The sequence below is a fragment of the Halopseudomonas oceani genome (assembly GCF_002903165.1).
Lineage (GTDB): Bacteria > Pseudomonadota > Gammaproteobacteria > Pseudomonadales > Pseudomonadaceae > Halopseudomonas > Halopseudomonas oceani.
This window is the reverse complement of the sequence record NZ_PPSK01000003.1, coordinates 1-228,181: the sequence shown is the minus strand read 5'-3', so window position 1 is coordinate 228,181 and position 228,181 is coordinate 1. Positions and strand designations below refer to the sequence as shown.

The 228,181-nt window shown below is 60.1% G+C and carries 202 protein-coding genes, 2 tRNA genes, 1 pseudogene and 2 riboswitches (1 of these 207 cut by a window edge); of the genes and pseudogenes, 110 read left to right on the top strand and 95 right to left on the bottom strand.

From position 1 onward, the window contains the following. From C1949_RS05110 to C1949_RS19260, 7 genes are all read right to left on the bottom strand, one after another. A protein-coding gene (locus C1949_RS05110; RefSeq protein WP_104737388.1) for a glycosyltransferase family 4 protein crosses the window boundary here: on the bottom strand, window positions 1–772 show its 5' portion. The gene continues 344 nt to the left of window position 1, outside the view; 772 of the gene's 1,116 nt are visible here — the first part of the coding sequence; the start codon lies at window positions 770–772; its stop codon lies off the left edge, out of view. A gap of 42 nt (window positions 773–814) precedes the next feature. Beyond that, entirely contained in the window at window positions 815–1,903 is a 1,089-nt protein-coding gene (locus C1949_RS05105) for a glycosyltransferase family 4 protein (RefSeq protein ID WP_104737387.1), read from the bottom strand. Window positions 1,904–2,020: 117 nt separating this feature from the next. Further along, the gene (locus C1949_RS05100) at window positions 2,021–3,961 is read right to left on the bottom strand and encodes an acyltransferase family protein (protein ID WP_170063004.1); all 1,941 of its coding nucleotides are present in this window, start codon (window positions 3,959–3,961) and stop codon (window positions 2,021–2,023) included. Window positions 3,962–4,055: 94 nt separating this feature from the next. Further along, the gene (locus tag C1949_RS05095) at window positions 4,056–5,381 is read right to left on the bottom strand and encodes a nucleotide sugar dehydrogenase (protein ID WP_280527926.1); all 1,326 of its coding nucleotides are present in this window, start codon (window positions 5,379–5,381) and stop codon (window positions 4,056–4,058) included. 93 nt (window positions 5,382–5,474) lie between these two features. Further along, window positions 5,475–6,260, bottom strand: coding sequence for a class II glutamine amidotransferase (locus tag C1949_RS05090; RefSeq protein ID WP_104737384.1), 786 nt, complete (start codon window positions 6,258–6,260; stop codon window positions 5,475–5,477). A gap of 408 nt (window positions 6,261–6,668) precedes the next feature. After that, a complete protein-coding gene (locus tag C1949_RS05085; RefSeq protein ID WP_104737383.1) occupies window positions 6,669–7,784 on the bottom strand; it encodes a DUF2855 family protein in 1,116 nt (371 codons plus the stop codon). A 75-nt stretch (window positions 7,785–7,859) separates the two neighbouring features. Next, window positions 7,860–8,057, bottom strand: a complete 198-nt coding sequence (locus C1949_RS19260) for a hypothetical protein (protein ID WP_146040291.1) — start codon at window positions 8,055–8,057, stop codon at window positions 7,860–7,862. Between the two features lie 160 nt (window positions 8,058–8,217). On the opposite strand from C1949_RS19260, the gene C1949_RS05080 reads away from it, so the two are divergent. The 3 genes from C1949_RS05080 (at window position 8,218) to C1949_RS05070 (ending at window position 12,364) form a co-directional block, all read left to right on the top strand. Further along, window positions 8,218–9,831: a wax ester/triacylglycerol synthase family O-acyltransferase gene (locus tag C1949_RS05080; RefSeq protein ID WP_170063003.1), complete on the top strand. Its 1,614-nt coding sequence runs from the start codon at window positions 8,218–8,220 to the stop codon at window positions 9,829–9,831. Between the two features lie 52 nt (window positions 9,832–9,883). After that, on the top strand, window positions 9,884–11,341 hold the full coding sequence (locus tag C1949_RS05075; RefSeq protein ID WP_104737381.1) for a DUF3336 domain-containing protein: 1,458 nt from the start codon (window positions 9,884–9,886) through the stop codon (window positions 11,339–11,341). 192 nt (window positions 11,342–11,533) lie between these two features. Next, window positions 11,534–12,364 (top strand): uroporphyrinogen-III synthase, encoded by an 831-nt coding sequence (locus tag C1949_RS05070; RefSeq protein WP_104737380.1) that lies wholly within the window; start codon window positions 11,534–11,536, stop codon window positions 12,362–12,364. Here the strand turns inward: C1949_RS05070 and C1949_RS05065 are convergent. Further along, window positions 12,321–13,865, bottom strand: coding sequence for an amidase (locus C1949_RS05065; RefSeq protein WP_104737379.1), 1,545 nt, complete (start codon window positions 13,863–13,865; stop codon window positions 12,321–12,323). The two genes, C1949_RS05070 and C1949_RS05065, sit on opposite strands and share 44 nt — an antisense overlap. 153 nt (window positions 13,866–14,018) lie before the next feature. Between C1949_RS05065 and C1949_RS05060 the strand changes: the two genes are divergently transcribed. The 5 genes from C1949_RS05060 to C1949_RS05040 all read left to right on the top strand — a co-directional run bounded on the left by C1949_RS05060 (window position 14,019) and on the right by C1949_RS05040 (window position 19,394). Beyond that, window positions 14,019–16,445 (top strand): Lon protease family protein, encoded by a 2,427-nt coding sequence (locus C1949_RS05060; protein WP_104737378.1) that lies wholly within the window; start codon window positions 14,019–14,021, stop codon window positions 16,443–16,445. A 383-nt stretch (window positions 16,446–16,828) separates the two neighbouring features. Further along, complete coding sequence (locus C1949_RS05055; RefSeq protein ID WP_104737490.1) at window positions 16,829–17,332, top strand: TIGR00645 family protein; 504 nt, start codon at window positions 16,829–16,831, stop codon at window positions 17,330–17,332. Window positions 17,333–17,404: 72 nt separating this feature from the next. Next, window positions 17,405–17,719 (top strand): DUF6482 family protein, encoded by a 315-nt coding sequence (locus C1949_RS05050; protein WP_104737377.1) that lies wholly within the window; start codon window positions 17,405–17,407, stop codon window positions 17,717–17,719. Next, window positions 17,716–19,260, top strand: a complete 1,545-nt coding sequence (locus C1949_RS05045) for a cryptochrome/photolyase family protein (protein WP_104737376.1) — start codon at window positions 17,716–17,718, stop codon at window positions 19,258–19,260. The genes C1949_RS05050 and C1949_RS05045 overlap by 4 nt, the downstream gene beginning before the upstream one ends. After that, window positions 19,257–19,394, top strand: a complete 138-nt coding sequence (locus C1949_RS05040) for a DUF2256 domain-containing protein (protein ID WP_104737375.1) — start codon at window positions 19,257–19,259, stop codon at window positions 19,392–19,394. The genes C1949_RS05045 and C1949_RS05040 overlap by 4 nt, the downstream gene beginning before the upstream one ends. A gap of 3 nt (window positions 19,395–19,397) precedes the next feature. Here C1949_RS05040 and C1949_RS05035 read toward each other — a convergent pair whose 3' ends face one another. The 4 genes from C1949_RS05035 to C1949_RS05020 all read right to left on the bottom strand — a co-directional run bounded on the left by C1949_RS05035 (window position 19,398) and on the right by C1949_RS05020 (window position 23,301). Then, the gene (locus C1949_RS05035; protein WP_104737374.1) at window positions 19,398–20,522 is read right to left on the bottom strand and encodes a methyltransferase; all 1,125 of its coding nucleotides are present in this window, start codon (window positions 20,520–20,522) and stop codon (window positions 19,398–19,400) included. A gap of 86 nt (window positions 20,523–20,608) precedes the next feature. Beyond that, entirely contained in the window at window positions 20,609–21,019 is a 411-nt protein-coding gene (gene mscL, locus C1949_RS05030; protein ID WP_104737373.1) for a large-conductance mechanosensitive channel protein MscL, read from the bottom strand. Window positions 21,020–21,086: 67 nt separating this feature from the next. Next, complete coding sequence (pap, locus tag C1949_RS05025) at window positions 21,087–22,538, bottom strand: polyphosphate:AMP phosphotransferase (RefSeq protein ID WP_170063002.1); 1,452 nt, start codon at window positions 22,536–22,538, stop codon at window positions 21,087–21,089. Further along, window positions 22,531–23,301 carry an EAL domain-containing protein gene (locus C1949_RS05020; protein ID WP_211287074.1) on the bottom strand — a complete coding sequence of 257 codons (771 nt, stop codon included), beginning with the start codon at window positions 23,299–23,301 and terminating at the stop codon, window positions 22,531–22,533. The genes pap and C1949_RS05020 overlap by 8 nt, the downstream gene beginning before the upstream one ends. A gap of 102 nt (window positions 23,302–23,403) precedes the next feature. On the opposite strand from C1949_RS05020, the gene radA reads away from it, so the two are divergent. Next, window positions 23,404–24,774: a DNA repair protein RadA gene (radA, locus tag C1949_RS05015; RefSeq protein WP_104737371.1), complete on the top strand. Its 1,371-nt coding sequence runs from the start codon at window positions 23,404–23,406 to the stop codon at window positions 24,772–24,774. A gap of 113 nt (window positions 24,775–24,887) precedes the next feature. Here radA and C1949_RS05010 read toward each other — a convergent pair whose 3' ends face one another. The 3 genes from C1949_RS05010 to ettA all read right to left on the bottom strand — a co-directional run bounded on the left by C1949_RS05010 (window position 24,888) and on the right by ettA (window position 28,465). Next, entirely contained in the window at window positions 24,888–25,244 is a 357-nt protein-coding gene (locus C1949_RS05010; protein ID WP_104737370.1) for a PilZ domain-containing protein, read from the bottom strand. A 57-nt stretch (window positions 25,245–25,301) separates the two neighbouring features. After that, window positions 25,302–26,639 carry an NADP-specific glutamate dehydrogenase gene (gene gdhA, locus C1949_RS05005; RefSeq protein ID WP_104737369.1) on the bottom strand — a complete coding sequence of 446 codons (1,338 nt, stop codon included), beginning with the start codon at window positions 26,637–26,639 and terminating at the stop codon, window positions 25,302–25,304. A gap of 161 nt (window positions 26,640–26,800) precedes the next feature. After that, window positions 26,801–28,465, bottom strand: a complete 1,665-nt coding sequence (gene ettA / locus C1949_RS05000) for an energy-dependent translational throttle protein EttA (RefSeq protein ID WP_104737368.1) — start codon at window positions 28,463–28,465, stop codon at window positions 26,801–26,803. A 177-nt stretch (window positions 28,466–28,642) separates the two neighbouring features. Between ettA and C1949_RS04995 the strand changes: the two genes are divergently transcribed. The 5 genes from C1949_RS04995 to C1949_RS04975 all read left to right on the top strand — a co-directional run bounded on the left by C1949_RS04995 (window position 28,643) and on the right by C1949_RS04975 (window position 37,274). After that, on the top strand, window positions 28,643–32,518 hold the full coding sequence (locus tag C1949_RS04995; RefSeq protein WP_104737367.1) for a bifunctional diguanylate cyclase/phosphodiesterase: 3,876 nt from the start codon (window positions 28,643–28,645) through the stop codon (window positions 32,516–32,518). 105 nt (window positions 32,519–32,623) lie between these two features. Further along, entirely contained in the window at window positions 32,624–33,877 is a 1,254-nt protein-coding gene (gene glyA, locus C1949_RS04990) for a serine hydroxymethyltransferase (protein ID WP_104737366.1), read from the top strand. 158 nt (window positions 33,878–34,035) lie between these two features. Beyond that, the gene (locus C1949_RS04985; RefSeq protein WP_104737365.1) at window positions 34,036–34,770 is read left to right on the top strand and encodes a substrate-binding periplasmic protein; all 735 of its coding nucleotides are present in this window, start codon (window positions 34,036–34,038) and stop codon (window positions 34,768–34,770) included. 127 nt (window positions 34,771–34,897) lie between these two features. After that, window positions 34,898–36,235, top strand: a complete 1,338-nt coding sequence (locus C1949_RS04980) for a YjgN family protein (RefSeq protein ID WP_104737364.1) — start codon at window positions 34,898–34,900, stop codon at window positions 36,233–36,235. Beyond that, complete coding sequence (locus C1949_RS04975; RefSeq protein WP_170063001.1) at window positions 36,213–37,274, top strand: M48 family metallopeptidase; 1,062 nt, start codon at window positions 36,213–36,215, stop codon at window positions 37,272–37,274. The genes C1949_RS04980 and C1949_RS04975 overlap by 23 nt, the downstream gene beginning before the upstream one ends. On the opposite strand, the gene mqo is transcribed toward C1949_RS04975, so the two are convergent. Continuing rightward, window positions 37,271–38,752, bottom strand: coding sequence for a malate dehydrogenase (quinone) (mqo, locus tag C1949_RS04970; protein WP_104737362.1), 1,482 nt, complete (start codon window positions 38,750–38,752; stop codon window positions 37,271–37,273). The genes C1949_RS04975 and mqo overlap by 4 nt on opposite strands. Window positions 38,753–39,226: 474 nt before the next feature. On the opposite strand from mqo, the gene thiO reads away from it, so the two are divergent. Then, window positions 39,227–40,321, top strand: a complete 1,095-nt coding sequence (gene thiO, locus C1949_RS04965) for a glycine oxidase ThiO (protein ID WP_104737361.1) — start codon at window positions 39,227–39,229, stop codon at window positions 40,319–40,321. A gap of 15 nt (window positions 40,322–40,336) precedes the next feature. Here the strand turns inward: thiO and C1949_RS04960 are convergent, their stop codons facing one another. Genes C1949_RS04960 through C1949_RS04950 form a run of 3 tightly spaced genes read right to left on the bottom strand, consistent with a single transcriptional unit; the run spans window position 40,337 to window position 43,527 of the window. Next, window positions 40,337–41,680 (bottom strand): sigma-54-dependent transcriptional regulator, encoded by a 1,344-nt coding sequence (locus C1949_RS04960; protein WP_104737360.1) that lies wholly within the window; start codon window positions 41,678–41,680, stop codon window positions 40,337–40,339. Between the two features lie 37 nt (window positions 41,681–41,717). Next, complete coding sequence (locus C1949_RS04955) at window positions 41,718–43,310, bottom strand: ATP-binding protein (RefSeq protein WP_104737359.1); 1,593 nt, start codon at window positions 43,308–43,310, stop codon at window positions 41,718–41,720. Further along, window positions 43,291–43,527 (bottom strand): PP0621 family protein, encoded by a 237-nt coding sequence (locus tag C1949_RS04950; RefSeq protein WP_104737358.1) that lies wholly within the window; start codon window positions 43,525–43,527, stop codon window positions 43,291–43,293. The genes C1949_RS04955 and C1949_RS04950 overlap by 20 nt, the downstream gene beginning before the upstream one ends. Before the next feature lie 127 nt (window positions 43,528–43,654). Between C1949_RS04950 and C1949_RS04945 the strand changes: the two genes are divergently transcribed. Beyond that, entirely contained in the window at window positions 43,655–45,286 is a 1,632-nt protein-coding gene (locus tag C1949_RS04945; RefSeq protein ID WP_104737357.1) for an NAD+ synthase, read from the top strand. A 176-nt stretch (window positions 45,287–45,462) separates the two neighbouring features. Here C1949_RS04945 and C1949_RS04940 read toward each other — a convergent pair whose 3' ends face one another. Beyond that, window positions 45,463–46,455 carry an outer membrane protein assembly factor BamD gene (locus C1949_RS04940; protein WP_104737356.1) on the bottom strand — a complete coding sequence of 331 codons (993 nt, stop codon included), beginning with the start codon at window positions 46,453–46,455 and terminating at the stop codon, window positions 45,463–45,465. A gap of 178 nt (window positions 46,456–46,633) precedes the next feature. Here C1949_RS04940 and rluD point away from each other — a divergent pair, with 178 nt between their 5' ends. From rluD to clpB, 3 genes are all read left to right on the top strand, one after another. After that, a complete protein-coding gene (gene rluD, locus C1949_RS04935) occupies window positions 46,634–47,593 on the top strand; it encodes a 23S rRNA pseudouridine(1911/1915/1917) synthase RluD (protein WP_104737355.1) in 960 nt (319 codons plus the stop codon). Further along, a complete protein-coding gene (gene pgeF / locus C1949_RS04930; RefSeq protein WP_104737354.1) occupies window positions 47,590–48,321 on the top strand; it encodes a peptidoglycan editing factor PgeF in 732 nt (243 codons plus the stop codon). The genes rluD and pgeF overlap by 4 nt, the downstream gene beginning before the upstream one ends. Window positions 48,322–48,450: 129 nt before the next feature. After that, window positions 48,451–51,018 carry an ATP-dependent chaperone ClpB gene (gene clpB, locus C1949_RS04925; RefSeq protein ID WP_104737353.1) on the top strand — a complete coding sequence of 856 codons (2,568 nt, stop codon included), beginning with the start codon at window positions 48,451–48,453 and terminating at the stop codon, window positions 51,016–51,018. 415 nt (window positions 51,019–51,433) lie between these two features. Here clpB and aceF read toward each other — a convergent pair whose 3' ends face one another. Continuing rightward, window positions 51,434–53,077: a dihydrolipoyllysine-residue acetyltransferase gene (gene aceF, locus C1949_RS04920; RefSeq protein ID WP_104737352.1), complete on the bottom strand. Its 1,644-nt coding sequence runs from the start codon at window positions 53,075–53,077 to the stop codon at window positions 51,434–51,436. An 11-nt stretch (window positions 53,078–53,088) separates the two neighbouring features. Then, window positions 53,089–55,746 carry a pyruvate dehydrogenase (acetyl-transferring), homodimeric type gene (gene aceE, locus C1949_RS04915; protein ID WP_104737351.1) on the bottom strand — a complete coding sequence of 886 codons (2,658 nt, stop codon included), beginning with the start codon at window positions 55,744–55,746 and terminating at the stop codon, window positions 53,089–53,091. A gap of 281 nt (window positions 55,747–56,027) precedes the next feature. Here aceE and glnE point away from each other — a divergent pair, with 281 nt between their 5' ends. The 23 genes and pseudogenes from glnE to C1949_RS04800 all read left to right on the top strand — a co-directional run. Continuing rightward, window positions 56,028–58,982 carry a bifunctional [glutamate--ammonia ligase]-adenylyl-L-tyrosine phosphorylase/[glutamate--ammonia-ligase] adenylyltransferase gene (glnE, locus tag C1949_RS04910; protein WP_104737350.1) on the top strand — a complete coding sequence of 985 codons (2,955 nt, stop codon included), beginning with the start codon at window positions 56,028–56,030 and terminating at the stop codon, window positions 58,980–58,982. Window positions 58,983–59,055: 73 nt separating this feature from the next. Then, the gene (locus C1949_RS04905) at window positions 59,056–59,979 is read left to right on the top strand and encodes a branched-chain amino acid transaminase (RefSeq protein WP_104737488.1); all 924 of its coding nucleotides are present in this window, start codon (window positions 59,056–59,058) and stop codon (window positions 59,977–59,979) included. A gap of 82 nt (window positions 59,980–60,061) precedes the next feature. Continuing rightward, entirely contained in the window at window positions 60,062–61,108 is a 1,047-nt protein-coding gene (gene waaF, locus C1949_RS04900) for a lipopolysaccharide heptosyltransferase II (RefSeq protein WP_104737349.1), read from the top strand. A 5-nt stretch (window positions 61,109–61,113) separates the two neighbouring features. Next, on the top strand, window positions 61,114–62,175 hold the full coding sequence (gene waaC, locus C1949_RS04895) for a lipopolysaccharide heptosyltransferase I (RefSeq protein WP_104737348.1): 1,062 nt from the start codon (window positions 61,114–61,116) through the stop codon (window positions 62,173–62,175). Beyond that, a complete protein-coding gene (locus C1949_RS04890) occupies window positions 62,175–63,296 on the top strand; it encodes a glycosyltransferase family 4 protein (RefSeq protein WP_104737347.1) in 1,122 nt (373 codons plus the stop codon). The genes waaC and C1949_RS04890 overlap by 1 nt, the downstream gene beginning before the upstream one ends. Beyond that, a complete protein-coding gene (gene rfaP, locus C1949_RS04885; RefSeq protein WP_170063000.1) occupies window positions 63,293–64,114 on the top strand; it encodes a lipopolysaccharide core heptose(I) kinase RfaP in 822 nt (273 codons plus the stop codon). Before C1949_RS04890 ends, rfaP begins: the two co-directional genes overlap by 4 nt. After that, window positions 64,111–64,857, top strand: a complete 747-nt coding sequence (locus C1949_RS04880) for a lipopolysaccharide kinase InaA family protein (protein WP_104737346.1) — start codon at window positions 64,111–64,113, stop codon at window positions 64,855–64,857. The genes rfaP and C1949_RS04880 overlap by 4 nt, the downstream gene beginning before the upstream one ends. Further along, entirely contained in the window at window positions 64,854–65,630 is a 777-nt protein-coding gene (locus tag C1949_RS04875) for a lipopolysaccharide kinase InaA family protein (protein ID WP_104737345.1), read from the top strand. The genes C1949_RS04880 and C1949_RS04875 overlap by 4 nt, the downstream gene beginning before the upstream one ends. Next, on the top strand, window positions 65,627–67,048 hold the full coding sequence (locus tag C1949_RS04870) for a lipopolysaccharide kinase InaA family protein (RefSeq protein WP_104737344.1): 1,422 nt from the start codon (window positions 65,627–65,629) through the stop codon (window positions 67,046–67,048). Before C1949_RS04875 ends, C1949_RS04870 begins: the two co-directional genes overlap by 4 nt. 31 nt (window positions 67,049–67,079) lie before the next feature. Next, complete coding sequence (locus C1949_RS04865; RefSeq protein WP_104737343.1) at window positions 67,080–68,828, top strand: carbamoyltransferase family protein; 1,749 nt, start codon at window positions 67,080–67,082, stop codon at window positions 68,826–68,828. Continuing rightward, window positions 68,828–69,928 (top strand): hypothetical protein, encoded by a 1,101-nt coding sequence (locus C1949_RS04860; protein WP_104737342.1) that lies wholly within the window; start codon window positions 68,828–68,830, stop codon window positions 69,926–69,928. Before C1949_RS04865 ends, C1949_RS04860 begins: the two co-directional genes overlap by 1 nt. 11 nt (window positions 69,929–69,939) lie before the next feature. Beyond that, complete coding sequence (gene pseB / locus C1949_RS04855) at window positions 69,940–70,938, top strand: UDP-N-acetylglucosamine 4,6-dehydratase (inverting) (protein ID WP_104737341.1); 999 nt, start codon at window positions 69,940–69,942, stop codon at window positions 70,936–70,938. Beyond that, complete coding sequence (gene pseC, locus C1949_RS04850) at window positions 70,938–72,086, top strand: UDP-4-amino-4,6-dideoxy-N-acetyl-beta-L-altrosamine transaminase (RefSeq protein ID WP_104737486.1); 1,149 nt, start codon at window positions 70,938–70,940, stop codon at window positions 72,084–72,086. Before pseB ends, pseC begins: the two co-directional genes overlap by 1 nt. Further along, window positions 72,083–72,778: a pseudaminic acid cytidylyltransferase gene (gene pseF / locus C1949_RS04845; protein WP_104737340.1), complete on the top strand. Its 696-nt coding sequence runs from the start codon at window positions 72,083–72,085 to the stop codon at window positions 72,776–72,778. Before pseC ends, pseF begins: the two co-directional genes overlap by 4 nt. 130 nt (window positions 72,779–72,908) lie before the next feature. Next, window positions 72,909–73,820, top strand: a complete 912-nt coding sequence (locus C1949_RS04840) for a glycosyltransferase (RefSeq protein WP_229744300.1) — start codon at window positions 72,909–72,911, stop codon at window positions 73,818–73,820. Next, window positions 73,817–74,458: an LbetaH domain-containing protein gene (locus C1949_RS04835; protein WP_104737338.1), complete on the top strand. Its 642-nt coding sequence runs from the start codon at window positions 73,817–73,819 to the stop codon at window positions 74,456–74,458. The genes C1949_RS04840 and C1949_RS04835 overlap by 4 nt, the downstream gene beginning before the upstream one ends. 1 nt (window position 74,459) lies before the next feature. Then, window positions 74,460–75,053 (top strand): hypothetical protein, encoded by a 594-nt coding sequence (locus C1949_RS04830; protein WP_104737337.1) that lies wholly within the window; start codon window positions 74,460–74,462, stop codon window positions 75,051–75,053. A gap of 1 nt (window position 75,054) precedes the next feature. Beyond that, on the top strand, window positions 75,055–75,984 hold the full coding sequence (locus C1949_RS04825; RefSeq protein WP_104737336.1) for a ketoacyl-ACP synthase III: 930 nt from the start codon (window positions 75,055–75,057) through the stop codon (window positions 75,982–75,984). A gap of 32 nt (window positions 75,985–76,016) precedes the next feature. After that, a complete protein-coding gene (locus C1949_RS04820) occupies window positions 76,017–76,253 on the top strand; it encodes an acyl carrier protein (RefSeq protein WP_104737335.1) in 237 nt (78 codons plus the stop codon). Continuing rightward, window positions 76,253–77,296, top strand: a complete 1,044-nt coding sequence (gene pseI / locus C1949_RS04815) for a pseudaminic acid synthase (protein ID WP_104737334.1) — start codon at window positions 76,253–76,255, stop codon at window positions 77,294–77,296. The genes C1949_RS04820 and pseI overlap by 1 nt, the downstream gene beginning before the upstream one ends. A gap of 341 nt (window positions 77,297–77,637) precedes the next feature. After that, window positions 77,638–78,291 carry an LbetaH domain-containing protein gene (locus tag C1949_RS04805; RefSeq protein ID WP_104737333.1) on the top strand — a complete coding sequence of 218 codons (654 nt, stop codon included), beginning with the start codon at window positions 77,638–77,640 and terminating at the stop codon, window positions 78,289–78,291. 129 nt (window positions 78,292–78,420) lie between these two features. Next, a complete protein-coding gene (locus C1949_RS19820; RefSeq protein ID WP_373289758.1) occupies window positions 78,421–78,645 on the top strand; it encodes a helix-turn-helix domain-containing protein in 225 nt (74 codons plus the stop codon). After that, a pseudogene (locus C1949_RS04800) lies at window positions 78,569–79,066 on the top strand (IS30 family transposase); the annotation flags it as partial. The gene C1949_RS19820 and the pseudogene C1949_RS04800, both read left to right, overlap by 77 nt. 70 nt (window positions 79,067–79,136) lie before the next feature. Here the strand turns inward: C1949_RS04800 and C1949_RS04795 are convergent. Both C1949_RS04795 and C1949_RS04790 read right to left on the bottom strand, forming a co-directional pair. Continuing rightward, window positions 79,137–79,676 (bottom strand): serine acetyltransferase, encoded by a 540-nt coding sequence (locus C1949_RS04795; RefSeq protein WP_104737332.1) that lies wholly within the window; start codon window positions 79,674–79,676, stop codon window positions 79,137–79,139. A gap of 15 nt (window positions 79,677–79,691) precedes the next feature. Next, a complete protein-coding gene (locus tag C1949_RS04790; protein ID WP_146040290.1) occupies window positions 79,692–80,288 on the bottom strand; it encodes a lipopolysaccharide kinase InaA family protein in 597 nt (198 codons plus the stop codon). A 109-nt stretch (window positions 80,289–80,397) separates the two neighbouring features. On the opposite strand from C1949_RS04790, the gene msbA reads away from it, so the two are divergent. Both msbA and hldE read left to right on the top strand, forming a co-directional pair. Further along, a complete protein-coding gene (gene msbA / locus C1949_RS04785; RefSeq protein WP_104737330.1) occupies window positions 80,398–82,185 on the top strand; it encodes a lipid A export permease/ATP-binding protein MsbA in 1,788 nt (595 codons plus the stop codon). A gap of 48 nt (window positions 82,186–82,233) precedes the next feature. Continuing rightward, window positions 82,234–83,664 carry a bifunctional D-glycero-beta-D-manno-heptose-7-phosphate kinase/D-glycero-beta-D-manno-heptose 1-phosphate adenylyltransferase HldE gene (hldE, locus tag C1949_RS04780; RefSeq protein ID WP_104737329.1) on the top strand — a complete coding sequence of 477 codons (1,431 nt, stop codon included), beginning with the start codon at window positions 82,234–82,236 and terminating at the stop codon, window positions 83,662–83,664. A 26-nt stretch (window positions 83,665–83,690) separates the two neighbouring features. Here hldE and C1949_RS04775 read toward each other — a convergent pair whose 3' ends face one another. From C1949_RS04775 to C1949_RS04765, 3 genes are read right to left on the bottom strand one after another with little or no spacing between them, the layout of a single operon-like run. After that, a complete protein-coding gene (locus C1949_RS04775) occupies window positions 83,691–84,566 on the bottom strand; it encodes a metal ABC transporter ATPase (RefSeq protein ID WP_104737328.1) in 876 nt (291 codons plus the stop codon). Between the two features lie 3 nt (window positions 84,567–84,569). After that, window positions 84,570–85,373 (bottom strand): aldo/keto reductase, encoded by an 804-nt coding sequence (locus C1949_RS04770; RefSeq protein ID WP_104737327.1) that lies wholly within the window; start codon window positions 85,371–85,373, stop codon window positions 84,570–84,572. Then, window positions 85,370–86,548: an FAD-dependent oxidoreductase gene (locus C1949_RS04765; RefSeq protein ID WP_104737326.1), complete on the bottom strand. Its 1,179-nt coding sequence runs from the start codon at window positions 86,546–86,548 to the stop codon at window positions 85,370–85,372. Before C1949_RS04765 ends, C1949_RS04770 begins: the two co-directional genes overlap by 4 nt. 262 nt (window positions 86,549–86,810) lie before the next feature. On the opposite strand from C1949_RS04765, the gene waaA reads away from it, so the two are divergent. After that, window positions 86,811–88,073: a lipid IV(A) 3-deoxy-D-manno-octulosonic acid transferase gene (waaA, locus tag C1949_RS04760; protein ID WP_104737325.1), complete on the top strand. Its 1,263-nt coding sequence runs from the start codon at window positions 86,811–86,813 to the stop codon at window positions 88,071–88,073. A 60-nt stretch (window positions 88,074–88,133) separates the two neighbouring features. Here the strand turns inward: waaA and C1949_RS04755 are convergent, their stop codons facing one another. Further along, on the bottom strand, window positions 88,134–89,570 hold the full coding sequence (locus C1949_RS04755) for a TolC family outer membrane protein (protein WP_104737324.1): 1,437 nt from the start codon (window positions 89,568–89,570) through the stop codon (window positions 88,134–88,136). A gap of 221 nt (window positions 89,571–89,791) precedes the next feature. After that, a riboswitch (TPP riboswitch) is annotated at window positions 89,792–89,891 on the top strand. A gap of 73 nt (window positions 89,892–89,964) precedes the next feature. Here C1949_RS04755 and thiC point away from each other — a divergent pair. From thiC to parC, 8 genes are all read left to right on the top strand, one after another. Continuing rightward, entirely contained in the window at window positions 89,965–91,848 is a 1,884-nt protein-coding gene (gene thiC / locus C1949_RS04750) for a phosphomethylpyrimidine synthase ThiC (RefSeq protein WP_104737323.1), read from the top strand. Window positions 91,849–92,064: 216 nt separating this feature from the next. Next, window positions 92,065–92,679 carry an NUDIX domain-containing protein gene (locus C1949_RS04745; RefSeq protein WP_229744289.1) on the top strand — a complete coding sequence of 205 codons (615 nt, stop codon included), beginning with the start codon at window positions 92,065–92,067 and terminating at the stop codon, window positions 92,677–92,679. Continuing rightward, a complete protein-coding gene (locus tag C1949_RS04740) occupies window positions 92,679–93,140 on the top strand; it encodes a DUF1249 domain-containing protein (protein WP_104737321.1) in 462 nt (153 codons plus the stop codon). The genes C1949_RS04745 and C1949_RS04740 overlap by 1 nt, the downstream gene beginning before the upstream one ends. A 73-nt stretch (window positions 93,141–93,213) precedes the next feature. Then, complete coding sequence (cpdA, locus tag C1949_RS04735) at window positions 93,214–94,014, top strand: 3',5'-cyclic-AMP phosphodiesterase (protein WP_373289757.1); 801 nt, start codon at window positions 93,214–93,216, stop codon at window positions 94,012–94,014. Between the two features lie 143 nt (window positions 94,015–94,157). Further along, window positions 94,158–96,053 (top strand): DNA topoisomerase IV subunit B, encoded by a 1,896-nt coding sequence (gene parE, locus C1949_RS04730; protein WP_104737319.1) that lies wholly within the window; start codon window positions 94,158–94,160, stop codon window positions 96,051–96,053. Further along, window positions 96,053–97,072, top strand: a complete 1,020-nt coding sequence (locus tag C1949_RS04725; protein WP_104737318.1) for an SdiA-regulated/phytase-like domain-containing protein — start codon at window positions 96,053–96,055, stop codon at window positions 97,070–97,072. The genes parE and C1949_RS04725 overlap by 1 nt, the downstream gene beginning before the upstream one ends. A 41-nt stretch (window positions 97,073–97,113) precedes the next feature. Beyond that, entirely contained in the window at window positions 97,114–97,593 is a 480-nt protein-coding gene (locus tag C1949_RS04720) for a retropepsin-like aspartic protease family protein (protein WP_104737484.1), read from the top strand. Between the two features lie 51 nt (window positions 97,594–97,644). Further along, entirely contained in the window at window positions 97,645–99,930 is a 2,286-nt protein-coding gene (parC, locus tag C1949_RS04715; protein ID WP_104737317.1) for a DNA topoisomerase IV subunit A, read from the top strand. 22 nt (window positions 99,931–99,952) lie between these two features. Here the strand turns inward: parC and C1949_RS04710 are convergent, their stop codons facing one another. Beyond that, window positions 99,953–101,470: a hypothetical protein gene (locus C1949_RS04710; RefSeq protein ID WP_104737316.1), complete on the bottom strand. Its 1,518-nt coding sequence runs from the start codon at window positions 101,468–101,470 to the stop codon at window positions 99,953–99,955. Window positions 101,471–101,631: 161 nt separating this feature from the next. Between C1949_RS04710 and serB the strand changes: the two genes are divergently transcribed. Continuing rightward, entirely contained in the window at window positions 101,632–102,843 is a 1,212-nt protein-coding gene (gene serB, locus C1949_RS04705; protein ID WP_104737315.1) for a phosphoserine phosphatase SerB, read from the top strand. Window positions 102,844–102,884: 41 nt separating this feature from the next. Here the strand turns inward: serB and C1949_RS04700 are convergent, their stop codons facing one another. The 3 genes from C1949_RS04700 to epmB all read right to left on the bottom strand — a co-directional run bounded on the left by C1949_RS04700 (window position 102,885) and on the right by epmB (window position 108,032). Continuing rightward, window positions 102,885–104,954 carry an EAL domain-containing protein gene (locus C1949_RS04700; RefSeq protein ID WP_104737314.1) on the bottom strand — a complete coding sequence of 690 codons (2,070 nt, stop codon included), beginning with the start codon at window positions 104,952–104,954 and terminating at the stop codon, window positions 102,885–102,887. Between the two features lie 60 nt (window positions 104,955–105,014). Beyond that, the gene (locus C1949_RS04695; protein WP_104737313.1) at window positions 105,015–106,820 is read right to left on the bottom strand and encodes a molecular chaperone; all 1,806 of its coding nucleotides are present in this window, start codon (window positions 106,818–106,820) and stop codon (window positions 105,015–105,017) included. Window positions 106,821–106,982: 162 nt separating this feature from the next. Next, window positions 106,983–108,032 carry an EF-P beta-lysylation protein EpmB gene (epmB, locus tag C1949_RS04690; protein WP_104737312.1) on the bottom strand — a complete coding sequence of 350 codons (1,050 nt, stop codon included), beginning with the start codon at window positions 108,030–108,032 and terminating at the stop codon, window positions 106,983–106,985. Between the two features lie 105 nt (window positions 108,033–108,137). Between epmB and efp the strand changes: the two genes are divergently transcribed. Next, window positions 108,138–108,704: an elongation factor P gene (gene efp / locus C1949_RS04685; protein ID WP_083725482.1), complete on the top strand. Its 567-nt coding sequence runs from the start codon at window positions 108,138–108,140 to the stop codon at window positions 108,702–108,704. A 69-nt stretch (window positions 108,705–108,773) separates the two neighbouring features. Continuing rightward, window positions 108,774–109,736: an elongation factor P--(R)-beta-lysine ligase gene (gene epmA, locus C1949_RS04680; protein WP_104737311.1), complete on the top strand. Its 963-nt coding sequence runs from the start codon at window positions 108,774–108,776 to the stop codon at window positions 109,734–109,736. Window positions 109,737–109,739: 3 nt separating this feature from the next. Here the strand turns inward: epmA and asd are convergent, their stop codons facing one another. From asd to C1949_RS04665, 3 genes are all read right to left on the bottom strand, one after another. Then, window positions 109,740–110,588, bottom strand: coding sequence for an archaetidylserine decarboxylase (gene asd, locus C1949_RS04675; protein ID WP_104737310.1), 849 nt, complete (start codon window positions 110,586–110,588; stop codon window positions 109,740–109,742). Between the two features lie 9 nt (window positions 110,589–110,597). Then, window positions 110,598–111,407, bottom strand: a complete 810-nt coding sequence (locus C1949_RS04670; RefSeq protein ID WP_104737309.1) for a rhodanese-like domain-containing protein — start codon at window positions 111,405–111,407, stop codon at window positions 110,598–110,600. A gap of 211 nt (window positions 111,408–111,618) precedes the next feature. After that, window positions 111,619–113,208 carry a hypothetical protein gene (locus C1949_RS04665; protein WP_104737308.1) on the bottom strand — a complete coding sequence of 530 codons (1,590 nt, stop codon included), beginning with the start codon at window positions 113,206–113,208 and terminating at the stop codon, window positions 111,619–111,621. A gap of 108 nt (window positions 113,209–113,316) precedes the next feature. Between C1949_RS04665 and motA the strand changes: the two genes are divergently transcribed. Continuing rightward, complete coding sequence (gene motA / locus C1949_RS04660; protein WP_104737307.1) at window positions 113,317–114,171, top strand: flagellar motor stator protein MotA; 855 nt, start codon at window positions 113,317–113,319, stop codon at window positions 114,169–114,171. Window positions 114,172–114,174: 3 nt separating this feature from the next. Then, the gene (gene motB / locus C1949_RS04655) at window positions 114,175–115,203 is read left to right on the top strand and encodes a flagellar motor protein MotB (RefSeq protein WP_104737306.1); all 1,029 of its coding nucleotides are present in this window, start codon (window positions 114,175–114,177) and stop codon (window positions 115,201–115,203) included. A gap of 7 nt (window positions 115,204–115,210) precedes the next feature. Here motB and rsgA read toward each other — a convergent pair whose 3' ends face one another. Then, complete coding sequence (rsgA, locus tag C1949_RS04650) at window positions 115,211–116,233, bottom strand: small ribosomal subunit biogenesis GTPase RsgA (RefSeq protein ID WP_104737305.1); 1,023 nt, start codon at window positions 116,231–116,233, stop codon at window positions 115,211–115,213. A 91-nt stretch (window positions 116,234–116,324) separates the two neighbouring features. Here rsgA and orn point away from each other — a divergent pair, with 91 nt between their 5' ends. Then, on the top strand, window positions 116,325–116,867 hold the full coding sequence (gene orn, locus C1949_RS04645; RefSeq protein WP_104737304.1) for an oligoribonuclease: 543 nt from the start codon (window positions 116,325–116,327) through the stop codon (window positions 116,865–116,867). Between the two features lie 4 nt (window positions 116,868–116,871). Here orn and queG read toward each other — a convergent pair whose 3' ends face one another. Next, window positions 116,872–117,933, bottom strand: a complete 1,062-nt coding sequence (gene queG, locus C1949_RS04640) for a tRNA epoxyqueuosine(34) reductase QueG (RefSeq protein WP_104737303.1) — start codon at window positions 117,931–117,933, stop codon at window positions 116,872–116,874. Window positions 117,934–118,002: 69 nt separating this feature from the next. Here queG and C1949_RS04635 point away from each other — a divergent pair, with 69 nt between their 5' ends. The 12 genes from C1949_RS04635 (at window position 118,003) to C1949_RS04580 (ending at window position 131,124) form a co-directional block, all read left to right on the top strand. Then, window positions 118,003–119,505: an NAD(P)H-hydrate dehydratase gene (locus C1949_RS04635; protein WP_104737302.1), complete on the top strand. Its 1,503-nt coding sequence runs from the start codon at window positions 118,003–118,005 to the stop codon at window positions 119,503–119,505. Beyond that, a complete protein-coding gene (gene tsaE, locus C1949_RS04630) occupies window positions 119,502–119,975 on the top strand; it encodes a tRNA (adenosine(37)-N6)-threonylcarbamoyltransferase complex ATPase subunit type 1 TsaE (protein WP_104737301.1) in 474 nt (157 codons plus the stop codon). The genes C1949_RS04635 and tsaE overlap by 4 nt, the downstream gene beginning before the upstream one ends. A 1-nt stretch (window position 119,976) precedes the next feature. Next, the gene (locus C1949_RS04625) at window positions 119,977–121,398 is read left to right on the top strand and encodes an N-acetylmuramoyl-L-alanine amidase (protein WP_373289754.1); all 1,422 of its coding nucleotides are present in this window, start codon (window positions 119,977–119,979) and stop codon (window positions 121,396–121,398) included. 1 nt (window position 121,399) lies between these two features. Continuing rightward, window positions 121,400–123,265, top strand: coding sequence for a DNA mismatch repair endonuclease MutL (gene mutL / locus C1949_RS04620; RefSeq protein ID WP_104737299.1), 1,866 nt, complete (start codon window positions 121,400–121,402; stop codon window positions 123,263–123,265). A gap of 2 nt (window positions 123,266–123,267) precedes the next feature. Beyond that, window positions 123,268–124,260 (top strand): tRNA (adenosine(37)-N6)-dimethylallyltransferase MiaA, encoded by a 993-nt coding sequence (miaA, locus tag C1949_RS04615; RefSeq protein ID WP_104737298.1) that lies wholly within the window; start codon window positions 123,268–123,270, stop codon window positions 124,258–124,260. 133 nt (window positions 124,261–124,393) lie between these two features. After that, the gene (hfq, locus tag C1949_RS04610) at window positions 124,394–124,648 is read left to right on the top strand and encodes an RNA chaperone Hfq (protein ID WP_104737297.1); all 255 of its coding nucleotides are present in this window, start codon (window positions 124,394–124,396) and stop codon (window positions 124,646–124,648) included. Between the two features lie 17 nt (window positions 124,649–124,665). Then, window positions 124,666–125,967, top strand: coding sequence for a ribosome rescue GTPase HflX (hflX, locus tag C1949_RS04605; protein WP_104737296.1), 1,302 nt, complete (start codon window positions 124,666–124,668; stop codon window positions 125,965–125,967). Window positions 125,968–126,072: 105 nt separating this feature from the next. Then, window positions 126,073–127,278, top strand: a complete 1,206-nt coding sequence (hflK, locus tag C1949_RS04600; RefSeq protein ID WP_104737295.1) for an FtsH protease activity modulator HflK — start codon at window positions 126,073–126,075, stop codon at window positions 127,276–127,278. Next, on the top strand, window positions 127,278–128,153 hold the full coding sequence (gene hflC / locus C1949_RS04595; RefSeq protein WP_104737294.1) for a protease modulator HflC: 876 nt from the start codon (window positions 127,278–127,280) through the stop codon (window positions 128,151–128,153). The genes hflK and hflC overlap by 1 nt, the downstream gene beginning before the upstream one ends. A 193-nt stretch (window positions 128,154–128,346) precedes the next feature. Then, the gene (locus tag C1949_RS04590) at window positions 128,347–128,541 is read left to right on the top strand and encodes a DUF2065 domain-containing protein (RefSeq protein ID WP_104737293.1); all 195 of its coding nucleotides are present in this window, start codon (window positions 128,347–128,349) and stop codon (window positions 128,539–128,541) included. A 54-nt stretch (window positions 128,542–128,595) separates the two neighbouring features. Further along, the gene (locus C1949_RS04585) at window positions 128,596–129,786 is read left to right on the top strand and encodes an ATP phosphoribosyltransferase regulatory subunit (RefSeq protein WP_104737292.1); all 1,191 of its coding nucleotides are present in this window, start codon (window positions 128,596–128,598) and stop codon (window positions 129,784–129,786) included. A gap of 48 nt (window positions 129,787–129,834) precedes the next feature. Further along, on the top strand, window positions 129,835–131,124 hold the full coding sequence (locus tag C1949_RS04580; RefSeq protein WP_104737291.1) for an adenylosuccinate synthase: 1,290 nt from the start codon (window positions 129,835–129,837) through the stop codon (window positions 131,122–131,124). Between the two features lie 136 nt (window positions 131,125–131,260). Here the strand turns inward: C1949_RS04580 and C1949_RS04575 are convergent. Both C1949_RS04575 and C1949_RS04570 read right to left on the bottom strand, forming a co-directional pair. After that, window positions 131,261–131,347 (bottom strand) — tRNA-Leu (locus C1949_RS04575). A 52-nt stretch (window positions 131,348–131,399) separates the two neighbouring features. Next, window positions 131,400–131,486: transfer RNA gene (locus tag C1949_RS04570), tRNA-Leu, on the bottom strand. Window positions 131,487–131,652: 166 nt separating this feature from the next. On the opposite strand from C1949_RS04570, the gene rnr reads away from it, so the two are divergent. The 8 genes from rnr (at window position 131,653) to C1949_RS04530 (ending at window position 141,021) form a co-directional block, all read left to right on the top strand. After that, window positions 131,653–134,259 (top strand): ribonuclease R, encoded by a 2,607-nt coding sequence (gene rnr, locus C1949_RS04565; RefSeq protein WP_104737290.1) that lies wholly within the window; start codon window positions 131,653–131,655, stop codon window positions 134,257–134,259. A 14-nt stretch (window positions 134,260–134,273) separates the two neighbouring features. Beyond that, window positions 134,274–135,023 carry a 23S rRNA (guanosine(2251)-2'-O)-methyltransferase RlmB gene (gene rlmB, locus C1949_RS04560; protein ID WP_104737289.1) on the top strand — a complete coding sequence of 250 codons (750 nt, stop codon included), beginning with the start codon at window positions 134,274–134,276 and terminating at the stop codon, window positions 135,021–135,023. Between the two features lie 133 nt (window positions 135,024–135,156). Further along, on the top strand, window positions 135,157–135,582 hold the full coding sequence (gene rpsF, locus C1949_RS04555; protein ID WP_104737288.1) for a 30S ribosomal protein S6: 426 nt from the start codon (window positions 135,157–135,159) through the stop codon (window positions 135,580–135,582). Between the two features lie 40 nt (window positions 135,583–135,622). After that, on the top strand, window positions 135,623–135,853 hold the full coding sequence (gene rpsR / locus C1949_RS04550; RefSeq protein ID WP_083723771.1) for a 30S ribosomal protein S18: 231 nt from the start codon (window positions 135,623–135,625) through the stop codon (window positions 135,851–135,853). 39 nt (window positions 135,854–135,892) lie between these two features. Beyond that, on the top strand, window positions 135,893–136,792 hold the full coding sequence (locus C1949_RS04545; protein ID WP_104737287.1) for a YybS family protein: 900 nt from the start codon (window positions 135,893–135,895) through the stop codon (window positions 136,790–136,792). An 18-nt stretch (window positions 136,793–136,810) separates the two neighbouring features. Then, a complete protein-coding gene (rplI, locus tag C1949_RS04540) occupies window positions 136,811–137,257 on the top strand; it encodes a 50S ribosomal protein L9 (protein WP_104737286.1) in 447 nt (148 codons plus the stop codon). Between the two features lie 135 nt (window positions 137,258–137,392). Then, a complete protein-coding gene (dnaB, locus tag C1949_RS04535) occupies window positions 137,393–138,796 on the top strand; it encodes a replicative DNA helicase (RefSeq protein ID WP_104737483.1) in 1,404 nt (467 codons plus the stop codon). 2 nt (window positions 138,797–138,798) lie between these two features. Then, window positions 138,799–141,021: a YgiQ family radical SAM protein gene (locus C1949_RS04530; protein ID WP_104737285.1), complete on the top strand. Its 2,223-nt coding sequence runs from the start codon at window positions 138,799–138,801 to the stop codon at window positions 141,019–141,021. Between the two features lie 187 nt (window positions 141,022–141,208). Here the strand turns inward: C1949_RS04530 and C1949_RS04525 are convergent, their stop codons facing one another. The 12 genes from C1949_RS04525 to C1949_RS04470 all read right to left on the bottom strand — a co-directional run bounded on the left by C1949_RS04525 (window position 141,209) and on the right by C1949_RS04470 (window position 157,298). Then, complete coding sequence (locus C1949_RS04525; protein ID WP_104737284.1) at window positions 141,209–143,950, bottom strand: response regulator; 2,742 nt, start codon at window positions 143,948–143,950, stop codon at window positions 141,209–141,211. Window positions 143,951–144,069: 119 nt separating this feature from the next. Then, entirely contained in the window at window positions 144,070–145,350 is a 1,281-nt protein-coding gene (gene purD, locus C1949_RS04520; protein WP_104737283.1) for a phosphoribosylamine--glycine ligase, read from the bottom strand. Between the two features lie 91 nt (window positions 145,351–145,441). Continuing rightward, window positions 145,442–147,049, bottom strand: a complete 1,608-nt coding sequence (gene purH / locus C1949_RS04515; protein ID WP_104737282.1) for a bifunctional phosphoribosylaminoimidazolecarboxamide formyltransferase/IMP cyclohydrolase — start codon at window positions 147,047–147,049, stop codon at window positions 145,442–145,444. 81 nt (window positions 147,050–147,130) lie between these two features. Then, window positions 147,131–147,454, bottom strand: a complete 324-nt coding sequence (gene fis, locus C1949_RS04510; RefSeq protein ID WP_104737281.1) for a DNA-binding transcriptional regulator Fis — start codon at window positions 147,452–147,454, stop codon at window positions 147,131–147,133. Next, window positions 147,451–148,386 carry a tRNA dihydrouridine synthase DusB gene (dusB, locus tag C1949_RS04505; protein ID WP_104737482.1) on the bottom strand — a complete coding sequence of 312 codons (936 nt, stop codon included), beginning with the start codon at window positions 148,384–148,386 and terminating at the stop codon, window positions 147,451–147,453. The genes fis and dusB overlap by 4 nt, the downstream gene beginning before the upstream one ends. Window positions 148,387–148,658: 272 nt before the next feature. Further along, window positions 148,659–149,906, bottom strand: a complete 1,248-nt coding sequence (locus C1949_RS04500; RefSeq protein ID WP_104737280.1) for a DUF3426 domain-containing protein — start codon at window positions 149,904–149,906, stop codon at window positions 148,659–148,661. A gap of 71 nt (window positions 149,907–149,977) precedes the next feature. After that, complete coding sequence (gene prmA, locus C1949_RS04495) at window positions 149,978–150,856, bottom strand: 50S ribosomal protein L11 methyltransferase (protein WP_104737279.1); 879 nt, start codon at window positions 150,854–150,856, stop codon at window positions 149,978–149,980. A 126-nt stretch (window positions 150,857–150,982) separates the two neighbouring features. Continuing rightward, window positions 150,983–152,323: an acetyl-CoA carboxylase biotin carboxylase subunit gene (gene accC, locus C1949_RS04490; RefSeq protein ID WP_104737278.1), complete on the bottom strand. Its 1,341-nt coding sequence runs from the start codon at window positions 152,321–152,323 to the stop codon at window positions 150,983–150,985. 19 nt (window positions 152,324–152,342) lie between these two features. Then, entirely contained in the window at window positions 152,343–152,798 is a 456-nt protein-coding gene (gene accB, locus C1949_RS04485) for an acetyl-CoA carboxylase biotin carboxyl carrier protein (RefSeq protein ID WP_104737277.1), read from the bottom strand. A 32-nt stretch (window positions 152,799–152,830) separates the two neighbouring features. Beyond that, a complete protein-coding gene (gene aroQ, locus C1949_RS04480) occupies window positions 152,831–153,274 on the bottom strand; it encodes a type II 3-dehydroquinate dehydratase (RefSeq protein WP_104737276.1) in 444 nt (147 codons plus the stop codon). Between the two features lie 138 nt (window positions 153,275–153,412). Then, a complete protein-coding gene (dsbD, locus tag C1949_RS04475; RefSeq protein ID WP_104737481.1) occupies window positions 153,413–155,221 on the bottom strand; it encodes a protein-disulfide reductase DsbD in 1,809 nt (602 codons plus the stop codon). A 109-nt stretch (window positions 155,222–155,330) separates the two neighbouring features. Further along, window positions 155,331–157,298 carry a methyl-accepting chemotaxis protein gene (locus C1949_RS04470; protein WP_104737275.1) on the bottom strand — a complete coding sequence of 656 codons (1,968 nt, stop codon included), beginning with the start codon at window positions 157,296–157,298 and terminating at the stop codon, window positions 155,331–155,333. A 175-nt stretch (window positions 157,299–157,473) separates the two neighbouring features. Here C1949_RS04470 and C1949_RS04465 point away from each other — a divergent pair, with 175 nt between their 5' ends. From C1949_RS04465 to C1949_RS04445, 5 genes are read left to right on the top strand one after another with little or no spacing between them, the layout of a single operon-like run. Beyond that, window positions 157,474–158,433 (top strand): DUF2333 family protein, encoded by a 960-nt coding sequence (locus tag C1949_RS04465; protein ID WP_104737274.1) that lies wholly within the window; start codon window positions 157,474–157,476, stop codon window positions 158,431–158,433. Between the two features lie 3 nt (window positions 158,434–158,436). Continuing rightward, window positions 158,437–158,964 carry an NUDIX hydrolase gene (locus tag C1949_RS04460; protein WP_104737273.1) on the top strand — a complete coding sequence of 176 codons (528 nt, stop codon included), beginning with the start codon at window positions 158,437–158,439 and terminating at the stop codon, window positions 158,962–158,964. A 14-nt stretch (window positions 158,965–158,978) separates the two neighbouring features. Continuing rightward, window positions 158,979–159,344: a translation initiation factor Sui1 gene (locus tag C1949_RS04455; RefSeq protein WP_104737272.1), complete on the top strand. Its 366-nt coding sequence runs from the start codon at window positions 158,979–158,981 to the stop codon at window positions 159,342–159,344. Between the two features lie 2 nt (window positions 159,345–159,346). Continuing rightward, complete coding sequence (locus C1949_RS04450; RefSeq protein WP_229744288.1) at window positions 159,347–160,699, top strand: MATE family efflux transporter; 1,353 nt, start codon at window positions 159,347–159,349, stop codon at window positions 160,697–160,699. 47 nt (window positions 160,700–160,746) lie between these two features. Beyond that, a complete protein-coding gene (locus C1949_RS04445) occupies window positions 160,747–161,781 on the top strand; it encodes a sensor domain-containing diguanylate cyclase (RefSeq protein ID WP_104737271.1) in 1,035 nt (344 codons plus the stop codon). On the opposite strand, the gene C1949_RS04440 is transcribed toward C1949_RS04445, so the two are convergent. The 6 genes from C1949_RS04440 to C1949_RS04415 all read right to left on the bottom strand — a co-directional run bounded on the left by C1949_RS04440 (window position 161,778) and on the right by C1949_RS04415 (window position 167,878). Then, window positions 161,778–162,560: a methyltransferase domain-containing protein gene (locus tag C1949_RS04440; RefSeq protein WP_104737270.1), complete on the bottom strand. Its 783-nt coding sequence runs from the start codon at window positions 162,558–162,560 to the stop codon at window positions 161,778–161,780. The two genes, C1949_RS04445 and C1949_RS04440, sit on opposite strands and share 4 nt — an antisense overlap. Window positions 162,561–162,628: 68 nt before the next feature. Beyond that, the gene (gene ppa / locus C1949_RS04435; protein ID WP_104737269.1) at window positions 162,629–163,156 is read right to left on the bottom strand and encodes an inorganic diphosphatase; all 528 of its coding nucleotides are present in this window, start codon (window positions 163,154–163,156) and stop codon (window positions 162,629–162,631) included. A 129-nt stretch (window positions 163,157–163,285) separates the two neighbouring features. Beyond that, the gene (locus tag C1949_RS04430) at window positions 163,286–165,718 is read right to left on the bottom strand and encodes a TonB-dependent siderophore receptor (protein ID WP_104737268.1); all 2,433 of its coding nucleotides are present in this window, start codon (window positions 165,716–165,718) and stop codon (window positions 163,286–163,288) included. A gap of 84 nt (window positions 165,719–165,802) precedes the next feature. Then, a complete protein-coding gene (locus tag C1949_RS04425) occupies window positions 165,803–166,750 on the bottom strand; it encodes a FecR domain-containing protein (RefSeq protein ID WP_104737267.1) in 948 nt (315 codons plus the stop codon). After that, entirely contained in the window at window positions 166,747–167,256 is a 510-nt protein-coding gene (locus tag C1949_RS04420; protein ID WP_104737266.1) for a sigma-70 family RNA polymerase sigma factor, read from the bottom strand. The genes C1949_RS04425 and C1949_RS04420 overlap by 4 nt, the downstream gene beginning before the upstream one ends. A gap of 175 nt (window positions 167,257–167,431) precedes the next feature. Next, the gene (locus tag C1949_RS04415; protein WP_104737265.1) at window positions 167,432–167,878 is read right to left on the bottom strand and encodes a GNAT family N-acetyltransferase; all 447 of its coding nucleotides are present in this window, start codon (window positions 167,876–167,878) and stop codon (window positions 167,432–167,434) included. Window positions 167,879–168,417: 539 nt separating this feature from the next. Between C1949_RS04415 and mpl the strand changes: the two genes are divergently transcribed. Together mpl and C1949_RS04405 are read left to right on the top strand one after the other, a co-directional pair. Beyond that, on the top strand, window positions 168,418–169,779 hold the full coding sequence (gene mpl, locus C1949_RS04410; RefSeq protein ID WP_104737264.1) for a UDP-N-acetylmuramate:L-alanyl-gamma-D-glutamyl-meso-diaminopimelate ligase: 1,362 nt from the start codon (window positions 168,418–168,420) through the stop codon (window positions 169,777–169,779). Continuing rightward, on the top strand, window positions 169,772–170,374 hold the full coding sequence (locus tag C1949_RS04405; protein ID WP_104737263.1) for a flavin prenyltransferase UbiX: 603 nt from the start codon (window positions 169,772–169,774) through the stop codon (window positions 170,372–170,374). The genes mpl and C1949_RS04405 overlap by 8 nt, the downstream gene beginning before the upstream one ends. Window positions 170,375–170,429: 55 nt before the next feature. Here the strand turns inward: C1949_RS04405 and C1949_RS04400 are convergent, their stop codons facing one another. Further along, window positions 170,430–170,885 carry a MaoC family dehydratase gene (locus C1949_RS04400; protein WP_104737262.1) on the bottom strand — a complete coding sequence of 152 codons (456 nt, stop codon included), beginning with the start codon at window positions 170,883–170,885 and terminating at the stop codon, window positions 170,430–170,432. On the opposite strand from C1949_RS04400, the gene C1949_RS19395 reads away from it, so the two are divergent. Next, window positions 170,875–171,078, top strand: coding sequence for a hypothetical protein (locus C1949_RS19395; RefSeq protein WP_170062998.1), 204 nt, complete (start codon window positions 170,875–170,877; stop codon window positions 171,076–171,078). The two genes, C1949_RS04400 and C1949_RS19395, sit on opposite strands and share 11 nt — an antisense overlap. Window positions 171,079–171,091: 13 nt before the next feature. Next, the gene (locus C1949_RS04395) at window positions 171,092–171,676 is read left to right on the top strand and encodes an LON peptidase substrate-binding domain-containing protein (RefSeq protein ID WP_268236175.1); all 585 of its coding nucleotides are present in this window, start codon (window positions 171,092–171,094) and stop codon (window positions 171,674–171,676) included. A 2-nt stretch (window positions 171,677–171,678) separates the two neighbouring features. Here C1949_RS04395 and C1949_RS04390 read toward each other — a convergent pair whose 3' ends face one another. Together C1949_RS04390 and C1949_RS04385 are read right to left on the bottom strand one after the other, a co-directional pair. Then, window positions 171,679–172,887, bottom strand: coding sequence for a DedA family protein (locus C1949_RS04390; RefSeq protein WP_104737260.1), 1,209 nt, complete (start codon window positions 172,885–172,887; stop codon window positions 171,679–171,681). Then, the gene (locus tag C1949_RS04385; RefSeq protein ID WP_104737259.1) at window positions 172,872–173,615 is read right to left on the bottom strand and encodes a DNA-3-methyladenine glycosylase; all 744 of its coding nucleotides are present in this window, start codon (window positions 173,613–173,615) and stop codon (window positions 172,872–172,874) included. Before C1949_RS04385 ends, C1949_RS04390 begins: the two co-directional genes overlap by 16 nt. A 123-nt stretch (window positions 173,616–173,738) precedes the next feature. On the opposite strand from C1949_RS04385, the gene C1949_RS04380 reads away from it, so the two are divergent. From C1949_RS04380 to lipB, 11 genes are read left to right on the top strand one after another with little or no spacing between them, the layout of a single operon-like run. After that, a complete protein-coding gene (locus C1949_RS04380; protein WP_229744287.1) occupies window positions 173,739–175,004 on the top strand; it encodes a glutamate-5-semialdehyde dehydrogenase in 1,266 nt (421 codons plus the stop codon). 10 nt (window positions 175,005–175,014) lie between these two features. Next, window positions 175,015–175,653: a nicotinate-nucleotide adenylyltransferase gene (nadD, locus tag C1949_RS04375; protein ID WP_104737258.1), complete on the top strand. Its 639-nt coding sequence runs from the start codon at window positions 175,015–175,017 to the stop codon at window positions 175,651–175,653. A gap of 8 nt (window positions 175,654–175,661) precedes the next feature. Further along, window positions 175,662–176,018, top strand: coding sequence for a ribosome silencing factor (gene rsfS / locus C1949_RS04370; protein ID WP_104737257.1), 357 nt, complete (start codon window positions 175,662–175,664; stop codon window positions 176,016–176,018). 6 nt (window positions 176,019–176,024) lie between these two features. After that, window positions 176,025–176,492, top strand: a complete 468-nt coding sequence (rlmH, locus tag C1949_RS04365) for a 23S rRNA (pseudouridine(1915)-N(3))-methyltransferase RlmH (protein WP_104737256.1) — start codon at window positions 176,025–176,027, stop codon at window positions 176,490–176,492. A 3-nt stretch (window positions 176,493–176,495) separates the two neighbouring features. Beyond that, window positions 176,496–178,379 carry a penicillin-binding protein 2 gene (gene mrdA, locus C1949_RS04360; RefSeq protein WP_104737255.1) on the top strand — a complete coding sequence of 628 codons (1,884 nt, stop codon included), beginning with the start codon at window positions 176,496–176,498 and terminating at the stop codon, window positions 178,377–178,379. Beyond that, window positions 178,376–179,509: a rod shape-determining protein RodA gene (rodA, locus tag C1949_RS04355; RefSeq protein ID WP_104737254.1), complete on the top strand. Its 1,134-nt coding sequence runs from the start codon at window positions 178,376–178,378 to the stop codon at window positions 179,507–179,509. Before mrdA ends, rodA begins: the two co-directional genes overlap by 4 nt. A gap of 50 nt (window positions 179,510–179,559) precedes the next feature. Next, complete coding sequence (mltB, locus tag C1949_RS04350) at window positions 179,560–180,543, top strand: lytic murein transglycosylase B (RefSeq protein WP_104737478.1); 984 nt, start codon at window positions 179,560–179,562, stop codon at window positions 180,541–180,543. Further along, complete coding sequence (locus tag C1949_RS04345; protein WP_229744286.1) at window positions 180,540–181,451, top strand: septal ring lytic transglycosylase RlpA family protein; 912 nt, start codon at window positions 180,540–180,542, stop codon at window positions 181,449–181,451. Before mltB ends, C1949_RS04345 begins: the two co-directional genes overlap by 4 nt. Before the next feature lie 44 nt (window positions 181,452–181,495). Continuing rightward, entirely contained in the window at window positions 181,496–182,695 is a 1,200-nt protein-coding gene (locus tag C1949_RS04340; RefSeq protein WP_104737252.1) for a D-alanyl-D-alanine carboxypeptidase family protein, read from the top strand. A gap of 12 nt (window positions 182,696–182,707) precedes the next feature. Beyond that, on the top strand, window positions 182,708–182,986 hold the full coding sequence (locus tag C1949_RS04335; RefSeq protein WP_104737251.1) for an HP0495 family protein: 279 nt from the start codon (window positions 182,708–182,710) through the stop codon (window positions 182,984–182,986). Further along, complete coding sequence (lipB, locus tag C1949_RS04330) at window positions 182,986–183,618, top strand: lipoyl(octanoyl) transferase LipB (protein ID WP_104737250.1); 633 nt, start codon at window positions 182,986–182,988, stop codon at window positions 183,616–183,618. Before C1949_RS04335 ends, lipB begins: the two co-directional genes overlap by 1 nt. 51 nt (window positions 183,619–183,669) lie before the next feature. Here the strand turns inward: lipB and lipA are convergent, their stop codons facing one another. Both lipA and C1949_RS04320 read right to left on the bottom strand, forming a co-directional pair. Next, window positions 183,670–184,719 carry a lipoyl synthase gene (gene lipA / locus C1949_RS04325; RefSeq protein ID WP_104737249.1) on the bottom strand — a complete coding sequence of 350 codons (1,050 nt, stop codon included), beginning with the start codon at window positions 184,717–184,719 and terminating at the stop codon, window positions 183,670–183,672. 127 nt (window positions 184,720–184,846) lie between these two features. Further along, on the bottom strand, window positions 184,847–186,139 hold the full coding sequence (locus C1949_RS04320; protein ID WP_104737248.1) for a lytic murein transglycosylase: 1,293 nt from the start codon (window positions 186,137–186,139) through the stop codon (window positions 184,847–184,849). 328 nt (window positions 186,140–186,467) lie between these two features. Here C1949_RS04320 and C1949_RS04310 point away from each other — a divergent pair, with 328 nt between their 5' ends. Further along, window positions 186,468–187,961 carry a SulP family inorganic anion transporter gene (locus C1949_RS04310; RefSeq protein ID WP_104737246.1) on the top strand — a complete coding sequence of 498 codons (1,494 nt, stop codon included), beginning with the start codon at window positions 186,468–186,470 and terminating at the stop codon, window positions 187,959–187,961. A gap of 16 nt (window positions 187,962–187,977) precedes the next feature. Beyond that, complete coding sequence (locus C1949_RS04305) at window positions 187,978–188,835, top strand: universal stress protein (RefSeq protein ID WP_104737245.1); 858 nt, start codon at window positions 187,978–187,980, stop codon at window positions 188,833–188,835. Here C1949_RS04305 and holA read toward each other — a convergent pair whose 3' ends face one another. The 3 genes from holA to leuS are packed head-to-tail and all read right to left on the bottom strand — an operon-like array spanning window position 188,836 to window position 193,044. Then, on the bottom strand, window positions 188,836–189,864 hold the full coding sequence (gene holA, locus C1949_RS04300) for a DNA polymerase III subunit delta (RefSeq protein ID WP_104737244.1): 1,029 nt from the start codon (window positions 189,862–189,864) through the stop codon (window positions 188,836–188,838). 7 nt (window positions 189,865–189,871) lie between these two features. Then, the gene (locus C1949_RS04295; protein ID WP_104737243.1) at window positions 189,872–190,417 is read right to left on the bottom strand and encodes an LPS-assembly lipoprotein LptE; all 546 of its coding nucleotides are present in this window, start codon (window positions 190,415–190,417) and stop codon (window positions 189,872–189,874) included. A 20-nt stretch (window positions 190,418–190,437) separates the two neighbouring features. Further along, on the bottom strand, window positions 190,438–193,044 hold the full coding sequence (gene leuS, locus C1949_RS04290) for a leucine--tRNA ligase (protein ID WP_104737242.1): 2,607 nt from the start codon (window positions 193,042–193,044) through the stop codon (window positions 190,438–190,440). Window positions 193,045–193,256: 212 nt separating this feature from the next. Between leuS and C1949_RS19255 the strand changes: the two genes are divergently transcribed. Beyond that, window positions 193,257–193,496 (top strand): hypothetical protein, encoded by a 240-nt coding sequence (locus C1949_RS19255; protein WP_146040289.1) that lies wholly within the window; start codon window positions 193,257–193,259, stop codon window positions 193,494–193,496. Here C1949_RS19255 and lnt read toward each other — a convergent pair. From lnt to miaB, 5 genes are all read right to left on the bottom strand, one after another. Then, complete coding sequence (gene lnt / locus C1949_RS04285; protein ID WP_104737241.1) at window positions 193,452–194,972, bottom strand: apolipoprotein N-acyltransferase; 1,521 nt, start codon at window positions 194,970–194,972, stop codon at window positions 193,452–193,454. The genes C1949_RS19255 and lnt overlap by 45 nt on opposite strands. Before the next feature lie 24 nt (window positions 194,973–194,996). Continuing rightward, on the bottom strand, window positions 194,997–195,836 hold the full coding sequence (locus tag C1949_RS04280; protein WP_104737240.1) for a CorC family transporter: 840 nt from the start codon (window positions 195,834–195,836) through the stop codon (window positions 194,997–194,999). Between the two features lie 6 nt (window positions 195,837–195,842). Beyond that, entirely contained in the window at window positions 195,843–196,301 is a 459-nt protein-coding gene (gene ybeY / locus C1949_RS04275) for an rRNA maturation RNase YbeY (RefSeq protein ID WP_104737239.1), read from the bottom strand. Next, window positions 196,291–197,304, bottom strand: a complete 1,014-nt coding sequence (locus tag C1949_RS04270) for a PhoH family protein (protein ID WP_104737238.1) — start codon at window positions 197,302–197,304, stop codon at window positions 196,291–196,293. Before C1949_RS04270 ends, ybeY begins: the two co-directional genes overlap by 11 nt. Before the next feature lie 145 nt (window positions 197,305–197,449). Then, on the bottom strand, window positions 197,450–198,775 hold the full coding sequence (gene miaB, locus C1949_RS04265) for a tRNA (N6-isopentenyl adenosine(37)-C2)-methylthiotransferase MiaB (protein WP_104737237.1): 1,326 nt from the start codon (window positions 198,773–198,775) through the stop codon (window positions 197,450–197,452). A gap of 143 nt (window positions 198,776–198,918) precedes the next feature. Between miaB and C1949_RS04260 the strand changes: the two genes are divergently transcribed. After that, entirely contained in the window at window positions 198,919–199,248 is a 330-nt protein-coding gene (locus C1949_RS04260; RefSeq protein WP_104737477.1) for a DUF1820 family protein, read from the top strand. A gap of 18 nt (window positions 199,249–199,266) precedes the next feature. Here C1949_RS04260 and C1949_RS04255 read toward each other — a convergent pair whose 3' ends face one another. The 6 genes from C1949_RS04255 to C1949_RS04230 all read right to left on the bottom strand — a co-directional run bounded on the left by C1949_RS04255 (window position 199,267) and on the right by C1949_RS04230 (window position 204,625). Beyond that, the gene (locus C1949_RS04255) at window positions 199,267–199,884 is read right to left on the bottom strand and encodes a tetratricopeptide repeat protein (protein ID WP_104737236.1); all 618 of its coding nucleotides are present in this window, start codon (window positions 199,882–199,884) and stop codon (window positions 199,267–199,269) included. A gap of 7 nt (window positions 199,885–199,891) precedes the next feature. Then, window positions 199,892–200,542 (bottom strand): hypothetical protein, encoded by a 651-nt coding sequence (locus C1949_RS04250; RefSeq protein WP_104737235.1) that lies wholly within the window; start codon window positions 200,540–200,542, stop codon window positions 199,892–199,894. After that, window positions 200,539–201,819, bottom strand: coding sequence for a glutamate-1-semialdehyde 2,1-aminomutase (gene hemL / locus C1949_RS04245; protein WP_104737234.1), 1,281 nt, complete (start codon window positions 201,817–201,819; stop codon window positions 200,539–200,541). Before hemL ends, C1949_RS04250 begins: the two co-directional genes overlap by 4 nt. Window positions 201,820–201,830: 11 nt before the next feature. After that, a complete protein-coding gene (gene thiE / locus C1949_RS04240) occupies window positions 201,831–202,460 on the bottom strand; it encodes a thiamine phosphate synthase (RefSeq protein WP_104737233.1) in 630 nt (209 codons plus the stop codon). After that, a complete protein-coding gene (locus C1949_RS04235) occupies window positions 202,457–203,257 on the bottom strand; it encodes a hydroxymethylpyrimidine/phosphomethylpyrimidine kinase (protein WP_104737232.1) in 801 nt (266 codons plus the stop codon). Before C1949_RS04235 ends, thiE begins: the two co-directional genes overlap by 4 nt. 105 nt (window positions 203,258–203,362) lie before the next feature. Then, window positions 203,363–204,625 carry a DUF1835 domain-containing protein gene (locus C1949_RS04230; protein ID WP_104737231.1) on the bottom strand — a complete coding sequence of 421 codons (1,263 nt, stop codon included), beginning with the start codon at window positions 204,623–204,625 and terminating at the stop codon, window positions 203,363–203,365. Between the two features lie 258 nt (window positions 204,626–204,883). On the opposite strand from C1949_RS04230, the gene C1949_RS04225 reads away from it, so the two are divergent. Next, a complete protein-coding gene (locus C1949_RS04225) occupies window positions 204,884–205,306 on the top strand; it encodes an Mpo1 family 2-hydroxy fatty acid dioxygenase (protein WP_104737230.1) in 423 nt (140 codons plus the stop codon). Window positions 205,307–205,341: 35 nt separating this feature from the next. Here the strand turns inward: C1949_RS04225 and C1949_RS04220 are convergent, their stop codons facing one another. The 9 genes from C1949_RS04220 to C1949_RS04180 all read right to left on the bottom strand — a co-directional run bounded on the left by C1949_RS04220 (window position 205,342) and on the right by C1949_RS04180 (window position 213,138). Further along, a complete protein-coding gene (locus C1949_RS04220) occupies window positions 205,342–206,808 on the bottom strand; it encodes a class I adenylate-forming enzyme family protein (protein ID WP_104737229.1) in 1,467 nt (488 codons plus the stop codon). Between the two features lie 53 nt (window positions 206,809–206,861). Then, complete coding sequence (locus C1949_RS04215; RefSeq protein ID WP_104737228.1) at window positions 206,862–207,482, bottom strand: pseudouridine synthase; 621 nt, start codon at window positions 207,480–207,482, stop codon at window positions 206,862–206,864. Between the two features lie 78 nt (window positions 207,483–207,560). Further along, entirely contained in the window at window positions 207,561–208,001 is a 441-nt protein-coding gene (locus C1949_RS04210; protein WP_104737227.1) for a PaaI family thioesterase, read from the bottom strand. A 10-nt stretch (window positions 208,002–208,011) separates the two neighbouring features. Continuing rightward, complete coding sequence (locus C1949_RS04205; RefSeq protein ID WP_104737226.1) at window positions 208,012–209,664, bottom strand: acyl-CoA dehydrogenase family protein; 1,653 nt, start codon at window positions 209,662–209,664, stop codon at window positions 208,012–208,014. After that, on the bottom strand, window positions 209,661–210,299 hold the full coding sequence (locus tag C1949_RS04200; RefSeq protein ID WP_104737225.1) for a TetR/AcrR family transcriptional regulator: 639 nt from the start codon (window positions 210,297–210,299) through the stop codon (window positions 209,661–209,663). Before C1949_RS04200 ends, C1949_RS04205 begins: the two co-directional genes overlap by 4 nt. Before the next feature lie 94 nt (window positions 210,300–210,393). Then, window positions 210,394–210,564, bottom strand: a complete 171-nt coding sequence (locus tag C1949_RS04195) for a DUF2788 domain-containing protein (RefSeq protein WP_088273917.1) — start codon at window positions 210,562–210,564, stop codon at window positions 210,394–210,396. A gap of 102 nt (window positions 210,565–210,666) precedes the next feature. Beyond that, a complete protein-coding gene (locus C1949_RS04190; protein WP_104737224.1) occupies window positions 210,667–211,155 on the bottom strand; it encodes an Lrp/AsnC family transcriptional regulator in 489 nt (162 codons plus the stop codon). A gap of 589 nt (window positions 211,156–211,744) precedes the next feature. Beyond that, window positions 211,745–212,626, bottom strand: coding sequence for a cation diffusion facilitator family transporter (locus tag C1949_RS04185; RefSeq protein ID WP_104737223.1), 882 nt, complete (start codon window positions 212,624–212,626; stop codon window positions 211,745–211,747). Continuing rightward, window positions 212,626–213,138: a polyribonucleotide nucleotidyltransferase gene (locus tag C1949_RS04180; protein ID WP_229744285.1), complete on the bottom strand. Its 513-nt coding sequence runs from the start codon at window positions 213,136–213,138 to the stop codon at window positions 212,626–212,628. Before C1949_RS04180 ends, C1949_RS04185 begins: the two co-directional genes overlap by 1 nt. A 19-nt stretch (window positions 213,139–213,157) precedes the next feature. Between C1949_RS04180 and hrpB the strand changes: the two genes are divergently transcribed. From hrpB to C1949_RS04165, 3 genes are all read left to right on the top strand, one after another. Then, window positions 213,158–215,695 (top strand): ATP-dependent helicase HrpB, encoded by a 2,538-nt coding sequence (gene hrpB / locus C1949_RS04175; RefSeq protein WP_104737222.1) that lies wholly within the window; start codon window positions 213,158–213,160, stop codon window positions 215,693–215,695. Between the two features lie 70 nt (window positions 215,696–215,765). Beyond that, the gene (locus C1949_RS04170) at window positions 215,766–216,785 is read left to right on the top strand and encodes a methyltransferase (RefSeq protein WP_104737221.1); all 1,020 of its coding nucleotides are present in this window, start codon (window positions 215,766–215,768) and stop codon (window positions 216,783–216,785) included. 26 nt (window positions 216,786–216,811) lie between these two features. After that, window positions 216,812–216,996: riboswitch (yybP-ykoY riboswitch) on the top strand. 25 nt (window positions 216,997–217,021) lie between these two features. Next, a complete protein-coding gene (locus C1949_RS04165) occupies window positions 217,022–217,609 on the top strand; it encodes a TMEM165/GDT1 family protein (protein WP_104737220.1) in 588 nt (195 codons plus the stop codon). A gap of 1 nt (window position 217,610) precedes the next feature. Here the strand turns inward: C1949_RS04165 and C1949_RS04160 are convergent, their stop codons facing one another. Continuing rightward, entirely contained in the window at window positions 217,611–218,552 is a 942-nt protein-coding gene (locus C1949_RS04160) for a GGDEF domain-containing protein (RefSeq protein WP_104737219.1), read from the bottom strand. An 86-nt stretch (window positions 218,553–218,638) separates the two neighbouring features. Then, on the bottom strand, window positions 218,639–219,949 hold the full coding sequence (locus tag C1949_RS04155) for a beta/alpha barrel domain-containing protein (RefSeq protein ID WP_104737218.1): 1,311 nt from the start codon (window positions 219,947–219,949) through the stop codon (window positions 218,639–218,641). A gap of 180 nt (window positions 219,950–220,129) precedes the next feature. Between C1949_RS04155 and C1949_RS04150 the strand changes: the two genes are divergently transcribed. Further along, window positions 220,130–221,371, top strand: coding sequence for an ABC transporter substrate-binding protein (locus tag C1949_RS04150; RefSeq protein ID WP_373289766.1), 1,242 nt, complete (start codon window positions 220,130–220,132; stop codon window positions 221,369–221,371). Here C1949_RS04150 and C1949_RS04145 read toward each other — a convergent pair. From C1949_RS04145 to C1949_RS04120, 6 genes are all read right to left on the bottom strand, one after another. Beyond that, a complete protein-coding gene (locus C1949_RS04145) occupies window positions 221,368–222,351 on the bottom strand; it encodes an ArsA family ATPase (RefSeq protein ID WP_229744297.1) in 984 nt (327 codons plus the stop codon). The two genes, C1949_RS04150 and C1949_RS04145, sit on opposite strands and share 4 nt — an antisense overlap. A gap of 50 nt (window positions 222,352–222,401) precedes the next feature. Further along, the gene (locus tag C1949_RS04140; RefSeq protein ID WP_088273516.1) at window positions 222,402–222,683 is read right to left on the bottom strand and encodes a cory-CC-star protein; all 282 of its coding nucleotides are present in this window, start codon (window positions 222,681–222,683) and stop codon (window positions 222,402–222,404) included. Further along, window positions 222,673–224,358, bottom strand: a complete 1,686-nt coding sequence (locus C1949_RS04135) for a carbon starvation CstA family protein (RefSeq protein WP_104737215.1) — start codon at window positions 224,356–224,358, stop codon at window positions 222,673–222,675. Before C1949_RS04135 ends, C1949_RS04140 begins: the two co-directional genes overlap by 11 nt. Window positions 224,359–224,433: 75 nt before the next feature. Further along, window positions 224,434–224,790, bottom strand: coding sequence for an antibiotic biosynthesis monooxygenase family protein (locus C1949_RS04130; RefSeq protein WP_104737214.1), 357 nt, complete (start codon window positions 224,788–224,790; stop codon window positions 224,434–224,436). An 18-nt stretch (window positions 224,791–224,808) separates the two neighbouring features. Then, entirely contained in the window at window positions 224,809–225,402 is a 594-nt protein-coding gene (locus C1949_RS04125; RefSeq protein WP_104737213.1) for a LysE family translocator, read from the bottom strand. Beyond that, window positions 225,402–225,638: a DUF1272 domain-containing protein gene (locus C1949_RS04120; protein WP_104737475.1), complete on the bottom strand. Its 237-nt coding sequence runs from the start codon at window positions 225,636–225,638 to the stop codon at window positions 225,402–225,404. The genes C1949_RS04125 and C1949_RS04120 overlap by 1 nt, the downstream gene beginning before the upstream one ends. Window positions 225,639–225,752: 114 nt before the next feature. Here C1949_RS04120 and C1949_RS04115 point away from each other — a divergent pair, with 114 nt between their 5' ends. Further along, window positions 225,753–226,400: a DsbA family oxidoreductase gene (locus tag C1949_RS04115; protein ID WP_104737212.1), complete on the top strand. Its 648-nt coding sequence runs from the start codon at window positions 225,753–225,755 to the stop codon at window positions 226,398–226,400. On the opposite strand, the gene C1949_RS04110 is transcribed toward C1949_RS04115, so the two are convergent. Next, entirely contained in the window at window positions 226,401–226,781 is a 381-nt protein-coding gene (locus C1949_RS04110; RefSeq protein WP_104737211.1) for a hypothetical protein, read from the bottom strand. Between the two features lie 192 nt (window positions 226,782–226,973). Beyond that, window positions 226,974–227,471 (bottom strand): hypothetical protein, encoded by a 498-nt coding sequence (locus C1949_RS04105; protein WP_104737210.1) that lies wholly within the window; start codon window positions 227,469–227,471, stop codon window positions 226,974–226,976. Between the two features lie 199 nt (window positions 227,472–227,670). On the opposite strand from C1949_RS04105, the gene C1949_RS04100 reads away from it, so the two are divergent. Then, window positions 227,671–228,181, top strand: a 511-nt coding sequence (locus C1949_RS04100; RefSeq protein ID WP_146040288.1) for a chromate transporter, incomplete at its 3' end; no start/stop codon positions are given.

Genomic DNA, 228,181 nt, shown 5'->3' with positions numbered 1-228,181 from the left:
GCTGCCAGTCCAGAATGCCCATGTTGATAATGCGTGGATGAGCATAGAGTGCAGGTGTCTTGTCTTGAGGGCCTGCGATGGCTAAGTAGAGGTCAGTGTCTCTATCTGCCATGAGTGTAAAGGCCTCAAACAGGTCGTTGATGTTCCTGCTTGCGTTTATCGCTCCAGCTGTCCCTATTATCCGGGCCCCTAATGGCAAATTGAGTTGCTCTCGGCATTGCTTGGCGGCAAGTGGCTTGAATACTTTTGTGTTTACTCCGTTGCCGATTACTTGGACTGGCGTCGCCGGGGCAATCATCTCGCGCACATAATTTGCCAAGGTATTGCTTACCGTTGTTATCACTGCAGCGCTTCTGCATGCCTGGTGAAATTGGTGGCGAACGAACGGCAGAGCGGTCAGGGTAAAGTGGTCGTAGTTGTCGTACAGGTCCAGCACAACTGGGGCATTAAGCAGTTGGCCTAATTTTATTGCGGCGATACAGTGCAGAGCATCCGATGACGCCCAGATTACGTCTGGCTTGTCTTTACGCAGATGGCCTAGCTGGCGATACCACTTCCAAGGCGCAGCAGGAGTGAGGTTGACTGATAGCCATCGTACTCCTGAGCCGGATGTGTGTTCTGACTCGGGACGGTACCGGTAGCTGGTGATGAGGCCGCTAACTTTATGACCAGCACGCGCCAACGCCTCTGGTATTTCATACAGGCGTCCATAGCGATCATCCAAGAGGTCGCGTGCCGTGTATTGTCGCTTGCAAAATATCAGTATATGCATGTGTCATTTACTCTCGTGCGCCTCAATTGAGAGCCTAGCTTGCTATCTGTTGGGAGCAATCTGAGCAGCCAGTCGCTCACCAAAAGCGGGCCAGGCAAAAGGCTCCACGAACTCCAGGGCTTTCGCACGCCAGGTAAGCCTTTCAGTGCTTAAGGCTGCTGCTAAGGCGTGGCTAAAAGCCTGGTAGTTATCAGCCTGTGCGAGATGACCTGATTGTCCTTCGGCAACCGCATCCACCACCCCTCCAGTCGCAAATGCCACCGTTGGCAACCCATGCGCAGCCGCTTCAATAGCTACCATACCAAAGCCCTCAGGATCATCCGGAATGTGGCGGACAGGGAATACATGCACGTCAGCTGCTTCATAGGCCGTGGCCAGTTCAGCCGGATTGGTAATAACGCCAAGGAAGATGACATTTGCACCAACACCAGCCCTTGCTGCGGCCGCCTGTATGCTTTCCACGGTCTGAATGCCCGCACCGAGGGAGTTTCTGGGCGCTTCCCCGATCACGACCAGCATTGCATCGGGTTCTGCGTTCACAGCTGTGGGTAGGCCCTGTGCAACAAATTCGCGCAGCCCTTTTCTGGTGGTAAGGCGGCCAACAGAGAGCAGGATTTTTTTTCCCATCAGGCGGTGTTTTTCCCTGAATGCGGCGATGCGCTCGGCGGGCTGCGGCGCTGCAGGGATGCTGACGCCTGGGAACACGATACTGAGTTGCTCCTCGTTCACGCCTGCCGCCAACGCCAGCTGCTTTGTGGGGGTGCTATTTACGATGACGTGATCCAGCCGCTTGAACGTGGGGCGCCATAGTCTGCGATAGAAAGCATGGTCCACGGTGATGTCGAAGCCGTGCAGGTAAGCGACAGACCTGGCTCCGGCGAGCTTGCCAAGGATCCATGCTATAGGCGCGGTTAGCCCACTGCCGGCAAGAATGGTGTCGGGCCGCCAGCGAAGGGTAGCCCACAGGCCTTTGATAAACGCGACTATTAGAAACAGCGGCAGAGGCTTAAGTGGCGCTTCAGTAATCTGGACGTTGTCGGGCTTTTGGGCGGCCGAGCCGCGTGGCCCAACGACTCGCACCTCCGCGTATTTGGACAACTCATCCGCCATGTGCCAGTTCAGCCGCTCCATTCCGCCCACCAGAGGTGGCAGGTTGCGGGTGATGATGAGTATTCGGCGTCGCGGAGTATCCAAGTGTGGTGTCGCTCTGTAGTCGTGTAGGCTAGGGCTGATGCTGTGCAGTGAGCGCTATGGCATGCCCAGTGCGTCTCTCATGTTGTCTGCCAAGCTCAATGCAAAACTGGCCGTGAGGTGCTGATTGTCTCTGAAGACGATTAGGTCGCCGCTAATTGCATTGCATCGCTGGCCCGGGCAAACCGCGTCGTTTAGGTCAACCAAGGCTGTATTGAGTAATGAGTCGACTGCTCGCTGCAAGCCCTTTATGGCATTCGATCGCCGTTTGTCGTCGGCAGGACTGCTGCATGTATCTTTGCTAGACGCCTGGACCCGAGCTACGCCGCCATGCTCCATCAAGCAGGTTACGCCATTGAAGCCAAGCGCGTAGGTTGGTGCAATTATTGCGATCCGTTTTGCTGACGTGATCTGTTCTTCAAATATTCGTGTGGTTCCCTCTGTCCATTGTTCCTCGGTCAGGTCATAGGTGCCTGCAGACCCAATCAACAACAGGTCAGGTTCGAGCTTGTTCAGGTAGGCGGCAGCGGTCTTTTTCCACTCGCTGCACTCTGTGTAAATACGCCCAATGCGTTGGTAAAAGATGGGCTGATCCACTATTGGGCACGAGGATTTCGTGATCACTTCCAGCCGCCATTCGCCGCTATCCAGGTCAAGTGCCTGCTTGATTGCAGGAAACCACTGTAGCCCGATACTGTCCCCCCACATGACAGCAACCTTGGAGGCTTCTTTTGAGCCAAAGTGGCAAGTTTTTACCTGTGCGGATGCGTACCAATCATCGCAGCCATAGCGATAAATTTCCGGAGCGTCAGAACGAGCCAAGGCAAGAGCGGACGGGGCTTCGCTGGCGAGTTGGTCTGAGGCGCTGTTGTGCCACTTTATTAGTTGCACATTGATCAACACGATAACGACAAGGCTGGCAACAATTTGCCACTTGGGGCTGATTCTTGCGTTTTGATATTGCCGAATGGGGTTTTCAACTAGTCGGTAAGATAGATGGGCAAGAAGGAACGCGGTTAATACGAGAGCTGCCTGGGTATAGAGTGTCTTCTCTGTCAGCAGGTGCTGGCCGATAACGAGTACAGGCCAGTGCCACAGGTAGAGTGAATACGATATGTCGCCAATGTACTTTAGTGGGCCGCGCGCGAGCGGCGTTGCTGCCATGCACTGGGAGCCCGGTGATACCGCAAGCAGGCAGAGCGATGTTGCCAGGGTGGGTATAAGGCTGATCCAGTCTGGATAACGTGTGTTTTCACCGATTAACAGCGCGCTGACGAAAATGGCTGCAATCCCTATGACAAGCTGTATCGTAGTGGCGACGGACGAGGGCGATACTAACCGTCTTGCCAGCAGCCAAGTGATTGCGCCGAAACCAAATTGCCAGATGCGTGCAGGCATTAGATAGAAAGCTTGGACCGGGTTGCTGTAGGCAAGCCACATGCATAGGACCAGGCTTAGCAGGGTTATGGCCAGCAGCAGAGGTAGGCGGTATTTGCTCGCAAGGCTGCAGACCAGCATGACCATCAGGGGCCAAAGCAGATAGAACTGTTCTTCCACTCCGAGCGACCAGGTGTGGAGAAAGGCATTCGCCAGAGAAGTACTCTCGAAATAGTTCTGTTCGGCAAAGATGAAGTAAAAATTACTGACCCAGGCTGCGGCGCTTGCTGCGGCCGATGCTTGGGCGGGGTGTTCGGTGACGGGCGTTAAGGCAAATATAGCCGCTGCCGAGACGATCAGCATGAGCATCAGTGCGGGCATCAGCCGTTTTAGCCGGCGGGCATAAAAGCGTGATAACGACAGTCCTCCTTCCTTCTCAATTTCAGTGATCAGCAGGCCCGTGATCAGATATCCGGAGATGACAAAAAAGACGTCCACTCCGATAAACCCGCCGTACAGGAAGGGGACGCCGGTGTGCGCAGCTAAAACCAGCAGGATGGCGACAGCTCTGAGGCCCTGGATGCTTGGGTTATACGGCAGTTGCTTTATTTGCTGACTCAAGGTGCGTCCTTGCAGGTGGGGTGGTTGCTATTCAGTTTGGCGTGAAAGACCCGTTCAATAATTTCATGTTGCCGTTGGTGTCTACCGTTCGCGCTCAGGCATTAACCACATTCTCCCCGTGCAGGCGGCCGCGAGTGTCGACGATCACGGCGGCATGCTGTTGCAGGGCGTTGTAGTCGAAGGCGTCGTGGTCGGTGGCGAGGACGAGACAGTCGTAGTCGGCCATGGTTTCGGCGGTCAGGGTGACTGATTTCAGGTCGAAATGGTAATCCCGTTTCTGCGGGAAGCTGGGTACGTGTGGATCTGCATAGGCGACGATGGCGCCTTTGTCCTGCAGCAGTGACATGATTTCCACTGCGGGTGATTCCCGGGTGTCGTCGATGTTCTTTTTGTAGGCGAGGCCCAGCACGAGGATGCGGCTGCCGTTGATGGCTTTGCTTTTGCTGTTGAGGGCGTCAGCGACTTTCTGCACGACCCAGTGCGGCATGTAGTGGTTTATCTCGCCTGCCAGCTCGATAAACCGAGTGTTGACGCCGTATTCCTTGGCCTTCCAGGTCAGGTAGAACGGGTCAATCGGGATGCAGTGGCCGCCAAGGCCAGGGCCAGGGGTATAGGGCACGAAGCCGAACGGTTTGGTGGCGGCGGCCTTGATGACTTCGTGGATGTCGATGCCCATGCGGTCGGCGACAATTTTCATTTCATTGACCAGACCGATGTTGACCGCGCGGTGGATATTTTCCAGCAGCTTGGTCATTTCGGCGGCGCGGGTGGTGCTGACGGGCACGAGGCGCTCGATGGCTTTTGCATAGAGGGCAGTGCCGAGTTCAAGGCATTGTGGCGTCATGCCGCCGATAACCTTGGGAATCTGCGCGGTGGTGAAGTGCGCGTTGCCCGGGTCTTCACGTTCGGGGGAGTAGACTAGCGCGCAGTCGAGGCCGGGGGTGAAGCCGCCTTCTGCGAGCCGGGGCGCGAGAAGTTCGTCGGTGGTGCCCGGCCAGGTGGTGCTCTCCAGGCTCATCAGTTGCCCCGCCTTGAAGTAGGGCAGTATGGCGTCGACGGTATTGGCGACGTAGCTGAGGTCGGGCTGATGGTGGCTGTCCAGCGGGGTCGGGACGCAGATGATCTGGGCGTCGACCTCGCGGGTGAGGGCAAAGTCGGTAGTGGCGACAAATCCAGCGGCCCTGGCGCGCTCGATTTCGCTGGCCGTTATGCGCTCGATGTAACTTTGGCCGCTATTGAGACTGGTGACCTTGGCAGGGTCGATATCAAAGCCGATGACCCGAATGCCAACCTCGGCAAAGCGCAGGGCCAGTGGTAGGCCGACGTAGCCCAGCCCGTAGATGCCAACGACGCACTGGCCTGACTGAATGCGGCTGAGTAGGCCGTCCATTGCGTTACTGGTTTGGGGTGAGGTGGGCATTCTGTGAGCGGTCCCTGTTCTCGGATATTAGGTGGCGATGATTGCAAATGCCCGAAGTGCGGGCAAGGCTGATGTGCGGCGCTGTGCTGTCGATCACTGGACGGTTAGCAGCAAGCCCCGCAGCACTATCTCCCCCTTTTGCCACAACATCCATTCACCCGGCTGATATGCCTCCCATTGCTCATTGCTGGTCAGGGGCTCGGTGGCGATGACGGTGACGATATCGTTGGCGGTGGTGTGCTGCTTGAAGTCGACTTCAAGTTCGAGGTCGCTGAGCTGTGCCGGGCCGAAGGGTGCGCGGCGGGTTATCCAATGGAGTTTGCTGGTGCAGAGGGTAAACAGCCATTCGCCGTTGCTGAGCATCAGGTTGCACACCCCGAGCGGCAGGAGCGGGGCGCAGCATTCGCTTAGGGTTTGAGTCAGTTCATCCAGTCTGGGCGGGGCGCTGTAGCGGCTTGCCAGGGTGTTGAGCAGGTGGCAGAAGATACGCTCGCTGTCGGTATCGCCTACGGCGCTATAGGGGCCGGCGGCGGGATGAAAACCGGCAAGCTGGCCGTTGTGCGCGAAGGCCCAGTAGTGGCTCCATAGTTCGCGGGTGAATGGGTGGGTATTGGCGAGGCTGACGCCACCGACGTTGGCCTGCCGGATGTGGCAGATGACGTTTTCGGACTTGATCGGGTATTGCTCAATCAGTCGGGCAATGGCAGAGCTGTGACAGGGGGAGGCGTCGTGGAAGCAGCGCAGGCCCTTGCCTTCGTAGAAGGCAACGCCCCAGCCGTCCTTGTGCGGCCCGATTTCACCACCGCGGCGCATCAGGCCAGCGAAGCTGAAGCAGATGTCGGTGGGTACATTGGCGCTCATGCCGAGCAGCTCACACATATGCTGGCTCCTGATGGTGTTGGTAGGTGGTGATGATAGCGCGGGGCGGATGTGAAACGAAAACGACCGGCGCGCGGCTGGTGATGCTTGCCGAATCCTGCCGTTCCTGTGAGCCTACGCTGGGCGTTGCCTGGCAGGCAACGAAGTCTGCTGCCGTTAAGTCCAACCCGCTGGGGCAAAAATCAGGCGGGCGTCGTTATTTGAGGGGCACAGCTGGGTGACGGGGTTTCGCTTGATGGCTTTCGAACGATTCCAGCATGGCGGCCGCCGAGAGGCTGTTTGCCGCCGCGAGTTTAACCCTGGTTTTGCAGCGAGATGAGCATCAATGTCGGGACGGTGCCTACATTCTTGGTGTGGTAAGGCTGGCAAGGGGATGGGGCTGCCTTCCAAGCGGCCCCAGACAGGACGCTATTTGCCTTGTGTTTTCATGATCATCCCTGTTTCCGGCCTGATTAGCCCGTTAAGGGTATCCAGGTAGGCCTGCTTCATTGCCTCGCCGCCTTCGACGGTTCTTATCTCCATCCAGCTCCCGACTGACGCAGCCAAGGGTGACCAAAGCGTGGCAAAGCGGCCCATCAACTGGGCAGTGCCGATGTCCTTGCTGCGCTGCGCCCAGTAGCCGGGGGCGAAAAACACCTCCGGTCTGGTACCGGGAAGGTTTTTCTCGCTCTGCCGCTGATCCCAATGCGCAGCGCCTACCAATGCACTGTATTTCAGTTTCTCTTGCAGCCGCTGATGGACCGCTGCGAGCACTGCGCCGTTGCCAGCAAAGTCGATCAGCACGCTTGGAGTGTCGGCGTTCAGCTCATCCAGTTGGTCATAGGTGATGGTTTGGTCATAGTAGCCAAGGCCGGTGACGAAGCCAGCGTTGGCTGCCGAGGTCAGCGCAACGATCTGCAGCGGTTTGCCGCCTCGGCTTGAGCGCTGGTGGTTGAGCATGAAGGCCAGGCCAAGGGCGGTCTTGCTGGAGGCGCTGGTAAGAATGATCTGCCGGGCGCCGAAATAGTCGTTTTCGTTAAGAAAGTCATCCAGCAGAAAAGACGTTAGCAACAACGGCCGCAGCAGCATCTGCAGCGCTTCCAGTTCCGGGCGATACGCCGGATCGCTGGCGGTGAACTGGTACTGGTTGTAGGCCAGAGCAAGGTGGCTGCGATGGCTGGCGATGTCGGTGAAGCTGCTGGCGGTAATGTCGCCCGGTTGTACACGCAGTTGCTCGGCCATCGGCAGGTAGCCGTACACCCGGGCGCCTTCCTTGATAGCGGGGTGACGGCTGGCGCTGACATCGGCAAAGCCCCACACCGGCACCTGGCCCCAGGAGGCCTCGGCCGGGAAGAAGTCCCAGTAGCCGAATCGGTCGCCCAGCGTTGCGTAGGTAATGTTGTTTGCTGTGAACGCGAAGTAGTCAATGTCCAGCAGCACCTCGCCGTCCTGCAGGTCCTGCTCTTGCAGTCTGGGCACCTCCTGCAGCGTGCACTCGTGGATGTTGCCTTTGTTAACTAGCAGGCGGGTGCAAGTGGTGGTCATGGTCTGGTCCCCAGGCTGTGATGTCAGAGGCTAGCTTGCCGTGATTGCACCGCGCGGTCAGCGTTCAATCATCGTTCAAATGCCGCCTGATAAGAGGGCACGATTGGAGTGGTTGCCGATGTCCTGCACTGCAATGAACACTTTTGTGTTTTGCCTCATTCCTTGTTTTTTCTTGCTTCCCTTTTGAATGGATGCGTCTGGCGCGCGGGTCTCAAGATTATTGCGATATGACGGCAGGGAAGTGGCTGTATTTTCCTGTGACTTATTGGTCATAAAATTGCATTATCCTGTTTTGAATCAATTAAAATCGCTTTCTTTTTGCATATAAAATCGGGGCGATTTTACTTTTTGATTCGTCTGTTGGTGCTCCGGATCAAGGCCTGACTTGTGAAGTACGTGGCGCATACACCCAATCGGTATGAGGACCTCTACCATGAAACAGCTGACCCCGATGGACTCCCACTTCTTCTATTTCGAGGCGCCGAACCAGCCGATGATGATCGGTAGCCTCTGGCTGTGTGATCAGAGCACGGCGCCGGGTGGATTGGTGCGGCACAAGGATATTCTTCAGTACGTTTCGGATCGCTTGAATACAACGTCTTACTTTCGTCGCCGACTGGAAACCGCTCCTTTCCAGCTTGACGACCCTTACTGGCTGGATGACGAGAACTTCGATCTGGAGTATCACGTGCGTCATGTTGGTCTGCCGCAGCCTGGCGACTGGCGGCAACTCTGCATCTTCACCGCACGGACCATGTCGCGCAGTGTCGATATGGAACGCGCGCCGTGGGAGATCTACATTATTGAAGGCGTGAACAACGTACCGGGCATTCCTCCGAACAGCTTTGCGGTGCTGATTCGATTCCACCACGCCTACGTTGATGGCAAGGCCAGTCTTGAGCTGACCACCGCGATGATGGAAGAGACAGCCGACCACGAATATGGGCGGCGTGATCGGGTTGAAGTGGCCGAGCGTGCGCCGACTCGGCTGGAAATGTGGTCGCGCACCACACCGCGGATGATGGGGCAGGCCTGGCGCAGCATGCGCGCCGGGCTGACCGCCGGGCGCAAAGGGGTGGAGCTGGTCAGACGTCTGCGTGCCGAGGCCAAGCCGGAGCAGCGCCGGGTACCGCGCACCATCTTCAATGTGCAGATCTCACCACATCGTTCGTACGGTGCGCTGACCTGGAACATTCCTGAACTCAAGCGTATGCGTCAGCTGTGTCCTGGGGCCACGCTGAACGACGTGGTTATTGCCATCATTGCTGGAGGCATGCGCCGCTATCTATCGCACCACAACCAACTGCCTGCCAACGAATCGCTGGTATCGATGTGCCCGGTGTCGGTCCGGCCTAACGAGGCGGTGAAGGATTGTGGCAACCTGATTTCGGCGATGTTTATCGGCATCGGAACCGATATTGACGATGCCCACGAGCGTCTCTCGGCGGTGCGTCGCCGAACCGCGCGGGGCGTGCCGCTGGCTCGCGACGTTCTGTGTGATCTCAACAACGCGGTCGGAGATATGGTGCCGCCTTACGTTCGTGCGCTGGGCGCGTGGATTCAGAACAAGTCCAAGCTGGTTAGTGCGGTGCCGCTGGTGAACACCCTGATTACCAATGTGCCCGGGATTCCCGGTCTATTGCCCCGCTATTTTGCCGGGGCCCGCATCGTCAATGTGTTCCCGCTGGCGCCGGTCAGCGACGGGATGGCTATCAGCCACTGCCTGACCGGTATCTACGATGATCTCAATGTCGGCGTGCTGGCGGACCGCAACATTGTCTCCGACATGGACTTCTACATCAGCTGCATTCAGGCCTCCACCGAAGAATACCGCGCGTTGTTGGCCGACCTGGAAAAAACTGCAGCCGCTGCGGCTCCCGGGCGCATCGAGGCACCGCGGCCGGCGACCAACGATGAGGCAACGACAGAAAAAGCGGCCGAAAAGGCTGCGCCAGTGGCAGCCGGTGCGCGGAAGAAGGCCGCAGCCAAGACAGCTGAACCCGCCGCTGCTGAAGGGAAGCAAGCCAAGTCCGCTGGCGCTGCCTGACGCTGCAACGTAACTATTGGTAAGGCGCCTGTGGGCGCCATGGGAGTTGAATATGGTAGCCAATCTCTTTCAGCGTGGCAGAAGCAAGGCGCTGCTGCAGTCGATGGAAAAGGCAGAAAGCTACGAGCAGTGGAGCGAGCTGGCTGCAGCCTGGGATCACGAGGAAGGGCTGGACGAGTGGAAGCAGGATGACGCCTGCGAAAGCTACGACTACCGTTCAATTCGTCAGCGCCTGGACGTGTTGCGGGATTTGCGCTTTCGCAAGGATTATCATCAGTTGCTGTTCGTGCTCAACGAGGGTGTTCATGGCAACCTGGGCGGCATGGGCAAGCCGTCGCTATATAACAAGGCGCGGCTGGGAACGAAAAACCTCATCACCCGGTACATCGATGAATTGTGTGGTGCACTGAACGACCTGAACGAGGTGGACGACAACGTCATTTCGCTGGCCGAGAAGCAGGATTTCTTTCTGCGTGCCAGCCATTGCAATGGTCGGACCGCCTTGATGCTGAGTGGTGGCGCGGTGCTCGGCTTCTTCCACGCCGGGGTTTTGAAGGCGCTGTTCGAGCAGGGTTTGCTGCCGGAGATCATCTCGGGCAGCAGCGCGGGTTCGATTCTTGCTGCAACGGCGTGCACCCATGTTGATGAGGAGTTGCGCGAGCGTCTTGCCATCGACAATCTGCATCACGAGATCGAGGAAACCAGCGCCATTCGCCCGTCGCTCAGCCTGTTCGGCGGTGGTCGCGCGATGGATGCTGACAACCTGCGTGATTACCTCAGCAAGATCATCCCGGATCTGACCTTCCAGGAGGCCTTTGAGCTGACCGGCCGCAAGCTCAATATTACGGTCACCGGGCTCTCTACCCAGCAGGCGCCGCGGCTGCTCAATGCTATTACTTCACCCAACGTGCTTATTCGTACCGCCGTCATGGCGTCGTGTGCGATCTACGGTGTCTACCCGCCGGTGACGCTGATGTGTCGCAACGCGGCAGGGGAGACGGTGCCTTATCTGCCTGGCATGAAGTGGATCGACGGCTCATTCGCCGATGACTTGCCGGCCAAACGCCTGGCGCGGCTGTATGGCGTCAACCATTTCATTTCCAGCATGACCAATCCGGCGGCCTTGGCCATTACCCCGGACCCTGATGCGCCGCGCAGTCGTTTGCGCAATCTGGCGCACTTCCAGGCGCGTTTCCTCAAGCTGGGCGCAGCCGAGGCCATGCGCTTCAGTCGCGACAATATCCGTATCAAATCTCCGGTAATCAGTTTGATGCAGCATCTGACCTATGGGGTATTGGCGCAGGAATACACCGCGGACATCAACATCTTCCTGCGTAACCGCTGGGATCATCCGCTGCGCTTGCTGGCGCCGCCGAGCCGCGAGGCTATGCACCGCCTGATTCATGAGGGCGAACGCTCGACCTGGGAGAAGATCGAGATGGTGCGCAACTGCACGGCAGTCAGCCGTACGCTGGACCATATCCTGCACACCCGTGAATGGGAGAAGTAGCGGCTGCAGGTTTCAGAAACGAAGTCTGATCCGGTCGGGTGTGTGAAGGAGGGGGCAGACGAGCAGCTCATTGCCCCTTCCGTGTTGCGCGTCGGGCAGTGGGCCCCTGCCTGCGCCATGGCCTCGGTGCCTTTTCATTCGCGCTGGCAATGCGCACAATGCTCACATTGCCCAGCCACGAATTGAAACACCATGACACCTGACGAAATGCCGCTGACTGGCCGCCGTATTGCCCTGCCGGAGAGCCGCGAGCTCGACTTGTTTGCCGATATGCTGACCAAGCGCGGGGCTGAGGTAGTGCGCTGCCCGCTGGTCTCAATCCACGATGCGCCGGATCCGCAGCCGGTGCTGGCGTGGATGCGCGAGCTGATTGCCAATCCCTTTGATCAATTGATCTTGCTGACCGGCGAAGGGTTGCGTCGCATGCTGGCGCTGGCTGCGCGTCAGGGCGGTAGCCTGCATGATGAATTTGTTGCGGCGTTGGGGGCGACCCCCAAGCTGACCCGCGGGCCAAAGCCGGGGGCAGCGCTGCGCAAGGCAGGCTTGCGCCCGGATCGGGTTGCGGTTGCGCCGACCACTGAAGGCGTGATCGAAACGCTGAAAGGCCAGAACTTGAATGGTCTGCGCATTGGCGTTCAACTTTACGGAACTGATCCGAATCGGCGACTGGTCGACTTTTTGACCGATGCGGGCGCCAGCGTCAGCACGGTTGCGCCTTATATCTATGCGGATGATGTCGAGGATGCGCAGGTTGATCAGCTGATTGACACCCTGCTGGCGATCGACGTCGATGCGATTGCCTTTACCAGTGCTACCCAGGTACGGCGCCTGCTGCAGATTGCCCGGCGGCGGGAACAGGGCGAACCCGCACTTTTGGCCGCGCTGGCGCAGATCAAGGTGGCGGCGGTCGGCCCGGTGGTCGCTGATGAGCTGCGTGCTCGCGGTATCCAGGTCGACCTGATGCCGGAAAGCAGCTTCTTTATGAAGCCACTGGTGCGTGAGCTGGTGAAGGTGCTGGGCTGACCGCGCCGGCCATGGCGGGCCAATGGTCTTTCCACGGCTGTGCCGCTTCCAGCTGGGTAGCCAACTGCAGTAACAGTGCTTCACCGCCGCTGGGGGCACAGAATTGAACGCCGAGGGGCAGGCCGTCGGTGGTCCAGTGCAGCGGCACACTCATGGCGGGTGTGCCGGTCAGGTTGGCCAACTGGGTGAAGGGCACGTAGGTCAGGTTATCTAGCGCCATGCCTTCAATCATCGTGTCCAGCCAGCCGCGTCTGGCCATGAATGACAGCAGTCCGCTGTCGAGCATCAGGCGCAGAATTTGCTGTTGTCTGCTTGGTAGTTCGGCCTGTTCGTGACGGATTGGCGGGTGCGCCAGCGTCGGGGTCAGATACAGGTCGTAGCGTTGGTAGAAGGTGCCCAGCGCTTGGCCGAACTGGTTCCAGTCGCGATGACGACTGACGTATTCGCCGCTGCTCTGGGCTCGACCGAGCGCCGCAAGGATTCGGGTCAGCAGCTCAAACTCACCCTCGCTTGCACCCATATCCCGAGCTTGCTGCAGGGTGGCGGCTACCTGACCGAAATACAGACTGAGGTAGCTGCGAGCGAGTGCATGGCCATCGTACTCGGGCTGAGCTTCCTCTACGTCGTGGCCCAGTGAGTGCAGCAGTGCGATAGTACGTTGCACTGCTTCGATGGCCTCGGGGTGAACGGGCCGGTCTACCGGAGAGCGGGTGCTAAAACCGATGCGCAGCCTGCCCGGCTCACGTTTGGCCAAGGTGCGGAAGTCCTGCTCCGGGGCCGCAATGATAAATGGATCACCCGGGTTGCCGCCGGCCATCAGGTCCAACGAAAGTGCGGCGTCACGCACGCTGCGTGAGAGCACCAGATCGCTTGAGGCTCCTTCCCATATCTCGGCAGAGGCAGGCCCTGGAGAAACGCGCCCGCGACTTGGGCGCAGACCGAACAGGCCGCAGCAGGCAGCGGGGATGCGGATCGAACCGCCGCCGTCGTTGGCACCGGCCAGCGGTACCAGACCTGCTGCCACTGCGGCTGCCGAGCCGCCGCTGGAGCCGCCCGGGGTGTGTTCGGGGTTCCACGGGTTGCGAGTCAGGCCGAACGCCTTGGGGTCGGTGACCCCTTTGAGGGCGAGTTCCGGGGTGTTGGTCTTGCCGATAATCACGGCACCGGCATCAAGCAGGCGGCGGACAATGTGGGAGTGCTGGGTAGCCGGTAGCCGATTGAACGCCTGATTACCGTTGCTGGTAGGTAGTCCGGCGTAGTCCTGTACCGCGTCCTTGATAAGAATGGGGACGCCGGCCAGCGGGCCACTCAGCGGCTGTTTGATGCGTTCGCGGGCGATGTCGTACATCGGCCGACAGATGGCGTTGATCGACGGGTTGAGTTGCTCGCAGCGACTGATAGCGATATCCAACAGCTCTGTTGCGCTGGTGTCGCCCTGACTGACCATGTTAGCCAGGCCGGTGGCGTCGTTGTTGAGGTACTGCTGCTGATCGATCGGCATCGCACGTCCCTGTTCTTGTTGTTTTGAGCTTTTGCTCTATTTAAGCCCGAAGCCGGCGACTGGCGTCAAGTCGGGGCACCTCGACACTTGTCAGCAGATGTTGGCGGGGCAACAATGCAGCCTTGTCTGAATCCGCGAGCCCAAGGAAGCTGGATGACCAACGAATCCGCAGCGCTACGTCTTACCCCGGACCAACTCACCGCCCCCATCGATCTCGACAGTCTTGGCTTTACCACCACCGATGACCTTGAACCTTTCCGCGGCATTCTTGGCCAGGAGCGCGCCGTAGAGGCGCTGCAATTCGGCGTGGCAATGCATCGCCCAGGGTATAACGTGTTTGTCATGGGCGATCCCGGAACCGGCCGCTTCTCCTACGTGCAGCGCTATCTGCGTACCGAGGCCAAGCGCCAGATCACGCCGCAGGACTATGTCTACGTCAACAATTTCGATGATCCGCGAGAGCCCTGGGTGATCAGCCTGACGCCGGGCTCGGCGGGTGAGCTGATCGAAACCATCGACCGCTTTATCGACAACCTGCTGGCGACCTTTCCGGCGGTCTTTGAGCATCCCGCCTATCAGCAGAAAAAAAGCGCCATTGATCGCGCCTTCAACCAGCGTTATGACCGCGCGCTGGATTCGGTTGAGCGCCGAGCCCATGATAAGAGCATTGCCCTGTACCGTGATTCACAGAACATCGCCTTTACGCCAATGAAAGAGGGTAAGGCGCTGGACGAGGCCGATTTCGCCCAGTTGCCGGAGGAAGAGCGCGAACGCTTCCACAGCGATATCTCGGAGCTGGAAGAGGTGCTCAATCAGGAACTGGCGAGTTTGCCGCAGTGGAAGCGCGAGTCCAGCAACCAGTTGCGCGAGCTTAATGAGGAAACCATCACCGAGGCGCTGCAGCCGTTGTTGGAACCGCTGCTGGAGCAGTACAGCGGGAATCAGGCGATCTGCGACTATCTGCAGGCGATGCGTCAGAATCTGTTGAAAACCGTGATTGATCAGTTGGTTGAGGAGCGTCAGCTGGAGGCGCGACCGGACGCTTTCAAGAAGCAGCTATTGATAGAGCAGTACAGTCCGAGCCTGGTCGTTGGTCACCATACAAATGGCGGCGCGCCGGTGGTGCACGAACCGCACCCGTCTTATGACAATCTGTTCGGCCGGATCGAGTATACGCCGGAGCAGGGCGCCTTGATCACCAGCTACCGGCATATCCGCTCAGGCGCTTTGCACCGTGCCAACGGCGGCTTTCTGCTGCTGGAAGCAGAAAAACTGCTGGGTGAGCCCTTCGTCTGGGATGCACTCAAGCGTGCGCTGCACTCGCGTCAGCTGAAGATGGAATCACCCTGGGCCGATATGGGCCGGCTGGCAACGGTCAGCCTGACGCCGCAGGTCATTCCGCTGGATGTGAAGGTGGTGATCATCGGCTCACGCCAAGTCTATTATGCGCTGCAGGATCTGGATCCGGACTTTCAGGAGATGTTCCGCGTACTGGTCGACTTTGATGAAGACCTCGCGCGCACGCCAGAAAGCATTGAGGGAATGGCGCAGTTGTTGAAGACCCGGACCTCGGAAGAAGGGCTGGCGCCGCTCACGGCAGCTGCTGTCGCCCGCGTGCTGACCTACAGTACTCGATTGGCCGAGCACCAGAAGCGCTTGTCGGCGCGCATCAGCGACATCTTCCAGTTGGTCGCTGAAGCGGATTTTACCCGCCAGCTGGCCGGCGACCCGGTTACAGATACGGCGCATATTGAACGCGCGCTGCGCGCCAAGGAAACTCGCACAGGGCGAGTCAGTGCGCGTATTCACGAAGATATGCTGTCGGGCGTGATTCTGATCGACACCGATGGCGCAGCGGTGGGCAAGTGTAACGGTCTGACCGTGCTGGAAGTCGGTGACTCGGTATTCGGTCTGCCGGCGCGAATCAGCGCCACCGTGTACCCTGGCGGCAGTGGCATTGTCGATATCGAACGTGAGGTAAACCTCGGCCAACCGATCCACTCCAAGGGCGTGATGATTCTGACGGGTTTCCTGGGCAGCCGATATGCTCAGAAGCATCCGCTGGAGATCTCGGCCAGTATCGCGCTGGAGCAGTCCTACGGCTATGTCGATGGTGACAGTGCCTCGCTCGGCGAGGTCTGTACGCTTATTTCCGCATTGTCACGCACACCACTCAAGCAGTGCTTTGCGATTACCGGTTCGATCAACCAGTTTGGTGAAGTACAGGCGGTCGGCGGGCTCAATGAGAAGATCGAAGGATTCTTCCGCCTGTGCCAGGCCCGTGGTCTGACCGGAGAGCAGGGGGTTATCATTCCGCGCTCCAATGTGCCGAACCTGATGCTTGGTGAAGAAGTGTTGCAGGCCGTGCGGGCAGGTCAGTTCTCGGTCTACGGCGTATCGCGAGTTGATGAGGCGCTGGCGCTGCTCGCCGGAGAGCCGGCGGGCGATATGAATGACGAGGGCGACTTCGCCGAAGGCAGCATCAACGCGCGGGTGGTAGCACGGTTGGCCGAGATTGCCGAGCGTGACCGCGAAGAGGAGGAGGCCGACACCGAGTCGGCTGACGACGCCCAAGGCTGAGCCGTGCGCCATTCCCGTTGGCGCCTTGAAACATAAGCGCCAACGGCATCTGTCTACAGGGTTATCCACAGGCTTTGCTGCGACACACTGTCGCAAATAGGCGGTGGATAACACAATAAGGTCTTGACGGCAGCCGCTGTATCTGACCTTTCAGCAATCTTGCCTGCTTCTGGAAGGTGCATGGTTGCTGGTCTGCAGGCGAAGTGATGGCACATCGTAAGCAATCTTGGCAACTGAGCAAAATTTGTGCGGAGCGCATGAGCGCCCGTGCTGACAGGGTCGCAGTGAGTTATCAGTTCACTGCTCACAGAGTTATCCACAGTTACTGTGAACAACCGCTGTGCCCCAAAACTGAGCCTATGTAAATTGAGGTAATGCGCTTCATGGAACGCCTTCTGGAAAACATGATGTATTCGGCGCGCTGGATTCTGGCGCCCATTTATTTCGGTCTGTCTCTGGCGCTGCTGGCGCTGGCGGTGAAGTTCTTTCAGGAGCTGATTCATCTGGCGCCGCACTTGCTTGAGACCAAGGAAGCTGACTTGATTCTGGTCGTGCTGTCGCTGGTCGACATGGCGCTGGTAGGCGGGCTGCTGGTGATGGTGATGATTTCGGGCTACGAGAACTTCGTGTCTCAGCTCGATATCGACGAGGGCAAGGAAAAGCTCAGCTGGCTGGGCAAGATGGACTCGGGCTCGCTGAAGATGAAGGTGGCCGCTTCTATTGTGGCGATCTCATCTATTCACCTGCTCAAGGTGTTTATGAATGCGGTCAATATCGATAACGACAAGCTCATGTGGTACGTGCTGATCCACCTGACCTTCGTTGTCTCGGCCTTCGCCATGGGACTGCTGGACAAGCTCGCCAAGGACAAGCGCCACGCTGATTGACAGCGTTGTACATTTTGGCTGGGTTTTGCGTTGTGATGTATAGTCTCTGTATAAGTTTTTGGAGGCGTACGCATGACTCTGGAACAATTGCAGTTGGCCGCAGAGCAGGGACGTCTGCAGCGCCTGGCGCTACTTTCGCACGAAGGCAGTCTCTATCTGGTTGAGACCCAGGTGGATGGTCAGCGTGCGTTGCTGCACGGCGATGGTCTACCAGCACCCCGGCACTTTCGCTCTCTTGAGGACGTGCGCCGGGCTCTGGCCGATTTGCCCTGGCCGACGATTGAGCTGGTTCATCTGAATGTGGCTGATGAGGCTGGTGCCACCGGCCCGGTAGCCGGGTCGGCGGATGCGGCCGCCATGCGCCTTACTGTGTCATTGCACCCATGAGTGTGCGCAACCTGATTCTGCTGCTGGGGGATCAGCTCGACCCCGCGATCAGCAGTCTCGCTGGTGCTGATCCGGCCAGCGACCACATTCTCCTGATCGAAGCGGATGAAGAGGGACGTTACGTGCCCCACCATCCGCAGAAGATTGTCTTCATTCTTTCTGCTATGCGGCATTTCGCCGAGAACCTGAGTTCAAGGGGGTTCTCTGTTGACTACATTCGCCTGGACGACCCGGCCAATACGGGTTCGCTGGACGGCGAATTGGCGCGCGCACGCGCTCGGTTGGCCCCTGAGCGCATTTTGCTGACCGAGCCGGGTGAATGGCGGTTGCTTGAGCGCTTTCGTCAGCGTCAGGACGACTGGCCCGAGCTGGAGCTATGTCCGGATACGCGCTTTTTCTGCAGCAGTGAACGCTTTGCCCGCTGGGCAGAGGGGCGCAAGCAGTTGCGCATGGAGTATTTCTATCGAGAAATGCGCCGGGAAAGCGGGCTGCTGATGACGGCTGAGGGACAGCCTGAAGGGGGGAGCTGGAACTACGATGAGGACAATCGCAAACCGCTGCCAACGGGGCATGCGGTACCGGACCAACCGCATTTCCCTGCGGACGCGATTACCCAGGCGGTGTGTGCATTGGTGGCAACGCGCTTTACCGACCACTACGGCGCTCTCGACGGTTTTGACTACCCGGTAACCCATGCCGAAGCAGAGCAACTCTGGCAGTGCTTTCGCCGTCAGGCGCTGGCACAGTTTGGTGATTTTCAGGACGCCATGGCGGTCGACCAGCGCTGGCTGTTTCATGCGCGCATTGCCGCGGCGCTGAATATCGGCCTGCTGGACCCGCGCCGGGTCTGCCTGGATGTGCAGGCAGACTGGCAGGCCGGGTTGATTCCATTGAATGCCGCCGAAGGGTTTATTCGCCAGATACTCGGCTGGCGTGAGTATGTGCGCGGCATCTACTGGCTGATGATGCCGGACTATGCCGAGCGCAACACGTTCGGCAATCAACGTGCGTTACCCGAGTTCTACTGGACTGGTCAGACCCGCATGCGCTGCATGCAGCAGGCCATCGGCCAGACCCTTGAGCATGCCTATGCACACCACATCCAGCGGCTGATGGTGACGGGCAACTTCGCCTTGTTGGCGGGCATTGAACCAAAGCAGATCTGCGACTGGTATCTGGCGGTGTATATGGATGCCTTTGACTGGGTCGAGCTGCCCAATACGTTGGGCATGGTGATGCATGCCGATGGCGGCTTTCTGGGCTCCAAGCCCTATTGCGCCAGTGGTCAGTACATCAAGCGAATGTCCAACTATTGCAGTGGGTGTAGCTACAAGGTGGGCGAGCAGACGGGCGCTAGGGCGTGCCCGTTCAATGCACTGTACTGGCATTTCATCATGCGTCATCGCGATCAGCTCAGCGGCAACCCGCGCATGGGGCTGGTGTACCGCAATCTGCAGCGGATGCCGGAGGCGAAGCAGCAGGCGCTTTGGGACTGGGGTGAGCATCTGTTGGTTCGGTTGGACGCTGGCGAGGCGTTATGAGGTGCAAGGGCGATTTGCCGCAGAAGGTCTGCGCGGTCTGTGGTCGCCCCTTCAGCTGGCGGCGCAAATGGGCCGCATGCTGGGATGAGGTGCGTTCCTGTTCGGAACGCTGCCGACGAACGCGCCGCAACTGATGCTCAGCTGGCGGCTAGCACCACGAATTTGGGCGCCGCGGCCACTTGCTCAACCGTGCCAAAGTAGCGCTTCAGCGTCTGGTGATAGCCCAAATGGCGATTGCCGACGATCAGCAGTTGGCCGCCCGGTGCGAGCGCGTGGCGGCTCTGGCGAAACAGCCGTCGGGCGATCTGGTCGCCGACCACCTGTTGCTGGTGGAACGGCGGGTTGCAGAGGATCAGGTCTGCGCAGCCGGCTTCGGCCTCGCTTAGCCCGTCGCTGACGATAAACCAAGCGCTGCGACCGGGGAAGGCGGCACGGAAGTTGTCCTGTGCCGAGGCCATCGCCGCCCATGACTCGTCGACGAAGGTCAGTTGCACATCCGGATTGCGCTGGGCAGCCATCAAGCCGAGCGCGCCATTGCCACAGCCCAGGTCGATCACGCGAGCGTTGCCTCGGTCGGCCGGAATGCAGGGCAGTAGCACGCGGGTGCCGATATCCAGTTTCTCGCGGGAGAATACGCCGGGGCGGTTGCTCAACTGCAGCGAAGTCCCTTCCAGTGGGTAGCTGCTGGTCAGGTCGGCAATTCGTGGTTGCAGCGCTGGATCATGCCGGCACTGCAACAGGCGCGCCTTTTTCCAGCCAAGCGAGGCCTGATATGGGCCGATGTGTGCTGCCAGCAGGTCACCAGCGCTGGGTGGCAGATGTTTGATCATGCTGCCGGCCAGCAGCAAGGCATTGTCCGCGAGTTGCGGACGCAGACGCTGCAGTTGGTCTTGCAGCAGGCTGAGACTCTTCGGAATGCGCAGCAGCACCTGTTGGTACTGGCCGTCTGGGGTTTGCGTGCTGTTAAAGAAGCGCACGTTGGCTGGGTCGAGGCCGTTTACAGCGAGGTTGTCCTGCAGGGCACGCCAGCTCATCCATGAATCACCCCAGCTGTGCACCTCAATATTTGCCGATGCCAGCGCGGTGGCGAGGGTGCCGAAGCTGTCGTTGATGATCAACACCGGCTGGTTGCTCGCGGGTTCTTCCTGAAGGCGTTGCAGCAGGTACAGGTCGGCCGCGTCGAAGGCCTGCAGGGAGGCATCGCGGGAAGCGGGGTAGCGCTGTAATTGCAGCGTGCCGTAGGACGTATCGCAGGAAAGCATGGTGGGCCAGAGCGGTTGAAAGTGCCGCGCAGTATAGCATCGCGCGGTGCTGTGACAGCGAGGCACCGCGCGATTGAGAGTAGGGTTCAGCCTTGCTTCTGCTCCTTGAGCAGGTCACGGATCTCGCCGAGCAGGACTTCTTCTTTCGAGGGCGCAGGTGGAGCCGCAGGCGCAGCTTCTTCTTTCTTCTTCATGCTGTTCATGACTTTTACGGCAATGAAAACCGCGGCGGCGATGATCATGAAGTCGACCACGCTCTGAATGAACAGGCCGTAACTAATGGCCACTTCAGTCGCCTCACCTTCGGCTTCCTTCAGCACAATAGACAGGTCGGTAAAGTTCACGCCCCCAATCAACACACCCAACGGTGGCATGACCACATTATTGACGAAGGAGGAAACGACCTTGCCGAAAGCGGCGCCAATAATGATACCCACGGCCATGTCGACAACATTGCCGCGCATGGCAAAAGCCTTGAATTCATCCAGTAGTTTCATTGCGTATTTCCTGAGTGGCGCCGACATGGCGTGAGCTGATCATAGCGCCGCGCTCATGCCAGACCAACTATTTCAATTCTTCATCCAGTGCTTCACAGAGAATACGCAGGGCCTGGATTCGGGCATGCCGTTTGTCTTCTGCGGGAATAAGGTGCCAGGGGGCCGAACGGGTAGAGGTGTGCTCGACCATGTCGTTCATTGCCTGAACGTAGGCGGGCCAGCGCTTGCGGTTGCGCCAATCCTCGTCCGTCAGTTTGTAGCGCTTGACCGGGGATTGCTCGCGGTCCTTGAAACGCTTGAGCTGCTCCTCTTCGGTGATAGCCAGCCAGAACTTGATCAACAGGGTGCCGCTGTCAGTCAGTTGCTGTTCGAAGTCGTTGATTTCGGCGTAGGCGCGCTGCCATTCGGCGTCGGCAGCGAAGCCTTCGACACGTTCTACCAGCACCCGGCCGTAGTAACTGCGATCAAACACAACGACGTTGCCCGGCGCGGGAATGCGGCGCCAGAAGCGCCACAGATAGGGCATGCGCCGTTCTTCATCGCTGGGTGCTCTGGTGCCGTGTACGCGCAGGATACGCGGGTCAAGGCACTGGGTGATGCGACGGATGGTGCCACCCTTGCCAGCGGCATCGCTACCTTCAAAGACCAGCATCAGGCTGCGTCGGGCAAAGCGCGGGTGCTGTATCAAATCGCGCAGGCGGTTTTGCCAGTGTTCCAACTGCTGCTGGTAATCGTCCTTGGACAGTTGCAGGCTGTAATCCAGCTGGGCGAGGTAGTCGCGCTGGGCCGGTTGCCAGCCGTAAATCGGTCGCGGTTTGGGGGCATTTTTGAGGCGTTCGCGCATGGCTTCCAGCACGATCTGGCCAATGCGCTGATCGCGTTCATGCGGGTCCGCTGCCGGAACCCGTATCCAGGGCGACTCGTTGCTGGAGGTTAGCTCGGTCATCAGGCGGGCGCTCTCGCGGACCTTCTCGTAGTCTGCCGCACTGAAGTCGCCCCACTCGCGCATCGCTACCGTTTGCCTGAGCAGGCTTGGGTCAATGCGCTGGCGTGCGCCGCGTTCGTCATCGGTCAGATGCAGCCAGACTTTCACCAAGATGATGCCCTCGTCGTTGAGCATCCGTTCGAAATGCAGGATTTCCTGCATCTGTGCGGTAAAACGGTTGATGCTGATCTGCCCGCGGCTCAGTTTCATCAGTGGCTGGTGATACCAGGAACCCAGATAAAATCCCAGCTCGCCGGTGGGTGGCAGGGTGCGCCAGTAACGCCACATGCGCGGCATGCGCTTGTCGACCCCTTTTGGCAGGCCAAAGGCCCGGGTGTTGAGATAGCGGTTATCGAGCCATTCATAGAAGCTGTGAATGACCTCGGCCTTGCCGGCGAAGTCATTCCCGCTGATCAGGACCAACACCGAGCCGCGTTCAAGGGTGCGGAGTTCAAACTGGGTTTCGAGCAGCTCTTCGCGCAGCGCTTCACGTTCGGCTTTGCGTTTCTTGTTTGTATCCTTGCTGTTACTCATCGGCGATGGCGGTCCAGTTGATATCGGGTACATGCTCAAAGGCGGGGCGGGCCAACAGGTAGCCCTGGATCAGATAGATGCCGATAGAGCGCAGGAAGGCTAGCTCCTCGGAGGTTTCTACTCCTTCGGCGATGACCTCGATGTTCAGGGTTTGGCAGACGCCCAGAATGCCACGCACGATGGCCTGGCGCACCGGGTCGCGATCAATGTTACGCAGTAGCGCCATATCCAGCTTGATGATGTCTGGCTGAAATTCCGCCAACAGGTTCAGCCCGGAGTAGCCTGCACCAAAGTCATCAATTGCTGTCTTGAACCCCCGGCGGGTGTATTCGCCGAGAATGCTCTTGAGGTGAGCGTGGTCGGTAACCTGTTCCCCTTCTGTCACCTCGAACAGCAGCCGCTCCGGCGGAAAGTTGTGGCGCTTGGCTGCTTCCAGGGTGGCCCTGATACAGGTTGCCGGCTCGTAGACGGCGTTGGGCAGGAAATTGATGCTGACATAGCCGGGTATGTCCAGGCGCGCTGCCAGCTCAACCGCCTTGACCCGACAGGCCTGATCAAATTGATACCGGTTCTCGTCTGTCACCTGTGCCAGAATGGCGGCCGCGCCACTGCCGTCAGTACCTCGCACCAGCGCCTCGCAGGCGAAGATCTCGCGACTGCGCACGTCGATGATGGGCTGAAACGCCATGCTGAACTCAAAATCGAGCGGGGGGCGGTCGGTGCAGGCCCGGCAGGGCGGCGGTGTTTGTGGCTCGGTGGTCATTTTTTGGATCCTTGCGCCTCTGGACCGCCAGTATAGAAGATAATGTTCTCCTGATATCAAGCGGCATGCACGGTGCCGCTCCCTGAGGTTGATTGAACGCATATGGCTAAACAGAAGCGCGTATACGGCTGCACCGAGTGTGGCGCCACCTTTTCCAAATGGGCCGGGCAGTGCCCGGAGTGCCAGGCCTGGAACAGCATGGTTGAGACCGTGTTGGACACCACGCCTACCGGTGGCAGCCCGTCGCGTACGAGCAACTGGACCGGCCAGCAAGCCGCGGTAAAGACGCTGGCTGAGGTCACCACTGAGGAGATGCCCCGCCAACCCAGTGGTTCTTCCGAACTGGATCGGGTATTGGGCGGCGGCCTGGTCGCCGGCTCTGTCGTGCTGATCGGCGGTGATCCCGGGATTGGCAAGTCGACTATTCTGCTGCAGACCCTGTGCCGCTTGGCGCAGGGCATGCCCGCGCTTTATGTGACCGGTGAGGAGTCGCAGCAGCAGGTAGCGATGCGCGCGCGCCGGCTCGGCTTGCCGGAAGATCAGCTCAAGGTGATGACCGAGACCTGTATCGAGAGCATTGTTGCGACGGCGCGGCAGGAACAGCCCCGGGTGATGGTGGTCGACTCGATCCAGACCATTTTTACCGAACAACTGCAGTCGGCTCCCGGCGGCGTTGCCCAGGTGCGCGAAAGTGCAGCCTTGCTGGTGCGTTACGCCAAGCAGAGCGGAACGGCAATCTTTCTGGTCGGTCACGTGACCAAGGAAGGGTCGCTGGCTGGGCCGCGGGTGCTTGAGCACATGGTTGATACGGTGCTGTATTTCGAGGGTGAGGCCGACGGCCGTTACCGTATGCTGCGGGCGGTCAAGAACCGTTTTGGCGCGGTCAACGAGCTAGGGGTGTTCGCCATGACCGACAAGGGCCTGAAGGAAGTGGCCAACCCGTCCGCGATTTTCCTCTCCCGTTACGACGCGCCGATCCCCGGCAGTGTGGTGATGGCCACCTGGGAGGGCTCGCGGCCGATGCTGGTGGAAGTACAGGCGCTGGTCGACACCAGTCATCTGGGTAACCCGCGGCGGGTGACGCTGGGTCTGGATCAGAACCGGTTGGCGATGCTGCTGGCCGTACTGCACCGCCACGGCGGCGTTGCTACCTATGACCAGGATGTCTTTGTCAACGTGGTCGGTGGCGTCAAGGTGCTGGAGACGGCAGCCGATCTGGCGCTGCTGGCCGCAGTCATGTCGAGCCTGCGCAACCGGCCGCTGCCGATGGATCTGATGGTATTTGGTGAGTTGGGGCTGTCGGGTGAAATTCGCCCGGTGCCAAGCGGACAGGAACGCTTGAAAGAAGCCGCCAAACACGGCTTTACCCGCGCCATCGTGCCTAAGGCCAATGCGCCCAAGGAAGCACCTAAAGGAATGCAGGTGATTGCGGTAACCCGGCTGGATCAGGCGCTGGCGGCGATATTTGAGTAGCAGCGGCGTAGCCGCTGCTACAGCTGCAAGCGAAAAGCGAAACCTCCGGGGCTAGTCGCTGGGGGGGGAGTTGGGAGGCACTCTCAGCTTGAAGCTGCGGCGCGTGGCGCCGCCTAAAGCAAAGCCGCCAGCTCCCGCTCCAGCATCGTCTCGTCACCCAGATTTAGGGCAACCAGCCGACGCAGGTGGCTGATTGAGTCCAGATCAATGTGTTCGCACTGAAAGCCGAGCAGGTTTTCCTCGGCGTGAGCGAGGGTGACTTCCATGCGAATCTGACTGCCTTCGGACAGTTCGATAATCGCAATAAAAGGCGTCTGCGCGCGCGCCGGGTCCCAGCTTTCGGGCTGCATGACCAGCAGGCCACGCAGGGATATGTCGATCAATTGTGCTGCGACGCACCAGCCGTCCTGTTGCAGCATGGTCTGGGCATCGAACGGAATGCGGCTGAAGCGCCGTCTGTCATCGTGCATCCGATGGCTCCCGGGTGTCGTGGTCATCGATGCCCTCACTATAGCGCTTTTTGTTGCTTACACCACGCCTTGGGCTAGCATTGCGTCGGCTACTTTGACGAAGCCGGCGATGTTGGCGCCCTTGACGTAGTTGATGTGGCCGTCTTCTTCCTTGCCGTAGTATTCGCAGGCTGAGTGGATCGATTGCATGATGCAGTGCAGTTTTTCGTCCACTTCGCCGGCGCTCCAGTGTAGGCGCATGGCGTTCTGGCTCATTTCCAGACCGCTCACGGCAACACCACCCGCGTTGGCGGCTTTGCCCGGCGCAAACAGAATCCGATGCTCCTGAAGTAGGTCGACCGCCTCCAGAGTGCACGGCATGTTGGCGCCCTCGGCGATGGCAATGCAGCCGTTCTCGATCAGGTGGCGAGCGTCCTCGGCGTCCAACTCGTTCTGGGTTGCGCAGGGCAGGGCAATGTCGCAGGACAAATGCCAAGGGCGCTGACCGACGATGAATTCGCAGCCATCACCATGCAGCGATTCCAGGCGTCCACGCTGCTCGTTTTTCAGCGTCATCAGTGCGTCCCACTGGGCCTGCGTCATGCCGTCTGGATAGTACAGGGTGCCACCGGAGTCTGAGACAGAGATAACCCGTCCGCCCAGCTCCAGGACTTTCTGTGCGGCGTACTGAGCGACGTTCCCCGAGCCGGAAATGGCCACCCGCTTGCCGTCAATCTGTTGGTCACGCTGCTTGAGCATCTGTTCGGCAAAGTACACGCAGCCATACCCGGTGGCTTCGGGGCGGATCAGGCTGCCGCCATAACTGATGCCCTTGCCGGTCAGGACCGAGGTGAACTCATTGCGCAAGCGCTTGTACTGGCCATACATGAAACCGATCTCGCGGGCACCGACGCCGATGTCGCCGGCAGGGATATCCAGGTCGGCACCGATATGCCGTGACAGCTCGGTCATGAACGACTGGCAGAAACGCATGATCTCGCCGTTGCTCTTGCCTTTGGGGTCGAAGTCGGCGCCGCCCTTGCCGCCGCCCATTGGCAGTGAAGTCAGAGCGTTCTTGAATACCTGCTCGAAGGCCAGGAATTTGAGTACGCCAAGGTTGACCGAGGGATGAAAGCGCAGGCCGCCCTTGTAAGGGCCAATTGCACTGTTCATCTGGATTCGGTAGCCACGATTGACGCGTACCTGGCCGTGATCGTCGACCCAAGGTACGCGGAACATGATGACGCGCTCAGGCTCAATCAGTCGCTCGATGATGCCGTTGTTCAGGTATTTGGGGTTGGCCTCAAGGAAGGGCCATAGACTGCCAAGTACCTCTTCGGCGGCTTGATGGAATTCCGGCTGGTCCGGATCGCGGCGCTTGAGGTGGGCGAGGCAACTGTCGAGGGTATCGGTCATCGGTGCGGGCTATCCTTGAAATCGAGCGAAAGGCGTCGAATCTAGCAAAGCGCGCTTTGCACATAAATGATGCATTGCGTCATTTTGGTGCAATATGTAACAAGGCGTAAAAAATAGGCGTAAAAAAGCGGCCCGAGGGCCGCCTTTTCAACTGCCTGGTATCAGGCAAGCTTCTTGTAGCGTACGCGGTGCGGCTGCGCTGCAGCGTCACCCAGACGTTTCTTACGATCAGCTTCGTACTCGGTGTAGTTGCCTTCGAAGAAGGTCACCTGCGAATCGTCTTCATACGCCAGGATATGGGTAGCGATGCGGTCGAGGAACCAGCGATCGTGGGAGATAACGATGGCGGAGCCGGGGAAGTCCAGCAGCGCCTCTTCCAGTGCGCGCAGGGTCTCCACGTCAAGGTCGTTGGACGGTTCGTCGAGCAGCAGCACGTTGGCGCCCTGTTTGAGCGTCAGGGCCAGATGCAGGCGGCCACGCTCACCACCGGAGAGATCCTTGACGAACTTCTGCTGGTCGGAGCCCTTGAAGTTGAAACGGCCGACGTAACCGCGCGAAGGCATTTCGTAGTTGCCGACCTTGATCAGGTCGAAGCCATCGGAAACCTGCTCCCAGACGGTTTTGTTGCCGTCCAGATCATCGCGGCTCTGGTCGACACTCGCGATCTGAACGGTGTCGCCGATATCGATGCTGCCGCTGTCCGGTTGTTCCTTGCCGGTGATCATGCGGAACAGGGTTGATTTACCTGCGCCGTTACCACCGATCACGCCGATAATAGCGCCCTTGGGCACGGCAAATGACAGGTTGTCGATCAGTACACGGTCACCAAATCCTTTGCTTACACCGTTGAACTCGATGACCTTGTCGCCCAGGCGCGGGCCCGCCGGGATGTAGATCTCGTTGGTCTCGCTGCGCTTCTGGAATTCCTGCGATTGCAGTTCCTCAAAGCGCTGCAGGCGAGCCTTGGACTTGGCCTGCCGGCCTTTGGCGCCCTGGCGAACCCACTCGAGCTCGGCCTTCATGGCCTTGGCGTGGGAGGCCTCCTGCTTGGCTTCGGTTGCCAGGCGAGCCGCCTTGGATTCCAGCCACTGGGAGTAGTTGCCTTCGAACGGAATGCCCTGACCGCGGTCCAGTTCGAGGATCCAGCCAGCGACGTTGTCGAGGAAGTAGCGGTCGTGGGTAATCGCTACCACGGTCCCGGGGAAATCGTGCAGGAACTGCTCCAGCCAGGCGACGGAGTCGGCGTCCAGGTGGTTGGTCGGTTCGTCCAGCAGCAGCATGTCGGGAGCGGACAGCAGCAGGCGGCAGAGTGCAACACGGCGCTTCTCGCCGCCGGACAGGTGTTCAATCTTGGCGTCCCACGCTGGCAGACGCAGGGCATCGGCGGCCACTTCCAACTGACGCTCGAGATTGTGGCCGTCGGCGGCCTGCAGGATGGCTTCGAGCTTGCCTTGCTCGGCGGCCAGCGCATCGAAGTCGGCGTCGGGCTCGGCGTAGGCGGCGTAGACTTCGTCCAAGCGGGCTTGGGCGTCCTTGATTTCGCTGACTGCTTCTTCAACGATGTCACGTACGGTTTTGCTGTTATCAAGTTCCGGTTCTTGCGGCAGATAACCTACTTTGATACCCGGCATCGGCCGGGCTTCACCTTCGATCTCGGTGTCTACGCCGGCCATGATGCGCAGCAGGGTGGATTTACCGGCCCCGTTGAGACCCAGTACACCAATTTTGGCGCCGGGGAAGAAAGACAGCGAGATATCCTTGAGAATCTGGCGCTTCGGGGGGACGACTTTCCCGACCCGATGCATGCTATAAACATATTGAGCCATGGTGGCAGAACCTGTTGAATGGGAGTGTGCGAAAAGGGCTTCGCCAGAGGGGCGAAATGTGGTGGCAAGGCTAGCCCAACTGACCTGCGAGGGCAAACCGTTTGCGTAGTGCCCGACGCCTGCTGCCACTGCGCCAGATGGTATTTTTGCTGACCGCAAACCGACAAGTGATACGCCTTGAAGAAGAATAAAAACGAATCTACGCCCGAGCAGCAAGCGCCCGCCGCCGCACCGGTCACCCTGCAACCTGCGGTCAATCGCCTGGGTATTGCGATGTTTGCGGTAGCCAGCGGTTTGCTTATGGCGCTGCTTGGCTGGCAGACCTATCTCGACTTTCACATGCTTAAACGGCAGCACCAGACGCTGGTGGAAGAGGCGGTCTGGCTTACTGCTGACCAGATGGAACTCAATCTGGCAACCACTTCTCTTGCCTTGACGGCGCTGCTCGACAGCCTGGAAGACCAGCCCGCAAACACGGTTGCGATGGCGGCGCAGGCGCTGTTGCCCGGCGTCTACGATGTTCATCGTGTGGACCCGGGGCAGCCGCCGACAAGCAGTCGGGAGCCCTGGGCGCAAAGTGTGCGCCGCCTGCAGATCAGTGGGGAAGCTTTTGCCCTGGTATCGGATACCGAGCGTAACCTGTTGTTCTGGACATTGAGCAGTCAGCAAGACGGTCGTTATTGGGTTCTCCGCCTGGATGAACGCGTGTTGTCGGCACTGGTATCGGCCCGCCGTGGGCGCGGCTATCTCTGGTTGCTGGAAGACACCGGGCAAGGGCGGGTACTGGCACGCCAGCAGCAGGATCGACTGGCATTTCTGGGTGGTGCCGCGATGACCGCCGGGGAGCGTGAACGCGTCGTCGTGAGTGCGCCTGTCTCTGGCACGCTTTGGCAGGTGCGAGGGCTAGTTGAGCCGCATTACTACGGCCGTCAGTTGGCACCGCTGTTGCTGCGTAAGGTGCTGCTCTTTTGCGGCTGCCTGCTGATCCTGCTGGCGGCGCTCTGGTTCATGGGGCGGCAGGCTCGGGTCAATCGGTTGATGCAGGTGGATCAGGATCGCTCGATTCGCAGTCTGCTGGATACCGAGCGGCGTTACCGGGATATTTTCCAGGGCGTGGACATGGCGCTTTGCCTGGTTGATTTGGTCGATATCAAGCAGGCTCTGATGCGTGAGGGGATCTTTAACGCAGAACAGCTGGACCGCTGGTTACTGGACAACCCGCAGCGGCACGCTGAGCTGCTGAAGACAATCCGTATCCTGGAAGCCAATCAGGTTGCGCTGGAGTTGCTGGGACTGCCAGATGTGGCGTCGCTTGAACGGGTGCTGCAGGGCGACAGGCATCTGCGCCCCGGTGGTGGGCGTTACCGGCTGTTGAGGGCGCTGGTCAATGGGGAAGAGCGCTTTGAGCTGGAAACGCCACTGCGCCGCGCCGACGGCAGCACCATCTACGTCTGGGTCGTCATGCGCTTACCGGACAGCACGGACGCGCTGCATGCGGTGCCCATGAGCGTCACCGATCTCAGTCAGCGTCGGGCGACGGAGCTGACCCTGCGCCAGAGCCGCGAGTTCTGGGCGGAGGTGGTCCGCTCGGTGCCTGACCTGATTTATATCCGCGACGGCAAGTGGATGGGCGCAGGTGACTTTCTGTTCAGCAATCGAACGCTGGCTGAGCTGCTCGGCTATAGCGCGGAAGAAGAGTCGAGCATGGGCGCCGATTACCGGACCCGGCTGTTGCACCCGGATGATCTCGAATACATGCAAACCAACCGTCGGTTGCAACTGACTCTGGGCGACGATCAGGTTTTGGAGTGGCGAATTCGCTGGCATCACCGAACCGATGGTTGGCGCTGGTTCAGTGTGCGCTCCAAGGTGTTCAAGCGCTCGCCCGATGGCCGGGTGTCTCAGGTGATCGGCTTTGTCCGCGATATTCATGAACAGACGCTGGCGAATGAACTGATCCAGCGCTCCGAGGCGCGTTACCGGCAGTTGACAGAAAGCATCAGTGACATCGTCTGGTCTACGGACAGTGATTTCAGAACCGACTACATAAGCCCCTCGGTTCAGCGCCTGCTTGGCTACAGCCCGGAATTCATGCTCAGCAAGGCGTATGTTGAAACGCTGGCGGACGAGCGTTTTCTTGAGTTCATGGAGCGCATTCGCGAGGAGTTGCGCGATCAGGTTCATGTGCCCGAGCGTGCGGCAGCCCTGCGTGAGCATGGCTATCAGCGGCAGGTGACCTTTGACGGTATCAAGGCAGATGGGCGCAAGTGTCCGCTGGAGGTGCGTATCACCCTGATGTGGTCAGCGCAGGGGCGCTTCCTCGGGTTGCTTGGGCTGGCCCGTGACATCAGCGAGCAGCGGCGGACGGAAAACCGGCTGCGCATGGCGGCCACGGTGTTCGAAAACACCACAGGCGGTATTCTGGTCACCGATCCGGCTGGATACATAGTGCAGGTCAACGAGAACTTCTCGCGGATTACCGGCTATCTGCCGGAGCAGGTGATCGATCAGACCCCCTCCATGTTGGTGTCGCAGGGGCATGAGTCGCAATTTTCCAGCTCTGTTCTGACAACATTGCAGGCACAGGGACACTGGGAAGGGGAGGTATGGCAGCGCCGCGCTTCAGGTGAGGTATTTCCCAGTTGGGCGGGGATTACCGCAGTGCATGACAACGATGGTGATCTGGTCAGCTATGTTTGCTTTTTTGTCGACATCAGCGAGCGCAAGGCCTCGGAGGAGCGGATTCAAAGCCTGGCCTATTACGATGTGCTGACCGGTCTGGCCAATCGAACGTTGTTTCAGGACCGGTTGCAGGCTTCCCTGCAGCTGGCTGCCCGCAAGGGAGAGTGGGTTGCGGTGCTCTTCCTTGATCTGGACCGCTTCAAGCCGATCAACGATAGCCTGGGTCACGCGGCTGGTGATCAGGTGCTCAAGGAGGTGGCGCAGCGTCTGCGCGCCTGCGTGCGCGAGAGCGACACGGTTGCGCGCATGGGCGGGGATGAGTTCACCATGCTGTTGACCGGGTTGGCCAATCGGGAGGTTGCGCTCTCAACTGCCATGCATGTGGCTGAAAAGGTACTGAATGCGCTGGCGGGTGCCTTCGTGCTGCAGGGCCGCGATTTCTTTGTTACCGCAAGCCTTGGTGTTGCGCTTTATCCTCAGGACGGCGCTGAAAGCAGCATTTTGCTGAAAAATGCCGATACTGCGATGTATCACGCCAAGGGGGCAGGCAAGGCCACTTTCCAGTTTTACCAGCGTGACATGAATGCCAAGGCGCTTGAGCGGCTGGCACTGGAGAACGATTTGCGCCGCGCGGTACAGGATCAGGCTTTTGAACTGGTTTATCAGCCGCAGTTCAGTTGCCGTGACGGCCAGTTGACCGGGGCCGAGGCGTTGTTGCGTTGGCGCGATCCGGAGCGCGGTACGGTGTCGCCTGCAGAGTTTATTCCCATTGCTGAGGAGTTGGGGCTGATCCGCGGGCTGGGTGAGTGGGTACTGGATGAGGCTTGTCGACAGGTTTCCAGCTGGCGGGCCAAGGGGCTGCAGTTACCGCGTCTTGCGGTCAACCTGTCGGCTATGCAATTTGAAGACGGTACCCTGGCGGTGCAGATTGCTGCTGTACTGGAGCGGCACGGCCTGGCGCCAGAGGCGCTGGAGCTTGAGCTGACCGAGAGCATCCTGCTGCGCAACATTGATGAGACCATGCGCACGCTGGAAGAGCTGAAGCAGCGCGGCATGCAGATCGCCATCGACGATTTTGGTACGGGGTACTCTGCGTTGAATTACCTGCGCGATTTCCCGATTGATACGCTGAAGATTGACCGCGGCTTCATTCAGACCATGCTGCCCGGTAGTCGCGATGCGCTGCTGGCTCAGGCGATCGTGGCGATGGGGCGCAGTTTGCAGTTGCGGGTAATCGCCGAGGGTATCGAAACCGAAGAGCAGTACCAGTTGGTCAGCAGTTTTGGTTGTGACGAGGTGCAGGGTTACCACCTCGGGCGGCCGGTCGCTGCGGAGGAGTTCGAGCGGCGCTGGCTGTGGCGAACTGAATGAATGCTTTTTGTCGCTTCCTGAACGCTTTTCAAGTGCCAGTCTGTGACGCTTGCGTTAAAATGCGTCCTCTTTTTTCATCAGAACGACCTAGCAGGGGGCCGTTACATGTTTAGCCGTTCCAACGATATTGCCACATTCGATGCCGATCTGTGGGCTGCCATGGAGCAGGAAGCCGTGCGTCAGGAAGAGCACATCGAACTGATTGCCTCGGAGAACTACACCAGCCCGGCAGTCATGCAGGCGCAGGGCTCCGTACTGACCAACAAGTACGCTGAAGGCTATCCGGGCAAGCGCTACTACGGTGGTTGCGAGTACGTTGACGTTGTGGAACAGCTGGCCATTGATCGTGCCAAGGAACTGTTCGGTGCCGACTATGTCAACGTTCAGCCGCACGCAGGCTCGCAAGCCAACTCCGCCGTGTATCTGGCGCTGTTGCAGGCCGGCGACACCATTCTGGGCATGAGCCTGGCGCACGGCGGTCACCTGACCCACGGCGCGTCGGTTTCGTCCTCCGGCAAGCTGTACAACGCGGTTCAGTACGGCATCAACGATCAGGGCCTGATCGACTATGACGAGGTTGAGCGTCTGGCGGTTGAGCACAAGCCGAAGATGATCGTGGCCGGTTTTAGTGCCTATTCTCAGGTGCTGGATTTTGCCCGCTTCCGCGCTATCGCCGACAAGGTCGGCGCCTATCTGTTTGTTGATATGGCCCACGTTGCCGGTCTGGTTGCTGCGGGTGTTTACCCGAATCCTGTGCCGTTCGCTGATGTGGTTACCACCACCACTCACAAGACCCTGCGCGGCCCGCGTGGCGGCTTGATCCTGGCTCGTGCCAACGAAGAGATCGAGAAAAAGCTGAACTCGGCGGTTTTCCCTGGAGCCCAGGGCGGCCCGCTGGAGCACGTCATCGCGGCCAAGGCGATCTGTTTCAAGGAAGCATTGCAGCCTGAGTTCAAGGCTTATCAGCAGCAGGTTGTGAAGAACGCCCAGGCAATGGCCAAGGTGTTCATCGAGCGTGGCTTCGATGTGGTATCCGGTGGTACCCAGAACCATCTGTTCCTGCTGTCACTGATCAAGCAGGACATTACCGGCAAGGACGCTGACGCTGCTCTGGGGCGCGCGTTTATCACCGTGAACAAAAACAGTGTGCCGAATGACCCGCGTTCTCCATTTGTGACCTCTGGTCTGCGCATTGGTACGCCGGCGGTCACTACCCGTGGTTTTGTTGAAGCGGACTGCGAAGCGCTGGCTGGCTGGATCTGCGACATTCTCGACAACATGGGTGATGAATCCGTGATTGATCGGGTACGTGAGCAGGTCAAGGCCATCTGCGCGCGGCTGCCGGTATACGGCGCCTGATAGCAGTAAGTACTAAAAAAAGCCCACGACTGCTGTCGTGGGTTTTTTTTTGCCCGTAGTACGTGGCATTCTGGTAACAAGAGTAGCCGCAGTTGGTGTCCGGCATGGCTGCGCGGGCAGCAGAGGGTGATGTGCATAGAATAAGAATAACGACCAGAGTGTTTCTGCGATCGCTGTGGCTGCTGGTGCTGCTGGCGTCATCCCACATCAGTGCGCAGCAGCTGCCACCGCTGAAAGTCGTGCTGCTTGCTTACCCGGGTTACGCGGAGTACGACGCCCAGGGACAGGTTGTTGGTCGGACGGTGGATCTGCTGGATCGGCTGTTCGAGCGCGCCGAGTTGGATTATGAGATTGAGCTGTTACCTATTGCCCGTGTCCGGCGTGGACTGGTCTCGGGGGACGTCGACCTCTGGCTTGGGCTCAATAACCAGGTCGGGCTGGAGGCATACGCCATTCAGAGTCTTTCCAGCTTCGGATCTGTGCCCATTCACCTTTATTACCGTCCTGGCGAACCCGCGCCTACCTGGCCTGACAGTCTTCAGGGCAAGGCGTTGATCCTGATTACCAACTACAACTACAGCTTGCCGGTGTCGCGTGTGCTGCAGGACCCGCGGCTGGCCATTGAACTGCGTTCGAGCAGTTCTCACGTTGGCGCAATACGGATGTTGATGCGCAACCGCGGGGACTATCTGCTCGACTATCGGGGGCAGACGGCATCGGCCATGGCTGAGCTGAACCTGGATCAACTGCCTTACATCGTCGTTGATGATCCGCCGATGCGCTTGTTTGCGTCACGCAGCAGGCCGGATGCGGCGGTGCTTATCAATAGGCTCGACGGCGCTTTCGACTCGCTGGTTGCTGAAGGGGTCAACATGACTATCTCGCGGCAGTAGGTCGCAGGGCGGAAAGCGAGCACTTGCGCTGGCTGCTGGCAGTTGCTTGAATAGCGCCGACACTTGGTGGCTGAAGCTGAGTCTGGGCAAGCCGCCAGGGAATCATGTAGACAGGGACGGCAGTGATATGCGTGAGTTGTTCAAGGTAGTTTTCAGGGGGCAGCAGACCGGCGAGTTTGAGGGGGCGCAGCTCAAGCAGAACCTGTTGCAGCTGGGCTTTGGTACCAAACAGGTGGAGACGCTGCTGGCGGGGCGGTCGGTAACCATCAAGTCAGGATTGACCGCAGCGCTGGCCGAGCGGTACCGCCAGCGTTTGCATGATGCTGGCCTGGTGACGGAAGTCCTCCCGGATGGCTCCGCAGTTAAAGCGACCACGCCACAACCTTCGCCTGCATCGCCGGGTCAGCAGGCGGAGGACAACGGAGGCGAGCCGGCAATCGGCGGCATCGACACAACCCATCCCGCACCTCCGTCTCCGGCTCCCGAGCGTCGCCTGTCGCAGTTGCAGTTTACCGGTACCGGTAGCGAGTACTTTGGCATCTGGATCGTCAACATCCTGCTGTTGGTGGTAACCTTTGGTTTCTATGCGCCTTGGGCCAAGGTACGCAATCTGCAGTATTTTTATGGGCACACCGTGCTCGAAGCAGGCAGCTTTCAGTACCTTGCCGATCCCTGGGTGATATTTCGTGGTCGCTTGGTGGCGCTGGTGGCGGTGATCATCTGGTCGGTGGCGTCCAGTTTCTTTCCGCTGGTCGCCAGCGTGTTGGTGCTGCTCTTCCTGCCGCTGATACCCTGGATCATCACGCGTTCGCTGAAGTTTCACGCGATTAACAGCGCCTATCGCAATATCCGTTTTGACTTTGCGGGCTCATACTGGCAGGCCTTTCAGGTGGTCTATCTGTGGCCGCTGGTGGGGATTCTGAGTCTCGGTCTGTTGCTGCCGCTTGCCGCCCAGCGCTGGTATAGCTTTCTGGTCAACAATACCCGCTTCGGCACCAGTGCGTTCCAGCTGTCGTTGACGGTGGGACAGGTCTACCTGTTCTTCCTGCGCATGATCCTGGTGTTTGTCGGCTTTGCCTTGCTCGGCGGTCTGGCCTCGATGCTCCACTCGGCGCTCGGCATGATTGGGGTGGTCCTAGCGTATCTGGCCCTGTTTGGTTACATGATGGCTGGCGTTACCAACCTGGTGACCAATGCGACTCGGCTCGATCAACATGGGTTTGTCTCTACCCTGGGCAAGCGCCGCATGGTCTGGATCTTTGTGACCAACTCCATACTGATTGCCCTGACCATGGGCTTCTATACGGCCTGGGCCAAGGTGCGCATGGCACGTTATCGAGCCAGCTGTACGCAGATGGAGATCGCTGGCGACCTGGACGGTTTTGTTGCAGGTGACGCCCAACGCGCCGGTGCTGTCGGCATGGAGTTGGGGGATGCCTTTGATGTCGGTTTCTCCTTCGGCTGACCCTGTGGTGTGCGGGCGTTTCTTCGACGGTGAGTCGAGTGGCGCCCTGGCTGCTTCTGCCCGCGTGCAGGAGGGTGAGCTGAGGCTTGAGCTTGCTGACGGTCGTGTCGAGTGCTTTGCCGGCAAGGACGTGCGTCTGGGGCTGCAGGTGGGGAGTGCCCACAGCTACCTGCATCTGGGCGAACGGGCTGCGCTGGAATCGGCCGACGTAGCCGGGCTGCAGGCCATTGCCGCCAGCCTCAAGGCAGCCGACGGCGGCACGGTCTGGTTGCGTCGGCTGGAGCTGAATATTCCGCTGGTGCTGGTATCGCTGGTCGTCGTCCTGGCAATGCTGCTGGGCGGTGTGGTCTGGGGTGTGCCGTGGCTGTCAGAGCGGGTGGCGTACCTGGTCCCGGTGACGCTGGAGGAGCGTGCTGGCGATGAGGGCATGAGTACCCTGGATCAGTTCTGGACTGCGCCCAGTGCCCTCAGCGAAGAGCGTCAGCAGGCGTTGCTGGGGATGATGCAGCCCTATTTAGTAGCGCTGGAGGAGCGTTATCCGGAGCACCGCTTGAAAGTGCACTTTCGTGCCAGCGAGTCGCTGGGCGCCAACGCCTTTGCGCTGCCCGGCGGCAATCTGGTGTTTACCGACAAGATGATTGCGTTGGCTCAACATGACGAGGAGCTGATCGCCGTGCTGGCCCATGAAGTGGGGCACGCGGTGCATCGCCACAGTATGCGTAACCTTGTGCAGGGGTCGTTGCTGGTGTTCGTTATGGTGTCGTTGACGGGGGATGTGTCGGCGGCGTCGGACCTGGTCACAGGCGTACCGGCTTTGCTGGCGACCTTGAGTTATCAGCGGGGGATGGAGCAGGAAGCGGACGACTTTGCGCTGGCATTTATGCAGGAGCAGAAAATTTCACCGCAACGCTTTGCCGATATCATGCTCAGGCTGGACCCGCCCTCCGAGGAAGAGGACGAGCTGGATGAGCTGAGTGGTTTTCTCTCAACTCATCCACCCACACCAGAGCGAATCGAGCGCTTTCAAACCGGTTACTAGACCAGTTTGAGGGTGCTCAGTGTGCGCTGACGTACCTGCTTGAGCAGTTCGGCATCCTTGACCAGAGACTGTCCATAGGATGGAACCAGGGTCTTCATGCGTGCTTGCCACTCGGGGCTGGCGATGCGGTCTTTAAAGCAGCGCTCAAGCACGTCGATCATGGCCTGTACCGCCGTTGAGGCGCCTGGCGAGGCGCCGAGCAGTGCTGCCAGTGTGCCGTCTTTGGCGGCGACGATCTCGGTACCGAACTCCAGCTTGCCGTGACCCTTGGCGTCCTTCTTGATGATCTGTACGCGCATGCCTGCATTCTGCAGTTTCCAGTTCTTCTCCTGGGCATCCGGGAAGAAGTTGCGCAATGACGCAACGCGATCCTTGTGGGACTGGAACGACTCCGCGATCAGGTACTTGGTCAGGTCCATGTTGTCCCGGCCGACCGCCATCATCGGTGCGACGTTGTACGGTTTGACCGAGGAGAACAGGTCAAATATCGAGCCTTTTTTCAGGAACTTGGTGGTGAAGCCGGCGAACGGGCCAAACAGCAGTGCAGGTTGGCCATTGATGATGCGGGTATCCAGATGAGGAACCGACATGGGTGGGGCGCCGACCGGAGCCTTGCCGTAGACCTTAGAGCCGTGGCGCTTGACCACCTCCTGATCCTGGCAGACCAGCCATTGGCCGCTGACCGGGAAGCCGCCGTAGCCTTGGCTTTCGTCGATGTTTGATTTCTGCAGTAGCGGCAACGAACCACCACCGGCGCCGAGGAAAACAAACTTGGCGCAGAGTTCTGCCTCCTTGCCAGTTTTCTCATCTTCCACTATGACACGCCAGTGGCCTCGTTTGCTCTTGCGCAGGCTTTTGACCGAGTGACTCAGGCGCAGATCAAACCCATCCTGCTGTTCCAGATGAGCAATCATGCGACGGGTGAGTGAGCCAAAGTCCACGTCCGAACCGTGATCAATGCGGGTGGCGGCAATCGGCTGACTGGTGTCGCGACTGGACATGATTAGCGGCATCCATTCGCGTAGCTGATCCGGCGACTCGCTGTACTGCATCTCGGCGAACAGGTGGTGCTGGCTCAGCAGTTCATGCCGCTTGCGCAGGAACGCAACGTCTTTCTCTCCCCAGACAAAGCTCTGGTGGGGGGTGGCGTTGATGAAGTCAGAGGGGTTCTGGATGATGCCCTGTTCTACCAGGTAGCTCCAGAACTGCAGGGTTACTTCGAAAGATGCATTGATGGCCAGGGCGCGTTCGATCGCGACATTGCCATTCTGGTCTTCGGGAGTGTAGTTCAGCTCACAGTAGCCGGCGTGTCCGGTACCAGCGTTATTCCAGCCGTCGGTGCTTTCGTGAGCCACGTGGTCCAGACGCTCGACCAGGGTAATGGTCATGGCGGGATCCAACTGTTTGAGCAACATTCCCAGCGTAGCGCTCATGACACCACCACCGACCAGCAATACATCTACGTTCGTTGCTGTCATTTACATGTCGCCTCTTTGGTAAAAATCAAGGAGCCTCTTGAGCTCTCCAGTGATCATACTGGCCAATGTCGGGGCGGCTAGCAAACGGGCTTGATCCCGACGGTCGCTTTTGGCTGTGTCGAGAGCGCGGCAAGCAGTGTGTGCTGTCTGCTCCGAACGCCCCGGTACGTGGGTATCAGTGGTTGGCTGATGAAAAGCGGCGGCGCTTCGTGTGGAATTGCCTGCCGGGGCTCAATGGTCTGACGGTGATCGGCCATTGGAGTAGTTCAGAGAGGGGGTATCATACCGGTTTCTGCAGGGCGGGGACAGAAGCATAATTCGGCTTATGCTGCCTTTGTAGCGGCTTTTTTGGCCGACTTTGGTCTAAATCAGGCCAATTGTGCGGTAGTCTTTTGCGCGCCGTGACGACGGCGGTTGCTGTATGCCGTTTTAATCAGAAACGACCTGATATCAGGTCGGCGAGGGGACGAGTGGATGCATGATGTAGTGCTGGTTGGGGGCGGGGTAATGGGGTGTCTGAGTGCGCTTGAGCTGCTGCATGCGGGCTGCCGGGTAACGCTGCTGGAGCGTGGCGAGCTGGGGCGCGAGGCATCCTGGGCTGGCGGCGGTATTGTTTCTCCTCTCTATCCCTGGCGCTATTGCGAAGCGGTCAGCGCGCTTGCTGACTGGTCTCAGGGTTATTACCCACCCTTGGCTGACACCTTGCTGGCGCAGACCGGACTGGATCCGGAGGTACATGACTGCGGACTGCTGTGGCTGGATCACGACGAGCAGGACCAGGCACTGGGGTGGGCTGCAGCCCATGACAAGCCGCTGCAGCGGGTTGATACCGATTTTATCTACCGGCAGGTGCCGCAGTTGGCCAGCGGTTACAGCGGTGCGCTTTGGCAAGCCGGTCTTGCCAATGTTCGTAACCCGCGACTGATGCAGTCCTTGCGTGCGCGTTTGAGCCAGTTTGAACACTTTGTACTGCATGAGCACTGTGCGGTCGACTCGCTGTTGCAAGAGGGCGATGCGGTGGTTGGTGTGCAGTGTCCTGCCGGACGCATCGAAGCTGATGCGGTTGTGCTTTGTGCTGGTGCCTGGAGTGGTGACTGGTTGGGGCAGGCTGGGCTCTCCCTGCCGGTCGAGCCGGTCAAGGGGCAGATGCTGCTGTACAAGATGGCGCCGGGCTGGCTGCCGTCGATGGTCATGGCGCAGGGGCGTTACGCCATTCCCCGACGTGATGGTCATATCCTGATCGGTAGCACGCTGGAGTACGAAGGCTACGACAAGCGCACTACTGAGCAGGCGCTGGCATCGCTGCAGGCAAGCGCAGAGGCTCTGCTGCCGGACCTGGCGCGGCAGTCACCGGTTGCTCAATGGGCAGGTTTGCGCCCTGGGTCGCCGGACGGTGTGCCCTATATCGGCCCGGTGTCCTCTCTGCCAGGCTTGTGGCTGAACGCCGGGCATTTCCGCAACGGTCTTGTGCTGGCGCCGGCGTCCTGCCGGCTGTTGGTCGATCTGATGCTGGACAGAACGCCGGAGATCGACCCTGCGCCCTATCTGCCGGACGCGCGCCTGCGTTAGCAGGCGCTCCAGGGCTCAGTCGTCGAGGCCGAGCTTTTTCAAGCGGTAGCGCAGTGAGCGGAAGGTGAGGCCCAGGCGCTTGGCTGCTGCGGTCTTGTTCCAGCGGGTTTCTTCCAGTGCCTGGGTAATCGCCTGGCGTTCGATGTTGTCCAGGTAGTCCTCCAGATGGTCGATCTGGCTAAAGTCGGGCGCATCGTCCTGGGAAGCACTCGGGCACGCGCTTAGCCACAGGTCGTGAGCATCAATCTGCTGGCCTTCGCAAAGGGTGAAGGCGCGTTCAAGTGCGTTTTCCAGTTCGCGCACGTTGCCTGGGAAACGGTAGTTGAGCAAGCGCTCCATCCCGGCCTCGGTGACCTCTGGTACGGGCTGGTTGGCGCGTTCGGCCAGTCTGCCAAGGATGCTTTGGACCAGTAGCGGCAGGTCCTCGCGACGGGCCCTGAGTGGCGGTACCTGCAGTTCGATGACGTTGATCCGGTAGAACAGATCCTGGCGGAAGCGGCCCTGAGCTACTTCGTTGGCGAGATCCTTGTGGGTGGCGCACAGCAGGCGCACGTCGACCGCTTCTTCGCGCTGGCTGCCGACGGCGCGGATGGCTTTCTCCTGAATGGCACGCAGCAACTTGACCTGCATGGCCATTGGCAGGTCGGCTACCTCGTCAAGAAACAGCGTACCGTGGTTCGCGGCCTGGAACAGACCGGGCTTGTCTGCCACTGCGCCAGAGAAGCTGCCCTTGCGGTGACCGAAGAACTCACTTTCCATTAGCTCGGAGGGAATGGCACCACAGTTGACCGGCACAAACGCCTGTTCAGCGCGTGGGCTGAGTGCATGGATACGACGGGCGACCAGTTCCTTGCCGCTGCCGGATTCGCCGCTGATATACAAAGGCGCCTGGCTGCGGGCGAGTTTGCTGATCTGGTTGCGCAGCCGCTCGATCGGTGGCGATATCCCCAATATAGGGTCCCGGTCCCGTGGATCGGCGTCAGCTTGCGCGGTGTTGAGGCGCAGTGCGGTTGAAACCAGCTCTCGCAAGCGGGTCAGGTCCACCGGCTTGGTCAAAAAGTCGAACGCGCCAGCTTTGAGCGCGTTGATTGCCGTATCCAGGCTGCCATAGGCGGTGATCATCGCCACCGGCGTGCTGGTGAAGTGCTGCTGAATATGGCGCACGATGCTCATGCCGTCGCCGTCTGGCAGTCGCATGTCCGTCAGGCACAAGTCAAAGTGCTGGGACTGCAGCAGTGTCATGGCCTCGCGCAGCGTGCTGGCGCTGCGCGTCTGTAATGACATGCGGCCAAGCGTCAGCTCCAGCAGTTCGAGAATATCCGGCTCGTCGTCGATGATCAGCACGGTGGGTTGCGTCATGGCTTGCTGCTTGACTCCTGTCCTTCAGTTCCGGGCATCATACCAGTCGTTTCGGGTGTGCAAAGGTAATGCGCATGCAGCAGCCGTGAGGCTGCACGCGTTCGCATTCCAGTCTGGCCTGGTTGCTCTCGCAGAGTTCGCGGGAAATATACAGGCCCAATCCGGTGCCGGTCGCTTCGGTGGTGTAGAAGGGTTCGAAAATGTGACCCAGGTGTTCTTCTGCCACTCCCGGGCCGTAATCGATCACTTCAAGTACCGGCAACTGGGTGTCTGCGCGGACGTAGAGCTTCAGTTCGATGGTGCGTGGGCTGCCGGCTTCACCGCTGTAACGCAGGGCGTTATTGCACAGGTTGTTGAGCACCTGGGTCATCTGGTTCGGATCCATCCGGGTCAGGATGCCCTCTTTCTCGATTTCACAGTCGATGGTATCGGTGGCCGGGTGGGATGCTCGGAAGTCGGTCATAAAACTCGATACCCACAGGGCCAGGTCCACCAGCTGGGGTTCGCTTGGGCGGCGTCTGGACAGTTCCAGCACGGTTTCAATCACCCGGTTCATGCGCTGCGAGTGTTGCTGGATGATCTCGGTCAGGCGCAGATCCTGGCGGGTCAGCTGGTCGGACTCGGCTAGCAGCTGGGCCGCATGACTGATGGCGCCGAGCGGGTTACGTATTTCATGGGCAATACTCGCGGTCAGTCGTCCCAGCGACGCCAGTTTCAGCTGTTGCGCCTGCTGGGCGACCTGGGTGTTGTCGTCGAGGAAGACCAGGATGTTGTCCTGTGCCTTGCTGCCCAGCGGTTTGAAGTTGGCCATCAGTTCGGTGCTACCACTGAAACTGTGGAACGAGGTGGCGCGCAGCGAGGGGTTGCGCTGCCATTGGCGCAGGCGCTGGTCCAGCTCGGGAGCGACGCGGTCCAGCAGCTCATCCGGTGGGACGTCGCGGTTGAGCATTTGCGCACACGCCTCGTTGCTGGTCAGGATCCGGTTGTCTGCGCTGACCACCATGATGCCGGTACGCATGCGCTGAATGATCAACTGGTTCAGTTGCTCCAGCCGGGCCAGGCTGGCGGCCTGCTGCTTGGCCAGAATCTCTGACAGGTAGAGGCGGCGACTGACACGCTGAACGAACAGGGCAACAGCAAAATAGATAGCCCCCAGTACCCCGGCTTGCAGGTAGTTTTGCCCGATGTACGGATGGGTCAGGCTGAGGAAAAACGTCAGGTAGATCAATACCAGGCTGGACAATGCCGGCAACACCAGGCCAATGCGCCCGTGCAGCAGGACGTTGCCGATGGCAACCGGGATGATCAGCAGGTTGCCAAAGCCGCTGCCGATACCGCCGGCGGCGTAGAAGATGATGCCAAGCAGGGAAATGTCGAGAATGGCCAGCACAAACAAGTGGATGTCGCGCCGTCCCTTGTGCAGCGACAGCGCAATCAGCACATTGATGAAGAGATAGATCCAGCTGGCCTTGGCATAGACATCGGGGTTGCTCAGCGAAAGCACACCCTCGCGCAGGTCGGAGCTGGTGAGCAGGGTCAGGCCGAACCCGAGAATCACTCGATACAGATTGTACAGCCGCAGGATCCGCGGACGTTGTGAGTCGATTCGCTCAGCTGTTGCCGTGTTCATCTCGGTGTTCCGCGCAGCAGTACCATTGATCGCCGGCGCGCAGGGCGCGTGACTGGGGCAGGTGAACCTGACATTGCGCACAGCGAACCATGACCGGAGCATCGGTTTGTGGCTGCTGTGAGGAGTGTTGCGGTGTCCGTTGCTGTTGCAGAGCGCGCCAGAAACGCAGGGCTGCCCATACCAGGGCAGCCAGAATTATCAGTTTGATCAGTCCCATGGTATCGCTGTGTTCCGTGCAGGGTGTTCCAGTGTAGCCCAAGGCCGTAGTGCACCAAAGCATGTTGCGATTGCGAGGCACAGGCGCTTGCCGGACAATAGGCGCATCTTGAGTCAGGAGAAGCGACATGACGGCAACCTTGCGCATCGTGATGGCCCAGCTGAACATGCGAGTGGGCGACATCCCGGGCAATCTGGAGCGGATCATCGAGGCATCCAGGCACGCCCGCGACGAGCTGGGTGCCCGGGTTATCGTATTTCCGGAACTGTCGCTGTGCGGCTATCCGCCAGAGGACCTGCTGCTGCGCTCCAGCATGCAGGCGCGCATCAGCCGGGCACTGGACAGGCTCTGCGCCGAGGTGCACGGCATCTACGTCGTGGTGGGGTATCCGTGGCAGGACGGTGCGCTCTGCTACAACATGGCGGCTGTTATCGCCGACGGCCGCATTCTGGCTTCCTACGCCAAACAGCAGTTGCCCAATTACCGGGTATTTGACGAGAAACGTTATTTCACCGAAGGGCAGGATGCCTGCTGCTTGGAAATCGATGGTCTGTCTGTGGCGATCACCGTCTGTGAAGATATCTGGCATCCGCAGCCGATGGCGCAGGCGCGTGACGCAGGGGCCCGGCTGATGCTGAACCTGAACGCTTCGCCATTTCACATGGACAAGCAGCGTGAGCGCGAAGCCATGCTGGCCGAGCGCGCCGCCGAGGGGGCTATGCCGATTATCTATGTCAACCAGGTCGGTGGGCAGGATGAGCTGGTGTTTGATGGCGGTTCGGTTGCGGTTGATACGGACGGCCAGATTGCCTGTCGGGTGGCGCCCTTCTGCGAGGGGTTGTACCCGGTTGATGTGCAGTTTGACGATGCGCAGGTTCGCCTGCGTCAGGGCGCGCTGGCGGCAATGCCTGAGGTCGAAGCCAGTGTCTATCAGGCGCTGGTTACCGGGGTGCGTGACTACGTCAACAAGAACCGCTTCAAGGGTGTGGTTCTTGGCCTGTCTGGCGGTATCGATTCGGCTCTGACGCTGGCGGTTGCTGTCGACGCGCTCGGTGCCGAGCGGGTGGAGGCGGTAATGATGCCGTATCACTACACCTCCGGCATGAGTCTGGAAGATGCCGAGGCACAGGCGCGCACCATGCATGTGACCTACCGGGTGCTGCCGATCGCGCCGATGGTCGAAGCGTTTATGCAGACGCTGGAGCCGGTGTTTGAAGGGTTGCCGCGCGACACCACCGAAGAGAACCTACAGGCACGCTGTCGCGGCACGCTGCTGATGGCGCTGTCGAACAAGACTGGCTCGTTGGTACTGACTACTGGCAACAAAAGTGAGATGGCGGTGGGTTATGCCACGCTGTATGGCGATATGGCGGGTGGTTTTGATGTGCTCAAGGATGTACCCAAGACCCTGGTGTTCCGTCTGGCCGAATACCGCAACACGCTGGGCGCGGTCATACCGCAGCGGGTAATCGACCGTCCGCCGTCCGCCGAACTAGCGCCTGATCAGAAAGACGAAGACTCGCTGCCGCCGTATCCGGTGCTGGACGAGATTCTGCGTCTGTATATTGAACACGACCTGTCGGCCAGCGCCATCATTGCCGCCGGCTTTGACGAGGACCAGGTCAAGCGCGTGGTGCGCTTGGTGGACCTGAACGAATACAAACGCCGTCAGGCCGCGGTAGGGGCACGAGTAACCCAGCGTGGCTTCGGTCGTGATCGTCGTTACCCGATTACTTCAGGGTGGGCGATGGAGGACTAGCCGGTCGGCCGGCCTTGGGCCGGCAGCGGCAAGCTACAAGCTACAAGCTACAAGCCAAAAACCAAGAGCTACACCGCGCGGGTTTTACTTGCAGCTTGAGGCTTGCGGCTTGCAGCTGCCCCACAAAAAAGCCCGCCATGGCGAATGCCGTGGCGGGCTTTTTTGTGGGGCGAAGCTCAGTCGAGCAGGCCGAAGGTGATGCGGCTCCAGAAACTGCGGTGTGGCTCGCCAGTGGTGTTGGCGCGAATCTCGCGTGGCAGCGCAGCCACAGCGTCTTGATACTGACGCTCCATCTCGCGCTCCATCTGGGTCTGTGCCATCCGCGGCGGCGGAGCGGTAACAGCGTCGATGACGCCGACGGATGCAGCTTCCAGCCAGTCCATGTCGGCTACAGCGGGCTCGACGTGATGCTTGAACTTACCGTCGACCAGTGCTGGGTGTTCGGGGTAGTTGAGCTTCAGGGTTTCCAGCGCGCTGTCGGCCAGGTCGTGCATGGCAAGGCGGCTGTAACCCGCGACCATGAGGGCCAAGCCGTCTCCCACCGAGGGGGTCTGCTGGTAGTTTTCTACCACATAGCGGCCGCGGTTGGCGGCGGCCAGATAGGCGCCGCGCTTGAGATAGTAGTGGCCAACGTGCACGTCGTAGGCAGCCAGCAAATTACGCAGATAGATCATGCGTGCGCGGGCATCAGGGGCGTACTGGCTGTTCGGGTAGCGGTTGATCAACTGGGCGAAGTCGTTGAACGAGTCACGTGCCGCACCCGGATCGCGACGGGTCATGTCGAGCGGCAGGAAACGCTCAAGAATGCCCTGGTCACGGGTAAAGGATGCGAGGCCGCGAATGTAGTAGGCGTAGTCAACGTTCGGGTGGGTCGGGTGCAGACGGATGAAACTGTCGGCGGACGCCGTGGCAGCCTCCGGCTCGTAATTCTGATAGTAGGCGTAGATCAGTTCCAGCTGAGCCTGCTCGGCGTAGCGGCCGAACGGATAGCGAGCCTCAAGGGCGCGCAGGGTTTCGACTGCGGAACCGAAGTTTTCTGCGTCCAGATCGGTCTGGGCCTTGCGATACAGCTCCGACTCGCTGAGCGACTCGTCAATCACCGGTGCGTTAGAAGAGCACGCGGCCAGCAGTGCCAGTACTCCGACCAGCAGCAGATGTTTCATCGACATATCATGACATCCGAATGGTTGGCGTGCGCTGTTTCCAGTGCGGCCGTCCTGTTATAGTTTGGGCCTTTGCAGCCTTGTCCGGACTTCCCGGACCAGCCGTATTTAACCACAGCGTCCGGTCGATTCCAAAAGGGATTGCGGCCGGTTCCGGCGCACGACGCCTTCCAGTGAGTTCCCCATGTCAGATCGTATTCGTTTGTCCGCACAGGTCAGCCCGGAGTCGGGTGGTCAACGCCTAGACCAGGTGGCCGCCCAATTGTTCCCAGACTACTCCCGCTCTCGCCTGCAGGGCTGGATCAAGGATGGCAGCCTGCTGGTCGATGGTGAGCGCAAGCGCACCCGCGACATACTGCTGGGCGGCGAACAGCTGGAACTGGATGCCGAGCGTGAAGTGCAGGGCGAGTGGCAGGCCGAAGCCATCGATCTGGATATCATCTATGAAGACGACGCGCTGCTGGTAATCAACAAGCCCGCCGGTCTGGTCGTGCATCCAGCTGCCGGCCATCAAGACGGCACCCTGCTAAATGCCTTGCTGCATCATGCCCCTGAGCTGTCCAAGGTGCCGCGTGCCGGCATCGTCCACCGGCTCGATAAGGACACAACCGGTTTGATGGTGGTTGCCAAGACCATTGAGGCACAGACCGATCTGGTCGCCCAGCTGCAGGCGCGTACGGTCAGTCGTGAATACGAATGCGTGGTGGTCGGTGTGATGACCTCCGGCGGCAAGGTTGACCAGCCGATTGCTCGACACGGCACCCAGCGGCAGAAAATGGCGGTGGTCGCCGGCGGCAAGACGGCCATCAGTCATTACCGGGTGATCAATCGTTTCCGCGCGCACACCCACGTCAAGGTCAAGCTGGAGACGGGTCGCACGCACCAGATCCGGGTGCACATGAGCTACATCCACTTTCCGCTGGTCGGTGATCCGGTCTACGGCGGCCGTCTGCGTATTCCGCCGGGGGCCAGCCCGGAATTGATCAAGGAGCTGCGCGAGTTTCCGCGTCAGGCGCTGCATGCGCGCCGGCTTGAGCTGGAGCATCCGGCCGACGGCCGGCATATGAGCTGGCAAGTGCCCCTGCCGGAAGACATGCAGCATTTGCTGGCGCTACTGCGTGAGGACGGTGAGATCGGCGAATGAGCACCCTCTGGTTGACCGCCGGCTGGCCCGCGCCAGTCAATGTCCGCACCTGCATCACCACGCGTCTGGGTGGTTGCAGCCAGGGCGTATGGAAGGGATTCAACCTTGGCGATCATGTGGGGGACGACCCGGTCCATGTTGCGGCCAATCGCGCCGAGCTGGAACGCGTTCTGTGCTGCCGCCCGGCCTGGTTGACTCAGGTGCATGGCACCGAGGTGTGCAAGGCCAACCCTACCCAAGTGCTGGAGGCCGACGCCAGTTGGACGGATCAGCCGGGCATCGCCTGCACTATCATGACCGCCGACTGTCTACCCGCGTTGTTCTGTACCCGTGACGGGCAGCGCGTTGCGGCCGCGCACGCGGGTTGGCGCGGCCTGCTCGACGGAGTGCTGGAACAGACGGTCGCGACACTTGGCGGCTCGCCTGCTGACGTGCTGGTCTGGCTTGGTCCGGCCATCGGTCCGGCGGCGTTCGAAGTGGGCGCCGAGGTGCGCGATGCGTTCATCAAGGTTGATCCGCAGGCTGCTGCTGCGTTTGTGCCGTCCGAACGCGATGGCCACTGGTTGGCGGATATCTATCAACTGGCGCGCCAGCGCCTTGCAGCGTCAGATGTTACGTCGGTTTATGGTGGTGGCGAATGCACCTTTTCCGATGCCGAACGCTTCTATTCCTACCGTCGTGATGGGCAGACGGGGCGGCTTGCGTCCCTGATTTGGCTTACTGAGTGACAAAAAATTGACCCCAATCATCATGGGGTCACTTGAAAGCGCAATAATCGACCTCATAACTGTGTCATCGCAGATGAATACGCCCGCTTCGAACTGTTCGGCCGGGCTCAGACTAGAGGACTTTTATTCATGCGCATTGACCGTATGACCAGCAAGCTTCAGGTCGCCCTGTCCGACGCACAATCCATGGCCGTCGGCCGCGACCATTCCCAGATCGACCCGCTGCACCTGGTGCTGGCACTGATCGAGCAGCAGCACGGCTCAATCAAGCCGCTGCTGATGCAGGTCGGCTTCGATATCGCCGCCCTGCGCGCAGCCCTTAGCGAGGCCATCGATAAACTGGCGACCGTCAGCAATCCGACCGGTGACGTCAGCCTGTCCACCGAGCTGGCGCGGCTGCTCAACCAGGCTGACCGGCTGGCGCAGAAGCAGGGCGACCAATTCATCTCCAGCGAACTCGTGCTGTTGGCGGCGATGGACGACAACACCACTGCAGGCAAAATTCTGCTGGGGCAGGGCGTGTCCAAGAAGGCGCTGGAAAACGCCATCAACAACCTGCGCGGCGGCGAGTCGGTCAACGACCCGAATGCCGAAGAGTCACGTCAGGCGCTGGACAAGTACACCGTCGACCTGACCAAGCGGGCCGAAGAGGGCAAGCTGGACCCGGTGATCGGCCGTGACGACGAGATTCGCCGTACCGTGCAGGTGCTGCAGCGTCGTACCAAGAACAACCCGGTGCTCATCGGCGAGCCCGGCGTGGGCAAGACCGCCATTGTTGAGGGACTGGCCCAACGCATCGTCAACGGTGAAGTGCCGGATGGTCTGAAAGACAAGCGCCTGCTGTCACTCGATATGGGGGCGCTGATCGCCGGTGCCAAGTTCCGTGGCGAGTTTGAAGAGCGCCTGAAGGCGGTGCTGAACGAGCTCTCCAAGCAAGAAGGCCGCGTCATTCTGTTTATCGACGAGCTGCATACCATGGTTGGCGCTGGCAAGGCCGAAGGCTCCATGGATGCGGGCAACATGCTCAAGCCGGCGCTAGCGCGCGGCGAGCTGCACTGCGTCGGCGCAACCACACTGGACGAGTACCGTCAGTACATCGAAAAGGATGCCGCGCTGGAGCGCCGCTTCCAGAAGGTGCTGGTTGATGAGCCGTCGGAAGAGGACACCATCGCGATTCTGCGGGGCCTGAAGGAGCGCTACGAGCTGCACCACAAGATCACCATCACCGATGGCGCGATCATTGCCGCAGCCAAGCTGTCGCATCGCTACATCACCGACCGTCAGCTGCCGGACAAGGCCATCGACCTGATTGACGAAGCGGCCAGCCGTATTCGCATGGAGATCGACTCCAAGCCGGAAGCACTGGACCGTCTGGAGCGTCGCCTGATTCAGCTCAAGGTGGAACGCGAGGCGCTGAAGAAGGAAGACGACGACGCGGCGCTCAAGCGGCTGGAGAAGTTGAAGGACGATATCGCCAAGCTCGAGCGCGAGTACGCTGATCTGGAAGAAATCTGGAAGGCCGAGAAGGCTGATGTGCAGGGTTCTGCGCAGATTCAGGAGAAGATCGAGCAGGCCAAGGCTGAGCTGGATCAGGCCCGTCGCAAGGGCGATCTGAACCGCATGGCCGAGCTGCAGTACGGCGTGATCCCGGATCTGGAGCGCAGCCAGCAGATGGCCGAGCAGCACACCAAGCCGGAAAACCAGTTGCTGCGCAACAAGGTAACCGACGAGGAGATTGCCGAGGTCGTCTCCAAGTGGACCGGGATTCCGGTGGCCAAGATGCTCGAAGGCGAGCGCGACAAGCTGCTGCGTATGGAAGACGCCCTGCATAAGCGGGTTATCGGCCAGAACGAAGCGGTGGTGGCGGTTTCCAACGCGGTGCGCCGTTCGCGGGCCGGTCTGGCCGACCCGAACCGTCCCAGTGGCTCGTTCATGTTCCTTGGCCCGACCGGTGTCGGTAAAACCGAGCTGTGCAAGGCGCTGGCCGAGTTTCTGTTCGATACCGAAGACGCCATGGTGCGGATCGACATGTCCGAGTTCATGGAGAAGCATTCGGTGGCTCGTCTGATCGGTGCGCCTCCGGGCTATGTCGGCTATGAAGAAGGCGGTTATCTGACCGAAGCGGTACGTCGCAAGCCGTACTCGGTGATCCTGATGGATGAGGTCGAAAAGGCGCATCCGGATGTGTTCAACGTGCTGCTGCAGGTGCTGGAAGACGGCCGTCTGACCGACAGCCAGGGCCGCACCGTCGACTTCCGCAACACCGTGGTGGTGATGACCTCCAACCTGGGTTCCGCGCAGATTCAGGAACTGGTGGGTGATCGCGAGGCGCAGCATGCGGCGGTGATGGACGCCCTGACCCAGCACTTCCGGCCGGAGTTTATCAACCGGGTTGACGAGGTGGTCGTGTTCGAGCCGCTCGGCAAGGATCAGATCGCCGGTATCGCTGATATCCAGCTCAGCCGTTTGCGTCAGCGTCTGGCCGAACGCGAACTGGATCTGCAGCTCAGCGATGAGGCTCTGGAGAAGCTGATCTCGGTTGGCTACGACCCGGTGTATGGCGCGCGGCCGCTCAAGCGCGCGATCCAGCGCTGGATCGAAAACCCGCTGGCCCAGCGTATCCTGGCTGGCGACTTTGCCCCGGGCGTGACTATTCACGCCAAGGTCGAAGGCGACGAGTTTGTGTTTACGGCCTGATTGATATTGCGGCGATGAGAACCCCGCACGGGAAACCGTGCGGGGTTTTTTGTTGGCTTGCTGGTGTCGGTAGGTTTGGGGCAGCACTGCCACGGCATGCCGTGGCCCTGCAAATGGTGGCAGCTTGCACGGTCGATGGGTCCCCGTTGACGCGGGCGAGTAGCGCAGATTTATCGGGATAAAGAGTCGTAGGTTGTCTGAGGAGCATTGCGACGAGTTTTCGGGCGGCCGGCGAGGTCTCCCCGATAAATCGAGCAACGCAGCGAACCCGAAGGGCCGAGTAGTCGGGGTGGCCTAGGGGGGCAGGGGGAAATGGCCATGCATTTCCCCCTGTTCGCCGTCAGGGCGAAAAGCGACGTCGCAGAGACAAAAAAGCCCCGGGAAATCCCGAGGCCTTTTTAGTGCTATCGAACGCTTACAGCAACATCGTCCTAATATCCCCCAGCAATTCACCCAGACGCCTGGTGAACTGCGCGGCCGCTGCGCCGTTGATGGCGCGGTGGTCGTAGGACAGGGACAGTGGCAGCATCAGCTGCGGCTGGAAGCTGGCGCCATCCCAGACCGGCTGCATGGTGGCCTTGGAGACCCCAAGAATCGCCACTTCCGGGCTGTTGACGATCGGCGTGAAGTAGGTGCCGCCGATGTGACCCAGGCTGGAGATGGTAAAGCAGGCGCCCTGCATGGCGTCGGCTCCGAGCTTCTTGTTGCGCGCCTTGTCGGCCAGTTCTGCCGCTTCGGCTGCCAGCTGCAGCAGGCTCTTTTTGTCGACATCACGGATAACCGGCACCAGCAGGCCGTCCGGGGTGTCGACGGCGAAGCCGATGTGTACGTACTTCTTCTGAATCAGCTGCTTGCCATTGGCCGCCAGCGAGACATTGAAGTTCGGCTGCTCACGCAGCAGGTGGGCACAGGCCTTGAGCAGGAACGGCAGCACGGTCAGCTTGACGCCGGCCTTCTCGGCTGTCGCTTTCTGTTCCTTGCGGAAGGCTTCCAGCGCGCTGATATTGGCCAGGTCGAACTGGGTGACATGCGGCACGTTGAGCCAGCTGCGGTGCAGGTTGCTGGCGCCGACCTGCTGCAGGCGGGTCATGTCGACGGTTTCGATCTCGCCAAACCGGGAGAAGTCGACTTCCGGTACCGCAGGGATACCGCTGCCGCCAGCTGCGCCGGCTGGTGCTGCCTTGCGCTGTTGCATGACCGCCTGCACGTGCTTCTGCACATCTTCCTTGAGGATGCGCTCGCGCGGGCCAGTCGGCTTGACCTCGGTCAGGTCGATACCGAACTCGCGGGCCAGCATGCGCACGGCCGGGCCGGCGTGGACCTTGGCGCCTTCGCGGCTGGGGCCGCCGACCGGAGGTGGACTGGCCGGCTCTTCGCTGGCCTTGTCGCTGCTGGCAGCGGCGGGGGCCTGCTTGGCGTCACTCTGCTTGCTTTGCTGTTCAGCGGACTGCGACTCTGCCTTGGTCTCGCTGTCGCCGCCACTGACCTGCATCTGCATGATCACATCGCCGGTCTTGACGTCCTGTTCCAGCTTGACGTCGATCGACTCGATCACGCCAGAGAAGGGCGCGGGCAGCTCCATGCTCGCCTTGTCCGACTCCAGCACCAGCAGCGACTGGTCGGCTTCGACCTGATCGCCCTTGCTGACCAGAATCTCGATGACGCGGGCGCTGTCGGTGCCCAGATCCGGCACCTTGACGGCTTCGCTGCGGCTGCTGGCGCTGGCGGCAGGCTTGCTGTCTTCGGTTTTCGGCTCTTGCTTCTGCGCAGCCTCGGGCTCGGTTTTGGCGGGCTTTTCGTCGCTGTTGGCCTGCTTGGGTTGTTCGTCGCCCTCGACCTCCAGTTCGATCAGCGGGTCGCCTTCTTTCAGGCTGTCGCCCAGCTTGAACTTGATGGCTTTGACCTTGCCAGCCTTGGGCGAGGGGATTTCCATGCTTGCCTTGTCGGACTCGACAACGGCCAGCGATTGTTCGGCTTCTACCTGATCACCTTCCTTGATCAGAATTTCAATGACCTCGCCTTCACCACCGAGGTCGGGCACCTTGATGAGTTCACTCATGGTGTCGCTCCTCAGCAGTCCAGCGGGTTGGTTTTGTCAGCGTCCAGGCCAAAGGCCTTGAGCGCATCAGTCAGCACCTTGGGCTTGAGCTTGCCCTGTTCGACTAGCGCGCTGAGAGCGGTGTAGGCCACCCAGTAGCGATCTACTTCAAAGAAATAGCGCAGCTTGCGGCGGCTGTCGCTGCGGCCGAAGCCGTCGGTGCCGAGCACCTTGTAGGGTGCAGGAACCCACTGGCGAATCTGGTCGGCGTACAGCTTCATGTAGTCGGTAGCAGCGATGACCGGGCCTTGACGCTTGTCCAGACACTGCTCAACGAAGCTGGTCTTGGCCTTGCGGGTCGGGTGCAGACGGTTGTCGCGTTCGACCGCCAGACCGTCGCGGCGCAGCTCGTTGAAGCTGGTGACGCTCCAGATGTCGGCGCTGACGTCGAAGTCTTCCTTGAGAATAGCGGCGGCTTCGCGTACTTCGCGCAAAATGGTGCCGGAGCCCATCAGTTGCACGTGCAGGTCACCCGGCTTGCCGGTGGAGTCGAGCAGGTACATGCCACGCATGATGCCGTCTTCGACCCCTTTGCCCTTGGGCATGGCCGGTTGGGCGTAGGCTTCGTTCATGACGGTGAGGTAGTAGTAGACGTTCTCCTGCTCGTCCATCATGCGGCGCGCGCCTTCGCGGATGATCACCGCCAGCTCATAGCCGTAAGTCGGGTCATAGCTGCGGCAGTTGGGGATGGTTGACGCCAGCAAGTGGCTGTGACCGTCCTCGTGCTGCAGGCCCTCACCGTTTAGGGTGGTGCGGCCGGCGGTGCCGCCGATCAAGAAGCCCTTAGCGCGGCTGTCGCCGGCGGCCCAGGCCAGATCGCCGATACGCTGGAAGCCGAACATCGAATAGAAGATGTAGAACGGCAGCATTGGCTGGTTATGGGTGCTGTAAGCGGTACCGGCTGCAATCCAGCTGGACATGGCGCCAGCCTCGTTGATGCCTTCCTCGAGGATCTGGCCTTTCTTGTCCTCGCGGTAGAACATCACCTGATCCTTGTCGACCGGCTCATACAGCTGGCCGACTGAGGAGTAGATGCCGAGCTGGCGGAACATGCCTTCCATGCCGAAGGTGCGGGCTTCGTCCGGCACGATCGGCACGATGCGCGGGCCGAGTTCCTTGTCCTTGACCAGTTGTGACAGGATGCGCACGAAGGCCATGGTGGTCGAAATTTCGCGGTCGCCGGTGCCGTCCAGGATTGCTTTCAGGGTGTCTAGCGGCGGAACAGGAATGCGCTTGCTCTCGACGCGGCGCTGGGGCATGTAGCCGCCCAGGGCTTCGCGGCGGGCGTGCAGGTACTTGTATTCGGCGCTGCCTTCCTCGGGGCGGAAGAACGGCAGTTTCTCCAGTTCATCGTCGTTGACCGGGATGTCGAAGCGGTCGCGGAATTTCTTCAGACTCTCGATATCGACTTTCTTGGTGTTGTGCGCAGTGTTCTGGCCCTGGCCGGCGCCAGTGCCGTAGCCCTTGATGGTCTTGGCCAGAATGACCGATGGCTGGCCTTCATGGTTGACTGCGTCATGGTAGGCTGCATAGACCTTGTACGGGTCGTGGCCGCCACGGTTGAGCTTCCAGATTTCCTCGTCGGAGAGGTCCTTGACCATCTCCTGGAGTTCGGGGCGGGTGCCGAAGAAGTGCTCGCGCACGAACGCCCCGTCCTTGGCCTTGTAGTTCTGGTAGTCGCCGTCGACGGCTTCTTCCATGCGCTGCTGCAGCAGGCCGTTGTCGTCCTTGGCGAACAGCGGGTCCCACATGCGGCCCCAGATGACCTTGATGACGTTCCAGTCGGCCCCGCGGAAACTGCCTTCGAGTTCCTGGATGATCTTGCCGTTGCCGCGCACCGGGCCGTCCAGACGCTGCAGGTTACAGTTGATCACGAAGATCAGGTTGTCGAGCTTTTCGCGGCCGGCCAGGGAGATGGCGCCCAAGGTTTCCGGCTCATCGGTCTCACCGTCACCAACAAAGCACCAGACCTTCTGTTTGCCGGGTTCGATGTAGCCGCGGTGCTCCAGATACTTCATGAAGCGGGCCTGGTAGATGGCCTGAATCGGACCCAGACCCATGGATACGGTCGGGAACTGCCAGAAGTCAGGCATCAGCCACGGGTGCGGGTAGGAGGACAGGCCTTTGCCGTCGACCTCCTGGCGGAAATTTTCCATCTGCTCTTCGCTGATGCGGCCTTCCATGAAGGCGCGGGCGTAGATGCCGGGGGAGGCGTGACCCTGGAAGAACACCAGGTCGCCGCCGTGCTCCTCGGTTGGCGCCTTGAAGAAGTAGTTGAAGCCGATGTCGTACAGTGTCGCGCTGGAGGCGAAGGTGGAAATGTGGCCACCCAGGTCCGGGTCCTTCTGGTTGGTACGCATGACCATGGCCAGCGCATTCCAGCGTACCAGCGAGCGAATGCGGCGTTCCATGAACAGGTCGCCGGGCATGCGTGCTTCGTGGGTCACCGGAATGGTGTTGCGATACGGCGTGGTAATGGCGTAGGGCAGTGGTGTGCCAGTTCGACTGGCTAGCTCGCTGAGACGCGTCATCAGATAGTGCGCGCGGTCTTCACCCTCGTTGTCGAGGACGGACTCCAGCGCATCGAGCCATTCCTGGGTTTCGAGCGGATCAATATCGTCGTGCTTCATTATGGTCTCCAGACCTTGTGGGCCTTGCAAGTGCCGGAAGCGGTCGTCAGCCTGCCGATCAACGCGGTTGCGACCAAAGCTTGCCAAACACCTGTGGGTGTTGTGACAGGGTGGGGTGGAATTGGTTCTGTAGTTTTACTACATAAAATCGGCTTTATCCAGTCGCTTAATCGTCTAATTTGTAGTCGAACTACATTTAGACTATATGGTCATTCGCCACCGCTTCCCCGTCGGCAGCCGTCATGGCAAGCTGCTGTTTCGGTTCATGAACAGGATAGACCATGCCCTCCACACTGCCCTCGCTGCCATCCTCTCTTCAGGCACTCCGTGATCACCATTTGGCGCAGTGGCTTGCTGCTCTGGAGCTGGCCGGCCTTGCCGAGCGCAGGGCGGAGCTCGGTGAGGTTTTTGAAGCAGAGCTGGCGCAGGTGCTGGCGGCCAGTGACTTCGTGGCAGAACAGCTGCGCCGTGATCCTGCGCTGGCCTGGCGGCTGATCGAAGAGGGGCGTTTGACCCGGTCTTTGGCAGCGGGTGAGCTGCGGACACTGTTGCAGCAGGCGCTGGTCGATACCGGCAGCGAGGAGCAACTGGCACAGCGTCTGCGTCGTTTCCGCCAGTGGCAGCAGGTGCGCATTATCTGGCGTGACCTGACCCGCCGGGCCGCATTGCAGGAAACCACCCGGGACCTCTCGGATATGGCCGATGCCTGCATAGACGAGGCGTATCGGTGGTTGTCTCGGCTGTGCTGTACCAGCTTCGGTGAGCCGGTTAACGCCGAGGGTGTGCCACAGCACATGGTGGTGCTGGGGATGGGCAAGCTGGGCGCGGTCGAGCTTAACCTGTCGTCCGATATCGATCTGATCTTTGCCTATCCCGAGGCAGGGGAGACCCGCGGCGGACGTCGCAGCCTGTCGAATCAGGAGTTCTTTATTCGCCTTGGTCAGAAATTGATCAAGGCGCTGGATGCGCCGACGGTCGATGGCTTCGTGTTTCGCGTCGACATGCGCCTGCGCCCCTACGGAGACAGCGGTGCGCTGGTGTTCAGCTTTGATGCGCTGGAACAGTATTACCAGAGCCAGGGGCGTGACTGGGAACGCTACGCCATGATCAAGGCGCGGGTGGTGGCCGGTGACCAGGAGGCTGGTGCCGAGCTGCTGGCGATGCTGCGGCCGTTTGTCTATCGCCGTTATCTCGACTTTGCTGCCATTGATGCTCTGCGTTCCCTTAAGCAGATGATTCAGCGTGAGGTGCAGCGCAAGGGGCTGCAGGACAACGTCAAGCTTGGCTCCGGTGGTATTCGCGAGGTGGAGTTTATTGGTCAGGCGTTCCAGCTGATCCATGGTGGCCGCGATCGCAGCCTGCAACAGCGGCCGATTCTCGGTGTGCTGCAGACCTTGGCTGATAACAACTATCTGCCTGCCGAGGCGGTGCAGGAGCTGACGGATGCCTACTGCTTTCTGCGTGACACCGAACACGCCCTGCAGGCCATTGATGATCGGCAGACGCAGATGCTGCCGACCGACCCTCAGGGCCAGGCGCGCATCGCCTGGATGCTGGGTTTTGCCGACTGGGAAGCTTTTCGGCAGCGGCTGGATGCCGAACGCGGGCGAGTCGCTCGGCACTTTGCTGGAGTAATTGCGGATCCCGATGAGGATGAGGAAGAGCCGCTATCGGCGCAGAGCGACTGGGTGCCGGTGTGGGATGGCACGCTGGACGAGCCGCAGGTGCTGGAGCAACTGATCGCCGCCGGGTACGCCGATGCACCTGGCGCCTGGAAGCGGTTGCAGGATCTGCAGGGCTCGGCGCGGGTCCGCGCTATGCAGCGCGCTGGTCGCGAACGGCTGGACATTTTCATGCCGCGACTGCTGTCGATGGCCTGCGAACAGGACAATCCCGACCTGGCGTTGCAACGGGTGCTGCCCTTGGTCGAGGCGGTTGCACGTCGCTCCGCCTACCTGGTCTTGCTGACCGAAAATCCGGGTGCTCTGCGCGAACTGTTGGTGCTGTGCGCCGCCAGCCCCTGGATCGCCGAACAGATTGCCCGCTACCCGGTAGTGCTGGATGAGCTGCTGAACGCCGGACGACTGTACCGGCCGCCGGTCGCAGAGGAACTGGCCGACGAGCTGCGTCAGCAGTTGCTGCGTATCCCCGAGGACGACCTTGAGCAGCAGATGGAAACCCTGCGTTACTTCAAGCGTGCGCATGTGTTGCGCATTGCTGCCTCGGAAATCGCGGGCACCTTGCCGCTGATGAAGGTAAGTGATTACCTGACTTGGATGGCGGAGGCGATTCTGCAGCAGGTGCTGGTGTTGGCCTGGCGCGAGATGGTTGCCCGTCACGGCCGCCCGGCGCGAGCCGATGGTTCGCGCTGCGATCTGGATTTCATCATCGTTGGCTACGGCAAGGTCGGCGGCATCGAGCTTGGACACGGCTCCGATCTGGATCTGGTGTTTATCCACGACGGTGATCCGCAGGCCGATACCGACGGCGAGCGGCCTATCGAGGGCAGCAAGTTCTTTACCCGGCTGGGGCAGCGGGTGATTCACATGCTCAACACCCAGACCGTTTCCGGTGCATTGTACGAAGTGGACATGCGGCTGCGGCCGTCCGGCGATTCGGGGCTGCTGGTCAGCTCTCTGGCGTCGTTTTCGCGTTATCAGTTGGAAGAAGCCTGGACCTGGGAGCATCAGGCGCTGGTGCGGGCGCGCGCTTTGGTCGGCTGTGAACGACTCACCGAGCGCTTCCAGGCGTTGCGAGCACAGGTGTTGGGGCGTCAGCGCGACGAGCGACAACTGCTGCGCGAGGTCAGCGATATGCGCCAGAAGATGCGCGACAACCTCGGTACCAAGGCAACAAGGGCCGGTACAACCGAGGACGCCTTCACCGCGGCGCAATTGTTTGATCTCAAGCAGGACGCAGGTGGTATCGTTGACATCGAATTTATGGTGCAATATGCGGTTCTTGCCTGGTCGTGCCGGTACCCCGAATTACTGCGCTACACCGACAACATCAGGATTCTTGATGAGCTGCAAAACGCCGGTCTGATCGCCGGTGAGGATGTCACCAGCCTGCAGGAGGCTTACAAAGCCTACCGGGCTGCAGCTCATCGCCTGGCTCTACAGAATCAGCCGGGCAAAGTAAGCGGCGACCAGTTTCATGATTTCCGACACGGGGTCATCAAGCTCTGGCAGCAGGTGCTGCCTCCCCAGGAGCCGATCCCCGATACGCGGGTGTGATCGGCTAGGGCGCGCTCAGGCAGAAACCAAGAACGCAAGACTGATTGAATAGATACGTATGGAGCTGGCTGCTATGTCGATGGCCGATCGTGATGGTCTAATCTGGTTTGATGGTGAAATGATTCCCTGGCGTGAAGCCAATGTTCACGTGCTCACGCACTCGCTGCACTACGGCATGGGTGTTTTCGAAGGCGTCCGCGCCTACAAGACGCCGGATGGCACCGCCATCTTCCGTCTGGATGCGCACACTGATCGCTTGTTCGATTCTGCCCACATCATGGGTATGAAGATTCCCTTTACCAAGGAACAGCTGAACGAGGCGCAGCGCGCCGTGGTTCGCGAGAACAACCTGGAAACCGCTTATATTCGCCCGCTGGTATTTTACGGATCCGAAGGCATGGGCATCCGCGCTGACAACCTGAAGGTACATGTTGTCATCGCTGCGTGGCACTGGGGCGCCTATATGGGCGAAGAAGCGCTGGAACGCGGCATCAAGATCCGCACCAGTTCCTTTACCCGTCACCACGTCAACATCACCATGACGCGTGCCAAGGCCAGCGGTGCCTACATGAACTCCATGCTGGCGCTGCAGGAAGCGGTCTCCGCTGGTGCTGACGAAGCACTGTTGCTGGATCCGGAAGGCTATGTTGCCGAGGGTTCGGGTGAGAACGTGTTCATCGTTAAGAACGGCACTATCTACACCCCGGAAGTGACTGCCTGTCTGAACGGTATCACCCGTGCAACCGTGCTGGCGCTGGCGTCGAAGTTCAATATCCCGGTTGTCGAGAAGCGCATCACCCGTGACGAGGTCTACATCGCTGATGAAGCCTTCTTCACCGGCACCGCCGCTGAAGTCACGCCGATTCGCGAGCTGGACGGTCGTCAGATCGGTGCTGGTCGTCGCGGTCCGATCACTGAAAAACTGCAAAAGGCGTACTTCGATCTGGTCACTGGCCAGACCGCAGAGCACGCCGAATGGCGGACGCTGGTCGGTTGATAGCCGCAAGCGGCAAGCCTCACGCGGCAAGCAGTCATGCGCCGTTCGGGGTTTGTCGCTTGAAGCTTGACGCGTGAAGCTTATGAATATCCTGATTATCGGTCCCAGCTGGGTCGGCGACATGGTGATGGCGCAAACGCTGTTCACCTGCCTGAAGCAGCGACACGGTGACGACTGCATGATCGACGTGCTGGCTCCTGACTGGAGCCGGCCAATCCTCGAACGCATGCCGGAAGTGCGCAGCGCGCTGAGCTTTCCGCTCGGCCACGGCGCTCTGGAACTGGCTACCCGGCGGCGTATCGGCCGCAGCCTGGCGGGTCAGTACGACCAAGCCATTCTGCTGCCCAATTCTCTCAAGTCAGCGCTGGTTCCCTTCTTTGCTGATATCCCGTTGCGCACCGGTTGGCGTGGCGAGATGCGTTACGGTCTGCTCAATGACGTGCGCAAGCTGGACAAGGAAGCCTACCCGCTGATGATCGAGCGCTTTATGGCGTTGGCCTATGAGTCGGGCGCCGAGCTGCCGAAACCCTACCCACGCCCGTCGCTGCAGATTGATCCGGCATCGCGCGATGCGGCATTGGCGCATTTTGGCCTAGAACGTGATCGTCCGGTGCTGGCGCTGTGCCCGGGTGCCGAATTTGGCGAGGCCAAGCGCTGGCCGTCGGAGCACTATGCTGCCGTGGCCGAAGCGCGCATTCGGCAGGGCTGGCAGGTCTGGTTGTTTGGTTCGAAAAACGACCACGCCGTCGCGGAACAGATCCGTGGCCGGCTGATTCCGGGGCTGCGTGAAGAGTCGACCAACCTGTGTGGCGATACCAGTCTGGCCCAGGCGATTGACCTACTGTCGTGCGCTGACGCGGTGGTCAGTAATGACTCGGGGCTGATGCATGTGGCCGCGGCGCTGAATCGGCCGTTGGTGGCTGTCTACGGCTCGACCTCTCCCGGCTTTACTCCGCCGCTGGCTGACCAGGTAGAAATGGTGCGGCTGGGGCTGGATTGCAGCCCCTGCTTTGATCGGACTTGCCGGTTTGGTCATTACAACTGCCTGCGTGATCTGGCTCCTGCCCAGGTGGACGCAGCGCTGGATCGGCTGGTAGGCGATCTGCTGCCCGACCCGCAGGACAGTTGACCCTGATGCGGGTACTGCTGATCAAGACGTCCTCGCTCGGGGACGTCATTCATACTCTCCCGGCATTGACCGATGCTGCGCGCGCTATCCCAGGCATCCGTTTTGACTGGGTGGTGGAAGAGGGCTTTGCCGAAATTCCGTCCTGGCATCCGGCCGTGGAGAGTGTAATTCCGGTGGCCATTCGTCGTTGGCGCAAGAAGCCGTTTCAGGCAGTGCGCAGCGGTGAGTGGGGCAACTTCAAGCGCCGCCTGCGCGAGACCGACTATGACTTGGTGATCGATGCTCAGGGTCTGCTCAAGAGCGCCTGGCTGACCCGCTTTGCCAGCGCCGAGGTAGTGGGGCTGGACCGGGACTCGGCCCGTGAGCCGCTGGCCGCACGCTTCTATCAACGTCGGCTGCCGGTACCCTGGGGACAGCATGCGGTGGAGCGGACACGTCAGCTGTTTGCCCAGGCGCTTGGCTACACGCTGGAGGAAGGGCTGGGGGATTACGGCCTGGACCGCGCGGCATTGGGCGCCGAATCGGCTAGCACGCCTTACGTGGTGCTGTTGCACGGCACGACCTGGGTGACCAAGCACTGGCCCGAGCTGTATTGGCGGCAACTGACCGAGCGGCTGGTTGCCAGCGGGGTTGATGTGCGCCTGCCGTGGGGTAGTCTGGACGAACAGGCCCGTGCGCTGCGCATCGCCGAAGGGCTGGAAGGCGCGCTGGTATTGCCCCGTTTGCCCCTGCGTGATGTCGCCCGTCAGTTGGCCGGGGCTAGTGCCTGCGTGGCGGTGGATACCGGGCTTGGGCATCTGGCCGCGGCGCTGGATATACCGACCCTGTCGCTGTTCGGACCAACCAATCCGGGCTTTACCGGCGCCTACGGTCGTGCGCAGCAGCATCTGGCCAGCGACTTCGCCTGTGCCCCCTGTTTGCGCAAGCAATGTACCTATAAGCCGACCCCTGAGGATGCTCGCCGGTTCGACCTGACCCGCGAGCAACCACTGTGCTTTACTCGACTTGACCCCGACAGGGTCATGCAGCACCTGCGACCGCTGCTGTCCAACAAGAGAACCGTCTGATGCAGCTGGCTTTTGTGCTTTACAAGTATTTTCCCTTTGGCGGCTTGCAGCGTGACTTCATGCGCATCGCCAGGGTTTGTCAGGAGCGCGGACACAGCATTCGTGTCTATACCCTGATCTGGGAAGGCGATATTCCCGAGGGGTTTGAAGTGTTGGTGGCCCCCGTCAAAGCCCTGAGTAATCATCGCCGTAACGAGAAATTCACCGCCTGGGTCGAGGCCGACCTGGCCAAGCGCCCGGTCGATCGGGTGGTTGGCTTCAACAAGATGCCGGGGCTGGACGTTTACTATGCCGCCGATCCCTGCTTCGAAGACAAGGCGCAGACCCTGCGTAACCCGCTGTATCGCATCTCCAGCCGTTACCGCCACTTTGCCGAGTACGAGCGGGCGGTATTCTCGCCTGCTGGCAAGACGCAGATTCTGATGATCTCCGAGGTACAGCAGCCGCTGTTCACCAAACACTATAAAACCCCGCTGGATCGCTTCCATCTACTGCCGCCGGGCATCGCGCCAGATCGTCGGGCACCGGCCAACGCGGCTGATATTCGCGCCGAGTTCCGCGCTGAATTCGGTCTTGCGGACGATGACCTTCTGCTGGTGCAGATCGGCTCCGGGTTTATTACCAAGGGGGTCGACCGCTCCATTCGCGCGCTGGCGGCGCTGCCCGTCGAATTGCGTAAGCGCACCCGGCTGATGGTCATCGGCCAGGATGATCCGAGTACCTTCCAGCGCATTGCGCGCTCGCTGGCGGTGGAGGATCAGGTGGTCTTTATGAAGGGTCGCAGTGATATCCCCCGTTTCCTGCTGGGGGCGGACCTGCTGATTCATCCCGCCTATAACGAGAACACCGGCACTGTGCTGCTTGAAGCGCTGGTGGCCGGTTTGCCGGTGCTGGTGACCGACGTCTGCGGTTATGCCCACTACATCAGCGAGGCGGACTGTGGCCTGGTTGTGCCGTCACCGTTCAGGCAGGGCGAGCTGGATCTGATGTTGGCCGACATGCTGCGTAATCCGGTTCAGCGTCGGGAATGGCATGACAACGCGTTGCGCTATGCCGATCAGGCCGACCTATACAGCCTGCCGGAGCGGGCTGCCGATGTGATCCTGGGAGCTGGCGCGTGAGCAATACCCTGATTCTGCGCGAGCCGTTCCTTAGCCTGTGGGCCAATACAGATGCCTTCGATGCGGTCGAAGCGCTGCAGGGCGAGGTGTTTCGTGAGCTGGAAGCGCGCCGTACCCTGCGTACCGAAGTCGACGGCAAGGGCTATTTCGTCAAGATTCATCGTGGCGTCGGTTGGGGCGAGATTTTCAAGAACTGGTCCACCCTCAAATGCCCGGTGCTGGGCGCAGGTCAGGAGTGGCAGGCGATTCAAGCACTGACAGCTGCCGGCATTAATACCATGACGGCGGTGGCCTTTGGTGAGCGTGGCAGTAACCCTGCCGCGCAGCACTCGTTCATCATTACCGAAGAACTGGCGCCGACCATCAGCCTGGAAGATTATAGCCGTGACTGGCTGGATAAACCGCCGGCTCCGGGCATCAAGTGGGCGCTGATCCGTCGGGTGGCCGAGATGACCGCCGCCATGCACCGGGCTGGCGTCAATCATCGTGACTGCTATATCTGTCACTTCCTGCTGCATACCGACAAGCCGATGAGCGCACATGACTTCAAATTGTCGATCATTGATCTGCATCGTGCTCAAATTCGACCGACTGTGCCTCGGCGCTGGCGCGACAAGGACCTAGCCGGGCTGTACTTCTCGGCACTCGAGATCGGTCTTACCCAACGTGACAAGCTGCGCTTTCTGCGCGCCTATTTTGCGACTCCGCTGCGTGACACCTTGCGGCTAGAGGCGCCGCTGCTGGCCCTGCTTGAGCGCAAGGCGCAGAAGCTGCAGGCCCGTTTTGAGCGCAAGTACGCGCCGGGGGATGATGAATGAAGCGTTGGACCCTGAACCCCGAGTACGCCACCGGGGAGAGTGGTCGGCTGTTTGCCGATCTGGATACGGTGTTTGCGCTGGAGGGTGAAAAGATCACCCAGGACCCGCTCAGTACCGTGCATCGGATCTGGGTTGCTGACCGCTATTACTACGTTAAGCGCTACACCGGCGCGGGCAAGAACCTGCGCCGTTACCTTGGTCGACCGCGAATTCAGGCAGAGTGGGAAAATTTGCTGAACTTTCATGCCTGGGGCATCCCGTCGGCAACAGTCGTCGGGTTCGGGCAGGAGCGGCTTAATGGTGCATTCGTGCGCGGCGCGCTGATCACCGAGGAGTTGCCCGATACCTGTGATCTGGCGCGTATTGCTGCGCAGCGTGACGCACGCTTGCAGGATCGGGCATGGGTGGCGCATGTCTCACGCCAGGTCGCGTGGGCGACTCGGATGATGCACGATCAGGGCTTCACCCATAATGATCTGAAGTGGCGAAACCTGCTCGTCGACAATCAAGCGCTTGGAAATGTGTACTTTATCGACTGTCCTGGCGGCAGCTTCTGGTGGGGCCCCATGCTGAGCTACCGGATCATCAAGGATCTGGCCTGCCTCGACAAAATTGCCAAACACCACCTCAGCCGCAGCCAGCGGATGGCGTTCTTCAAGCTGTACCTTGGCAAGCAGCAGCTTGACAGCGCGGACCGCAAGCAGGCGCGCGCGATACTGAATTTCTTCAAGGGTCGAGAATGACACGTAACCCCTTTATTGCAGTCAACGCACGGGATGTGTTGTCCCGCCACGGGCTTGATAGCTTCGAAGCGCTCTGGGCGCTGAAGGTCGATGCTGTTGATGCACCAAATACTGGGCGTGGAGGGTGGAGTAGCGTTTACCGTCTGGAGCTGGAAGACGCTAATGGTCAGCAGCAGTGTTTCTTTCTGAAGCGGCAAGACAATCACCGCACCCGCACGCTGCATAGCCCCTTCGGCGAGCCTACCTTTGCTCGTGAATTTCGTGCGATTCAGGTCTATGCAAGACAAGGCATTCCGGCGCTGGAAGCGGCATTTTTTGGTCAGCGTAACGAGCGCGGTCACGCCCAGGCGGTGCTGCTGACGCGGGCCCTGGATGACTATGCGCCACTGGACGAGTGGTTTGAGCGCTGGAATCAGTTGTCTGCCAGTGAAATCCGTACGTTGATTCAGTCGGCTGCTGCGCTGGTGCGTGCGCTGCACAATGCCGACCGTATTCACAACTGCCTGTATCCGAAGCACGTATTTATCAAGCTGCATGGCGACGGTGCCGGGGCGCGTTTTATCGATCTGGAGAAAACCCGGCGGGCTATTTTTGGCCGGCGTGATCTGATCCGTGATTTGGAAACCCTGCATCGACGAAGCAAGGAGCCTACGCGCAGCCAGCGTTTGCGCTTCGTGTTGGCGTATATGGGCAAGAGTCGGGTTGATACCGAGGCTCGTACCTTTATCAGCGAATTGCTGCGCCGTACTGCGGGCAAGGGCAAAGGGCGATGAGTCTCAGCGCCGAGCTACGTAGTGCCGGGCGCGAGCCACCACTGCCGTTGATCCTGCCACTGGAGCAGGGTGAGACCCGGGTGGTGCGCTGGCTGCGAGTGTTGCCGGGCAAGCGGCTGGTGGGGCAGGTCGAAGCCGGTGGCCAGCAGCAGTTGCTTAAGCTGTTTATCGCTTCGGGCGCTGACCGTCACTGTGAGCGTGAGGCGTCAGGTATTCGTGCCCTGCAAACGCAGGGCATTGCCACGCCAGAGCTGCTGGGCGAGGGCGAGATAGAGGGAGGCGGCCGTTATTTGCTGAGTGCCTACCTCGGCGACGCCGAGACCCTGCAGCAGCGCTGGGAGGCTCTGCCCAGTCGGCAGCCCGGCGAGGCCGAGGCGCTCACTCTGCTTGGCCAAGCCCTCAGCCTGATTGGCACCATGCACCAACGTGGTCTGGTACAGACCGATTTGCACCTGGGCAACTTCCTGCTTCACGAAGCTCAGCTTTACGTCATTGATGGCGATGCGGTTGAGGCCTTGAGTCCTGGCGCTCCGGTTACTCCTGCACAAGCTGAAGACAACCTGGCGATCTTCTTTGCCCAGCTTGATCCCGAGTGGGATGAACTCTGCGAGCTGCTGCTGATCGGCTACCTGCAGCACAATCCGTTGGCGCTCAACCCTGATCGGCTGGCCGCGCAGATCAAGCGCGTTCGTCAGCGCAGGCTGGATGACTTTCTCGGCAAGGCTCTGCGTGATTGCACCCAGTTCTCTGTCAGACGCAGCTGGACGCGGTTTACTGCTGTCGTGCGCAGCGAGTTCCAGCGGTTGGCATCGCTGCTTGCTGCGCCTGACGAGGCTTTGGTCGCAGAGCCGCTGCTCAAAGACGGCGGTAGCAGCACAGTCGGTTGTGCCATAGTTGATGGCGATAGGGTGGTCATCAAACGCTACAACATTAAAGGCTTTGGCCACTGGCTAAAGCGCTTTTGGCGCCCGAGCAGAGCCTGGCACTCCTGGCTCGCCGCGCATCGGCTGCAGTTTCTCGGCATCCCCACTCCGGCACCGCTGGCCATGATTGAGCAGCGTTTCGGTCCGTTGCGGCGGCGGGCTTGGCTGGTCACTGAATACTGTTCCGGGGTCGACCTGCTGCGCCATCTCGGCGAAGATGGTCAAAGACTGCCGGACGATGCTACCGCCGCAGCGTTGCTCAGGCTGTTTACCCAACTTGTTCGGGCCAGAATAAGCCACGGTGACTTCAAGGCAACGAATCTGCTGTGGCTGGATGGGCGGGTTATTCTTATCGATCTGGACGCGATGCAGGCGCACACAGGTAATGCTGGCTGGCAGCGTGCCTGGCAGAAGGATCGACAACGGTTCATCCGTAACTGGCCAGCGGGAAGTCCGCTTGCTGGCTGGTTGGAAGAGCGCTTGCCGCGCTTGTAAATTTACTTTGATTTCAGAAAAGAGGACTACCGTGGGACTTACAGTACTTGGCCTTTCTGGCGCCTTGAGTCACGACCCATCTGCCGCCTTGTATGTTGACGGTAAACTGATTGCTGCCGTCGAAGAAGAGCGTTTTGTGCGTGACAAGCACGCCAAGAACCGTATGCCCTACGAGTCGGCCAAGTTCTGCCTGGAGCAGGCGGGTATCACACCGGCTGATGTCGATGTTGTCTGTATTCCGTTCGCACCGATCAGCCTGTTTGGTAGCAACGCCCGTTGGCACTACGCCAAGCGTTACTGGTACGCCCCTGATCGTTCTCTGGATGCGTTGCTGACTGGCAACCGCCGCTTCAAACGCTATCGCAAGAAGATTCTCTGGTGCCTGGAGCAGCTCGGCTTTGATGCCAAGAAGGTCCGTTTGGAACCAGTGGAACATCACCTGGCGCATGCATCCAGTGCCTATCACTGCTCGGGCTTTAACGAGAAGACCGCGATTCTCGGCATCGACGGCAAGGGCGAATACGCCACAACATTCTTCGGCTGGGGCGAAAACGGCAAGATCCACAAGATCAAGGAATTCTACGATCCGGATTCGCTGGGCGGTTTGTACGGCGCAATCACCGAATACCTCGGCTTTGAGATGCTCGACGGCGAGTTCAAGGTCATGGGTATGGCTCCCTATGGTGACGCCGCCAAGTACGATTTCTCCCGGCTGGCCAAGTTTGAAAATGGCGAGCTGATCATCAACACCGACTATGCCAACGTTATCGGCTTCCGTCGCTACAAGGAAAAGGGCAAGGGCTACTACTTCTCGCCCAAGCTGATCGAATGGCTGGGGCCGAAGCGTGAAGGCGACATCGCCGATGACCCCTACATTCATTACGCAGCGGCGATGCAGGCGCTGTTTGAAAAGCTGGCGCTGGAGATGATCGATTACTATCTCGGCGATATCCTGAAAGAAACCGGTCGGCTTGCCTTTGCTGGCGGTTGTGCGCTGAACGTGAAGCTCAACCAGCGCATCATCGCGCGTCCGGACGTTAAGGAGCTGTTTGTGCAGCCGGCTTCCGGTGACGCTGGCACCGCTGTGGGGGCCGCTGCCTTTATATCGGTCAAGAACGGCGTGCCGGTCGAAAAGATGGAGCACGTTTACCTCGGCCCGTCCTACAGCAATGAAGACATCATTGCGGCCTGTGCTCGACACCCGAACAAGCCCCAATGGCAAAAGATCGACGACGTGCCGCAAGAAATCGCCAAGGTGCTGGTTGAAGGCAATCCGGTTGCCTGGTTCCAGGGGCGCATGGAGTTTGGCCCCCGTGCACTGGGTGGTCGCTCAATCATCGGTTGTCCGAGTGTTGACGGTGTAGCTGACCGCATCAATGAACAGATCAAGTTCCGCGAGCGCTGGCGCCCGTTCTGTCCGTCTATGCTCGATACCGTAGCCCCGCAGATGCTGAGCGTTGATCACCCGTCGCCCTTCATGACGTTCACCTTCGATGTTAAGGAAGGCTGGGCCGAGCGTGTGCCCGAGGTCGTGCACGAGGACGGTACCGCGCGTGCCCAGGTGCTCAAGCGCGACTACAACCCGCGTTACTACGATCTGATGAAAGAGCTGGAGGTTATGACCGGCAACGGTGTGGTGCTCAATACTTCACTGAACCGCCGTGGTGAGCCGATGGTCTGTTCGCCCACCGACGCGCTGAACATGTTTTATGGGTCTGATCTGCAGTTCTTGATCATGGAAGATATTTTGGTTGTGAAAAATAAGGCTGATGCTCGCTGATGACAAATCAGGATGTCGTCTATTTCTCCAAAATGTTCCAGGCTGTTCCTGCGTTGGCGCAGGTTGAAAGGGTGCTTCCTGGAACATTTGTAAGTAATCGCCGCTCCACTCTCCGTGCGGCAAAGCGCATTTATCCCGATTTGGAGACAGCACGATATTCGAAATATCTCGGGCGGTTTTCCCGAGGGAATCGGATGCTGCAAGACGCGGGTGTGATCGTTACCGGTTCGCCCTATAAAGGGTTTCTCGCTCCGTATGCTGCGAAGAAATGTACTGTATTTCATGGGACATATACGCTACTGAGTCGAGAGGCACTGGAGCGCAATAGCCACTTTGATTTGCTTTGCATCATAGGGCCACGTATGCGTAGCATGATTGAGCGCTATGCTGGAGATATAGACTTGAACACGGTAGAAACTGGCTTTCTACCGTTTTGTGAGTTTCCGGACCGAACGGAGTTGTTTCGCTTAGAGATGCTGGGGCGCTTGGGCCTGAATAAGCAGTATAAAACGCTACTTTACACCCCAAGTAGGAGGGGGTACGGGTCCTGGGATAGCGTTGCGGAGCAGATTTTGATGACGGCACCGCGGGAGATGAATCTGATATTGCGGCCACACCCCAGCCAAGGGCTGACGCCGCGGCGAGCAGACAAACAATCCATACAGCGATTGTCATCCATTGCGAGAAAGCGCGGAAACGCGCTTATTGATTTGTCTGATTGGCCACTGTCATCGTATCTCGCGATTGCGGATGTGCTCGTGTCTGACGCGAACTCCCCTGCAGAAGAATCAATGTTTTATGATATTCCTTTGATCTTTACAGAGACAGAAGCCTTGGGCCGTAAGGCCGTTGTTGAAAATGGCAGAAAGGCGAAGCTAGATCAAGATCACATAGATATGCGCCTGTCACTTTTTGAGTCTGGAGTTTGTGCGGATGCAGCATCAGCACTTGATTTCACCAGTCTCGTAAGCGATGCACTGACGTCGTGTGATGTGTTTGCGAAAAAAAGGGATAACTATGCCAAGTGGGTTTTTGGTCATAGGGATCGACTTGCTAATGTCCGAGTTGTCGAGGCGATAAAGTCGTCATTTTTTAATTAGGTGCTATTGATATGTTTAACAACAAAACTATTCTGGTTACTGGTGGTACCGGTTCTTTCGGAAATACTTTTGTGCCGATGACGCTCGCAAAATATAATCCTAAGAAAATTATTATATTTTCAAGGGATGAGATGAAGCAGTGGGATATGGCCAAGAAGTTTGAAGATGATCCCCGTATCCGTTTTTTTATTGGTGATGTTCGTGATAAAGAGCGCCTCTATAGAGCGCTGGATGGTGTTGACTACGTGGTTCATGCGGCAGCCACCAAAATTGTACCTACCGCAGAGTACAATCCGTTTGAATGTGTAAAGACCAATATCAATGGTGCCATGAATCTTATTGATGCATGTATCGATAAGGGCGTAAAAGGCGTCGTCGCGCTATCCACCGATAAGGCGAGTAGCCCGATTAATTTGTATGGGGCGACAAAATTAGCGTCGGATAAGCTTTTTGTTTCAGGTAATTCGTATTCGGGGGAGCATGGCACCCGGTTCTCAGTCGTTCGGTACGGCAATGTCATGGGGTCGCGAGGGTCTGTTATTCCGTTCTTTATGTCCATCAAGGACAAAGGGGTTCTTCCGATTACGGACGAGCGTATGACGCGCTTCATGATCTCTCTGGAGGAGGGGGTGGAGCTTGTCTGGCACGCATTCCAAGATATGGAAGGCGGCGAGATATACGTCAAAAAGATTCCCTCAATGAAAGTTGTAGACCTGGCGAGAGTCGTCGCACCTGACGCGAAACAAGAGGTGGTCGGTATTCGTCCTGGCGAAAAGCTACACGAGCAAATGATCAGCGCTGAGGACTCTTACTATACGTATGAGTACGACGAGCACTTCAAAATTCTTCCGAGTATCCACCAGTGGGCGGCGTGTCCCCAGCGCATAAAGGACGGCAAGCTCGTTCCAGAAGGCTTTGTGTATTCAAGCGATAATAATTCGGAATGGATGTCCGACGCAGATTTGAAAAGCTGGATCGCTTTGAATGAAAGCAAAATCGGAAAGATATGATGATCCCATATGGACGGCAGGATATTCGACCCGCTGACATTGATGCTGTTGTCGAGGTTTTGAATTCTGATTATCTAACTCAAGGGCCGGCTGTTCCGCGTTTTGAACAGGCTATGGCAGAACGTGTTGGCGTGAGCCATGCGGTGGCTGTTAATAGTGCTACCTCGGCTCTGCATATTGCCTGTCTCGCATTGGGGTTGGGCAATGGCGATCTTATGTGGACTAGCCCGATAACGTTTGTTGCTTCCGCCAACTGTGGTCTTTATTGCGGCGCTGAAATCGACTTTGTTGATATTGACCCGGTCAGTTATAACTTGGACCCCGTTGCTCTCGAAGAAAAGCTGAGGGCTGCCAAAGTGGCAGGGAGGCTCCCAAAGGTAGTTGTTGTCGTCCACCTTTGTGGTCAGTCGGCAGACATGAAATCCATCAAAGCATTATCCGACGCATACGGGTTTCATCTCATCGAAGATGCATCTCACGCGGTCGGAGGAAAGTACGATGGCGGCTATGTCGGTAACTGCAGGTACAGCGATGTAACCGTTTTTAGCTTCCACCCGGTGAAGATTATTACTACTGGTGAAGGGGGGATGGCGTTGAGTAATGACAACGCCGTCGCCGAGCGGATGAGGCTTTTTGCCAGTCATGGCGTGACACGTAACACCGAGCAAATGACCAAGGAACCTGATGGGCCTTGGTATTATCAGCAAGTTGCGCTCGGCTTCAATTACCGTATGACAGACCTACAGGCGGCGCTCGGCTGTTCACAGTTAAGTCGGCTAGACGAGTATATTGTACGCCGACAATACCTTGCCGACAGGTACGATCACCTCTTGGGCGACACTCCTGTGGTGACGCCTGTGCGGTCTGTAGATGCTTCCTCGAGTTTTCACCTGTACGTCATTCGAGTCGCCCCTTCTCATCGCCAAGCGTTGTTTGAGCATCTTCGAGGGAAAGACATCGGAGTCAATGTCCACTATATTCCAGTCCACACTCAGCCCTACTATGAGGCTTTGGGATTCAAAAGTGGCGATTTCCCGGAAGCTGAGCGTTATTACCAAGAGGCTATTTCACTGCCTTTGTACCCTGGGCTTTCGGAGTCCGATCAGGACTACGTGGTTGCGACTCTGAAGGAGTTCTTTTCGTCATGAGGTTGGCGGTAATACCCGCTAGAGGCGGTAGCAAGCGCATTCCGCGGAAGAACTGCCGTCTGTTTTTTGGTAAGCCGATGATCGCTTGGAGTATTGAGGCGGCGCTGCAGTCTGGCTTGTTCGATCATGTTGTTGTGTCGACTGATGACGAGGAGATCGCGAGCATAGCGCGAGATTTTGGTGCTGATGTTCCGTTTTTTAGGTCGCCCGACTTATCAGGTGACCTTGTTGCTACCAGACCGGTTGTCAACGACGCCATACATCGTATTGGAGCGCTGTACGGTCCCCCCTCACAGGTCTGCTGTCTTTACGCAACGGCTCCATTTGTCACGCCTGAGGACTTGGTTGCGGCACATGCAATGATGGCGCAGGGTGGGGTCGAGTTCGTTTTTTCGGTCGCCAAGTATTCGTACCACATTCAGCGTGCTTTGAGGGTCAACTCGAAAGGGTTTGTTGAGATGTGCGAGCCTGAATACGCGGCCAGCCGTTCACAAGATCTGGAGGATAGATTCCACGACGCTGGCCAGTTCTATTGGGGGCGCGCAGATGCGTTTCTTTCCAACAAGAGTGCGTTGCGAGCCGCATCTTTGCCATATGTGATGCCTCGCGAGCGGGTGCAGGATATCGACACTCCCGAAGACTGGAGGTTTGCAGAACTGTTGTTTCGACTGCTCCATGAGCAGCATGATTAGTCCGCGGGTTGTGTTTCGGTGTGATGCCAGCTCCCAAATAGGGATGGGGCACATGATGAGGTGTAGGGGCTTAGCCGAGGCTTTGGTTGATCTCGGTGTCCGTGTGCTGATGTGTGGGCCCTCATTGGAAATGAAGAGCTCGTTAGATGACGTTCTGTTTGAGGAGTGGCTGCCTCGCCGGTGGCATTCAGAGCAGGAAGAAGCACGATTCCTGTCGCAGTTGCCTGCAGTAAAATCTGGCGCTTGGGTAGTGGTGGATGACTACAGGGCTGGTGCCGATTTTCAGCGACATCTGTACGCTCGTGGCGTCAAGCAATGCCATTTTGTTCCGCCAAGTGTCGAAGGTGTTCTTGCAGAGGTGGCAATTTGTACCAACCCTGCCGTTCTCGCCCTTGATTACTCGCGTTTGCTCACTGTGCCCGGCGGGGTGTTTTTGGCAGGCGCTGACTATGCGGTTCTGAGGCAGTCGTTCCAAAAGGTGGGGCCCGCGCGTCAGCGAAGGGAGCTGAATTGCTTACTGATGACGTTTGGCGGCGGCGATGATCGAGGTGCGGTTAAGCTTGCTGCTTCTGCTTTGGATGTGCCGTTCATGTCATCGCTCAATGTGATCATTGTTTCCGGGCAAGGTAACCCGCGAAACTCAAGTAATGCTGGGTTGCTTCGACGGCTACAGTACTTGAATGCTGAGTACGTCGTTCAGCCGGAAAATTTCGTCGACTTGTTAGGTAAGGCTGACTTGGCAGTAATGGCCGCAGGCACGACCTGTTATGAGGCGGCTAGGATGGGATTGCCGATGTTATTGTGCAGCATCGCGGATAATCAGGTCAGTCAAGGTGCGGCTTTCGAACGGCTGGGATGCGCCAAGTACTTGGGAGAGTTTGAACAGCTTGCTCCACAGGCGTTACAGGAAACTGTTATGCATCTCATGTCGGATCCGAGTCAGCTCGCAAGTATGAGTCTCTCTGCCAGTCGAGTGGTAGATGGTAACGGTGCTAAGCGCATAGCTGCTGTAATTTCGCAGCAGATGAGGTCAAGTTTATGAAGCGAGTAGTGATTCTTGGTGGGAATGGCGATGGCCTGGTTGCGGCAGAGGTGATACGAGACCTTGCCTTGGCAGGAGAGGCTGTTGAACTGTACGGTTTTTTGAATGACCACCAAGACGTTGGCAGTTTCATCGAGGGGTGGCCGGTCTTAGGTAGGACTTCTGACTGGCAATCGCTGGATGATGATGTGCTTTTTCATTTTTCATTGCTCAGTGTTGGGAAAATGAAAGAACGGTCCGAACTGATATCGAGTTTTGCCATCCCGCGAGAGCGAGTGATTAGCTTGATACATCCAACCGCGAAGGTCTCCTCTAGCTGTGAGGTGTCGGCCGGCGTGTTGATTACTGCGTATGCTGTGCTTCAGCCTGGTACGAAAGTGGGGTTCGGCTGCAGTATTCGATCCGGCGCCAATCTTGGGCACGATGTCGATGTTGGTGAGTTCTGCTATGTTGGCCCAAACGCCACACTATGTGGTTACGCCAAGCTTGGGAGCGGCTCTTACATCGCACCCAACGCGGTGGTGAGAGATAGAACCGAGGTGGGGGATTTTGCCGTTTTGGCAGCAGGCTCTGTGGCCTACAAACCGCTGCCTGAAGGCTCAACATGGATCGGAAACCCTGCCAGAAGGGCTGTCTAGAATGAGTTTTATAGAGAGTTTGGTACTAAAATTCAAAGGTGAAAGAGCCTATTTACACGGCACTGATATTTATCAGGCACTGTCCTCTGTTGCTGAGAAACAGGGCTGCGGACATGTAAAGAGAGTGGTGTTCAGGCGCGCTGCGATCAGGCAATTGGATGTTGTCGATCAGGCCCCAGTTGATCCTGCAGTTGTTGTGGCTCAGGCCGATATCGGTGGCTTCGAGAGCTGTTCTGCGTCTCGTAAGCTTTGGTTGATTGAGCGCGACGATGAAGTGTCTGAGCGCTACGGGTATCCTGAAGACCAGGTAGTTGCTGGTAGCGTCGTCAGCGAGCAAAAGAAAAGTATAACGAAGCACAGAAATAAAGAGTTTCTGCTTATCGAGGAAGTGGTTGCAATGCATAAAAAGCTTTGCAATGCGCTTTTTGGTTCCGGTAACTGGTTATTCTCTCAGCTTGACGTAGCTGAGCGGCTCGACGATGGGGCAGAAGAAATCCTGCTTGTGAATAAGAGCTGTCTTTCTGGTCGCTTGGTTGTTAGTGAGGTTTTTCTTGACCAAGAAAAGGTCGCTACCATACGTTTTGTCAGGAGTTGACATGATTGGAGTCAAGGCGGTTGCGTCCTACATTCCTGAGGCCTGCATCGACAACTTCGAACAGGCTTCACGGTTCGGTGAGCCAGAAAGTTTTGTTTCAAACAAGATAGGGGCTGAAAAGCTTCCGATTAAGTCTGATACGGAAGAAACGTCTGACTTGTGTGTTGGTGCGGTGCGTGCTTTGCAGAAGAAAGTACCGGGGTTTGATCTGAGCGCTATTGATGCTCTTGTTGTTGTCACGCAGAACGGTGATGGTGAGGGGCTCCCTCACACATCTGCCATCGTGCACGCTAAGCTCGGCCTCGGCCCGAGTGTCGCCGCCTTTGATATATCTCTTGGTTGCTCTGGCTATGTGTATGGGCTTCATGTATTGAAGGCGTTCATGGAGGGTATCGGGCTCGAAAACGGCTTGCTTTTGACTGCCGATCCTTACTCGAAAATTGTCGATAAGGATGATCGTAATACCGCGATGTTGTTTGGTGATGCTGCAACAGCAACGTGGATGGCACATGAGCCAGAGTGGCTATTGGGTAAGGCTGATTTCGGTACCGATGGCGCTGGAGCAGAGTTTTTGCGAACGGAAAAGGGCCGGCTGCATATGAATGGCCGGCAAATATTTAATTTTGCTTCCATGAATGTTCCACGCCAGTTAAAGAAGGTTCTGGCGGAGTCGGGTTACACCAGCGCTGACGTTGATGCTTATCTACTCCATCAGGGTAGCGCAGCGATTATCGAGTCGATTTCGCGGCGCTTTGGTGAGGATGCATCAAAGTTTGTCTTGGATATGGGCTCCACGGGGAATACCGTGTCATCCTCTGTCCCGCTGCTTCTTGAAAAAAACTGGGATAGGCCATGGCATCGCTTGGTGCTTTGTGGCTTTGGGGTTGGGTTGTCTTGGGCTACTACTCTACTAGAGCGGGCTGACGGATAACTGCTGGTGGTCGTGAAATTTTTGGAGTTTTTATGATTGATATCTCTACTATCGACGCAGCAATGAAGGCCGCTGCGATTGAAGGGTCGGCTTTTGATTTGAATCCGGAGGTGAGCCTTGCAGAGCAAGGCCTGGATAGCCTCGACTCGTTCAATTTGTTGTTGGAACTGCAGGACCTCACTGGTGTTTCTGTTTCCGATGACGAGGTCGAAAAGCTTTCGACGCTTTCTCGTATTATTGAGTTCTTCAACGCCGCGTCAGGTTCATAATGGAAATAGGTGACTCTATGTTTTCCGCTGCGCGCCCACCCTTTATCATTGCGGAGATGTCGGGCAATCACAACCAGTCGCTTGAGCGCGCATTTGAGATTGTCGATGCTGCTGCGGAGGCTGGTGCACATGCGATCAAGCTGCAGACATTTACAGCGGAGACCATGACGCTGGACGTTAAGGAGGGTGAGTTTAATATCTCTGATCCTAACTCCTTATGGGCTGGGCAAAATTTGTATGCTCTGTATCAGAAGGCGTGTACGCCTTGGGAATGGCACAAGCCGATCATGGATCGCGCAGCTGAGCGGGGAATGGTGTGCTTCAGCTCTCCTTTTGATGAAAGCGCGGTCGATTTTCTCGAGTCGCTTGATGTGCCGTGTTACAAGATAGCGTCGTTTGAGTGCATTGACTTGCCCTTGATCAAACGCGTGGCAGCCACAGGGAAGCCGGTAATCATCTCGACAGGCATGGCCAGTCTTTCCGAGATTAATGACGCGGTTGAGGCCGCTCGCTCTGCTGGTTGCCAAGAGCTGGTTTTACTCAAGTGTACCAGTACTTATCCTGCCTCTCCCTCGAATACCAACCTCAGAACAATCGCGCATATGCGCGACTTGTTTGGCTGTAATATCGGGCTTTCAGATCACACGATGGGTGTGGGCGCAGCTATCGCAGCCGTTGCCATGGGAGCGACTGTCATAGAGAAGCACTTTACTTTGAGTCGTGCTGACGGAGGTGTTGACTCTGCCTTTTCACTTGAGCCGGCGGAGTTGAAGACGCTTGTAGAAGAAACGGCTCGCGCATGGGAAGCCTTGGGGAGCATTAAATACGGACCGACAGATGCAGAGAAAGTTGCTGTTACACGGCGGCGTTCACTGTACATCGGTGAGGATATGAAGGCTGGGGACGTGTTTACCGCAGATAACTTGCGGCGAATTCGACCGGGGCATGGTCTGCCGCCGAAGTACTACGAAACGCTGCTGGGTCGGCGAATATCGAAAGACGCCGCGAAAGGGACTCCTGTTGAGTGGTCTCTTCTGCTGTAATTTATCTGAAAGGCGCTTGGCCGGGGGAATAAACACCTAGGCCAGGTGCAGGCTTATCACTTGGGCCGAATGCTGTTCTCTTTGTGGGTGATGTAAACGCTGTTATCTGGAATATCTTTGTTTACGAAGCTCATGGCGCGAATATTGACGTTATTGCCTATTCGTAGGCCGTCTCCGATGATGCCGCTGTTAGCACCGATGGAAACGCTATCGTCGATGCTGATCCCTTTACTCCCGGGCTTTGAGCTGCTAATGGTTGTACATTGGCGTATTGAGCAGTTCTTCACCCTATTTCAGAATAGTGTCGGGCTCAACGCGCGGCTGGTATTAGGTGGTTGTATATGGATATAGAGATATCAAAGTTTGAGCTGTTTGAAATGATCAAGCGGCAGCTTTTTAATTTGTTTGTTTTTAGCGAGGATGAGGCCCCTGTGTTGGAGCAGTCTGTTGAGGCTGCCTTGGAAAAGTGCGCGACTTGCTTTGAGGGTAGTAGTAATAAGTACTACCGTAAGGACGGTGTTGTGTACTTCAACCCATTTCACTCTGGGCAGTACTCTATATTTCTCTACTACCTTTCCAGACAGGTCTTTCTGGTTTCTAAGGGCTGCAATACGCTGTCAGATCGAATCTATTACCTGAACAAGTGCTTGAACGGACTTGACCTTTACTATGAGGTCGAAATGCCCAGCGTATTCTTTCTGGATCATCCTGTGGGCAGCGTTATGGGACGAGCCGTGTATGGTGAGCGATTTTCATTTTCGCAGAACTGCACGGTAGGGAATAACAAGGGTATTTTCCCGGTATTTGGCGAAAATGTTGCTATGAAGTCCGGAGCCAAGGTATTGGGTAAGTGCGTGGTAGGAGATAACGTTATATTTTCAGCAAACTCTTACGTCAAGGACACGGATATTCCTGGGGGGACGATCGTTTTTGGTAGCTCGCCAGGCTTGGTGATCAAGCGGGCAAGCGAAGACTACTTTGTACGCAAGGGGTAAGTTTGGATAAACGGTTACTTTTTTGTCAAATCAGTGACCTAGGCTGATGTGCATTACACTTCAAGATTACTAGGGGCTATTCAGGGTGGCCTCAATGACCAAGTGCAACACCTAATGTAAGGTGTTGCCATGTCAAATCACTATACACATTTACGCATCGAGGACCGCGCCACCTTGATGCTTATGCGCCGATCCGACCATAGCCTTCGAGCAATCGTCAGCGCGCTCGGCAGGTCGCTCAGCACCCTTACCGAGAGCTTAGACATAATCGTCAGGACGACAGATCCCAGGCCATTGGGAAAGCGACTTGATCATGGGGGCTGGCAGCTGTTCAGCGGTAGCAACAATGGTTGAGCGTACTAGCCGTTTTGTGATCCTGGCGAAGCTTGATGCACCTAAAGCTGATGCCGCGCTGGAGGCGATGACCCGGGAGCTTACACGGATGGCACCAACACTGTTGAAAGCTATGATGCACGACCAAGGTAGCGAAATGGCACGCCATGCAGAGCTTTCCGCCCGCACCGGGATGAACATTTACTTCGCAGGCCCGCACAGCCGTTGGCAGCGTGGAAGCAGTGAGAATACCAACGGCCTGCTGCGGTAGTATCTTCCCGAAGGTAATGACTTGTCGCTGGTGAGCCAGGAACGTCTGGACGAGATAGCAGGGCTGCTCAATACTCGACCCAGGCAAACGCTGGCCTGGAAACTCCCTGTAGAGGTGCTGGTTGAATACCTCCAGCTGCAGGCCACTACCCAACTGGGTTCAATTCACTGATGTTGCACTTGGAACTCGAGGCGGCCCCTTTGGCTCGGGCAACATAACACTCAAGCCAGGTGCAGGCTTATCACTTGGGCCGAATGCTGTTCTCTTTGTGGGTGATGTAAACGCTGTTATCTGGAATATCTTTGTTTACGAAGCTCATGGCGCCAATATTGACGTTATTGCCTATTCGTAGGTCGTCTCCGATGATGCAGCTGTTAGCGCCGATGGAAACGCTGTCGCCAATGCTGATCCCTTTACTCCCGGGCCTTGAGCTGCCAATGGTTGTGCATTGGCGTATTGAGCAGTTCTTCCCCATTCTTAAGCCGGAGAACACGACAATAGCCGTCGGGTGTCCGAGCCAGAGTCCCTTGTCGATTTCGGCGCCGAGAGTGATTTCGACGCCGAACTTTCTCACGAGGGACTTGTTGATTCGCTTTCCCCAGGATTTCACTGTCCGGTTTTTCTTGTTGTATAGGTATTGGGAAAGGCGCAGCCAAAAGAGACAGTTGTGCGGATTGCTGCGGTTCACCCGGCGAAGGATCTTTAGCCAGGAAAACTTCTTGTCTTCGCCAAGCAATTCAGCATGCCAAAATTCTTTAAGTTCAGCGAAATTGTTAAGCATGAGCTTCTATCTCGTTCAGTGGTGTTCGCGTAGCAAGTCTCGAGCTGCGGGGATGGCCAAGGAAAAGTCACTGTCATACCGTAGCAGGTGGCGATAATTGCGTTTGCGCATGTTGCGGTTGAGCGACTTGCCCAAGCAACGCAGGTCTGAGATGTCGATCAGACCGAGCTGGCCATCAGGTGTGAGCACGATATTGCCGAGGTGCAAGGAGCGAAAATAGACACCCTTGTCGTGCAGTGAGGTTATAAAGGAAGCCAGTTGCGCGAATAGGTGTTGCTGATCCAGCGAGGGGTCAGTCTTGAGCAGGCTACGCAGAGTTTCGCCAGCAAGAGGTTGGTAGTGAACCACGCTTCGGTAAGGGTTCAGCAGCTTGTAGGTGGAAATTACCTGCGGGCAGGGAACGTCAAGCTTGCGCAGCGCAGCAGCGTTAGCTGCAAAGCGTTCGGCAGGCGGGAAGAACAGCGTCTTCGAGAACCAGCTCTTGCGGCGAAAAAGCTTGAGCATGGTGCCGTCGGTCAGTAACAGCACCTTTTCTCCGTAGCGATCCTTTTCAAGAACGCGTGCATCCAGGCGCCACGACTCAAACTGCTCTTCACTTAGTAGCTGCATCATGCTTTTCCAGCTGAAAAACCCGAATTCTATCGTACTTTCAGCTCGCAAGCTTTGCTTCTCGGAGCTTGTGGTAGACTGCAGCGCACTCGTTTTACCTACTGAAGGTCACATGACTGACGCTGCCAAAGAAAGCTTTGCCCGCTCGAGCGTGCGCATATACGCGCGCCTGCTTGGCTACGTAAAACCCTATTGGAAGGCCTTTGCCTTGAGCATCATTGGCTTCGCGGTCTTTGCCTCCGCTCAGCCGGCGATGGCCTGGATGCTGAAGTATTTTGTCGATGGACTGCAGAGCGGTGAGAACGCGATGTTCCTCGGTGTACCGCTGATTTGGGGGTTTCCTGCGTTCATTGTTGGGATTGCCTTCTATCAGGGGGTCGGCTCCTATCTGGGTAATTACTTCATCGCCAAGGTCTCGCTGGGTGTGGTACACGACCTGCGCATCGCGTTGTTCAACAATCTGCTGACGCTGCCCAATCGTTACTTTGATCAGCACAACTCGGGCCATCTTGTTTCCCGCATTACCTTCAATGTCACCATGGTGACAGGCGCGGCTACTGACGCAATCAAGGTGGTGTTTCGGGAAGGGATGACGGTGATCTTTCTGTTCGCCTATCTGTTGTGGATGAACTGGATGTTGACGCTGGTTCTGATCGCAATTCTTCCGGTTATCGGCTTGATGGTCACCAGCGCAAGCAAGAAATTTCGCAAGCAAAGCAAGAAGATCCAGACCGCGATGGGGGATGTGACCCACGTGACGTCCGAAACGATCTCCGGCTTCCGGGTGGTGCGCAGCTTCGGTGGCGAGCGTTATGAGTCTGACCGATTTCTCAAGGCCAGCACTGAAAACCGACAGCGCGGCCTGAAGATGGTGCGCACGGGGGCGGTGTTCACGCCGTCACTGCAACTGGTGACTTACAGTGCGATGGCCACCGTGATGTTCCTCGTGCTGTTTCTGCGTGGCGATGCAACTGCGGGTGACCTGGTTGCGTACATTACGGCGGCTGGCCTGTTGCCAAAGCCGATCCGTCAGCTGTCCGAAGTCAGCGCCAACATTCAGAAGGGGATTGCGGCCGCCGAGAGCGTGTTCGAGCAACTGGACGAAGCCCCTGAAGTGGATACTGGCCACCAGGATATCGGGCGGGCACAGGGGCGTATTGAAGTGCGCAATCTGTCATTCAGTTATCCGGATACTGATAAACCGGTGCTCAGGGATATCAGCTTCAGTGTCGAGCCCGGTCAGATGGTCGCGCTGGTTGGCCGGTCAGGCAGTGGCAAGTCGACGCTGGCTAACCTGATCCCGCGTTTCTACCATCACTCGGAGGGGGACATCCTGCTTGATGGTACGCCCATTCAGGATATTACCCTGCGCAGCCTGCGTCGCCAGATTGCTCTGGTGAGCCAGAATGTCACCCTGTTCAATGACACCGTCGCCAACAATATTGCCTATGGCGATCTGGCAGACGCTCCGCGTGAGGCCGTGGTTTCCGCAGCGCAAGCAGCGTATGCCAAGGAGTTTATCGAAGTAATGCCTCAGGGATTTGACACCCTGGTGGGCGAGAACGGCGTGCTGCTGTCCGGTGGCCAGCGCCAGCGCCTGGCGATTGCCCGTGCCCTGCTCAAGGATGCGCCGGTGCTGATTCTCGATGAGGCGACCTCGGCGCTAGACACCGAGTCCGAGCGTCATATTCAGGGCGCACTGGATCATGTGATGGAGGGGCGGACTACGCTGGTGATCGCGCACCGTCTTTCGACCATCGAAAAGGCGGATGTCATCATGGTCATGGATCAGGGTCAGATCGTTGAACGCGGGACCCACAGCGAGCTGCTGGCGCTCAACGGTTATTACGCTCGGCTGCACAGTATGCAGTTCGAGGAAGAGAGTGACGAACAACACTAATTTCTGCGTGCGCTTCGGCGCGCGTTGCTGAAACAGGTAGGCGAAACAATGAAACTGAGCATGCCCCGATTTGATTCTGCGCCGGTTCTGGTGGTGGGGGACGTCATGCTGGATCGCTACTGGCATGGGCCGACCAATCGCATTTCGCCGGAGGCGCCGGTACCGGTAGTCAAGGTCGACCAGATTGAAGACCGCCCTGGTGGGGCGGGTAACGTGGCGCTGAATATCGCCGCGTTGGGCGCGCCGGCCTGGCTGGTTGGTGTCACCGGCAAGGATGAAGCTGCCCACAGTTTGCAGCAACGTCTCAATGCCGCAGGTGTTTACTGCGATTTCCAGCAGCACGAGACGCTGCCAACCATTACCAAACTACGGGTCATGAGCCGTCATCAGCAGCTCATTCGTCTGGATTTTGAAGAGCGTTTCGAGACTGACGCCGACGCCTTGCTGGCATCGGTCAGCGGCCTGCTGGATCGGGTTCGCGTGATGATTTTGTCAGACTACGGCAAGGGCGCGCTGGTTAACCATCAGGCGCTGATCGCTGCGGCACGTGAGCGTGGTGTCCCGGTGCTGGCTGACCCCAAAGGTAGCGATTTTTCGATCTACCGGGGCGCAAGCCTGATCACTCCGAACCTATCCGAGTTTGAGGCGGTCGTCGGTCATTGCGCCAGCGAACAGGAACTGGTTGAAAAAGGTCTGGCTCTGATAGATGAGCTGGAGCTGGAAGCGCTGCTGGTCACCCGTAGCGAGCAAGGTATGACCCTGCTGCGTAAGGGTGAAGGTGCACTGCATCTGCCGGCGCGCGCGCGGGAAGTGTTTGACGTGACCGGGGCTGGCGATACGGTGATTTCTACTCTGGCCGCAGGCCTTGCGGCGGGCGAGGACCTGCCGCTGGCGGTCGCGCTGGCGAACCTGGCTGCAGGTATCGTGGTCGGCAAGCTGGGGACAGCAGCGATCAGTGCTCCAGAGCTGCGCCGTGCGGTGCAGCAGGAGCAGGGCAGTGGTCGCGGTGTGCTGGGTGTCGAACAACTGTTGCAGGCGCTTGAAGATGCCCGCGCCCACGGCGAAAAGGTCGTCTTTACCAATGGTTGCTTCGACATCATCCACGCGGGACACGTCGGCTATCTGGAAGAAGCACGCTCACTGGGAGACCGGTTGATTGTGGCGATCAACGATGATGCTTCGGTTACTCGTCTGAAGGGGCCAGGGCGCCCGATTAACAGCGTTGAGCGGCGGATGACAGTACTGGCCGGTCTCGGTGCCGTTGACTGGGTGATCAGCTTCAGCGAAGACACACCCGAGCGTCTGCTGGAACAGGTCAAACCGGATGTGCTGGTCAAGGGCGGTGACTACAGCGTTGATCAGGTGGTCGGCGGGCAGATCGTGCAGGCCTACGGTGGTGAAGTGAAGGTGCTCAACTTTGTCGAGAGCTGCTCGACCACTGCCATTGTTGAGAAAATCCGCGAGCGCGGGGAAGGTTAAGCCTCCCGCGCCTGGATTGGGCGCTGTCAGTCTCGTGCCAGGCCTTGTTGCAGCGGGCAATTAGCTGCGGCCACCAGCCAGCCCTGCTGAGGCGCAAAGGCCTCACTGAGTAGCAGTCCGGCAGCCGGTTGTGCAACCAGCTCTCCGCGCTGCAGGTGATACAGCTCGCCCGTCGGCTCGGCATCCCGGTATTCAGCAAGGAACAGTTCAGGGCGCTGATGATCCATGCGGGCGATTAACTCGCCGCTGTCCTGATCGAGAAATTCGTCGGCGTGCAGCAGCGACGGGCTTTCAATGTCCTCCGGCAGGGTCAGTTCCATCCGGTAGACCAGTTGCAGCGAGCTGGTAGGCAAATGCACATACGCACGTGGCCGCTCCAGCAGGTTCAGTTCTCGACACAGCAATGGCCGCGCGTTGCCGGACCGGGTGGTCAGTGTAAAGTGGCGTTCCTCGTCCCGTATCAGGCTATCGGCGTAGGGCTCGGGCAGCCAGGTGTCCTGATAACGACCTTGCAGCCAGCCAGCGCTGCCCTCTATCAGCAGCTCTTCGGCAATTTCGGTCATTACGGTCAGCAGGGGGACGCGCAGTTCGTGTGAGGGTACGTAGCCGGACAGTAGCTTGAGCACTTGGTCGCCGTGGTCCGGGCGATCCTGGCGCACCAGCAAGCGGAAGTCGCGTTGTTGCCAGTGCAGACGGATGTCGACGGAAACGCCGAGGTTGGCCAGGGTAGTCTGAAATTGATGCGGGTCCTCCAGCTGCAGTGGTTTTCGCAACTGTTGCATCTGGTCAAAGCTCAGCGGGCTGCCGACCGGCTCGTAGCGCAGGACCTCGGGGCTGGCGGTAACCGCAATGGCCTGGGTCTTGAATGCAACGGGATTCTTCCGAGCGACAATCTGAGTCATGCCTTACTCCATGCTGGACAGTACCGACAGTGCTGCGCTGACATTCTGCGCAAGGTGTTTGGGTGTAATGGTGCCGATAATGGCGCTGGTGACCCCGGGGTGGCCGAGCACCAGTTCCAGGCTCTTGCGCACCGGGTCCTCGCCATCGAGGCAGAGGTGCCCGCTGGCCAGCGCCTTTTTGATCAGGATGCCCTTGTTGTGTTGCAGGGCGAAGTCGAGCACTGCGCGTTCGCTCTGCTCGCGCAAATTGTAGGTCACCATGGCGCAGTCACCTTGCTGGAGGGCGCGGAGGCCGCCTTCAACGGTCTTGCCGGAGAAGCCGTAAGCGAGAATCAGGCCTTCGCGCTTGAGCTGGTCCAGTGTCGGGTAGACGTCCTGTTCCAGTACCTCGAGATCGTTACCGTCGGAATGCACCAGCACCAGTTCCAGCCGATCGGTGTCCAGCCGCCGCAATGAGCGCTCGACGGACTGGCGGGTGTGCCTCGCCGAGAAGTCGAAGCGAGACTCACCGTTCTCAAACTCTTCACCCACCTTGCTGCAGATGACCCAGTTGTCGCGCTGGCCTTTCAGCAGCGGGCCGAGGCGTTCTTCGCTGGTCCCATAGGCCGGGGCGGTATCGAGCAGGTTGATTCCCAGATCGCGAGCCTGCGCGAGGAGGTTCAGGACGGCAGCATCGTCGGGCAGCTCGAAACCACTGGGGTATTTGACCCCCTGATTGCGACCGATCTTGACTGTGCCGAGCCCCAGCGGCGAAAGGCGCAGTCCGGTATCGCCCAGTGAGCGGTAGTAGGGTTGCAGATTGTTCATCGGAAACAGACATCCCAAAGCGGTTCGGCTACTCGCGGACGGGGCAGGTCTGCGGTGGTTGCCTGACTCAATGCCGGTGCAACCTGCTGGCGTTGCAGCTCCTGAATCATCAGATCGCTCAGGTTGGGTGCCAGTGCCAGCTTGGTAGGCCAACTGATCAGCGCGTTGCGTACCGGCTGAACGTAGGCGTTATCAGGCCGTACCAAGCCGCTCTGGGCAGGTTCGGCGCGGTTGACCGGTAAGGTGGTCCACTGACATTCGCTCAGGTCGATCCACGGCAGCAACTCCCCGAGTTCGCGGCGGGCCTGTTCAATCAGTTGATCCGGTGCCTGATTGACTCCCTGCTCGGCCAGCTCGCCGCCCAGATACCAGCACCACTGGCCATCTTCGCAGGGATGGGTGGTGACCGTCAGGCGGGGTTTCGGGCTGGCACCCAGGCAGTGTGCATAGAGCGGAGGCAGGTCTGTGCCCTTGACCAGGACCATCTGCAGTGGGCGGCGCTGCATGGCTGGTTCTTTGACGCCCCAGTCCTGCAACAGCGCTTCGGTACCCTCACCGGCTGTCAGCACGTAACGGCGGGCCTGAATGCGGGTATTGGCCAGTTGCACGCCGGCGATGTCGCCATTGTCGTCACGCAGGATGTGCGGGTTGTTGTCGCTGAGCAGGCTGTCGCCAGCCAGCTCGGCCAGGCGCCGGATGACGTCAGGCACATCCAGCACCAGCTCGCCAAGTTGATAGACTTTGCCCTTGAAGCCGGGATCGTTGAAAACGGTGGGTAACGCCTTGCCCTTGAGCTGATCAACCCGGCCGCGCAGCGCCTTGCTGGCGAAAAAACCGGCCAAATTACTGATCAGGCTGCCCGGCGACCACAGATAGTGATGCTGTGAGAGAACGCGCACGCCGCTGAGGTCGAGCTCGCCGGTGCCGGCGAGACAGTCGCGCCAGCGGGAAGGCATATCGGCAATCGCTTCGGTTGCTGCATTGAGCTTGCCGCCCAGCGCGTACTTGATGCCACCATGAATGATGCCCTGGGATTTGACACTTTGGCCGCCGCCTAGGGCGCCGCGCTCTACCAGTAAGGTCGAGTAACCAGCCTTGCGCAGGCGGGCGTTGAGCCATAGCCCGGCGATGCCGCCGCCAATGATGCAGATATCGGTGTCCAGGGTTGTACTCATGTTCTCCCACAGCTCAGGTCAAAAAGGGCCTCTAGTATAGTCATTGCCGGCGCTGCGGGTCACATCTGTTACCCTATGGAAGTGCTGATGAACCCTACACGGACTCTGCGAGTGCTCAAGCGTGGAGATGCACGGCGCGCTGTTTGCCAATAGTGGTTCTATTGGCAAACAGCGCAACGCAGTCAGATGTATGCTTGAGCGCTAGCCCAGCGCTGCCTCAGTGCAGTCCCTACCGGACGCCTTGCTGCTACAGGATGCTTTCATGGCCCGTCGTCTCTATACCCTGTTTTTCTTCTTCTGCCTGCCGCTGATTCTGTTGCGTCTGTTGTACCGGGCGATCAAGGCCCCAGCGTACGCACGGCGCTGGGCCGAGCGCTTTGCGCTGGGTGGTGATGTTCGCCGCGGTGGCATCTGGGTGCACGCGGTGTCAGTCGGCGAGAGTATTGCCGCCGCGCCGATGGTACGAGAGCTGCTAGAGCGCTACCCGCAATTGCCGATTACCATCACCTGTATGACGCCCACTGGCTCAGAGCAGATTCGCAAGCTGTTTGGCGGGCAGGTGGGACATGCCTACCTGCCATACGATCTGCCTTGGTTGCAACGCCGGCTGCTGCGCCGTTTACAGCCAAAGGTGGGCATCATTATGGAGACGGAGCTATGGCCAAATCTGGTAGCCGAAGCCAAACGGGCCCATGTGCCTTTGGTGCTGGCCAATGCTCGGCTGTCTGCGCGCTCGGCGCGCGGTTATCAGCGTGTTGGCGCGCTGGTGCGGCCGATGTTTTCTGCGCTGGACTGGGTGGCGGTGCAGAGTCAGGCAGAGGCCCTGCGCTTTGTTGAGCTGGGTGTCGCTCGTGAGCACATGCAGGTCACCGGAAGCATTAAGTTCGATTTCCGTCCGGACCCCGCACAGGTGCAGCAGGCTCGGGAGTTGCGCGCGCGCTGGGGCAGTGAGCGTCCTGTCTGGATCGCGGCCAGCACCCATGCGGGCGAGGATGAACAGGTACTGCGAGCGCATCGCCGGGTGCTGGAAGCCCTGCCTGATGCGTTGCTGATTCTGGTGCCGCGCCACCCCGAGCGTTTCGATTCGGTCGCCCGTCAGGTCAGTGAGGCTGGTTTCGGTATGGTGCGGCGTAGCCGTGGGGCGTTACCCGCAGCGGATCAGCAGGTGTTGGTCGGCGACACCATGGGCGAGCTGGTGTTTCTCTACGCCTGTGCTGATTTGGCTTTTGTTGGTGGTTCGCTGGTGCCGAACGGCGGGCACAATTATCTGGAGCCGGCCGCGTTGGGGCTGCCGGTACTGTCTGGGCCGCATCGTTTCAACTTTACCGAAATCAGCGAATTGCTGGAGGGGGCTGGTGCGTTGCAGGTGGTCGATGACGAAACCGCGTTGGCGGTTGCGGTGCAGGATTGGCTGCAGCAGGATACTGCTCGCCAACGTGCCGGTCAGGCTGGACAGGCTGTGGTGGCTGATAATCAGGGCGCTTTGGAGCGGCTGCTTGAGGGGATTGCGCGGCTGTTGAGCTGATCTGGCAACACAAACAAGAACAGCGCCCTTGGGCGCTGTTCTTGTTTGTGCACGATGGACCTAGAACGTGCTGCTGTCGCCGCTCGCCGGTGCGGCCGGCTGCTGTGGGCGGCCGCCCATCGACATCTGCAGGGCTTCCTCTTCGGTAGCCTCGGGGATGAAGTCACGATCCGGGTCGTAGTTCGGATTCAACCACTGGGACAGGTCCTGCAGGTCTTGCGGGCTCAGGGTGCCTGCGGCTTGTTTCAGGCTCAGGTTGTTGATGATGTAGTTGTAGCGCAGGTTGTTGTAGTCGCGCACGGTGCGGAACAGGTTGCGCTGGGCTTCCAGTACGTCAACCACATTGCGGGTTCCTACTTCATAGCCGGTCTGGGTCGCATCAAGCGCTGCCTTGGCTGAGACAATAGCCTGGCGGCGTGCGGCCACCTCGTCGACGCTGGAGGTAACCGTGCGATACAGATTGCGGGTACTTTCAACCACGCGGCGGCGCTGTGACTCGCTGCTCTGCTCAGCTTGGGTCAGGCGGTAGGTCGACTCACGAACCCGTGAGGTCGTCAGGCCGCCAGTGAACAGTGGCATGCTGAGTTCAACGCCAAAGCTGGTCAGCTCGCTATCGGTGCTGTTCTGACCCGCTGCTGCGATGGAAGCACCGCCGTTGTCGTTGCTGTAGCGCACGAACGCGTCGACCACTGGGGCGTAGCCGGCTTTGCTGCTGCGCAGAGTATCTTCTGCGCTATCGATGGCGTAACGACTGGCCTGCAGGGTCAGGTTCTGCTCGGCAGCCGTTTCGACCCACTGCTGCATGCTGGCCGGTGTCGGTGGCAGGATCGGCAGCTCGTGGCTGATGCCGAACAGGCTGTCATAATCCTGATTGGTCAGGCGGGTCAGCGCCTGATAGCTGACGTCCAGATTGGTTTGCGCGGTCAATCTCGCGGCGCGCGCACTGTCGTAGCCTGCCTGTGCTTCCAGCACGTCGGTACGGGCTGACAAGCCGACTTCAAAGCGCTCCTGCGCTTGCTCAAGCTGACGGGAGAAGGCTTTCTCTTCCGCTTTGGCGGTTGCCAGATTGTCGGAGGCCCGTAGTACGTTGAAGTAGGCCTGCGACACCTCAAGGATAAGGTTCTGCTGGGTAGCAGAGAACTCCAGTTGGGCCTGCTGGCTGACGGCCTTGGCTGCCTGGTAAGTGAACCAGCGGTCAGCGCGGAACAACGGCTGGGTCAGGCTGGCCTGATAGTAGTGGGTGGAGTACTCGTCGCCACCAACCTTGTCTATCTCCAGATCCTGGCGAGAGGCGCCAGCGGCTACTCCAATGTTTGGCAGCAGTTGGGAGCGCGCCTGTGGCAACGCTTCTTGTCGGGCCATTGCGTCTGCTTCGGCAGCGGCCAGATCAGCGCTGTTCAGCACAGCTTGCTGGTAGATGGTCATCAGATCGGTATTGGCGGCAGCCTGGGCGGACACACCGGCCAGCAGCAGTGCAACGGTAAGCGGGCGCAACATGCACAAATCCTTCGCATGAGAGGGGGTCAGGCAAGGCTAAAAGGCTCGGGGGCCGGGGTCAAGCTGCTTTGGGTGACACAATTGGGAACAATCTGTTGTAGCGACTTTTGCTGACGTTTTCGCGGATTTTGTCAGCCATCACGGGGAGCTTTGTTCTGAGTGTTGGAAAGGGATACCTGTCGTGGGCTTGAGACGGCAGCAGCATATCTCTAGACTGTGCGGACATCTTGACGGGGTGCCACCTGCTTGCAGGGGGCTGAGATGATACCCGTTGAACCTGAACCGGCTAGCACCGGCGTAGGAATCGAGATAGACGGCCAGCGTGAGTCCGCAAGGACTGGCGCAGCCGTGGCTTTTCGGTTCCCTGCGCGTCCCAACGCAGTGGAGCACAACAATGAACAGCAAGTTGCCTGATACCGCCATCGCCACCTCCGGTGCCGATAGCGCTGCCACCCAACCCTTCCCCAATTCTCGCAAAATCTATGTGACCGGGTCGCGCCCGGATATCCGTGTGCCCATGCGCGAGATCAGCCTGGCCGATACACCGACCGATTTCGGCGGTGAGAGCAATACACCCGTGCTGGTGTATGACACCTCTGGCCCCTATACCGATCCGCAGGCGAGCATTGACCTGCGTGCCGGTCTCGCCGACGTGCGTGGTGTTTGGATCGACGAGCGCGGTGATACCGAGGTATTGCCAGGCCTTACTTCCGATTTTGGTGCCTCACGCCTGGCCGACAGTTCTCTTGATCACATGCGTTTTGCTCACGTGCGTACCCCGCGCCGCGCCAAGGCCGGCTGCAACGTGACGCAGATGCACTACGCGCGCCGTGGCATCATCACGCCGGAGATGGAGTACGTCGCGATTCGCGAGAACATGAAGCTGCAGGAAGCGCGCGAGGCGGGGCTACTCCAGGAGCAACATGCCGGCCACAGTTTCGGCGCAGGCATTCCCCAGCAGATCACCCCCGAGTTCGTGCGCGAAGAGATCGCTCGCGGGCGGGCGATCATTCCGGCCAACATCAATCACCCGGAGCTGGAGCCGATGATTATCGGCCGCAACTTCCTGGTGAAGATCAACGGCAACATCGGTAACTCGGCGCTAGGCTCCTCCATTGAAGAGGAAGTCGAGAAGATGACCTGGGGTATTCGCTGGGGCTCCGACACGGTTATGGACCTGTCGACCGGCAAGAATATTCATGAAACCCGCGAATGGATCATCCGTAACTCGCCGGTACCGATCGGCACCGTGCCGATCTATCAGGCGCTGGAGAAGGTGGGCGGTGTCGCCGAGGATCTGACCTGGGAGATTTTCCGCGACACCCTGATCGAGCAGGCAGAGCAGGGCGTGGACTACTTCACTATCCACGCGGGTGTGTTGCTGCGCTACGTGCCGATGACTGCCAAGCGGGTTACCGGCATCGTCTCGCGTGGCGGCTCGATCATGGCCAAGTGGTGTCTGGCGCACCATCAGGAGAATTTCCTCTACACCCATTTCGAGGACATCTGCGAAATCATGAAGGCCTACGACGTCAGCTTCTCGCTTGGCGATGGCCTGCGTCCCGGCTCCATTGCCGATGCCAATGACGAAGCCCAGTTCGGTGAGCTGGAAACCCTCGGAGAACTGACCAAAGTCGCCTGGAAACACGATGTGCAGGTGATGATCGAGGGCCCGGGTCACGTGCCGATGCAGCTGATCAAGGAGAACATGGACAAGCAGCTGGAATGCTGCGACGAAGCACCGTTCTATACCCTTGGCCCGCTGACCACTGACATCGCGCCCGGTTATGACCACATCACCAGTGGCATCGGTGCTGCCATGATCGGCTGGTTCGGCTGCGCCATGCTCTGCTACGTCACGCCCAAGGAGCATCTCGGGCTGCCGAACCGGGATGACGTCAAGACCGGCATTATTACCTACAAGATCGCCGCCCACGCGGCCGATCTGGCCAAGGGGCACCCGGGCGCGCAGATTCGCGATAACGCCCTGAGCAAGGCGCGCTTCGAGTTTCGCTGGGAAGATCAGTTCAATCTGGGGCTCGACCCGGATACCGCACGGGCCTACCACGACGAAACGCTGCCGAAGGACTCAGCCAAGGTGGCGCACTTCTGTTCGATGTGCGGTCCGAAGTTCTGCTCGATGAAAATTACCCAGGAAGTTCGTGAGTACGCCGCCGAGCAGCGCATTGCCGCGGTAGATCTGGCGGTTGAAGAGGGTATGAAGGCCAAGTCGGAGGAGTTCCGCACTACCGGCTCCCAGCTGTACCACAAGCTTTAAGGAAGCACTGATCCGTTTCGCGCGCGTCTTTCGGCTTCGGGTCTGGCACGTCCGGACCCTTGCCGTCTGCCGGTCAGATATGCGAGCTTAAGCGACTGACTCTTATTCGCTCTGTCCTGTGCCTGCGCAGCAGAGCGGATTTATGCTTTGCTTGCAGTCTGCAGGGGCAGCCATGCGCCTTGCCCTCTGCAGCTGACTGATCTGGGGAGTGTGCTTTTGTCCTTTACGCGCGATGACGTGGACATCATCAGCCGGGAAACCGGCTTCAAGGGGTTCTATCGCCTCGACGTCCTCAATTTGCGTCACCGGCTGTTCAACGGTGGCTGGGGACCCGTGCTACGGCGCGAGCTGTTCGTGCGCCACGATGCCGTGTGCGTTCTGCCTTACGACCCCTGGCTGGATCAGGTTGTGCTAATCGAGCAGGTGCGTGTCGGCGCGCTGGAGAAAAGTGACAATCCCTGGATGCTGGAGCTGGTTGCCGGACTGATCGATACCGATGAAACCCCGGAAGAGGTTGCCCATCGCGAGGCTGACGAGGAAGCTGGCCTGACCCTGCGCTCGCTGCACCCCATTATCCGTTATTACCCGTCACCCGGCGGCAGCGACGAGTTTGTGCATCTGTACTGTGCGCTGGTCGACAGCCGCGGCGTTGGCGGTATTCACGGCCTTGCCGAGGAAGGCGAGGATATCCGCGTCAGCCTGTGGCCGCGCGTCGAGGCCGTTGCGGCGCTCGAAACTGGTCGAATCGACAATGCTGCCAGCATCATCGCGTTGCAGTGGCTGCAGTTGCATGCGGAACGCTTGCGTGCCGAAGCGGGCCCGCAGCCATGATGACTTTGCGCAAGCCTCGATATCACGTTGATCTGGTCGGTCTGCAGGCGCTGTGTGAGAGCAATTATTGGAAATTGCTCAAGCTGATGCCGTCAATGAATGAAGAAAATGAGCGCCGCATTGTTGTCGATGCTGGTGACGGCGCTGTGCAGGCGTTGGTTATCCGCGTGCTGGAGCGTTGCCCCTATACTTCAACGCTGCAGCTGGCGCATGAGCGTCAGCAGGACTGGGTAACGCCGCCCAGCATGGAGGTGCGTCTGTATCACGATGCTGGGCTCGCCGAGGTGGTTGCAGCGTACAATAGACGGCGCTTTCGTGGTGTATACCCCTATCCGAATGAGCAGATGCTGCAGCCGGATGAGAAATTTCAGCTGAACCAGTTCCTCGGCGAATGGTTGGGCTATTGCCAGCGCTATGGACAAAGCGCGCAGCCGTTGTCATTTGCCGGTCAGGGTCTGTGACCGAATCGCTGGATTCCTGCTGCAGCAACGGCCAAGATTACACCAGAACAAGGGAGCAATGAGTGGGGGCACAATGTCGTTAGGGTCGGATTTCGTCTGCGTGGTGCAGTTGACGGACAGTCATCTGTTTGCCGAGGTGGGCGGTGATCTGCTCGGACTCGATACGCAGGCCAGTCTGGACGCCGTAATCGATATGGTGCTCGAGCAGACGCCGGAAATGGACCTGGTGCTGGCCACCGGCGACATTACCCAAGACGGCAGTGAGGCGGCCTACCGTCGCTTTATCACCGCCAGCCAGCGTCTGCCAGCACCCTGCTGCTGGATTCCCGGTAATCATGATGACGCTGAGCTGATGAGCCATATCGGCGATCCGCTGGGTCTGAATCGGCCCTGGGTCGATTTGGGGAATTGGCGGATTGTCATGCTCGACACCAGTATCCTTGGTGCCGTGCCCGGCCGTCTGGAGCCCTCCCAGCTGGCCATCGTTGATGACGCATTGAGTTCGGTAGGCGAGCGCCATGTCATGGTCTGCCTGCACCATCAACCGGTCGACATTGGCAGCGACTGGATGGCGCCGATCGGACTGCTTAATCCTCAGGATCTGCTTGAGCGTATTCAGAATCGATCAGAAGTGAAGGTCGTGCTCTGGGGGCATATTCATCAGCACTTCGACCAGCAGCTGGGTCACCTGCGACTGTTGGCCACGCCTTCTACCTGCGTCCAGTTTGCTGCCGGCAGCAGCGATTTTGCTGCCGATACGCTGGCACCCGGCTACCGCTGGATGCGTCTGTATGACGACGGTCGCATCGAAACGGCCGTTTCCCGTCTTCCCGAAGGGGTGTTTTTGCCCGAGCCGGGAGCGGTGGGCTATTGAGTTGCTGCCGCACTGACGGTGGCAGGCAGTCCGCCCGCCGGATACTATGTGACCCCATGCAAGCTCACTCCGATGGCCGGCGTCAGTCAGTCAGGCAGGCGGGTGGGCGTTGAAGCAATTCAAGAAGGATACCTGCTCACACCATGTCTGATTCGACCTATAACGCGGATGCGCTTGAAGTACTCAGCGGCCTCGATCCGGTGCGCCGTCGCCCCGGCATGTACACCGATACAGCGCGTCCCAACCATCTGGCGCAGGAAGTCATTGATAACAGTGTCGACGAAGCGCTTGCCGGACATGCCCGCACCATCAGTGTGGTATTGCATCAGGACAACGCCCTGGAGGTCAGTGATGACGGCCGCGGGATGCCGGTGGACATTCACCCGGAAGAGGGAGTCTCTGGCGTTGAGCTGATCTTTACCAGGCTGCACGCTGGCGGCAAGTTCTCGAACAAAAATTACCAGTTCTCCGGCGGTCTGCACGGGGTTGGTATTTCGGTGGTCAACGCGCTCTCGTTGCGAGTCGAGGTGAAGGTCAAGCGCGACGGGCAGGAATATGCCATGGCCTTCGAGCACGGTGACAAGGTTCGTGAGCTGGAGGTGATCGGCACCGTTGGCAAGCGCAATACCGGCACAAGTGTGATTTTCTGGCCGGATGGCAAATACTTCGATTCACCCAAATTCAGCGTCAGTCGTCTGAAGCACCTGCTCAAGGCCAAGGCCGTGCTGTGCCCGGGTTTGCGGGTTGATTTTGATGATCGCCAGTCCGGCGAGAAGATCAGCTGGCATTACGAGGATGGTCTGCGCGACTACCTGGTCGATGCCTGTGCCGAGTGGCCAAAGTTGCCGGAAGAGCCCTTTGCTGGCAGCTTCAGCGCCAAACAGGAAGCAGTTGACTGGGCTGTTTTCTGGCTGCCGGAGGGTGGCGAGCTGGTGCAGGAAAGCTACGTCAACCTGATCCCGACCGCACAGGGCGGTACTCATGTTAATGGCTTGCGCGCCGGGCTGCTGGAAGCTATCCGTGAGTTCTGCGAGTTCCGAAACCTGCTGCCGCGTGGCCTTAAGCTGGCTCCGGAGGACATCTGGGAACGCGTTAGCTACGTTTTGTCGCTGAAGATGGCCGAGGCGCAGTTTTCCGGTCAGACCAAAGAGCGGCTGTCGTCCCGTGAGTCGGCTGCTTTTGTGTCCGGTGTGGTCAAGGATGCCTTCAGTCTGTGGCTCAACCAGCACGCCGAGATCGGCCAACTGATTGCCGAAATGGCGATCAGTCACGCTGGTCGCCGTCTCAAGGCGGGCAAGAAGATCGAGCGCAAGCGCATCACCCAGGGGCCTGCACTGCCCGGCAAGCTGGCCGATTGTGTCGGCCAGGACAGTAAGCGCTCCGAGCTGTTTCTGGTGGAGGGTGACTCGGCTGGTGGCAGCGCCAAGCAGGCCCGCGACAAGGAGTTTCAGGCCATCATGCCGCTACGCGGTAAGATCCTGAATACTTGGGAAGTTGAATCCAATCAGGTCCTGGGCTCGCAGGAAGTACATGATATTGCCGTTGCCATCGGAGTGGATCCGGGCGCAGCCAGCCTCGACCAGCTGCGTTACGGCAAGATATGCATTTTGGCTGATGCGGACTCGGATGGGCTACATATCGCGACGCTACTGTGTGCGCTGTTCGTTCGTCATTTCCGCCCGCTGGTCGAGGCTGGCCATGTCTTTGTTGCCATGCCGCCGCTCTACCGAATCGACATCGGCAAGGACGTCTACTACGCGCTGGATGATGCCGAGAAGCAAGGTATCCTCGACCGCATTGAGGCTGAAGGCAAGCGCGGCAAGATTCAGGTTACCCGCTTCAAGGGTCTGGGCGAGATGAACCCGCTGCAGCTACGTGAGACCACCATGGCGCCGGAGACTCGCCGGCTGGTGCAGCTCACCGTTGATCAGACGCAGGACACCGAGCAGTTGATGGATATGCTGCTGGCGAAGAAGCGTTCTTCCGATCGCAAGGTCTGGCTGGAAAGCAAGGGCAACCTTGCCGAGGTGCTGCTTTGATGAGTGGCTCCCGTCTGCTGGCGGCAGCGCTGATGGTTTTCAGCACTGCAGCGCTGGCATTTGAACGTGCTCCTGAGCTGCAGCTGGAGCGTGCTTTGCCGGTGGATGGCATGCCGCGCGGCAATCTCTCCGCTCTGCAGCACTGTGATGGGCGCCTGCTGGCGGTGTCCGACCGGGAAGATACCAGTCTGTTTGTGTTGCAGCGTACTGAAGACAGTTATCAGGCGGAGATTGAGCCGTTCTTGCTGCCAGCAGAAACACCGTCGAGCTTGCCAATGCAATTGCTGGCGGGGGCCTGGTTACGCGGGCTAAGCGGGCCGGCACTGGATTTTGAAGGCCTGGCCTGCGATGGTGATGGCAATCGCTATCTGGTCAGCGAAAGTCAACTTGGCGTGTTGCGGTTGCCACTCTCGGCCGACGAGCCAGTGGCGGGTGAATGGCTCAAGCTGGATTCGGCGCTGTACACCGAAGGCGAGTCGCGTGGCCTGTGGCAGCAAATCAACGCGTTGGCTGAAGGCATTGCGATCGACGCGGAAGCGGGCACGCTCTGGCTTGCAGCGGAGCGTCAGGCACGCGGGCTGCTCAAGCTGCAACGTCAGGGGGGGGAGTGGAAATGCCCGCTTGCCGGCTGTGTGCTGCTGGCTGAGCGGCGGTTCCTGCCGACCGAGCCGTTCGGGCCCGGTATTCTCAACCGTGAAGTGATGCCGGTGGATTTCTCTGACGTCGTGTACTGGCAAGGGCGGCTGTGGACGCTGGAGCGCAATGCTCATCAGGTTTGTCGCCGTAGCCCACTTTCCGGGCAGCGCGAGCGTTGCTGGTCTTTTGCGCAAAGCGTGCTGGTCGAACCCTATTTTTACCCGGATGCTCCGTTCGGCCTGGCTGAAGCGCTGATGATTGGCGATGACGGCATCGTTATCGGACTGGACAACAATGACCGCGCCCGCCCGGATGGGGATACGCGTCCCTGGGTGTTTCACTTTGCCTTGCCGGATGACTGGCGCGAGGGATATCAGCCGTGAACGAGCCTCTGCCTCCTTCACAGCGCAAGCTGGGCACCGGGATGATGATCCTGGCCTGGGTGGCAGGGCTGCTGCTGGCCGCCTATTGGTTCAGTGGGGTAGAGGAGCGTCAGCGCAATCCCAACCAGCAGCCGACCTCCAGCCAGCTGGGCGGCGCGGTTGAAGTACGGCTGGAACCGAACAGACAGGGCCATTACCTGTTGCGCGGCCAGATCAATCGCAAGGCGGTGACGCTGCTGGTGGACACCGGTGCCAGCTTTGTTGCGGTTCCTGCTGCGTTGGCCGATGAGCTGGGGCTGTCGCGCGGTCGACAGTTTATGGTTGATACCGCCAACGGCACAGCCGAGGGCTATGCCACGCGCCTGCAGACTCTGCAACTGGGCGACATTCTGTTGCACGACGTTGATGCGGGCATTGTGCCCGGTATGGCGGGTGACGAGGTGTTGCTGGGCATGAGTGCGCTCAGGCAACTGGATTTTCGTTCGCAGGGCGGTGATCTGCTGCTGCGACAGTACCAATGAGTTATCCGGCGGGCTGCGCATGGCGCGCAGCCGCCCGAGTGGAGAAGAAGCATGAGTGATGGACTGGACCTGAGCCTCGATGGCGTCGAGCGACGTTCGCTGGCGTCCTTTACCGAGGAGGCCTATCTCAACTATTCCATGTACGTCATCATGGATCGGGCGTTGCCGCATATCGGCGATGGCCTGAAGCCGGTACAGCGTCGTATCGTTTATGCAATGAGTGAGCTGGGCCTTTCGGCCAGCTCCAAGCACAAGAAGTCGGCCCGTACCGTCGGTGACGTGCTGGGTAAGTATCACCCCCACGGCGACTCGGCCTGCTACGAGGCCATGGTGCTGATGGCCCAGCCATTCTCCTATCGCTATCCGCTGGTGGACGGGCAGGGTAACTGGGGCGCGCCGGACGATCCCAAGTCGTTCGCGGCCATGCGTTACACCGAGGCTCGCCTGGCGCGTTACAGCGAGGTGCTGCTATCCGAGTTGGGACAAGGCACGGTCGATTGGCAGCCGAACTTCGACGGTACCATGGAAGAACCCATGGTTTTGCCGGCGCGCCTGCCCAATCTGTTGCTTAACGGAACGACTGGTATTGCGGTCGGTATGGCGACCGATATCCCGCCGCATAACCTGAAAGAAGTGGCGGCGGCCTGTATTCGTCTGCTGGACGATCCGGGTGCCGGACTGGACGAGATTCTGGAGCATATTCAGGGGCCGGATTTCCCCACTGAAGCCGAGATCATCACCCCGCGGGAAGACCTGTTGAAGATGTACGCCAGCGGCCGCGGCTCGGTACGTTGTCGTGCGGTGTGGAGCAAAGAAGACGGTGAGATCGTGATTACTGCGCTGCCGCATCAGGTGTCTGGCGCCAAGGTGCTGGAGCAGATTGCCGCGCAGATGCAGAACAAGAAGCTGCCGATGGTGGCCGATCTGCGCGACGAATCCGATCACGAAAACCCGACGCGTATCGTCATTGTTCCACGCTCCAACCGGATCGATCTGGACGATCTGATGCAGCATCTGTTTGCGACCACCGATCTGGAGCACAGCTACCGGGTCAACATGAACGTCATCGGTACTGACGGCAAGCCTGCGGTGAAGGATCTCTGGGGCATGCTGAGTGAGTGGCTGGGGTTCCGTGTTGCCACGGTGCGTCGCCGCTTGCAGTACCGCCTGGATAAGGTCTTGGCCCGTCTGCACCTGTTGGACGGTTTGCTGGTCGCCTTCCTCAATCTGGATGAAGTCATCCATATCATCCGTACCGAAGAGCATCCCAAGGCGGAGTTGATCGCGCGGTTCGACCTCAGCGATCTGCAGGCTGACTACATTCTCGATACCCGTTTGCGGCAGCTGGCGCGACTGGAAGAAATGAAGATCCGGGCCGAGCAGGATGCATTGCGCGATGAGCGTGATGAGCTGCAGGGGATCCTCGGAGATGAGCGCAAACTGCGTACTCTGGTACGTGACGAGTTGGCTGCTGATGCTGAGACCTATGGTGATGAGCGCCGTTCGCCGCTGGTCGAGCGCAAGGAAGCGCGCGCCCTGTCGGAAACCGAGCTGGTGCCATCCGAGCCGGTTACGGTCGTGATCTCAGAAAAGGGCTGGGTGCGCTGCGCCAAGGGGCACGATATCGATGGTACGGGGCTCAGCTACAAGGCGGGGGACGGGTATCTTGCGCAGGCGAGCGGGCGTTCCAATCAACAGGCTGTCTTTATCGACAGTACCGGCCGCAGCTATTCATTGTCTGCTCACACCCTGCCGTCCGCCCGTGGCCAGGGCGAGCCGCTTACCGGTCGCTTCAGTCCGCCGGCGGGGGCCGGGTTTGACGCGGTACTGATGCCAGATGAGCAGGGCCTGTATCTGTTGGCGTCGGATGCCGGTTACGGCTTTCTGGTCAAGGGTGAGGACATGCTCGCCAAGAACAAGAACGGCAAGGCGCTGCTGAATATTCCGGACGGCGGACGGATCCTTTCGCCACAGCCGGTCCGCTATCCGCAGAGCAGTCATCTGGCGGCGGTTTCCAACGAGGGTCGTCTGCTGGTATTCCCACTCAAGGATCTGCCTCAGCTTGCCAAGGGCAAGGGCAACAAGATCATTTCCCTGCCTTCTGGTCGGGTGAAGATGCGCGAGGAGTTTGTCGCTGGTCTAGCCGTTCTGCCGCCGGGTGCGCAGTTGGTGTTGACTGCCGGCAAGCGCACCTTGACGCTGAAGTCAGCCGACCTTGAGCATTACAGTGGCGAGCGCGGTCGACGTGGCAACAAGCTGCCACGCGGCTTCCAGAAAGTTGACTCGGTGGCAGTGGAGCTGACGTCAGCGGCAGCTGCCGAGCCGGCTGCCGATTAGGGGAGGGGGAGCGGCGCCAGTCTCAGGACTGGCGTTGGTTGTACAGTGAGCTGAGCTGCCGCTCCAGCAGGGACTGATAGGGTTCCAGCAGGCGCTCGATGCAGAAGGTGCCGGGCTGGCTTGCCAGGCGGCGTGTCGAAGCGCAGTGGGAAAGTGCTTCGCTGGCTGCCAGCTCGGCGTCCACCAGCAGCAGGTTGCGGCTGTGCTGCAGGTGCTCTATAACGCGCTGACAGGCTTCATGCTGCCCCAGCGTCTCATCGTCCAGGCCATCCAGTCCGCTGGCGTGGCCGAGCGCCAGCTGCATGTGCAGCGCGATACCCGTGTCGGCAATCTCAATCTGCAGATCGTGGCCTAGCACACGCAGCAACTCCCCGCAGCACAGCCCATGCTTTAGCTCCGAACCGTCACCGGTACTGTCCCTGAACAGCGCGATGCTGGTGCCGTCGTGCAGCGTGTGTTGCTCGCCGCCGTACAGCTGGCAAGCATGCTGAACTTGCTGACGATAGCGCTCGAGCAGTTGCATCAGGCGCTCACGCGGCAATCGGCGCAGCGCGTCGTGGTTGCCGAGGCGCACCGCCAGCATGGCCTGCTTCTGGACGTGTTCCTCCGCGGGGTCACTATCCTGCGGCTCAGTTGCTGCCGTCTCGTCCAGCGATTTGGTTGTTTCGCTGGCCGAGTCGGCCGCTACGTCTGCTGCTTCTTGCTGGGCCGGCTCATCCTGGGGGTGCTCGTCAGCGCCGATTTGCTGTTCTGGCTGGAGCACCGGGATGGCGTCAGTCTCGAAACTGGGCACCTCCGGCATCAGCGTCGTTACCTCCTCCGGTTCAGGCTCCGGCTCGGGTTCCGGTGGCGTCAGGCCGCGGTTGCTGAGCAGAGCCCGTGACAGTGCGCCGAGTTCATCGCTGCGGGTGCAAGCTGGCGCCGGATAGCTGGGTGTGGCGTCCCAAAGGGCGAGTGCTTCCAGTTGACGTGACAGCTCACGCCCGCGGTGCCATGCAAGCAGGCCCGCGCCGCAACCGACCAGTAACAGCCCCCAAATCATGCGTTCCAGCAGCAGATTGGCGGGCAGGATGAATGGCGTGGCGGCCAACGTCAGCTGCACTTGACCAGTAAGCTGGTCCTGCAGGTGAACTGCTGCAATGTAGTTGCCCTGGCCCGGTGCCCGCTGCTGCCGCGGTGGTTCACTGCCGGCCTCGGCGATCAGCCGGTTACCCGGTGAGTAAAGGCTGACGTGAGCGATCATCGGGTTCTGGTTCCACTGGGCCAGCAGAATGTTCAGGCTCAGCCGGTCTTCGGCTGCCAGTGGTTCCGCAGCGCTTGCTGCTATCTGGCGTGCCAGTGCGCTACCGACGCGGTCGGCCTGCTGCGCAACATCCTGCTGCAGCTGCACCTTGCCCAGCCAGAGGACCAGAACCAGCATGAGTAGCAGCGGGGCAATCACCATCAGCGGCATCGCCCCGGCCAGAGTCAGCGAGCGACGGCGCAGGTTGGCATAGCAGCGCAGGAATAGATTGTCGTGGTTCGGCGTTTGGCGGCTCAAAGCGTGACTCGATGGTTGCGGAGGTTTGAATCTCGGGGGAATCGGGGAATAGCAATGTGGCGAGTATAGCTATTCCCCAAATGCGGCAAAAGGCTGATATGTGAGGCGTTGGGCAAATGCAGGTAGAATAGGTTCCTCACTTTTAACTGGGAGCGAGCGTCTTGAAGGAAATCGTTCTGATCAACATCACCGGTCCTGATCGCCCGGGTCTTACTGCGGCTATCACCGGACTGCTCGCCAGGGCGCGGGTCAATATTCTCGATATTGGTCAGGCGGTCATTCATGACACGCTGTCCTTCGGTATTCTGGTCGAAATGCCGGCTGATCAGGGTAGCTCCGATGTGCTCAAGGAAGTTCTGTTCCGGGGCTATGAGCTGGACCAGCAGGTGCGCTTCACGCCTGTCAGTGCGGACGAGTACAGTCGCTGGGTCACAGGGCAGGGCAAGCCGCGCCATATCGTAACCTTGCTCGCCCGCCGGGTGACTGCCGAGCACATCGCCCGGGTCAGTGAGATTACCGCGCGTTACGGTCTTAATATTGATCATATTGATCGTCTGTCGGGGCGGATTCCTGAGGGGTTGCCGGAGGATCAGGGCAAGGGTTGCATCGAATTCTCCGTACGCGGTGAGCCGGAAGATCCGGCCGCCCTGCGCGCGGAGTTTCTGGCTATTGCTCAGGAGCTGAGTGTCGACATTGCTTTCCAGCAGGACAGTATCTTCCGCCGTAACCGTCGCCTGGTTGTATTCGATATGGACTCGACGTTGATTGACGCCGAGGTTATCGACGAGTTGGCCAAGGCCGCCGGTGTTGGTGATGCGGTGGCGGAAATCACCGAACGGGCAATGCGGGGCGAGCTGGATTTTCGCGCCAGCTTCCGTGAGCGGATGGCGTTGCTCAAGGGGTTGCCGGTGTCGACTCTGGACAGCATCGCTGAGTCGCTGCGGTTGACGGAGGGGGCAGAGACGCTGATCGCGCAATTGCGCCGACTGGGCTACAAGACCGCGATTCTCTCTGGCGGTTTTACCTACTTTGCCGAACGCCTGCAGCAGCGCCTGGGCATTGACTATGTGTATGCCAACTCACTTCCGGTCGAAGATGGTTTGGTGACTGGGGAGGTGCTGGAGCCGATTGTTGATGGCCAGCGCAAGGCTGAGCTGCTGCGTCAACTGGCTAGCCAGGAAGGGATCAGTCTGGAGCAGACCATCGCCGTCGGCGATGGTGCCAATGACCTGCCAATGCTCTCTATCGCGGGGCTCGGTGTGGCCTTTCGGGCGAAGCCGCTGGTCAAACAGTCTGCCAAACAGGCTATTTCAACACTGGGGCTGGACGGCATTTTGTATCTGCTGGGATTTCGCGATCGGGAAGGTATGTAGTGCACTGTGGGCGTTGCATGCGCTGCAACGCCCACACGCTGTCAGTCGGCTGAGAAATCGTAGTTCATGCTGTCGCTGGGTGCCTGCAGGTAGTGCCCCTGAATGTAGTTGGCGCCAGCCTGCCAGAGTGTTGGCATCATGGCCGCGCTATCAACGTACGGCACAATGGTGAGCTTGCCCTGGCTGTGCAGCGAACTGATGATTTCCTTCAGGGTTGCTACCGCTTTCTCGTCAGACAGGTCGCGGGTGAATGAGCCGTCTATCTTGATGTAGTCGGCGTGCACATGTTTGAGAGCAGCGTAGGGGTTCAGCGCACCGCCAAAGTGGCTGATTGAGACCTTGCAGTGCATTTGGTGCAGGGCCTCGGTGTGCATCTTGGCCTGCTTGAGGTAGGTGTTCACATCCGCGTCGTGGAACTGGAAGATGATGGCGTCAGCCGGCAGCCTGGCCTCTTTCAGTTTGGCGGCAATCCATTCGACCATGTCTGCTTCCTGCAAGCTCGCCGCGCTCAGGTTGAGCAGCAGATGGGTGTCTGCGCCGCGACCGCGGTGATTGCTCAGTAGCTTGACGGCCTGAGTGATCACCCAGCGATCAATCTCCAAGGCCAGGCCAGCTTCCTGCGCCGCCGGCAAAAAGTCTGCGGCTGGCACTTCCTCGCCCTCATGGTTCAGCAAGCGGAGGAAGGTCTCGTAATTCTCTGCCTCGTCACCACGCAAGCTGATGATAGGCTGGAACAACAGGCGGAAGCCGTTGGTTTCCAGCGTGTGCTGGATCAGTGCGATCAGGTTGCCGCGGTTGGCTTGCAGTGCCAGCTCTTCCAGCGGGTTGAATACCTTGATGCCATTACCACCGTTGTTGCTCAGTTGATCGGCAAGGCGGTGGGCCCGGTCGATGGCTTCGACCGGGTCAGCTTCGGTTTCGCTGATCGAGGCTACGCCCATGCTGACCGTAATGCGCACGGTGCGGCCGTTGGTTTCGAACAGGTGCGCTTCAATCTTGGCGCGCAGGGCCTCCAGTTGCTCGGTAGCGGTGGCAGGCTCCTGACCTTCGATCAGGATGCTGCAGGCATCGTCGGCGAAGCGTGCCATGAGGGTGTCTTCGCTAAAGTGTCCACGCAGCATTTGCGCTAGGTCGGTCAGCAACAGGTCAGCCGCGCCGATGCCGATATCGGCTTGCAAGCTGCTGAAACCGTCGATGCTGAGGTAGACCAGCGTGCTTGGTTGGCCCTGGCGCACAGCCTGGTCACGAACGGTTTCCAGCTGCTCCTGAAAGTACGCTCGATTGAACATGCCGGTAACCAGATCGCGGCTGGCCATGACCTTGAGCTTTTCTTCGAACTCGCTGCTCGCTGTTTCGGCGCGGATAACAACCTGGGTGCAGGGTTCGCCGTCGTAACTCGCCGGCGAAAAGCTCAGCACAATAGGGAAGCGTTTACCACTGCTGTCCAAGGCCTTGCAGCGCATTTCGTTCTGACCGGCCGGACTGCTGTAGTTGCGCAGGAAGTCTTTGAACCGCCCCTGATCTTCCGCATCAATCAGGCCGACCATCGGCTCTGCGGCGAGGTCATCCGGATCATCGTAGCCAAACATCTCGCCATAGGCGCGGTTGGTGTAGATGTGCATTCCGTCGAGTACGTAGGCGATCGCGTCCACGGAGCTATCTAGCAGCAGCTGGCAGCGTTTTTCGGCTTCTCGCAGGGTCTGTTCGATGATGCGGCGCTGACGGCGTGCTTCGAGGTTTGCCAGCTCGCGGTCTACCACCAGGGTCATCAGGACGTCGGCATCTTGGGGCAGGGCGTCGGCCATGCCGGCACGTAAGGCGTCGACACGCATGTCCAGGTCCACTTCTGGTTTGAGCAGAATGAACGGAATGTCGCGGGCCTGCCGCTTGATCAGAGTGATGGCGTCGTCGGCACTCAGATAGCTTGTCTCGGCTTGCGCGAGACAGATGTCCCAGGTTTGTTGCAGGCATTCCTGCAAGTCTTCAATCGAGGTGACACGATGGGCGCGAGTGGCATGGCCTGCATTACGAAGCAGGCTGACCAGACGCTCTGCGTTATTCTGAGAGTCGTCGAGAATCAGCAGCTTGATGGCTTGTTTTTCGTTGGCCATGGTCTTCCGGGGGATGTGGGGCCGGACTCGCCAGCCCCTTGCAAATCAGGAAGCTTGAATCTACAGAGACTTCCAGAGTGAGTCAAAGTCATCTTCTGGGCCAGTGACCAAAGATGCGCTGCTTGTCTCAGATTGGCTGCTCTCTGCCACTGCCTGATCAATCAGATGGTATTCGAACTGGCTGAAGCTGCCGGTTGCTGTCACCCTGCCGCTAAGGTTGGCCTTTTCGGTCTTGCCGCTGTGCAGGATGTTGATTTTGCTGTGAACCTGGAACGGCAGGCGCGGGGTAATAATGGTTGGCGGGCGGTCGATAGCGGTCACCGCGGGGAGTAGCAGGGCGCGCAGATACTGGCTCGGCTCGCCGGTCTTGCGGATCAGCTTGGCCGCGCAGGGGGTACAGTGTGGCGCAATCAGCTCAATACCCATCTGGGTGCCACCGCCGCGAACCTGACGAATCCAGCGCACGACCGCCAGACTCCAGTCCTGTTCGTTGGCTTCCTGAATGCCGAGCAGCTCGCCAGCCTGCAACTGCTTTGGAACTTCCTTCGGCCAGGTCAGGCAGAAGCCGCCCGGGCTGTGGTTGACGATGGGCAGGGTGTGGATCGGATATTGTTCATCGCCTTCGTCCTGGTCTCCCAGGCTGTTGCCATAATCAATCTGCTCCACGCCAGCCGAGTGCCACTCGACTGAGCCGCCGCTGCCACCACCGCCACTGCCACCGTCGAAGGCGCTGCTCCAGCCACCCTCGCGGGCGCGTTGGGCTGCGTCCGAGAAGGGGTTCAGTTCGGCTTCACTGGCGTCGATCATTCGCGCAAAGTTTTTACCGGAGATCCGGTAGTGAGTAGCGCTCATGCCGATACTGACGCGTAGATGACCCTGGCTCGGAATCCGGTTGAAGGTACGCTCGGCTAAGTCCCCCCAGGACTGGCTGACATGCTGAAGCAGCTCAATGCCTAGCGCGTTGGGGATGTGCAGGTCGCCGTGATAGTCACTGCCAGCGGTCATGAATTCCTTGATGCCATTGACCAGCTTGCGGGTATCTAGTCCCAGGCTGTTGTCGAGGCTTTCGCCACGAATCAGGGATTTGTAGCGCGGCGGACAGTCCATATCAGGGTTGATGATAAACAACGCCTTGGTGTCTTCCGGCGATACCAGGCGAGCGTGGCGACTCCAGTCTTCGAGGGTGGCAAACAGGCGGCCCATTGCGCTCTGGCGCATTTGGTTCGGACGGCCTGCACCCATCAGCAAGGCAACCAGATAGCATTGTTCAATGCTCAGGGGCTGGCGATCAGCGCTTTCGCTGTCGGGGACAGGTGTCTGGTGAAGGCCGCGTTTGCGTGCCAGTTGATAAAGCTGGTGTAGCTCCAGCCAAACACCGTCGGCAACCGGGCAGTAGAGTTGAAAGGCGCGTAGCAGCGGCCCGCAAAGTCCGCGGATTGAGCGTTGGAGGGCCAGTGTCATCAGGTTGGCGTGGTCACGTGACTTGATGCTGCGTTCCTGGGCAACGATTATCTTGTAGCCGTTGGCGAGGTGGTTTTGCAGTGACTGCGACAGGTTGGCAACCTTGCGTGGCTTGTCTTCAAGCACGATTGACTGGCCAAGGTAGTAGCGTGACAGCGCTGTGCAGACGTAGTGCACTTCCGGCCGGATGCGTTCCAGCATCGCCAGGCGCTTGTCGGCAGGTACGTTGTACTGGTTGAGCTCTATCAATCCTTGATACAGCTGTCGCGCGGTCTCGCCAATGTTGGCTTTTGGCAGATTAGCCAGCCACTGGGCTATGCCTTTCTCGGACCCCTCGGCGAAGCTCAGGTTGCTGAGGGTCTGCTGAGGTATCCGCAAATGCATTTTCTGCGTTGTGCTATCCATAACTGTTGTATCCAGTACAAACGTCTACGGCCTGATTTCGGCTTGCATCTCGTGCCGCTCGTCCGTGGCTCAGTGGGGGAAACTGCCTTCTGAGAAGACACTCTAGCAGCTTAGACATCAACTGGCTAAGCATGCTGTTCCGTGCGTGATATGGCCTTGGGATCACGCCTGATTCGGTTTTGAGGATGCGTCGTGCATCAGCTCAACACTGACGGGTACTTTTCCGGGCTCGCCGGCAACTTCTCGCACCAGTCTGGGTACCAGATAGCCAGGCATGCAAGTCAGCAGCGCACCGACAAGTTCCCGTGCTTCGTCGTCCGGAACCATAAAGTGGCTGGCACCACGTACGCGGTCAAGCAAGTGGAGATAATAGGGCAATATGCCTGCATCGCCTAGTGCCTCTCCGAGCGCCTGCTGTGCCTCCACGCTGTCATTGACGCCGCGCAACAGGACCGCCTGGTTGAGCAGTATGACCCCCGCCTGGCGCAGTCGGGCGGCGGCGTCCCCGGTCAGGGCATCCAGTTCGGCGGCATGGTTGCAGTGCCAGACCATGGTGACCGGCAGGCGTGTGCCGCACAGGGCATCAATCAGCTCGGGTGTGATGCGCTGGGGGATGACGATGGGGAGCCGGGTATGCACACGCAGTCGCCGGACATGGGGGATTGCCGCAATGGCGCGGGTAAGCCACGCCAGGCGACGGTCATTGGCCGCGAGCGGATCGCCACCACTGTAGATGACCTCGCTGATGCTGGTGTCGCTACGAATATAGTCGAGGGCGTCATCCCACTCGCTGGTGCTGAGATTGTTGTCGTCGTAAGGGAAATGACGGCGAAAGCAGTAGCGGCAGTTGACGGCGCAGCCACTGCTGACGACCAGCAGCAGGCGACCATGGTACTTGTGAATGATCCCGGGCCGTGCGTTGGTATGCTGTTCACCCAGTGGATCCAGTACATACCCTGGCTGTTCTGTCAGCTCTTCGCCAATGGGCAGGACCTGGCGCAGCAACGGATCATGGATATCGCCCGAGCGCATGCGGTTGAGGTAGGGCTCAGGTACTCGCAGCGGGAAGCTGTCGGCCGCCGCCAAGGCTGCGGGCAGCAGTGAACTTTCCAGTTGCAGGCGATGGAGCAGTTCGGCCGGGCTGGTGACGCTGTTGGCGAGGATATTTTGCCAGTTGGCAGACTCAACACGAACTGCAGAACCATGTATCATTGGCGTTTTTCCGCGCATGGGTGTCAGGGTGTCCGACTGACTGCCTCGCACACTGATGGTGTGGCGCGAGTCGGATCATCCATTCAATTGAAAGTGGGAACTTGTATGGCCAACTATTCTACCAACGAATTCAAACCGGGTCTTAAGGTGATGCTGGACGGTGATCCGTGCTCGATCCTCGAGAACGAATACGTCAAGCCGGGCAAAGGCCAGGCGTTTAACCGCGTCAAGGTCCGCAACCTGAAAACCGGTCGCGTCAACGAGCGTACCTTCAAGTCGGGCGACAGCCTGGAAGGCGCAGACGTGATGGATCGCGAAATGGAATACCTGTACACCGACGGTGAGTTCTGGCACTTCATGGCGACTGACGGCTCCTTTGAGCAGTACGGCGCTGACGAGAAAGCCGTTGGTGACTGCATGAACTGGATGAAAGAGCAGGTGGTTTACACCGTGACCCTGTTCAATGGTGCACCGATTGCCGTGACTCCGCCGAACTTTGTCGAACTGGAAGTCGTTGAAACCGACCCGGGCGTGCGTGGTGATACCTCCGGTGGTGGCAACAAGCCGGCCAAGCTGGTAACCGGCGCTGTGGTCAAGGTGCCGCTGTTCATCAACACCGGCGACGTGCTGAAGGTCGATACCCGTTCCAGCGAGTATGTTGGTCGCGCCTGATAGCGTCGGCAGTTGACGAAACCGGGGCTAAGCCCCGGTTTTTTGTGTCTGTAATTCGAGGTGTCCAGCATGACTAGAGAGTGGCGGCCCAGTGCGTCTATTGAGGCGTTGCGTCAACGCGCGGATATCATCAATCGCATTCGTCGCTTCTTTGCCGAGCGGCAGGTGCTGGAGGTGGATACCCCCAGCCTGTCGCATGCTGCGGTTAGTGATCCGTTTCTGCACCCCTTTTCCGCTGATTACATCCCGGAGGGTGGCGGGCAGGCAGCGACGCTGTATCTGCATACCTCTCCGGAATATCCGATGAAGCGCTTGCTGGCGGCGGGTAGTGGGGCTATCTGGCAGTTGTGCAAGGTGTTTCGCAATGGCGAGATGGGGCGTCGGCATAATCCGGAGTTCAGCATGCTGGAGTGGTATCGCCCCGGGTTCGATCACCACCAGTTAATGGATGAGGTGGACGCGCTGGTTCGCGAGGTGCTTGCCTGCGCGCCTGCGCGGCGGGTCAGTTACGCTGCCGTGTTTGCCGAGCATACCGGCCTGGATATTCACCGGTGCGGTGATGCCGACCTGCAAAAGCTGGCCGCCGCCCGATGCGGCTTTCAGGGTGAGCTGTCGCGCGATGGTTATCTGAATCTGCTGTTTTCCGATTGCGTCGAGCCACAGTTGCAGGCGCCGACCATGGTTTATGCGTTTCCGGCGTCGCAGGCGGCGCTGGCGCAAGTTGTTGAGGGCGATGATGTGGTGCCCAGCGCCGCGCGCTTCGAGATGTTCGTGCGGGGGATGGAGCTGGCCAACGGTTACTTTGAGCTGACCGATGCCAATGAGCAGTTGCGGCGTTTTCAGCTGGATCAGCAGCAGCGGGAGGCGTTGGGGCTGTCAGTCTTGCCGATCGACATGCCTTTGGTTGATGCGCTGGAGGCGGGTATGCCGTCATGTGCTGGCGTGGCACTGGGGGTTGACCGGTTGGTGATGCTGGCGCTGGGCGCCAGCACGATCGCCGAGGTTATTGCGTTCGATACGCAGCGTGCCTGAAAATCAGGCGACGTTGCCCATCAGTTGTCCCATCTGGACGCTGTCGCCGGCCTTGACTGATTCACTCCAGCGCATTGCATCAGGGCCAAACAGGACGATAGCGGTTGAGCCCAGTTTGAAGCGGCCCATCTCGTCACCTTTTTCCAGGCTCGGTGCAGCCTGGCCGTAGGCGGTGCTGCGCAGCTCGCGGCTGGGCGGGGCAACCAGGCCGGCCCATACGGTTTCAACCGACGCAACGATCATCGCGCCGACCAGAACGACGGCCATTGGACCGGCTTCGGTATCGAACAGGCACACCACCCGTTCATTCCGGGCGAACAGCTCTGGCACGTTCTTAGCAGTGGTCTGGTTGACCGAGAAAAGTTTGCCCGGAACGTAGATCATTTCCTTCAGGGTACCGCCCAATGGCATGTGTACGCGGTGGTAGTCCCGAGGCGACAGGTAAACAGTCGCGAACTCGCCGCCCTGGAAGGGGGCTGCTAGTTCGGCGTTGCCGCCGAGCAGTTCCTGTACGCTGAAGCTGTGTCCCTTGGCCTGGAATATACGGCCGTGTTCAATCTTGCCGAGCTGGCTGATGGCGCCATCGGCGGGGCAGAGGATGCTGCCTGAGGTCTGGTCCAGTGGGCGCGCATCGGGTTTAAGGGCGCGGGTAAAAAAGTCGTTGAAGCTGCTGTAAGCCGTTGGGTTCTCTTCCAGCGCCTGGCTCATATCAACCTGATAGCGCTTGACGAACCAGGTAATGAAGGGGTTCTTGACCCAGCTCCAGGTGCAATTGGCCAGGCAGCCAGCCAGGCGTGACAGCAGGTGGTGCGGCAGAAGGTACTGAAACAGGATGAAAAGGCGATCAGGCATGGGACTTCCTTAGAGTTCTACTTCGGTGTCAGGGTGGTTGCCCCACTCGGACCATGAGCCAGCATAGGCCTTGACGCGAGGGTAGCCCAGCAGCTTGGCTGCCAGATAGGTAAAGCCGGAGCGGTGGTGCGTCTGGCAGTGGGTGACAACTTCCTTGTCCGGGGTGATGCCCCGTTGTTGCAGCTGCTCGGCCATGTCTGCACGTATGCGCAGGCCGCGCTCTGGGTCCATCCCGGCTGTCCATTCAAAGTTGACCGCGCCGGGTATATGTCCGCCCTTGCTGGCAACGACTTTCTCGCCGCGGTATTCCTGTGGCGAGCGTGCATCCCAGATAGCGCGATCGGGGTTATGCAGGTCTGCCATCAGCGCTGCCAGAGTGACAGTGTGATGGTCATTTGGTGTGATCGTCGGTGTCGTAGGTGTGGCTTGCTGCGGCGCACTCTCTAGCGGCAACCCGTCTGCAATCCATGCTTTAAGGCCGCCATTGAGGTAGCTGTAGTGCGTATGGCCGATGCAGTCGAGCATCCAGATGAAGCGTCCGGCCCAGCCACCCCCTTCATCGTCATACACAACGTAGTGGAGATCGTCCCGGTGCCCCAGTTCGGCAAAAATGGCCTGTAATTCGGGCAGGCCCGGCAGTGGCCCTGGGCGGGGGGCTGGCGAAGCTGTGCGTGCCGGAGCCAGGTGCACTGCCCCCGGGATGTGCCCGGTTTGATATTGCTCTGTGCTGCTGAGATCGACGAGGCGAATATGCTCGGCGTCCAGCGGCAGCGACAGGTCGGCCGGCTCAATGAGTAGTGGTAACGTGGAGGGCGCCATAGGCAAGGTCTCCCGGGTTGGAACGCTCAGGCGATCCGTCGAAAAGGTGAATGCTTGGGACTGTTGACGCTCATCTTGACTGCGCCAGCCCTATTTTGGCGTAGGGCAGGGCGCGAGTCACGAGGTTTGGTTGTTGCTGGCCTGTGGCGCGTGACACTGTGCTCTTTCTGGTACCGGCTGCCTTTGGCAGTGACCTCATATCGGTCCCCGGTTACTGGTGGCGTTGCTTGAAGTGCAGCAGCGCCTTGTGCAGGCATTGAGTGGTCTTTACTACTGCCTGCAGGTGTTTGGGGGCGAGCAATTGGTCGTTGCCGGTACTGACGAAGACCAGACCGATCAGTTGCTGGTTGTGCACCAGTGGTGTCAGGTGAAATGCGTTTCCTGCGCTTAGCTGTAACACCTTGTCGGGCAGCGTGGCGGCGTGTGTTGCGCGTTGCCGTTGGTCAATATCATGGCTGTTGGCGCTGAGCAGCCACGTTGGCCAGCTGCCTTCGCGGCTGCTGCCAATGGCGGCGCCGGCGACCGGCTGCTCGTTGTTGAAGCCACTTGCAACCGCGATCACCAACTGGTGGGTGCCGGCGCTGGACAGTGCGATCCAGCTGGCAGGCAAGCCGAGCCCGTTAATCAGAGCATTTTGAGCGCACTCCAATAGCTGCGTCAGGTTGTTGAACGATTCCGGTTGCTTGCTCAGTTTTAAACATAGCGATCGCCACAATTCCGGGTTGGCGGCGGAGCGGTTGTTGCTGGTACCACTGGAGTTGGTGGCTGTTGCGCTGACCGGTTCTGACACCTTGTTGGTCGCGCCGGTGAGCGTCACCGGGTGCAGCAGGCGAGTGGCTGGGAGCAAGAGGTCACTGCCGTTGCGTGCGAACTGCTCGTGGGCACTGTTGACGGCATTCTCATGAGTCAACCGCTGGGCGTCAGCGACGTCGCAGTTCAGGTAAAGGGCGGTCAGCTTCTGCCAGCGCAGGGTGTGTCGTTTGTACCAGCTGTCGTGGCTGCTCAATGCGATGCCGTTGGAGATCAGCGCGCTGTTGGCGGGCTGGGTCAGCCAGCGATACAGTTCGCGGTCACTGTCCAGCTGGGCCTGCTGGTCCTGCGGATGTGCGCTGTCGCGTGCAACGTGCAGTGCCTTGACCATCGTTCGCCGATTATCGTTCAGTGAGCGGTAGCCCTGCAGTATCCATGGCGGTAGCCACCAGTCTTGAGCCACCAACTGGACGAGCTTGAAGCCGCTTGCGGTGGTTTCGGCAACCTGGCGACGGGTGACGCCGTCAGGCAGAACGCCGTTGTTCAGGCCTTCCCAGTGCTGGAACAAGTGCGGCTTGAGGTAGGCAAGAGTCCATAAAGGAGAGAGAAACAGCAGGGTCGCTAGTGACATCTCGTGCCAGAGTCTGGCGATGCGGTGGGCGAATAGCCCTTGCGCCTGACTGACCGCATGCTCACTGATGCTCAGCAACTGGCGGTAGGCCCAGGGCAATTGTTGCGGGTCGACTACCGGAAGGTCCTTCAGCAGTTGTGCAATGCGTTGAGTGCCGAGCAGCGAGCAGGCCTGCTCCAGTGTCAGCACATCAACATCACGCTTGCGCGCCGCTGCGCCGGCGGCGCGACAGATGTGGAGCGCGGCGACCGGCGAGCGCATGATCTCTTGGGTCAGCTCAGTGATGCTGAGCAGATCACTCTCCAGATGCTCGACCAGAGAGTGTTGGTCGGCGGGGCTGATAGGCAGCACGCAGTCGCTCAGCTTCTGCCGCAATTCGCCGATAACCTCTCTGTTACCGTTGTTGGGGTGTGTGCTCATGCGCCTCACAGCTTTATACTAGTCTTCTGCACGACTATAACCTGAAAGGCAGTACTTTGCTGCCCTGCGCGGCGACGCGCGCCGGCTCGTTCTGGATACCTCGAATCTATGTTGAAAATTGGTGGTTTTGTTGTTGTTATCGGCAGTGTGTTGGGAGGCTTCCTGTTGTCGGGTGGCCACATCGCAGCGCTCTGGCATCCTTTCGAGATCCTGATCATTGGCGGTGCTGCCTTTGGCGCCTTTTTGGTGGCCAACAGCAGCGCCATAGTAAAAAAGTGCCTGCGTGCCGGGCCAGCCATCATTTTTGGTCATCGCTTTTCCAAACCGTTCTACCTTGATGTACTGGGTTTGCTCTACGAGGTGCTCAACAAAAGCCGGCGCGAGGGGATGATGGCCATCGAGCAGGATATCGAGGAGCCGAGCGAAAGCCCGATCTTCAGTAAATATCCCGCAATCCTCAACGATAAGATGATGACGGAGTTCATCTGTGACTATCTGCGCATCATGTCGACCGGCAACATGGCCCCGCATGAGCTGGAAGCGCTGTTTGATGTCGAGATTTCCGCACTGACCGAGGAACTGCTGGAGCCCTCGCACGCGGTCACCCGCGTTGCGGACGCGTTGCCCGGCTTCGGTATCGTCGCTGCCGTTCTGGGGATCGTGATAACCATGGGGATCCTCGGTGATGCTGAGCAGTCGGAAATTGGTGAGAAGGTAGCCACGGCGCTGGTGGGTACGTTCCTGGGTATTCTCGCCGCCTACGGTTTTGTTGGTCCGTTTTCCAGTGCGATGGGACACACCGCGCACGAGGAGGCCAATACCTATGAAGCGATCAAGATGACGCTCGTTGCCAGTGCGCAGGGGCTGCCGCCAGCGTTGGCGGTGGAGTTTGGTCGCAAGTCGCTGTTGCCCGAGCACCGTCCCAGCTTCACCGAGCTGGAAGATTCGGTTAAGGGACGCTAAGCGGTGGACAACAATCAGCCGATTATCGTCAAGCGTGTGACCCGCAAGGAGGCCGGCCATCACGGTGGCTCCTGGAAGATTGCCTTTGCCGACTTCGCAGTGGCGATGATGGCGTTCTTCCTGGTGATGTGGCTGCTGACAGTCGCGACACCGGAGCAGTTGCGCAGTGTGTCCGGCTACTTCAATGATCCGGTGGGCTTCAGTGAAGGGGGGAGCCCATTTGCCATTGATCTTGGCGGATCGCCAGAGGTTGCTCCGGAGCGCACGCTGAACAAGACTGAAGATCCCGAGGATCAGCAAATGATCGATGAGGACTCTGCCAGGCAGCTTGCGGATCAGGTTGAGCGCCGGGACATGGAGCAGTTGCTGCAGGAGCTGCAAAATCAGATCGACAGTGAGCCGGTACTGCAGCGGTTCAAGGATCAGATTCTGGTCGAGATTACCCAGGACGGCTTGCGTATCCAGATCGTCGATGCGGAGAATCGGCCGATGTTCGCCAGCGGTAGCGCCCAGCTGCAGCCTTACTTCGAAGATATCCTGCTGTCGCTGAGCGACACCATTGCCAAGGTCAACAAGAAAATCAGTATCAGTGGGCACACTGATGCCCAGCCCTATGTCGGGCGCAGTGGCTATGGCAACTGGGAGCTGTCGAGCGATCGGGCCAATGCCGCGCGCCGTACTCTGCTGGCGGCGGGCTACCCCGAGCAGCAGGTGGCGCGGGTGGTCGGTTATGCCGATTCGGCGTTGTTCGATCGCGAAAATCCGATGAGCCCGACCAATCGGCGCATCGATATCGTCGTGCTGAATAAACATGCGGAAGAGCAACTGCTGGATGGCACCGATGCGGCTGAGGCGCCGGCGTCTGCCCCGCTGGAGCCTGAGTCGCCGCCCCAGCCGGTTGAACCTTCAGCGGAACCCGTAGCGCCGGAGGAGAGTGCGCCTGTCGCAGAGCCTGCAGCAGCCGAGCCGGCAAACGAACGACGCCTTAATCTGTTTGATAGTGCCGAACCGATCAGACGCCTGCAGCAGTAAGGACGCCTCAGTTGGCAAGGGTTGAGAGGATGTGGCGATAGCTGCTCATGCGGATCGCTGAGATGTCACCTGCTTCAACCGCTTGAAGCAACGCGCAACCCGGTTCGTGCAGGTGCTGGCAGTCGCGGAAGCGGCAATGGCCCAGGAATGGCCGAAATTCGATAAAGCCTTCGAGCAGTTCATCGTGTGAGATGTGTGTCAGGCCGAATTCACGGATGCCGGGCGAGTCGATCAGGTCACCGCCCGCCGGGAAATGAAACAGCTTCGCGGTGGTGGTGGTGTGGGTGCCCTTGCCAGTACTTTCCGACAGAGCGCCGACGCGCAGGTCCTGACCGGGTAGTAGCGCGTTGATTAATGACGACTTGCCAACCCCGGACTGGCCAACGAACACGCTGGTATGGTCCTTCAGTTCTGCTCGCAGGTTGTCCAGACCGTCCCCTTCGCCCGCCGACAGTAGCAGCGTGCGGTACCCCAGTCGGCTGTAGTCATCCAGCCATTGCAGCAGTTCCGGGTTAGGGCTGGTTTTCAGCAGGTCCGATTTGTTCATTACCAGCAGTGGTTCAATGTCAGCCTGCTCGGCTGCGACCAGATAGCGGTCAATCAGGTTGGTGTACGGCGTGGGCAGTGGCGCAAAGACGATGATCAGTCGGTCAACATTGGCGGCTACCGGCTTCAACTGGCCGCGCTGGTCCGGGCGGCAAAGCTCGGTCTGGCGCTCCTGCTGGGCGACAATGACACCACCTTGCTGGTTGTCTGGGCGCCAGACGACTCGGTCGCCAGTAACCAGTGCAGGTAGATTGGCACGGCGATAGCAACGGCGAATCTGGCCTGCCAGCTCGCCGCTGGTGGCTTCGACGTCAACCTGTACGCCAAAGTGTGCAATCACCAGACCCGGCTGCTCGCTGCCAAGGTCGCCACCGACCAGGCTTTCCTCTGCTCGTTCGGCGCGGCGGTCGGCGCGCGCGGCGCGCTCGTCCTGGATCTTCTGGATGCGCCAGTTTTGGCGGCGACTAAGGTTTCGTTTGGCCATGGACTCGGAGTCTGAATAATCGGCGGCAGTTTAGCAGTTATACTGCAGACATTGTGCGTTTCGCGCGTCCCACACCCATGCAGGAGCTCCCATGCAACACCCCGACAACCTGATCTGGATCGACCTGGAAATGACTGGCCTGGATCCTGATAACGACGTGATCATCGAAATTGCCACGATTGTGACCGACGCCGAGCTCAATGTACTGGCCGAGGGCCCCTCGTTGGCCATCAAGCAGCCAGACGCTTTGCTTGATGGCATGGACGAGTGGAATACCCGTCAGCATGGGCAGTCTGGCCTGACCCAGCGGGTGCGGGACAGCAAGATCAGCCTGGCTGATGCTGAGCAGCAGACCATTGAGTTTCTGTCCAGCTGGGTGCCCGCGGGTAAATCACCGATGTGCGGCAACAGTATCTGCCAGGACCGCCGCTTCCTTTATCGCGGCATGCCGGCGCTGGAAAAGTTCTTTCATTACCGCAATCTGGATGTCTCAACCCTCAAGGAGTTGGCGGCGCGCTGGGCTCCAGAGGTAAAGAACGGCTTCAAGAAACAGAGCAGTCATCTGGCTATGGACGATATTCGTGATTCCATTGCCGAGTTGCAGCACTACCGCGAGCATTTCATCCGGTTCTGAGGGATCAGGCAACGCCGTGTTGCCGCAGTGCCCAGGCTACATGTTCGCGTACCAGCTCTGACGGATCGTTGCGACGCCGCTTGAGGGTCTCGATCACGGGAATACTGGTGGTGGCGTTACCGAGGCCTACCGCCAGGTTGCGCAACCAGCGCTCGTGACCGATCCGGCGAATCGGGGAGCCTTCGGTGCGCTGCAGGAAGGTGTCTTCGTCCCAGCTGAACAGCTCAACCAGATCGGCCTGATCCAGCTGGTGGCGAGGGCTGAAGTCCGATTCCGTCGTCGCCTTGGCAAAACGGTTCCAGGGGCAGACCAGTTGGCAGTCATCGCATCCGAACACCCGGTTTCCCATGAGGGGGCGCAGTTGCTCGGGAATCGCGCCTTTCAGCTCGATTGTCAGGTATGAGATGCAGCGTCGAGCGTCCAACAGATGCGGTCCGACGAACGCGTCGGTAGGGCAGCGTTCAAGGCAGGCCGTGCATTTGCCGCAATGTTCGGTCTGCTGAGGCTTATCAAGCGGTAGCGGCAGATCGGTATACAGCTCGCCGAGGAAAAAGTAGCTACCGGCCTTGCGGTTGATCAGCATGGTGTTCTTGCCAATCCAGCCCAGACCGGAGCGCGTGGCTAGGGCGCGTTCCATGACCGGTGCACTGTCGACAAAGGCGCGGTAGCCGAACGGCCCAATTAGGTTTTGGATGCGGTCAGCCAGTTGTTGCAGTCGTCGACGAATCAGTTTGTGGTAGTCGCGTCCCAGCGCATAGCGGGATATATAAGCACTATCACGGTTGGCCAGACGCTTGGTCATAGCGCTGTCTGCCGGCAGATAGTCCATGCGCACTGAAATGACCCGTTGAGTGCCGGGAACCAGCTCTGCCGGCCTGGTGCGCTTGGTGCCGTGGCTGGCCATCCATTCCATCTCACCGTGATATCCGGCCGCCAGCCAGCGCTGGAGCCATTCTTCGTGATCACCGATATCGGGAGCGGCGATACCCAGCTGTTGGAACCCCAGCTCGCCGGCAAGGGCGCGAATCTGGTCGGCGATGGCTTGGTAGTTTGCGGTATCGGGCATGTGGTTGCTGGGGCTGGGTGGCAGGATTCCCGTATAATTGTGCCAGACAACCCGTGCAGGAGCCTATCGATGTCCGATCCGATGCCATTCAGGGTCCATTCCCGTCAGCAGACCCGGCAGATGGACGCTGCCCTGATTTCCTCGGGGATTGCCGGAATTGAGCTAATGGAGCGTGCTGCGCAGGCGGCCTGGCAGGCACTGCTGGCCCGTTGGCCCGATGTCGGATGTGTCACGGTCTTGTGTGGCGCGGGCAACAACGCGGGTGACGGCTACCTGCTGGCCCGCCTTGCCCTTGCTGAGGGCTGGCGTGTGCACGTGTGGACGCTGTCGCCGCCAGAGCGACTAACTGGTGATGCTGCTATCGCCTGGCAGCAGGCGCAACAGGCAGGTGTTTCGGTTCTGGCATGGACGCCGGATGTGGTTCTTGATGGCGTGGTAGTGGATGCGCTGCTAGGCACCGGGCTGACCGGGGCGGTGCGCGCGCACTTCGCTGAGGCGATAGCCGCGATAAACAATACGGCGTGTCCGGTGCTTGCCATTGACGTGCCCAGCGGGCTGGATGCGGATCGCGGCGTCCCTCTGGGCGCCGCGGTTCAGGCTGATGCCACGGTTACTTTTATTACCCTGAAGCTTGGTTTGTTGACCGCGCTGGGGCCGGATTTTTGTGGCGAACTGATTTACGCGGCGTTAGCCGAGCCGCTGCCAGAAGAGGTGCCGGGGTCGCTGGAATTGTTGCAGTTGGAGCGCTGGCGAGGGTGCTTGCCGGCGCGGACACGGTCGGCGCACAAGGGGAGCTTCGGTCATCTGCTGCTGGTCGGCGGTGGGCCGGGCATGGGTGGTGCAATCATGCTGGCGGCGGAAGCGGCGTTATGCAGCGGCGCCGGCAAGGTTAGCGTGGCGACCTGCGCTGAGCACGTTGCGCCGTTGCTGGCGCGGAGCCCTGAAGTGATGGTGAGGGCCGTCGCGAGCGTTAAGGAGCTGGCGCCACTGCTGGCGACGGCGGATGCGCTGGTGGTGGGGCCTGGGTTGGGGCGCACTGGCTGGGCGGAGGAAATGCTGTCAGCGTGCCTGGAAGCAGCGTTGCCCCGGGTACTGGATGCCGATGCGCTGAATCTGCTGGCTCAACGCTCAGGGCCGCTCACTCTGGGTGCAAACACCGTCATTACGCCGCATCCGGCTGAAGCTGCGCGTTTGCTGGGTTGCTCAACTGGCGCGGTGCAGAGCGATCGCCTCGACGCGGTGCAGCGTTTGATCGAACCTCTCGGCTGTCATGCGGTTCTTAAGGGGGTGGGCTCGCTGGTTGCCAGTCCGGTGGCGATGGGGCAGTTGCCCGCGGTCTGTGGGGCGGGCAATCCGGGGATGGCAGTCGGAGGTATGGGCGATGTGCTCTCCGGGTTGCTGGGGGCGCTGCTGGCCCAGCGCGTTCCCGCCGAGCAGGCGGCGCGGTATGCTGTGCTGGTTCACGCGCTGGCAGGCGACATGTTGGCCTTGAGCGGCGGCGAGGTGGGTATCAGGGCCGGCGACATGATGCCTGCCATTCGCAGGGTATTGAATCAGCGGGGAGTCGAATGAGGCTGGAGTTGCATGCAGTTGGCGAAGAGGCGATGACGGCGTTGGGTGGTGATATTGCCAGCGCCTTGCAGGGGCATGGTGTTGTCTACCTGGATGGCAATCTGGGGATGGGCAAGACCACGCTGAGTCGCGGTATCATTCGCTCACTTGGCCAGCAGGGACCGGTAAAAAGCCCCACCTATACTTTGGTGGAGCCCTACGAGCTTGCCTGTGCCAACGTCTATCACTTTGATTTATATCGTCTTGCCAGTCCCGAGGAGCTGGAGTTTCTCGGCGTTCGCGACTATTTTGACGGGGAAAACCTCTGCCTCATTGAATGGCCGGAGAAGGGGCGGGGAGTTTTGCCAAGACCGGACCTGACGATTACCATTGATGCCGTGGGCGACGGGCGGCGTCTGACATTGACCGGTGAGACTTCACACGGGGAAATGACGTGTCAACGGATTCAACAGATGCGGAGTGAAGGCTAGCGTGATACGCACAAGCGTGAGGAAGGGGCGTCTTGCCCGGCTGGGCGCAGTGGCTGCGCTGCTGGGGCTGCTGTCGTCCTTTGTGCAGGCTGCGGACATCAAAAGTGTCCGTCTCTGGCGGGCACCCGACAATACTCGGTTGGTGTTTGATTTAAGTGGGCCTGCCGAGCACACCCTGTTCACTCTGTCCAACCCCGAACGCATCGTCATCGACATCAGCAACGCACGTCTGGTGGCCGATACCAGTGAGCTGCCGTTGGAGAACACGCCGCTGCGGGGCTTGCGGGCTGCCCCCCGTGACGGCGACGGACTGCGTGTGGTGCTTGACCTTTCCGAGCAGGTCAACCCCAAAAGCTTTGTGTTGCCGCCCAACCAGCAGTATGGGGATCGTCTGGTGGTTGATCTGTACGACCAGACGCGGCCATCGGCTTCCTTGCCGCAACCAGCTGCCCCTTCTGCAACACCGTTGCCGCAGACGTCGACTCGCTCGGCAGCAGAGGCTGGCAGCCGAGATATTGTGGTGGCAATTGATGCCGGTCACGGTGGTGAGGACCCGGGCGCCATTGGCTATGGCGGAGCGCGTGAGAAGGAAGTCGTGCTGGCTATTGCCCGTGATCTCAAGCGCCTGATTGACGCCGAGCCGGGTTTCCGGGGAGAGCTGGTGCGGACCGGGGATTATTTCATCCCCCTGCGCCGGCGCACGGAGATTGCTCGTCAGCACAACGCAGATATGTTTGTCTCGATCCATGCCGATGCCTTTACCCGGTCGAGTGCCAACGGTGCGTCCGTGTTCGCCCTGTCTGATCGTGGGGCAACCTCGGAGACGGCACGCCTGCTGGCTGATCGGGAAAACCGTTCCGACTTGATCGGCGGTGTCGGTGGGGTGAGCCTCGATAACAAGGATCAGGTGCTTGCCAGTGTGCTGCTTGATTTGTCGATGACGGCAACCCTGTCGGCGAGCCTGGATGCGGGGCAGCAAGTGCTTTCGTCTGTCGGTCAGGTGAATCGTCTGCACAAGTCACGTGTGGAACAGGCCGGTTTCATGGTGCTGAAATCACCAGATATCCCATCGATTCTGGTTGAGACCGGCTTTATTTCGAATCCTGGCGAGGCGCGCAAGCTGGTGACTCGCAGTCATCAGCAGGCCATGGCACGGGCCATCTATACCGGGCTTAGAGGCTATTTCCATCGCAACCCACCGCCGGGAACCCGTATTGCTGCACTCAAAGCGAGTGGTCAGCTGGCGCAGGGCCCCCGTGAGCATACGGTACGCCGCGGTGACAGCCTTTCGATGATCGCCAACATCTATCAGGTCTCGCTGGCAAGTCTGCGCGCGGCCAATGACCTTTCTACTGATCAGATCCGGGTTGGCCAGGTGCTCAAGGTGCCGGCCAGCAGCATGCTGGTCCAGAACGAACGCTGATATGTCCCGAATTCAATTATTGAGCCCGCGTCTGGCTAACCAGATCGCGGCTGGTGAAGTTGTTGAGCGTCCTGCCTCGGTTATCAAGGAATTGCTTGAAAACAGCCTTGATGCAGGCGCCACGCGCGTGGATATCGACGTCGAGCAAGCGGGCGTCAAGCTGCTGCGCGTACGCGATGATGGTTCAGGAATTGAGCAGGATGACTTGCCGCTGGCATTGTCCCGTCATGCCACCAGCAAGATCCGTGACCTGGACGATCTGGAAAAGGTTGCAACTCTGGGGTTTCGCGGCGAAGCGCTGGCCTCGGTCAGTTCGGTCTCCCGGTTGACGCTGACTTCGTGTCCTGCCGGGGCAGACCAGGCTTGGCAGGTTGAAACCGAGGGGCGCGACATGGCCCCGAACATCCGGCCTGCAGCGCACCCTCAGGGCACGACCGTTGAAGTGCGTGACCTGTTTTTCAATACGCCAGCCCGGCGCAAGTTTCTGCGCACCGAAAAGACCGAGTTTTCCCATCTCGAGGAGGTGGTCAAGCGGCTGGCGTTGTCACGTTTTGATGTCGGTTTCAATCTGCGTCATAACGGTCGGCCGGTGTTCAGTCTGCCGCCCGCCCGCACCGAGCAGGAAGCGCGTCGTCGCGTTGCGACGGTGTGTGGTCCGGCGTTCGTCGAGCAATCACGATTCATCGACCATGAGCGCAGTGGCTTGCGGTTATGGGGCTGGGTTGGGTTGCCGACGTTTTCGCGCAGCCAGGCTGATCTGCAGTATTTCTTCGTTAACGGCAGGATGATTCGCGACAAGCTGGTAGTGCACGCTGTGCGTCAGGCTTATCGCGATGTGCTGTTCAACGGTCGTCATCCGACCTTTGTTCTGTTTATGGAGCTGGACCCCGCTGTGGTGGATGTGAATGTGCATCCGACCAAGCATGAGGTTCGCTTCCGTGATGGCCGGATGGTGCATGACTTTCTGTTCAGCACCTTGTACCGCGCGCTGGCGGATCAGCGTCCGGGCGATCAGGTGGATGGGGAAGATGGCGAGGCCGCTGTTGCTCCGGCGTTGAATCCGCTGCAGGCGCAGCCTGCCGCAAGTGGGATCGATACCGGTGTGTTCTCTGGTCAGCAGCGTATGGCGCTGAACGAGCCGCCTGCGCGCTGGGATGCCGGTGACAGGTCGCCCCACTCACCGTTGCAGGCGCCGCCCGCAGGTACTGGTGCGGCCTATGCAGGCCTGTACGGTGTTGGGTCGGTCAGCGCAGGTCTGCCAGAGGCGTCGAAGGACGACGAGATTCCGCCGCTGGGTTATGCGGTTGCACAATTACATGGGGTTTACATTCTCTCTGAGAATGCGCTCGGTCTGGTGGTAGTGGATATGCATGCCGCCCATGAGCGGATTACTTATGAGCGGTTAAAGCTGGCGATGGACCAGGAGGGGCTGCGCAGTCAGCCATTGCTGGTTCCGGAAACCCTGGCGGTGAGCCAGCGTGAGGCCGATTGCGCTGATGAGCATGCCGAGTGGTTCACTCGTTTGGGAATGTCCTTGCAGCGTATGGGCCCCGAATCGCTGGCCATTCGCGAGATACCAGCGTTGTTGCGGCAGGCCGACGCGGAGCAACTGGTGCGCGATGTGCTGAGCGATCTGCTGGAGTACGGCACCAGCGACCGCATCCAGGCGCACCTTAATGAGTTGCTCGCGACCATGGCCTGCCATGGCTCTGTGCGCGCCAATCGGCGCCTGACACTGGCGGAGATGAATGGATTGTTGCGTGATATGGAGCAGACTGAGCGGAGTGGGCAGTGCAATCATGGACGCCCAACCTGGACTCAGTTGAGCATGGCCGAGCTGGACAAGCTGTTCCTGCGAGGGCGTTGAGCATGGCGCGGCTGGCTGGTCCGGCGACACCTGAACGTCCGCCGCTGATTTGTCTTATGGGGCCGACAGCGTCCGGCAAGACCGACCTGGCGATGCATCTGTTTGATCGCTTTCCCTGTGAGCTGGTCAGTGTTGATTCCGTGCTGGTGTATCGCGGCATGAATATCGGCGCTGCCAAGCCCGACGCCGAGACTCTTGCCCGTTATCCCCATCACCTGATTGACATACTCGATCCTGCTGAGCCCTATTCTGCGGCGCGTTTCCGCGATGACGCGCTGGCGCTGATCCGGGACATTACCGCGCGGGGCAAGGTGCCCGTGCTGGTCGGCGGGACCATGCTCTATTTCAAGGCGCTGATGGGCGGTCTGGCGGTCATGCCCTCGGCTGATCCGGCTGTTCGTGCGCGAATAGAAGCGTTGGCGCAGGAGCAGGGCTGGGAGGCTGTTCATAAGGCAATGGCGGCTGCTGATCCAGAGGCCGGTGCGCGCATCCATCCGAACGATCCGCAACGTATTCAGCGAGCGTATGAGGTATTTCTCAGCAGCGGTATTACACTGAGTGAATGGCACCGACGTCAGCACGCAGAAAAAGCCTCAGGACAGGCGCCGGAGAGCGGTGTTTTACCTTATACTGTGCGCTATCTGGCGGTCGCGCCGCAGGAGCGTTCGGTTCTGCATCAAAGAATTGCCGAGCGTTTTTCGCTGATGTTGCAACAAGGGCTGATTTCAGAGGTCGAAGCGTTGCACGCGAGAGGGGATCTGGATGTCAGTATGCCCTCCATTCGTGCGGTCGGTTACCGGCAGGTCTGGGATTATCTGGATGGTCGGCTTGATTACGAGCAAATGCGCGAGCGCGGAATCATCGCGACGCGCCAACTGGCCAAGCGGCAGTTCACCTGGTTGCGTGGCTGGCATGCGCCGATTGAATGGCTCGACAGTCTTGATCCGAAAAGGTTTGAGCGGGCCTTGAAAGTGCTGGAAGCCGTCGCAATATAGTCCTGACGCTTCCGCCAGCCCTTAGTCTGTGCGCGGTACAAGCCTGCTCGTCTTTCGGATAATGGACAGGCCGGCCAAATTGCATTGTTATGATGCGTAAAAATTATACGGTTTCCATGAAAGGAGTGAGGCAATGTCAAAAGGGCATTCTCTACAAGACCCTTACCTGAACGTTCTGCGCAAGGAACGTGTTCCGGTATCCATTTATCTGGTTAACGGCATCAAGCTGCAGGGCCAGATCGAATCTTTTGACCAGTTTGTCATTCTGCTGAAGAACACTGTCAGCCAGATGGTCTACAAACACGCAATTTCTACCGTCGTTCCGGGTCGCCCGGTACGTTTGCCGACTCAGCCAGGTGCAGATGAAGCTGAAGCTGGCAATTCCTGATGATGCAGGGGGCCTGATTGTTTTTTGAGCGTCACGAAGGGGGTGAGCGTGCGATCCTCGTTCACCTTGAAGGCGTAGATGAGCAGCGCCGGGAAGATCCGCACGAATTCATCGAGCTGGTGCGTTCTGCCGGAGCTGAAAATGCAGGTTTCCTTACCATTACGCGTCACAAGCCGACGCCGCGATTCCTCATTGGTCCTGGAAAGGTCGAGGAATTGCGAGCGCTGGTGAAGGCCAGTGAAGGTGATCTGGTTATTTTTAATCACATTCTGACGCCCAGCCAGGAGCGTAATCTTGAGCGAGAGCTTGAGTGTCGTGTGATTGACCGAACCGGCCTGATCCTCGATATTTTTGCGCAGCGCGCTCGTACCCATGAGGGCAAGCTGCAGGTTGAGCTGGCCCAGCTCGACCATCTGAGCACTCGTCTGGTTCGCGGTTGGACTCACCTTGAACGCCAGAAAGGTGGTATCGGTTTGCGTGGGCCGGGTGAAACCCAGTTGGAGACCGACCGCCGACTGTTGCGGGTTCGCATCAAGCAGATTACCAAGCGGTTGGAGAAGGTTCGCAGTCAGCGCGATCAGGCCCGGCGTTCCCGTCGTCGAGCCGAAATTCCTGTTGTCTCGCTGGTGGGTTATACCAACGCGGGCAAGTCCACGCTGTTCAATACTCTGACTACCTCCGAGGTGTACGCGGCTGATCAGCTGTTTGCGACCCTCGACCCGACCCTGCGGCGGATTGAGCTCAATGATGTTGGTCCGGTAATTCTGGCTGACACGGTAGGTTTTATTCGGCATCTGCCGCATAAGCTGGTCGAGGCTTTTCGCGCCACGCTTGAGGAGTCCAGCCAGGCTGATCTGCTGCTGCACGTGATTGACGCTGCGGACGAAGAGCGCGAAGCCAACATGGAGCAGGTTCATGTGGTGCTCGGCGAGATCGGTGCGCTTGAGCTGCCGACGCTTGAGGTTTTCAACAAGATTGACCTGATTGACGGGTTTGAGCCGCAAATCCAGCGCAACGAAGACGGTGTCGCGGTGCGTGTCTGGATCTCTGCCCAGAAGGGGCTGGGGCTGGATTTGCTGCAGCAGGCTATCGCTGAGCGCGTTGGTGATGACGTGATACATGAGCAGATTGTGCTGGGGTATGCCGAAGCACGCCTGCGCGCCCAGTTCTATGCTGTGGGGGCGGTGCTGAGTGAGTCTGTGTGTGAGGACGGGCGCCCTCAACTGGATGTGCGCCTGCAGCGCAGTGATTTCAATCGTCTGCTCAAGCGCGAGGGTTGGCAGCCGGAGCAGTTTCTGCAGCAACATACTTTGCAATGAAAGTGCGCGGGCGTGGTTCGCGTACGTCGCGCGGTTTACGGTAGGATGGCACCCGGTTACGGGACAACTCCCGGACCTTGAACGTTACAGACAACGGAGAACGCTATGGCCTGGAATGAGCCTGGTGGCGGCAACAATTCAAACGACCAGGACCCTTGGGGTAGCGGTGGCAATCGCGGTGGTAATCGCGGCGGCAAGCAAGGTCCGCCGGATCTGGATGAGGCGCTGCGCAAGTTACAGGATAGCCTGAACAACCTTTTTGGCTCGGGCAAGCGCAGCGGCAACGGCGGCTCTGACCGGGGCGGCAGCGGTGGCAGTGGTATTCCGGGCTGGATCTGGGGGCTGGCGCTGATTCTGGTGCTCGGTTTCTGGGCGTTCAAGGCCGTCTATATGGTCGATGAGCAGGAGCAGGCGGTTATTCTTCGCTTTGGTGAGTACAACCGTACGGTAGGTTCCGGCTTGCATCTGTACTTTCCGCCGGTGGAAAGCAAGTTCCAGCGCAATGTTACTCAGGTACGTTCCTATCGTCAGAAGGGGCAGATGCTGACCGAAGACGAGAACATCGTTGAAGTGCCGGTGGCGATTCAGTACCGCATTTCCAACCTGGAAAACTTCGTACTCAAGGTGGAAGACCCAGAAACTAGCTTGCGTCACGCTACCGAAAGTGCGGTGCGGCACGTCGTTGGCTCGACGCCGATGCACCAGGTGCTGACCGAAGGTCGTGAGCAGATGGCGGTAGAGGTTACCGAGCGTCTGCAGCGCTACCTGGATGCCTACAATACTGGTATTACCGTTACTCAGGTCAACATTGAGAATGCGCAGGCGCCAGCTGAGGTGCAGGACGCGTTTGATGACGTGATTCGCGCCAAGGAAGACGAAGTGCGTGCCCGCAACCAGGCTGAGGCTTATGCCAACGGTGTCATTCCTGAAGCTCGCGGCCGCGCCCAGCGCATGCTCGAAGAGGCCAGCGGTTACCATGATGAAGTGATTGCTCGCGCTGAGGGTGAGGCCAAGCGTTTTGACCTCCTGCTGGAGCAGTATCAGGCGTCGCCAGGTGTGTTGCGTGAGCGTATGTACCTGGATGCCATGCAGGACGTGCTGAGCAGCACCAGCAAGGTTATGGTGTCAGGCGGCGAGGGCAGCAACAATCTTCTGTATCTGCCGCTCGACAAGATGATGGGGCAGGGTGGTAGTGCGTCTCCGTCGGTGAGTGGCTCGTCCAGTTTGCCGTCGGCTTCGCAGGGTGATTCTTCTGCCAGCCGTTCAACTTCTTCGCAGCAGCGCGATCTGCGTTCCAGGGAGTCTCGCTGATGAGTAACAAGTCTCTGATGGGTTTGATTGTTCTGCTGGCGGCGATCATTGTCGGCTGGAACGCCTTCTTTGTCGTCAACCAGACAGAGCGCGCCATTGTTCTGCAGTTCGGTAAGGTGGTGGAGAGCGACGTTGCTCCAGGTCTGCACTTCAAGCTGCCGTTTGTGCAGGAAGCGCATACTTTTGATGGTCGCTTGCTGACGCTCGATACCGCAACTCAGCGTTATCTGACGCTGGAGAAGAAAGCGCTGATGGTCGATTCCTACGCCAAGTGGCGGATCGCAGATGTGCAGCTGTTTTACACCGCAACCTCAGGTCTGCGTGCGATTGCTGAAGAGCGTCTGTCGCGTCAGCTCGAATCCGGCCTGCGCAACGAGGTGGCTCGCCGCACGTTGCATGAGGTGGTCTCGGGTGAGCGTGATCAGTTGATGGCGGATATCACCGCAACCCTGGATGAGAGCGCGCGTCGTGAGCTGGGTATCGAAGTGGTAGACGTCAGGGTCAAAGCAATCGATCTGCCTGCCGAGGTTAACCGCAGCGTTTTTGATCGGATGAGTACCGAGCGTGAGCGCGAGGCGCGTGAGCACCGTGCCAAGGGGACGGAGCTGGCAGAAGGTATTCGCGCGGATGCTGATCGTCAGCAGCGTGTGATTCTTGCCGAGGCGTTCCGTGAGTCTGAGAAGATTCGCGGTGATGGTGACGCGAAGGCGGCCGCGATCTATGCCGAAGCCTACAACAAGGATCCCGAGTTTTACTCGTTCTCGCGCAGTTTGCAGGCGTATCGTGAGAGCTTCGCCAGCCGTTCCGACATGCTGGTGCTGGACCCGGATAGCGAGTTCTTTAAGTATATGCAGGGTAATCCGGTCAAGCGTTGATCGGAGTCTGCAGCAAGTGTAACGGGTCGCCCATGGGGTGGCCCGTTTTTCTGTCGGCGGCTCGCTTAATTGGGGCTAATGCCGGGGTGTCCGCCGCAGAAAACGTGTTACACTTGCGCAGCCGGGAAATCCCGGCTTTTTTGTGACCGCTTGAAGCCGTTACGGCGGGCGGGTCGGCGCTCAAGAGGGCAGCATGTGGCAGGAAATTCTTACCGCGCTGTGTCTGGTGCTGGTGCTTGAGGGCATATTGCCTTTCCTGATGCCTGAGCGTTGGCAACGAATGATGAGCGGTATCGGCGACCTGAGTGCGCGTCAGGTGCGACTGGCAGGTCTTGTCAGTATGTTGCTCGGTACCCTATGTCTGTATCTGGTTCGCCAGGTGGCGTAGTTCGAGCAGGGCGCTGGCCCGCTCCATCGTCACCCTGTATGAAAGGTTCTGAAAATGCCTACTGTAGATCGCTGGTTGCTGCCCGATGGCATCGACGAGGTGCTGCCTCGCGAGGCTGTGCGTATTGAGGCAGCCCGTCGGCAGTTGCTGGATCTGTTCTCCCGCTGGGGCTATGACCTGGTCATTACTCCGCATATCGAATACCTCGAATCACTGTTGACCGGTGCTGGTCATGATCTTGACCTGCAGACGTTCAAGATGACCGATCAGATGTCTGGCCGGATGCTCGGTTTGCGTGCAGACATTACTCCGCAGGTTGCGCGTATCGATGCGCATACCCTGGGGGCAGAGGGCCCTTCCCGTCTTTGTTATTGCGGTAGCGTGCTGCATACACTGCCGCGTCCGTTGTCTACCTCACGCAGTCTGATTCAGCTTGGTGCCGAGCTCTACGGCGACGCGTCCAGTGCCAGTGATGTCGAGGTTATTTCCCTCATGCTGGAGACGCTGGGCGTCTGTCAGGTCGAGGGTGTGCATCTGGATATCGGACATGTGGGGATTTATCGCGGCCTGGTGCAGGCAGCCAATCTGGATGAGGCAACCGAACGGGCGTTGTTTGACGCGCTGCAGCGTAAGGCGGCAGACGAGGTGGCCCAGCTGGTGGGTGATCTGCCGCAGGCATCTCTGGGTGCCATGCTGTGCAGCTTGGTTGAGCTGTCCGGGGGTGTCGAGGTGCTGGATCGTGCACACGTCCTGTTGGACGGTGCGCCTGAGTCTGTGATGGCGGCGCTGGATGATCTGGCCGAGGTTGCACAGGTGCTGGCACGGCGCTATCCCGGTGTGCCGCTGTATTTCGACCTCGGCGAATTGCGTGGCTATCATTACCACACGGGTGTTGTGTTTGCGGCTTTTGTCCCGGGCGTTGGGCAAAGCGTCGCGCAGGGCGGGCGATATGATGATATTGGTCGTGATTTTGGTCGCGCCCGCCCGGCAACCGGCTTTTCCACTGACCTGCGCTTCCTGGTTCAGCGTGGGCAAATCGTTGATGCGGAGGTTCCTGCTGGCATCTGGGCGCCACATAGTGCCGAGGTGGGGCTGCAGGACGCAGTAGCGCAATTGCGCGCTCAGGGTGAGCGCGTCATCGTCGCGTTACCGGGGCAGGGTGACTCCGACGCGGCGCAGCATGGCTGTGGCCGGCGACTGGTATTTGCTGCGGGTAGCTGGCAGGTCGTCGAACTGAATTCGTGATTAGAGGGCCGCAAGGCCATTTCATTTCTAGCGAGGCATGGGCTGAACATGGGTAAGAATGTTGTCATCCTGGGGACCCAGTGGGGCGATGAGGGTAAGGGCAAGATCGTCGATCTGCTGACTGATCAGGTTGCTGCGGTCGTTCGTTATCAGGGCGGTCATAACGCGGGGCATACGCTGGTCATCGACGGCGAGAAGACTGTGCTGCACCTGATTCCTTCCGGGATTCTGCGTGACAACGTCCAGTGCTTTATCGGTAACGGCGTAGTGCTGTCACCGGAGGCGCTACTGAAAGAGCTGACCGAGCTGGAAGCCAAGGGTGTTCCGGTTCGTGAGCGTCTGCGCATCAGTCCGGCCTGTCCGCTGATCCTGCCGTATCACGTTGCACTGGATCAGGCGCGTGAAAAGGCGCGTGGCGAAGCCAAGATTGGCACTACTGGTCGTGGCATTGGTCCGGCCTACGAGGATAAGGTTTCCCGTCGAGGATTGCGCGTTGCGGACTTGTTCCATCGCGAGCGTTTTGCTGCCAAGCTCGGCGAGGTGCTGGATTATCATAACTTCGCGTTGCAGCACTACTACAAGGTTGATCCGATCGACTTCCAGAAAACGCTGGATGAGGCGATGGTTTATGCCGAGTGGTTGGCGCCGCTGATGACTGATGTCACTGCGCGTCTGCACGAACTGCGTCGCGAAGGTGCGAATATCATGTTCGAAGGCGCCCAGGGTTCGCTGCTGGATATCGACCACGGTACCTATCCTTTCGTTACCAGCTCCAACACTACTGCTGGTGGTACGGCCACCGGGTCGGGTTTTGGCCCGCTGTACCTGGACTACGTGCTGGGTATTACCAAGGCCTACACCACGCGGGTAGGTTCTGGTCCGTTCCCGACCGAGTTGTTCGATGATGTGGGTAGCCGTCTTGCCGAGCGTGGTCACGAGTTTGGTTCGACCACTGGGCGGGCGCGCCGTTGCGGCTGGTTCGATGCTGTCATCCTGCGTCGCGCTATCGAGATTAACAGTATTAGCGGGTTGTGCCTGACCAAGCTGGACGTGCTTGATGGTCTGGATGTTATTCGCATCTGTGTCGGTTATCGTAATGCTGCTGGCGATGTGCTCGATGCGCCGACTGATGCTGATAGCTATATTGGTCTGGAGCCGGTCTACGAGGATATGCCGGGCTGGCACGAGTCCACGCTGGGTATCAAGACTGTTGAGGGTTTGCCGGCGGCGGCTCGTGCTTATATCGCGCGAATCGAAGAGCTGGTTGGTGCGCCGATCGATATCATTTCGACCGGCCCGGACCGTAATGAAACCGTTATTCTGCGTCAGGTGTTCTGACGCGGTAGCGGTTTTTAAAGAAGCGCCCTTTGGGGCGCTTTTTTTATGTCTGGTCGGGCAGGGGCTGGCGCTGGGAGAGGTGGGGTATATTTAAGGCATAAAAAAACCGAGCACATGGCTCGGTTTTTTACGAAATTGGTGCCCAGGAGAAGACTCGAACTTCCACGGCCGTAAGGCCACTAGCACCTGAAGCTAGCGTGTCTACCAATTTCACCACCTGGGCGATTTCTTTACTGCTGAAAAAATCGAGTAACAGATCTCGGTTCTTTCTGAATTGGTGCCCAGGAGAAGACTCGAACTTCCACGGCCGTAAGGCCACTAGCACCTGAAGCTAGCGTGTCTACCAATTTCACCACCTGGGCATGTAACCTGAAGCTGCTATGCTGAACTATGGTTCGTTGCGTTAGCTGTTTCCTGTTGACGGCGCGAATCTTAGATAGTCCCGGCGCACTTGTAAACCCCCGGCATGGAAAAATTATTTTTTTAAACAGGTGCATGCAGGCTTCATTTTCGGTTCAATAGGGCCCTATGACGAAAAAGACGAAATCCCCCGGTTCGACCTCTCGGTCGACCACCTCAAACGCTTCCCCCGATCTCGATTTGACCAAGGACTGGAGTCACCTCGACCCGGAAGCTCGGCGCGAAGCCGAAAAGTATGACAACCCCATTCCCAGTCGCGAACTGATCCTGCATCTGCTCGAGTCGCGCGGCGCACCGGCTACCCGTGCTCAGCTGCAGCAAGAGTTTGGATTGTCCGACGAAGAAAGCGTAGAGGCGTTACGCCGCCGCTTGCGCGCGATGGAACGCGATGGTCAGGTAATCTACACCCGCCGAGGTGCCTACGCTCCAGTCGACAAGCTTGATCTGATCCCAGGACGCATTCAGGGTCATCGTGATGGCTTTGGCTTTCTGATCCCTGACGACAACAGCGGCGACATTTTCCTTGGCCCGTCGCAGATGCGCCTGGTGTTTGATGGCGATAGAGCTCTGGCCCGGATTACCGGTGTCGACCGCCGCGGCCGCAATGAAGGTGCGGTGGTTGAGGTTATTTCCCGTGCGCACGATATTCTTGTCGGTCGTTATTATGAGGAAAATGGCATCGGCTATGTCGTCGCCGACAATGCCCGTATCAATCAGGACGTACTGATCGCGCCGTCTGCCAAAGGTGGCGTAAAGCACGGTCAGTACGCCGAAGTGCGCATCACTCAGTGGCCGACTATGAGTCGTCAGGCCCAGGGTGAGGTCATCGAAGTTGTTGGTGACTATATGGCGCCCGGTATGGAAATTGAAGTCGCTCTGCGTAGCTACGACATCCCCAGCGAGTGGCCTGAGGCAGTGCTCAAAGAGGCCGCCAAGCTGAAGGATCACGTAGTCGAAAAGGACAAGCAGAAGCGCGTCGATCTGCGTCACCTGCCACTGGTGACCATCGACGGTGAGGATGCTCGCGACTTCGATGATGCGATTTATTGTGAGCCACACAAGGCCAGTGGCTGGCGCCTGTTCTCGGGCGGCTGGAAGCTTTATGTTGCCATCGCGGACGTGTCCCACTATGTGCCGCTGGGCTCTGCGCTGGATGAAGAGGCTGAGCTGCGTGGCACCTCTGTGTACTTCCCCAGTCAGGTTATTCCGATGTTGCCGGAGGAGCTGTCCAACGGCCTGTGTTCTCTGAACCCGCACGTGGATCGGCTGGCAATGGTCTGTGAAATGACCGTATCCAAAAGTGGCGAGCTGACCGATTTCGAGTTTTACGAGGCGGTGATTCATTCCCATGCGCGGCTGACCTACAACAAGGTATCGAGCATGCTCGAGCACCCGCGCAGTCGCGAAGGTAAGGCTTTGCGTGACGAGTATTCCGAGGTCGTTGCCCATCTGGAAAACCTGTACGAGCTTTACAAGGCGCTGGCCAAGGCGCGTCAGGGGCGCGGTGCCATCGATTTCGAGACTACCGAGACCCGGATGGTGTTCGGTGATGATCGCAAGATCGTCGAGATCAAGCCGACGACGCGTAACGATGCGCATAAGATCGTCGAGGAATGCATGCTGTGCGCCAACGTGGCGACGGCGCGTTTTCTGCAGGAGTTGGAGCTGCCCGGGCTTTATCGTGTGCACGATAGTCCGCAGGCAGAGAAGATTGAGCGCCTGCGCGAGTTCCTTAATTCGCTGGGGCTAAGTCTGACCCGCAAGAAAGGTGACCCCACGCCGGAAGATTATGCCGCGGTGCTGGCTCGGGTGCAGGGGCGTCCCGACGCCCAGCTGATTCAGACTGTCATGCTGCGCTCGCTCAGTCAGGCGGTCTACAGTCCTGACAATGCGGGACACTTTGGTCTGAACTACGAGGCGTATACCCATTTCACCTCGCCGATTCGCCGTTACCCCGATCTGCTGGTGCATCGCGCCATTCGCAGTGTGATTCGTTCGCGTCGCAATACGGATCGTGTTCGTCGCGCCGGTGCGGGCGTCATTCCCAAGGCCAAGATCTACCCCTACGATCATCAGCGTCTGACGGAGTTGGGCGAGCAGTGCTCGCAGAATGAGCGGCGCGCGGATGAGGCGACGCGTGATGTCGTCAGCTGGCTCAAGTGCGAGTTTATGCAGGACCGTGTGGGTGAGAGCTTCGATGGGCTGGTAACGGCGGTCACCGGGTTCGGGTTGTTTATCGAGCTGACCGACATTTATGTAGAAGGGCTGCTGCATATCACGGCGTTGCCGGCTGACTATTACGAGTTCGATGCGGTGCATCATTCGTTGATTGGAGAGCGCTCCGGTCGTCGGTTCCGGCTGGGTGATTCGGTTCGGGTGCAAGTGGCACGGGTTGATCTGGATGACCGCAAGATCGACTTCGAGATGGCTCAGGACAAGCCGCAACCCGCAGCCGAGCGCCAGGTGTCGGCGAGTCGCGCCATGCGTGAAAAGCTGCTGGCTGATGCCCGCCGAGCGGCTGGTGAGACTGGCTCCAGTGGCAAGTCCAATCGCAAGGGGCGCTCTGATGGATCTGCGGGTAAATCACCCGCAGTGTCTCGAGACAAGACGTCCAGATCAAGCAAGCCCTCTGGTGGCAGCAAGAGTGGCGGGAAAAAGGCGGCACCGGCGGACGCCAGTGCGAACCGCGGCCCGCGCAAGCGCAAGGCGCGATAGGTTGAGAGCTGTACATGAGTGATCTGGAGCGAGTATTTGGTGTTCACGCCGTACAGGCGTTGATCGAGCGTCACCCCAAGCGCGTTAAGCGCCTATTGGTGCAAAGTGGTCGTTTGAACGAGCGCCTGCAGGGGCTGTTGGCGCAGGCTGAACAGGCGGGGCTGGCTGTCGTTCGCGTGGCGGGTGATGAGCTTGATGCTCAGGCTGATGGCGTTCACCAGGGTGTGGTTGCTGAAGTGGCTCCCAGCCAGCTCTGGTCGGAAGAAATGCTTGGTCATCTGCTTGATCGTCTGGAGGTGCCGCCCCTGCTGTTGGTGCTCGACGGCGTCACTGATCCGCATAACCTGGGGGCGTGTCTGCGCAGTGCGGATGCCGCCGGGGCTCACGCGGTCGTTGTGCCGCGTGACCGTTCGGCCAGTCTTAATCCGACTGTGCGCAAGGTGGCATGTGGTGCGGCAGAAACCGTGCCACTGGTTGCGGTGACCAACCTGAGTCGTACTCTCAAGCAGTTGCAGCAGCGTGGCTTGTGGGTTACGGGTACCGCAGGTGAGGCAGAGCAGCTGATTTATGATGTCGACTTCAAGGTGCCGTCGGTAATCGTCATGGGGGCGGAGGGTGTAGGCATGCGCCGCCTGACCCGCGAACACTGCGATTATCTGGTCAAGCTGCCGATGGCTGGCAGTGTCAGCAGTCTCAATGTCTCGGTCGCCGCTGGTGTGTGCCTGTTTGAAGCGGTAAGGCAGCGCACGACAAGTGCGCGTTGAGCGCGATCTTTCCCTTTCCCGGCATTTTCCTTGCAAGCCGGGCGGCCGTTCACTAGAATGGCCGCCCCAAACCCTATGTTCCACTCCTTGCCAGACTGTTTGGGCAGCTGGCTATAACCCGTAAGGAGCTTGTATGCGTCATTACGAAATCGTATTTCTGGTTCACCCGGACCAGAGCGAGCAGGTTAACGCGATGGTTGAGCGTTACACCAAGCTGATCGAAGAAGACGGCGGCAAACTGCACCGTCTGGAAGATTGGGGCCGCCGTCAACTGGCTTACCCGATCGACAAGGTTCACAAAGCGCACTACATCATGATGAATGTTGAGTGCAGCGCCAAAGCACTGGAAGAGCTGACTGAAAACTTCCGTTACAACGATGCCGTGATTCGTAACATGGTCATCCGCCGTGACGAAGCCGTTACTGAACAGTCCGACATGCTCAAGGCTGAAGAGAGTGGTCGTGGTGAGCGTCGCGAGCGTCGCGAGCGCAACGATGACAATGACTCCAGCGACAACGCTGACAGCAATGACACCGATGACAACGGTGACGACGAGTAAGTTTTTTCAGTTCCCATTCCAGAATTAAGGAGACGCTGCCATGGCACGTTTTTTCCGTCGCAGAAAGTTCTGCCGTTTTACCGCTGAAGGCGTTAAAGAGATCGATTACAAAGATCTCAACACTCTGAAGGCCTACGTTACCGAGACCGGCAAGATTGTCCCGAGCCGTATTACCGGTACCAAGGCTAAGTACCAGCGTCAGCTGGCTGTCGCTATCAAGCGCGCCCGCTACCTGGCTCTGCTGCCTTACACCGACGGCCACGGTCGTTAATTGGTAGCCAAAAGTAATTGATCAGGAAGCCGAATAGGCATGCAGGGGCTGGCTGAGTTCATCTTGCGCGGTCGTAGACAAGCCACTCTCGTGGTGGGTTTGTCGATCGCAGTGCCCATGCTGTTCTGGTTTGGCGCGGTAGCAATGGCTCTTGTGCTGTTGCGCCGGGGGTGGTCGGAAGGTTTTCCAGTGCTGGTGTGGGCTTCCTTGCCTGCAGTTGCCTGGGCGCTGCTGGGTGACCCCACACCGCTGATGGTGTTGTTGGGCTGTTCGGCATTGGCGCTGCTGTTGCGTCAACGTAGTGAGTGGTCGCTGGTGACGATGGCGGCTGCGCCGCTCGGACTGGTGTTTGCAATGGTGCTACTGGCTACCCTGCAGTGCCCGTTGCAAGAGGTGGCAGAGCAGATTAAATCTGCATTGCCGCAAATGCTGACTGAGTTGAGCGCGGACGTGGACGAGGCTGCACTGGCCCGCCTGCAGGCACTGATGGTGCCGCTGCTGGCAGGCCTGATGGGGGCAACCCATGCAGCCATGACGCTGGTGTGCTTGATTCTCGCGCGTGCCTGGCAGGCTCGGTTGTTCAACCCTGGCGGGTTTCGCAGTGAGTTTCACCGTTTGCGTTTGGCGCCGTGGATGAGTATCGCGCTGGTGGTGCTGGTGTTTGTCGGCCCCCAGATTGACTCACTGGCCATGTTGGCTCCGATTGCCACTGTACCGTTGTTGTTTGCCGGTCTGGCGCTGGTACATGGCGTGGTCGGTATCAAGCGGCTCGGCATCGGTCCGTTGGTCGTGATGTACGTCGCGCTGATTTTTGTCTGGCAAGTGCTGTACCCCCTGATCATGTTTTTGGCGTTTATTGATAGTCTGTTTGATTTCCGTTCCCGCCTGCAGCCGGTTTCTGGCCCCGGTGGAAACGATGACTCAAACGGTCAAGGTTGAATTAAAGAGGTCATCGCAATGGAAGTTATCCTGCTCGAAAAGATCGCGAACCTGGGTAACCTGGGCGACAAGGTTGCTGTAAAGGCTGGTTACGCTCGCAATTTCCTGCTGCCTTTCGGCAAGGCTACTCCGGCCACAGCTGACAACGTTGCTGCGTTCGAAGCTCGCCGCGCCGAACTGGAAAAACTGGCTGCCGAGAAGAAGGCCGAGGCTGACGCCCGCGCTGCTCAACTGGCTGAACTGACTGTTACCATCGCTGCTAACGCTGGCGAAGAGGGCAAGCTGTTCGGTTCTATCGGTACTCGCGACATCGCCGATGCTGTTACCGCAGCTGGCGTTGCCATCGAGAAGAGCGAAGTTCGTCTGCCCGACGGCGCTCTGCGCAATGTCGGTGAGTTCGATGTTGTTGTGCAGCTGCACACCGACGTTGACGCCACCGTCAAGCTGGTTGTTGTAGCCGGCTGATAACGGTCTGCCTTGGCAACCCCCGCCTTCGGCGGGTGATTTGCCGAGGCATTATCGTTAGACTTGTCACACGGCGCCTGTCTCCGGACAGGCGCCGTGTTGCATTTCTGTACCAGCCGTTTCGAGCACCTGTTCATGACTGAAACCCTGTATACCGAACACCCTGAACTCGATCTGCAGACCGCAGCATTGAAGGTTCCGCCGCACTCCATCGAGGCTGAGCAGGCCGTGCTTGGTGGCGTCATGCTGGATAACATGGCGTGGGAGCGGGTCGCTGAGCTGCTCAGCGAAAGTGATTTCTATCGGCACGACCACCGGATGATCTTTAAGGCGCTGGTACGACTGGCGTCACGCAACCAGCCATTCGACGTCGTTACGCTGGCAGAGGATCTCGACAAGGAGGGGTTGATCGATCAGGTTGGCGGGCTCGCCTACCTCGGTCAACTGGCCAAGAATACGCCCTCGGTAGCCAACATCAGCGCCTATGCACAGATCATTCGCGAGCGCTCCACGCTGCGCCAACTGATCAGTGTCAGTACGGAGATTGCCGACACCGCCTTCAACCCCAAGGGGATGCAGGCCACCGAAGTGCTCGACGAAGCCGAGCGCAAGATTTTCTCGATTGCCGAGAGCCGCCCCAAGACCGGCGGACCAGAGGGCGTCAACACGCTGTTGACCAAGGCAATTGACCGTATCGATACCCTGTTTAACAGCGAGGGCTCGATCACTGGACTCTCAACGGGCTTTACCGAACTCGACAACATGACGTCGGGCCTGCAGCCGGCTGACTTGATTATCGTTGCGGGTCGTCCATCGATGGGTAAGACCACGTTCGCGATGAACCTGGTCGAGAACGCAGTCATGCGCAGCGACAAGGCGGTGCTGGTGTTCTCCCTGGAGATGCCAGGTGAGTCACTGATCATGCGTATGTTGTCGTCGCTGGGGCGTATCGACCAGACCAAGGTGCGCTCAGGGCGTTTAGACGACGAGGATTGGCCGCGGTTGACCTCTGCCGTCAACATGCTGAACGACCGCAAGCTATTTATTGATGATACTGCCGGCCTGTCACCGATGGAGATGCGTACCCGTGCCCGTCGTATTGTCCGCGAACACGGCGATCTGGCGATGATCATGATCGATTACCTGCAGCTGATGCGCATCGGTGGCGCCAGTTCCGAGAACCGGACCAACGAGATTTCCGAAATCTCCCGCTCGCTCAAGGCGCTCGCCAAAGAGTTCAACGTGCCGGTGATCGCCCTGTCGCAGCTCAACCGCTCACTTGAACAGCGGCCCAACAAACGTCCGATCAACTCCGACTTGCGTGAGTCTGGTGCGATCGAGCAGGACGCCGACGTCATCATGTTCGTCTATCGTGATGAGGTCTATCACCCCGATACCCAGGACAAGGGTATGGCTGAGCTGATTATCGGCAAGCAGCGTAACGGTCCCATTGGTACGGCACGGATGGCGTTTCTGGGCAAATACACCCGTTTTGAAAACCTCGCACCCGGTTCCTATTCCGGCTACGGGGAGGAGTAAGCATGGCGGTCAGCATCCCGGTTGCGAAGCAGCAACTGTTCGACTATCCGCGTTACTGGGCCGAGTGTTTTGGCCCGGCCCCCTTCCTGCCAATGAGCAGGGAAGAGATGGATCTGCTCGGCTGGGACAGCTGCGACGTGATCATTGTTACTGGCGACGCCTATGTCGACCATCCGTCTTTTGGTATGGCGATTATTGGTCGCCTGCTTGAGGCGCAGGGCTATCGCGTCGGAATCATCAGCCAGCCGGACTGGCACAGCAAGGATGATTTCATGAAACTGGGCAAGCCAAACCTGTTCTTCGGGGTGGCTGCCGGTAACATGGACTCGATGATCAACCGCTACACGGCTGATCGAAAGGTACGCTCCGATGATGCCTACACGCCCGGTGGCAGTGGTGGCAAACGTCCGGATCGCGCCAGCCTGGTTTACAGTCAGCGCTGCCGTGAAGCGTTCAAGGATGTGCCGGTGGTACTGGGGGGTATCGAAGCATCGTTGCGACGCATAGCCCACTATGACTATTGGCAGGACAAGGTTCGCCATTCGCTGCTGATCGATGCCAAGGCCGATATCCTGCTTTATGGCAACGCTGAGCGGGCTATTGTGGAGGTTGCGCACCGGCTGAGTCGGGGCGAGCCGATTCAGAGCATTACCGATATTCGCGGTACCGCCTTCGTTCGCCGCGACACGCCTGAGGGCTGGTTCGAGCTTGACTCGACTCGCATTGATCGGCCAGGCAAGATCGACAAAATCATCAATCCCTACATCAACACCCAGGACACCAGCGCCTGCGCGGTGGAGCAAGCCAAGGGGCCGGATCAGAACGACGATGACGGCGTCCAGGTGGTGGAGTTGCTGCCGCATCCCAGGCTGGAGCGTGATCGTACGGTGATCCGTCTACCTGCGTTCGATAAGGTCAAAGGCGATCCGGTTCTCTATGCGCACGCCAACCGCGTGCTGCATCTGGAAACCAATCCGGGTAACGCCCGTGCGCTGGTGCAGCGTCATGGCGATCGGGATGTGTGGTTCAACCCGCCGCCGATTCCGCTTTCCACCGAAGAGATGGACTACGTATTCGGTCTACCGTATGCCCGTGTGCCGCATCCGGCTTATGGCGATCAGCGTATTCCTGCGTACGAGATGATCCGTTTCTCGGTCAATATCATGCGCGGTTGTTTTGGCGGCTGCACCTTCTGCTCGATCACCGAGCACGAGGGGCGCATCATCCAGAACCGCTCGCACGACTCCATCATTCGCGAGATCGAAGAAATTCGTGATCGTGTGCCCGGCTTTACCGGGGTCATTTCCGATCTGGGTGGGCCGACCGCCAATATGTATCGCATTGCCTGCAAGAGCCCAGAGATCGAAGCGGCGTGCCGCAAGCCCTCCTGTGTCTTCCCGGGCATTTGTGAAAACCTCAATACCGATCACTCCTCGCTGATCTCGCTGTACCGCAAGGCGCGCGACCTGCCTGGCGTGAAGAAGATTTTGATCGCTTCAGGCCTGCGCTATGACCTGGCGGTGGAATCACCGGAATACGTCAAGGAACTGGTCACCCATCATGTGGGTGGCTACCTGAAGATTGCGCCTGAGCACACCGAAGAAGGCCCGCTGACCAAGATGATGAAGCCGGGCATCGGCTCTTATGATCGGTTCAAGCAGATGTTCGAGAAGTTCTCGAAAGAGGCGGGCAAAGAGCAGTACCTGATCCCGTATTTCATCGCAGCGCACCCGGGGACGACCGACGAAGACATGATGAATCTGGCGCTTTGGCTCAAGCGCAATGGCTTCCGCGCGGATCAGGTGCAGGCGTTCTACCCCTCACCGATGGCGACGGCGACGGCGATGTATCACTCGGGCAAGAACCCGTTGCGCAAGGTGACCTACAAGAGCGACGGCGTCAGCATCGTCAAGGGCGAGCGTCAGCGCCGGCTGCACAAGGCTTTCCTGCGCTACCACGACCCGAACAACTGGCCGCTGCTGCGTGAAGCGCTGACCAATATGGGGCGCGCTGATCTGATCGGCAACGGCAAGCACCAGTTGATTCCGGCATTCCAGCCGGCAATGTCCGGTTACCAGAGCGCTCGACGCAAAAACTCAACACCGGCTGGCAGCAAAAAGGCAGGGCGCTTACTTACCCAGCATACTGGGCTGCCACCGCGTGATACCGGTGCCGGCAAGGGCACCGGCAAACCGGGTAAACGCAAGCCGGCCCGCCGGGGCTAAACGCGACGGTTCTATTGCGCTGATAGCGGTTTTCGAATGGCCGTTGCGTGCGCTTACGCCTACAGTGAATAGCAGGCAGCGCGGTAAGTCGCTGCCCCTACACGGAGGGCGTCGTCATGCTGAGTGAAGTCTGGATGCGGTGGTGGGCTGACTATGCCGCAGCGGCGGTCTGTTAGCGGCACCGCCCTCAGAGCAGGCTAAGGTCACTTTCGGCCTTTTGCTCACGCCAGTGCTGCAGTTGCTCGCGTAGTTGGCTCAGCTCAACCGGCTTGGCCATATGGCCGTTCATTCCTGCCTTGCGCGCCCGTTCGCGGTGCTCGGGAAGAATGTGGGCGGTTAGGGCGATGATTGGCACCGGCTGGCTACCCGAGCGCTGTTCCCACTGGCGAATTCGCTCGGCGGCAGTAAATCCGTCCATCTCCGGCATCTCACAGTCCATCAATACCAGGTCGAACGGTTGCTGCTGTACCGCTTCCAAAGCCATGGCGCCATTTTCCACAGCTGTGGCAGACACCTGCAGCTTCGCCAGCATTCCCAGAATCACCTTGGTCGAGATAGCGTTGTCTTCGGCGATCAGTACTCTGAAGTTGTCGCTGCTCTGCTCGGTACTGGGCTGGTCGCGGTCACTGCTGTCGAGAGCAGGGGTGCTGCGTTGTGTCCATTCGTCGATCAGGGTGGTCCGCAGGGTGTAGCCGGCGACCGGTTTGCTGAGAATGCGACGAATACCGGCATTGCGGGCGATCACCCGGCTGGGTACTTGATTGATACCGGTCAGCATGATGATCAGCAGTTCTTTGTTGATGACCGGGTCGTCCTTGATGCGTGCAGCGAGCTCCACGCCACTCATGCCGGGCATTGACTGGTCGAGCAGGATAATCTCGAACGGGTTGCCAAGATTGGCCTGGCTACGCAGCAGGGCCAGTGCCTCGCGGCCACTCGAGGCGCACTGGGCACGCATGCCCCAGGCGGCGGTCTGTTGCTGCAGTACCTTGCGGCAGGTGGCGTTGTCGTCGACGATCAGCACGTTACGATCGGTCAGGCTGTTGCCGTCGGTATTGGCGTCAGTGCTTGCGTCCAGGCTGGTTGCCGGGAGGGTAAACCAGACGGTAGTCCCTTGGTCACTGCCGTACTTGATACCGAGCTGTCCTTTCATCATGTTGATCAACTGGCGGGTAATCACCAGTGGCAACTTGCCGTCGGTATCGGACTGATCCAGGAAACGGGTAACCTTGAAGTCGCTGTTGAGCAGGCTGCTGCGCGCGTCCTCCGGCATCCCTGCGCCGGTATCCTGGATGGCGAAGCGCAGCAGTGTGCTGCCATCTTTCTGATCCAGGCCAACAACCAGCAGCACTTCGCCTTGCTCGGTGTAGTGCAGTGCGTTGGCCAGCAGGTTCATCAGTATCTGGCGCAGGCGGGTGGGGTCGCCCTGCATGGTGCGGGGTACGTCGGGGTGCACAAAGCCGATCAGTTCGATGCCCTGGCCTTCGGCGCGGGCGCGGTAGATATCGAGACAGTCATTGACCAGTGCGTGCAGGTCAAACTGAACCCGCTCGAGCGTCAGCTGGCCCGACTCCAGCCGCGACATATCGAGAATTTCGTTGATCAGGTTGAGCAGGTCGTTGCCGGAGCCGTGAATGGTTTGCACGTAATCGCGCTGCTTGGCGGACAACGCAGTGTCGAGCAGCAGTTCGCTCATGCCGAGCACCCCGTTCATCGGGGTCCGGATCTCGTGGCTGATCCGGGCTAGAAACTCAGCTTTGGCGCGTTGCTCTGCCCGAGCAGTGGCATTGTCCTGCCGGTCACGCACGCGGCGGGTGATGATGTTTTGCAGGCGCAGGTAGAGGCTCCAGCTGTAGCCAACCAGGGCGCTCCATAACAACAGCTCGGCAATGTACGCTTCCGGGAGTTGCTCTTCGGCCAGCGCCTCCATAAGGCCGTTGCCGAGCAACAGACAGGTAGCAAGGGTGAAGGCGATATCCAGACGCTGCTGCCGGGTGCGCAGCCAACTGATCAGCAGCAGGATTGCCGCTGGCAGACCGAGATGAATGGTATGTGTCAGCAGGCGGAACAGCGATGGGAATGCCGCGCAGCTGGCTGCCAGCATCGCCGTCACAATCGCTGTTGCGTAGATTGCGTTACGGTACTTGCGCTGGGTCGGCCCGCCGAGCACTGAGCAGGTAAGCAGTGCCAGCAGCGGGTAAGCGCTGAGGTGGACGATTTCTCCCGAATGGCTGTGCAAGCGAGGCATGGCCTCGGCGATCCAGCTTAGGTTGCTAAGGCTGCTGACCGACATCAGCAGGCTGGCTACGGCGAGCAACAGGTGGAATGGATCGCGGCCGAGCACGCCATGCAGGATGCAGTGCAGAACCAGTGCCAGCATCAGACCGACCAGAATGCCCTGCATGGTCTGCTGCATGCTGTGTCGTGCGGAAGCCTCCTTGACGTCAAGCAGCGCGATGCGGGTACTCAGCGGGTAGTCGCTCTGCAGGCGCAGGATCAGCGTGTCGCCAGTGCTGGTGCTGGCTTCAAGGGGGAAGGCAAAGCCATGGAATGGCAGTGGCTTGGTCGCTGGTGGCAGTCGGCTGCCGGTGCGATAGAGCTGGCTGGTTTCGCCGTTCTGCAGGCGATACACCTCAATCAGACCGATCGCAGGGTTTTCCAGCGTCAGCAGCTTGTTCTCGACGTTGTCGAGATTAATCTCGACCCAGAGCGCACCCGCATTGCCGGGCAGCCTCAAGGGTGAAGAAGGGGCGGGTACAAACCGATTGGCGTAACGGTTGGAGAGGATGTCCTGCAGCAGCAGGTCGCCGCTGGCGTCGATGTAGGTACGGTAAGCGGGTGTGCCGCTTTCCACCGTATCGATCCAGGTAGTAAACGTGAAAGCAATGCCCAGAATCAGGGCAAGCATCAACGAGCCGATATGCTTCACGAGTGAGTCCTGTCCTTGGTCTGGATGTCCGGTTGATACAACGCGAGAGCCAGTATAGCGCAGCGATTGGGTAGCAGAAACGCAACGGCCGGACAGTGTAGTGTCCGGCCGTGCCTTGGTCAGGTCTCCCGCGCGATGGCTCGGTAGCCAATGTCGTTGCGGAAGAAACTTCCGTTCCAGCTAATCTGTCGGGCCAGCTCATAGGCACCCTGCTGGGCGGCACTGACGGTTTCACCCAGGGCGGTTGCGCAGAGCACGCGACCACCGCTGGTGGTGACGTTGCCATCCTTCAACGCTGTGCCAGCATGGAATACCTTACCGCTGTCGCTGACGGCTTTGTCCAGCCCGCTGATGACGTCGCCCTTGGCGTAGTCCCCAGGGTAGCCGCCAGCAGCGAGCACGACACCGAGACTGCAGCGTGGGTCCCATTGAGCACTTACCTGATCGAGTGTGCCGGCATTGGCGGCTTCAACCAGAGCAACCAGGCTTGATTGCAGGCGCAGCATGATCGGCTGGGTTTCAGGATCGCCAAACCGGCAGTTGAACTCGATCACCTTGGGGTTGCCTTCAGCGTCGATCATCAGACCAGCGTACAGGAAGCCGGTATAGACGTTGCCTTCGGCAGCCATGCCGCGCACGGTTGGCCAGATGACTTGTTCCATGACCCGTTGGTGGACCGCGTCGGTGACCACAGGGGCTGGCGAGTAGGCGCCCATTCCGCCAGTGTTGGGGCCGGTATCGCCGTCGCCAACACGTTTGTGGTCCTGGCTGGTGGCCATCGGCAGGACGTGCTCACCGTCGACCATGACAATGAAGCTGGCTTCTTCGCCATCCAGAAACTCCTCAATCACCACGCGCGAGCCGGCTTCACCAAAGGCGTTGCCAGCCAGCATGTCGCGCACGGCATCCTCGGCCTCGGCCAGGGTCATCGCGACGATCACGCCCTTGCCCGCAGCCAGACCGTCCGCCTTGATCACAATGGGCGCGCCCTTTTCTTGGAGGTAGGCGAGGGCGGGCTCGATCTCGGTGAAGTTCTGGTACTCGGCGGTCGGGATCTGGTGACGCGCCAGGAAGTCCTTGGTGAAGGCCTTGGAGCCTTCCAGTTGTGCGGCACCGGCGGTTGGCCCGAAACAGGCGAGGCCATGTTCGCGGAAGCGATCGACGACGCCGGCAACCAGCGGAGCCTCGGGGCCGACGATGGTCAGGGCGACGTTGCCCTTGGCAAAGGCGACCAACGCGTCCAGGTCCAGTACGTCGATCGCGACATTTTCGCACTTGGCCTCGATTGCTGTGCCGGCGTTACCCGGGGCGACAAATACCTTCTCGACGCGCTCATCCTGCGCCACTTTCCACGCCAGCGCGTGCTCACGCCCGCCGCTGCCGATAATCAGTACATTCATGTAACTCTCCTATGGAGAGAGCTTCAAGCTTCAAGCTGCAAGCGGCGCTGTGGGGCGCTCTGCTTGCGGCTTGCGGCTTGCGGCTCAGGGATTAGTGGCGGAAATGGCGCATGCCGGTGAAGACCATGGCAATGCCGGCTTCGTCGGCTGCGTCAATCACTTCCTGATCGCGCATGGAGCCGCCAGGCTGGATAACTGCGCTGATGCCCACCTTGGCGGCGTTGTCGATGCCGTCGCGGAACGGGAAGAAGGCGTCTGACGCCATCACGGCACCTTCAACCGGCAGGCCGGCATGCTCGGCTTTGATGGCGGCAATGCGGGCGGAGTTGACGCGGCTCATCTGGCCGGCGCCGACACCGATGGTCTGGCGGCCTTTGGCGTAGACGATGGCATTGGATTTGACGAACTTGGCAACCTTCCAGGCGAACACCAGATCGTGGATTTCCTGTTCGGTTGGCGCACGCTTGGTGACTACCTTCAGGTCATCTACGGTGATCATGCCGGTGTCGCGGCTCTGTACCAGCAGGCCGCCATTGACACGCTTGTAGTCCCAGTCAGCGTGGCGCTCGGTGCCCCATTCGCCGCACTCGAGCAGGCGAACGTTGGCCTTGGCGGCAACCGCAGCGCGGGCTTCGGCGCTGATGCGCGGGGCGATGATGACTTCAACGAACTGACGCTCGACGATGGCAGCGGCGGTGGCGCCGTCCAGCTCGCGGTTGAAGGCGATAATACCGCCGAAAGCGGATTCGCTGTCGGTGGCCCATGCCAGATCGTAGGCTTTGCGGATGCCGCCTTCGTCTTCCGGGACCACGGCAACGCCGCAGGGGTTGGCGTGCTTGACGATGACGCAGGCTGGCTTGGTGAAGCTCTTGACGCATTCCAGCGCGGCGTCGGTGTCGGCTACATTGTTGTAGGACAATTCCTTGCCCTGCAGCTGGGTTGCGGTGGCGATGCTGGCTTCGGCGGGCGCTGCTTCCTTGTAGAAGGCTGCGGCCTGATGCGGATTCTCGCCGTAGCGCATGTCCTGCACTTTAATAAACTGGCTGTTGAAGGTGCGCGGGAAGGCGGCGCGGTCTTCGGTGCTCAGCGTCTCGCGGGTCTGCTCGATAGTACCGAGGTAGTTGGCGATCATGCCGTCGTAGGCGGCGGTGTGCTCGAAGGCCTTGAGGGCCAGATCGAAGCGCTGAGCGTAGGTCAGGCCGCCGCTTTTCAGCGCTTCAAGGATGTCGCTGTAGTCGCAGGCATTGACCACGATGGCAACGTCCTTGTGGTTCTTCGCTGCACTGCGAACCATGGTCGGACCGCCAATATCGATGTTCTCGATGGCATCGGGCAGGGTGCAGCCGGGCTTGGCAACGGTTGCCGCGAAGGGGTAGAGATTGACCACGACCATATCGATCGGCTGGATGCCGTGCTTCGCCATGACCTCGCCGTCGATATCGCGACGGCCGAGAATGCCACCGTGGATTTTCGGATGCAGGGTCTTGACCCGGCCGTCCATCATTTCCGGAAAGCCGGTGTAATCGGCTACTTCAACAGCCTTGATACCCTGTTCACAGAGCAGCTTGTAGGTGCCGCCGGTGGAGAGGATTTCAACGCCCTGAGCGCTGAGCTCGCGGGCAAAGTCGACGATGCCAGTCTTGTCGGAAACGCTGATCAGTGCGCGGCGTACCGGCAGGCGGGTAGTTTGATCGGTCATCTTGGATCCAGGCTAGGTTCAAAATTCAGCTTCAGGCGCTAGGCCTCAAGCGTCAAGTGGAGGCAATGCTGGCTTGCAGCTTCAGAGCAATCCGTACTGTTTGAGTTTCTTGCGCAGCGTACCGCGGTTCAGGCCCAGCACTTCGGAGGCTCTGGTCTGATTGCCTTTGACGTAGTTCATCACGCTTTCGAGCAACGGGGCTTCGACTTCAGACAGCACCATGTTGTAGACGTCGGTGACGTCCTGGCCTTCGAGGTGCTGAAAGTAGTTGTGCAGAGCCTCTTCTACGCTGTCACGCAGTGTTCTCGGGGTGCGAATGTCATCGATCCCGGTTGGCGGGAGGGTGGGTTGACTGCTGTCACTCACGGTGTGGCTTCCATCAGGTAGGGTGGTGTCGTAAATCATGCTGCTAGATCTCCTTCCAGCAGACGGGCGAAGTGATGCGCGATGGCGATGTGTTGCTGGTGCGCATCATTGATGCGGTTGAATTCGCGGCGAAACTCGGTGGCGCCAGGCAGCGTCTGCAGGTACCAGCCGACGTGCTTACGCGCAATGCGTGCACCGTGCTCATCGCCGTAGAATGCGTGCAGTGCGTCCAGGTGGCTTTGCAGAATCTGCTGCTGTTCGGCCAGTTCAGGGGCAGCCAATTGCTCGCCGGTGCGCAGGAAATGATCAATCTCACGGAAGATCCAGGGGCGGCCCTGAGCGGCACGGCCGATCATCACGGCATCGGCGCCGGTATGTGCGAGCACCTGCTTGGCCTTTTCGGCGCTGGTGATGTCGCCGTTGGCGAACACCGGGATATTGATGCTCTGCTTGACGGCGGCAATGGTGTCGTACTCGGCGTGACCGGTGTATAGCTCGGAGCGGGTGCGGCCATGCACGGCAAGCGCCTGAATGCCACTGTCTTCGGCAATCCGGGCTACGCGCAGGGCGTTGCGGTTTTCCGGATCCCAGCCAGTTCGTATTTTCAGGGTAACGGGGATATCGACGGCCTGAACCACGGCCTCGCAGATGGCCGCAACCAGCGGTTCGTCACGCAGCAACGCTGAGCCAGCGGCCTTGTTGCAGACCTTCTTTGCCGGGCACCCCATGTTGATGTCGATGATTTGGGCGCCGAGTGCCGCGTTCATCCGGGCGGCTTCGGCCATCATCTCGGGTTCGCCGCCGGCGATCTGCACCGAGCGGGGTTCTGGCTCGCCATCGTGGATTAGACGCAGGCGTGATTTACGGCTGTTCCACAGGCGGGTGTCGCTGGTCACCATCTCGGAGACTACCAAGCCGGCACCCAGTTGCCGGCATAGCTGCCGGAAGGGCTGATCGGTAACGCCGGCCATAGGGGCCAGAATCACACGATTGGCGAGCTGATAGGGTCCGATACTGATCACTGCTGGTCCATCCCTGTACTGTCGGTTTTCAGCGCGGCGAGCGGGTCGCCACGTCCCGTCCGCTCTGGCTCAGGGTGAAGATGGGCGAAAAGGGCGCACATAATACCCGCAAAGCATGACCGGTTAAAGACTGTTTTGAGTGTTTTTTGTACAGCTGACCAGCGAGTGTAGGCCAATTGAAAGCACCGTGCGACAGGCAACGGTGCTTGCCGACGAAAGGCTCAGGGGGCGACGAAGTCCAGTTGGTAGCTGGTTGCTTGCTGGGTTGGTGCAACCATGCTCAGTGCGATATGGATCGGAGTCTGCGATGGCATCAGAGTGCGCCCAGCCAGTTCGCCCGCCAGATACTCGGTCGGACGGAAGTCGTGAGTCGCCACGGTGCGGCCACGGCTGTCGCTGAACGCCATGCGAATCACCGGGAACGGCTGATCGTAGTCGGCGCGGTTGTAGATGATCAGGTTGATGTCCAGTGTGTTGGGGAATTCCGGGTGCGGCCGTACCAGCAAATTGCTGCTGCGAATCTGGCTGATATCGACCCGCGTCGGCAGGTGGCAGCCAGCTATCAGACACACGTTCTCCAACGCGGGGCGCAGGCGGTCGTCGCGCGACCAGGCTTCGAGGTTGTAGTAGGTGGCCTGAGCCGCCAGGCCTGCGAGTGCGAGCACGCAGAGTAGCCCCCACAGCCAGTTGTGCCGTGCCCGACGACGGCTCAGCGGCGCCTCGAAGTGCAGGGGCTCGTCTTCCAGATCCGGCAGTCGGATGTTCTCGGCGAACCCCGGTTCGAGCACATCTGTCTGCTCGTGGTCCTCCGCAGAGGTGGTCGAGGTGCCGAGGCTCGGCTCGCGGCGTAGGTCGCGCTGCATCAGTGGATGGTCGATGTCGTCATCCTGCAGGGGCAGCAAACGTGCATGCGGAGCGAAGGGCTGATGCGGCTGCTCTGGCTCGACTTCCGGTTGTTCTGAGGCCGCCGGCGCCGGTTGGGGCTGGGCATTCTGCGCTTGGGTGAACTCGCGGGCCGCCGGGGCGGCGCGGAAAGACTCGTCCAGATCGAGGTCTTCGTCGTCCAGGGCGCTCAGGCCTGACTCGGCGAACAGCTCGGTGCTGACCGTCTCGGCGAGTGAAGTCGGCACGTCACTGGTGTCCAGATCGGTATCCGCGCCTGGCGGGGGACTACCCTGGGGGCGCGGGTTGATTTCATCCAGTATCGATTCGTCCAGCCCAAGCGCTTCGAGGTCAAGGTCATCCAGTTCCAGATCGTCGTGGATTAGCAGGGTGTCCTGATTGACCGGCGAGCGCTTTGGTGGCGTTGGCTGCTCCGGCTTGCTCGGCGCGGGAGCTTGCGGCAGGGCGTTGAAGACCTTCAGGCAGGCACCGCAGCGAACGTTACCACCGGCAGCATGCAGCTGCTCATGAGTTAGGCGGAAGTGCGTCTTGCAGAATGGGCACTGGGTGACCTGCAGTTCACTCATGGATGGCCGGCTGTCCTGTTGCGGTGATTAGTCGTGCGATTGCGTATTCTGCCCGGATCAGGGGGGAGCTGTCACCGCCGCCGACCGCTGACCCGAATCCAGCCGTCCTGATTGGCAACCGGATCGAGCTCGAAGTCATTGTTGTAGGCCTCAAGTATCTCGTCAGTCTGTTCCGCGAGGATGCCGGACAGGGCCAGCAATCCACCGGGTTTAACCAGGCTGGCCAGGCGTGGTGCCAGGCTGACCAGCGGGCCGGCGAGGATATTCGCCACCAGTACATCGGCCGGTGCGTCCGGCATCTGTTCGGGCAGGTAGAGATCAAATCGCTCGTCGGCAATCTGGTTACGTCGGGCATTGTCGCGCGAGGCTTCCAGCGCCTGGATGTCAATATCGGTGCCGAGCGCGTGTTCTGCCCCCAGCAGCAGACCGGCGATAGCGAGGATGCCGGAGCCGCAACCGAAGTCGATCAGTGTCTTGCCTTGCAGTTGCTGTGCATCCAGCCATTGCAGGCAGAGTGCGGTGGTCGGGTGGGTGCCGGTACCGAACGCCAGACCGGGGTCCAGCAACAGGTTGACTGCGTTGGGCTCCGGTGCCGCGTGCCAGCTAGGAACGATCCACAGGCGTTCACCGAACCGCATGGGGTGGAAGTTGTCCATCCAGCTGCGCTCCCAGTCCTGGTCCTCAATCTTTTCCAGCTCGTGCGGCGGCAGCGTGGCTTGGCACAGCAGACGCAGGTGCTGGAGCAGGGCATCGGGGTCGGTGTCCGCTTCGAACAGGGCCAGCAGGTGGGTGTTTGACCAAAGCGGGGTGGTGCCAAGGTCTGGCTCGAAAATGGGTTGGTCTTCGGCGTCCATAAAGGTGACCGACACAGCGCCGAGTTCCAGTAACTGATCTTCCAGCGTGGGGGCCTGCTCAGGGGTGATGGCAAGACGCAGTTGCAGCCAGGACATAGGGGCTCCTTTGGAGCAGCTTTAAGCGGCAAGCTTCAAGCTGCAAGATCAGCAGAAAAAGAAGGGGAGCGATAATTCGCTCCCCCGAATGGTGCAGATAATACGCTGTGAGCTTGCAGCTTGCAGTTACTCCGCTGCCAGCTTGTGCTCCAGGTAGTGAATATTGACGCCGCCCTTGCAGAAGCCGGGGTCGCGTACCAGTTCACGGTGCAGTGCTGTGTTGGTCTTGATGCCGTCTACCACCAGTTCGTCGATGGCGTTGCGCATGCGTGCAAGCGCTTCATCACGGGTGGCGCCGTAGGCGATCAGCTTGCCGACCAGCGAGTCGTAGTTCGGCGGAACCTTGTAACCACTGTACAGGTGGGAGTCGACACGAATGCCGTTACCGCCCGGAGCGTGGAAGAAGGTAACCGTGCCGGGGCTGGGCATGAAGGTCTTCGGGTCTTCAGCGTTGATACGGCACTCGATGGCGTGGCCACGAATGACAACATCTTCCTGACGAATGCTCAGCGGCTGGCCCGATGCGACAAGGATCTGCTCCTTGACGATGTCGATGCCGGTGACCATTTCCGAAACCGGATGCTCAACCTGTACGCGGGTGTTCATTTCGATGAAATAGAACTCGCCGTTTTCATACAGGAACTCGAAGGTACCTGCACCGCGGTAACCCAGATCGATACAGGCCTGAACGCAGCGCGCCTGAACTTCTGCACGCGCCTTCTCGTCGATACCCGGTGCCGGGGCTTCTTCGATGATCTTCTGGTGACGGCGCTGCAGCGAGCAATCGCGGTCGCCCAGATGAACGGCGTTACCCTGGCCGTCTGACAGTACCTGCACTTCTACGTGACGCGGGTTGGTCAGGAACTTCTCCAGGTAAACCATCGGGTTGCCGAACGCGGCACCCGCTTCAACCTGGGTAAGCTTGATTGACTTGATCAGCTCGGCCTCTTCATGCACAACGCGCATGCCACGACCGCCGCCGCCGCCAGCGGCCTTGATGATGACCGGGTAGCCGACGCGCTGGGCAATCTTCAGGCACTCTGCTTCGTCTTCGGGCAGTGGGCCGTCGGAACCGGGTACGGTTGGTACGCCGGTTTCCTTCATGGCGGCAATCGCGGAGACCTTGTCACCCATCAGGCGGATGACGCTGGCGCTCGGGCCGATGAAGGTAAAGCCGGAGTTTTCCACCTGCTCGGCAAAGTCTGCACGCTCGGCGAGGAAGCCGTAGCCGGGGTGGATACCGTCAGCGCCGGTAACTTCTGCAGCGCTGATGATCGCCGGAATATTCAGGTAGGAGTCGGTCGCTGGTGCCGGGCCGATGCAGACGGTTTCGTCTGCCATGGCCAGGTGCATCAGCTCGCGGTCGGCAGTGGAGTGCACTGCCACGGTTTTCAGACCGAGTTCCTTGCACGCGCGGATCACGCGCAGGGCAATTTCACCTCGGTTGGCAACTAGTACTTTTTGCATCTAAGCCTCCGGCCCGGGCTCAGGCGATGCTGAACAGCGGTTGATCGAATTCGACCGGCTGGCCGTTGTCTACCAGAATCGCCTGGACCACGCCGCTCTTGTCGGCTTCGATGTGGTTCATCATCTTCATCGCTTCGACGATGCACAGTACGTCGCCCGCCTTGACGGTATGGCCTACTTCAACGAATACGGCCGCAGTCGGCGACGGCGAGCGGTAGAAGGTGCCAACCATCGGCGAGCGAACCAGATGGCCGCTCGGCTCTGCCGGTGCGGCAGGTTCGGCAGCCGGAGCAGCGGCCGGAGCGGGTGCGGCGGCAACCGGTGCTGGAGCAGGGGCTACCTGATACTGCGGTACCGGTGCGTGCTGGCTGTGACGGCTGATGCGAACCGACTCCTCGCCCTCATGTATTTCCAGTTCGTCGATGCCGGACTCTTCCAGAAGTTCGATGAGTTTTTTGACTTTGCGAATATCCATTGATGCGTGCACTCCAGAGCAGGTTTGCGTAATCAGTTTTGTTCGATCTTGTGTATCGCGGCTTGCAGGGCCAGCTCGTAGCCCTTGGCTCCCAGACCGCAGATCACTCCCTCGGCTACGTCCGAAAAGTAGGAGTGATGACGGAAGGGTTCGCGCTTATACACGTTGGATAAGTGAACTTCGATGAATGGGATGCTCACTGCGAGCAATGCGTCACGTATTGCGACGCTGGTATGGGTAAAAGCAGCCGGATTAATGATGATGAAGTCGATGGCTTCGTCACCCGCGGCGTGAATCCGTTCGATCAGTTCATGCTCTGCATTGCTTTGCAGGCTGAGCAGGTGGTGCCCCTGCTGGCTGGCCAGTTCGCGCAGGTGCTGGTTGATCTGATCCAGTGTTGTCGCGCCATAGACACCGGGTTCGCGGCTGCCGAGGCGGTTCAGGTTGGGTCCGTGCAGGACCAGGATACTGGCCATTGTCCGTGTATTCCGTTGCGGGACGGGAGGCTCTTTTGGAGTGACCCGTCAGTCAAGATTTTTCCGGCAGTTTGCCGTAATCAGATCGGCCTGTCCAGAAGCGGAATGTTGACATCAAATGTCAGCATGATGGCTGCATTATGGCGCAATCTTTTCCTGTCTGGACTGGCTTGCAAGGCTGCTGAATTCTTCCAGTGAGACTTCGCCTTGAATGCGCAGGTCACGCTGTTCCTGCCCGTTGCGAGCAAAAAACAGGTAAGCGGGAGGGCCAAATAGCTCGTGGCGGGTCAGCCAAGCGCGCTGGGCCGGGCTGTTGTCAGTCAGGTCAAGCTTGATACGGAGGTGGTCGGCCAGCAGTGCCTGTACCTCTGGCTGGCTAAGAATGGTGCGTTCCATGATCTTGCAACTGATGCACCAGTCAGCATAGACATCGACGATGGCTGGCTGGCCGCGTTCGGCAGCCACTGCCAGTTGACGCTCCAGTTCGGCTGGCTCCTTGATCAGGGTGAAGGCCGCGGAGGCGGGTTGTACGCTGCTACCACCGGTCAGTGGTTGTAATGGTCGCAGCGGGTCTTCGCCACCGGCAAGGGCGCCGAACAGGGCGGCTGCCGCATACAGGCCAAACAGCAGGGCAATGGTCTGGCGCAGGTAGTTGCCGCCTTGCATCAAGCCCAGACGAACAGCCAGGCCGGTGCTCAGCGCTGCCCACAAGGCGAGGCTTACCGGGCCCGGCAGTACACGTTCGAGCAACCAGATGGCGACCGCCAGCAAGCCAAAGCCGAAAAGATGCTTGACCGTTTCCATCCAAGGCCCTGAGCTGGGCAGCAGGCTCTTACCGAACAGGGTGATAACAATCAGCGGAACACCCATGCCGAGCCCCAAGGCAAAAAGGTTGAGGCCGCCACCGAGGGTGTCCCCGGTGCTGCTGATGTACACCAGTGCCCCTGCCAGAGGCGCCGAGATGCAAGGCGATACCACCAGTGTCGACAGTGCGCCCATGGCGGTTGCGCCCGTCAGCGAGCCGCCGTGGGCACGGCGGTTCAGGCGTTCGAGTGGCTCACGCAAAAACTCGGGCAGGCGCAGATCGAACAGGCCGAACATGGCCAGCGCAAACAGGACGAAGAACACCGCGAAAGTGCCCAGAATCCAGGGTGATTGCAGGCGCGCCTGCAGGTTGAGGGCGGCGCCGAAACTACCGATCAGGGCCCCGACAATAGCCAATGTCACTGCCATGCCAAGCACGTAGCCAAGTGCCAGTGACAGCGCACGGCCACGGCTGATGTGGCTGCGGCCCAGCACCATGCTGGACAGAATCGGCAGCATGGGCAGCACGCAGGGGGTGAACGTCAGGCCGATACCCCCGAGCAGAAACAGCAGCCAGGTCACCAGTCGGCCATGCTCTTGCGCAGCGGGCTGCGCCGCCGCTGTGGGCGCTGCTGCAGGCTGGCTGTCGTTGCTGGCAGGCGTGCCACCGGTCGCCGGTGTCGGCAGCTCCAGCATGACGGTTTCTGGCGGGTAGCAAAGACCCGCATCGGCGCAGCCCTGGAAACCGACCCGCAGCTGGGTTTGTCCGGCGCTCAATTGGTTGGTATCGAGCTGAATCTGCAATTGGTCGTAATAGACCTCGACGTCACCGAAGTACTCGTCGGTCTTGTGCTTGCCTTCCGGTAGTGCGATCTGCAGGTCCTCGTCGGGACTGTCGGGGTTGCTCAGGTGCAGGCGATGGCGATACAGGTAGTAGCCGGGCGCGATGTCAAAGATCACGGTGACCTGTTGAGGGTTGGCGTCGAGGATGTCGGGGCGAAAAGCCTGATGAACCGGCAGAAAGGTGCTTTGGCTGCTGCCACTCTGGATCAGGCCGGTCAGCGAGCCGTTACCAGCGAATTGGGCGTGGACGCTGGCGCTTAGCAGGAGCAGCAGCATCAGGCAAAAACGAAACGCGCGCATGGGATAACCGAGCGGAAAGTGGACGGTCATCATAAAGGCTGACGCTGGCTGGTGAAAGGCACTGGCCCTGAGGCGCAGTGCCACAATTGTTGCTTAATGGCTCAGCGGTTCAGATTCGGAAGGCGGAGACCGCTGACAGCAGGGCACGGCTGCGCTGGCTGATCTGCTGGGTGTGCTCGCGGGTGTGGGCGACCATACCAAGGTTAGCCTCACTCAGATGATTGATCTGCTGGCTGTTTTCGCGAATGGTGCGCACCCGGTCGGATTGCGCGTCGGTGTGTGTGGCGATGTGTTCGGCCAGTTCGGTGATGCGTTCGATGGCATTGACGATGCGGCCCAAGGCGGCGTCCGCCAGCTGACCTTGTTCGGCGGTACTGCGCGCTTGCTTGACCTGTTCTTCCATCTGCCCCGCCGACTGGCGCGCAACCTGCTGCAGGCGTTCGATCAGCTGGCGGATTTCCTGGGTGGAGCCGGCTGTGCGCTGGGCCAGTTGGCGCACCTCGTCGGCAACCACCGCAAAACCGCGGCCGGCTTCGCCGGCGCGTGCAGCCTCGATGGCCGCGTTGAGGGCCAGCAGATTGGTTTGCTCGGCAACGCCCTGAATGACTTCCAGCACACTGCCGATGGTATCGGACTCGGTGACCATGCGATCAATGGTGCGGGAGCTGTTCTGCACTTCCACCACTAATTGCTGCATCTGGGCAATGGTGCCGCCGATGACCTGCTGACCGTCGCGCACCTCGCGATTGGCCACCCTTGCCAGCTCGGCGCTTTCGCCGGCGTTGGTTGCCACCAGACGAATGGCTTCATCCATGCCACCGATATCCTGATTAATCGATTGGGTGTCGCGTTGCTGCTGCGCGGCGCGATCGTGGGTGTCGGCGGACAGCTGCTCCAGGTCGTTGCTGGTACCGCTGAGGGCTTCTGCCTGTTGGTTGATGGTGGTCACCAGTTCGATCAGGTACTGACGCAGCTGGTTGGCCGAGTGTTCGAGTTGCTTCAGTTCCTGTACCCGGCTCCGGGAGGATACCGGTTGGGTGAAATCACCGCTGGCGTAGGTGGAAAGCACCGGCGCAAACTGACTGATGCCGTTAGCGAGCGAGCGCTGCATGCGCTCGATCAGCACCGCGATCAAAATGATCATGGCGATGATTGCCAGTTGTACGTTGCGCACTTGCGTGGTGACGTTATCGCGCGCTGCGGTCAGCGCCGGGCGCATCTGCTCGGTCCCAGCCAGCAGACTGGCAATGCGCTCGCCGGTAATCTGCTGCAGCTTGGCCCGTTCGGCGATCAGCGCGCTGGTGCGCTCCAGCTCTGCCGGGTAGCGGCTAAGCAGCGATTGCAGGGTGCGCTTGTAGTCAGCGCCAGGGTCACTGGCTGCGGATTTGTTGCCGGTGTTGACGCCCAGCAGTGAGGCAAAGGGGTCGTTGCTGTTGTCCTGCTCTTCAACCACACCCAGCAGCGGCAGGGCATCGAGCTCATTTGCAGTGGTCCGGGTGCTGCGGATCAAGCGCTGCAGGTTCTCCAGCAGGGCCGGATCGTTCTGGCTGAACAGGCGCGCGCGGGCGATGCTGACACGAAACAGGTTGGCCTGCAGGTCGTCTATCAGACGGACATAGTCGGCTGCTGCCGTTGCGCCCTGTTGCTGGCCATTTCGGGCGTACTCGGCGAGGTGGTTGAGTTCTGCGAGGACTTCGCGTTCGGCTTGAATCAACAGTGCCTGTGGGTCGCCCGCCAGCTTGCCGACGGCCAGCAGGTCGGTCTGCATGAATTCGGCAAAGGTGGCCAGTGGCGCCTCCAGTGGCTGACGGATATCAGCTGGAAATTGCTGCAGGCTTTCCTGCAGCGCCGTCGCTGCGTGCTGCGCCTGCTGCAGCCGCAATGCGTCGCCGTGCAGGCGGTAGGCCTCGGTATTCTGCTGCAGCGATTGGGTCTGGCCAACGATATTGAGGTAGGCATCCATCAATGCGTAGGGGGCTTTTAGCGCCTGTTGCGACCACCAGAGACTGGCACCCAGCGTGACCCCTGCGGCGGCCAGTAGAACGGTGTTGATCAGGGTGAGGGATTTCAAGCGCATGGCAGTGCCCCGGACGATAATGGACTGCCTGGATAATAATGTCAGTTCTGTGACAGCTTGATGAATGCCGGCCTTGTGATGGCCATGGCAGGCCGCTGCCGTTTTCCGCAATGGTGGCGGCACATTCAGACAGCCGTGATATGCTGAGGCGCAGAACAGCCACAGGAGTCAGAATATGAAATTTGGCAAGCGGACCGCCGGTGCGGATGGGGACAGAAACAGCTCGCTGATTGGCAGCGTCCTTCTCGCTGTGGTGCTGATTTGGTTATTCATCTGCCTGCTGGTTGGCTGGTACTGGAGCAGCGAGCCGGACCTGGAGCCGGTTGCCGGTCCACCGACCCCGGAAATGGTCAGCGGTGAATACACCGCCCGCACCCTGCGTGGGATCGTTGAAACCTTGTTGGACAAACCTGGCGGATACCTTAGCAACGACATCATGCCGCCGGGTGTATGGCTCGATAATATGCCGCGCTGGGAGTACGGCGTGCTGGTTCAGGCTCGTGACATGACGCGCGCGCTGCGCCGAGATATGGCCCGGTCCCAGTCCCAGTCGACCGAAGATCGGGATCTGGTGAAAGCCGAGCCGCGCTTGCATTTCGACAACAACAGCTGGGCCATGCCGGCCAGTGAAAGCGAATACCGGGACGGCATTCGAGCCCTCGACAGCTATATCGTGCGGCTACAGAGCGGTGATGCTGACTTTTACTCCCGTGCCGACAATCTCTCCAGTTGGGTGAGCGATGTCAGTACACGTCTTGGCTCGTTGTCCCAGCGCCTGTCTGCCAGTGTCGGGCGCGCGCCGTTGACCACTGGTGGCAAGGTTGGTGAGACCACGCCCTGGCTGGAAATTGACAATGTGTTCTACGAGGCACGCGGTACCTCCTGGGCACTGGTGCAACTGCTGCGTGCTGTTGAGCACGATTTTGGCGATGTGCTGGAGAAGAAGAACGCGCTGGTAAGCCTGCAGCAGATCATTCGTGAGCTGGAAGCAACCCAGCAGACCCTGTGGAGCCCGATGGTGCTCAATGGCGATGGGTTCGGCGTGCTGGCCAACCACTCACTGGTAATGGCGAACTATCTGTCTCGCGCCAATGCCGGGATGATCGAACTTGGCCGCTTGCTGGAGCAGGGCTGATACGTGGATGAGCGTCAAGTCGCGGCCTATCTTCAGGCCTCGGGTGCAGAGCAGGTCATCCATGTCGATGAACAGGATCGTGAGCTGGGCGTCGTGTCGCGCGCCGATGCCCAGTCTCAGGGACTGATTACCCGCTGCACTTTCATTTTTGTCTTCAATTCTCGTGGCGAGTTGTGTGTGCATCAGCGTACAGCGCACAAGCGTCTGTATCCATCCTTCTGGGATGTTGCGGCTGGTGGTGTGGTGGCCGCCGGCGAAAGCTATTTGCTGGGCGCCGAGCGTGAGCTTGCCGAAGAGCTGGGCGTTGTGGGCGCTCCACTGACCGAACATTTTCGCTTTTTCTTCAACTCAGCCGAGAGCCAGCTCTGGGCTGGCGTGTTCAGCTGCTGCTGGGATGGGCCCCTGACGTTGCAGCCGGAGGAGGTGCAGGCGGTGCGCTGGGTTGATCCGCGTAGCGACTGGCAGCGTCCGGGCGAGCAATATGCGCCTGACTCTCAGGAAGCTCTGGCACGGCTGTTGCGGCAGTTTTAACTGGATATTCAGGCATGAAAAAAAACGGTTTGCAGGCCCTCGGCGGACTGGTGTATTCGACCGATTCCGGACGGCTGTGCCCGGATTGCGAACAGCCAGTGGCGCAATGCCGCTGTGCTGAACAGGCGATTCCCGAGGGTGATGGAATCGCCCGGGTGCGTCGGGAAACCAAGGGCCGTGGTGGCAAGACCGTGACCACAGTAACCGGTGTGCTGCTTAAGGCCGATGATCTCAAGGCGCTGGCCAAGCGGCTGAAGAATCGCTGCGGCTGTGGTGGCGCGGTTAAGGGTGGCATCATCGAAATTCAGGGCGACAAGGCTGATCAGCTCTGTGAGCTGCTGGTCGCTGAAGGCTTCAAGGTGAAGCGTTCGGGAGGCTGACAGTGAGTCTGCGTCAGCCGTTGCTGACTCACTGGCGTGATCGGAACGCGCAACGCCGGGTCTGGCACATTGCGCTGCCGTTGATTCTCTCCAATATCAGTGTCCCGCTAGTGGGGCTGGTCGATACTGCGGTTATTGGCCATCTCGACGCGGCCTATCATCTCGGCGCTGTTGCTGTCGGTAGCACTCTGTTTACCTTTGTACTCTGGGCGACCGGGTTTCTGCGCATGGGAACAACCGGGTTCGCGGCGCAGGCCTGTGGCAGCGGTGACGGCAACGCGCTGCGACGTATTCTGTTGCAGGCGATCTGGCTGGCGGTGTTGATCAGTCTGCTGGCCTGGTTGTTTCAAACGCCCTTGTTGAATCTGGGTCTGCACTACCTGCAAAGCAGTGAATCACTGCTGGAGCAAGCCCGAGCCTATTTCCAGATTCGTCTGTTCAGCCTGCCAGCTGCGCTGGCCAACTTTGTACTGATCGGCTGGTTTATCGGTGCCCAGAACAGTCGAGTGCCGTTTGCCATGCTGCTTACCGTGAACCTGACCAACATGTTGTTGGACCTGTTGCTGGTGGTCGGGCTGAAAATGGGCGTCGAGGGCGCTGCCTGGGCCAGCGTATGCGGGGACCTGCTGGGACTGCTGCTTGGTCTTGCGCTGCTGCGACCGACGCTGCGTCAGTATCCAGGGGTGTTTGACTGGGCGCGGGCGCTGCGGCTCAAGGGGGCAGCACCGCTGTTGCGGGTCAATCGCGATATTCTGATTCGTACTCTGGCCCTGCAGTTGGTTTTTTATCTTCTGGTTGTGCAGGGCGCGCAGTTGGGGGACGACGTGGTAGCGGCCAACGCGGTGCTGCTGAACTTCCTGCTTATTACCTCCCACGCGCTCGATGGGCTGGCGCATGCCCTTGAGGCGCTGGGAGGTCATGCGCTGGGCAAGCGGGACAAGCGCACGCTGGTTCGGGTGCTGGTGATCACCACTGTCTGGTCGCTGCTGCTTAGCCTGGTTTTTGTCGTAGCGTTTGCGTTCGGTGGTGGCCTGCTGATCCGGTTGCTGACGGACTTGCCGGACGTCAGGGCGCAAGCCCAGCAGTACCTGATTTGGGTCGCGGTCATGCCACTGCTGACGGTCTGGAGCTACCTGCTCGACGGACTTTTCATCGGGGCGTCGCGGGCGCTGGCAATGCGCAATACCATGTTGCTCGCGCTAGCCTGTTATCTGCCGCTGGCCTGGGCGTTGCAAGGGCAAGGCAACCACTTTGTCTGGTTTGGTTTTTTGACGTTTATGGCGTTACGCTCGCTGTTTTTGGGTGGCTGGTTTGTCTGGCTCTGGCGCACGGACCGCTGGATGCCTGCAAGTTAGTCGCGAGGCAGGGGATAGACACCCGGTGCAGGAATGGGAGAAGAGCAATGATCGAAGCGCCAATTCCGGCGGGTGAAGAGCAGCGCTTGGCTGCTCTCAGGTCCATGAAACTGCTGGATACGCCACCTGATCCGCACATTGATGCGCTGCTGCGCATCGCTCAGCGCCTGTTTGGCGTGGGTAGCGCGCTGGTGAGCCTGATTGACACTGATCGTCAGTGGTTCAAAGCGCGTATCGGCACCACCAGTCTTGAGGGGCCTCGCAACATATCATTCTGCGGCCACACCATTTTGTCTGAAGACATTCTCTACGTGCAGGATGCGCTGGTGGATGAGCGCTTTGTCGACAACCCGGCCGTTACCGGTCACCCCCATATTCGTTTTTATGCCGGTATCGCACTGCATGCGCCCGATGGCAGCAGGACCGGATCGTTTTGTGTGCACGATCCTGTACCCCGTGAGCTGACCGGCGTCGAGCGGGAAGCACTAAGCGATTTTCGCGAGCTTTTCGAGGCGTTGTTTGTCGCGCATCAGCTGCGCATGGATGCCGCCTGGTTGCAGGACGCGCTGGGACAGGCAGAGCGCAGGGCGCTGATTGATCCGCTGACCCAGCTGTGGAATCGGCAGGCGCTGCATGCCATGTTGCCGGCTTTGCTCAGCCGGGCCGAGCGCGAGGGGCTGAAAGTTGCCTTCATTTATGGCGATCTTGATCACTTCAAGCGGATTAACGACGAGCGCGGGCACGCTGGTGGTGACCAGGTACTGATCCAGTCCGGTCAGCGCATGGCGGCGGCAATTCGACCGCATGATCTGGCCTTGCGGCTGGGCGGTGAGGAGCTGGCGGTGCTGGCGCTGGTGCAGAGTCAGGGTGAGCTCGATATCATCGCCGAGCGCATGCGAGACTGTTTCTGTCGCCATCCGTTCGATCTGGACGATGGGCCGCTGAACGTGACCATAAGCCTGGGTACCGCGCTGGCGGAGGCGCAGGAGGTGGTGCCGGGCGGCCAGAATCTGATAGAACGCGCCGATGCCGCGCTCTATGTCGCCAAGCGGGAAGGGCGTAACCGGGTTGAACGCGGCTAGCGCGGTACTGCCGGTCGCAGCCACCAGTGCAGGTACCGGCCAAGGTGCTGGTACGCCGGGTGCTGGCTGTACCGCAGCTCGTATTCGATCAGGTCATCAAGGCTGCTGTTGCTGCTGAAAGGCTCCGGCATGTAGTCATAGAATACCCGCACGCCACTGGTGGCCAGGCAATTCAGGCCTGCCGCCGCGCTCCACTGCGCGGCATCGCGCGGGTCAACCGGCTGCTGGGGTGTCAGGCCGCTTTTGCCCTGGCCTGACAGCGGCCGTTTGCGCAGTTTCTTGAACTGCCCCTTGACCAGATTTTTGTAGATCAGCGCATCGCGGTTGTAGAACGCCAATGACAGCGCGCCGTTGGGCTGCAGCAGGGCGGCCAGTTGCTGCAGCGCCTGCGCCGGGTCGGCCAGCCATTCCAGCACCGCATGACAGACCACTAGATCGTATTGTTCACCTTGCGCCGTGAGGTTCTGCAGTGGTGCCTGCATGAAGCGCACGGGCAGGGCGGGGTTGCTGGCGTTGATACGCTCACGGGCCGTATCAAGCATCGCTTCGGACGGTTCGGCGACGGTCAGCTGATGGCCCATGCCGGCCAGCCAGCCGCTGATCTGGCCCAGTCCGGCACCAACGTCGAGAATGCGCAGCGGCGACTCTGGCTGCAGCAGGGCTGGCATCCATTGCTGCAGGTCGCGCTGCAGCACGGCCAGACGAATGGCGCCCTTGGGGCTGTCGTAGATGCGTTGGGCGAAACGGGCGCCCAGATGGTCGAAGTAGCGATCGGTCATGGTCGGACTCTGCCGTGCGGGCATAAAAAAAGCCAGCTTGTGGCCGGCTTTTTAGCGAGGCGAAACGCTTATTTTTGGTAAGCGTTTACAGCCTTAACGATTTCCGCACGGGCTTCTTCTGCGCCGCCCCAGCGGTCGATCTTGACCCACTTGCCAGGTTCGAGATCCTTGTAGTTCTCGAAGAAGTGCTGGATTTGCTGGATCAGCAGCTCCGGCAGGTCGGTGTATTCCTTGATGTCGCGGTACAGCACGCTCAGCTTGTCGTGCGGAACAGCAATCAGCTTGGCATCTCCGCCGCCATCGTCGGTCATGTGCAGTACGCCAACCGGGCGTGCGCGGATGACCGCGCCCGGAACAACCGGATGCGGGGTAACAACCAGAACGTCCAGCGGGTCGCCGTCGTCTGCCAGGGTGTTCGGGATGTAGCCGTAGTTGGCCGGGTAGAACATCGGGGTCGCCATGAAGCGGTCAACAAACAGCGTGCTGCTGTCCTTGTCGATCTCGTACTTGATCGGCGCGTGGTTGGCTGGGATTTCGATAGCGACGTAGATGTCGTTGGGAATGTCTTTGCCGGCGGGGATCTTGTCGTAGCTCATGGGTTACCTGAGGGGCCATAGTTGAAAACTGGCTGGCATTATAGGCGCATCGCCGGCTGATACCAAGCAAAAACGGGGTGAACCTTGGTCGTAGTTCGGGAAGGTGTGGTCTCCTTCCCGGTCATGGGGTCAGAAGTGCCAGCGGGCAGATGCGACCAGATTGCGCGGCTCGCCGTAACGGCCGATGTATTGCAGGCCGCTGTAATAGGTCTTGTCCAGCGCGTTGTTCAGGTTCAGGGCCAGGCTGAGCTGGTCATTCACCTGGTATTTTGCCAGCAGGTCGAGCAGAAACAGGCTGTCTTGGACAAAGTCTTCACCGTTGGGGCCGACATCCTCGGCGATAGCCTCATCCTGCCAGCGTAGATTGCCACCAACCGTCAGGCCTTGCAGCACCTGGTCCAGTTGATAAGTGGTGAACAGCTTGACGGTATTGGCCGGAATGTAACGGTTGATATGGTTACCGTCGCTGTTGGTCAGCGTGGCGCGGGCAAAGCCCCCGGCTACTTGCCACCCGGGTGCCAGCTCGCCTCCTACCTCGATCTCCAGGCCTTCGGCTTGTGCACCGGCTTCCGCGCGGTAGGCCTGCTCGCCGTTGGGTGTCAGCACGCCGGTGCCCAGTGAGATGGCAAGGTTTTGCTGTTGCATCTGGAATACCGCCACAGTCGCATTGAGGAGGCCGTCCAGTAGCTCCCCTTTCAGCCCCAGCTCGTAGTTGTCGCCTTCACGTGGAGCGAGGGTCGAACCGTTGATGTCCTGCTCGCTCTGGGGTTCGAAGATGTTGGTGTAGCTGGCATAGGCCGACCACTGCTCGGTCAGGTCGAATACAACACCTGCATACGGTGTGACCACGCCGTTCTCATTGGTGATCGGTGTGCTGGTCTTGCTGACGGCGGTTTTGGTCCAGTCGTCCTGTTGCCAGTCGCTGATCCGTGCGCCGAGCAGCAGATGCAGACGATCGGTGGGGTTCAGACGTATGGCAGCGGTGATTGCGCTGGTCTGGACGTCGGTGCCGTAGGTGCCGCCAATCGCGCCCAGGTTAGGTTTTGGCCAGTTGCCGTTTTGGTAAAACGCGATCGCGTCGGGTAGCGCTACGGTGTACCAACTGGGGTAGTTGTCGCCTTTTTCAGTGTATTCGGCGTGGAAGGCCGAGACGGAAAGCTGATGTTCCTGGCCGAGCCAGTCGAAGCTGCCCTGCAGGCTGGCATTGAACGCGGTCAGGTCAAGGTCAGCCGCCCAGCGGGTCATATACAGGGTGCCACCTGCACCAGTTTGGCGGTCGAGTGAAAGGGCGTAGACATAACCGAACGACTCGTCATAACCGCCGGTCTTGTGCTCGGCGTGCAGTTGCACGCTCCAACGGTCGTTCAACTGGTGGTCGAGGGTGGCGAAGAGGTTCAGGCTGTCGCGGCTGAAGTCGGACCAGTCGGTAGCCGAACTGCTCGAGCGCGACAGGTGGGTGTGAGTGCCGTCGGTGTAGAACAGCGGAATCCCGCCACGCGAGGCGCCTTCGTTGGTGAAGTCCTGATACTCGAACCCTGCCGATAGGGTTGTGCTGTCGGTCAGGTCGGCTTCCAGGATCCCGTAAGCGGCCTGCTGCTCGCGGTGCTCCCGGTCGACAAAACTGTTGCTTTCCTGCCAGGCGGTAGCAAGTCGACCGCGCAAGCGGCCACTGTCGGTGAGTGGTCCGCTGACATCCACTTCGCCACGGTACATGTCCCAGGAGCCGGCTTGCAGGTTGATCTGCACCTGCGGATTGGCAGAGGCGCGCTTGCGGACCAGATTGACACTGGCGGAGGGGGAGCCCATGCCAGACATGAGGCCCGAAGCACCGCGAATCACCTCGATTCGATCATAGGCGACCATGTCGGCGGTTTCTTCGCTGAAGCCGTAGATGCCCGGTGGCCTGGGGATACCGTCGACGAGGTAATTTTCCACCGAGAATCCGCGGGACATGTAGGCGATGCTGTCGCTGCCAAGCGAACTGGTGCTGTTGGCTTCGATACCGACAATCTGTTCCATGACCTGGGAAATGGAGGTCAGGCTCTGATCGTCCATGCGTTCGCGGGTGACAACCGTTACTGACTGCGGGGTGTCGCGAATTGCCAGCTCCAGACCGGTCGCTGAGGTCATCGCCTCTGTGGTGTAGGACCCGGTGTTCTCGGTGATGGTGCTGGAAAACTGACTGGTGACGGTCACTGTCGGCAGGAGGCTGGCGTCGTCTGTTGCTGCGCGGGTCAGAGTGTAGCTGCCGTCAGCGTGTTGCACGACTTCCAGGTCGCTGCCGCTGAGCAGGGCTTGTAAGCCGCCGAGGATGCTGTATCTGCCATTCAGCTGGGGGGCCTGCTGGCCCTGTACCAGCGCTGGGTCGTAACTCAACAGCACGCCGGCGCTGCGGCCGAACTGGTTGAGTGCACTCTCCAGGCTGCCGGCGTTGATCTGGTAATGGCGGGTGCTCGGTTGCTGGGCCTGCAGGCTGGTACTGCCGAGCAGCAGGGCGCTGACCAGCAGGAGTCCGCTGCTGCGCAGAACCGCGCTACTGCGACGGTGCGGTGGACGCTTCATGGTGAGTCCTTGTGTGACGGTGATAAGTGGGTTGGCAGTTACCTTGTCACACGAGAAATGAAATCGGCTCAGGCCAGCAAAACATCAGGCTGGAAGAACGCGCACCCAGTATCGACTCAGGCGACGGATGCGGATTGGAAGGTGTTTGCTGAGAGCGTCTAGAATGCGGTCGGTGTCAGCCAGGGGATAGCTGCCCGAGACCGGCAGGCTGGAGACGGATTGATCACAACCCAGGTAGCCGGGGCGGTGACGAGCCAACTGCTGCACAAATTCGCCCAGCGGCATGCGCGCAGCAACCAGCATCCCGTCAGTCCAGGCAACCCGGTTCGGATCGCTGGGAGCAAGTGTGATTGCTTTGTTACTGCTGAAACTGGCTGCCTGGCCTGCCTCGAGCCGCTGTATTTGCCCTGGCGCGTAGCCCGACGCCAGCTGCGCGGTGCCCGTAAACAGATCAACCAGCGCAGCATTTTCGTGCACTGCCAGTGAAATGCGGGCCTGTTGTGCGCTGAGGCGGCCGTGGCGTGTTTCGAGCTGCACCTGAACCCCTGGAGCGCTGCGTTCGCAGTCGAGCAGCAGGTCACCTTGCAGCAGCTCGATGCATGGGCCTGACGACTGGGTGCTGAGATTGAGTGCGCTGGCGCTGTTGATGTCGAGCCGAATATTGCCGGGCAAAGTCAATTGACGCCGCTCGCCACTGGCTGTGCGCAGGTCGGCCAGTTGCTCGCGCCAGGGCAGCGTTGAGCCGGCCCCAACACCTGCGGCACCGATGAACAGCAGCGTGCTCAGTTGCTTGACCGCCTTGCGTCGCTGTCTACCCTGAGGTGTCAGCAGGGCGCTACGCAGGGCCGGGTTGGTCATCAGCCCAAGGCGTTGATTGACCTGCTGGATGTGTTCCCAGGCGCGGCGATGGTTTGGGTCTGCATCAAGCCAGTGGTTCAGTGAGATCTCGCTGGCTTCCCCATTGTGTATTGCCAGCTGCCAATTGACTGCGCTGATGGCAACCTCGCGGGGGATAGGTGTTGAACGGGTCATGCACTTTCCAGCGCAAAGTAGCACTGCAGCGCAGCGCGCTGCAGGTGGCGTTTCACGGTGCTGATCGAGATGCTCAGGCGTGCGGCGATTTCGCCATAACTCAAGCCGTCGAGCTGGGCATACAGAAATGCACGGCGGACGATAACCGGCAGGCCATCAAGCATCTCATCAATGCTGATCAGCGCTTCGAGTAGCAGTGCCTGCTCCTCAGGGGAAACCGCCACTGGCTCTGGCTGGGAGGCGAGTGCTTCGAGATAGGCGCGCTCCAGGTCGGCGCGGCGCCAATGATTGAACAGCACGCGCTTGGCCACGGTGGTGAGAAAGGCCCTGGGTTCATTGATTCGGGAGATGTCGTCGCGCGTTAACAGGCGCACGAAGGTGTCTTGTGCCAGGTCTGCGGCTTGTTGAGAGCAGCCAAGGCGTCGATTTAGCCAGGCCTTCAGCCATTGGTGGTGGTCGCGATACAGCAGTCCTAGTGGCGCTTTATCCGGGGTTGCGGTGGACATGGGAATCCCTGTGCTGGACGCAGCGCGCGAGGGGCGGTGCTGCAGTTGGCGTACGGCGTCACGCTGCGCAAACGATAATGATTTGCATTGTATGTTGGGGCGGGCGCCAAGGCAATCCAGGGAGGGCTAAGGGGTAAAGCGGTGCGCCGCGCTGAGGCGGCGCAAGTGAGTAGGGTTACAGCTTGAGGGCGAAGTACATGAAGTCGTGGTCGTTGGAGAAACCCAGTGAGCGATACAGACTCTGCGCCGCCATGTTCTCTTCCCCGGTCATCACGGTCATGCGCTTGACCCCGACTTCGCGCGCCATGGTCTTGGCATGATTGATCAGCTTGTCGGCCACGAGCTGGCGACGCGCCTCTTCAGTCACGTAGATACCTTTGAGTACCCAGCTGGCAGCCAGCGTCAGTGCGGAGAAGCTGGGAATGAATTGGCAGAAGCCGAGGGCTTTGCCGCTGTCATCATCCTCTGCAACTAGAATGATTGCCTGCTCGTGCACCAGGCGCGCCTCGAGGAAACGGCGCGAAGCCTCAGGCAGCGGCGGTTGGCCGTAGAACTCCCGGTACTTGATGAACAGCGGTGTGACTTCATCGAGATGGTCAACATCGGCCTGAACTATGCGCATACGATTACCCCAATCATGGTCATGAAATGGCTGGCAGGTTTTGGGTGGTCATTACATGCATCCTGCACCAGCGCTTTTGAATCTGCAATCGCGCGGCCAAAAAATACCGTCAGACGCCTTTGGCATCGTGGTTTTGCTTTCAGTATGGGCGTGAGATGTTAACTAACGACCGTTTTTGGTGACCGTCTGTCGCTTAAAGGCTTACAGCGATGTGGTGATTCATCGCAGAGCAGAAGCTCTTTGGTTTTGGCTCAAAACCGCCGGCAATAACCTTGATGGTCTGGCGAACTACCGTCCCAAGGCGGGATCAAAGTGGCGTCGATTGACGGAGTCAATGCCGGTCGCTCGGCAAACTGGTGCGGAGGAATGTCGGCAGGCTGGTTGGCGGTTACCTGCTCGCCTGCATGGCAGGCGGTGCGGCCTAGCATGCTAGTATCGCTCGGTGTGCGGCGCAGCCCTGCCTGCTTGCGCCCCGACCGGATCAGATTGCCTGCCACTGTGGCGGGCTTTACCTATATGAGAGGCACAAAGGACCCGACATGCACCTGCACATTCTTGGCATCTGCGGTACGTTTATGGGCTCGCTGGCGCTGCTGGCGCGTGAGCTTGGCCATCAAGTCAGTGGTTCAGATGCCAACGTCTACCCGCCAATGAGCACCCAGCTTAGCGAGCAGGGTATTGCCTTGCAGGAGGGCTACCATCCTGAACACTTGCAGCCGGCGCCGGATCTGGTGATTGTCGGCAACGCCATGGCCCGCGGCAACCCGGCGGTGGAGTACATGCTTGATCAGGGCATGCCCTATATGTCCGGCCCGGAATGGCTGGCGCGTCATGTCCTGCAGGATCGCTGGGTGTTGGCGGTGGCCGGTACCCACGGCAAAACATCGACTTCCAGCTTGTTGGCCTGGCTGCTGGAAGACGCCGGCATGTCGCCCGGTTTTCTCATCGGCGGCGTGCCGCAGAATTTCGGCATTTCCGCGCGCCTGGGTGGTACGCCGTTCTTCGTCGTCGAGGCAGATGAGTACGACAGTGCTTTCTTCGACAAGCGCTCCAAGTTTGTCCATTACCGCCCGCGCACCGCAGTGCTGAACAACCTTGAGTTTGACCATGCCGATATCTTCCCCGATCTGGCTGCCATTGAACGGCAGTTCCACCATTTGGTGAGAACCGTGCCGGCTTCCGGGTTGATCATTCACCCGAAGCAGGATGAGGCGCTGCAGCGCGTCATCAGGATGGGTTGCTGGACGCCGTGCCAGACCACCGGCGAAGGCGGTAACTGGCAGGCCCGGCTGCTCAGTGACGACGGCTCGCGCTTTGAGGTTTGGCTCGACGGCGAGCTGCAGGGCGTCGCCGAGTGGCAGCAGACCGGCCAGCACAGCGTCGCCAATGCGCTGTCGGCGCTTGCGGCCGCACGCCATGTCGGCGTGACGCCAGCGCAGGGCATTGCCTCGCTTGGCGGGTTCCGCAATGCCAAGCGGCGCATGGAGAAGCTGGCCGAGATCAATGGCATCAGCGTCTACGATGACTTTGCCCATCACCCAACGGCGATTGCTACCACGCTGGCCGGCTTGCGCGCGCAGATCGGTGACGCGCCGTTGATTGCGGTAATTGAGCCGCGCTCCAACACTATGCGCCTGGGTAGCCACATGGCGGCGTTGCCGGCCAGTGTGTGCGATGCCTCGCAGGTGTTCTGGTATCAGCCGGCGGGGCTGGATTGGTCGCTTGATAGTGTGGTGGTCGACAGCCCGGTACCGGCGCAGGTAGCCAGTGATCTGGATGCGATTGTCGAACAGGTCGTGGCGGCGGCGACGCCGCAAACACGTGTGGTGGTGATGAGCAACGGCGGCTTTGGCGGTATTCATCAGCGCCTGATTGAGGCCCTGGAGGCGCGTCATGGCTGAGCGGGTTACGCTGGCAGTGACCGGTGCGTCCGGCGTTCAATACGCGATGCGGCTGCTTGGTTGTCTGGTCGAGGCAGGGGTGGAGGTTTCCTTCCTGATTTCGCAGGCGGCGCAACTGGTCGTGGCGACGGAAACCGAATGGCAGCTGCCACCCAAGCCGCAGGCGCTGGAGCAGTATTTGATCGAGCAGTTCAAGGCGGCAGAAGGGCAGATCCGGGTTTACGGCAAGCAGGACTGGATGGCACCGGTGGCTTCGGGTAGCGGTGCGCCAGCGGCGATGGTGGTGTGCCCCTGTTCGACCGGTACGTTATCGGCGATTGCGACCGGAGCCAGTAACAACCTGATCGAGCGTGCGGCCGATGTGGCGTTGAAAGAGCGGCGCAAGCTGATTCTGGTGCCACGCGAGACGCCATTTTCCAGCATTCACCTGGAAAACATGCTCAAGCTCAGTCAGATGGGGGCGGTCATCATGCCGGCCAGTCCCGGCTTTTATCACAAGCCGCAGTCGATTGATGATCTGGTCGATTTTGTGGTGGCGCGGATTTTGGGGCAGTTGGGGATGGAGCAGGCGCTTATTCCGCGCTGGGGGGAGTAGCCAGTGAGTCACGACCAGCCGGCTGCTGGTCGTGACGGGGCTGATTGCTGGCCAATCAGACGAAGTACAGCGACAGGCCTTCGGAGATAAACGCGGGCTTGTCGACGCCTTCAATCTCCAGCGTGTTGCGGGCTTTCATCAGCCACTGCCCCGGGTTCTTTTCGGTGACATCCAGGATGGTGGTGTGCAGGCGAACGCGTGAACCCACGCGAACCGGCTGAATGAAGCGCAGGCTGTCCATACCGTAGTTAACCGCCATTTTCAGGCCTTCCGGACGCGGCATCAGGCCTTCAGACAGCGCCGGCAGCAGCGACAGCGACAGGAAACCGTGGGCGATGGTGCCGCCGAACGGAGTCTGTTTGGCTTTTTCTTCGTCGATGTGGATGAACTGGTGGTCGCCAGTGCATTCGGCGAACTGGTTGACGCGTTCCTGGTCGATCTGCAGCCAGTCAGAATGACCCATATCCTTGCCGATCAGGGACGTAAGTTCAGAAACGGGAATGGCTTTCATCGTGCTCTCCGTGACTCTTATTGTGAGGGTGTTCGTGCTCGCCCTGGGCATTGTTGCTACCCTGCCGCAGGTAAGTCTGTTCGCAGGCATGGTTACAAGGGGGGCGGCAGTGGTCAATGCAAGCCATGGTTTCATAGGTTTGCTGAATGATTCGACCACCTGTCTGCAGGCTATGTCGCGCCGCAGTGAATGACAAGGGGATTTCCGTGAGCGAGCAGATCGCGCTTTTTCCACTCAAGACCGTACTGATGCCGGGCTGCCACCTGGACTTGCAGATATTCGAGGCGCGTTACCTGGATATGGTTAGCCGTTGCTTTCGGCAACAGCAGGGCTTTGTCGTGGTCGGTCTTGAGCAGGGTTCAGAGGTGGGAACGAGCAATCTGCGCTTCAGTGCCATAGGCTGCGAGGCGCGCATTATCGACTGGCAGCAGCGTGACAACGGGCTGCTGGGTATCCGTGTCGAGGGACATCGGCGCGCCCGGCTGGGTAAGGTGGACGTTGCGGCTGATGGGCTGGTGACGGCGGAGGCGCAATGGTTGCCTGAGGCGCTGGATGCTCCGCTGGAAGCCGAACACGATGAGTTGTTGGCGCTACATGCTGCGCTACAGGAGCACCCACTGGTGAGCAATCTGCAATTGCCGCCGGTAGATGGCAGTCAGCAAGCGCTGGCTTGGCAGTTGGCCTACCTGTTGCCGCTAAGCCTGGAACAGAAAACCAGCTTGCTGGCGCTGACGCCGCCGCTGGAGCGGCTGGATCGCATTGGTGACTGGCTGGTGCAGATGCAGGCTTGAGCTCAGGCGGTCAGCAGTAACCAGCCGGCGATCAGATAGGGCCACAGTGCAACCAGCAAGCGTGACAGCCGCGGCAGAGGGGGAAGCGGGTTGGCGCGCTGGACCAGCCAACTGGCGAGCAGCACCGCGCTGCTGGCGCACAGCAGGCTGCTCAGCATCGCCAGTGGGACTGCAACCTGTTGTAACAGCAGGTTACTGTCCAGCAGAGCCAGTAACGGCAAGGGGTATAGCAGCCAGCTGACCCTTCCCCAGAAAGGTTGTCCCCGATTGCACAGTACGATGATCACTCCGAGCGCGGCTGTGATCAGCGCGGCTATGCTGCTCGCGGTGGGCAGTTCCGCCAGCCGGGTCAGGCCGAACGTGATTGCCATGGCTGTGGCAAACAGTGCGGCGGCGCTCCAGCGCCGGGCCAGCAGCAGGCTCAATGGTACCGGCAGCATCAGCAGCAGCACTTCCGGTTGGGGTTGGCCGAGTGTGGGCAGTACCGGCAGCTGCAGCTGCGTGCGACTGTCAATCAGGGTGCTGCTGAATACATCCAGTGTGTGCTGCTGCAGGATCAGCACCAGCAGTGCCAGCAGGCACAGGCCGGCAGCCGCCAGTGGGCTCCAGCGCCGTTGCCAGCGCATCAGGTAAACGCAGCCAGCCAGCACAATTGCCGCGCCCGCGGTCAGGTTCAGCGCCTGCCCCCAGAACAGCGGGGGGACAGCCCAGTGTGCTGCATGGCCAGCCGTGTAGCCGGGAATCAGATAGGCCGGTGCCCAGGCCAGGGCTGAGAGGACATTGATGGTGACAAAACGCCAGGCTGGCATATCGAACATGCCGGCGATCATCGGTATGACGGGGCGGATGGGGCCAATGAACCGCCCCAGCACAATGCTCAGCCAGCCGTAGCGGCGGAAGAAGTGCTCTCCGCGGTCAATCCACTGCGGATTGCGCTGGAACAACGGAATGCGCCGAATATCCTGATGAAACCAGCGGCCCAGGCCAAAGCTGAGCAGGTCGCCAATGACTGCTCCGGCGAAGGCCCAGAGAACGGCCTCGGTCAGTGATACGCCGGCGCTGGCGGCGAGCGCGGAAATGGCGAACAGCAGGAACACGCCTGGTACCACCAGGCCGGCCACCGCCAGTGACTCGGTCAGGGCGACCAGAAAAATCGCGACCCCCAGCCATTGCTGGTGGCTGGCGAGCCAGTCGGTCAGGCCTGCGAGCATGGGAGGGCTCCGCTGACAGCTGAGCGCAGTGCTGTGCCATGCTCCAGCAGGTGGTAGTCATGCCCTGGCTTGCGGCTGCGGCCAAGTGGGTTGCGCGTGCAGTGGGCTGCATAGGCGGCGTCTACCCAACGGTAGGGGAGGTGTTCGTCGCGGCCGCTCGGAATACCCAGGCGAGCGGCTTGAATCACCTGCTCGGGGTGGTAGCCGTCATCCTCGATCAGCAGCGTGTCTGCGTTGAACCCCTGCGCGTTCCAGTCCGGTACTCGAATGTCCAGCGAGCGGCACAGCAGCGTTTGCCCAGCGCACAGGCGCTCCGGCTTTCGTGACTCGCCGTTGCGCTGTGGGTTGAGCTGCTGCATGCGAGCAAGACTGCTGTTAGGGCTGACGGCATCGACCACCGGGTATCCGGACTTGAGCAGGACGCCGCAACCTTCGCCCTGAGCGCTGCAGTTCATCGAGTCGCCGCCACGGGCGTAGTACATGTAGATGGTGCCGGGGGGCATGAATAGCGCGCGTCTGGCCTGGGTGAAGCCGAGCGAGGCGTGGCTGCCGCGCTCCTCCAGCAGGTAGGCCTCGGTTTCGATGATGCGTGCGGCCAGCCACTGTCCGTCGAGTCGGCGACGAATCACCTTGCCCAGCAACGCAACCGCCAGTTCGCGGGCGTCTCGCTGGAAGAAGCGCTCTGGCAACGGGGTTGGGGACGGAGGGCTGGTGCAGGTATCGGGCATGGGCTCATGGTAACAGGGGTTGGATCACACATTGAATTGCACAGCGACCACAGGCGGCGCTGTCAAGCCAATGGCGAGCCCGCTATAATGCCGCATTTGGTCAGACAGGTGGCAGGTGAAAGCATGAGCGTTGAACAGGTAGCGGTATACATGACCGAGCTGGGGCAGAAGGCCCGTAAGGCATCGCGTGTGATTGCCCGCACCCCAACCGCCGTCAAGAATGCTGCCCTGCTGGCCACCGCCGAGGCGATTGAAGCGGCCGCCGAGCGTTTGGTCGCCGCCAATGAGCTGGACTTGCAAGCGGGTCGTGATAACGGGCTGGATGACGCCATGCTGGATCGTCTGGCGCTGACCCCCGCGCGTCTGGCGGGGATGGTTGAGGGCCTTCGTCAGGTTGCTGCGTTGCCCGACCCGGTTGGTGCCATTCGGGACATGAAGTTCCTGCCGTCTGGTATTCAGGTCGGCAAGATGCGCGTGCCGCTCGGCGTGATCGGCATTATCTATGAGTCGCGCCCTAACGTGACCGTCGAGGCCGCCAGCCTGTGCCTGAAATCGGGTAATGCCTGCATCCTGCGTGGCGGTTCCGAGTCCATCCATTCCAATCGCGCCATCGCCGAGTGCCTGCGTGAAGGGTTGGCGGCTGCGGGTCTGCCCAACGAGGTGGTGCAGGTGGTGGAAACCACCGATCGTGCCGCCGTGGGTGCGCTGATCACCATGCCCGAGTACGTCGACGTGATCGTGCCGCGCGGCGGCAAGGGCCTGATCGAGCGCATCAGCAAAGACGCGCGCGTGCCGGTGATCAAGCATCTGGACGGCATTTGCCACGTCTACGTTGATGACCGCGCTGATTTCGACAAGGCCGAAGCCATCGTCATCAATGCCAAGACCCATCGTTACGGTGTCTGCAATGCGATGGAAACCCTGCTGGTTAACGAGGCCGTCGCCGAGCCGTTCCTCAAACGTGTTGCCCCGCTCTATGCGGCCAAGGGCGTTGAGCTGCGCGGCTGTGCGGCGACCTGTGCGCTGCTGCCGGAGGTGGTCGCAGCGACCGAGGAGGATTGGTCGACCGAGTATCTGGCGCCGATCCTGTCGATCCGCGTGGTTGCCGACATGGACGCCGCGATTGAACACATCAACACCTATAGCTCACAGCACACCGATGCCATGGTCTCCGAGGATTACACTCGGGCCCGCCGTTTCATTGCCGAGGTGGATTCCAGCTCGGTGATGATCAACGCTTCGACCCGGTTTGCCGACGGTTTCGAGTATGGCCTGGGGGCAGAGATCGGTATTTCTACTGATAAGATTCATGCTCGTGGTCCGGTTGGCCTCGAAGGGCTGACCAGTGAGAAGTACGTGGTGTTCGGTGACGGCCACATCCGTCAGTGAGCAACTGCTGATGCGCCGTGTTGGTTTGCTCGGCGGTACCTTTGATCCGGTTCACTTCGGTCATTTGCGCAGTGCGATCGAAGTGCGTGAGCAATTGCAGCTGGATGAGCTCAGGCTAATTCCCTGTGCACGACCGCCACATCGTGATATGCCGGGTGCCACTGCCGCGCAGCGGCTGCGCATGGTGGAGCTGGCGGTAGGGCAGGGTGGCGGCCTGCAGGTGGATGATCGGGAGTTGCAGCGCCAACGGCCCTCTTACACGGTAGAGACGCTGGAATCGCTGCGTCTTGAATTGGGGGCAGATGTTGCCCTGTTCATGGTGCTGGGCTGGGATGCCTTTTGCGGGCTGCCAGGCTGGCACCGCTGGCAGGATTTGCTGGAACTGGCCAATCTGGTGGTACTGCAGCGCCCGGATTACGATCTGGAAGTGCCGGAGGTGCTCAAGGATCTGCTGGCCGCACGTAGCGCCGATCAACCCGAGCGCAGTCACGGCCAGATCATCTGTCTGTCGCAGACGCCGCTGGCAATCTCGGCTACTCATATTCGCACGCTGGTGGGCAATGGCGCGTCGCCGCGCTTTTTGTTGCCGGATGCGGTGCTTGACTATATTGAAAACGAAGGGCTGTATCGGCCCTCTACTGAGGATTGAAAATCTACATGCAGATTGAAGAACTGGTTCAGCTGGTGGTCGACGCGCTCGAAGAGCTGAAGGCCAAGGACATCGTGCAAATCGATGTACGCGAACACACCAGCGTTACCGACTACATGATCATTGCCAGCGGTAGCTCCAACCGCCAGGTCAAGGCGCTGGCTGACAATGTCGTGGAGAAGGCCAAGGACGCCGGTCGTCAGCCGATGGGTGTGGAGGGTAAAGAGTCCGGCGAGTGGGTGCTGGTCGACCTGGCCGATGTGGTGGTGCACATTATGCAGCCGGCTACCCGTGAGTTCTACGACCTGGAGCGCCTGTGGCAGAGCGCTGAATCGCGTCGGGCGCAGCAGCAGCCAACGGAGTAAGCGACCTTGCGCATTCGCCTGATCAGCGTGGCATCACGCATGCCACGCTGGGTCGAGGACGGCTATCAGGAATATGCCAAGCGCATGCCGCCTGACCTGCCGCTGGAGCTGGTCGAGATTCCGCTGGCCACCCGAGGTAAAAACGCCGATGTGGCCCGTCTGATGCGTCGCGAGGGCGAGCAGATGTTGGCTGCGGTACAACCAGGGGAACGTATCGTGACTCTGGAGGTCAATGGTCGCGCCTGGTCTACCGAGACGCTGGCCGAGCAGCTTGAGGGCTGGCGGCTGGATGCGCGCAACGTAAACCTCATGGTGGGCGGCCCCGAGGGGCTGGCAGAGGAGGTCGCTGCGCGTAGTGATCAGCGCTGGTCGCTGTCGCCTCTGACCCTGCCGCATCCGCTGGTGCGTATTCTGCTGGCGGAGCAGTTGTACCGGGCCTGGACCATTCTCAATCGTCATCCCTATCACAAGTGATTCATGGCCAAGCCGATTCACCTGAAAGACCACAACCATGATGCTCGCATCGTCCAGCGACGCCTGACTCTGGCTGCGGTCTTCATTCTCGGGCTGGTTGGTGCGCTGGTTGCGCGGATGTATTTCCTGCAGGTGACCCAGTACGAGTATCACTCGACGCTGTCAGAGAATAACCGTGTTCACGTTCAGCCTATTCCGCCCACTCGCGGTCGTATCTACGACCGCAACGGTGTGGTGCTGGCGGAAAACCGGCCAAGCTTCAGCCTGACCATCACCCGCGACCGGGTTGAAGACCTGCCCGCGACCTTTGAGCTGCTCAAGTCCCTGCTCGAGCTGAGCGATGAGGACACCGCGCAGGCCGAGCGGCGTTTGTCGCAGGCCCGTCGTCCGTTCGAATCCGTGCCGGTGATGTTCGAGCTGACCCAGGAACAGATCGCGCGCATTACCGTCAACCAGTTCCGCTTGCCCGGCGTCGATGTGCAGGCCAGCTTTGTCCGCTACTACCCCTATGCCGATCACTTTGCCCATGCCCTGGGCTATGTTGGCCGGATCAATGAGCAGGAACTCAAGTCAATTGACCCGGTGGCCTATGCCGGCACGCATTACATCGGCAAGACCGGTATCGAGCGTTTTTATGAAAAGCTGCTGCACGGCACCGTAGGGTATGAAGAAGTCGAGACTAATGCCCGCGGCCGGGTACTGCGCGTGCTCAATCGCACCGACCCGATCCCCGGCAACGACCTGACCCTGGAGTTGGACGTCGGGTTGCAACAGGTGGCGGAAGAGGCATTGGGCGACCGCCGTGGTGCAGTTGTGGCGATTGATCCGAATACCGGTGGCGTGCTGGCCTTTGTCAGCAAGCCCGGCTTTGACCCGAACCTGTTTGTCACCGGCATCAGTTACGCCGATTACGGCGCGTTACGTGACTCGCTCGACCAGCCGTTGTTTAACCGCGTCCTGCGTGGACAGTACCCGCCGGGCTCGACCATCAAACCAATTGTGGCGCTGGCGGGACTGGATTCCGGGGTGGTTACCCGCACCAGCCGGGTCTACGATCCCGGCTTTTACCAACTACCGAACGTCAGCCACAAATACCGCAACTGGAATCGCTCTGGCGATGGCTGGGTCGACATGGCCTATGCCGTCGCGCGTTCCAACGACACCTATTTCTACGACCTGGCCAACAAACTGGGCATTGATCGGATGCACGACTTTATGAGCCGGTTCGGGATTGGTCAGCGGGTGTCGGTCGACATGTACGAAGAGGCTGCGGGCCTGATGCCGTCCAGCGACTGGAAGCGCACCAAGTATCGCCAGCCGTGGTATCCGGGTGAGACCTTGATTGCCGGCATTGGTCAGGGCTATATGCTGGCGACGCCGTTGCAACTGGCCCAAGCCACGGCATTGATCGCCAGCCGCGGTGTCTGGCATCGACCTCGCCTGCTCAGAGACGCCGAGGGGGTGTTGCCGGATGAGTCCGATACGCCGCCGGACATTCAACTGCACAATCCGGATGACTGGAATTTCATCACCCAGGCCATGCAGGACGTGATGCAGTCTTCCCATGGCACCGCGCGTGCCGCCGCTGCTGGCGCGACCTACAACATGGCTGGCAAGAGTGGCACCGCTCAGGTGGTTGCCATCGCGCAGGGCGAGCGCTACGACTCTGCAGCGCTGCGCGAACGGCATCGTGATCATGCCTTGTTCGTCGGTTTCGCGCCGACCGAAAAGCCGATGATTGCGGTAGCGGCTCTGGTGGAAAACGGCGAAGGCGGAGGCCGGGTAGCTGGCCCCGTTGTCCGGGCTGTATTTGATGCCTGGGTTATGCCGCGTCTGGAAGCTCAGCAGCAGAGTGAGCCGGCAGCACAGCAGGAGAGTGCGCAATGAAGTCCATCCCGGTATCCAGCCAGGGGCTGCGTCGACGCGAGTCAATCTGGATGCGTATCCATGTTGACCCCTGGTTGCTGCTGCTGATTTTGGCGCTGGCGACGGTCGATGCCTTTGTCCTGTACTCGGCCAGCGGCAAGAGCATGGCGATGGTCATTCGCCAGATGGCGTACTTCGCTGTGGGTATCTCGGCGATGATTGTGGTTGCCCAGTTCCAGCCCCGCTTCATGCAGCGCTGGGTGCCTGTTGCCTATGTCGGCGGCACGTTACTGCTGGCCGCGGTGCTGCTGTTCGGCACCGAGGCCAAGGGTGCCCAGCGCTGGCTGACGATCCCCGGCGTCACCCGCTTCCAGCCGTCGGAAATCATGAAGCTGGTGATGCCGATGAGTGTGGCCTGGTATCTGGGGCGGCGTAACCTGCCGCCCAGCTTCAAGTACGTGGTCATCACCCTGGCTATCATCTTCCTGCCGACCTTGCTCATCTTGAAGCAACCGGATCTAGGGACTTCGCTGCTGATTGCGGCCTCCGGTATCTTTGCGTTGTTGCTGGCCGGGCTGCGCTGGCGCTACATCATTGGCGCTCTGCTGGCGCTGGCTCCGGCAGCGGCGGGCATGTGGTTCTTCGTCATGCACGGCTATCAGAAGCAGCGGGTGCTGACGTTCCTCAACCCCGAGAGTGATCCCTTGGGTTCGGGCTGGAACATCATCCAGTCCAAGGCGGCGATTGGCTCGGGCGGTGTGTTCGGCAAGGGCTGGCTGCAGGGTACCCAGTCACACCTGGATTTTTTGCCAGAAGGGCATACCGACTTCATTATCGCGGTGCTGGCCGAGGAATTCGGCATGGTGGGTGTCTGCCTGCTGCTCGGCGTCTATCTGCTGGTCATCGCCCGTGGCATGGTGATCACGTTGCAAGCCCAGGATGCATTCTGCAAACTGCTGGCAGGCAGCATCACCTTGACCTTTTTCGTATATGTTTTCGTCAACATCGGCATGGTCAGCGGTCTGCTGCCGGTGGTGGGGGTGCCGCTGCCGTTCATCAGCTACGGGGGGACCTCGTTGGTGACCCTGCTGCTGGGTTTCGGAATCCTCATGTCGATCCAGACGCACAAGAAATGGATGGCACAAACTTGATGGTATCTTCGTTGTTTCGTCGCGCCGGCTCGGTCGTGGCTTCGCGCTTCATGCGTTCTACCCTGGTGGTCGCCCTCGGCGTCGGTAGCCTGTGCGCGCAGGCCGCCGACTACGGTCCGGAGCATCCCGGTGTACCGGACTTCATTCAGCAGATGCAAAGCGAGCACGGCTTCAATGCCGAGCACGTGCAGGCCCTGCTGGACCAGGCGGTGCATCAGGAAAACATCATCAAGGCGATTTCGCGCCCGGCTGAGCGGGTCAAGCCGTGGCACGAGTACCGTGCGATCTTTATTACCGATCAGCGGATCGAGCGTGGTCTGGCGTTCTGGGCCGAGCACGCCGACACCCTGGCGCGCGCCGAGCAGGAGTACGGTGTCGAGCCGGAAGTGATTCTGGCGATCATTGGCGTGGAGACCTTCTACGGGCGGAACATGGGCTCTTACCGGGTACTGGATGCGCTGGCGACCCTGGGGTTTGACTATCCGCCGCGCGCCGACTTTTTCCGCAAGCAACTGATGAGTTATATGGTGCTGACCCGGGAGCAGCAGATTGATCCGCTGACGCTCAAGGGGTCGTATGCCGGCGCCATGGGCTTCGGTCAGTTCATCCCGTCCAGCTATCAGGCCTACGCGGTCGATTTTGACCATGATGGCAAGGTTGATATCTGGAATAACCCGGTTGATGCCATCGGCAGTGTTGCCAACTATTTCCACCAGCACGGCTGGACCCACGGTGCTCAGGTGGCCATTGAGGCCCAGGTTACCGGCGAGCGTTTCCGGGACGGGCTGACCGAGCCCAAGGGCCTTGAAGCGCGCCAGAGCATCGGTGAGCTGAAGGCGTTGGGCTGGACACCCGCTGCGCCGCTGGCGGACGATGAGCAGGTCATGGCGTTCGAATTCGATACCGGGGAACGAATGCAGTACTGGGTGGGTCTGAACAACCTGTACGTCATCACCCGCTACAATCGCAGCGTCATGTATGCCATGGTGGTACATCAACTCGCAGACCTGTTACGTGAGGCCAGGCCCGAATGATGCCGATTGTCCTGTCATCTACGCGTTATCTACTGTTTGGCGGCCTAGTGCTGCTGGCGGCCTGTTCTTCGACTCCCCAGAGCGGGCCTGCCGCCGGTTCCGGCGGAGAGACTGGCGGTGCCCGGCCGCTGCATGATGGCCCGCCCAGTTACATGCAGGACGTCTCGCTGATCCCGGATGCAGTTCCTACCCCGCACACTGGCGCGTACAAGGCATCTCCCTACACCGTGCTCGGGCAGCGCTATCAGCCGATGCAGGATGGCCGCAGCTATCGGGAAGAGGGGACGGCGTCCTGGTATGGCACCAAGTTTCATGGTCAGCACACCGCCAATGGCGAGGTGTATGACCTTTACGGCATGTCGGCAGCACACAAGACATTGCCGCTACCAACCTACGTAAAGGTCACCAATCTGGAGAACGGTCGTCAGGTGATCGTTCGGGTCAACGATCGTGGGCCGTTCTATTCGGACCGCATCATCGACCTGTCCTTTGCAGCGGCAAAAAAACTGGGTTATGCCGATCAGGGGACAGCCCATGTGCGGGTCGAGGGGATCGACCCGGTAGCCTGGCAGCAACAGAATAATCCGAGCTATCTGGTTACTCGCGAAGCGGTAGCCGAGGCGCCGGTGGCGGCGGCGTTGCCAGCGGAGCCGGTCGAGAACGTACAGGCGGGCGGTTACTACCTGCAAGTTGGTGCCTTTTCGTCCGACCAGGCCGCCCAAGCGCTGCGTCAGCGCGTGATGGGGGTGGTCGGCAACAATGTCCGGGTAAGCCCCGTGCAGATTGACTCCCGTACCCTGCATCGGGTCCGGGTCGGGCCTCTGAGCACGCAGGACGAGGCCCGGCGGATGATGGAAACCCTACGCGTGGCCAATCTGGGGACTCCGGCTCTGGTCACCGCTAACTAATTTTGTACCCGCGGAAACGCAACCCACCACTGATTGTGAGCACCATGTTGAAAAAACTGATTTCGACCCTGCTGATTACCTCTGTCGCGACCCTGTCGTTGACGGCCAATGCGCAGACACCCTCTCGTCCGACGTTGAATGCACCCGCTGCGGCGGCGCCTATCGTGCCAACAGCGCCGGAGCTGGCTGCGTCCAGTTACCTGCTGATTGACGCCAACAGCGGTGCCGTGCTGGTCGACCACAACGCGGACACACCGCTGCCGCCGGCCAGTCTGACCAAGATGATGACCAGCTATATCGTCAGTCAGGAAATCAAGCGCGGTCAGATTAGCGAGAACGATCCAGTGCTGGTCAGCGAGAAGGCCTGGCGCATGGGTGGTTCCAAAATGTTCATCCGCGTTGGTAACCAGGTGCCGGTGATCGACCTGCTGCGTGGTGTCATCATTCAATCGGGTAACGACGCGAGTATCGCGCTGGCCGAGCATGTTGCCGGCAGCGAGGACGCTTTCGCCGACCTGATGAACGCACAGGCGCAGCGTCTGGGTATGACCAATAGTCATTTCGTCAACGCCACCGGCTGGCCGGCCGAGGATCACTACGCTTCTGCCCGTGACCTGGCGATTCTGGCGCAGGCAATCATTCGTGACGACCCGAAATCCCACTACGCCATCTATGGCGAGAAGGAGTTTGTCTGGAACGATATCCGCCAGCCCAACCGTAACCTGATGCTGTGGCGTGACAGCACCGTAGATGGTCTGAAAACTGGCCATACCGACGAAGCGGGTTTCTGTCTGGTCGCCTCTGCCAAGCGTGATGACATGCGCCTGATCTCGGTGGTCATGGGTACCAGCAGCGAGCAGGCCCGGGCTGCAGAAACCCAGAAATTGCTGACCTGGGGCTTCCGCTTCTTCGAAACCAAGACCTTCTATCAGCCGGGCCAGGTTCTGGCTGATGAGCGAGTCTGGAAGGGCGCTCAGGACACAGTTCAGCTCGGCCTTCAGGACGGTCTGATGCTAACCCTGCCAAAGGGCCAGGCTGACAAGCTGGAAGCCAGTCTGACCCTGAACAAGCCGATCATTGCTCCGATTCAGGTGGGCGACGTGTTGGGTGAAGTTGAAGTGAAACTGGGTGATGAGGTGGTTCACAAGGCACCTCTGGTGGCACTCACAGCCGTCGATGAGGCTGGTTTCGTTGGTCGTCTGTGGGACAGCATTCGCCTGTTCTTCTACGGCCTGTTCGAGTAAGGAGGGCCGAGTATGTCTGACGTAACCGAGCCGCAGGCTCCCAAGATCGAGTTTCCCTGTCAGTATCCGATCAAGGTAATTGGCACCGCCGGTGATGATTTTGCCGAGGTGATCTGTCAGGTCGTGGAGAAGCACGCGCCTGGTATCGATACCACCACCATTGAGCTGAAAGACAGCAAGAATGGGCGCTTCCTGTCCCTGCGTGTGGTCATTACTGCAACCGGACAGGAGCAGCTTGAAGCCCTGCACCGCGACCTCAAGGCGACTGGCCGCGTGCATATGGTGCTTTGATGGAAGGTCCCGCGGAGCTGGTGATTCGCCATCTCGGGCTGGTGGATTACCAGCCCACCCTGGAGGCCATGCGTCGGCTCACCGAGGAGCGTGGCCCCGATACCCCCGATGAAATCTGGTTGCTGCAGCACCCCCGTGTGTTTACTCAGGGGCAGGCGGGCAAGGCAGAGCATGTGCTGGCACCTGGCGACATTCCGGTCATTCAGGCCGAGCGCGGGGGACAGGTGACTTATCACGGTCCGGGTCAGCTGGTTGGCTATCTGATGCTGGATCTGCGACGCAAGAACCTGGGTGTGCGCGATCTGGTGACCGCCATGGAACAGAGTTTGGTGGACGTGTTGGCGCTCTACGGCGTTGACGCGGCGCCGCGCGCGGACGCCCCCGGTGTCTACGTGGCGGGTGACAAGATTGCGTCGCTGGGGCTGCGGGTACGGCGTGGTTGCTCCTTCCACGGTCTGGCACTGAATCTGGATATGGATATGGAGCCGTTCCGGCGGATCAACCCCTGTGGTTACGCAGGTCTGCGCATGACCCAGCTCAGCGAGCATGTCGAAGGGCCGGTTGATATCGGCCTGGTCGAGGAGCAATTGGCGGAGGCGCTGCGCAAACGTTTGGGTTACGCCGCAGAGTAGTAGAGGGGAGGGCGCGCTGCTGATTGCTGCGCGCCCGAGTCAGACCTGGCGTTAGCTGAGATTCAGGGTGGGAATCAGGCTGGCATCGACAGCCTGGCCCGGCACCGGAGCCGGTGCAGCCAGGCCCAGGTTGTTTTTCTCGAAGACCCGGTCAGCACGGTAGCTGGAGCGCACCAGCGGGCCGGCTGCGACCTCCATGAAGCCCATTTCCAGACCGATCTCGCGATAACGGTTGAATTCCTCCGGGCTCACCCAGCGCTTTACTGCCAAATGGTTGCGGGTCGGCTGCAGATACTGACCGAGGGTAACGATGTCGACACCGATCTCGCGCAGTTCTTTGAAGGTCTGCAGAATTTCATCGTCGGTTTCGCCCAGCCCGACCATCAGACTGGTCTTGGTCAACACCTGAGGGCGGTGTTTCTTGGCGTGGGCCAGCACGTCCAGCGTCTTGCGGTAACCGGCACGCGGGTCGCGTACTTCATGGGTCAGGCGCTCCACGGTTTCCACGTTCTGGGCGAAAACTTCCAGGCCCGAATCAACCACCGCTTCAATCGCACTCAGCTCGCCGTCGAAGTCAGGCGTAAGGGCCTCGACGACTACCTGTGGTGTACGCGCCTTGATAGCGCGAACGCAGGCTGCGTAGTGAGCCGCGCCGCCGTCGGTCAGATCATCGCGGTCGACCGAGGTCAGCACGATGTAGCGTAGCGCCATTAGCTCAACGGACTTGGCGGTATTCTCCGGCTCTTCCCGATCCAGCCAGCCATTCGGGTTACCGGTATCGACCGCGCAGAAGCGGCAGGCCCTGGTGCAGACCGACCCCATCAGCATGATGGTAGCGGTGCCGTTTGACCAGCACTCGCCCATGTTCGGGCAGTGGGATTCCTGGCAGACCGTACTTAGACGGTGTTCACTGACGTTGCGCTTGACGGCTTCGAAGCGGTCGCCGCCTGGCGCCTTGACCCGCAACCACTTGGGTTTTGGCGAAAAAACCTGGGGGTCGGCGCTGGCGCGTCGTTTCTGACCATCCTTGATCGCGGCAATGCCTTGGGCGTTGCGAAACTTCTCGCCACTGGCAACGGACTTCTGCGGGGTGTCGGACATGTTCGGCAGGGCTCCTGGTAGAGACTCCGTAAAGTGCGCAAGGGCACGGTGCGGCTTGTGGCCAGCGCGGATTCTAACACAGGGAATGGGGCGTGCGCGCAGCACCGTGCTGCGCGCGAGGCGTCCATTACTTGCGCAGGGCGTCCAGCAGCTCGACTGACGCGTAGCCGTCAGCTGGCCAGCGTTGCTGTTGCTGGAAGCTGCGGATAGCCCGGCGCGTGTTGGCGCCGATGATGCCGTCGATGCCGCCTGGCTCAAGCCCCTTCCGGGTCAGCAAGGTCTGCAGTTCGATGCGTTCGCTGCGCGATAGCGGGCGATCATCGGTCGGCCAGCTCGCGTGAATCTGGCCGCGACCCTGGAAACGCTCGGACAGCAGGCCAATGGCGAGCGCATAGCTCGACGAATTGTTGTAGCGCATGATGGTGCTGAAGTTGTGCAGCAGCAGGAAGGCCGGGCCGCGGTGGCCGGCTGGCAGCAGCAGTGCGGCACGTTGATCAGCCAGATTGTTGGCGAGGCTCTTTCCGCCGGCAGCGGTAACGCCAAGTGCCTGCCATTCGGCGACGGTCTTTTTCACTGCCGGATCGGCCTGGGCATAGTCAAAGTCGGCCGGCAGCTGGACCTCCTGTCCCCAGGGCTGGCCGCTGTGCCAGCCGGACTGCTGCAGATAGTGCGCTGCGGAGGCCAGTGCATCAGCTGAGGAGTTCCAGATGTCACGGCGGCCGTTACCGTCAAAGTCGACCGCATACTGGTTGTAGGTGGTCGGAATAAACTGGGTCTGGCCCATGGCGCCAGCCCAGGAGCCGAGCATGCCACCAGGTTCGATGTCGCGGTGCTGGAGAATGTCCAACGCGGCCAGCAGCTGGTCGTGGGCAAAACCGGGGCGTCGGCCTTCATGGGCAAGTGTTGCCAGCGAGCGGATGACCTGGCGGCTGCCCATGTTCTGGCCGTAGTTGCTTTCTAGGCCCCAGATGGCGGCCAGGATATGCCGGTCAACGCCGTAGCGCTGCTCGATGGCGTCCAGCGTCTCGCGCTGGGCGCTGAGGCGGCTGCGTCCGGTCGCGACCCGTTGGGTCGACAGGGCGCTGTCGAGATATGCCCACACCGGTCGGGAGAACTCGGGCTGGCTGCGGTCGGCCTTGATGACATCCTGATCGGGGGTGACGCCCGCGAAGGCGCGGTCAAACAACTCGGCGTCGATGCCTTTGGCCAATGCCTCCTGGCGGAAGCGGTCGCGCCACCGGCTGAAGGTTTCCGCCGTGGGCGTTGCCACTGGGGCGGCCGCCGTGGCAGCGGTGGTTGGCTGGGTCGGTGCTGGCTGCGCGACAGCGGCGCTGGGCGTGCCTGCACAGGCGCTGAGACAGATCAGGCTGATGGAAGCAAGCAGATGGAGGCGGGCCTTGCGGCTGGGAGGTGTGGGCATGCAGTTTCCCTGGATTCTTGTCTGGTCTTTCGGGTGCTGCGTAAGCCCCGTCCTTGAGCCGTTGGAGGTTGGCGCGCAGGAAAGGTTCCGGCAGCAGCCCCAGACAATGACAGGTGATGCGTGGCTCGGCAAGGGCGGCAAATGGCCGCGTCCTGGCATTTGTGCTAGAGTTCGCGGCCTTTATCGTCCCCGTTCTCTGTCTGCGCACCTGTGCATTTTCCCGGGCTGCGTGGCTTCGTTGTTGCTGGATGTGATCAGGGGCCTGCGCCTCGCAACCTGACGACGCTACGGTGTACGTCTGCTGAACTTAAAACAGGTTTGCCTACCCATGACTTTTATCGAAACCCTGCGCCACGAATGGTTCTCCAACGTGCGCGGCGACCTGCTGTCCGGGCTGGTTGTTGCATTGGCATTGATCCCGGAGGCGATTGCGTTTTCCATTATCGCCGGCGTTGATCCCAAGGTTGGCCTGTATGCCTCTTTCTGCATCGCGGTGGTGATTGCGTTTACCGGTGGACGCCCGGGCATGATCTCGGCGGCGACCGGCGCGATGGCGCTGCTGATGGTGACGCTGGTGCGTGAGCATGGTCTGGAATACCTGCTTGCGGCTTCGCTGCTGTGCGGAGCGTTGCAGATTTGCGCTGGTTATCTGCGGCTCGGCTCGCTGATGCGCTTTGTCTCGCGCTCGGTGGTGACCGGTTTCGTCAATGCGCTGGCGATCCTGATTTTCATGGCGCAGTTGCCTGAGCTGACCGACGTGACCTGGCATGTCTACGCCATGACGGCTGCCGGTCTGGGGATTATCTACCTGTTTCCGCTGCTGCCGGGTATTGGCAAGGTGATACCGTCGCCGCTGGTGTGCATCCTGCTGCTGACTGCTGTCTCGATCTATCTGGGACTTGATATCCGCACTGTGGCAGACATGGGCGAGCTGCCGGATACCCTGCCGGTATTCCTCTGGCCGGACGTGCCACTCAACCTCGACACGCTGATGATCATTCTGCCGTACTCTGCCGCGATGGCGGTGGTTGGGCTGCTTGAGTCGATGATGACAGCCACGATTGTCGACGATCTAACCGATACCAGCAGCGACAAGAACCGTGAGTGCAAGGGCCAGGGTGTAGCGAATATCGCATCGGGCCTGCTTGGCGGCATGGCGGGCTGCGCGATGATTGGTCAGTCGGTGATCAACGTGAAGTCCGGCGGCCGTACTCGCCTGTCGTGCTTCGTGGCCGGCAGTGTGCTGCTGGTACTGGTCGTGTTTGCCAGTGACTGGGTCGGGCAGATTCCGATGGCAGCACTGGTGGCGGTGATGATCATGGTCTCGATCGGCACCTTCAGCTGGGATTCGATCCGCAACCTGCGTCATCACCCGCTTTCGACCAATCTGGTTATGCTCGCCACCGTATCGGTGGTGGTGGCGACCCATAACCTGGCCTATGGCGTGTTTGTCGGCGTGCTGCTGGCGGCCATGTTCTTCGCCAACAAGATTGGTCATTACCTGCATATCGGCAGTGTGTTGAGCGCCGATGGTGGTGAGCGTCGCTACGAGGTGGTGGGCCAGGTATTTTTCAGCTCTGCGGACAAATTTGCCGCGGGCTTTGATTTCAAGGAAGCGCTTGATAGGGTGGTGATTGACCTGAGTCGCGCCCACTTCTGGGATATCACCGCCGTGGGGGCGCTCGATAAGGTAGTGATCAAGTTCCGTCGTGAAGGTACCGCAGTTGAGGTGATCGGGCTCAACGAGGCCAGCGCCACCATCGTTGACCGCTTCGGGGTGCATGATAAGCCGGATGCGGTTGATCACCTCGGTGGCCACTGATCAGCGGGAGGGCTGAATGAGCGAAGCAAGGGTATTGGCATGTATTGACGGTTCCGCTGCCAGTGAGGCGGTGTGCGACTACGCGGCTTGGGCCAGCCTTCGGCTGAAGGCACCGCTGGCGTTGTTGCACGTGCTGGAACCTGCTCCCTCGACGATGCCGACTGACCTGTCCGGCAGTATCGGGCTGGGCAGTCGCGAGCATCTGCTGGGTGAGCTGGCCGAGCTGGATGAACGGCGTGCGCGGCTGCTGCGCGAGCAGGGCAAGCTGATGCTCGACGCTGCTGCGGCGCGGGTGCGTGCGGACGGAGTTGCAGAGCCAACGCTGCGTCAGCGTCACGGTGGGCTGGTCGATACCCTGCAGGAACTTGAAGAAGAGGTGCGCCTGCTGGTCATGGGCCGTCAAGGAGAGGCTGGCGGCAGCGCGGCCAGCCAGGTTGGCAGTCAGTTGGAAAGCGTCATTCGTACCATGCATCGTCCGGTGCTGATTACGACGGGTGAGTATCGGGCGCCGCAGCGGGTGCTGATTGCCTTCGATAACAGCCCCAGCGTGCGCAAGGGGCTGGATCTGTTGATGCAGAGCTCGCTGCTGGCTGGCGCGTCAATCCATCTGCTGCTGGTCGGCGCCGATACCGCCGATGCGCGGCAGGCGATCGAAGCCGCTCGCAAGCGCCTGGAGGAAGAGGGCTTTGCTGCCAGTGCAGAGATTCGCGCAGGTGAGGTCGAAGAGGTGCTGCTGTTGTGCCGGCGCGAGCGTGAGATGGACCTGATCGTGATGGGTGCTTACGGTCATTCGCGCATTCGCCAGTTTCTGGTCGGTAGCACAACCACGTCCATGCTGCGGCGCACCGACTGTCCGCTGTTGCTGCTGCGCTGACTACAGCGGCAGGCGCGCGCCAGAGGCCTCAACCAGAATGCGCGCCAGACCATCCCACGGCGAGCCGGGCGCTTGCCCCTTGATCTGCTCGTCTACTGTCTGAGCGTCGTTCAGCCAGCGCTCCCAGGCGGCCGCCGGATGGCGCTGCAGAGCGTTGCGCAACAGTGGTTTGCGTTTGTCCCAAACCGGCGGACGCTGGCTGGAAAACACCTTGTCGAGCGGTATTCCGCGACTTTGCTGCTGAGCCATGTCGGCCAGCGCCCGCAGTTCGCGGCTTACTGCCCAGAGTACAACGGGGGCTTCCACCCCCTCACCACGCAGGCCGTTGAGCATGCGCAGGGCATGTTCCGGCTGGCCCTGCAGCATCGCGTCACTCAGGTGGAACACGTCAAAGCGGGCGCTGTCGGCGACGACCTGCTGCACGGTATCGAGTGTCAGTTGGCCTTCCGGACAGTACAGTTTGAGCTTCTCGATTTCCTGCGCGGCCGCCAACAGGTTGCCCTCCACGCGAGCGCTCAGCAGGTCAATCGCTTCAGCGCTGGCCTGCAGGCCAGCGGCAAGCAGGCGTTCGCGAATCCAGTTGGGTAGCTGTGCTGGTTCAATCGGCCAGATTTGCACGAAACGGCTGTCGGCGTGCTCGATTAGGCTTTTCGCCCACTTGCTGCGCTGGGTAGCCCCATCGAGTTTGGGCAGGCTGATCAGTAGGGTCGTGTCTTCTGCCGGTTGCTCAAGGTAGGCCAGCAGCGCCTTTGCACCGGCGTCACCCGGTTTGCCGGACGGAATGCGCAGTTCGAGCAAGCGCTTCTGGGCGAACAGGGAAAGGCTGTGGCTGGCCTCGTAGAGTTGAGACCAGTCGAAACTGCGGTCAACATCAAAGACCTGACGCTCCTCGCTGCCGGCAGCGCGGCAGGCTCGGCGAATCAGATCGCAGGCCTCACCGCAGAGGAGTGGGTCGTCGCCACTGATGATGTAAACGGCGGCCAGCTCATCCTTGAGCTGCTTGCCCAGCTGGGGGGCGTTGAGTTTCATTGCCGGCTCAGTTGCCCTGCTGGTCGAGGCGCGACTCGCGGCTGGACAGTTCGCCTTCAGTGATACTGGACAGACGGAACAGCAACTGGCGGGTCAGGTCCTGGCGCATCTCGTGACGCAGCAGTTCCTCTTCCTCGGTCGTGCCGATGATGTTGTCCTTGTCATTGACGTAGAGACGGCGGGTAGCCAGCGTCTCGGGGCCAATCAGTGCACGGCCACGACGGTCAGCGATCTGGAACATCAGGGTGCTGGTCAGCTCGTACTCTGCGGGAGTCGAGCTACTGGTGTAGCTGACGGCCCGGCGGCCCTGGTCTTCCTTCAGCAGTTGCAGTTGGTAGGCTGCGGTCGGCGTAACCTTCACCCCGTCCACCTCCAGTGCCTCAAGTACCTGCTGATAGGTGCGGCCATAGCGGTTATGGGCCGTTACGTCCAGCTGATTCAGCTCGACGCTGTCGACACCGGTACCGCGCAGGTGAAACCCGCAGCCAGAGGCGAGCAGGGTGGCGCCGAGGACGGCGCAGCTGAGCAGCAGGCGGGGTGTGGTCAATGACATCTTGGCTCTCCGTTGCAAAATCAGTTGGCGACAATGTTGACCAGCTTGCCGGGCACGACGATGACCTTGCGGATCGTCAGACCTTCGGTAAAGCGCAGCACATTCTCGTTTTCCCGCGCGGTGGCTTCAATCAGCTCGCGGCTGGCGTCAGCGGCGACTTCGATGTGGCCGCGCAACTTGCCGTTAACCTGGATAACCAGCTGCAGGTTGTCCTGTACCAACGCGCTCTCGTCGACGCTCGGCCAGCGCGCATCGATGATTGCGTCGCTGTGACCCAGTGCCTGCCAGAGGCTGTGGCAGATGTGTGGGGCAATGGGCGCGAGCAGCAAGGCGACGGTCTCGAGACCTTCCTGCAACAGCGCGCGGTCCTGCCCGGCGTCCTGCGGTGCCTTTTCCAGCACGTTCATCAGGGTCATGACCGCCGCGATGGCGGTATTGAACTTGTGGTGCTGGCCAATATCCTGGCTGGCCTGCTTGATGGCCAGGTGGATGGCGCGGCGCACGGCTTTCTGCTCGTCGCTCAGGCTGCCGAGGTCGGCTTTTCCTGCCGGGCCCTTGGCGTGATGCTGTTGGCTCAGGCGCCAGACGCGGCGCAGGAAGCGCTGCGCGCCTTCAACACCGGAGTCGGACCATTCCAGGCTCATATCCGGCGGTGAGGCAAACATCATGAACAAACGGCAGGTGTCGGCACCGTACTGGTCGATCATCGCCTGCGGATCAACGCCGTTGTTCTTCGACTTGGACATCTTCTCGGTACCGCCGATCTCGACCGGCTGGCCGTCGCTGCGCAGGGTGGCGGCAATAACCTTGCCCTTACCGTCGCGCTCGATATCCACGTCGGCCGGGTTGAACCAGGTCTTGCTGCCGTTGGCTTCGAGACGGTAATAGGTGTCGGCCAGTACCATGCCCTGGGTCAGCAGGTTCTTGAACGGCTCGTTGCTGCTGACCAGTCCTTCGTCGCGCATCAGCTTGTGGAAGAAGCGGGCGTAGAGCAGGTGCAGAATGGCGTGTTCGATCCCGCCGATGTACTGGTCCACCGGCAGCCAGTGATTGGCTGCAGCCGGGTCGACCATGCCCTTGTCGTATTGCGGGCTGGCGTAACGGGCGTAGTACCAGGAGCTTTCGACGAAGGTGTCCATGGTGTCGGTTTCGCGCTTGGCGGCGGCACCACACTTCGGACAGCGGCATTCGTAGAACTCGGGCATTTTCGCCAGCGGGCTACCGGCGCCATCGGGGATCACGTCTTCGGGCAATACCACCGGCAGCTGATCATCCGGTACCGGCACGTCACCGCAGCTGTCGCAGTGAATGATCGGGATCGGGCAGCCCCAGTAACGCTGACGGCTGATACCCCAGTCGCGCAGGCGGAACTGGGTGCGTGGCTCGCCCAGGCCTTTCTGCTTGAGCACTTCGCCAATCGCGGTGAAGGCGCTGTCGTAGTCCAGACCGTCAAATTCTTCGGAGTTGATCAGCTCGCCCTTCTCGCCGTAGGCGTCTTGCCACGGCTCGGGTGTTTCATCGCCGACTGAGGTGCGGATGACCGGTTTGATCGGCAGTCTGTATTTGTTGGCGAAGGCAAAGTCGCGCTCGTCGTGCGCCGGTACGGCCATAACGGCGCCTTCGCCATACCCCATGAGAACGTAGTTGGCGACCCACACCGGCAGCTTCTCGCCGGTCAGCGGGTGCAGGACGTACAGCGGGGTCGGCAGGCCTTTCTTTTCCTGGGTAGCGATGTCGGCCTCGGCCACACCGCCGCGCTTGCATTCGTCGATAAAGGCTTGCAGTTCTGGGTTGTTCTGCGCGGCCTGGGTGGCCAGCGGGTGCTCGGCGGCGACGGCAACGTAGGTCGCGCCCATCAGGGTGTCCGGGCGGGTGGTAAAGACCTTCAGGGTGCCGTCGTGACCGATGCTGGCGGTGTCGTACGGGAACTGGACTTCCATGCCGACAGACTTGCCGATCCAGTTGCGCTGCATGGTCTTGACTTGTTCGGGCCAACCGGTCAGCTCATCGAGTGAGCTCAGCAGCTCCTCGGCGTAGTTGGTGATCGCGAAGTAGTACATCGGGATTTCGCGCTTCTCGATGACCGCGCCACTGCGCCAGCCTTTGCCATCGATCACCTGTTCGTTGGCCAGTACGGTCTGATCGACCGGGTCCCAGTTCACCGTACCGTTCTTGCGGTAGATGATGCCTTTTTCGAACAGGCGGGTGAACAGCCACTGCTCCCAGCGATAATAGTCGGGTTTGCAGGTGGCGATCTCGCGCGTCCAGTCGATGGCCAGGCCCAGGCTCTTGAGCTGGGTGCGCATGTAATCGATGTTGGAGTAGGTCCAAGCGGCCGGTGCGACCTTGTTGTTCATCGCCGCGTTTTCTGCCGGCATGCCGAAGGCGTCCCAACCCATGGGTTGCAGCACGTTCTTGCCTTGCATGCGCTGGTAGCGGGCGACCACGTCACCGATGGTGTAGTTGCGCACATGCCCCATGTGTAGCTTGCCGCTCGGATACGGAAACATCGACAGGCAGTAGTAAGTCTCCTGATCAGGGGTTTCGGTAACCTGGAATGCGTTGGCATTGTCCCAATCGGTCTGGGCAGCGGCTTCAATCTCACTCGGTGAATACTGTTCTTGCATGGCGTGGGGTCTGGTGACTCGTGGTGACGTGAAAAAGTAATGGGGCAGGATACACCACCCGGCGCTCATCAGGTAGTCACATGCCATTCGTCGCCAGCCTGGCAGCAGCGGACTGGGTGGGTCTATTCTCTAGCTGAGGAGACGGGCCATCCCGGGCCGTCGCAGAGCCGTTGCGGGAGGTTGCAAAGATGTGCGCTGGATTGCCTTCAGTGGTGGCACGACAGCCCCAGGATAGCGCCTATGGCCAACTTCTCAGGCGGCTCGATCAGGCACTGGATATGGCGCACACCCGGCAGTGGTTGAACAATTCCCCTGAGTCGCCACGCGATCTTGAATTACGCGGACTTAGTCCCGAGGAAATGGCGCTGCTGCTGCAAATTCTGGTCGCGATCTCGCTGCGTACGCCGCTACCGGGCCTGGCGCCGCCGCCACGCAAGCGGCAGCAGCACTAATAGCGCGAGCACCACCAACGGCCAGCTGCGCCACTGCAGATAGGGTGTCTGGCCGCTCATCGGCTGCACCTCACCAATCAGCACTTCCTGCTGAAATTGCGGAATCCGCTGGCGGATGGTGCCGCGCGGATCAATCAACGCGGTGACGCCGTTGTTGGTTGCGCGGATCATCCAGCGCTGGCTTTCCATGGCGCGCATCTGCGCCATCTGCAGGTGCTGCAGTGGGCCGATTGATGAGCCGAACCAGCTGTCGTTGCTGATGGTGATCAGCAAATCGCTTTGGGCGGCCAGTTTGGCAGCAAAGTCCGGGTAGACCGCTTCGTAGCAGATCAGTGGCGCCAGTTTGTAGCCGGCTGCCTGCAGTGGCGGCTGGTCGGCGGGGCCGCGGCTGAAGCTGGACATCGGCAGGTTAAAGAAGTCGATCAGGCCGCGCAGCAGGTCTTCCAGTGGCACGTACTCACCAAAGGGCACCAGTTTCTGCTTCAGGTACTCGCTGCGTGGCTCGCTGCCACCGACCATGATGCCGTTATAGATGCGCATGCCGTTTTCGTCGTGGGTATCGACCGGGATGCCGGTGATCAGGGTGCGACCTTCCTGGGCCAGATTGGCGGCGATGCCCTCGACGAAGTACAGCGATTGGCTCTGCAATACCGGCACCGCGGTTTCCGGCCAGACCACCAGATCGGTAGGTGGTTGGGCGTAGGTCAGGTCGCGGTACAGCTCCAGTGTGTGGGTGATGTAGGCCGGGTCCCACTTGTCGGATTGGGCGATGTTGGCCTGCACCAGATTGACGCTCAGGCGCTTGCCGACGGGTTGGGTCCAGTCGACGTACTGCAACAGCAGTCCGCCGCACCAGAACACCGCAATCAGAGCGGCAACGGCAACGGCCTGCAGCGGGCGCCGAAACAGCTGCCATTCGCTGAGCAGGCAGGCGACCAGCACCGACATCACGCCCAGCAGCCAGACACCGCCGACGGGTGCCCAGCCGGCTAGCCAGCTGTGGCTGTGGGCGTAACCGTGATACAGCCAGGGGAAACCGGTCAGGAACCAGCTGCGGAACATCTCTTGGGCAAACCACAGCAGAGCAAAGCTCAGACTGCTCAGCCACGCCCCTTGTGGGCGTAGAAAACGCACCCAAAGCCAGGCCATCAGGGCAAAGAAGCAGGACAGCCCCAGCTCCAGTCCGCCGGTCAGGAAGGCAGCCAGCGGCGGTGAGGCATTGCCGTGCACGTGGATGCTGATGTAAATCCAGGACACCCCCGAAGCGAACAGCCCCAGCCCCCAAGCGCCACCGCGCAACGCAGCCTGCTTTGGAGTGACTTCCTTGAGCCCCTGATACAGGAGGGCAACCGAGAGCATACCCAGCGGCCACAGGTTGTAGGGGGCGAAGGACAAGGTGCTGAGCGCGCCGGCGAGCAGCGCGATCAGGTGGCCGACAAAACCGGGGCCGCGCAGGCGGCTCAGCAGGGCATGCATGGGGATGTCCTTAGCGCGGAAGGCTCAGCGGTTGACCAGGGTGACGCGCAGCAGGTGAACCCGGCGGCTGTCGGCGTTCAGGACGCGAACCCGGAAGCCATCCAGCTCAACCACTTCGTTGCGCTTGGGCAAATGGCCAAAGGCGTTCATCACCAGGCCGCCGACGGTGTCGAATTCCTCGTCCGAGAAGTCGGTCTCGAAGTGTTCGTTGAACTCTTCGATCGGGGTCAGGCCCTTGACCAGATAGTCGCCACTGGGCAGCGGTTTGATCTGGCTGTCTTCGTCAACGTCGTGCTCGTCTTCGATATCGCCGACGATCTGCTCCAGCACGTCTTCAATGGTCACCAGACCGGAAACGCCGCCGTATTCGTCAATCACCACCGCCATGTGGTTGCGGGTGGCGCGGAATTCCTTGAGCAGGACGTTGAGGCGCTTGGATTCCGGAACGAAGGTTGGTGAGCGGACGATGTCCTTGATGTTGAAACGATCAGTATTGTCTTCCAGTAGCAGCGGCAGCAGATCCTTGGCCAGCAGGATGCCGATAACGTCATCGATGCTTTCGCCGATGACCGGGAAGCGCGAGTGCGCCGCTTCAATCACCGCTGGCAGGAACTCGCGGGGGCTCTGGTTTGCCTTGATGGTAGTCATCTGCGAGCGCGGCACCATAATGTCGCGGACTTGCATGTCCGAGACCTGGAGCGCACCTTCGATGATCGACAGGGCCTCGATATCCAGGACCTCGTTACTGTGCGCTTCGCGCAGCAGTTCGAGCAGCTCCTGGCGGTTCTTGGGTTCATGGACAAAAGCCTGGACCAGCTTATCCAGCCACGACTTATGTCCGTTGGTCGATCGATCTTCGCTCATTGATCCTTACTCATCATCTTCAAGATAGGGGTCGGCTATGCCGAGTTCTGCCAGCAATTCCCGTTCCAGGGCTTCCATCTCTTCTGCATCGGCGTCTTCGATGTGATCGTAGCCGAGCAGGTGCAGGCAGCCGTGGATGACCATGTGCGCCCAGTGGGCGAACAGGGGTTTGCCCTGCTCGTCGGCTTCACGGGCGACTACGGGGACGCAGATCACCAGGTCGCCAAGCAACGGCAGGTCAAGTTCGGGGGGCAGGTCGGCAGGAAAGGACAATACGTTGGTGGCGTAGTCCTTGCCGCGATAGGTGCTGTTCAGCTGGCGGCCCTCATCGGCATCCACCAAGCGGATAGTCAGTTCACGGTCGGTGCCGGTACCTAGTGCCAGCCCGACCCAGCGTATGAAGCTGTCGTCGTCAGGCTGATCCGGAGCGCTGGAAGCGCGCTGGATGTCGAGTTCAATGCTCATTTCGGCGCTCCTGGCGAGCGGCTTCCTGCAGCGCGTCGAAGCGGTCGTAGGCTTCAACGATGCGTTGCACCAGCGGATGGCGTACCACGTCCTTGGACTGGAAGTGGGTGAAGCCGATGCCCTTGACGTCTTTGAGTACCTCGGCGACATGGGCCAGGCCTGAACGGGTGCCGCGTGGCAGGTCGACCTGGGTAATGTCACCGGTGATCACGGCAGTCGAGCCGAAGCCGATACGGGTCAGGAACATCTTCATCTGCTCAACCGTGGTGTTCTGCGATTCGTCGAGAATGATGAAGCTGTTGTTCAGCGTACGGCCGCGCATGTAGGCCAGTGGCGCGATCTCGATAACTTGGCGTTCGATCAGCTTGATCACCTGCTCAAAGCCCAGCATCTCGTAGAGCGCGTCATACAGCGGGCGCAGATAGGGGTCGATCTTCTGCGCCAGATCACCCGGCAGGAAGCCGAGCTTCTCGCCGGCCTCAACCGCCGGGCGTACCAGCAGGATGCGGCTGATCTGCTCGCGCTCCAGCGCATCCACTGCACAGGCCACCGCCAGATAGGTCTTGCCGGTACCGGCCGGGCCGATACCAAAATTGATGTCGTGCTCCTGAATCGAGCGCAGGTACTTCTGCTGATTCGGGCCGCGCGGCTGAATGCTCATCTTGCGGGTACGCAGGATCACCGGTTTGTGTTCGTCACCCTTGCTCAGGCTTTCACTCAGGCTCTCGAGCCCTGACTCCTGCAGGTACAGGTGCACGGTGTCTGGGCTCAGGTCGTCGGTATCGCGGGTTTCGCGGTACAGCTGGCGCAGAACGGCTTCGGCCGAGCGGGTCAGGGAGTCGTCGCCGATCAGCTCGAAGTGATTGCCGCGGTTGCGGACTTCGATGCCGAGTCGCTGTTCGATCAGGCGGAGATTTTCATCGAACTGGCCGCAAAGACTGGCAAAGCGGCGGGGATCGACAGGTTCGATGCTGAAGCGATGAATATGCTGGGGCGCGTTCAAAATAGTCCGTTGGTCGCCATATGGCACTGGGAAGCGCACAGGATAGCGCGCAAATATCCCGCTGCAAAGACCCGCCCATCCGTGCTGATCATTGAGATGTCAGCACGGCGGTGACGGACTTGCAGCGAGGGCGGGGCACACCGGTTCAGTGTGCCGTGTCGCTGATCAGAGTGCCGCGCAGTGAGTGTGGCAGCGCCTCTTCGATGTGGACGTCGACGAACTGGCCGATCAGGCCAGGATTGTCGCAGCGGAAATTGACTACCCGGTTATGCTCGGTGCGGCCCTGCAGCATGCCCGGGTCCTTCTTCGAGAAGTCGCTGACCAGAATGCGCTGGGTGCTGCCGACCATGCGGCGGCTGTTCTCAAAGCCCTGCTGATTCAGGCGTGCCTGGAGAATCTGCAGCCGCTGCTTCTTGGTCTCCATCGGTGTGTCGTCGTTCAGATCGGCCGCCGGGGTGCCCGGGCGTGCGCTGTAGATGAACGAGTAGGAGAAGTCGAAGCCGACGTCCTCGACCAGTTTCATGGTCTGTTCGAAATCACGGTCGGTTTCACCCGGGAAGCCGATAATGAAGTCCGAGCTGAGGATAATATCCGGTACCGCCGCTTTCAGCTTGCGGATGCGCGACTTGTATTCCAGTGCGGTGTGGTTGCGCTTCATCGCCGCCAGTACGCGGTCGGAACCCGATTGCACCGGCAGGTGCAGGTATTTCACCAGCTTCGGAATTTCGGCGTGGGCCTGGATGATGGCATCGGAAAATTCCAGCGGGTGGCTGGTGGTGTAGCGAATACGCTCAATCCCGTCGATCGCCGCAACAGCGTGCAGCAGGTCGGCAAAGTCGGTGCCGTCAAAACGGTAGCCATTGACGTTCTGACCCAGCAGGGTGACTTCCTTGACGCCGTTCTCGGCCAGGTGAACGATCTCGCTCAGGACGTCGGCCAGCGGGCGACTGACTTCCTCGCCGCGGGTGTAGGGCACCACGCAGAAGCTGCAGTACTTGCTGCAACCTTCCATGATCGAGACAAAGGCGGTTGGACCATCCACCCGCGGCTCGGGCAGGGCGTCGAACTTCTCGATCTCCGGGAAGCTGACATCCACCTGCGGCTGCTGGGTAGTGCGCGCTGCGTTGATCATTTCGGGCAGGCGGTGCAGGGTTTGTGGGCCAAATACGACGTCAACGTAGGAAGCACGGTCGCGGATCGCGGTGCCTTCCTGGCTGGCCACGCAGCCGCCAACGCCGATGATCAGCTCCGGGTTCTTCTCCTTTAGCGGGCGCCAGCGGCCCAGCTCGGAAAAGACTTTCTCCTGAGCCTTCTCGCGGATGGAGCAGGTGTTGAGCAGGATGACATCCGCCTCATCGGGGTTGTCGGTCAGCTCCATTGCCTGATGTTCGCCGAGTAGGTCTGCCATACGCGAGCTGTCATACTCGTTCATCTGGCAACCGTGGGTCTGAATAAAGAGTTTCTTGGCCATGGGAATGTGCTGGGGGCTAGCTGGGAAAAGGGGCGATTATACACACATCTGCTTCTGCCGCCCCCTGTGCTATGATGCGCGCCCGCCGAGCGGCTGATGCCGCGGTGTCCTTTCACGTTTTTCAAGGTGTTGATCAACCCGTCATGAGCAAAGAAAAGCAACCGGTTTTCCGGGTCATCTTCCAGAACCAGGGACAGGTGTTCGAGCTTTACGCCCAGCAGATATTTCAGAGTGAGCTGTGGGGGTTCATGGAAATCGAAGAGCTGATTTTCGGCGAGCGCTCACAGATGCTGGTTGATCCGGCCGAAGAGAAACTGAAAAATCAGTTTGACGGGGTCAAGCGCAGCTTCATTCCCGTGCACTCAATCATTCGTATTGATGAGGTTGAGCGCGTCGGTACACCGAAGATCACTGACGCTCAGGGCGGTAGCAACATCATGCACTTCCCGATGCCGCCGCGTAACGACAGCTGATCAAGTGCGCAGGCAGGGTTACTCCTGCTCCTCCAGCTGCTCCGTCTCGTTACTCAGGTCGTTGTTGGTGCGCGGGACGACGGGTGTTTCCTGCTCCAGCGTGCCGCTGAGCTGTTCTTCGCGAATCTGCGCCAGGTAATCCCGAAACAGCATGCCCAGCACGTGATTGGCGACCTGGATTTCCTGGGCGTTCATTTCCTGGCTGACCATGTCAGCAGCGTCGATTGCCGCGTCGTTGCCGTTCACGGCAGCCATCTTCAGGATGATGTAGGCCTGCGGCAGGTTGCGCGGGATACCCTGGCCGCTGAAGTGCATCATGCCCAGCAGGTACTGCGCTCTGGGCTCACCCTGAATCGAGGCTTTCTCCAGCCACTGCAGCGAGGTGGCAAAGTCCCGCTCGACGCGTTCGCCGCGGTAGTACAGCTGGCCCAGTTCGAACTGGGCTAGCGTATCCCCGCGCTCGGCAGCTTGCCGACAGGCTTCCAGTGCCATCGGCAGGCTCTCGTCGTCCACCCGCTCGAATGCGCAGCGGTCGCTGGCACTGATTAGTAACGGATTGTCTGACTCGGCCAGCACCGGGGCCGTTGGCAGCATGAGCAGGCCGGAGAAAGCAACGAGCTTGAGCAGGCGACGCATGGTGGGTTCAAGACCTCGGCAAATGGTCGGCAGAAACGGGTTGTGCTCTATTGTGCGCCTGTTCGCTCAACAGTCCAACCGTCAACGCCGCCCCGAGCAGCGCCGGAAATAGCCAGAGCAGGGTCTGGCCCGGCGCGAACAGGTCGGCCAGCGGCGCGGTGCCCGGTTTCAGCAGGGGCGCCAGGGTACCAAGAGCGCATAGCAGCGCGGCGGGTAGCGCCCGGCGGTCCTGCCTGAAGACCAGCAGGCAGCCTATGAGCATGAACAGCACCGCAGCGCTGTTGATGGCCCATTGGTAGCCGAACAGCTGATCCATCCGGCGCAACAGTTCAAAGGCGGCCATCAGACCAAGCAGAATGCGGCCCCACATTGCCGGTTGCCATTGCAGGCCGCGGCCGAGGAAGAACGCCGCCAGACCCAACAACGGCAGGCTGATGTTCTGCGCCGCCAGGCCGAGGATGCGCTGGGTGTGTTCCAGTTCCTGGGCCAGCGCGCCCAGACTCAACAGCAGGCTGGCCGCCGCGGCCAGGCCTAGACCCAGCAGCGCCGCGGTGATGGCGCCGCCAGCCGGCGTGGCCAGAGGTGTGCGCTGTCGCCACAGCCACAGGCTGGCGGCGATCAGCGTCAGGGTCAGCACGCCGTAGGCGAGTTGGCTCATAGCGCGGCGAAGGCCTTTTCGGCAGCGTCCAGGGTCAGCTGCAGTTCGGCATCGCCGTGGGCAATGGAAGTGAAGCCGGCCTCAAAGGCGCTGGGTGCCAGATAGACACCGCCATCGAGCATCAGATGGAAGAACCGCTTGAAACGCTCCACGTCGCTGGCCATAACGTCCTCAAAGGTGACGATGTCGTCGGCGCCGGAGAAGTACAGGCCGAACATCGCACCTGCCTGAGTGGTCACGAAGGGCACGCCAGCGGCATCGGCGCGTTCCTGCAGGCCGGCCAGCATGCGGCTGGTATAGGCGCTCAGCTCGTCATGGAAACCTGGGCGGTTGATCAGGCGCAGGGTGGTCAGGCCGGCTGCCATCGCCAGCGGGTTACCGGACAAGGTGCCAGCCTGATAGACCGGGCCGAGCGGGGCGATGCATTCCATCACGGCGCGCTTGCCGCCGAAGCAGCCGACCGGCATGCCGCCACCGATGATTTTGCCGAAGGTAGTCAGGTCCGGCGTGACACCGTAGTGCGCCTGCGCGCCACCAAGGGCCACGCGGAAACCGGTCATCACCTCGTCGAAAATCAGCACCACGCCGTGCTCGTCACAGGCCTCGCGCAGGCCCTGCAGGAAGCCGGGCGCCGGCGGCACGCAGTTCATGTTGCCAGCGACCGGCTCGACGATGATGCAGGCAACCTGCTCGCCGACGTCGGCCAGGGTGCTGCGCACCGCTTCGATGTCGTTGAAGGGCAGGGTCAGGGTGTGTTTGGCGAAGTCGGCTGGCACGCCGGCGGAGCTGGGTACGCCCTGGGTCAGCAGACCGGAGCCGGCTTTGACCAGCAGGCTGTCGGAGTGACCGTGGTAGCAGCCCTCGAACTTGATGATGCTGTCGCGGCCGGTGTAGCCACGGGCCAGGCGGATGGCGCTCATGGTCGCCTCGGTGCCGGAGCTGACCATGCGCACCATATCCATCGACGGCACCAGCGAGCAGACCAGCTCGGCCATCTCGGTCTCCAGCGCAGTCGGCGCACCGTAGGACAGGCCGTGCTGCAGCTGGTTGCGCACTGCGTCGAGCACGTCCGGGTGGCTATGACCGAGGATCATCGGCCCCCAAGAGCCGACGTAGTCGACATAGCGCTTGTCGTCTTCATCAATGACGTAGGCGCCCTCGGCGTGCTTGAAGAACAGCGGTGTGCCACCGACGCTCTTGAAGGCGCGGACCGGTGAATTGACGCCGCCCGGGATGTGTTTCTGGGCGCTGGCAAACAGGGATTCGGAACGGGACATGGTCAAGTCTCTCAGGATGCGTGAATGAGTTGGCTGAACTGACGGGCGCGGTGCTGCACCGTCTCAGCGTCGGGGGCGCCGAACAGGCCGTTGATCACGGCCAGATAGTCGGTGCCGGCGTCGAGCAGGGTCGACGCGTTGTCCAGGGTGATGCCGCCGATGGCGATAATGGGTACCGAAAATTGCTGCCGAGCTGATCGTAGCAATTCGGGTGTTGCTGCGGGCGCGCCCGGCTTGGTCACCGAATTAAAGAAGCGGCCGAAGGCGATATAGCTGGCACCGTCTTCCAGGGCGCGTTCGGCCAGCTGCAGGCTGGCGTGGCAGGTGCCGCCGATCAGTGCGTCAGGGCCCAGCTGCTGGCGCGCTTCGCGCAACGAGCCGTCGTCCTGGCCCAGATGCAGACCGACGCCGAGCTGGTCGGCCAGCGCCAGATCATCGTTGATCAGCAGTTGGCAATCATGCGCGCAGCACAGTTCGGCGAGCTGGCTCGCTTCGGCCAGGCGCTTGCCGGCATCGCCAGACTTGTCGCGGTACTGCAGCCAGCGCGCGCCGCCGAGCAGCGCGGCTTCGACGTAGGGCAGCAGCTTGCCGTCTGCCAGCAGGGCGCTGTCAGTAATGGCGTAAAGGCCGCGCTCGCTCACGAGCAGAAGTCCAGCGGCAGGCGGCGCGGCACGTACTGGCCATGGCCGGGCTGCTCGGCATCACGCAGGGTGCGCCAGGTGTAGTCGAGGGACGAGCGCACCGCGCTGACCAGGCCTTCGCCGAGGGCCAGGCGCCCGGCCAGTGTGCTCGCCAGAGTGCATCCGGAGCCGTGATAGCTGCCGGGCAGGCGTGGACAGGTGAAGTCATGCTTGCTGCCATCGGCGCAGTAGAGGCGGTTGTGGATTTCGGCCTCGTCGCCGTGACCGCCGGTGATCAGCAGGTGGCGAATGTAGGGCAGCAGCTTGGCCGCACATTCATCGGCACTGCCGTCCGGCAGTTCGGCGAGAATGCGCGCTTCCGGCAGGTTCGGCGTGGCGATGGTGGCGACCGGGAACAGGCGCTCGCGAATGGCGAAGCCAACATCGTCCTTGCCCAGCGAGCCGCCGCCACCGGCCCGCAGCACCGGGTCGCAAACCAACGGCGCATCGGGCAGTCGCAGCATCAGCTCCAGCACCGTATCGACCATCTCTACCGAACCGAGCATGCCCAGCTTGACCGCCGAAACCGGCATGTCGCTAATGACCTTGTTGGCCTGTGCCATGACCCATTCGCGGTCGAGGACCCGGAAGTCACTAACGTCGACGGTGTCCTGCACGGTCAGGGCGGTTACCGTGGGGGCGGCGTGGCAGCCCTGCGCGATCAGCGCTTCAATGTCTGCCTGCAGGCCAGCGCCACCGCTCGGATCGTGGCCGGAAAGGCATAGAACGACGGGCTTGAACGGGTTGGGTTGGGTCATGGCAAGGTGTTCCGCATGCTGACGGGTGGTTAGCCAGCACTGAGGTTGAATCAGTGCTGGCATGACAGCGCGCTAGCATACCATTTTGCCCGCCCAACGGGGCGTTCAGGCGCTGCGCAGATGCAGTCTCTGTTGTGCCGAATCGTAACGCCAGTGTGGCCGCCCCGGCTGCAACTCGACGCCGCCGACCCAGTAGCCGGTAGCGCGGCTGGCGAAGCCATCGGTTTTGCCGCGCAACACAGCCTGACCCTGCGAGCTCAGCTCAATGATGCGCTGGGGCCAGTCCGCCGCGCTGTCGTCGATGCGCAGCAGCGGCGTCGGGCCGGTCAGCAACGGCTGCAGCAGCCACCAGTACATCAGGTCGCCGAGATAGGGCAGCGGCTCGTCACGCCTCATCAATGTGGCAAAGACCTTGCCTGCAGGCAGGGCACCCTCGCGCTGGAGAATCTGCAGGATCAGGCGCTCGGTCAGCCCGAGTCCGTCATGCAGTCCCGGTAGTTGCTGCAGATGCCGGTGCAGGGCTTTGCCAAGCATCGGCAGGGCGGGCGTGCCGGTTTGAATCAGGGCCAGCAGGGCGCTCGGATCATCTGCTGTCAGCGCGTGCCAGGCGTCGCTGCCGAGCTGGAGCAGTTCGGGTTGTATCGATTTGCGCTGCGGCCAAAGCCAGCTCAGCACCTCCGGTGCGAGTTGGCCAATGCCGATAAAGCGCTCCACCCCCGGCACCTGATCGACGGCAATCAGCTGCAGCTCGGCAGCAGGCTGCAACTCGCGCAGGCGATGCAGCAGGTAAGCGAGAATCAGTTGGTCGTAGCTGTCGTGCTCGAACCACAGCACGATACGTTGATACTGATCGAGCTTGAGTAGTGTGCCGTAACCCTGTTGCTGGCGGCCCAGCGCGTCGGCGGGCGCCAGATTGAATGCGTCAGCAAGAAAGGCCGCGCGCTCGCGCAGCAGGGTTTGCGGGTCGCTGTCGCTCAGCGGGCCGATGCAGAATGGGTCGGAAAATTCGAGAAAGTCACCGTGCAAGCCTGCGGTGCGCAAGCTGTGCTGAATATCGCTACCGCAGCGGATGTGCAGGGTCTTGCGGTCCAGGTCGCCCTCGCGTTGCAGTCGCTGATTGGCCAGGCTGATGCTCTCGATGTGTTGCTTGAGCCTGGGCCAACTGGCAAAGCCGCATTCACGGGCAATGACCCATTGGGCGTCGGCTAGCCGCAGCGTCGCGCTGCGTGGCGGTATCCACTGGCTGAGGCGGGTCAGGGCAGCCCGTTCGCCCGCGTTGACGGCCTTGAGCAATTCCTTGGCACGCTTGCGTTGTTGTTCAAGATTGAGGCGGCCGTTGCTGATGGGCCGGGTGTTGCTACTGGACATACGATCCCCTTATCGGGCCTGTGTCCGCCTGGCAGGCTGGGTGTCGTATGGGTGACTCAAAATGAGGTACAGCGGGCGCAGCCCTTTCCGCGAACGGGGACGCTTTGCAGCGTGCGAGGGAGCATCGCTTGCTGCGCGAACATTGTCAATAACGGCGGTTTTGGCTCGTCAGGCCACTGGTGCTTGATGGTCGTTCAGTAAATAGTTCGACTACTGAGCTACGCTCATGGTTAAAAGACGAACAAGAACAGGTGTTGTATGAAAGCCATCGATCAGTGGTTTGATGAATATGGTGAAAGCCACCGTAACCCCTTCAACAAGTTGACACACTGGATCTGTGTGCCGCTGATTACCTTCAGCGTGCTCGGTTTGCTCTGGGCAATTCATCCTTGGGTCGCGATGGTTGCGGTCGCCGCGGCGCTGGTCTTTTACCTGCTGTTGTCGTGGCAAATCGGCTTGGCAATGCTGGTGGTCAGTCTGCTGATGCTACTGGGGCTGAGCTTGATGTCGAATGTGTTCTGGTGGTCGCTGGGGATCTTTGTGCTGGCCTGGATCGGTCAGTTCATCGGCCATCACGTCGAAGGTAAGAAGCCGTCCTTCTTCAAAGACCTGCAGTTTCTGCTGATTGGTCCTGCCTGGCTGCTGGGCTTTCTATTCGGGTTGGCGGGCGTACGGTATTAATCAGAAAGGCGCCGGAAGGCGCCTTTTTATTGCCGCTACGACAGCTGGTGTTTCATTACCTTGCCATTGGCGTTACGCGGTAGCACGGTCGTCTCGGCGTACAGGCGCGGCCGCTTGTAGTCCGCTAGCAGTGGTTCAAGAAAGGCAGACAATTGCGCATGCAGGTCGGCAACTGACTCGCGCAGCACCACCACCGCTTTCACGGTCTCGCCCCACTGCGGGTGCGGTACGCCGAACACGGCGACTTCGACGATGTTCGGGTGACCTTCCAACGCGACTTCAATCTCCCGCGGGTAGACATTCACACCGCCGGAAATAATCAGTTCCTTGGCGCGGCCCAGCACCCAGTAATAGCCATCGGCGTCGCGACGGGCGAGGTCGCCCGAGTCCAGCCAGCCGTCGCTGTGCAGGCACTCGGCGGTGGCTTCGGGTTTGTTCCAGTAGCCAAGCATCATGCCTTCGGTGCGGATCTGGATCTGGCCGGTACCTTCACCTTCCACTTCCTTGCCGTGCTCGTCGATCAAGCGCAGCTCGGTGTGCAGCGCACCGCGGCGGCCGATCGAGCCGGCTTTGCCAGGGTGCTCGTCCGGCATCATGATGGTGCCGCTGGGGCCTGCTTCGGTCAGGCCGTAGACGCAGTACAGGCGGTCAGTGCGCATGCGTTCGGCAATCAGCCCGACCTGCTCGCTGGACAGCGGACCGCCGCCGTAGACCCAAGCCTGCATCGAGCTTATGTCACGGGCGGTGATGTCCGGCTGTTGGGCGGTCATCAGGAAGGCAATGGGTGCGCCAAAGAAGTGGGTAGTGCGCTCCTGCTCAACCGTGTCCAGCAGCTTGGGGTGAAATTCCGGCAATACCACGTGGGCTGCGCCAACATAGGTGCCGCCCAGTAAAAAGACGTTGAGTGGCGCCGAGTGGGTCAGCGGCATCATGTGCAACAGGCGGCTGTGCGGGCGCATGTCCATTTCTACTGCCGAGGCGGTGGCCACGGTCAGCAGGGCATGGTGGTGGAACAACACGCCTTTGGGCTTGCCCGTGGTGCCGGAGGTGTACAGCAGAGTGCAGGGCTGATCGGAGGGGATCTCGGCGACGTTCCAGCGGCTCTGCATGTCCAGAACCTGGGCGCCCGGCTGATCCAGACGCAGGCAGGGAGCCAAAGTGCTGGCACGGTCGGCGTGGTCGCCCTGGGCGATGACCAGACGGGCGTCACAATCACCCAGGATGTATTCCAGCTCTGCGGTTGTCAGGCGGGCGTTGACCGGTACGACAATCGCGCCAAGATTGATAACGGCAAAGTAGCTCAGTACCCAGCCATAGCTGTTGGGCATGTAGAGGGCAACGCGGTCGCCGCTGCCAATCTGGTACTGCTCATGCAGATGGGCTGCCAGACGCAGGCTCTGGTCGTGCAGCTCGGCCCAGCTGAGACGGCAGTCTGCGGTGATCAGCGCCTCGCCTGCGGGAAACTTGCGGGCGTTGACCGCTAGCAGCTTGGGAATGTTCATCGGGTAGCCATCCTGTTGTTGTCGTTGAGTGATGGGATCTTACGGTGTTGGTCTCAGCTGGAGCTTGGCAGTTCGCGCCACTCTCCCGGTTGCAGGTCGTCCAGGGCCCAGTCGCCGATGCGTATGCGTACCAGCCGCAGGGTTGGCAGGCCGACTGCGGCTGTCATACGGCGGACCTGCCGGTTGCGGCCTTCGCGGATGGTGATGGCCAGCCAACTGGTTGGAATGCTCTTGCGAAACCGCACCGGCGGGTTGCGCGGCCAAAGCGTCGGCTCATCGATCTGTTCGACCTCGGCCGGACGCGTGGGCCCGTCGTTCAGCTCCGGTCCTGCGCGCAGCTGCGCCAGCTGTTGCTCGCTCGGTTCGCCTTCGACCTGCACCCAGTAGGTCTTGGCCAACTTGTGTTTTGGATCGGTGATGCGCGCCTGCAGGCGACCGTCGTTGGTCAGCAGCAGCAGGCCCTCGCTGTCGCGGTCCAGTCGCCCGGCCGGGTAGACCCCGGGGATGTCGACATAGTCGCGCAATGTCGCCCGTCCATCCCCGTCGGTGAATTGGGTTAGTACATCGAAGGGCTTGTTCAGTGCGACCAGGCGCGGCTCCGCGGGCGGCGGCGCAGGTTTGCGACGAAAGCGCTGCGGCGGGCGTGTTTGAGCTGAGCGGGGGCGTTGCTTCATACGATTCCCTGATTAGATCGGCGGCGGTTGGCGGCAACTATTGTCCCTCTGTCTGGCTGCGACTGCCAGCGACAGACCCTAGGCCAGTCCTGCGGCCGAGACCACGGCGATGGTCACGGTGGCTTTGCTGAATAGCCGTTTCTTGCCGTCCTGCAGCGCAAATACTTCAGCCTCCACCACGCTGATCTGCTTGCCCGGCTTGAGTACTTCGGCGCGGCACAGAAGGGTGTCGCACAGGGCTGGGCGCAGCAGGTTGAGCTTGAACTCGACCGTCAGCGGGGCAAAGCCTTCCGGCACCAGGGTTGCAGCGGCCGCCCCGGCGCTATGGTCGGCGATGGTGCCTTGAACGCCTGCGTGCACGAAGCCGTTCTGCTGGCCGTGGCGATGCAAGATAGTGAGTTGGGTTTCTACCCAACCCGGCCCGCAGGCGACCAGTTGTACGCCAAGGTCGCCGAGAAAGGGGGCGCGGTCAAAGCCGTTGCGAACCAGCTCTTCGATCTGTTGCTGTGTTTTGTTCATGCGCGCGCCCTCACAGATTGGCTGGTGTTGAGCGGGCGACCAGAGCCTCAACATCTATGCCGCGTGGCAGCGTGCCGTAGGCCTGGCCGTGCTCGCCCAGACGGCTGGCGATAAAGGCGTCTGATACGGTGCTATTGCCGGCCTCGAGCAACAGTTTGGCCTGCAGCGCAATGGCGACATCTTCGGTCAGTTGGCGGGCGCGGTATTGAATGTCGTCGGTGTCGGCAAACTGCTGCTTGATGCGCTCGATACGCTGCTTGAGTGCGGTGGAATCGTGGCCGTCACCCAGCTCGGCAAACAGGGCATCGAGTACCCCGGGCTCCTTGGAGAGTGCACGCAGTACGTCCAGGCACTGCACATTGCCTGAGCCTTCCCAGATCGAGTTGACCGGCGCTTCACGGTACAGTCGCGGCAGGATGGTTTCCTCGACGTAACCAGCGCCGCCAAGGCATTCCTGCGCCTCATTGATCATTCCTGGCGCGCGCTTGCAGATCCAGTATTTGCCGATAGCGGTGACCAGCCGGGCGAACTTGTCCTCCTGCGCATCGTGGGCGTTGTCCAGAGCCTTGCCCATGCGCATAGTCAAGGCCAGCGCGGCTTCGCTTTCCAGCGCCAGATCGGCCAGCACGTTCTGCATCAGCGGCTGTTCGCTCAGCACCCGGGTGCCAACGCTGCGGTGGGCGCAGTGATGCGTCGCCTGGGTCAGCGCCTGGCGCATCAGCGAGCTGGAGCCGATCATGCAGTCAAAGCGGGTCAGCGAGACCATCTCGATGATGGTCGGAACGCCGCGACCTTCCGGGCCAATCATCCAGGCCAATGCGCCACGGTATTCGACTTCACTGGAGGCGTTGGCCCAGTTGCCGAGTTTGTTCTTCAGGCGTTGGACGTAGAACTCATTGCGGCTGCCGTCCGGGCGGTGACGCGGCAGCAGGAAGCAGCTGAGGCCCTTGTCGGTGTAGGCCAAGGTGAGGAAGGCATCGCACATCGGTGCCGAACAGAACCACTTGTGGCCGACCAGTTCATACGCCTGCCCCGGACCGCCGATACCGACCGGATAGGCGCGGGTGGTGTTGGCGCGCACGTCGGTACCGCCCTGTTTTTCGGTCATTGCCATGCCTATGGTGGCACCGGTCTTCTGCGCGATGGGCAGGTTGCGCGGGTCGTACTGGCCGGAGAGGATTTTCGGCAGCCAGGTTTCAGCGATATCCGGCTGCAGGCGCAGCGCCGGCACGCAGGCAAAGGTCATGGTCATTGGGCAACTGGTGCCAGCTTCAGCCTGGTTGTGCAGGTACATGGTGGCGGCGCGGGCGACCTGCGCGCCGGGACGTGGATCATTCCACGGCGCACTGGTGATTCCGGCCTGAATGCCGGCGCTCATCAGCTCGTGATAGGCCGGGTGGAAGTCAACCATGTCGACGCGGTGTCCATAGCGGTCGTGGCTTTTGAAAACCGGCTTGTTTTCGTTGGCGAGAAAGCCGGCTTCCATCAGCGTGCCGCCAGCCAACTGACCGTAAGCACTGAGCTGCTCGTCAGCCCAGCCACCGTGGTAGCGGCGCACCCACTCCTGCAAAGGCAGGTCGCTGCGGTACAGGTTCAGGCTGTCCAGCGGTGGCACCTGATTGGTGACCTCGTGGGTTTCGGCGTATTGGTGCAGCTGATTCATGGGACCTCCTTGGCGTTGATGGCGCGCAGACAGAAACGAACAATGGCGAGGGTGACCGCTTCCAGTGATTCACTGGGCAGGCCGCTCTCACGATCTGCACGGGCCTGCGGCGAGAGTGGGCCGACCAGCGATTCGGCTACGGCGCCAACCACGCAGGCGGATGTCAGTGGGATGTTTTCGACCTGGAAGCTGCCGTCGGCGATGCCCTCGGCGATCAACTCGCCGTAGAGCGAGGCGTAGGCCTGGCGGTAGTACAGGCGCTGGGTTTCGACCTCTTCCTCTGCCGGTTCGGCGATCAGTGCGTAGGCCAGCTGGCGGCTATGCCATGCGCGTGCAGCAAATTGGGTCAGGCCGTTGCGCAGGCGATCAGCCGCGCGGCCCTTGGCTTGAAACTGCTGTTTGAGGGTGTCGAGTTCCAGCCGGGTTGCCTTGATGAAAACGTCGGCAGCCAGTTCACCCTTGCCCGAGAAGTGCCGATACAGGCTGCCAGTAGCTACCCCGGCGCTGCGCGCCAGGGCGCTCATGGTCAGCGAGCTGAAGCCGCCTTCTGCGACCTGTTGTACGGCGCAGTCGAGGATATGTTCGCGCAACGCCTGATCGCGCTCGATACGGCTGGCGGTGGTGCGGTAGGCCATACTCTGAACCCTTGTTCACTTCTTTGTTGCCTAGTGAATCAGGATTCAGATGTTGGGTCAGCGGGGATAATGGTCAGAAAGGCGGCCGAATCGGTCAGTGCTCCAGCACCATGATCATGACTTCCTTGACGATGAAGGCGAACACGCCCAGGCCCAACGCAAAAAACAGCACCGCGGTGCCGTAGCGGCCAGCTTTGGATTCCTTGGCCAGATCCCAGACGATAAAACCCATGAAGGCGACAAGGCCAAAGATCATCAGGGGCATGGCAATGGCTTCGAACTGTTCGTAGTTCACGAGCGGCTCCGTTAGAAAAAGGGGGAGCGGCAGTATACCGGGTAGTCAGTCGTCCTGCGCGTACGGTTCTACTCAGTTGAGGCCAAGATGTTTCAGCGGCAGCTCGGTACTGGCGATGATCTGATTGAGTACGAAGCTGGAGCGGACGCTGGATACGCCTTCAATGCGGGTCAGCGTGCCCAGCAGCAGCTGCTGGTAGTGCTCCATGTCAGGTACCACCACCCGCAGGTGGTAGTCGGCATCCATCCCGGTGACCAGGCAACAGTCGAGCACCTCGGGACATTGGCCGATTATCTTCTCGAAGCCGGCAAAGCGCTCGGGGGTATGGCGGTCCATGCCGATCATCACGAAAGCCGTCAGTTTGAGGCCCAGCTTGGCTGGGTCAAGCAATGCGACCTGGCGTCGAATCAGGCCACTTTCCTCCAGTTGTTTGACTCGGCGCGAGCAGGGCGAAGGGGACAGACCGATGCGCTCGGCCAGCTCCTGATTGCTGATGCGGGCGTCGTGTTGCAGGGCGGCGAGAATCTTCAGATCGTAGCGATCGAGGTTGAGATTGTTCATGAATTTTACTCAATTGCGGTATTTTTAGTATTTTTAGTTTTTTATTGCTTATGGCGCAAGATTTTGTGCAAAAACAGGTAATTAATTTCGCGCGGATGAGGATAATATTTTCAACAGATTCAGCCGAAGCCGATCGTCCAGACCGCTTCGTCCACAAGGCGAAACGGGGCCGCAGCATCCAGAAGATGTGAGGCCAGTCGGTTACCCAGCCCACGAGGCACGGGAGTAAAGGCATCATTCCAAGAGAATGAAGGAGGACGTAAAAGGCGAGCTGCCCTGCAGGCAGCTCGCCTTTTTTATGCGTTTTTCAAGGTTCTTCACGGAGTTCGGGGTTATGTGCCATGGGGGATTTTGCCGAATGCGCTGATGGTGGTGTGTGCACTCAGGGTTCCTCCCGTTTACGCGGGCGAGTAGCGCAGTGAACCCGAAGGGCCGCGTAGCCGGGTGCCTGGGAGGATCGCAAAGGGGGGCTGGGCAAGCAGTCCCCTTTCGCTCTTGCTCTTTACCACGAAGTTTTATCATGTGAGCGCGAGGAAGCTACAAACCTCGGAGGCTCCCCCCGTTAATCCGTGATGAACCTTTTATGCGCTCACGCCGGGTCCTTGTGAACCAGCACGTCGGCCTGCGGGAAGCGCTCCATGATCGCCAGACGGACCTGTTCGCCTCGTGCGTGGGCGTCGGCCAGGGTCAGGGTGGCAGGCAGCTCCAGGTGCAGTTGCATGAACCAATGTTGGCCCGATTCGCGGGTGCGCAGGTCGTGAACGTCGATGACGTCCGGCACCGCGCGGGCAATGCGCAGCGCCTCGGCGCGCACCTCGTCCGGCAGCTCGTGGTCCATCAGAATCTGAATCGCATCCAGTCCGATACGTACCGCACCGTAGCCAATGAAGAGCGCAATACCCAGACCGAACAGCGCATCGGCCCGCTGAATACCGAGCTGGGCCAGCAGCAGCGCGGCGATGATGCTCAGGTTGAGCAACAGGTCCGAGCGATAGTGCAGTGAATCGGCGCCGACTGCAGTGGAGTTGGTGCGGGTGATTACATGCTTTTGAATGACCAGCAGGCCGAGGGTTGCGACAATCGAGAACACCATGACGGCGATGCCGGCCCAGGCGGTTTCCAGCGGCTCGGGGTGGAGCAGGCGGTTAATGCCCTGCAGCAACACCAGCACGGCCGAGCCGGTAATGAATGCCGATTGCGCCAGCCCGGCCAGAGCTTCAGCCTTGCCGTGGCCGAAACGGTGCTCCTTGTCGGCGGGTTTGAGTGCATAGCCAACGGCGAACAGGTTGATGATCGAGGCGGCGGCATCCATTAGCGAGTCGATCAGACCGGCCAGCAGGCTGACTGAGCCGGTTGACAGCCAGACGGTGGCTTTCAGGGCAATCAACACCAGTGCAACGGCCACCGATGCGCGGGTCGCCAGTCGCAGCAGGCGGGTCCGCTCTTCGCCAACAGCGTGTGGTTGGCTCATCAGCCGCGGCCTGTGTATTGCAGCATGGCCAGTTGGGCTGCTGAGTCGGCCTTGATCTGGCGCGCCTGTTCCAGGGGCAGGTCCTGTCCCAGTTCCTGTTTGAGGATCTGCTGCAGTGCAGCGGTATCGACTTGACCATTGGTATCGATGGCCTTGTTCAGCGTCGCGGGGGCAACACTGTACTTGCCGTCAGGCAGATAGATCGCACCGGTGGCGAAGTCGATACCAAAGGCAATCAGTCCGGGGATGATGAAAATCAGCAGGCCGATGCCGTTGAGAATGGCCACGCCCGGGTCGATCTGGCCACTGATCTGGCCGCGGCGCTCGGGGTAGAAGATGGTGCCGCAGGCACTGAGTTGTGTGATTAGGGCGCCGCAGAGGATGGCGGCAGACAGCGATTTGAGACGGCTATTCACGGAGCAGGACTCACGATAGAGGGTTGAACCAGCCGCATTAGCATAGCGGTCGCCCTGAGTGACGGAAAGCCCGCGCTCGCTATAATGCTGGCTCATTTCAATCAGCTCAGGCGCCATGAACGATCTGCCCGTCTCCCGGATTCTGCCCGAACTCAAACAGACCCTTGCCGGCCAGCATTCGGTCGTCCTGCAGGCGCCGCCCGGTGCCGGTAAAACGACGCTGGTGCCGCTCGCCCTGCTTGAGTGTGGCTGGCTGGCCGGGCAGAAAATCATCATGCTGGAGCCGCGTCGGCTGGCGGCCAGGGCCGCGGCTGAGCGGCTGGCCGAGTTGTTGGGCGAGCCGGTTGGGCAGACCGTTGGCTATCGCATCCGGCTGGAAAGCAAGGTCAGCGCGGCGACACGCATAGAGGTGGTCACCGAAGGGATTCTGCAGCGAATGTTGCAGGATGACCCGGAGCTACCGGGCGTTGGCGTAGTGATCTTCGACGAATTCCACGAGCGCAGCCTGGATGCCGATCTGGGGTTGGCGCTCTGTGTGCAGACCCAGCAATACCTGCGGGATGATCCGCCGCTGCGGCTGCTGGTCATGTCGGCGACGCTGGATGCCGAAGGCGTCAGCCGACTGTTGGACGACGCGCCGATCATCACCAGTCAGGGGCGTCAGTATCCGGTGGATGTTCGTTATGGCGCACCGGCAACCCTTGGCCGCTCGAATGATGCCGAGGTGGTACAGACCGTGCTGCGCGCGCTGGACGAGGAAACCGGCAGCGTGCTGGTGTTTCTGCCGGGTATGGCCGAGATCCGCCGGGTGCTGGCACGGTTGGAGGAGGCGCTGGGTGACCAGCCGAAGGTGCTGCTCACACCGTTATTTGGCGATCTGGATCTGGCGGCCCAGCGCCGCGCCATCGCTCCGGCGCCGGCCGGCGCGCGCAAGGTGGTGCTGGCGACTGCCATTGCCGAAACCAGTTTGACCATCGAGGGCATTCGCGTGGTGGTGGATGCCGGCCTGTCGCGTGAGGCTGCTTTTGATCCGCTTTCTGGCATGAGCGCACTGCAGACCCGGCGGGTATCGCGCGCCGCCGCCGAGCAGCGCGCCGGCCGTGCCGGCCGTCTGGAACCCGGTGTCTGTTACCGGCTGTGGTCTGCCCAGCAGCACGAGCAGCTGGCGGCGCAGCGTGATGCCGAGATGCTGCAGGCGGATCTCGCCCCACTGGCGCTGCAGTTGGCGCAGTGGGGCGTACAGCAGCCTGATGAACTGGTCTGGCTGGATCCGCCCCCGGCTGCTGCACTGGAGCAGGGGCGTGAGCTGCTGGAACGGCTCGGTGCCTTGCAGCGCGACGGTGCCAACTGGCAGTTGACTGATCACGGCCGTGTGCTGGCTGGCTTGCCGATGCATCCACGGCTAGCGCATATGCTGGTTGAAGGGCGGCGGCTTGGCCTGGCTGAGCTGGCAGCGCGTATTGCTGCGGTGGTTGATGAGCGCGATCTGCTGCGCCGCGCCGACAACGCCGATCTCAGTGCGCGGCTGGCACTGTTCGATGATCCGCGGGGCGCCGATGTTGATCGCGCGGCGCTGCAACGCGCCAAGCGGCTGGTTGACCAATGGAAGCGGCTGCTGAATCGTCTGCCGGCCAGCGATCCGGTCAGTGATCCGCAGCATGATGACTGGCACGGCGTTCTGCTGGCGCTGGCCTACCCGGATCGCATCGCTCAGCGACGTGGCGCGGCCGGCTCCGACTATCGCCTGGCCAATGGCCGTTCAGCCGGGTTTAACGACGTCGACCGACTGCAGCAATCGGCGTGGTTGGCGGTGGCGGCTTTGGGTGGGCAGGGCGGTCAGCGTCAGGCGCGCATTTTTATGGCTGCCGAGCTGAATGTGGAGCGCCTGCTGGCGGTTGAACCGGCGCTGCTGAGTGAGCGCGATACGCTGGAGTGGGATAGCCGCAGTGAAACCCTGCTGGCCGAACGGCAGCAGCGCATCGGCGAGCTGATCTGGCAGCGCAAGGCGCTGCCGCAGGTGGCACCGGAACAACGCCAGCGGGCGCTTTGCGACGTGGTGCGGCGCCAGGGTATCAACCTGCTGCCGTGGAAGCCGGAGCAGCGCCAATGGCAGGCGCGCGTCATGCTGTTGCGCGAGCTGGATCTTGCGCAAGGTACTGACAGCCGTTGGCCCGACCTATCGGACGAGGCCCTGCTCGCCAGCTTGGAAGACTGGCTGGCGCCTTATCTGGACAAGGTCAACCGGCTCGCGCATTTCGCCAACCTGGAGCTGGGTAATATTCTTGCCGGGCTGCTGCCCTGGCCATTGCCAAAGGAACTGGACGAGCAGGCGCCGACCCACTGGACGGTGCCGACCGGCTCACGGATGCGCATCGACTACAGCGAGACGCCGCCGGTGCTTGCGGTGCGCCTGCAGGAGATGTTCGGCAGTACCGATACCCCGCGTATCGCCGGCGGTCGGCAGGCGCTGAAACTGCATCTGCTGTCACCCGCCCAGCGCCCGGTGCAGGTGACCCAGGATCTGGCTGGCTTCTGGCAGGGCAGCTACGCCGAGGTGAAGAAGGACATGAAGGGGCGCTATCCCAAACACTACTGGCCCGATGATCCGCTGCAAGCTGAACCGACCCGGCGAGCCAAGCCGCGGGGCAGCTAACGGTCCGCCTAGTGACTGACGGCGCCTTCCCTTACAATGCGGCCCTTTGTAGTGATCAGCGGAGAGCCCGATGGACAACACCAGTCAGATACTTGAGCGCAGCGCCGAGCTGTTCAGCGGTCAGCGCCTGTTGCTGGTCAATCCGGTCGCTGATGGTTTGACCCGCAACCTGTCGGCCGACTGGACCCTGTGGAGCTGGGATTACGCCAGCAGCCGCGGACTGGCCGGCTCGCTGCCGGAAGAGCGGTTGGTGTTCTCCCATCTGTGCCCGCCGGTCGAACATCTCGATGCGGCGATTCTGGTCATGCCCAAGGCGATCGAGCGCGCCGAGTATGCGCTGGCGCAGATGGTGCCGTTGCTGGCGCAGGGCAAGCCGGTCTATCTGGTTGGCGAAAAGAAGGGCGGCATTACCCGGGCGGAGAAGCTGCTGGGCCGCTATGGCGTGCGCCCTGAGAAACTGGACTCGGCGCGGCACTGCCAGCTCTGGCGGGTGATCGTCGATCAGCCGGTTGCGCCGTTCAGTCTGGGGGATTGGCTGCAGCAGTACGAGCTGAGCTTTGACGATCAGCCGCTGCAACTGGTTAGCCTACCGGGCGTGTTCAGTCATGGCCGACTGGACGAGGGCAGCGAGCTGTTGCTGGCCGAGCGTCGACCGCTGCCGGCGGGTCGGGTGCTGGACTTCGGCTGTGGCTCCGGCGTGTTGTCGCTGATCTTGGCACGGCGTAATCCGGAGGCGCGGTTCGAATTGGTAGATGTCGATGCACTGGCCATCCATTGCGCTCGGCAATCGCTGGCGCTCAACGGTGTCGAGGCCGAGGTGCATGCCTCCGACGGGCTGAGTGACGTGCACGGTCGGTTTGCCGCCGTGATCAGCAATCCGCCATTCCACACCGGCATCCGTCAGGACACCAGCATCGCTGAACGCTTCTTCGAGCAGGTGACCCGGAACCTGCTGCCGGGAGGAGAGTTGCGCATCGTTGCCAACGGTTTTTTGCGCTATCCACCGCTGATTGAACAGCACATCGGACCTTGCCACGTGTTGCGCGAGAATAACCGCTTCAAGGTGTACTCGGCGGTCGCACCGGGTTGATTCGGCCTGCCGTTGTCGTTATATTTGCGTCCGTCTTAGGGGAGTAGTCTCTCCGCAAGCGCCTGCTTGCATTGGCAAACGTCAACATAATTGATCCGCCGATCATGGCGTTTGCGACCCTCCACCGCCCTGCGCGGTACCGGGTTTGACGAGACCTTTGACACGCGACCACCAGCCGAGGGCGGGGGTAGTCGTGTGTCAATGGAATCGTAACCCCGCCCTCTGTTGGAAACTCCGTGGAAGCTTTTTTCGTATCGAGCGGGATCGTCACGCTGGCTGAGATCGGCGACAAGACCCAATTGCTGGCCTTGCTGCTGGCGGCACGCTTTCGTCGGCCGTGGCCGATCATCTGGGGCATTCTGGTGGCCACTGTGGTCAATCATGCGATGGCGGGTGCTATCGGTCAGCTGGTTGCCGACTACCTGAATGACACCTGGCAGCACGCGATTCTTGCTGTGTCGTTTTTGGCGGTCGCTGCCTGGACGTTGATTCCCGACAAACTGGATGAAGACGAAGCGCCGCCGGTCGGACGTTACGGCGCCTTTATCGCGACCGTGATTGCCTTCTTTTTAGCTGAGATGGGGGACAAGACCCAGATCGCAACGGTGGTGCTGGCTGCGCAATTTGATGCCTACGTCTGGGTTGTGCTGGGGACGACCGTTGGCATGCTGCTGGCCAACGTACCGGTAGTGATTTTGGGTAATGTCGCGGCCGAACGCCTGCCGCTGACGCTGATACGCCGCATTACCGCATTTGCCTTCTTGGTGCTGGGGCTGTACTCGGCCTGGTTGCTGGTTCAGCCTATGCTGGCAACGGCGGGCTGAGTCAGCCGCCGTTAACGATGCGATTGCGGCCCTGCTGCTTGGCCTGATACAGGCTACGATCCACTGCGTCGAGGAAGGCACGTGGGTCGTCCTGCTGGCCAGGCAGTATGGTGCCGATGCCCATGCTGACAGTGAGAATCTGCCCGGTCTCCGAATTGGCGTGGGGGATCTGCTCCTTGAAGATCAGTGACCGGCAGCGTTCTGCCACCCGCTCGGCTGCCTTGGCATCGGTTTCTGGCAGGACCAGCACAAATTCTTCACCGCCGTAGCGGGCAAAGAAATCGCGTGAACGTGCCGCCGCGCCTCCCAGCGCCTGGGCGACTCGCTTGAGGCAGTCGTCGCCGCAGATATGACCGTAGTGGTCGTTGTACTGCTTGAAGTAGTCGATATCGAGCAGAATGACCGAAAGCGGCTGACTGTTGCGTCGGGCGTTGGTCCACTCCAGTTCCATGATCGAGTCAAACATACGTCGGTTGGCAGCGCCGGTCAGGCCATCCTTGAATGACAGCTCTTCCAGTTCCCGCTGCAGCGTCTTCAGCTTTTCTTCGGTCTTCTTGCGCTCGCTGATGTCGAACATGAAGCCGATCAACGCTTCCACTTCGCCGTCGTCGTCGCGTACGACATGCACCACATCACGAATCCAGACGTACTCGCCATCGGCAGTGAGGGCGCGGTAATCGGCTTCATGATCGGTACCGGCCTGAGACTGGGAGATACAGAAATTGACCACCCACTCGCGGTCCTCCGGGTGCATGCGGGTGGCCCAGTCATCGGCGCTGATCCAGCTGTCCTGGGTCCAACCCAGCAGATGCTCGATTTGCGGGCCGATATAGGCAAACGTCATGGTCTTCCAGTCGATCTTCCACGGAATGGCCTTGGTTGATTCAAGCAGGGTCTTGTAGACCGCGCTGTCGTGGGCAATTTCGGTGGCGATGTCACTCATGCGTTTATCCTGTTGACGGTTTGGTTGTCGATGCCTAATTCAAAGCACGCTTTATGCCAAGTAGTCGCGATGGCTGTACATGATCGTCACTGAGCCTGGCCTGCGGTATTCAGGGCCCTCTGGTACAGGGCCAGAAGCTTGGCGGGCTGGTCATACACGATGCGTTCCCCGGCGCGCAGCTCTCGGCGCATCAGGCGGATCATCTGTTCCAGTACCGGTTCTGCGAAGTTACTGGCGGCTTGGCCGGTCACCTCTGCCAGGCGTCCGGCGATGACAGCGGTATCGCTGACCACCGGACAGATACGGTAGCGGTAGGTGCCTCCGATGGCTTCGGGGACCAGGTCCATGAAGCGGTCCGGGCGCTGCCGAAAGAAGCTCAGTGGCAGGCGGTAGGCGTTATTGCCGAGAATCGGCAGATCGTCCGGCACCGCCTCCTCTTCGTCCAGCACCTGCAACCGGGTCGCCAGTGGTAGCAGCTGATCGAGTTTGTACGTCGAGGCCATGTGCTGATTGCCGACCCGTACCAGGTTGGCAATCAGCTCTCCGAGCGAGGCGTGGCCGATAATGGCTGCGCGCTTGGGCAGGCCACCCCAGGCGCCATCTGCGCCGTTGAGCAGCGCCTCGATGACGGACGCGTTCTCGAAGCCGCCGCCGGCGTGCATGTGTACCAGCAGCTTTAGCGGGCGTGGCAAATAGCGGCGGGCGACAGCTACGTAGGCGCCAACCTGGAAGGGCAGGTAGGTGCCACGGTCGTCTTCCATGCTCAGGCCGAAAATGGGTTGCTGGGCAAGTAGCTGGAGAATTTCGATGGTTTCGTTCGGGTTCTGGGCGAAGGCGTCACAGCCGTCGACGATGTTGATCAGAATCTTCGGCGCGTCACCGTTATCGCCTCGGATGTTCTGCTGCAGCCAGGCGATGCTGGCGGGGATGCTGCGGCGCAGGGTGGCGAAGTCGTACTGGCCGCTCATGCCGTCCTGGCTCAGGTAGATCTCGTGCAGGGTGTTGGGTACGCCGTAGTCGCGCAGCTTGAGCATCGATGGCGAGGGTGTGAACTGGCCCGCTGTGTCGACCAGGCCTATATCGGTAAAAGCGTAGCAGCCGGTCATGTCGATCTGGTGATCGCGCAGGTACATCATGAAGTCATCATCGACCTCCAGCTCGTCGGGCATGGAGTAGTCGAGGGTGCCGAGCAGGATGTTGCTGAAGCCGAATTCGCGTACCTTCGGCAGGATTGCCAGTTTGTCCTGCAGGGTTTGACCAACCCGTGCTCCGACCGGATTCTCGCGCAGCGACAGGTCGATGAAAAACGGATCAATGTTGCGTAGTTGGTCTATCTTGTCGTTTACACCGGCCAGTATGGCGTGGGCGTCGGCGAGTTGGTTTGTTGCTGTGGGCATGGGTAACCTTCCGTGGCGGTCAATAAAATATTCTGTATAGCACCGCGCTATGAGGGCTGCCAGTCGTTATCCGACTTGGATGCGACCAAAGGACACTGCCAGCTGTCATATGCCTGTGAAATCATGTGGCTATTCTGCTGAGCATCAAGGATGTTTGCCATGACTCTAGGTATCACTCGCCTGTTCCGTTGCTTGTTGACCTGTCTCGCCATGGGCTGGGTTTGTTTCGCCAGTGCCGCCGAGCCGATTGTGCTGGGCGTAAACCTGCCGCGCACCGGTCAGTACGCCCAGGAGGGCCTGATGCAAATGCGCGGCGCGATGCTGGCGCTGGACGAGATCAATCAGGCTGGCGGGGTGCTAGGCCGTCCGCTTGAACTGCTCGAGCGCGACTCGGCCTCCAATCCGGAGCGGGCGGTGCGTAATGTTGATGAGCTGGCCGATGCCGGTGCCCGCATGCTGTTTGGCGGTGCCTCCAGTGCGGTCGCGATTGCTGCTGGCAAGCGGGCCCGTGAGCGGGGACTGCTGTACTTTGGCACCTTGACTTACTCCAATGACACCACCGGGCGTGACGGTCAGCGCTACCTGTTCCGCGAGAGTTACAATGCCTGGATGGCGGCGCGCGTACTGGCGGCGCAGCTGCAGGCCCAGTTTGCGGATAAGCACTATTACTACGTGACTGCGGATTACACTTGGGGTCACAGCACCGAGGCATCGATGCGCCATTTTACCGGTACCGACGATGCCGGTGTGCATGGTTCGACGCTGATTCCGTTCCCCAGCGCTTCGTTGCGTGAGCTGCGCGAGGCACTGCAAGAGGCCCGCGATGCCAATCCCGAGGTGCTGGTGCTGGTGCTGTTCGGTGATCAGATGGTCAAGGCAATGAGGATTGTTCATCAGCTGGGTTTTGACAACGTACAGGTGGTGGTGCCTAACCTGACTCTCAGCATGGTTGAGCAGGCCGGGCCAGCGGTGATGGCGGGTGTGGTGGGGGCCGTACCCTGGACCTGGAATGTGCCTCGTGACTTCGGCTTTGAGCGTGGCGAGCAGTTTGTCAGTACCTTCGTCGAGCGCTATCAGACCTATCCTTCCAGCTCGGCTGCGTCGGCCTACAGCATCGTCTATCAGTGGGCTGATGCGGTTACGCGCAGCGGTTCGCTTGATAGCGAAGCATTGATTGGCGCGCTGGAAGGGCACAGCTATCAGTTGTTGAAGGATACCCAGACCTGGCGCGCCTTCGATCATCAGAATCTGCAGACGGTCTATGCGGTGCGCATCAAACCACGTGCTGAGGTCATGGCTGACCCGCTGCATCAGGATTACTTTCAGATCATCGGTCAGCTGTCGGGTGAAGACGCCGCGCAAACATTGGAGCAGTGGCAGGAAGAGCGCAGGGCGGCAGGGCAACCATTGCGCCTGCGCTAAAACCCCTGTTCTGCCAACAGCTGGGCCAGTTGCTGAAGGACCTCGATGCCCTGCACGTCGGTTTCCAGCCAGGGTAATAGCGGGCGCGGCAGGTGGCCCAAGTCGTGGTCAATACGTTGCAGGTAGCTGGCTTCCTGCCGTCGTCGTTGCTGCAGGAAGTGGCCGTCGGCACTGTCGGGGATGACCCGGTTGACCAGCGCTGCAGCGACCGGAATCTGCGCCTGCTGCAGACTCTCTACTGCCCGTACCGTTTCCAGAATCGGCAGTCGCTCGGCTGTCAGCACAAACAGAAAACCGCTGACCGTCGGGTCCTCTAACTGGCGGCGAGCCTTATGGAACAGTCGTCTACGGTTGCGCAAGGTTTCAGCAACGCTGCGGGTGCGCTGGTCCAGGCCGTCCAGAGGGTCTTCGTTGGGGTCGTCAAACGGGCTATTCAGATCACGCCCGCTGCGAGGCGTCAGGTGCTGCAGCACCTTGCCCAGCTCCGCAGACTTACGGTTGTGGCTGAGCAGTCCGTCGGTCCAGGCGGCCATGGCTTCGGGGAGGGTGAGCAGGCGCAGGGTATGCCCGGTCGGGGCGGTGTCGAAGATAATCAGGTCGTAGTTGTCTGGCGGCGCCGTGACCAGTCTGGCGATGCGCTCAAGCAGCGCCGCCTCCTGAGTCCCGGGCGAATGGCGGGTCAATTGCATCTGTCGCTTCAGCTCGCTCAGCATCTCCGGCGCGGCCAGTTTGCGCATCTGCTCGGTTACCCGTTGCAGATGGGCGTCGACCTCGGCGTCGGGGTCGATTTCCATGGCGTCCAGATTGGGCAGCAGGCGTTTCGGGCGATCATCCAGCGGACGATCAAACACATCTCCCAGGCTGTGCGCCGAGTCAGTCGAGACGATCAGGCAGCGTAGCCCCCGGCTTGCCGCCAGCACGGCCAGCGCTGCAGCGACCGTGGTTTTGCCTACGCCGCCCTTGCCGCCGACCCAGAGCAGGCGGCGTTGCAGCAGATCAAGGTTGGTAGTGGAAATGTCGGCTCTCCCGATCAGCAGCAGCGGAAATGGTCCAGCGGTGAATGCTCCATGCCCATGCGTCGGTGCCAGTCGTGGAAGCGTTCAAGCAGCAGTGGCTGCAGCTCCAGAGTGTAGTAGGACGCTGGGTTGGGCACGCCCATCATCTCGCTGAACACCAGCAGCATGAATAGATCATCATGGTCACGTCGGCTGCGGGCGATAGCACCGCGGTAGCGCGAGCTATAGGCCTCTTCCAGGAAGAAGCGCGCCTGACTCAGCCAGGCGCGCCATTTCTCGCCACGGTCAGCGGCCATCGGCTTGCTCCGCTGCCGCCAGTGCCAAGTGCCGTTTCAGCGCCGCAGCGCACTCCAGCGCGACCAGAATGGCGGCAATCAGCACCACGATATCCAGCACGAGCAGGAAGTAGTTCTGCTGGTCGTAGAAGGTCTTGAGCTGAATCACCAGTGCGGTCACTGTCATCAGCAGCAGGAAACACAGCGGTAGCAGGGTGTACCACATGGGCCGACGGTAGTGCACCAGCATGACGGTGATCACCAGCAGGGTCAGGCCGGCGAGCAACTGGTTGGTGGTGCCGAACAGCGGCCAGATAATCATGCCGCCGGCACCGTCCGCTCCGCCGGCACCAAAGGCCAGCAGCAGGCAACTGCCGATCGCCAGCAGGGTGGCGGGCAGCGGTTTCTTCATCCACTCCTGATGATAGATCTCGCCCCACTCCTGGAAAATATAGCGCTGCAGACGCAGCCCGGTATCCATGGTAGTGCCGGCGAACAGGGCCGCCATCACCGTGAGCAGGGTGGCGGCAGTCACCTGCGGCAGGCCCAGCCCGTTGTGGATGACATAGGCGCCGCCCTGCACGAAGGCGGTCACGCCACCCTGGCCAAAGGCGCTATACATGGCTTTCCAGTCCGTCAGGCTGGCAAAACCGGCGCAGGCAACCAGAATCGCCGCCAGTGACAGGCAGCCTTCACCGATGGCTCCAAAGTAGCCGACGAAGCGGGCGTCGGTTTCCTTGTCGAGCTGCTTGGACGTGGTACCGGAAGACACCAGCCCGTGGAAGCCTGAAATGGCGCCGCAGGCGATGGTGACAAACAGTAGCGGGACGATCGAGGGCGTGCCGGCAGGCACATCATCGTTGATCATCGGCGCGACCAGCGCCGGGTTCAGCAGCATGATTGCGCCGTACAGAATCAGCAGGCCGACGAACAGCTGCAAGCCATTGATGTAGTCACGCGGCTGCAGCAGCATCCACACCGGCAACACTGAGGCGATGCCCGCGTAGAGGAATAGCAGCAGAATCCAGATGGCATTGCCTGACAGTCCGGCAACCTCGGCCGGCATCTGAATCGGGACGCTCGGGCCTGCCCAGATCAGCGCATAGAGCGCAACGACGCCAATTACCGAGACCACTGGCAGGCTGATCATGCGGCGATAGATCAACTGGCCGATGATCAATGCGACGGCAATGGCGCCCCAGACCGGCAGAACGGCGGTCGGGAAATTCATCATCAGCTTGGCAATCACCACCGCAAATACCGCGTTGACCATCAGCAGCACCAGGAAGATCACGATCATGAAAATGCTGCGGGCGCGTTTGCCCACCACATCGCCGGTCAGCGAACCGACTGATTTGGCCTTGTTGCGTACGCTGGCCCAGACCGCCCCCATATCGTGTACGCCGGCGAAGAAGATGGTGCCCATGACCACCCACATGAAGGCGGGCAGCCAGCCCCAGATTACTGCAATGGCGGGCCCGACGATGGGTGCAGCGCCGGCGACGGAGGTGAAATGGTGACCCCACAGCACGAAGCGGTTGGTCGGTACGAAGTCGATGCCATCTTCGAACTCGTGTGCTGGCGTACGAAAATCCGGATCGAGGCGATAGATCCGGTTGGCAATGAAGCGGGAATAAATGAAGTACCCCAGGGTCATCAACCCCAGCCCGATCAGTAGCAGGATCGCTGCGCTCATGCTGTGGCTCCTGTGTTGTGGCTCTTGTTGGATAGCCTGCCGAAGCGTCTGCGGCGGCCCACAGGTCACTATAGCTCAGCCTGGCTGATGGGGCTGGGCGGCCACCGGTTGGGCGTCGAAACTGTAGTCCCGCTCAACCCGGGCAATACGCACCCGGTACTGGGCGTACCAGTCGCTGCGACCCCGGCGCTGGGCATCAAGGTGCTCGCTTTGCTGCTTCCAGCGGTGAATGGCGTCCAGATCGCGCCAGTAGGACAGGGTGATGCCGAGCCCGTCGCGGGCTGACTCAACGCCAAGGAACCCTTCCTGCTCAGCCGCGAGTTCCAGCATGCGCGCCGCGGTCTGCGCGTAGTCGTCATCCTGTTCGGTTCGCACGGAGGTAAATATCACCGTGTAGTAGGGCGGCCGTGGCGTGTTGGCAATCTGGGGCATGGGGTTCTCGATAATCAATCAGCGACTGGCAAGCCAGAGGCCGCAGCCTATGATCAGACCGCCGCCGAGTCGCCTTAGGGGGCGGCTGTGATGGTGTTTTGTCAGGCGGCTGCCGAACAAGGCGTAGAGGCTTTTGACCAGCAGCAGGGCTACCGCAGTGGTGATCAAGAGTTGCAGGCACACCAGCGGCGATAGTGGTGCAGTAATGAACAGCGGGAAGAAACTGGCATAGAACACCAGCGCTTTGATGTCCCCCAGCGTCAGCAGCAGTCCGGCAAGCAGGCTGCTGAACCAGCTACCCTGGCTGGCGGGCAGCACCGTCTTTCCCTTACAGCCAGACCACAGCGACCAGCCAAACCAGATCAGGTAGGCGGCCGCCAGCCAGCGCAAAATGTTGAACATTATGCCGAGACTCTCCATGACGGCCTGCCAGCCGGCCAGGGCCAGCGCTGCCAGCAGGAGGTCGGCAAGGGTAATGCCGACCGCAGCGGCAAGGCCTTGGCCAATGCCGCTCTCTGCGCTGCGCACTACCACCAGTGCGACGCTGGTGCTGGGCAGGGCAGCAAGTGCGATCAGCGCAAGAAACAGCGGCAGCAGCGTCCCGATATCCATCAGTGGGCGCGCGTCTTGAGTACGCGTTCGGTGCTGGCCGGGTAACGTTCCAGCAGAGCGGTAGGGCGAATCGGGCGGACGACCAGGTTGCCGCCGCAGTTCGGACAGCTTCCGGCGAAGCGCTGTTCTGCGCAGTCGCGGCAGAACGTGCATTCGAAGCTGCAGATCAGGGCATCGGTTGCCTCGGCGGGCAGGTCGCGGTCGCAGCATTCACAGTTGGGGCGCAGTTGCAGCATGGTAATCACCGGCAAGATGGTTATTTGCAGTTATAGCAGTGGCTGATGCCCGATGAAACCCGCTGTATATGGTGTAGTCTCATTCTTTAAACCCAGCCAAACGTGAGTAACACCATGCAGAACCTGACCATTGATATTGTCTCCGACATTGCCTGCCCTTGGTGCGCCATCGGCTATGCTCGCCTGGAGCAGGCTTTGGCGGCGCTGGAAGGCGAGGTGGAAGCAAAGGTGGAGTGGCACGCCTTTGAGCTCAATCCCGATCCGGCCCAGCGGCCGATGCCGATTGTCGAGGCGCTGTGCCGCAAGTACGGTCGTAACGAGGTCGAGGTGCGGGCGGCGCAGGATGACATGATTCGTATCGCCACCGGTCTCGGGCTGAATTTCACCCATATGCAGGAACGCTACACCGCCAATACCTTCGATGGTCACCGGCTGGTGAAGTGGGCGGCTGAACATGATCGCCAGACGGCGATGAAACAGGCCTTGTTCGACGCCTACTTCGGAGAGGCAAAGGACGTCAGCAACAGGGACGTATTGCTCGATGCCGTGCGTGCCGCTGGGCTTGATGCGGCAGAGGCCGAGAAAGTGCTGAGCAGTGACCAGTTTACTGATATTGTCCGCGCCGACGAAGCTCATTGGCAGCAGGCGGGCATCTCGTCGGTACCGGCCTTCGTGATCAGCGGCCAGTACCTGATTTCCGGGGCGCAAGAGCCCGAGTATCTGGTGCAGGCGCTGCGGGATATCGCCGCGCAAGCAGCCTAGTTATTCGTTCCAGCGGCGGCCGCCCGTTGCGGTGGGCTGGGCTTGGTTTTCTATCGCCTGCCGCAGGAAGCGTTCCACGACGACGCGCTGGAATGCTTCTGAGGGCTCGGTGGTGTTCGGCGGAAACAGCATTGCGTAGCCGTTGCGCAGCAACTGAATCGGTGTCATCAAAATGCCGAACGGGATGCCCCACCAGCCCAGCAGAAACGATTGCAGCACGTCGCCCCCCTGCCGCTTCAGTGCGCAGCGGCGGCAGCAGATCAGTTCGTTGGTGCCCCAGCGGGTAATCAGAATGAACGACTGCACAAAGTGCGATTGATGCAGGTCGATTGAACCTGTTTCCTTGCAACGCGGGCATGGCCCGCGATAGACCGACTGCACCAGTCTAGTCCTGTCATACGAGGACATTTGTCTGGCTGCCAGGGCTACCTGACCCTCCCTCAGGCAGCGAGCGTTGCAGAAACGCAGTCCTTGTTCCTCAACGCCTCCGAACAAAATCATTTTGTTGCATGATGCGCAGCTAGCCATGGGGTTTCCTCGTTTTTTGTTGTTTTGATCGGGCTTCCGGGCGCGTCAGTGATCACGTACTACGGATATAGCCCATTGCAGCTGGTTACGCCGGTTGTAGGAAAACAGCAGCCAGCAGGCGGGAATGCAGCTAAATAATCCGCCGGTGTAAAGCAAAAGAAGTCCTGGGGTACTGAGTGGCTGCTTCTGTCCGCCAGTCAGGATCAGCGAAATGCTGATCGCAACTGTTACGACGATGCCTGTGGCCACAATCCAGCCAGTCATGGCTCGCCAGATGTAACCCCAGATGCCCACAGGTTCGACAGTCGGTGTTTCGTTGATACCCGGCAGCTTGTTGTGGCGCAGGATGTGTATCAGATAGATGATCAGAGCTGTCTGCAGGCTGTTGTAGACAGCCATAAATACGTCCGGGTAGGGGAGGTTGATCAGTGCATCACTGCGTGGTGACTGGTCAGCGAAAGGTAAGATCAGCCCTGCAGCACAGCAAATAAGCAAGGCGTTACGCGCTGCAGCTTCGTGGCGAAACAGCTGAAGTGGAGACATCTACAAATCCCTGTAGGCTGGGCATGTTGATGTGAGCCCAATTTATCCGAGGCCTTATCATGCGGGTTGTGGTGAGTCTTGCCAAGGTTTTGTGTGGCTGACGCTAAGTTGCAATTTTGCTGCGTCACTCTGTGCCACAAGCATGAACAGAGAGTGAAAAATGACAGCAAGACGGTCGGTACAGCAAGGTGCAACTCAAATGAGCAGGCGCGAAGCATTTCGCTTCTGGCTGAAGTTGGGGTTTATCAGCTTTGGCGGGCCGGCCGGGCAGATTGCGTTGATGCATGAGGAGCTGGTGTCCCGGCGTCGTTGGTTATCCGAACGCCGTTTTTTGCACGCCCTGAATTACTGCATGCTGCTGCCCGGGCCGGAGGCGCAGCAGTTGGCGACCTATCTAGGCTGGTTGCTGCATCGCAGCTGGGGTGGGGTAGTGGCCGGGTTGCTTTTTATCCTGCCGTCGCTGTGTCTGCTGATGTTGCTGGCCTGGGTGTATCTGGTTTATGGCGATCTTCCGCTGATAGCGGGGGTGTTCTACGCGATCAAGCCAGTGGTGGTGATCGTGGTCTTTCAGGCGGCCTGGCGGATCGGCGGCCGGGTGCTGCGTAACCGCTGGCTCTGGGCGATTGCTCTGGCGGCCTTCGCGGCGATATTTTTCCTGCAGCTACCTTTTCCGCTGATCGTACTGGCGGCGGCGCTGGCGGGCGCGGTGG

Excerpts from the sequence above, each read along its gene's own strand:
- C1949_RS04155 (WP_104737218.1), bottom strand. The coding sequence starts at position 219,949 with ATGCCCACAGCAACAAACCAACTCGCCGACGCCCACGCCATACTGGCC.
- C1949_RS04280 (WP_104737240.1), bottom strand. The coding sequence starts at position 195,836 with ATGAGCGAAGATCGATCGACCAACGGACATAAGTCGTGGCTGGATAAG.
- nadD (WP_104737258.1), top strand. The coding sequence starts at position 175,015 with ATGCGCCGTGTTGGTTTGCTCGGCGGTACCTTTGATCCGGTTCACTTC.
- prmA (WP_104737279.1), bottom strand. The coding sequence starts at position 150,856 with ATGTCCTGGCTGCAACTGCGTCTTGCCATCACCCCTGAGCAGGCCCCC.
- C1949_RS05060 (WP_104737378.1), top strand. The coding sequence starts at position 14,019 with ATGACCAACGAATCCGCAGCGCTACGTCTTACCCCGGACCAACTCACC.
- motA (WP_104737307.1), top strand. The coding sequence starts at position 113,317 with ATGTTGAAAATTGGTGGTTTTGTTGTTGTTATCGGCAGTGTGTTGGGA.
- C1949_RS05085 (WP_104737383.1), bottom strand. The coding sequence starts at position 7,784 with ATGACCACCACTTGCACCCGCCTGCTAGTTAACAAAGGCAACATCCAC.
- queG (WP_104737303.1), bottom strand. The coding sequence starts at position 117,933 with ATGCCCGATACCGCAAACTACCAAGCCATCGCCGACCAGATTCGCGCC.
- C1949_RS04860 (WP_104737342.1), top strand. The coding sequence starts at position 68,828 with ATGACAAATCAGGATGTCGTCTATTTCTCCAAAATGTTCCAGGCTGTT.
- C1949_RS04260 (WP_104737477.1), top strand. The coding sequence starts at position 198,919 with ATGAGCAAAGAAAAGCAACCGGTTTTCCGGGTCATCTTCCAGAACCAG.
- C1949_RS04185 (WP_104737223.1), bottom strand. The coding sequence starts at position 212,626 with ATGAGCCAACCACACGCTGTTGGCGAAGAGCGGACCCGCCTGCTGCGA.
- waaF (WP_104737349.1), top strand. The coding sequence starts at position 60,062 with ATGAATATCCTGATTATCGGTCCCAGCTGGGTCGGCGACATGGTGATG.
- fis (WP_104737281.1), bottom strand. The coding sequence starts at position 147,454 with ATGATTTACGACACCACCCTACCTGATGGAAGCCACACCGTGAGTGAC.
- C1949_RS04740 (WP_104737321.1), top strand. The coding sequence starts at position 92,679 with ATGACTTTGCGCAAGCCTCGATATCACGTTGATCTGGTCGGTCTGCAG.
- hfq (WP_104737297.1), top strand. The coding sequence starts at position 124,394 with ATGTCAAAAGGGCATTCTCTACAAGACCCTTACCTGAACGTTCTGCGC.
- C1949_RS04950 (WP_104737358.1), bottom strand. The coding sequence starts at position 43,527 with ATGGGACTGATCAAACTGATAATTCTGGCTGCCCTGGTATGGGCAGCC.
- asd (WP_104737310.1), bottom strand. The coding sequence starts at position 110,588 with ATGCCTGATCGCCTTTTCATCCTGTTTCAGTACCTTCTGCCGCACCAC.
- pseB (WP_104737341.1), top strand. The coding sequence starts at position 69,940 with ATGTTTAACAACAAAACTATTCTGGTTACTGGTGGTACCGGTTCTTTC.
- C1949_RS04580 (WP_104737291.1), top strand. The coding sequence starts at position 129,835 with ATGGGTAAGAATGTTGTCATCCTGGGGACCCAGTGGGGCGATGAGGGT.
- msbA (WP_104737330.1), top strand. The coding sequence starts at position 80,398 with ATGACTGACGCTGCCAAAGAAAGCTTTGCCCGCTCGAGCGTGCGCATA.
- C1949_RS04880 (WP_104737346.1), top strand. The coding sequence starts at position 64,111 with ATGAAGCGTTGGACCCTGAACCCCGAGTACGCCACCGGGGAGAGTGGT.
- C1949_RS04470 (WP_104737275.1), bottom strand. The coding sequence starts at position 157,298 with ATGCGCTTGAAATCCCTCACCCTGATCAACACCGTTCTACTGGCCGCC.
- waaA (WP_104737325.1), top strand. The coding sequence starts at position 86,811 with ATGGCCCGTCGTCTCTATACCCTGTTTTTCTTCTTCTGCCTGCCGCTG.
- C1949_RS04170 (WP_104737221.1), top strand. The coding sequence starts at position 215,766 with ATGGACAACACCAGTCAGATACTTGAGCGCAGCGCCGAGCTGTTCAGC.
- C1949_RS04670 (WP_104737309.1), bottom strand. The coding sequence starts at position 111,407 with ATGGCGCCCTCCACGTTACCACTACTCATTGAGCCGGCCGACCTGTCG.
- C1949_RS04230 (WP_104737231.1), bottom strand. The coding sequence starts at position 204,625 with ATGTCCAGTAGCAACACCCGGCCCATCAGCAACGGCCGCCTCAATCTT.
- miaA (WP_104737298.1), top strand. The coding sequence starts at position 123,268 with ATGGCGCGGCTGGCTGGTCCGGCGACACCTGAACGTCCGCCGCTGATT.
- C1949_RS04390 (WP_104737260.1), bottom strand. The coding sequence starts at position 172,887 with ATGCTCGCAGGCCTGACCGACTGGCTCGCCAGCCACCAGCAATGGCTG.
- C1949_RS05035 (WP_104737374.1), bottom strand. The coding sequence starts at position 20,522 with ATGCTTTCCTGCGATACGTCCTACGGCACGCTGCAATTACAGCGCTAC.
- parE (WP_104737319.1), top strand. The coding sequence starts at position 94,158 with ATGTCTGATTCGACCTATAACGCGGATGCGCTTGAAGTACTCAGCGGC.
- C1949_RS04135 (WP_104737215.1), bottom strand. The coding sequence starts at position 224,358 with ATGAGCGCAGCGATCCTGCTACTGATCGGGCTGGGGTTGATGACCCTG.
- C1949_RS04220 (WP_104737229.1), bottom strand. The coding sequence starts at position 206,808 with ATGAACATTCCCAAGCTGCTAGCGGTCAACGCCCGCAAGTTTCCCGCA.
- hemL (WP_104737234.1), bottom strand. The coding sequence starts at position 201,819 with ATGTCCCGTTCCGAATCCCTGTTTGCCAGCGCCCAGAAACACATCCCG.
- thiC (WP_104737323.1), top strand. The coding sequence starts at position 89,965 with ATGAACAGCAAGTTGCCTGATACCGCCATCGCCACCTCCGGTGCCGAT.
- C1949_RS04335 (WP_104737251.1), top strand. The coding sequence starts at position 182,708 with ATGTCTGACGTAACCGAGCCGCAGGCTCCCAAGATCGAGTTTCCCTGT.
- C1949_RS04695 (WP_104737313.1), bottom strand. The coding sequence starts at position 106,820 with ATGGATAGCACAACGCAGAAAATGCATTTGCGGATACCTCAGCAGACC.
- C1949_RS04295 (WP_104737243.1), bottom strand. The coding sequence starts at position 190,417 with ATGTCATTGACCACACCCCGCCTGCTGCTCAGCTGCGCCGTCCTCGGC.
- C1949_RS04255 (WP_104737236.1), bottom strand. The coding sequence starts at position 199,884 with ATGCGTCGCCTGCTCAAGCTCGTTGCTTTCTCCGGCCTGCTCATGCTG.
- C1949_RS04180 (WP_229744285.1), bottom strand. The coding sequence starts at position 213,138 with ATGAGCCAGCATTATAGCGAGCGCGGGCTTTCCGTCACTCAGGGCGAC.
- C1949_RS04665 (WP_104737308.1), bottom strand. The coding sequence starts at position 113,208 with ATGAGCACACACCCCAACAACGGTAACAGAGAGGTTATCGGCGAATTG.
- rlmB (WP_104737289.1), top strand. The coding sequence starts at position 134,274 with ATGAGTGATCTGGAGCGAGTATTTGGTGTTCACGCCGTACAGGCGTTG.
- lnt (WP_104737241.1), bottom strand. The coding sequence starts at position 194,972 with ATGCATGCCCTGCTGAGCCGCCTGCGCGGCCCCGGTTTTGTCGGCCAC.
- hflC (WP_104737294.1), top strand. The coding sequence starts at position 127,278 with ATGAGTAACAAGTCTCTGATGGGTTTGATTGTTCTGCTGGCGGCGATC.
- rnr (WP_104737290.1), top strand. The coding sequence starts at position 131,653 with ATGACGAAAAAGACGAAATCCCCCGGTTCGACCTCTCGGTCGACCACC.
- C1949_RS04700 (WP_104737314.1), bottom strand. The coding sequence starts at position 104,954 with ATGGCCAACGAAAAACAAGCCATCAAGCTGCTGATTCTCGACGACTCT.
- C1949_RS05105 (WP_104737387.1), bottom strand. The coding sequence starts at position 1,903 with ATGGAGCGGCTGAACTGGCACATGGCGGATGAGTTGTCCAAATACGCG.
- C1949_RS04960 (WP_104737360.1), bottom strand. The coding sequence starts at position 41,680 with ATGACGCAACCCACCGTGCTGATCATCGACGACGAGCCGGATATTCTC.
- C1949_RS04500 (WP_104737280.1), bottom strand. The coding sequence starts at position 149,906 with ATGAGTGAACTGCAGGTCACCCAGTGCCCATTCTGCAAGACGCACTTC.
- C1949_RS04415 (WP_104737265.1), bottom strand. The coding sequence starts at position 167,878 with ATGCGCATAGTTCAGGCCGATGTTGACCATCTCGATGAAGTCACACCG.
- rluD (WP_104737355.1), top strand. The coding sequence starts at position 46,634 with ATGTCAGATCGTATTCGTTTGTCCGCACAGGTCAGCCCGGAGTCGGGT.
- C1949_RS04835 (WP_104737338.1), top strand. The coding sequence starts at position 73,817 with ATGAAGCGAGTAGTGATTCTTGGTGGGAATGGCGATGGCCTGGTTGCG.
- holA (WP_104737244.1), bottom strand. The coding sequence starts at position 189,864 with ATGAAACTCAACGCCCCCCAGCTGGGCAAGCAGCTCAAGGATGAGCTG.
- C1949_RS05050 (WP_104737377.1), top strand. The coding sequence starts at position 17,405 with ATGACTCTGGAACAATTGCAGTTGGCCGCAGAGCAGGGACGTCTGCAG.
- C1949_RS04720 (WP_104737484.1), top strand. The coding sequence starts at position 97,114 with ATGATGATCCTGGCCTGGGTGGCAGGGCTGCTGCTGGCCGCCTATTGG.
- hflK (WP_104737295.1), top strand. The coding sequence starts at position 126,073 with ATGGCCTGGAATGAGCCTGGTGGCGGCAACAATTCAAACGACCAGGAC.
- C1949_RS04790 (WP_146040290.1), bottom strand. The coding sequence starts at position 80,288 with ATGATGCAGCTACTAAGTGAAGAGCAGTTTGAGTCGTGGCGCCTGGAT.
- purD (WP_104737283.1), bottom strand. The coding sequence starts at position 145,350 with ATGAATGTACTGATTATCGGCAGCGGCGGGCGTGAGCACGCGCTGGCG.
- C1949_RS05045 (WP_104737376.1), top strand. The coding sequence starts at position 17,716 with ATGAGTGTGCGCAACCTGATTCTGCTGCTGGGGGATCAGCTCGACCCC.
- C1949_RS04195 (WP_088273917.1), bottom strand. The coding sequence starts at position 210,564 with ATGCCCCTGATGATCTTTGGCCTTGTCGCCTTCATGGGTTTTATCGTC.
- C1949_RS19820 (WP_373289758.1), top strand. The coding sequence starts at position 78,421 with ATGTCAAATCACTATACACATTTACGCATCGAGGACCGCGCCACCTTG.
- C1949_RS04830 (WP_104737337.1), top strand. The coding sequence starts at position 74,460 with ATGAGTTTTATAGAGAGTTTGGTACTAAAATTCAAAGGTGAAAGAGCC.
- leuS (WP_104737242.1), bottom strand. The coding sequence starts at position 193,044 with ATGCAAGAACAGTATTCACCGAGTGAGATTGAAGCCGCTGCCCAGACC.
- glyA (WP_104737366.1), top strand. The coding sequence starts at position 32,624 with ATGTTTAGCCGTTCCAACGATATTGCCACATTCGATGCCGATCTGTGG.
- C1949_RS04205 (WP_104737226.1), bottom strand. The coding sequence starts at position 209,664 with ATGAATCAGCTGCACCAATACGCCGAAACCCACGAGGTCACCAATCAG.
- rsfS (WP_104737257.1), top strand. The coding sequence starts at position 175,662 with ATGCAGATTGAAGAACTGGTTCAGCTGGTGGTCGACGCGCTCGAAGAG.
- thiO (WP_104737361.1), top strand. The coding sequence starts at position 39,227 with ATGCATGATGTAGTGCTGGTTGGGGGCGGGGTAATGGGGTGTCTGAGT.
- C1949_RS05070 (WP_104737380.1), top strand. The coding sequence starts at position 11,534 with ATGACACCTGACGAAATGCCGCTGACTGGCCGCCGTATTGCCCTGCCG.
- rodA (WP_104737254.1), top strand. The coding sequence starts at position 178,376 with ATGAAGTCCATCCCGGTATCCAGCCAGGGGCTGCGTCGACGCGAGTCA.
- C1949_RS05090 (WP_104737384.1), bottom strand. The coding sequence starts at position 6,260 with ATGTGTGAGCTGCTCGGCATGAGCGCCAATGTACCCACCGACATCTGC.
- C1949_RS04400 (WP_104737262.1), bottom strand. The coding sequence starts at position 170,885 with ATGAAAGCCATTCCCGTTTCTGAACTTACGTCCCTGATCGGCAAGGAT.
- C1949_RS05010 (WP_104737370.1), bottom strand. The coding sequence starts at position 25,244 with ATGCACGATGACAGACGGCGCTTCAGCCGCATTCCGTTCGATGCCCAG.
- C1949_RS04955 (WP_104737359.1), bottom strand. The coding sequence starts at position 43,310 with ATGAACACGGCAACAGCTGAGCGAATCGACTCACAACGTCCGCGGATC.
- C1949_RS04115 (WP_104737212.1), top strand. The coding sequence starts at position 225,753 with ATGCAGAACCTGACCATTGATATTGTCTCCGACATTGCCTGCCCTTGG.
- accC (WP_104737278.1), bottom strand. The coding sequence starts at position 152,323 with ATGCAAAAAGTACTAGTTGCCAACCGAGGTGAAATTGCCCTGCGCGTG.
- C1949_RS04190 (WP_104737224.1), bottom strand. The coding sequence starts at position 211,155 with ATGAACAATCTCAACCTCGATCGCTACGATCTGAAGATTCTCGCCGCC.
- gdhA (WP_104737369.1), bottom strand. The coding sequence starts at position 26,639 with ATGACCGATACCCTCGACAGTTGCCTCGCCCACCTCAAGCGCCGCGAT.
- C1949_RS04125 (WP_104737213.1), bottom strand. The coding sequence starts at position 225,402 with ATGGATATCGGGACGCTGCTGCCGCTGTTTCTTGCGCTGATCGCACTT.
- pseI (WP_104737334.1), top strand. The coding sequence starts at position 76,253 with ATGGAAATAGGTGACTCTATGTTTTCCGCTGCGCGCCCACCCTTTATC.
- C1949_RS04445 (WP_104737271.1), top strand. The coding sequence starts at position 160,747 with ATGATCGAAGCGCCAATTCCGGCGGGTGAAGAGCAGCGCTTGGCTGCT.
- C1949_RS04215 (WP_104737228.1), bottom strand. The coding sequence starts at position 207,482 with ATGAAGCAACGCCCCCGCTCAGCTCAAACACGCCCGCCGCAGCGCTTT.
- C1949_RS05065 (WP_104737379.1), bottom strand. The coding sequence starts at position 13,865 with ATGCCGATCGATCAGCAGCAGTACCTCAACAACGACGCCACCGGCCTG.
- efp (WP_083725482.1), top strand. The coding sequence starts at position 108,138 with ATGGCCAACTATTCTACCAACGAATTCAAACCGGGTCTTAAGGTGATG.
- hrpB (WP_104737222.1), top strand. The coding sequence starts at position 213,158 with ATGAACGATCTGCCCGTCTCCCGGATTCTGCCCGAACTCAAACAGACC.
- accB (WP_104737277.1), bottom strand. The coding sequence starts at position 152,798 with ATGGATATTCGCAAAGTCAAAAAACTCATCGAACTTCTGGAAGAGTCC.
- pap (WP_170063002.1), bottom strand. The coding sequence starts at position 22,538 with ATGAGTAACAGCAAGGATACAAACAAGAAACGCAAAGCCGAACGTGAA.
- C1949_RS04380 (WP_229744287.1), top strand. The coding sequence starts at position 173,739 with ATGAGCGTTGAACAGGTAGCGGTATACATGACCGAGCTGGGGCAGAAG.
- pseF (WP_104737340.1), top strand. The coding sequence starts at position 72,083 with ATGAGGTTGGCGGTAATACCCGCTAGAGGCGGTAGCAAGCGCATTCCG.
- C1949_RS04225 (WP_104737230.1), top strand. The coding sequence starts at position 204,884 with ATGAAAGCCATCGATCAGTGGTTTGATGAATATGGTGAAAGCCACCGT.
- parC (WP_104737317.1), top strand. The coding sequence starts at position 97,645 with ATGAGTGATGGACTGGACCTGAGCCTCGATGGCGTCGAGCGACGTTCG.
- aceF (WP_104737352.1), bottom strand. The coding sequence starts at position 53,077 with ATGAGTGAACTCATCAAGGTGCCCGACCTCGGTGGTGAAGGCGAGGTC.
- C1949_RS05055 (WP_104737490.1), top strand. The coding sequence starts at position 16,829 with ATGGAACGCCTTCTGGAAAACATGATGTATTCGGCGCGCTGGATTCTG.
- rplI (WP_104737286.1), top strand. The coding sequence starts at position 136,811 with ATGGAAGTTATCCTGCTCGAAAAGATCGCGAACCTGGGTAACCTGGGC.
- C1949_RS04530 (WP_104737285.1), top strand. The coding sequence starts at position 138,799 with ATGGCGGTCAGCATCCCGGTTGCGAAGCAGCAACTGTTCGACTATCCG.
- mrdA (WP_104737255.1), top strand. The coding sequence starts at position 176,496 with ATGGCCAAGCCGATTCACCTGAAAGACCACAACCATGATGCTCGCATC.
- C1949_RS05095 (WP_280527926.1), bottom strand. The coding sequence starts at position 5,381 with ATGCCCACCTCACCCCAAACCAGTAACGCAATGGACGGCCTACTCAGC.
- dusB (WP_104737482.1), bottom strand. The coding sequence starts at position 148,386 with ATGGCCGGCGTTACCGATCAGCCCTTCCGGCAGCTATGCCGGCAACTG.
- C1949_RS19260 (WP_146040291.1), bottom strand. The coding sequence starts at position 8,057 with ATGACCAATAAGTCACAGGAAAATACAGCCACTTCCCTGCCGTCATAT.
- lipA (WP_104737249.1), bottom strand. The coding sequence starts at position 184,719 with ATGTCCGACACCCCGCAGAAGTCCGTTGCCAGTGGCGAGAAGTTTCGC.
- C1949_RS04875 (WP_104737345.1), top strand. The coding sequence starts at position 64,854 with ATGACACGTAACCCCTTTATTGCAGTCAACGCACGGGATGTGTTGTCC.
- epmA (WP_104737311.1), top strand. The coding sequence starts at position 108,774 with ATGACTAGAGAGTGGCGGCCCAGTGCGTCTATTGAGGCGTTGCGTCAA.
- C1949_RS04235 (WP_104737232.1), bottom strand. The coding sequence starts at position 203,257 with ATGACCCAACCCAACCCGTTCAAGCCCGTCGTTCTATGCCTTTCCGGC.
- C1949_RS04805 (WP_104737333.1), top strand. The coding sequence starts at position 77,638 with ATGGATATAGAGATATCAAAGTTTGAGCTGTTTGAAATGATCAAGCGG.
- C1949_RS04725 (WP_104737318.1), top strand. The coding sequence starts at position 96,053 with ATGAGTGGCTCCCGTCTGCTGGCGGCAGCGCTGATGGTTTTCAGCACT.
- C1949_RS04820 (WP_104737335.1), top strand. The coding sequence starts at position 76,017 with ATGATTGATATCTCTACTATCGACGCAGCAATGAAGGCCGCTGCGATT.
- mltB (WP_104737478.1), top strand. The coding sequence starts at position 179,560 with ATGCGTTCTACCCTGGTGGTCGCCCTCGGCGTCGGTAGCCTGTGCGCG.
- dsbD (WP_104737481.1), bottom strand. The coding sequence starts at position 155,221 with ATGCGCGCGTTTCGTTTTTGCCTGATGCTGCTGCTCCTGCTAAGCGCC.
- ppa (WP_104737269.1), bottom strand. The coding sequence starts at position 163,156 with ATGAGCTACGACAAGATCCCCGCCGGCAAAGACATTCCCAACGACATC.
- C1949_RS04975 (WP_170063001.1), top strand. The coding sequence starts at position 36,213 with ATGTCGGTTTCTCCTTCGGCTGACCCTGTGGTGTGCGGGCGTTTCTTC.
- C1949_RS04425 (WP_104737267.1), bottom strand. The coding sequence starts at position 166,750 with ATGACCCGTTCAACACCTATCCCCCGCGAGGTTGCCATCAGCGCAGTC.
- C1949_RS05075 (WP_104737381.1), top strand. The coding sequence starts at position 9,884 with ATGGTAGCCAATCTCTTTCAGCGTGGCAGAAGCAAGGCGCTGCTGCAG.
- clpB (WP_104737353.1), top strand. The coding sequence starts at position 48,451 with ATGCGCATTGACCGTATGACCAGCAAGCTTCAGGTCGCCCTGTCCGAC.
- C1949_RS04840 (WP_229744300.1), top strand. The coding sequence starts at position 72,909 with ATGAAGAGCTCGTTAGATGACGTTCTGTTTGAGGAGTGGCTGCCTCGC.
- C1949_RS04945 (WP_104737357.1), top strand. The coding sequence starts at position 43,655 with ATGACGGCAACCTTGCGCATCGTGATGGCCCAGCTGAACATGCGAGTG.
- rsgA (WP_104737305.1), bottom strand. The coding sequence starts at position 116,233 with ATGGCCAAACGAAACCTTAGTCGCCGCCAAAACTGGCGCATCCAGAAG.
- C1949_RS19395 (WP_170062998.1), top strand. The coding sequence starts at position 170,875 with ATGGCTTTCATCGTGCTCTCCGTGACTCTTATTGTGAGGGTGTTCGTG.
- mscL (WP_104737373.1), bottom strand. The coding sequence starts at position 21,019 with ATGAAACTACTGGATGAATTCAAGGCTTTTGCCATGCGCGGCAATGTT.
- C1949_RS04320 (WP_104737248.1), bottom strand. The coding sequence starts at position 186,139 with ATGCCCACACCTCCCAGCCGCAAGGCCCGCCTCCATCTGCTTGCTTCC.
- pgeF (WP_104737354.1), top strand. The coding sequence starts at position 47,590 with ATGAGCACCCTCTGGTTGACCGCCGGCTGGCCCGCGCCAGTCAATGTC.
- cpdA (WP_373289757.1), top strand. The coding sequence starts at position 93,214 with ATGTCGTTAGGGTCGGATTTCGTCTGCGTGGTGCAGTTGACGGACAGT.
- lipB (WP_104737250.1), top strand. The coding sequence starts at position 182,986 with ATGGAAGGTCCCGCGGAGCTGGTGATTCGCCATCTCGGGCTGGTGGAT.
- rpsR (WP_083723771.1), top strand. The coding sequence starts at position 135,623 with ATGGCACGTTTTTTCCGTCGCAGAAAGTTCTGCCGTTTTACCGCTGAA.
- C1949_RS04825 (WP_104737336.1), top strand. The coding sequence starts at position 75,055 with ATGATTGGAGTCAAGGCGGTTGCGTCCTACATTCCTGAGGCCTGCATC.
- glnE (WP_104737350.1), top strand. The coding sequence starts at position 56,028 with ATGCCCTCCACACTGCCCTCGCTGCCATCCTCTCTTCAGGCACTCCGT.
- aceE (WP_104737351.1), bottom strand. The coding sequence starts at position 55,746 with ATGAAGCACGACGATATTGATCCGCTCGAAACCCAGGAATGGCTCGAT.
- C1949_RS04200 (WP_104737225.1), bottom strand. The coding sequence starts at position 210,299 with ATGGCCTACCGCACCACCGCCAGCCGTATCGAGCGCGATCAGGCGTTG.
- C1949_RS04590 (WP_104737293.1), top strand. The coding sequence starts at position 128,347 with ATGTGGCAGGAAATTCTTACCGCGCTGTGTCTGGTGCTGGTGCTTGAG.
- ybeY (WP_104737239.1), bottom strand. The coding sequence starts at position 196,301 with ATGAGCATTGAACTCGACATCCAGCGCGCTTCCAGCGCTCCGGATCAG.
- C1949_RS04250 (WP_104737235.1), bottom strand. The coding sequence starts at position 200,542 with ATGAGCCAACTCGCCTACGGCGTGCTGACCCTGACGCTGATCGCCGCC.
- C1949_RS04310 (WP_104737246.1), top strand. The coding sequence starts at position 186,468 with ATGACTTTTATCGAAACCCTGCGCCACGAATGGTTCTCCAACGTGCGC.
- C1949_RS04140 (WP_088273516.1), bottom strand. The coding sequence starts at position 222,683 with ATGGCCGCTGACCGTGGCGAGAAATGGCGCGCCTGGCTGAGTCAGGCG.
- radA (WP_104737371.1), top strand. The coding sequence starts at position 23,404 with ATGGCTAAACAGAAGCGCGTATACGGCTGCACCGAGTGTGGCGCCACC.
- C1949_RS04585 (WP_104737292.1), top strand. The coding sequence starts at position 128,596 with ATGCCTACTGTAGATCGCTGGTTGCTGCCCGATGGCATCGACGAGGTG.
- C1949_RS04340 (WP_104737252.1), top strand. The coding sequence starts at position 181,496 with ATGTTGAAAAAACTGATTTCGACCCTGCTGATTACCTCTGTCGCGACC.
- C1949_RS04545 (WP_104737287.1), top strand. The coding sequence starts at position 135,893 with ATGCAGGGGCTGGCTGAGTTCATCTTGCGCGGTCGTAGACAAGCCACT.
- epmB (WP_104737312.1), bottom strand. The coding sequence starts at position 108,032 with ATGATACATGGTTCTGCAGTTCGTGTTGAGTCTGCCAACTGGCAAAAT.
- C1949_RS04940 (WP_104737356.1), bottom strand. The coding sequence starts at position 46,455 with ATGTCGATGAAACATCTGCTGCTGGTCGGAGTACTGGCACTGCTGGCC.
- C1949_RS04635 (WP_104737302.1), top strand. The coding sequence starts at position 118,003 with ATGTCCGATCCGATGCCATTCAGGGTCCATTCCCGTCAGCAGACCCGG.
- C1949_RS04420 (WP_104737266.1), bottom strand. The coding sequence starts at position 167,256 with ATGTCCACCGCAACCCCGGATAAAGCGCCACTAGGACTGCTGTATCGC.
- hldE (WP_104737329.1), top strand. The coding sequence starts at position 82,234 with ATGAAACTGAGCATGCCCCGATTTGATTCTGCGCCGGTTCTGGTGGTG.
- C1949_RS04305 (WP_104737245.1), top strand. The coding sequence starts at position 187,978 with ATGAGCGAAGCAAGGGTATTGGCATGTATTGACGGTTCCGCTGCCAGT.
- C1949_RS04905 (WP_104737488.1), top strand. The coding sequence starts at position 59,056 with ATGTCGATGGCCGATCGTGATGGTCTAATCTGGTTTGATGGTGAAATG.
- rpsF (WP_104737288.1), top strand. The coding sequence starts at position 135,157 with ATGCGTCATTACGAAATCGTATTTCTGGTTCACCCGGACCAGAGCGAG.
- orn (WP_104737304.1), top strand. The coding sequence starts at position 116,325 with ATGCAACACCCCGACAACCTGATCTGGATCGACCTGGAAATGACTGGC.
- C1949_RS04210 (WP_104737227.1), bottom strand. The coding sequence starts at position 208,001 with ATGAACAAAACACAGCAACAGATCGAAGAGCTGGTTCGCAACGGCTTT.
- C1949_RS04440 (WP_104737270.1), bottom strand. The coding sequence starts at position 162,560 with ATGACCGATCGCTACTTCGACCATCTGGGCGCCCGTTTCGCCCAACGC.
- ettA (WP_104737368.1), bottom strand. The coding sequence starts at position 28,465 with ATGGCTCAATATGTTTATAGCATGCATCGGGTCGGGAAAGTCGTCCCC.
- C1949_RS04345 (WP_229744286.1), top strand. The coding sequence starts at position 180,540 with ATGATGCCGATTGTCCTGTCATCTACGCGTTATCTACTGTTTGGCGGC.
- waaC (WP_104737348.1), top strand. The coding sequence starts at position 61,114 with ATGCGGGTACTGCTGATCAAGACGTCCTCGCTCGGGGACGTCATTCAT.
- C1949_RS05080 (WP_170063003.1), top strand. The coding sequence starts at position 8,218 with ATGAAACAGCTGACCCCGATGGACTCCCACTTCTTCTATTTCGAGGCG.
- C1949_RS04870 (WP_104737344.1), top strand. The coding sequence starts at position 65,627 with ATGAGTCTCAGCGCCGAGCTACGTAGTGCCGGGCGCGAGCCACCACTG.
- C1949_RS04755 (WP_104737324.1), bottom strand. The coding sequence starts at position 89,570 with ATGTTGCGCCCGCTTACCGTTGCACTGCTGCTGGCCGGTGTGTCCGCC.
- C1949_RS04105 (WP_104737210.1), bottom strand. The coding sequence starts at position 227,471 with ATGTCTCCACTTCAGCTGTTTCGCCACGAAGCTGCAGCGCGTAACGCC.
- mutL (WP_104737299.1), top strand. The coding sequence starts at position 121,400 with ATGTCCCGAATTCAATTATTGAGCCCGCGTCTGGCTAACCAGATCGCG.
- C1949_RS04795 (WP_104737332.1), bottom strand. The coding sequence starts at position 79,676 with ATGCTTAACAATTTCGCTGAACTTAAAGAATTTTGGCATGCTGAATTG.
- C1949_RS04890 (WP_104737347.1), top strand. The coding sequence starts at position 62,175 with ATGCAGCTGGCTTTTGTGCTTTACAAGTATTTTCCCTTTGGCGGCTTG.
- mpl (WP_104737264.1), top strand. The coding sequence starts at position 168,418 with ATGCACCTGCACATTCTTGGCATCTGCGGTACGTTTATGGGCTCGCTG.
- C1949_RS04775 (WP_104737328.1), bottom strand. The coding sequence starts at position 84,566 with ATGACTCAGATTGTCGCTCGGAAGAATCCCGTTGCATTCAAGACCCAG.
- miaB (WP_104737237.1), bottom strand. The coding sequence starts at position 198,775 with ATGGCCAAGAAACTCTTTATTCAGACCCACGGTTGCCAGATGAACGAG.
- dnaB (WP_104737483.1), top strand. The coding sequence starts at position 137,393 with ATGACTGAAACCCTGTATACCGAACACCCTGAACTCGATCTGCAGACC.
- C1949_RS04430 (WP_104737268.1), bottom strand. The coding sequence starts at position 165,718 with ATGAAGCGTCCACCGCACCGTCGCAGTAGCGCGGTTCTGCGCAGCAGC.
- C1949_RS04455 (WP_104737272.1), top strand. The coding sequence starts at position 158,979 with ATGAAAAAAAACGGTTTGCAGGCCCTCGGCGGACTGGTGTATTCGACC.
- C1949_RS04770 (WP_104737327.1), bottom strand. The coding sequence starts at position 85,373 with ATGAACAATCTGCAACCCTACTACCGCTCACTGGGCGATACCGGACTG.
- purH (WP_104737282.1), bottom strand. The coding sequence starts at position 147,049 with ATGACCGATCAAACTACCCGCCTGCCGGTACGCCGCGCACTGATCAGC.
- pseC (WP_104737486.1), top strand. The coding sequence starts at position 70,938 with ATGATCCCATATGGACGGCAGGATATTCGACCCGCTGACATTGATGCT.
- C1949_RS04120 (WP_104737475.1), bottom strand. The coding sequence starts at position 225,638 with ATGCTGCAACTGCGCCCCAACTGTGAATGCTGCGACCGCGACCTGCCC.
- C1949_RS04130 (WP_104737214.1), bottom strand. The coding sequence starts at position 224,790 with ATGCCCCAGATTGCCAACACGCCACGGCCGCCCTACTACACGGTGATA.
- C1949_RS05040 (WP_104737375.1), top strand. The coding sequence starts at position 19,257 with ATGAGGTGCAAGGGCGATTTGCCGCAGAAGGTCTGCGCGGTCTGTGGT.
- tsaE (WP_104737301.1), top strand. The coding sequence starts at position 119,502 with ATGAGGCTGGAGTTGCATGCAGTTGGCGAAGAGGCGATGACGGCGTTG.
- C1949_RS04765 (WP_104737326.1), bottom strand. The coding sequence starts at position 86,548 with ATGAGTACAACCCTGGACACCGATATCTGCATCATTGGCGGCGGCATC.
- C1949_RS04405 (WP_104737263.1), top strand. The coding sequence starts at position 169,772 with ATGGCTGAGCGGGTTACGCTGGCAGTGACCGGTGCGTCCGGCGTTCAA.
- C1949_RS04465 (WP_104737274.1), top strand. The coding sequence starts at position 157,474 with ATGAAATTTGGCAAGCGGACCGCCGGTGCGGATGGGGACAGAAACAGC.
- C1949_RS05020 (WP_211287074.1), bottom strand. The coding sequence starts at position 23,301 with ATGACCACCGAGCCACAAACACCGCCGCCCTGCCGGGCCTGCACCGAC.
- mqo (WP_104737362.1), bottom strand. The coding sequence starts at position 38,752 with ATGACAGCAACGAACGTAGATGTATTGCTGGTCGGTGGTGGTGTCATG.
- C1949_RS04160 (WP_104737219.1), bottom strand. The coding sequence starts at position 218,552 with ATGAGTGACATCGCCACCGAAATTGCCCACGACAGCGCGGTCTACAAG.
- C1949_RS04385 (WP_104737259.1), bottom strand. The coding sequence starts at position 173,615 with ATGCCCGATACCTGCACCAGCCCTCCGTCCCCAACCCCGTTGCCAGAG.
- C1949_RS04980 (WP_104737364.1), top strand. The coding sequence starts at position 34,898 with ATGCGTGAGTTGTTCAAGGTAGTTTTCAGGGGGCAGCAGACCGGCGAG.
- aroQ (WP_104737276.1), bottom strand. The coding sequence starts at position 153,274 with ATGGCCAGTATCCTGGTCCTGCACGGACCCAACCTGAACCGCCTCGGC.